This window comes from Azospirillum picis (genome assembly GCF_017876115.1).
GTDB lineage: Bacteria > Pseudomonadota > Alphaproteobacteria > Azospirillales > Azospirillaceae > Azospirillum > Azospirillum picis.
Map to the genome: position 1 here is coordinate 112066 of NZ_JAGINO010000003.1, position 227898 is coordinate 339963.

The window sequence follows — 227898 nt, forward strand, 5'->3', positions numbered from 1 at the left end:
GGATTCGCTCTTCCGGCTCGTTCAGGATCTTGGCGAACTGCTTCTGCAGCCCGTGGACGCCCTGGCTGGTCACATAGATCAGCAGCCGTCCCGGCGTGCCGTCGGCGGCCGGCTCGACGCCGGCAAGGCAGGCCCGCCCTTCCATCGGATTGGCGACGACGCGGTTGTTGACCAGCTCAAGCTCGACGACCTGATGCGCCCGGGCGAGCGCATCCTCCGCAGCGGCCTCGTCGCCCATGTCCCAATCGAAGCAGAGGTTGCCCGGCGCCTCGTCCCACACCAGCGGCTTGCCGGGCTTCAGTGCCTCCAGCGTACCGGTCACCGGCTCGCGGTCATCATAGTCCACCATCACCAGTTCGGCCGCTTCGCGAGCCGCTTCGAGGGTTTCGGCCACGACCATGGCGACCGGGTCGCCGACATGGCGGGCGAAGCCTCTCGCCAGGGCCGGGCGCGGCGTGCGGACATAGCGCGAGCCGTCGCGCTGCTTCAGGGCAGCCTGACAGGGGATGACCCCGACATTCTCCGCATCGAGGTCCGCAACACTGTAGACCGCCAGCACGCCGGGAAGGGCGAGCGCGCCCGTCGCATCGATCGCTCCGATGGCGGCGAAGGCGTGTGGCGATCGGACGAAGGCGGCATAGGCCTGCCCGGGCAAGGTCACGTCGTCGGTATAACGGCCGCCGCCGGTGAGCAGCCGGGCGTCCTCGGTGCGCGGAACCGCTTGTCCGATGCCGAACTTCATGGGTGAACTCCCGCCTTCCGGTTCGAGCTGTTGTCGTTGCGCCGCAAGAATAGGCTGGCGCAGACGCAAGGGAAACCCCGCCGGTCGGCATGGGTGACTGTTGTTCGATGCAATGACTGTCCATCAGTCCAACCAGAAAGGCGTGGCGGGTCGAAGCGGCTGGCGCGGCGGACGGGCAGGGGGCATAGTCCGGGCCATGGACGGTTCCAGACCAGCAAACGCCGCAGCCCGCGTGTTCCGTCTCGCCTTGCGCCCGGCCGACAGGCCGGACCCGGTCGGGAGCCGCACGGTCGCGCCCGGTCGAGACTTCCGCGCCGCCCGACGCCGTGAAAGCGGCCCGGAGAAGGGTCGCGCCCTTTTCAACCGGTGCTGGCTGGCGTCGCTGCTGGTGATCGCGGTCATGGCTCCCGCGCTGGCGCAGACGGGGCAGGCGGCCAAAGGACGTGGCCCTATCGCCAACACGCCGGATCAGATCATCAAGGGGGCGGCGGCGGCGGTGGAAGGCGACCTTTTGAGCATCAACGGCACAGCCGTGCGCCTGATGGGCATCGATGCGCCCGACCCTGGCCAGAAATGCCGGAACCGATACGGCCATGACCTGGACTGCTTCAAGATCGCGACTGCCGTTCTCGCCAACATGGTCAAGGGCGAGGAGGTCACCTGCACGGTCACCGAACAGGACCGCACGGGCGAGAAGAAGGGGGAGTGCCGTGTGCGTGGCGTTGACCTGGGGGCGGCCATGGTGGCGCGTGGATGGGCCTTCCAGTACGCCAGCCTGTCGCCCGCCTACCAGAAGGGCGAGGCCTACGCCCAGAGCAAGCGCATCGGGCTCTGGGCCGGGCAGGTCGAAAAGCCGTGGCAATGGCGATCGCGGCAACTGCGCGAACGGTCACCCTGAAGCCGAGCGCCGAAAGCCGGCCGGCAGGCGGAAACCCGCCGATGCGGCTTACCTGCGATGCTCGCGGCAGGGGAGCGCGACGAAAGCCAACGGAAGCGGGACGCCATTCCGCTGCCGATACCACGCCGGCATTATACCGCCGTGCAGGATTGAAATCCGGCGGATTGCACCAGTGGTTTGCGGCGGTCGGTTTGGTGGCTGCGCCGCGCCATTTTTCGTTCGTTGTGTCTTTGAGGCATGATACGCTTGGTCTTCGGTTGACGAAGACGGACGCGCGGGATCGGCGTCGCCGGCAAATTGCCCAACTGCAGTGAACCGGACATGCCGTACCCGCAGGACAACTCTCCTGGCGGAGCGGAGTCGCGGGCATGCTCGTTTACGAATGCGAGGTCTTTGAGCTGGTGCCGGTCCTGCGCCGCTACGCACGTGCGTTGACCGGGGCCACGGACCGCGGCGACACCCTGGTCACGCGCTGCGTCGAGGCCGCGATGATGGCGCCCTCGCGGTTTGGACTGGACCGCGGTGAAGAGGCGCGCCTCCCACTCTATGCCCTGCTGAACCTGCTGTTCGACCGCCTGCCCGGCGAACCGGGCGCTCCAGGCCGTCCGCTGCCTTCGCCGCACCCGATCGAGCGCGCATTGGCCGCGCTGCCTGAAACCGAGCGGCGGCTCTATCTGCTGAACACCCTGGAAGGACTGAGCCCGCGTCAGGCGGCGAAGGTGCTGCAGCTCGATCCGGCCAGCGCGTTGCCGCGTCTGAAGGCGGCGCGTGCACGTGTTCGCGAGGCGATGGTGCAGCGGGTTATGGTCGTCGAGGACAACGCGGTTCTGGCAATGGAACTCGGCGAGCTGGTGATCGACATGGGGCACGAGCTGTGCGGCACCGTCGCCAGCGAGCCCGAAGCGCTTGCCCTCCTGAAGGCGGAGCGGCCGACGCTGGCGCTGCTCGACGTCCGGCTGGCCGACGGCGGCAGTGGCATCGAGGTCGCACGCCGGCTGAAGCGCGTCCGAGATCTGCGCACCATCTTCGTCACCGCCTTCGATGACGAGATCGAGGCATTGGACGCCCGCCACCTCGGGCAGATCGTTCGCAAGCCCTTCACGACCGCCGGGCTGCAGGCCGCGATCTCGCGCGCCATCTTCATGCCGCAGCCGGTCGCCCTGGTTTGACGGGCCGGCTCCTGCTCCTGACCCGGGCTCCCGAATGGAACGGGCGCCCGGTTGCGCAGCAAGCAAGGCCATGAAAGCCGCTGAATGACCCCGGCGGGAACGCCGGGCATGAAAAAGGGACCGCGCCGGATGGCTGCGGTCCCTTTGCTCTCTGTTGCCGTTCCGGCTCAGACCGTGTGGCGGCGGCCGACGATCATGCGATAGATGGCGAGGATGATGATTGCGCCGACGATGGCGCCGATGAAGCCGGCTCCTTCTCCCGGACGGTACCAACCGACGGCCGCGCCCAGATAGGTGGCGACGAAAGCGCCCGCGATGCCCAGCAGGGTGGTGATGATGAAGCCGCCCGGATCACGGCCCGGCATCAGGAACTTGGCGACGACGCCGGCGAGGAAGCCAATGATGATCGTCCAGAGAATGCCCATGGTTGTTTTCCTTCCGTTACGGGACCGTCTTCCCACCGGCAATAACGGGCAAAAGCGCGAATGGTTCTGCGGCGCTGCGGATCTTTCGGGCGAGAGGAACTTAACGGGGGTGCTCCATGTTCTCGGTGGCACGCGACCGCGGTCGGCGCCCGTCAGCTTTCCGGCTGCTGCCGACGCGGACAACCGGACCGCTCCATCGGAGCCGCTCCGCCAAGAATGTTTGGAGATTTTGCATGACCAGGACGTTCGTTGTGACCGCTGTTGGAGCGGTCTTGCTGTCCACCACCGCCATGGCCCAGGTGGCGGGGTCTGCGACAAGCCCGCAGGCCGGGACGAGCTACATGCTTGGTACGTCGTCCGGCGGCGTCGTTCCGCCGGTGACCGCGCCCGCGCGCGGCCTGCCGGTGACCGACACCGCCCAGGGCGGCAAGGTCTTCGTATTGGGCGAGCAGATCGGCAACCGCGAACTCGCCAACCAGCCGACGGTCTATGGCAACGCCGTCTCGGGAAGCTCGAGCGCCGCGGTGCCGGGCACCTACGGCAGCACCTATGGCCAGCCCGCCGGAACGCCGATGGTGATGCCGGCCGCCAGCGCTGCGGACTTCGTGACCCGCGCAGGCCAGAGCGGCGCCTTCGAGATCGAATCGAGCCGTGTGGCGCTCGACCGCGCCTCCGCCGCCCCGGTGCGGCAGTTTGCGAACCAGATGATCGATGACCATACCCGCGTGAGCCGGAACCTGATGGCCGTGGCCGAGGCCCAGAGACTCAAGGCGCCGGCGATGCCCGACATGGCGCACCAGCAGCAGGTTTCGCAACTCCAGACCCTGACGGGCAGCGCCTTCGACCGCACCTACATCCAGCAGCAGGTGATGGCGCACCGTGACGCCGTCGCGCTGTTCGAATCGGTCGCCAACAGCAGCCAGGCCGACCTCCGGCCCTTCCAGAGCCTTGCCATGCAGACGCTGCCGACCTTGCAGCACCACCTGCGCGAGGCCGAAGCCATGGCGGCCGGCGCGCCGCTCGCCAGCGCCCGCTGATGTGAGGTGACCCGGGAACGGCCCCATGGCGCGCCCTGCCGGATGCGCCATGGGGCCGTTCTCATGTCCGCCGCCCGTATCCTGCAATCACCCGTGGGAACTCAGCGCAAGGCACGGATGTTCGCGGCATACCGCTCGGGCCCGCCGGCAAAGGTCGCCGTGCCGGCGACCAGGACATCGGCGCCGGCCTCGACCGCGAGCCTTGCGGTTTCCGGGTTGATGCCGCCGTCGATCTCAAGGTCGATGGGCTTGCCGAGCGCGTCGATGCGGGCACGCAGGTCCCGGATCTTCGGAAGCTGGCTCATGATGAAGCTCTGGCCGCCGAAACCGGGGTTGACCGTCATCACCAGCACGAGGTCGATGTCCTGCAGCACATGCTGGATGGCGTCCACCGGCGTCGCCGGGTTCAGCGAAACGCCGGCCTTCTTGCCGAGCGACTTGATCAACTGGATGGTGCGGTGCAGGTGCGGCCCCGCCTCCGGATGGACCGTGATGATGTCGGCGCCCGCCTTGGCGAAGTCGGACACGAAGGCGTCGACCGGCGAAATCATCAGGTGAACGTCGAAGACCTTGGCCGAATGCGGCCGCAACGCCTTCACCACCCCCGGCCCAATGGTGATGTTCGGCACGAAATGGCCGTCCATCACGTCGATATGGATGTAGTCGGCGCCGGCCGCGTCGACGGCACGGACCTCCTCGCCCAGCTTGGCGAAATCGGCGGAGAGGATGGAGGGCGAAATCTTGACGGCGCGCATGGCGATTGTCCTGGAGCAGGGGCTATGGCGATGGTGAGGATTGACACCTTCCTATCACGCGGTCGCGCAGCAAGTCATGGAGATGATGCATAGGAACGCCGCTGGCGATCACCTGGGGCCAGCGCAGACGGAGCCGTTTGAGCTTTACCGCGACCGCCGTGCGTTGTATCCATCCGGATATAGATCGGCAACGAGCGGATTGGAGATGACGATGATCGGTCCTGGCTTTGCACCGATGCGCGTTGGCGTGACACGGGCAGCCCTCGCGATGATCGTGGCGGCCGGCGTGAGCCTGGCGGCCCCTGTGGCAATGGCCCAGGACGTCCTGGTCCTGGCAGCGGCATCCACCAAGAATGCGGTCGAGAAGCTGGCCACCCAGTTCAAGGCCAAGACCGGTGCCTCGATCACCTCGTCCTTTGCCGCATCGTCAGCGATGGCCAAGCAGATCGAGAATGGCGCGCCGGCCGATATCTTCATCTCGGCCGATCTGGACTGGATGGATTACCTGCAGAAGCGCAACCTGATCAAGACCGACAGCCGCGTGAACCTACTCGGCAACGAGCTGGTCGTCGTGGTGCCGAAGGGCGCGACCGTGAAGCCGGACCTGTCCAAGGGGGGCAGGCTGGCGGAACAACTGGGGGACGGACGGCTGGCGACGGGCGATCCGTCGAACGTTCCGGTCGGGAAGTACGCCAGGGCCGCACTGGAGACGCTGGGCCAGTGGACGGCGATCGAACCGAAGCTGGCCCGCGCGGACAGCGTCCGCGCCGCCCTGGTGCTGGTCAGCAGGGGGGAGGTGCCGATGGGAATCGTCTATCGCACCGATGCCGCCATCGATCCAGGAGTCGAGGTCGCCGCGGCCTTTCCGCCGGACAGCTATCCGGCCATCGTCTATCCGGCCGCACTGACCGCCACCTCGCAGAGCGGCCAGGCCGGCGCGTTCCTCGACTACCTCAAATCGCCCGAGGGAATGGCGGTGTGGAAGGAATTCGGCTTCGTTCCCGCACCGAAAGCACCGTAAGCTCCGCCGCATGGATTTTCTGACGCCGATGGAGATCACCGCGTTGCTGCTGAGCCTGCGGGTTGCGGGTGTCGCCATCGCGTTGGGGTTGCCGGTTGCCGTGCTCGCCGCCTGGGTGCTCGGACGCTATTCCTTTCCCGGCAAGACGCTGTTCGACGGGCTGGTCCATCTGCCGCTGGTCCTGCCCCCGGTGGTCACCGGCTATATCCTGCTGGTCACCATGGGCACCAAGGGGGTGATCGGCGGCTGGCTGTACCAGACCTTCGGGGTCAAGCTGATCTTCACCGCGGAAGGGGCATCGTTGGCCGTCGCGGTGACCTCCTTCCCGCTGATGGTACGGGCGATCCGGTTGTCGGTGGAGGCCATCGACGGGGGGCTGGAGGCGGCGGCGCGCACGCTGGGCGCCGGACCCGTGGACCGCTTCTTCACCATCCTGCTGCCGCTGATGGCGCCCGGACTGCTGTCCGGCTCCATCGTGGCCTTTGCCGCCGCGATGGGGGAGTTCGGAGCGGTCATCACCTTCGTCTCCAACATCCCCGGCCAGACGCAGACCCTGCCGCTGGCGATCTACGCCGCCACCCAGGAACCGGGCGGCGACGCCGTCGCGGCGCGGCTCGCCGCGATCTCCTTTTCGGTCGCCCTGGTCGCGCTGATGCTGTCCGAACTCCTCGCCAGCCGTGTCCGCCGGCTGATCGGGCAAGCCTGATGAGCATGCTGGACCTGTCGATCCGCCAGAGGCTCGGCGCCTTCACGCTGGATGTTTCCTTCGCGGCGGACGGGGCAGGGGTGACGGCCCTGTTCGGACGGTCGGGATCGGGCAAGACCTCGATCATCAACGCCATCGCCGGGCTTACCAGACCTGACGGCGGCCATATCCGCGTCGGCGGCACCACCTTCTTCGACAGCGCGCGCCGGATCGACGTTGCGGTGGAAAAGCGGCGCATCGGCTACGTCTTCCAGGACTCCCGGCTTTTTCCGCACATGACCGTGCGCGGCAACCTGGAATTCGGCCTGCGCCGAGTGCCGGCTGCCGACCGCCGCATCGCCTTCGGTCCGGTCGTCGACCTGCTGGGGCTGGGCCATCTGCTGGACAGGCGGCCACGGGGGTTGTCCGGCGGCGAGAAGCAGCGCGTGGCGTTCGGGCGCGCGATACTGGCGCAGCCGCGTCTGCTGCTGATGGACGAGCCGATGGCGTCGCTCGACGCCGCCCGCAAGGCGGAAATCCTGCCCTACATCGAGCGGCTGCGCGACGAGATGAACATTCCCATCGTCATGGTCAGCCACGCGCTCGATGAGGTGGTGCGGCTGGCCAACACCCTGGTTCTGATCGCGGACGGCAGGGTTGCCGCGTCCGGCTCGGTCGGGGCCGTGATGGGCAGGCTTGATCTGCAGGCGGTGACCGGAACGCATGACGCCGGGGCGGTGCTCGACCTGACGGTGGAACGCCATGTCGACGAGGACGGTTTGACGGTCCTGGCATTCGACGGCGGTCGGTTGACGGTGCCACGCGTGGCGCGCGCGCCGGGGGCGACGGTTCGTCTGCATATCCATTCCCGCGACGTCGTCCTCGCACTCCGGCAGCCGGCCGGCGTCAGCCTGCGCAACGCCCTGGCAGCGAAGGTCGTCGAGGTTGCCGAGTCGGGGCCGACGGCGGCCGACGTGCGGCTGGCGGTGGGGGGAGCCTTCCTGATCGCACGCGTCACCCGTGCGGCGGTCCGCGAACTCGGACTTGAACCCGGCCTTCCGGTCGTCGCGCTCGTCAAGGGGATCGCCTTCGAGCCGACGTCCGGCGCGACCGCCCGGGACCGCGTCGTCGACGTCTGACGCGGCCCCGGTGCTTTGCCCCGGCTTACTGTCCGCCGGACGAGGAGGTGGAGCCGGTGCTGGCGCCACCGCCCGCCGAACCGCCGGCGGTAGAGCCGCCGGGCATCGTCGTGCCCGAGGTGGTGCCGCTCACCGGGCCGTTGCCGATCGGGCCGGCCGAGCCGGCGCCAGTTCCGCTGCCGGTGCCGGTGCCTCCGGCGGTGCCGCCGTCAACCGTCGAGGAGCCGGGCTGGCTGCCGCTGCTGCCGCTGCTGGTTGTCGGGCTCGACTCCCTAGAAGCGTTGGAGTTCTGCGTATTCTGCTCGTCGCAGGCTGCCAGTCCCAAAAGAAGGGCGGGAAGTGCTGCGATCAAAAGCTTGCTGCGCATGGGAAACTCTCCTTGGCCATGTTCTCGCGGTAGGGCGCCGCTCCTCGGGCGGAGGGACGCGGGGGCCGGATAGCCTGCGGACTTCTCGCGGCTTCACATGGTCGCGCCGGCACCGTGATTGTCAGAACACCCGCCGGACGTGTTTCATTCCCTCCGTCGAACGGATTATGCCGCCGGGTGGTGCCGCGGGTGAAGCCGTCGGACTTTCGCGGAACGTTCCGTCAACTTGTACGCCGGCAGGTGCCGTTACCCATTACTGGGTTGCGCAAAGAACACGATGTTTCAGCGACTTGTCCGTTCCATATTTTTCGTTTGACCGGCGGAAAGTGGCTGTGATTCCATCTCGCACCATGACGATGATCGCCGATCTCACCGATACGCTCGCCCGCGCCGCGAAAAGCGCGATTCGCCAAGCCATCATGCCGGCGCTGTGCGCCTGCGTGGTTGCTTACTTCGCGTACTACGCCATCCACGGCGATCGCGGCTTGGTGGCGAAGAAGCACATGCAGGACGAGATCGGCCAGGCGCAGGAGGTCCTGTCGCAGTTGCGGACGCAGCGCGAGGACATGGAGCGACGCGCCCAGTTGCTGCGCGGCGACGGCCTCGATCGCGACATGCTGGAGGAGAGGGCGCGCCAGATGCTCAACTTCTCCAATCCCCGCGACGTCATCGTGAAGCTGCCGAAGCTTGCCGATCCGCAAGCTGAAAGCACGGAGAAGCAAGGGAAACCAGCGAATTAACCGAATTTCGGTTAATCGCGATTCACCGTTGAAAAACAGGTATTTGCGCGGGCCGTCAAGCTCGTGTACTGTGCGCGCCATATCCGCTTCCGGTGCGGGCCTACGCATGCCCGCAACGTGTGGCGTCAACGGTTGTTGCTTTGACCGTTGCCGCATGACCCCTGGGGAGGAACCATGGCCGCGTCCCGACGCCGTCCGACCAAGGCGCAGACCGACACCGCGCCCGCGCAAGCCGTTTCCAACGAACAGCTTCTTCATTACTACCGCGAGATGCTGCTGATCCGCCGCTTCGAGGAGAAGGCGGGCCAGCTTTACGGCATGGGCCTGATCGGCGGCTTCTGCCACCTTTACATCGGCCAGGAAGCCGTCGTCGTCGGCGTGCAGGCTGCGCTGAACGAGGGTGACACCGTCATCACCAGCTATCGCGACCACGGCCATATGCTGGCCTGCGGCATGGATGCCAAGGGCGTGATGGCCGAACTGACCGGGCGCCGCGGAGGCTACTCCAAGGGCAAGGGCGGCTCGATGCACATGTTCAGCCGCGAGAAGAACTTCTACGGCGGCCACGGCATCGTCGGCGGCCAGGTCCCGCTTGGAGCCGGCCTGGCCTTCGCTCACAAGTACCTGAAGGACAATGGCGTTTCCGCGGTCTATTGCGGCGACGGCGCCATCAACCAGGGCCAGGTCTACGAGAGCTTCAACATGGCGGCCCTGTGGAAGCTGCCGGTGCTCTTCGTCATCGAGAACAACAAGTACGCCATGGGCACCTCCCAGGAGCGTTCGTCCGCCGGCGAGCTGTACCAGCGCGGCGCGGCCTACGGCATCCCGGGCTACCAGGTCAACGGCATGGACGTCCTCGAGGTGAAGGCCGCCGCCGACCAGTGGGTGAAGTACATCCGCGAAGGCAACGGCCCGGTCATCCTCGAGATGAAGACCTACCGCTACCGCGGCCACTCCATGTCCGATCCGGCCAAGTACCGGACGAAGGAGGAGGTCGAGAAGATGCGGTCGGAGTCCGATCCGATCGATCAGCTCAAGTCCAAGTTGCTGGCCGGCGGCCAGATCGACGAGGACAAGCTGAAGGAGATCGATCGCGAGGTGAAGGCGATTGTCACGGAGTCGGCCGAGTTCGCGCAGCAGAGCCCCGAGCCGGATCCGTCCGAACTCTACACCGACGTGCTCGTCGGAGCCTGATCTCTGCCCGGACTTCTCCGAGCCTGGACGTAACGAAAAGCTGGAGCGGCGCCGATCGGGACGGTGCCTTTTCCCTATGGGGAAGGGCGACCGGACTCCCCGCGCCGCCGGAGGTTGAGGAATGCCGATCGAAGTGCTGATGCCGGCCCTGTCGCCCACCATGACCGAGGGCAAGCTGGCGAAATGGGTCAAGAAGGAAGGCGACACGGTCAAGTCCGGCGACGTGCTCGCCGAGATCGAGACCGACAAGGCGACCATGGAGGTCGAGGCCGTCGATGAGGGCCGCGTCGGCAGGATCCTGGTGCCCGAGGGCACCGACAACGTCGCGGTGAACACCCCGATCGCCGTCCTGCTCGAAGAGGGCGAGGACGAGAGCGCGCTGCGCGAGGGCGGCAACAAGCCGACCGTCGCCGGCCCGACCAACGCCGCCCCGGCATCGGAAGAGACCAAGGCCGCCCCTTCGGCGGTGCAGGCTCCCGCCCCGGCCCCCACTTCCGCCCCGACGGTGCCGGCCGCTCCGGCCGCAGCACCGGAGTCGGACGAGGACAAGTTCTTCGCCAAGACCGTCAAGAAGACGGTGCGCGAGGCCCTGCGCGACGCCATGGCCGAGGAAATGCGCCGTGACGAAAAGGTCTTCGTCATGGGCGAGGAGGTCGCGCAGTACCAGGGTGCCTACAAGGTGACCCAGGGCCTGCTGCAGGAGTTCGGCGACGCCCGCGTGATCGACACGCCGATCACCGAATATGGCTTCGCCGGTCTGGGCGTCGGCGCGGCCTTCAAGGGCCTGAAGCCGATCGTCGAGTTCATGACCTTCAACTTCGCCATGCAGGCGATCGACCACATCATCAACTCGGCCGCCAAGACGCTCTACATGTCCGGCGGCCAGATGGGATGCCCGATCGTCTTCCGCGGCCCGAACGGCGCGGCCGCCCGCGTCGCCGCCCAGCATTCGCAGTGCTACGCCTCCTGGTATGCGCACTGCCCGGGGCTGAAGGTGGTCTCCCCCTGGTCGGCGGCCGATGCCAAGGGCCTGCTGAAGGCGGCGATCCGCGATCCGAACCCGGTCGTCTTCCTCGAGAACGAGATCCTCTACGGCCAGAGCTTCGAGGTTCCGGACGACGAGGAGTTCGTCCTGCCGATCGGCAAGGCCAAGATCGAGCGCCAGGGCAAGGACGTGACGATCACCGCCTTCTCGATCATGGTCGGCCATGCTCTGGCCGCCGCCGAGGAGCTGGCGAAGGAAGGCATCGAGGCGGAGGTCATCAACCTGCGCTCGATCCGTCCGCTCGACACCGCCACCATCGTCAACAGCGTCAAGAAGACCAACCGCCTCGTCTCCGTCGAGGAAGGCTGGCCCTTCGCCGGCATCGGCTCGGAGATGGCGGCGCTGATGATGGAGCAGGCCTTCGACTATCTCGACGCGCCGGTGATCCGCGTGGCGGGCGTCGACGTGCCGATGCCCTACGCCGCCAACCTGGAAAAGCTGGCGCTGCCGCAGGTCGCCGACATCGTCAAGGCCGCCAAGCAAGCCTGCTACCGTTGAGAGGAGGGCTGATAGGATGACCGTTCAGATTCTGATGCCCGCCCTCTCGCCCACGATGACCGAGGGCAACCTCGCCAAGTGGCTGAAGAAGGAAGGCGATACGGTGAAGTCCGGCGACGTGCTCGCCGAGATCGAGACCGACAAGGCGACCATGGAGGTCGAAGCGGTCGACGAGGGACGCATCGGCAAGATCCTGGTCGCCGCCGGCAGCCAGGGCGTTGCGGTGAACACGCCGATCGCCATCCTGCTGGAAGAGGGCGAGGACGAAAGCGCGCTGGCATCCGCCGGCGCCGCCACTCCGGCTCCTGCGGCGAGCCCCGCTCCCGCCGCCCCGTCGGCCCAGGCGGCAGCTCCCGCCGCCGCTCCGGCGCCCGCCGCTGCTCCGGCGGCGGCTCCGGCTCCCGCAGCCTCTGGCGACCGCGTGTTCGCCAGCCCGCTGGCGCGCCGCATCGCCGAGCAGGCCGGCGTGGACCTGAAGTCGGTGAAGGGCACCGGGCCGAACGGCCGCATCGTCAAGGCGGACGTCGAGGCGGCGAAGGCCGCCGGTCCGGCCAAGGCGGCAGCCGCTCCGGCAACCGCCACCGCCGCCCCGGCTCCGGCCGCAGCTCCGGCGGCACCGGCCCCGGCGACCAAGCCGGAAGGGATCGACGCCAAGGCGCTCGCCGACAAGCTCGGCATCGCCTACACGGCGGTGCCCAACAGCGGCATGCGCAAGACCATCGCCAAGCGTCTGGGCGAGGTGAAGCGGACCGTTCCCGACTACTACCTGACCGTCGATATCGAGATCGACGCGCTGATGAAGGTCCGGGCCGAGCTGAACGGCCGGTCCGACGCCTACAAGCTGTCGGTCAACGATTTCATCATCCGCGCGGTGGCCCTGGCGCTGAAGAAGGTCCCGGCGATCAACGCCGCCTGGACCGACGAGGCGACGCTCCAGTACCAGCATGCCGACGTTTCGGTTGCGGTCGCCACCCCGACCGGCCTGATCACCCCGATCGTCAAGAAGGCCGAAGCCAAGGGTCTGGCCGAGATCTCCAACGAGATGAAGGCCCTGGCCAAGAAGGCGCGCGACAACGCGCTGAAGCCCGAGGAGTATCAAGGCGGCACCATCTCCATCTCCAACCTGGGGATGATGGGCGTCAAGCAGTTCGCCGCGATCATCAATCCGCCGCAGGCCTGCATCCTGGCGGTTGGCGCCAGCGAGCAGCGTCCGGTGGTCAAGGACGGGGCCATCGCCGTCGCCACGGTGATGAGCCTGACCGGCACCTTCGACCACCGCATCGCCGACGGCGCCGTCGGTGCGGAATTCCTTGCGGCGGTGAAGAAGCTGCTTGAGGATCCGCTGTCGATGCTGCTCTGACGGTTCGAGGATCCGGATCGATGTCGCAACGCCTTGCCCCGCTCCGCGCCGAGATCGACGCCATCGACGACGAGATCGTCGCACTGCTGGGCAGGCGCCTGTCCGTCGTCCACCGCGTCGCGGCGGTCAAGATGGAGGAGGGCCTGCCGGCCCTCCTGCCCGACCGCGTGGAAGCGGTCAAGCGGCGGGCTGCCGAGGCGGGCAAAGCCTGCGGCCTCGACCCGGACTTCATGGCCACCCTGTACCAGACGATCATCGACGAGGCGTGCCGGGTCGAGGACGGCATCTTCGCCGCCGGCAAGGACGGCACGCCTCGCTCCTGAATGGGGAGAACACCCTTGGCCGACATGAATTACGACGTCATCGTCATCGGCGGCGGGCCGGGCGGTTACGTCGCGGCGATCCGCGCCGCGCAGCTCGGGCTGCACACCGCCGTTATCGAACGCGAGAACCTGGGCGGCATCTGCCTGAACTGGGGCTGCATCCCGACCAAGGCGCTGCTGCGCTCGGCCGAGGTGCTGCACCTCGCCAAGCACGCCGCCGACTACGGGCTGGTCATCCAGAACCCGTCCTTCGACCTCGACAAGGTCGTCCAGCGCTCGCGCAAGGTCGCCGGCCAGCTCAACGGCGGCGTCAAGCACCTGCTGAAGAAGAACAAGGTCGCGGTGATCGAGGGCTCCGCCAAGCTGGCCGGCAAGGGCCAGGTGGCGGTGACCAAGGGCGACGCTCCGGTCGGCACCTTCGGCGCCAAGCACATCATCATCGCCACCGGTGCCCGCGCCCGCACGCTGCCGGGGCTGGAGGATGACGGCAAGCTGGTCTGGACCTACCGCAAGGCGATGACGCCGGACCGCATGCCGAAGTCGCTCCTGGTCATCGGCTCGGGCGCCATCGGCATCGAGTTCGCCAGCTTCTACAACGCGCTGGGCGCCAAGGTCACCGTGGTCGAGGTGATGGACCGCATCCTTCCGGTGGAGGATGAGGAAATCTCCGGCATGGCCCGCAAGGCTTTCGAGAAGCAGGGCATGCGCATCATCACCGGCGGCAAGGCCGGCAACCTGCGCAAGGCCGCCGACAGCGTGACCGTGGCCGTCGAAGCCGGCGGCAAGACCGAGGACATCACGGTCGACCGCGTCATCGTCGCCGTCGGCATCAGCCCCAACACCGAGAACCTCGGCCTGGAGAACACCAAGGTCAAGCTGGACCGCGGCCACATCCAGACCAACGGCATGTGCCAGACCGACGAGCCGGGCGTCTACGCCATCGGCGACGTGACCGGCGCGCCCTGGCTCGCTCACAAGGCCAGCCACGAGGGCGTGATCGTCGCCGAGCACATCGCCGGCAAGCACCCGCACGCGCTGGACGTCCGCAACATCCCCGGATGCACCTATTCCCACCCGCAGATCGCCTCGGTCGGCCTGACGGAGAAGAAGGCCAGGGAAGCCGGCTACGAGGTCAAGGTCGGCCGCTTCCCCTTCGTCGGCAACGGCAAGGCGATCGCGCTGGGCGAGCCGGAGGGGCTGATCAAGACCATCTTCGACGCCAAGACCGGCGAGATGCTGGGTGCCCACATGATCGGCGCGGAAGTGACCGAGCTGATCCAGGGCTACGGCATCGCCAAGTCGTCGGAGCTGACCGAGGCCGAACTGATGCATGCGGTGTTCCCGCATCCGACCCTGTCGGAAATGATGCATGAGTCGGTCCTTGATGCCTATGGCCGGGCGATCCACTTTTAACTAGGATTTTCCGAGGTGGCGTTTTCCCCTTCCGGACGGAGCCATGGACCGCAGCAGCGCCGCGTATGACGAGGATTTCTATGCCTGGACGCAAGCCCAGGCACAGGAGCTTCGCCGTGCCGGCGCCGAGCGGAACAACGCCCCGGTCGACTGGGAGAACGTCGCCGAGGAGATCGAGAGCGTGGGCCGCAGCCAGAAATCCGAGATCGACAATCGCCTGGGCGTGTTGCTGGTCCATCTGCTGAAATGGCTGCTGTGCCCCGATCTGCGCGAGCGGTGTGAACGTGGGTGGCGGCTGACCGTCCGGGAGCAGCGTAAGAAGCTGATCCGGGAGATCAAGGACAGCCCGAGCCTCCGGCCCTACATCACGGAGATCTTCTCGGACGCCTACGCGGATGCCCGCCTGCGCGCGGCCGTCGAAGCCGATACCCCCGACGGCCATTTCCCGGTCGAGCCGCCTTTCACGCTTGACCAAGCGCTCGATCCGGCCTATCCGGCCGAACTGTTTCCGCCGGAATGGCGGGTTTGACCATCCTCATCGCACCTATTTGTCGGGGCCGGGGCATCGCGTCGGCCATCGGGAGCTTTAGACCATGACCCTCGTCGACCAGACCGAGAAGCTGCGCCACCCCGAGAAGGCCCATAAGCCCGACAACCCCATCCAGCGCAAACCGGCCTGGATCCGGGTCAAGGCGCCGATGAGCCAGGAATACAACGAGACCCGCCAACTGATGCGTGGGCTGAAGCTGAACACCGTGTGCGAAGAGGCCGCCTGCCCGAACATCGGGGAGTGCTGGAAGCACAAGCACGCCACCTTCATGATCCTGGGCTCCATCTGCACGCGCGGCTGCGCCTTCTGCAACGTCGAGACCGGGCGCCCGGATCTGCTGGACCCGCATGAGCCCGACAATGTCGCCGAAGCGGTCGGCAAGCTGAAGCTCAGCCACGTCGTCATCACCTCGGTCGACCGCGACGACCTCGCCGACGGCGGTGCGGAGCATTTCGCCCGCACCATCCGCGCAGTCCGCGCCGCGTCGCCCAGCACGACCATCGAGATCCTGACCCCCGACTTCCAGAAGAAGAAGGGCGCTGTCGAGGTGGTGGTGGAGGCCAAGCCCGACGTCTTCAACCACAATCTGGAAACGGTGCCGCGCCTCTATCCGAACATCCGGCCGGGTGCGCGCTACTTCGCCTCGCTGCAGCTTCTGGCGCGGGTGAAGGAACTGGATCCGACGATCTTCACCAAGTCCGGCCTGATGGTCGGCCTGGGCGAGACGAAGGAGGAGATCGGTCAGGTGATGGACGACCTGCGCTCCGCCGATGTGGACTTTCTGACGATTGGGCAGTATCTCCAGCCCACGCCCAAGCATGCGGCGGTGGATCGTTTCGTGACTCCCGAGGAGTTCGACGGTTATTCCACCGTCGGCCGCGGCAAGGGCTTCCTGCTGGTGGCTTCGTCGCCGCTGACGCGCTCGTCCTATCATGCGGGTGCGGATTTCGAGAAGCTGCGCGAAGCCCGGCTGCGCAAGCTGGGTGTCGCGGCCGCCTGACACCAACTGGTGCAGGCGAAATAAGAAAGGATACGGTACGGGTATGCCGACGCACGCGGAAAAGAAGGTTCTTCCCTACACGCCCCGGCAGATGTACGACCTGGTCGCCGACGTGGAGAAGTATCCGGAGTTTCTGCCCTGGTGCTTGGCGGCCCGTATCCGCAAGCGCGAAGGCGACGTGATGTTCGCGGACCTGATCATCGGTTTCAAGATGGTCCGCGAACGTTTCACCTCACGGGTGGAGCTGAACGAGCCCGGCTGCCGCATCGACGTGCAGTACACCGACGGCCCGTTCCAGTACCTGAACAATCATTGGATCTTCAGCGACCATCCCAACGGCTGCTGCGTCGATTTCTTCGTCGATTTCGAATTCCGGTCGAAGATGCTGCAGAAGATCATGGGCCTGCTGTTCAACGAGGCTGTGCGCCGGATGGTACAGGCATTCGAGACGCGGGCAGCCCAGCTCTACGGCCCGGCCGGCGCGCGGCAGTCGGCTTGAGGCGTGCCGCGCCAGCCGTAGTAGCTGGCGCGCGCCATTCTCAGCCCTTGTCGGACCACAGCTCTCCGCCGGTGGCCCAGTCGCTCTTCTTCACGTCGTGGAAGATGATGTCGACGGAGGCCGGCGAGCAGCCGAGCGCCTTGACGGTGGCTTCGGTCAAGGCTTTGGCATAGTCCCGCTTCTGCTCGGTCGTCCGTCCTTCGAAGAACTGGACGTTGATGGTCGGCATCGCTTTTCCCTTTCCTGTGATGGGCTTGCCGGCGCTCGTTCAGCGCAGGCTTTCGCTTGGACGGGCCAGCCGCAACCGCTCCAGCGCCGCCTGGACGGTCGCCAGCCGAACGGCGTCGCGATCGCCGGGGAAGGTGTATTCCTTCGCCTTGGCCGCGCCGCCCCGCACTGCGGTCGCGATGTAGACGCGGCCGACCGGCTTCGTCTCGGTGGCGCCGCCGGGGCCGGCGATGCCGGTGACCGCCACCGTCACGTCGGCGCGCGACTTCGCGAGCGCGCCGACGGCCATGGCGACGGCGACCTCCGGGCTGACGGCTCCGTGGGCATGCAGAAGACTGGCCGGGACGCCCAGCATCTCGGTCTTGGCGATGTTGGTGTAGGTGACGAAACCGCGGTCGACGACTTTCGACGAGCCCGCGATGTCGGTCAGAGCCCCGGCGATCAGCCCGCCGGTGCAGGATTCCGCCGTCGCCAGCATGTAGCCGGCCAAGCCGTACTCGGCGAGCGTCTGTGCCGCGAGGTCTCTGATCGGCTGGGGAAACATGAGGGTCCTCTTCCGGTTCGGCGGCCTTGGGGGCTTTGGTTCAGAGATTATCCGGGAAGGCGGACCGTCGCCACTGCCTGGGCGGCGATGCCCTCGCGCCGGCCGGTGAAGCCGAGTTGCTCCGTCGTCGTGGCCTTGACGCTGACCCGGCCGGGTCCGATGCCTAGAATTTGGGCGATGCGCTCGGTCATGGCGGCGCGGTGGGGGCCGACTTTCGGGCGCTCGCAGATGATGGTCACATCGGCATGGGCGATGACGCCGCCGCGCGCGGCGACCAGGTCGGCGGCATGGCGGAGGAATTTGGCGCTGTCGGCGCCGCGCCACTTCGGGTCGCTCGGCGGGAAGTGGCTGCCGATATCGCCGTCCGCCAGCGCGCCGAGGATGGCATCGGTCAGCGCATGCAAGCCGACGTCGGCGTCGGAGTGGCCCTCCAGTCCCTGGTCGTGCGGAACCTGCAGGCCGCAGAGCGTCACGAAGCTGCCGTCCGTGAAACGGTGGACGTCGAAGCCGCTGCCGGTGCGCACATCCCACAGGGCGGACATCAGGCTGCGCTCCGCCCGCGCGAGATCGTCGGGGGTGGTCACCTTGAAATTCTCCTCCTTTGCCGGCACCAGCGCCACGGCGAGGCCGGCACGCTCGGCAACGGCGGCGTCGTCGGTCAGCGACAGCCCGGCGGCGGCACGGTGGGCCGCCAGGATGTCGGGGAAACGGAAGCCCTGCGGCGTCTGGGCCCGCCACAGCCCCTCGCGGTCGACCGTATCGGCGACGACCGCGGGTCCGGCACCGGCGCCGGCACGCTTCAGCGTGTCGGCGACAGGCACTGCGGCGATGGCCCCGGCCATGGTATCGAGCGCCCCGATGACCCGATCGATGGTGCCGGCGTCGACCAGCGGACGGGCGGCGTCATGGATCAGCACGAGGTCGGCCGGACCGTCGGCGGCGATGGCCTCCAGGCCGTTGCGCACTGAATCCTGGCGGCTGGCGCCGCCGGCCACCGGCCCCGGCAGGCCAAGTCCGGCGACCGCCGTCTCGTAAGCCTCGCGCCAGGACGGGTCGATGACCACCCGCACCGCCGTGACCTGCGGGTGGTGCAGGAACGCTTCGACCGTGCGGCGAAGCACCGGCTTGCCGGCAAGGGCGAGATACTGCTTCGGCCGTTCGGCCCCGAAGCGCTGGCCGGAGCCGCCGGCGACGATCAGAGCGATGCAGGTGGGCATGGGGCAAACCGTAGGATATGATAACCACTTGACGGACACGTCGCGGAACCTAGCCTGTTGCCGTGGTTCCGCCAAGTGCCGAGCCTTGACGCGCGCCCGGGATGTGTTCCGGCGGTGCGCCGGGCGGCATGACGCGGCGGAAAGACGGGAGCGCATTCGGGTCCATGTCGCAGAACATCCTTTTGAGCCTGACGGCGCTGGTGGCCCTGGTGCCGGCGGCCTTCTATCCCTATCGCCGCATCGCGGGGCAGGGACTGGAGGGGCGGGGCTGGTCCTTCTGGGGGGCTCTGCTGCTCGCGGCGGCGGGGCCGGGCATGTGGGCCATCTTGCAGGTGGCCGGCCAGTGGCAGACCGGCTTCTCCACCGCCCTGTGGGTGACGACCGCCGCCTGCATGGCGCTGTTTCTCGGCCTCAGCCTGTTCCATGGCACCGCCTGGCGCCTGGCGCCGATCCTGCTGCCCTACCTGCTGGTCGTGTGCTTGTTCGCGACGCTGACCGAGGATGCGCCGGCGCCGGTGTTGCGCGGCAACGCGCCCGGCGTCTGGATCGATCTGCACATCGCGGTGTCGGTCTTCACCTATGCCCTGCTGACGCTCAGCGCCGTGGCGTCGTTCGCGGCGGTTGTCCAGACCCGCGCCCTGAAGACCAAGCGGCCGACGCCGCTCAGCCGCTTCCTGCCGCCGGTTGCCGAGAGCGAACGGCTCCAGCTCGCCCTCCTGATCGCATCCGAAGTGGTGCTTGGCGCCGGGCTCGCCACGGGGATGGCCGTCCTGTATTTCGAGCAGGGCAGGCTGTTCCGCCCTGACCACAAGACGCTGCTGTCCCTGGCGACCTTCGTGGTGATCGGCGTGCTGTTGCTTGCCGAGTACCGCACCGGGGTGCGGGGACGGACGGCGGCACGGACCATGTTGATCGTCTATCTTCTGGCGACTCTCGCCTATCCGGGGGTCAAGTTCGTCACCAACGTGCTCATCGGGTCGGGGACCTGGTACTGACCGGCGGGCAGGGATGGGCGGCCTGGGGGCTATGCCCTTGCGTCGCGCTGCACCTGCGTGATAATCTGCACAAATTGTTGGCACTTTGTTGTTTTGCCCATCGATCGGGCAGGTGAGAATGACCATACAAATCGGCCCTATCACGCTCGCCGGACCGGTGATCCTGGCGCCCATGTCGGGCGTGTCCGACCTGCCGTTCCGCCGCCTCGTCAAACGGGCGGGCTGCGGCCTCGTTGTGTCGGAGATGATCGCCAGCCAAGCGATGATCCGCGAGAACCGCCAGACGCTGCGGATGGTGGAGACCGAACCCGAGGAATTCCCGATGGCGGTGCAGCTTGCCGGCTGCGAGCCGGAGGTGATGGCCGAGGCGGCGAAGCTGAACGAGGACCGCGGCGCCGCGGTCGTGGACATCAATTTCGGCTGCCCGGTCAAGAAGGTCGTCAACGGCCATGCCGGGTCGTCGCTGATGCGGGACGAGGCTTTGGCGGGCCGCATCCTCGAGGCGGTGGTGAAGGCGGTGAGCATCCCGGTGACGCTGAAGATGCGGCTGGGCTGGGACGACGGCAACCGCAACGCCCCGCGGCTCGCCCGCATCGCCGAGGAATGCGGCATCCGCATGGTGACGGTCCACGGCCGCACCCGCATGCAGTTCTACACCGGCACCGCCGACTGGTCCTTCGTGCGCAACGTGAAGGAAGCGGTATCGATCCCGCTGGTGGTCAACGGCGATATCACCGGGTTCGAGGCGGTGGACCGGGCGCTGGCGGAATCCGGGGCCGACGGCGTCATGATCGGGCGCGGCAGCTATGGGCGTCCCTGGTTCCCGTCTCAGGTCATGCATTACCTGCGCACGGGCGAGAAGCTGTCCGATCCGCCGCTGCACGAGCAGATGGAGACGCTCCTGGAGCATTTCGACAGCATGCTCAGCCATTACGGCAGCGACGGCGGCATCAAGGTCGCCCGCAAGCACGTCTCCTGGTACTCCACCGGCCTGCGCGGTTCCAACGAGTTCCGGCAGGAGGTCAACCGCCTGGGCGATCCCGACGCGGTGCGCGAGCGCATCCGCTCCTTCTATGAACCGGCAATCGAAAGGATGGCCGCCTGATGGAACCCGCCTCGATCACCGCCCCTGTTTCCCGTGGCCGGTCACGGGCGGCCGGCGCACGGTCTCCGCGGCTCGATACGCTGGTCGTGCTCAACAGCCTGCCCGATCCGGTGCTGGTGGTGGATGGCACCGGCGAGATCCGGTTCGTGAACCTGGAGGGGCAGGAGTTCTTCGACCTGTCCGCCAACGCCATGGAAGGCATGCCGCTGCCCGACCTGCTGCCGGCCGACAGTCCGGTGATGGGGCTGATCGAGCAGGTGCGCCGTGGCAGCCGCCGGGTTTCCCAGGATGGGGTGATCATCGACACCCCGCGCATCGGACCCCATCACGTCACCGTGCAGGTTGCGACGATGGGCGATCCCGCCGACCATGTCGTGCTGACCATCCATGAGCGGTCGCTCGCCCGCAAGATCGACCATTCGCTGACCCATCGCCATGCCGCACGGTCGGTCACCGCCATGGCGGCGATGCTGGCGCATGAGGTGAAGAATCCGCTCTCCGGCATCCGTGGCGCCGCGCAGTTGCTGGAGGAGAACGCCAGCGATCAGGACCGCATGCTGACCCGGCTGATCTGCGACGAGGCCGACCGCATCGTGGCGCTGGTCAACCGGATGGAGGTGTTTTCCGACGAGCGGCCGCTGGAGCGCGCCGCCGTCAACATCCACACGGTGCTGGAGCATGTCCGCAAGGCCGCCCAGAGCGGCTTTGCCCGAAAAATACGCTTTATCGAGCGGTATGACCCGTCACTGCCTTCTGTTTACGGCAATCGCGACCAACTTGTGCAGGTTTTCCTGAATCTGGTGAAAAATGCGGCAGAGGCTGCCCCAGAAACAGGCGGCGAGATCACGCTGACCACTTCCTACCAGCATGGTGTGCGCATGGCGCTGCCGGGCCGGGACGTGCGCCGGCACCTGCCGTTGCTGGTGACGGTACAGGATAACGGCGACGGGATTCCGGAGGATCTGCAGTCCAACCTGTTCGATCCGTTCGTAACGAGCAAGGTGAATGGAACTGGCCTTGGTCTTGCATTGGTGGCCAAGCTTATCGGCGATCATGGTGGAACCATCGAGTTCGACAGCCAGCCTCGCCGAACCGTCTTCAAGGTGTCGCTGCCGATGTACGATGATTCGAAACAGGATGACTCAAGGGTCCACGAGGACTCGAAGATGTCCGGAACTGGCCTGCAAACCAGAGGCGGCCGGGGGAGTCGTTGATGAGCGCGGCGACCATTCTCGTCGCGGATGACGATCGCGCCATCCGCACCGTTCTGACGCAAGCGCTCGCCCGCCTCGGGCATGAGGTCCGCACCACCGGAAACGCCGCGACGCTGTGGCGTTGGGTGGCGGACGGGCAGGGGGACCTCGTCATCACCGACGTGGTGATGCCGGACGAGAACGGTCTCGACCTGATCCCGCGCATCAAGAAGCTCCGGCCGGAGCTGCGCGTCATCGTCATGAGTGCGCAGAACACGTTGATCACCGCCGTCAAGGCGGCGGAGCGAGGCGCCTTCGAGTACCTGCCCAAGCCCTTCGACCTGAAGGAACTGGTATCGGTGGTGGAGCGGGCGCTGAACGCCAACACCCCGCCGGTCGCCATGCCGGGCGAGATGGCCGAAGGGGAGGAGCAGCTTCCGCTGATCGGCCGCTCGCCGGCCATGCAGGAAATCTACCGGGTGCTGGCGCGCCTGATGGGCACCGACCTGACGGTGATGATCACCGGCGAGTCCGGTACCGGCAAGGAGCTGGTGGCCCGTGCCCTGCACGACTACGGCAAGCGGCGCAACGGAGCGTTCGTCGCCATCAACATGGCGGCGATCCCGCGCGAGCTGATCGAATCCGAGTTGTTCGGCCACGAGAAGGGGGCCTTCACCGGCGCCACAAACCGGTCCACCGGCCGCTTCGAGCAGGCGCAGGGCGGCACCCTGTTCCTGGACGAGATCGGCGACATGCCGCTCGACGCCCAGACGCGGCTGCTGCGGGTGCTGCAGGAGGGCGAATACACCACGGTCGGCGGGCGCACCTCGATCAAGACCGATGTGCGCATCATCGCCGCTACCCACCGCGACCTGCGGACGCTGATCCGCCAGGGGCTGTTCCGCGAGGATCTGTTCTACCGGCTTTGCGTGGTTCCCATCCGCCTGCCGCCACTGCGCGAGCGGACGGAGGACATTCCGCTGCTGGTCAGGCATTTCCTGAACCTCGGCATCAGTCAGGGGCTGCCCGCCAAGAGCATCGACCAGGCGGCGATGGATCGCCTGAAGCGCTACCGCTGGCCGGGCAATGTCCGCGAGCTGGAGAACCTCGTCCGGCGTCTGGCCGCCCTCTATTCGCAGGAGGTCATCGGGCTCGACGTCATCGAAGCCGAACTGGCGGATGCCACGCCGGCGGCCCAGCCGGTGGAAGAGCCGCAGGGTGAAGGGCTGTCCTCCGCCGTGGAGCGGCATCTGAAGGATTATTTCGCCGCCCACAAGGACGGCATGCCCTCCAACGGCCTCTACGACCGCGTTCTGCGGGAGATCGAGCGGCCGCTGATCTCGCTCAGCCTGTCGGCCACCCGCGGCAACCAGATCAAGGCCGCGCAGCTTCTGGGCCTGAACCGCAACACGTTGCGCAAGAAGATCCGCGACCTCGACATCCAGGTGATGCGCGGGATCAAATAGCACTAGCCGGCGTCCCTCATGCGGCCCCGAGGGGCGGCGGCCGTGTCTTAATTGTGACAGGCCGCCGCCCCTCGGCGGTTATCGCCGGCTTTCGGCGAGCCTGGGGAAAAGGCACTGTCCGAAAGACAGATTCATTGCGGCTTGGCAGGGGCGCAACAGAAGTGTATCTTTCCGGCAACAGATTGGCGCCGGAACATGCCTTCGACTTCCGAAAACCCTTCACCCGGCCAAGCGCCGGCGTGGCAGAAATTGCTCCAGTGGTCACGGCGGACCGGGCTTTCCAAGCGCCTGGCCCTCGCGCTGTCGCTCGCCGCGCTCGCGGCCGGCTTCGCCACCTATGCCGCGATGACCGAGAGCGCGCCGTTCGGGCAGGCGAACCCGCGGACGGTGACGCTGCTGCTGACGCTGGACCTCGCCATCCTGCTGACGCTGGGCGTGCTGATCGCCCGGCGGATCGTGACCATCCTCATCGGGCGGCGGCGTGGCCTGGCGGGGTCGCGCCTGCACACCCGCCTGGTGCTGGTTTTCAGTGTTCTGGCGGTGGCTCCCGCCATCATCATGACCGTCTTCTCGACCATCTTCTTCTATGTCGGGGTGCAGAGCTGGTTCAGCGACCGCGTGCGCACGGCGGTCAACGAATCCCTGGTGGTCGCCAGCGCCTATCTGCACGAGCACCAGCAGAACATCCGCGCCGATGCGCTCGCCATGGCCAACGACCTGTCGCAGGAAGCGCGGCTGTCGAGCGATCCCGAGCGGTTCGAGCAGGTGGTGGCCACCCAGGCCATGCTGCGCGCGCTGTCGGAGGCGATCGTCTTCAACGGCAGCACCGGCGCCATCATCGCCCGCACCGGCTACACCTTCACCCTCGAGTTCGAGCCGATCTCGGAGGACAAGCTCCAGCAGGCGCGCAACGGCGAGGTGGCGCTGATCGTCAACCAGTCCGACGACCGCGTCCGTGCCCTGGTCAGCCTGGACCGCGTGTCCGACACCTTCCTCTATGTCGGGCGCATGGTTGAGCCGCGGGTGCTGCAGCACATGGCCTCGGCCGAAGGAGCGGTGAAGGAATACCGGGCACTGGAGAACCAGCGTGGCAGCCTGCAGGTCACCTTCACGCTGATCTTCCTGGTCGTGGCGATGCTGCTGCTGCTGGCGGCGGTCTGGGCCGGGCTGAACTTCGCCACGCGGCTGGTCCGTCCGATCAGCGCGCTGATCGGCGCCGCCGAGCGGGTGCGTGCCGGCGACCTGACCGTGCGCGTGTCCGAGCCTCCGGGCGAGGACGAGTTCGTCCTGCTGTCGCGCGCCTTCAACCGCATGACGACCGAGATCGAAGGGCAGCGCAAGGAGCTGCTGTCGACCAACCGGCTGCTCGACGAGCGCCGCCGCTTCACCGAGACCGTGCTGTCCGGCGTGTCGGCCGGCGTGCTCGGGCTGGATGCCGACGGCATCATCAACCTGCCCAACCTGTCGGCCGCCCGCCTGCTGGGAGAGGACGACCCCGACCGTCTCGTCGGCATGCCGTTGGTGGAACTGCTGCCGGACATGGGCGACCTGCTGGAAAACGCGCCGAAGAGGCCGGGCCGCGTCGTCCAGGACCAGATCCAGATCCGCCGCACCGGCAAGCCGACCCTGACCCTGCTGGTGCGCATCGCCGCCGAGGTCCGGCGCGGCGAGGTGCACGGCTACGTCGTCACCTTCGACGACATCACCGAGCTGGTGTCGGCCCAGCGCAAGGCGGCCTGGGCCGACGTCGCCCGCCGCATCGCCCACGAGATCAAGAATCCGCTGACGCCGATCCAGCTTTCGGCCGAGCGGCTCCGCCGCAAGTACCTGAAGGAGATCTCCAGCGATACCGAGGTCTTCACCATGTGCACCGACACCATCGTGCGGCAGGTGGACGACATCAGGCGCATGGTGGACGAGTTCTCGGCCTTTGCGCGCATGCCGCAGCCGGTGATGAAGCCGGTCAACCTGAACGACCTCGTGCGCCAGGCGGTGTTCCTGCAGTCGAGCGCGCACAGCGGCCGCATCCGTTTCGATACCCGCCTGCCGTCGGGTCCCCTGACGATCGCCTGCGACAGCCGGCAGATCTCCCAGGCGCTGACCAACCTGCTTCAGAACGCGGCGGATGCCATCGAAGGCCGCGGGCAGCCGTCCGATGGCGGGGAACTGCCGCCCGGCGAGGTGACGATCGCGGTCGAGGACGACGGTGAGAAGGTGGCGGTCACCATCGAGGACAACGGCAAGGGCCTGCCGGACGGCGAGCAGCGCGACCGGCTGACCGAACCTTATGTGACGACCCGGGCCAAGGGCACCGGCCTCGGGCTGGCCATCGTCAAGAAGATCATGGAGGACCACGGCGGGCAGTTGACCCTGGAGGACCGCGGAAGCGGTCCCGGGGCACGCGTGACCCTGGTCATTCCACACCCGGTTGCGGCCCCGAGCGAGGCGGGCGGCCGTGACGACAGGCCGGCGGAGACCGGCGGAGAGATGAGGCACGAAGCCCATGGCGCATGACATTCTGATCGTCGACGACGAAGCTGACATCCGGATGCTGATCGCCGGCATCCTGAACGATGAAGGCATCAAGACCCGCGAGGCCGCGGATGCCGACCAGGCGTTCGCCCAGGTGGCGGCGCGCCGTCCCAGCCTCGTCGTGCTCGACATCTGGCTCCAGGGCAGCCGGCTCGACGGCCTGCAGATCCTGGAACAGCTGATGCGGGACCATGGCAACCTTCCGGTGATCATGATCTCCGGCCACGGCAACATCGAGACCGCCGTCCAGGCGATCAAGGTCGGGGCCTACGACTTCATCGAGAAGCCGTTCAAGGCCGACCGACTGCTGCTGATGGTGGAACGCGCCATCGAGGCCGCGCGGCTGAAGCGCGAGAACCAGGAACTGAAGCTGCGCGCCGGCGGCGAGGCCGAACTGATCGGCCGGTCGTCGGCGATCAACCAGGTCCGCCAGTCGGTCGAGAAGGTCGCCCCCACGGGCAGCCGCGTGCTGATCTCCGGCCCGCCGGGTGCCGGCAAGGAGGTGGTGGCGCGGATGATCCACGCCCGCTCGCGCCGGTCGGGCGGCCCGTTCGTCGGGCTGAACTGCGCCACCATGCGGCCCGAGCGGCTGGAGATGGAGCTGTTCGGCACGGAGGCCGGCGTCGACGGTCCAGGTCGCAAGATCGGTACCTTCGAACAGGCCCACGGCGGCACGCTGCTGCTCGACGAGGTCGCGGACATGCCGCTGGAAACCCAGGGCAAGATCGTCCGCGCCCTGCAGGAGCAGGTGTTCGAGCGGGTCGGCGGCGGCCAGCGCGTCGAGGTCGACGTCCGTGTGATCGCCACCTCCAACCGCGACCTCCAGGCGGAGATCGAGCAGGGGCGGTTCCGCCAGGATCTGTTCTACCGCCTGTCGGTGGTACCGATCCGCGTGCCGTCGCTGGCCGAACGGCGCGAGGACATCCCGGTCCTGGCCCGTCATTTCATGCAGCGCTCCGCCGAGGCCTCCGGCCTGCCGATCCGCGAGTTCGGCGAGGACGCGATGGCAGCCCTTCAGGCCTATGACTGGCCGGGCAACGTGCGCCAGCTCCGCAACGTCGTGGACTGGCTGCTGATCATGGCCCATGGCGACCCCAAGGAGCCGATCCGCGCCGACACGCTTCCGCCCGAGATCGGCGCCATCACCCCGACGGTTCTGAAGTGGGACAAGGGCGGCGAGATCATGGGCCTGCCGCTGCGGGAGGCCCGCGAGGTGTTCGAGCGCGAATACCTGCTGGCGCAGGTCACCCGTTTCGGCGGCAACATCTCCCGCACCGCGTCTTTCGTCGGCATGGAGCGCTCGGCCCTGCACCGCAAGCTGAAATCGCTCGGTGTCCATGGCAGCGAGAAGGGAAAGATGTTCATCGAGTGAGCGGCGGGGGGCGGGCACGTCCCCCAGCTTGGCCTGCCGGACCGGGCGGGGCCGGAAACCGCAATCGCATTGTCCCTTCCGGATGCCATCACCTGTAGGCGATGGCGCCGGCCAGGAGCAGCGACCCGCCAGACCGAAAAACCAGCGAGAGATATTTCCCTTGTCCGCCCGCATAACCCTGCCGCGCGCCGTCATCTACGACTGGGACAATACCCTTGTCAGCAACTGGGATACCGTGCGTGAGGCGCTGAACCACGCGCTGGTGTCGTTCGGGCTGCCGCCCTGGAGCGCCGAGGAGGCGCGCGAGCGGATCAAGCAGTCCCTGCGCGACAGCTTTCCGCGCATCTTCGGCGAACGCTGGACCGAAGCCCGCGACCTGTTCTACGGCTATTTCGCGGCACACCATCTGGAAGGGCTCAAGCCTCTGCCGGGTGCGGAGGTGCTGCTTCGCCATTTCCATGACCGCGGTGTCTATCAGGCCGTGGTGTCCAACAAGAACGGCAAGTTCCTGAGGGCCGAGGCCGAGGCGCTGGGATGGACGCGTTACTTCGGCAGGCTGGTCGGCGCCCAGGATGCCGAGTTCGACAAGCCACACCATGCCCCGGTGCGGATGGCGCTGGAACCCGCCGGGCTGGAGCCGGGACCGGACGTCTGGTTTCTCGGCGACGCTGACATCGACATGGAATGCGCCCATGGCGCCGGGCTTGTTCCGGTGCTAATAGGGCTCGGCGAGGGGAGCGGCTTCGACCGTTTCCCCCCCGCCCATCGCCACACCGACTGCACGGCGCTGCACAGCGTCGTGTATGGCTTGGTGGACGGGGATGGTGATACCATATCCCTCAACACGGCTGTCGAGACGGTACCCACGCGCACCAAACCTGCACCGTAAACGGGGAGCGGACCGCCTAAAGACAAGGGGTCCCAAGAACATTGAAGAAGGGGGCATGATAAATGTCTGAAAAAAGCCAAAACGTGCAGGACGTGTTTCTCAATCACGTCCGGAAGAACAAGACTCCCGTTACCGTCTTTCTCGTGAACGGCGTGAAACTTCAGGGTATCATTACTTGGTTCGACAACTTCTCGGTTCTTTTGCGGCGCGACGCGCATTCCCAGCTCGTCTACAAGCACGCGATTTCGACGGTCATGCCGGCGCATCCCATTCAACTGTTCGAGCCGCCCAAGGAAGGTGAAAGCGTCTGATCCCTTGACCAATGGCGAAGGCGCGGCCCCCCTGGGCGCCGCGCGGGCCATCGTGGTCCACCCCGTCCTCCGCAGCGAGGCGGACGGGGAAATGCGTCCTCCCGAATCACGGCTGGAGGAAGCCATCGGCCTTGCCCAGGCGATCGACCTGGAGGTCGTCCACGGCGAATGCGCCAAGGTGAACCGGCCGCAGCCATCGACCCTGCTCGGATCGGGCACGGTGGAGGCTCTGGCGGAAAGGGTGGAGGAGAGCGAGGCGACCCTCGTCGTCATCGACCATGCCTTGTCGCCGGTGCAGCAGCGCAACCTGGAAAAGGCGTTCGGCGCGAAGGTCATCGACCGCACCGGCCTGATCCTGGAGATCTTCGGCGCCCGCGCACGCACGCGGGAGGGCATGCTCCAGGTCGAACTGGCATCCCTGACCTACCAGAAGTCGCGGCTGGTGCGCTCCTGGACTCACCTGGAGCGCCAGCGTGGCGGCTTCGGCTTCCTGGGCGGCCCCGGTGAGTCGCAGCTTGAGATGGACCGCCGCATGATCGGCGACCGCATCATCAAGATCAAGAAGGAGTTGGAAGAGGTGCGGCGCACCCGCGGCCTGCACCGCAAGGCGCGCGCCAAGGTTCCCTACCCGGTGGTGGCGCTGGTCGGCTACACCAATGCCGGCAAGTCGACGCTGTTCAACCGGCTGGCGAACGCAGGCGTCTTCGCCAAGGACCTGCTGTTCGCCACGCTCGACCCGACCATGCGGCAGGTCACCCTGCCGTCGGGGCGCAAGGTGATCCTGTCGGATACCGTCGGCTTCATCTCCGACCTGCCGCACGGCCTCGTTGCCGCCTTCCGGGCAACATTGGAGGAGGTGGACGCTGCGGACATCATCCTCCATGTGCGCGACATCGCCCATATCGACAGCGAGGCGCAGAAGGCGGACGTGCACGAGGTTCTCTCCGACATGGGGATCGATCCGGAGTCGGACGACCGCGTGATCGAGGTGCTGAACAAGATCGACGCGCTCGATGGCGATAGCCGCGCGGCGGTCCTGGTCCAGACCGGCCGCAACCCTCGGGCCGTGGCGGTGTCCGCGCTGTCAGGGGAAGGGATCGACGATCTCGACCGTCTGCTGGATGAGCGGATGAACGCCCACCGGCAGGTCGTGGATCTGACCGTCGGATTGGATGACGGCGCGGCGCTCGCCTGGCTCTACGCCAAGGGCGAGGTCCTGGACCGCCGTGACGACGACGAACGGGCACACCTGCACGTTGCCATTGATCCCGCCGACCTGGCACGGTTCGAGAAGCGGTTCCAGGCAGCCGACCGGCAACAGGCGGCGCGGTAGAGTGTGATCGTTTCAAGCGGTATCGCTTGAAACGATCACACGGAAAACCAAAAGCTCAGAGTCCGTCCAGTGCTTCAAGAAGCATCAGACGGACTCTAACCGGCCCTGCCGAAGGGAGTGGGGTGCAACCACAGGCTATGACCTGTTACACCCCACTCCGGTCTTAAGCCGAATGCCGGGTGGCCATTTCCCCGTTGGACTCCGATGATGGGAAAGGAGCGATGGCGCTCCCCAGGAGGAGGACTGCCAATGCGGTTGCAAACTGACCCATCTTGCTTTTCGATTACGGCTTTCCTCGCCGATCAGGTAACCCTGGTTGCCCGACAGGAGAAACTGCCCCCCGGTGCGGCCCTGTTGCGGCTTCAGGAGCTGTCGCGGTCGCCCGAAGGGCGGAAGACGTTGATGCGCCTGATCAACGCCGCTGCGGCCAGTGAATCGAACGCCAGCGAGGCGGAAAAGATCGCCGCCATTTGCCGTGAGCTGTCGGCCTGGGGATATGGCGACACCCATCGTGGTGCCGGTTTCTCGCAGGGGACCGGTCCCGTCCATCGGGCAGCCGCTTGAGACCGTCGCCTTGTTGCGGTCGGATGACACAGTCTTGATTGGTGGCGATGCAGAGGGTGGCGGTCCATAATGGACCAACTGCCATCCGCTTGGTTTCGTCGTGCCCCGTTCCCCGCTCCGCCCTCGTCGGATAAACAGCAACCGCCTTTGGCTGTTGTTGACGGCCATGCTGGCCGTGACCGCTCCGGCCCCGGCTGAAGCTGCGGCCGATGGTGCGGCCCTGCCGCCCGGCTATGTCGAAGAGCCGGATTTTCCCCCCGAGGATCCCCTGCCGCCTCCGCCGGAGCCTTTGCCGGTGGCTCCCGATATGCCGGTGGTGGTGGCTCCCGATGCCGTCGACCTGCTGAAGGAGTGCAAGCAGGCGGCCTTCACCGACTGCTTCCGCCTGTGGCAACCGCCGCCACCGCCGCCGGAGCCGGAAAAGCAGGCGGGCGGACCGCCAATCCCGCCGCCGCCTGCCGACCCCCATGCGCCACGCGAGCCGGCGGTCGGCGGCCCCGTCCCCCCGACCGACCCGGCCAAAACCGAAGCCACCGCCAAGGCCGACCGGGCGACCCTGGATGCCTTGACCAAGGCGCTGAAGGACAGCGGACTGGATGGGAAGGTCCTGCTGACCAACCCATCCGGTGGCGATCCGACCCTGAAACTCGACACGGCGCCGGGAAAATCGCCCCGAAGGCAGCCGTCGACACGCTGACCGGCCAGGATCCAACAAGAATGAGGTTCCTTCGATGACGGCTCCGTCCGTTCGCGATTTCACGATGCCCGGGATTGATCGGGTTTCCGACCTGATCCGTTCTGTCGCCCGTACGGAAATCCTGCCCCATTTCCGGACGCTCGACGCCTCGGGCATCCGGCAGAAGACCGGCCCGACCGATCTTGTCACCTTGGCGGACGAAGCGGCCGAACGGGCGCTGACCCCGGCGTTGCAGGCCCTGTTGCCCGGCAGCAGGGTGATCGGCGAGGAAGCGGCCTCGGAAGACGAGCGGGTGCTGGACCGTATACATGGTGACGAGCCGGTCTGGATCATCGATCCGGTCGATGGCACCATCAACTTCGCCCAGGGCCGCCCCATGTTCGCGGTGATCGTTGCCTTGGCGCGCCGGGGAGAAACGGTCGCAGGCTGGATCCACGATCCCATCGACGGGCGCATGGCGACCGCGGTGAAGGGGGAAGGGGCATGGCTGGACGGCCGCCGCGTCCATGTCGCGCCGGCCGTGCCGCTGCCACGGATGGTCGGCGCCTTGTCCACCCGCTTCTGTGCCGAAGAACTGGGCCGGCAATTGGAAGAGCGCGGAGCCGGTCTCGGAGAGCGTGTCTGCCTGTCCAGCGCCGCCCAGGAGTATCTGAGGCTGCTGGACGGGCGCGCCCATTACTCGCTCTATCACCGGCTGATGCCGTGGGATCATGCCGCCGGCGTGCTGATGCATGCGGAGGCCGGAGGCCATTCCGCGCTGATCGACGGAACGCCCTACCGGCCCGGCCTGCTCAACGGCAGCATCCTGCTGGCTCCGGATCGGGAGAGCTGGCAGGACCTGCGCAGGCACCTGTTCGGCTGAGGAGCCTGCCCGGGACGCTGGACGCGGAATCGAGTGAGGGCGGTTGCCGCGTCAATGCGCCATCAGCGCCGGCAGGGTCAAATCTTCCAATACCTTGCGCGTGGCACCGCCGAGGACCAGTTCGCGCAGCCGGGAGTGGCCATAGGCACCCATCACCAGCAGGTCGGCGCCCTGGTCCGCGCAGCAGGACAGGATCATGTCGCCGGCATCGTTTCCGGTCGCCAGCACGGACTGCGGGCGGGCGGGAATGCCGTGACGGTGCAGCCAGTCGGCGAGCGCCGCGGCATGATGGCTGTGCTGGCCGGGCGGATCGACCGTGAGCACGGTGACGGACTCCGCGGTCTGCAGGAAGGGCATGGCGGCCCGCACCGCGCGGGCGGATTCGCGGCTGTTCTTCCAGGCGATCAGCGCGTACCGGCCGATGGGAGCGGTGGCGGACTGCGTCGGCGGCAGCACCAGAACCGGTGTCGCGGTTTCCAGCGGCAGGCGGTCCGGGATATGGTGCAGCGACACCCGTTCGCCGGCACGCACGGCCGCCGACTGTGCCACGACCACGAGGTCGGCGTAGGACGCGCGCTCCGCAAGCAGGTCCACATGGTCGCCCTCCTCGACTTCCCAATCGTAGGGAAGGCCTTCGAGCGCCTGGCGCACCTCGCGTTCGATCTTCTCGGCGTTCTCGTGGGCGATGGCGGTCGCCTCGGCCATGAAGCCGTAGGAGGCGGCACGGCCGGTCGCACCCGCCGGCATCGACACCGGCGTCGCGATGTAAAGCGCGTGGAGATGAGCGGAGAACCGCTTGGCCAACGCTGCCGCAACGGCAAGGCGGCTGGCGTGGGCGTCGTCATTGGCCATGTGCAGCAGGATGGTCTTGATCGGCATGCCCGCGCTCCCCTCGCTGTGTTATCCCCGGCTTGGCGGGGTGGTTTCCCCCTAGGTAACGCGTCGCCGCGCCGGATGGCAACGGTGCGTCGAGCCCCTACTTCACCACGACGGCGTAGCGCTCCACCGGCCCCACCGCCTTGATCAGCCCGCGCGCCTTCAGGAACTCGGCGAAGCGGGCGTAGCGCTCGACGTCGAGGGCCGCCGGGCTGTGGGAAAAGCGGGGCAGGGTATCGGCCCAGGCGCGCCGGTTCAGCTCGTCGTTCAATTCCGGCCGATCCTTCACGAAGGCGGCCTGCGCCTCTTCCGGATGATTGAGGATGTACAGCGTCGCCCGCTCCACCGCCGCCAGGAAGCGCCGGAAACGGGGATCGGCGGTCTTGTCGGCCTTGGCGACCAGGACCAGCTCGTCATAGGGCGGAACCCCCTCCTCCTCAGGATAGAAGGCACGGCCGGGACGCTCCTCGATGGCCATCTGGTTCAGCTCGAAATTCCGGAAGGCTCCGACGACGGCGTCGACCTGTCCCGACAGCAGCGAGGGCGACAGCGAGAAGTTGACGTTGACCAGTTCGACATCCTTCAGGCTCAGCCCCTGCTTTTCCAGCATGGCGCCGAGCAGCGCATCCTCGAACCCGGCGATCGAGAACCCGACCTTGCGGCCCTTCAGGTCCTTCAGCGTCTTCACCGGGCCGTCGCGCAGGACGACCACCGAGTTCAGGGGCGTGGAGACCAGCGTCCCGATCCGGACCAGCGGCAGTCCTTCAGCCACCTGCAGGATCAACTGTGGCTGATAGGAGACGGCGATGTCGGCCTGTCCGGCGGCGACCAGCTTCGGCGGGTCGTTGGGGTCGGCGGGCGCAGTCAGCGTCACGTCCAGCCCGGCGTCCTTGAAAAAGCCCTTCTCCAGCGCGACCACCAGCGGTGCATGGTCTGGATTCACGAACCAGTCCAGCATGACGGTCAGCTTGTCCTGCGCCAGTGCGGGCAGGGAGGTCATCAGGCTCGCGGCCAGCAGGCCGGCGGCAAACAGGCGTCTCATCGGGAGGGTTCCCCTTTCATGGAATGGCGTCTTCAGCGGGTTGCGTGTCGGATTGCCAGGGCAGCGCCCGGCGGGCCAAGGCATCGACGGCGGCATAGAGCCCCACCGCGAACAGCCCGAGCACCAGCACCGCCGCGAACAGGAGATCGATCTGCATCCGGGCGTTGGCGTGCAGCATCAGGTAGCCGAGGCCCGACGACGACCCGACCCATTCCCCGATGACGGCGCCGATCGGCGCCACCGCGGCGGCGACCCGTACGCCCGACCAGAAGGCCGGCAGGGCGGCGGGGAGGCGGATCGTCCACAGGATGGCCGCCGGCGATGCTCCCATGGTGCGGGCAAGGTCGAGCCAGCCGGGCTCGGTGCGCCGCAGCCCGTCGAACAGGGCGGTGGTCACCGGGAAGTAGATGACCAGCACCGCCATGGCGATCTTGGACGCCATCCCGTAACCGAGCCAGAGCACCAGCAGCGGCGCGAGGGCGAAGACGGGGATCGCCTGGCTGACCACCAGCAGCGGCATCAGCCAACGCCTCGCCGTGCGGAAGCGCGCCAGCGCCAACGCGCTGGCCGACCCCAGCGCGACTCCGGCGGCCAATCCCGCCAGGATCTCGGTCAGGGTGGTCAGCCCATGGCTCAACAGCAGCGGTGCCTGCCGTTGGATGGCATCGGCGACCGCCAGCGGCCCGGGCAGCAGGTAGCGCGGCAGGCCGGTGACGGAGACCAGCGCCTGCCAGGCGCCAACCAGAACCAGGGCGGTAACCGCCGCGCGCAGCACGGCGTTCATTCCGCCAGCCGCCGCAACAGTTCCGCCTGCAGCGCCAGCAGCCCCGGGTCGTCGACACGGCGCGGCACGCTGCCGGCCGGTTCCAATGCCGGCCCCATGGCCGCGGGGCGGCCGGTCATCACATGCAAGCGGTCGCCGATGCGCAGGGCTTCCAACGGATCGTGGGTGACCATCAGCACGGTGCGCCCCGCCAGCATCCCGGCGGCGGTCTCCTGAAGGCGCAGCCGGGTCAGGGCGTCGAGCGCCGAGAAGGGCTCGTCCATCAGCACCAGCGGCTTGTCCTCCATCAGCGTGCGGGCGAGTGCCACCCGCTGCCGCTGGCCGCCCGACAGCGCTGCCGGTCTTTCGTGTTCGCGGCCGGACAGGCCGACGTCCGACAGCAGCACACGGGCACGATCCACCCGCGCAGCATCGGGGCGGCTACGGCGCAGCCGGTCGCCCAGCAGCACGTTTTCCAGAACAGTCATCCAGGGCAGCAGCAGATCCTGCTGCGCCATGTAGGCGATCCGGCCGGCCAGGGGAGCGCCGTCCCCGGTCCGCACCATGGTCGGCGACTCCGGCTCCGCCAGCCCGGCGAGGATGCGCAGCAGCGTGGTCTTGCCGACGCCGCTCGGCCCCAGCAGACAGGTCGTCCGCCCGGCAGGCAGGTCGAGCGTGAGGCCGGAGAACAACAGCACGCCGCCATAGGTCAGCCGCGCCCCTTCGATGGTGACCGACAGCGGGGTCATCGCCGAAGCTTGCGAACAGAGGGGACGGAGCGGCAGCGGTGGCGGTCGGTATGGTCCATCACTGATCCCTACGCCGGCATGAACCGGATCAGGTTCCAGGGGTCGTCCCGCTTTGGGACCTCTCAGCCGCCCGTCGGCTCCCCCCAGTGAAGGCGGCGACTATAGGCGCTGACCATCCGTGACCGCAAGCATCCCTCTCGACGCATCGGCCGCGGCATCACTTGACCGGCGCCCGCCCGCGCCTAGTTACAGGCGGGACACCGGAGACCACGCCCCTGACCCACCCCCATCACCTCGACAGGCCCCTGTTCATCGGCGGCGAGATCTACCGCGGCTCGACCTACGGGCCGAAGCATCCCCTGGCGATTCCGCGCGTCTCGACCGTGATCGACCTCAGCCGTGCCATGGGCTGGCTTCCCGAGGAGATCTATCTGGACACCCACGTCGCCAGCGAACGGGAGCTGTTGCGCTTCCACACCGCCGATTACATCGCCGCCCTGAAGCGGGCGGAGGCGGAACAGCGTGTCGACGAGGCGGTCGCGGCAAGGCACAATCTGGGCAAGCTCGAGAATCCGGTATTTGCCGAGATGTACCGGCGGCCGGCGCACAGCAGCGGCTCCGCCATCCAGGCGGCGCGCATCCTGGCGGACCGCCCGTCCGGCATCGTCTATGCCCCGGCGAGCGGCACCCACCATGCCCGTCGCGACCGTGCCAGCGGCTTCTGCTATTTCAACGCGCCGGTTCTGGGGATTCTCGAGCTTCTGGACCACGGCCTGGAGCGGGTCCTCTATGTCGACCTCGATGCCCATCATGGCGACGGCGTCGAGGAGGCGTTCGCAGACGACGACCGGGTGCTGACAATTTCCGTCCATGAGGATGGGCGCTGGCCTTACACCGGCAAGGCGGAGGACCGGGCCGGCGGCATGGCCCGCAATTTGCCGGTGCCGCCCGGCTTCAACGACAGCGAGATGGACCACCTGATGCAGGCGGCGATCCTGCCGCTGGCCCGTGCGTTCAGGCCGCAGGCCATGGTGATCCAGACCGGGGCCGATGCGCTGGCGGAAGATCCACTGAGCCGCCTGGAACTGTCCAACCTCGCCCTGTGGGCGGCGGTGGACGCCCTGGCGCCGCTGGCGCCGCGGCTGCTGGTGGTTGGCGGCGGCGGTTACAATCCCTGGTCGGTCGGCCGTTGCTGGACCGGCATCTGGGCGGTCCTCAACCGGCTCGATCCCACGGTGCCTCCCACCCCAGCGGCGGAAGCGGTTCTGCGGGGGCTGACCTGGAACCGGGCCGCCGGGCGCAACCCTCCGGAGCACTGGTTCACCACGCTCGCCGACCAGCCACGTCCCGGCCCGGTGAGCGACCGGGTGAAGCGGGTGGCTGACATGGCCATGGCGTGAACGGCTCCTGTGATCCGACTGATGGAGGCAATGGGGGTTCGCAAAGCGGGGGCGCCGATGCGGAGGGTGCGGCGAGGTCTTGCTGACGACCGCTGATTGTTCGCAGATCCTCCCAAAGCGGCGGGCCGTGGCCGCCGCCGCGTCCGGCTGTCGGCGGTGGCGCCGGGTTCGGAAGGAGCTGGACGGGCGGATGTCGAGCACGACGCTGTTCCTGATCGCCATCGCCATCATCACACTGGCAGCCGTTCCCGTCGCCATGCTGCTGAAGGACTTCCTGCCCGACCTCATCGAAAAGAGTAGCGGCCTGGAGCGGATGGAAAACCGCCTCTATGTCTTGCATGCCGAGGTTCACGAACTCCAGAGCCGTGTCGACCGTCTGGCCAGGCGCCGCGACTGCCAGTCGTCCGACCGCCAGCGCCTCGAAACCGAAATCCGGAAGATCGAACGCCACGCCAGGGAGTTGGCGGAACAGCCGCCGATGTTCGTCCACGAAGTGGGCGACCCGCAGGCGGGATTGCTGAACGCCGTCGAGGAGGACCTCTACCGAGCCGGGGCAGCGGGTGCCGTGGCGTAAGCGTACTGCCGCGTGGGCGTACTGTCGCGCAGGCGTTCTGCGGCGCGGGCATTCCAGGCGGGGCTTTAAAGCGAAAGGGCGCCCAACCGTCCGGCGGAGCGCCCCCTTACCAGTGCTTGCCGCCTACGGCGGCAGCCGTCATCGGCTCGTCAACGGCTCTTGGAGGCCGCCGGGCTTTGGCGGAAGGCGTCGTGAAGGTACGGCGACAGCGCCAGCCGCATGTTGCGCAGCCACTCGTGGATGATGATCAGCGAGCGGGAGGCGACCGGCGGGGTCATCCCGAGCTTGACCAGATCCTCGCGGGTCATCGTCGCCACCTGGTCCAGCCGGTGTCCGGTCAGCCGCGCCCAGGCCGGCGCGGTGCAGGGCGGCATGGAGATGACCTGCAGGCCCTCGCGCTCGACCATTTCGGCCTTGCGGCGGGCATACTGGCTATCCTCCAACTGGGAGAAGGGGCCGGAGAAGCCATTCTCCACCAGGACGCGCTTGGCCTTCGGGGCGATCGTCGCCACCCGCTCCAGCGTGGTCATGCCGGTGGAGAGCGAAGCGAGGTCGACGGTCACCGGCACCATGAAGGTGAGGCGTTCGCCGTCGCCGACGTAATAGTCGAAACCCGACACCTCGGCCCAGTTGAAGAACCACTGGGAAATGTTGCCGCCGAAGTCGTAGAGGCGGCCGCCGCGCTGCAGCTCCGGCCCGATCAGGTCCCAGAACTCATAGAAGCCGTCCCCCGACCCCATCATGTTCATGAAGTCCTGGGTGATGCGGCGGTGCTCGACCACATCCGGTCCGAACAGGCGGGCGAGACGCTCGTTCACCTCGTACTCGACGACCTTGAGCTGCAGGCCTTCGAGCATGGCGGTCGCCATCAGGTGATGGGACAGCAGCGTCTTGCCGACGCCGCCGCGGTCATTGAGGACGAAGATCGTGCCCAGCATGCGATCGCCTTTCCAGTGTACGTTTGTTGATTCGTCGTGGGACATCAAGGAGCGGGTGCTTTGCGCGGCCGCTGTAGGGGCAGGTTGGGAAACAGGCTCCGGTGCGGGAGCCTCGATCAGTTCGGCCACAGGGCCTTCGGTCGCACCATCGGCGTCGACCGCTGCATCGTATCGCTCCGTCGGCGCGGCCGGGGCTGGACGATCATCGTCCGGGCGATCATTGGGCGGCGCGGTACGACCTGACGGCTTTCCGCCAGGGGCGGCGGGTGAAACGGCCATGACCGCCGCTCCCGCTGTCTCCGTCCTGCTGTCCGGTGCCGCATCCGAATCGGCCGCCATGAGCGTCCCCGGAGCCTCGGCAGGGGGCTCCTCGGGTCGCGTATCCGGCGCCGCGTCGTTTGCGGCGATCTCGTTGGCGATCTCGCCGGTGAGCGATGGCGCTGGCACCCCGTCGGGAGCCGCAGCAGCCGCGTCGTCCGTCGACTCATCCACGGGCTTCGCCGAATCCTCGGGCTCCGCTTGATCGCTGGCCTCACGCCGCGCGGCCAGCGCCGCCTCGTGGACCGCGGCAAGCGTCTCGGCCGCGATACCGCCCGCTGTGGCCCCGGGTTCCGCCGCATGTTCACGGCCTTCGTTTCCGACCAGGAAATAGGCGGACCGCAGCGTAACCGGTGAAATCGGCTGGTTGTCGCGGGCCGTCACGCCGAGCTTGGCGAGAAGATCGGAAATCTCCGCCCAGGAAAGCCCGCGTTCGCGCATCAACCCAATATCGGCGTAGCTTTCCCGCACCGCCTGCATGGCACTGCGATTGCCAGCCGGGCGATCGGCCAGGAGCCGTTCAAGTTCCGAGCGGTCGATCGTCACCGTTTGATATTCCGGCAAGATGAAGTGGCGGTGGGGAGGCCGCGCCGACGTGGGATCGCAAGGAATCCTTTCCCCCGGGGCCGAAAAAATAGTACAAGCGGCCATCTCGCGCAAACGGTTTCCCAACGACTTCAACGCGCCTAAACGTCAGTTCAGGCTGGGTGTGGCAATAGTGAACCGGAAATGGGCATTGCGACTTCGCTGCCGATCATGGGATCGATTTTCCGGCCTCCCGGCGCGGAACGGTCCAGCGGATTGCGGGTTTGCCATACGCGGGCATGATGGCAGCCTGGCGATGGCCGGGGGCAGGGATAGCGCAAGGCGCTTGGAACAGGGGCTTGGAATCGGGGTAAGGCAGCATGCCTCACGATTTTGGTTCGTCGCGTGATCGTCGCTCAGCTTCCGGATCGGGGCCCGGAATCGGTTTCCACGAGCTGCGGCAAGCCTGCGAGATTTCGGCCTTGCGCGAGGACCTCGAGCGGTTGGCGCAGGAAGCCGGTGTCCTGCGGGAGGGCGTGGAACGAGCCGTCGAGGAGGTGCGCGACCGGTTCGCCGCCTTGAGCCCGGACGATATGACCGACCCCGTCGCGCTGGCGTCGGTGCTGCAGTCTGCCGTCGCCACCCTTCTGGAAATTCGAGAACAGGCCAGGCGCCTCGACACCCGGACCGGACCGCTGTCCGATGACGAACGCCCCTCATGGCTTGGAGCGGCCGACTCGCCGCGCCTGCGCCGCCCGTCGCCGGCGGAACCGATGATTCCGCCACCGGAAGCACCGCCTCCCGCTCCCGCCGCCTTGAAACCCGAGGACCCGACGACCGCAATCCGGGTGGTACAGCCGCCATTGACGGCGGCAAGGGAGCTTTCGCCGCCGCCGGAGCGTCCACGAGCACCCACAAAGCTCTCGCCATTGCCATCGCCTTTGCCGTCGGCGTCGCCGCTTCCTGTCGCCGGAGGACAGGCTGCCTGGCTGTCCGGCGCCCCCGCGCCCTCCCGCACCCCGGCCGATCGTGCCGATGGCGAGGGCATCCCACGATCAGCGGGAGGCGTGGACTGGCTGGGACCCGCCGGACGCTGACCCAATTGCGAGGCGTCCGACTGGCACCTCTCCGCAACTTGTCACAAAAAGAATTAGAAGCTGAACGATTGAGCTTGCAAATTTGAGGTGGGCTTATTACATACGGTCTATTGGTGAACGGATGTTTACCAAGAATCGGCGTGATAAACCGAGGTCGGTCGCATGCTCAGGATCGACACGCTGGCAAGGCCAGACAGCTCTCTGAAACCCCGCGCACCAGGGCGGCCGTTACGCCTCATCATCGTCAAGAACGACCATTCAGCCGCCGAAGCCTTGGCGGCCGTGTTGAGCGATCTCGGGCATACCGTCTGTGGCATCGCCGGCAGCGAGGCGATGGCGGCGGAACTGGTCGGGCGGGAATCTCCCGACCTTGCCCTGATGGACGTGCGGCTGGGTGGCGGCGATGGTATCGCTGCGGCACGGAGGTTGAACCGCGATCACGGGCTACGGTCGATCTATCTCTCCTGCAACAGCGACCATGCGACCCTGGCGCGCATCACCGAGACCTATCCGCTCGGCATCGTTCACATGCCCTTCTCGCACTCACAGTTGAAGGTAGCGCTGGATCTGGCTGCCCGACGCCTGCGCTGACGTCCGCGTCGACCGCCGGAAAACGGGCCAATTCGCCGGCAAGCGGATGGAAATCCCGCGCCGGGACGAAGGAAGGCATTTTCCGCGGCGCCGCTCTCTGCTATATTTGTTCATGGAGTGTTCTGGTTCGGGCCGACGGGGCGAGCGCGTCGGTCCGGGGATAGCCGGAACAGGTCCAACGGCGGTTGACCATCGCCGGCCGGGCGTGCTTGTTGGGTGCGCCGACCGGGGATGGTCGCAACGCAATGAGCCGGCCCTGCGACAAGGGAACCCTCGGCATCTGGATGCCTCCGCCGGGCATCCTTACGGGTCGGCACGGATGCTGGGACACTCGCGCTGAGGAGCAACGAGCGATGAATGTATGGACGTTTACGGGACGCTTGGGCGCGGACGGCGAATTGCGCACCACCCAGAGCGGCGAGAAGGTGCTAGGCTTCCGCGTCGCAAACGACGTCGGCTTCGGCGACCGCAAGACCACCCAATGGGTTGATTGCTCGATCTGGGGACGGCGGGCCGAGTCGCTTGCTCCGCACCTCACCAAGGGCAAGGGCGTCGTCGTTTCAGGCGAGCTGACGATGCGCGAGTATGAGAAGCGCGACGGCACCCGCGGCTCCGGCCTGGCGGTCCGCGTCGCCGAGATCGACTTCATGGGCGGCGCCCGCGAAGACGGCGGCGGCGGCAGCTATGGCGGCGGTGGCAGCGGCGGTGGCAGCGGCGGTGGCGGCTACGAATCGCGTGGCGGCGGTGGCGGTGCCGGCGGGTATGGCGGCGGCGGTTACGGCGGCGGGTCGTCAGGAGGTCGCAGTGGTGGTGGAGCTCCGCCTCGCCACGAGGATCTCGACGACGAGATCCCGTTCTAAAGCGTTTTCGAAAGGGCGCCGCTCCGCCATGGAGATGGCGCCCTTTCTTTTTCAAGGTTCGCCGCAGGCTGGTTTTGTCCTATGCCTGCGGAGCCGCCCGCGAGGGGGGCGAGGACGCAAGCCGGGCACGCCGCATCGGTGCCCGCACGTCCAGGGAAATCCGTATGCGAAGCGGCGCGCGGTCGCGGGCGTTGTAGACCGCGCGACTTGGCCAGCGGCCTCCTCGCGCGGCGAGAACACGCCATGCCCGCCGCCTGCTGAGGCTCGTCTGGAAGGGCGTGTCAGGCAGCCTCCGCCTCTATGGTTATGGTGTCGAGCAGGAAACTGCCGTCATCTTCGATCTCGAAATGGCGTTTCACCTCGGCAGCGGCGCTCTTCTGAAGTGAGCGGATGGCCTCGGCATGGAGGTCGTTGGTCCGGGTGCGGGCCGTCCACACCGCGAACTCCATGCGCAGGCGCCGCGGCGTCAAGGAGGTGACGGCGAACCCGGCGCGTGCCAGCGCGGCGGTCCATTCCGCCGTCGTGTAATTGCGGACATGGGACGGGTCGCGCAAAGTCTCCACCACCTGCAGGTGGGTGTCGAGCAGGGCCGGGGCCGGGGAGACGACGTCGATGAAGATCGCTTTGCCGCGCGGGGTCAGCACGCGCCGCGCCTCGCGCAAACCGGCCTCGAACCCGTGCCAATGGTGCGCGCTGAAGCGGCAGAGCACCACATCGAAGTGGCCATCGGCAAATGGCAGCGCCTCCGCCGCGGCTTCTCGGGTGGCGATGTTGGTCAGGCCGCGTTCCGCCGCCGTTTGCGCCACCACCTCCAGCATCTCCGGCGTCAGGTCGACTGCCACCACTTCGGTGGCATGGCGAGCCGCGCGATAACTGACATGGCCGCCACCGCAGCCGAGATCGAGTATGCGGGTGGCGGCACCGCCCTGCAGGGCGGCGTCGATCTGGTCGAGATCGGCGCCACCGGAATGAACGGCACTGGTGACATAGCTTGCGGCACGGGGGCCGTAGTGGCCGACGACGATGCCGTGATGCTTCTCGGTCATGGAGGGGTCCCGCCTTTCGTGGTCGTGATTGACCGGCCCAGCCTCGCGCCCCCTTGAACCAGGTACAAGATGGGTAGTTATCCTGGTATAAGTGCTGCCACGATGACCATCGCTTCAAACCGGGCGGCGGTTTCCGGCCATGCCGCGCCGGATCCCGCCGACGATCGCCGCCATTTCCTCGGCGTCTTCCTCCGCCGTCACCGCGAGCGGCTGAGCCCTGCCGAGGCGGGCATCCGGGGTGGCTCCACGCGGCGGCGGACGCCCGGCCTGCGTCGCGAGGAGCTGGCACAACTCTGCGGCATCAGCCCGACCTGGTACACATGGCTGGAGCAGGGACGCGACGTCTCGGTATCGCCGCAGGCGTTGGCTCGCGTCGCCGAGGCACTGCACCTGACGGTGGCCGAGCGGGCCTATCTGTTCGATCTCGCCCGCAAGCGTGACCCCGATGCACCGTCCAGCGGCGCGGCGGACGGCCCGCCGCCGGCCCTGCTTGCCGCCTTGGGGACGATCGCCGCGCCTGCCTATCTGCTCGACCGGCTATGGACCGCCGTCGGATGGAACCCGACGGCAGAGCGCCTGTTCGCAGCGTGGCTGGGTGCCGGCAAGGCCGAACGCAACCTGCTGCGGTACGTCTTCCTCGACCCCGAAGCGCCCCGTTTCATCGATGATTGGGAGAACCGCGCCCGGCGTCTGGTGGCCGAATTCCGTGCCCACGGCGCCCGGCACCCCTCCGATCCGGAGATCAGGGCGCTGGTGGACGGGCTGTTGCACGCCAGTGCCCTGTTCGCCCGCCTCTGGGACGACCAAAGCGTTCTCGAGCGGGAAGGGGGGCTGCGGAGGTTCAACCATCCCCTGGAAGGGCCACGGGCGCTGGAACAGGTAACCCTGCATCCCGGCGGCCGATCCGGCCACACGCTGGTCATGCTGGTCGATCCGCCCACCGCACCCTGAATCAGCCCCTACTCATAGGCGCACTCTTCTTCGCGGTGACGAATCCAGCCGGATCCGGTCCTGGCGCTCTTCCGTGGTCATCGATTATCGCTCCTGCTGCCGCAGGAATAAGCCGGTATGGACATCATCCGCTTCCGACGCTCCCATTGATGAAATACCGTCCGGACGGTATCTTTCAGTGATGATCAACGCCTATGAACGCAAGAAGCAGCCGGCGGTCGTCCGTCGCAGCCTGCTCGACCACGGTGCCCAGCTCTGCATGCTGCACGGTGTGGCAAGCCTCACGCTTCAGGCGGTGGCCGAGGCGGCCGGGGTGACCAAGGGCGGGCTGCTGCACCATTTCCGCTCCAAGCAGGAACTGGTCGAAGCGATCTTCGAGGATCTCCTCGCCTCCTTCGATGCCGGACTGGAGGAGGCCATGGCGGGTGATCCGGAGCCTCATGGCCGCTTCACGCGCGCCTATATCCATGAAACGCTCGACCTGATCGATGATGGCCGTTTCAGCCCATGGGCGGCGCTCACGATGGCGATGCTGGCAGATGCCGGGCTGCGCCACCGCTGGGCTGACTGGTTGCAGCAGCGGCTGGAGCGTCACCGCATCACCGACGGCGCCCCGTCGCTGCAAATCGTCCGCTATGCCGCCGACGGCCTCTGGCTGGCCAGCCTGATCGGCGAGGTCGAGGCGGATCCCGCCAAGCGCTCGGCGCTGTTCCACCAACTGATCGCCATGACGAAGGATTCCGCACCATGAACCCTGCCATCATGACTTACGGCTCCCTCGGCATCGCGATCGGCCTTGAGGTGATCGGCACCACCTTCCTCCAGAAATCGGAACAGTTCAGCAAGCTGGTACCGACCTTGATCATGGCCTTGTGTTACGCCGGGGCGTTCTACTTCCTCTCGCACGCGCTCAAGACCATTCCCGTCGGCCTCGCCTATGCGATCTGGAGCGGTCTGGGCATCATCCTGATCTCGACCATCGGCTTCTTCGTCTTCCGGCAATCCCTGGATCTTCCCGCCGTGATCGGCTTGGGATTCATCATCACCGGAGTCGTGATCGTGAACGCTTTCTCCCAGTCGGTCGGTCACTGAGCGGATCTCGGGGCGTTTACGGCAGACGATCACAGATGGCGTTGAGGCGGTTCGCGAGGCGACTGACCTACCAAGTGCGTCACGGCGCGTCAGCTAATGGCACCATCGCGGCCATTACCCGGCGATTGCATGACATCGCCGAGCTTTTAGCAACCTGCCTGGAGAGAACTCAAAGGTGCGGAGGTAAAAAGCAGGCGGGCGATAAGTTGGCGAATCAGGTGATTGCCAACTCGGATGCCCTGATCGCTGTTAACTGGCGCCACAAACTGCACAGCAACAGTAATATCCCACGCGTTTTTCGTCCGCATGACGGCAGGGACAGGGGCAGGGCACAAACATGTCAATCGGAGGCTCGACAGAACAAAACAGCCAATCCGTGTTGCGTCCGCAAAAAAAATACGTCCCACCGAATGGGAAATATCAAATTACTGTCTAGCTAAAGAAATTTGGCTGGGGCGCCAGGATTCGAACCTGGGAATGGCGGTACCAAAAACCGCTGCCTTACCGCTTGGCGACGCCCCAACCGGCGCGGCGATGTTTCGATCGCCGGAAGGAGCGGCACCATAGACGGAAGGACTGCGGAACGCAACAGCGACGTCACGGCGGAAAAGCCTCAACGACCCTCCCGGCGCCAAGCCATCAGCATGCCTCCCAGCACCAGTGCCAGGACGGCGCCGACCGGCAGCAACGGAACATCCGTCACGCCGGTGACGGTGTAGTCGCCGTTGGCGCGCAGGCCGATCCAGCCGTTTCCGTTCTGGCTGTGGCCAGCCTGGGTCCGGCGGACCTGGACACCGGGATTCGGACCGGCATCGGTGTCGGTAATCCACTGGATGCCGCCACCGGTCGCTTCCGCCACCGGCTGCATGCGGTCGCCGGTCGAGCGGACATCGGCCAGTTCCGGCGTGTTGACCGCTCCCACCACCGCCAATGTGGTCCGCTCGCCGTCGGAGATGCGGTAAATCCCCGGGGCTGCGGCCGTTACAGTGGCAATGGCCCGTCCGGCACGGTCATCGGCGAGTTGAAGCGTGCTGGTCTCATCCGACGGGTTGGTGATGGTGACCGAGCGGGGATCGGGGGTGAGGGACCGACGCTCCACCGTGATGCGGTTGCCGTCCACGTGGGCGCGCAGGTCGTTCTCCTCCAGCTCCGGCTCCTTCATCAGCCAATGAGCGAGGCGGCGCAGGAGCTCGGCCTGCGGGCCACCGCCCTCGAAGCCTCGGCTCCACAGCCAGATCTGGTCGGAGGCGAGCTGCGCCACCCGGCCCTTGCCGACGCGGTCGAGCACCAGAAGCGGGCGGTTCTCCGCACCCTGCATCACCACGGTTCCGCCGTTCGGCGCGACATCGACCTGATGGAACCAGCGGCCCCAGGTCGGCGGTGCATCCAGGCGGTCGCCGGGCAGCCCGGCGGTCACCGGGTGCCGGCGGCCGACCTCGGTCACCGTCGGCAGGAAGGGGCGGTCCACCGTCTGGCCGGTGGGGGCAGCGGGCAGGATGGCCCCGAGCGGGGTGCGGTAGAGCGACAACGGGGTGGCGTAGCCCTGTCCCGACGTTTCCAGCAGGGCGCCACCCTTGCGGACGTACTCGGCAATGTTTTCCAGGTACATCTGCGGCAGCACGCCGCGCCGGCGGTAGCGATCGAAGATGATGAGGTCGAATTCGTCCAGCTTCACTTCGAACAGTTCGCGGATCGGGAAGGCGATCAGAGAAAGCTCGCGAATCGGCGTGCCGTCCTGCTTCTCGGGCGGGCGCAGGATGGTGAAGTGGACGAGGTCGACCGCCGGGTCGGCCTTCAGCAGGTTGCGCCAAGTGCGCTCGCCGGCATGCGGCTCGCCCGACACCAGCAACACCCGCAACCGGTCACGCACGCCGTTCACGACGACGGCGGCACGGTTGTTGGCCAGCGTCAGCTCCTGCTGCGCCTTCTCGACCTCCATCTCCAGGACGTTCTGTCCGCCATGGCCGATCTGCAGGTCGATGCGGACGTCCTGGCCAACCGGGATGCGGACCGTCCGCGGCGCGCCGCCATCCTGGCGCAGCGTCACCGCGGCGTCGGCGGACTGGCGGGCCGGCATGTCGTCGACGCGGATCGTCAATTCGACCGGCTTGCCGACGATGCCGTAATTGGGCGCCTGCACGATCGAGATCCGGCGGTCGCCCTCGTTGCGGTCGCCGGTCAGCAGCGTATGGATGGGGCCGAGGTCCGCCAGCTTGCCCGGAACCTGCGGCACGTCATGGACCTGTCCATCGGTGATGAAGACCGCGCCGGCCATGCGGCGGCGAGGCACATCGGCCATGGCGCGGTTCAGCGCGTCGAACAGGCGCGTCTCGTTGATCGTGCCGCCGGCACCGGCCTCGGCGTCGGCCGTGCGTGCAACGCGGACCTCCAGATCGTTGAAGGCCTTCAGCCGTTCCGTCAGTTCCGCCAAGGCACGGTCGGTGCGGGCCCGGCGATCGCCGATGGACTGGCTGGGCGAATCGTCGACCACCACGACCGCGACGTCCTTGATCGGATCGCGCTTCTCCTGCACCAGCGACGGGTTGACCAGCGCCAGCGCCAGCACCGCCACGGCCAGAAGACGCAGGAGCGTGCCGCGTGCCCGCCGCAGCGCCGCGATCAGCACCACCAGCAGGGCGAAGCCGACGAGCGCGGCCAGCACCGGCCAGGGCAGCAGCGGTGCCAGCGCCACCGAAAGTCCGGAGAGCAGATCGATGGGCATTACTGGCCGAGCCTTTCGAGAATGGCGGGCACATGGACCTGATCGGCCTTGTAGTTGCCGGTCAGCGCGTACATCACCAAATTCACGCCGAAGCGGTACGCGATCTCGCGTTGCCGTTCCCCGCCCGGGATGACCGCGTACATCGGTTGTCCGCCGCTGCCGACGGCCCAGGCCGACGCCCAGTCGTTGCCGCCGATCACCACGGAGGAGACGCCGTCATTGGCCTTGCCTTCGCGGGCTTCCACCCAGAGCGTGCTGCCGGCCCAGCGACCCGGGAAGTCGGACAGCAGATAGAAGGACTTGCGCAGCACATGGTCCTCCGGCACCGGCGCCAGCGGCGGGATGTCGAGCCCGTCGACCAGCCGCTGGAGCACCGCCGCGCCGCCGCCGGGCGCCTGGTCGCGCGTATCGAACAGGATGGTGCCGCCGTTGCGCATATATTCGTTGACCCGCTGGCGCGCCCGGTCGGAGAGAGGCCGCTGGCGGTCCGACACCGGCCAGTAGAGCAAAGGATAGAAGGACAGTTCGTCCTGCTCCGGATCGACGCCGACGGCACCCGCCGCTTCCGCCGCGGTGCGCAGGGTGAGCACGCTGACCAAGCCCTCCAGCCCGGCGCGCGAGGTGTCGTCGACCGTTCCATCGCCGGTCTGGACATAGGCGAGATAGGTTTCGGCGGTCACCTTGGTCGCCTTGTCGACGTTCAGGCTGGCATCCACCGCATGCGCCGGCTGCGGATGGAGACATGCCAGCGCCAACAGCAAGCCGGCGGCGGCACTGCCCGCGCGCCCGCCGAACCGCGGCGGTCGCAGCAAGCCCCGCAAGGCGAGCGCGATCAGCAGGTCGATCGACAGCAGGGCGAGCGCCGCCGCCAGCAGGCCGGGCTTGAGCGGCACCTCGCCGCGGCCACCGTAGCCGGAGCGGCCGATGCCCGACGACAGGGGCGGCAGGGGAGCGATGTCGGTCACCGCCGCCGACAGGTTGAGGGCGCGGCGGGCGTCGTCGGTCCCGTAGAAGCCCGGCGGATGGCGCGGACCGATCACCTCGGCGCCGGCATTGCCGGGAATCGGGAAGGCGGTCGGCGGCGGCGGCACCAGCCTGCCGCTGCCGTCCAGCACCTCCACCGGATCGAGCGATGCGGTGGCCGCGGCACCTGTCACGCCGCTGCTCAGTCCCACCAGCCGCCGCAGCATGTCGACGAACAGGCCGGACATCGGCAGGTTCGACCAGTCCGGGCTGGCGGTGGTGTGGACCAGCACGATCCAGCCGTCACCGCGCTTCTGCGAGGTCACCAGCGGCGTTCCGTCCGCCAGCCTCGCCCATGTGCGGTCGGCCAGATCCAGGGCCGGTTCGGCCAGAACCTGGCGGTTGACCTGGACCTCTTCCGGCACGGCCAGCCCCTCGAACGGCGACTTTGCCGGGAAGGGCTGCAGGCGCGCCGGATCCGACCAGGACAGCGCGCCGCCCAATGCGCGGTCGCCGATGCGCAGCCGCACCGGCACCAGGGTGTCGGCATGCTGGGCCAGCCGGGGGCCGGCGAAGCGGACCAGCACGCCACCCTTCTTCACCCACTCCTCGATGTCCTGGACCTCGGTGCCGGTGAGGGCGCCAATGTCTGACAGGATCAGCACCGCGAGATCGCGCTTCAGCAGGTCGAGCGTCTCGCCCTTGCGCACCTCGTTGTAGGGGGAGAGCGCACGTTCCAGGTAATAGACGTCCGACAGCAGCGGCTGGCTTTCCCCTTCCGCCCGGCCGGAAACCAGCCCGACCGGCCGGCGGCGCCAGCGCTCGTCCAGCAGCACGGTGGCTCCGGCGGTGGTGTCGCCCTCCACCCGCAGGCTCGCGGCATCGTTGCGCAGCTCGGTCGGTACTTCAAGCCGGACGTCCCGGACCTTCTGTCCGGGATCGAAGGCGACGGTCTGGCGCGTCAGCAACCGGCCGTCGGTGGCGGCGAGGCGCACGGTCACCGGTTCCGGCCTGGAGGGATCGGCGCGGACCACGCGGGCGGTCAGCGCCGTGCCCTCGCTGGCCGGCGGCAGCAGCAGGTGCGGGGGCCGTTCCGCGGAATCGTCGAACACGTCGGCCGAGCCCATCCGCTGCAGCCCCTCCGCCAGCGCGGCGGCGGAGCGGTCGCCCAGCCCGTCGCTGAGCCAGACGGCATGGGTCGAGCCGCGGCCGTTCGCCTGGGCGGCCACGGCTTTCAGCGCCTCCAGCGCCGCGGCGCGGTCGGTCGGCCACGGCACCGGGACCATGGCCTGGGCCAGGCGGCGGGCCTCGGGCGCCGGCAGGACCGCGCTCGCATGCACGGCTTGGCCGTCGGCGGGCGGAGCCGTCGGCAGGAGGATGACTGGCCGCTGCTGCCGGTCCGCCTGGGCGATCAGCTCGTCCATCGTCCTCTTCCGGGTCGGCCAATCGCGCCCCGATGCCCAGCCGTTGTCCACCACCAGGAGAAGCGGGCCGCCGCCGGGAAGGGCGGCGCGCGGATTCAGCAGCGGCCCGGCCAGCGCCAGGATGACCAGTGCGGCCACGATCAGCCGGAGCAGAAGAAGCCACCAGGGTGTTCGGGCCGGCGTCTCCTCCCTTGCGGTCAGGTCGCGCAGAAGGCGGATGGCGGGAAAGCGCACGGCCTTCGGCGCCGGCGGCGTGACGCGCAGCAGCCACCACAGCACGGGCAGGGCGGCCAGGGCGGTCAAGACCCAGGGGGCGGCGAAGGCGATCGGTCCGAGACCCAGCATTGGCGCGTCTTCAGGCGGGGAAGGGGAAAGGCAGGAGGAACGCGGGCATCACACCGCCTCCATCGCCAGGGCACCCCAGAGGGTGAGCAGCGCGGACTGCGGGGAACGGTCTGTGCGGTGAACGGCGAAGCTCCAGCCGGCGGTGCGTGCCAATGCCGCCAGACCGTCCTGCTGCGCCTTCAGGCGTTCGCGATAGGCTTCGCGCACCGCTTCCACCCGCGGCACCAGCAGATTCTGCTCGCCTTCAAGCCCGCGGAAGTCGACTCGCCCGTCATAGGGCAGCGTCTCTTCCGCCGGGTCGAGGACCTGGACGAGGTGGCCGCGCAGCCCGCGGCCGGACAAGCCGGCGACTGCGGCATGGATGTCCGGCAGCGGCGACAGCAGGTCGCCGAACAGCACCACCTGGGCATGGCGCGGCAGGGGCTCGACCCGCGGCAACGGGTCGGGCGCCGCGGCACTGCGGGGGTCCGTCATCATCCGGGCGATCCGGTCGATGGCGGTCTTGCCGTGGTCCGGCCGCAGACCGCTGTTCAGCAGGGCCACCCGCTCGCCGCCGCGCGCCAGCAGGACGGCGGTGGCGAGCGCCAGCAGGTCGGCCCGCTCGCGCTTGGTCGGCAGTGCCGGCGCCGACCGGAAATCCATCGAGGCGGAGCGGTCGCGCCACAACCAGACGCTCTGGGCGGCCTCCCATTCGTTTTCCCGCACATAGACCGGCTGGGTCTTGGCCGACTGTCGCCAGTCGATCATCGACGGCGCGTCGCCGGGCTGGTACCGCCGGAATTGCCAGAACGTCTCGCCGAGGCCGACGCGGCGCCGGCCGTGCACGCCCTGCGCCACCGTGGCGGCGACCCGTTCGGCCGCGACCAGCAGCGGCGGCAGGGCCGAGGCCAGCTCCTCGGCACGGTGCCGGGCCAGCAGGGTGGTCGATCGGGGGGCTGGGCTTTGCGGCATCGCGGCTCCGGGCTGGCGGGTCACAGCAGAGGGGCGCAGAGGCGGTCGATGACGTCGTCCAGCGTCACGCCGTCGGCCCTGGCCGCGAAATTCAGCGCCATGCGGTGCTTCAGAACCGGCTTGGCCAGCGCCACGACGTCGTCCAGCGACGGCGACAGCCGGCCGTCCAGCACGGCGCGGGCGCGGGCGGCCAGCATCAGCGACTGGCTGGCACGCGGTCCCGGTCCCCAGGCGACATGCTGGCGCACCTCCATCAGTTCCGACGTCTCCGGCCGTCCACGGCGGACGAGGTCGAGGATGCCGTCCACCACGCTCTCGCCGACCGGCACCCGGCGGACCAGCCGCTGCGCCACTTCGAGGTCCGCGGCCGTCAAGACGGTCACCGCGCGCTCGTCGGTGGAACCGGTGGTGGCGATCATCATGCGCCGCTCGGCGTCGCGGTCGGGATAGTCGACGTCGATCTGCATCAGGAAGCGGTCGAGCTGGGCTTCCGGCAGCGGATAGGTGCCCTCCTGCTCCAGCGGATTCTGGGTCGCCAGCACATGGAAAGGCCGCGGCAACTCATGGTAATGGCCGGCCACCGAGACGCGGCGCTCCTGCATCGCCTGCAGCAGCGCCGACTGGGTTCGGGGGCTGGCACGGTTGATCTCGTCCGCCATCAGAAGCTGGCTGAACACCGGGCCGGGAATGAAGCGGAAGGACCGCCGGCCGTTCTCGCCCTCTTCCAGCACCTCGGACCCCAGGATGTCGGCGGGCATCAGGTCGGGCGTGCATTGGATGCGCTTCTCGGCCAGGCCCAGCACGGTGCCGAGCGTCTCCACCAGCCGGGTCTTGGCGAGGCCGGGAACGCCGATCAGCAGGACATGGCCGCCGGCCAGCAGCGTGACCAGCGTCCGGTCGATCACCTCCTGCTGGCCGAAGATCACCCGGCCGATGCGGTCACGGACCGAAGCCAGCCGATCGCCGAGCGCCTCGATCTCCTCCATCAGCCGCTGCGGATCCTCCGGCACGGCAGGCTGGCCCCTCAGGATGTCCTGTGTGCTCAAGGTCTGCTGCTCCCCGATATGACGGCGGCCGCGTCTGGACCGCCCGATGAATGCCGGAATTGTACATGCGGCACCGGAATCGAAAGGACCCATGGTCGGCCCTGTTCATGCGCCTTGTCGACACCCACTTTCCGGAGGCTTGCAGCCGTGCGTGCCGCGTCCGTCCCGGTCAGGCATGACCTCGTGGACCGCGCGATCGCCGACAGGGGTGGACCTAGCCGCCGAGTGTGGCGAAAATACGCATTGCAAGGGATCATGCGATTTCCAGTCCGTGCCCAATCCCATGAAGGTCGGTAACGCGATGGCGAATGACAAGCGCGCAGATGGGCAGACCACGCCCGGCATCCCGTCGGCATCGGCCGCCATGCCCGGCCGCGTGCCGACGGAGGAGACCTACGACATCCGCATCGCCCGCGACGGCACTTGGTACCACAACGGCGATCCCATCCGGCGGATCGAGCTGGCGAAGCTGTTCTCCACGGTGCTGCAGCGCGACGAGGCCGGCGACTACTGGCTGATCACGCCGGCCGAGCGCGGGCGGATCGCGGTGGAGGACGCCCCCTTCGTCGCCGTCGAGATGACGGCAGCCGGAAGCGGCGCCGATCAGGTCCTGTCCTTCCGCACCAACCTGGATCAGAGGGTGGAGGCGGGTCCCGACCACCCGATCCGCGTCGCCGTGAACCCTGAAACCGGGGAACCGGCACCCTACATCGAAATACGGGGCCGGCTGGAGGCACGAATCCTGCGGCCCGTGTTCTACGACATGGTGGAGCGCAGCGAGACGCGCCGCACCGAAACCGGCGAGTCCGAGGTGGGTCTATGGAGCAACAAGGTCTTCTTCGTGCTGGGCAGGCTGCCTGGCGATTGAGTCTGGAGGAGGTACGCCGGCGCTTTCCGGCGATGAGCACCGACAAGGCCGTCGAGAATGCGGTGCAGTCGAACAGGGCGCCGCTCAAGATCCGCGGCGACCACGACCTGAATCCCGATCTGGGACCGCCGGCCAGCCTGCGCGAGGCGGCGGTGCTGGTCCCCCTGGTCGACCGGCCCGAGGAACTGACCGTCATCTTCACCCAGCGCACCGCGACGCTGAGTGCCCATGCCGGCCAGATCAGCTTTCCCGGCGGCCGGATGGAGCCCGAGGACGGGAGCCCCGAAGAAACCGCGCTGCGCGAGACGGCGGAGGAGATCGGGCTGGAGCGCGGCCGGATCGAGATCGTCGGCCGGCTCGACACCTACGTGACGCGCACCGGTTTCCGGGTGACGCCGGTGGTGGGGGTGGTGACGCCGCCCTTCATCCTGACCCCGGATCCGACCGAGGTTGCGGAGGTGTTCGAGGTGCCTCTGTCCTTCATCCTCGACCCGTCGAACCCGCAGCGCCACAGCCGGGAATTCCTCGGCAAGCCGCGCTGGTTCTACGCCTTTCCCTATCCCCAGCGCTACATCTGGGGCGCCACCGCCGGAATGCTGGTGAACCTGCGCGACGTGCTGGGGGCGTCGGGACGGTTGGGGGAAGGCCGGGTGGGGGAGGGCGAGTCCCCGGCAGGGCCGGCCTGAATGGATGGACCGGCAAGTGGATCGCCCGGGCTGAATGAGGTAGCGTCCTGCGCCATGACCGTCGCCGCACGCCTCTCCCCCCAACCGTGGATGACCGCACCCGAAAGCCGGGTGGTGTTCGATGCGCTGGCGGCAGGAGGAGCGGATGCACGCTTCGTCGGCGGCTGCGTACGCGACGCCTGGCTCGGCCGCCCGGTCAAAGACATCGACATCGCCACCCACGCACCGCCGGAACGGGTGATCGAGCTGCTGACGGCCGCCGGCATCCGCGTCATCCCGACCGGCCTTGCCCACGGAACCGTCACCGCGCTCTGCGGCGGCAAACCTTACGAGATCACCACGCTGCGCCGCGACGTCGAGACGTTCGGCCGCCACGCCCGCGTCGAGTTCACCGACGACTGGGTCGAGGACGCCGCCCGCCGCGACCTGACGATGAACGCCCTGAGCTGCACGCCCGACGGTGCGGTTTACGACCCCTTCGGCGGGCTTGCCGATCTCGCCGCCGGCCGGGTGCGCTTCGTCGGCGCGGCGCGGCGGCGCATCGAGGAGGACGTTCTGCGGTTGCTGCGCTTCTTCCGGTTCCATGCGCATTACGGACGCGGCGAACCCGACGGCGAGGCGCTCGAGGCCTGCCGCGAGATGGCGCCGCGGCTGCCGACCCTGTCCGGCGAACGGATGCGCAGCGAGTTGTTCCGGCTGCTGACCGCCTCCTGCGCCGCCGCTGTCTGGCGGCTGATGATGGGGCAGGGCGTTATGGAACACCTGCTGCCGGATGCCGGGAACACGATCCGCCTCCAACGCTTGGTCGATGTCGAGCATGATCTTACCCTTGCGCCCGACCCGACCCGGCGGCTCGCCGCCGTCCTCGACTGCGACGTCGCGGGCGCCTTGCGCGCGGCGGAAACGCTGCGGCTGTCGAACCAGGAGCGCGACCGGCTGCTGATGCTGGCCGAGCCGCCGGTTGCGGTAATGCCCGCCGACGACCGGCGCAGCCTACGCAAGGCGCTCTATCGCGTCGGTGATGCGGGCCGGTTTGCCGACCTGCTGCTGATGGCGGCCGCGAAGCTGGATGGGCCACTGGACATCGGCGCCTTGCGCACCGCGCTCGCCGTCGGCGATGACCTGTCGAGCCTGCGCCTTCCGGTCGCCGGCCGCGATCTGCTGGCGCTCGGACTGCCGCGCGGCCCGAAGCTGGGCGAGACGCTGCGGCGCATCGAAGACTGGTGGATCGCCGAGGATTTCCAACCCGACCACGAAGCCTGCATCGCCATGGCACGCAGCCTCACAGCGGAATAGGGCTCCATGCGCCAAGGCGGCCAAAAGGCGCATAAGCTAGGTTATGGAAATTAAATAGCCTTCCTGTTCCAGCTTGCCATCATGCCGGCCCGTGTCCGATTCCGTGAATTTGCGCATCTCGCCGGTCACCGGGCTGCACAGACCGGATCGCAACCGGACCCGCAGGTCACTCCATGCTTCGGTCTTCGGTTCGGAGACGCGCCCGACCGGCACCGCGCCGACGGGACGGCGCGGTGCCGGTCGGCCCGGGACGTGGGCGCGGCGCTACTCGGCAGCCTGCGGTCGCAGCGGCTGCACAACGTCGCCCTTGAGGTTCATGGCCTTTGCCAGGGCGTCGATCCGGCGCTGCACCGCTTCGCCGGCCGGCACGCTGCCGTCGTCCGACAGCGTCAGGACGATCCGGCCGTCGCCGACCTTCAGGCTTGTGCGCTCCAGCATCGCGGTGGCGCCACCGGACAGCGTATGCGCCAAGCGCAGCGCCAGTCCCAGGACCAGCGCTTTCATACCCTGCCCGTCCGTCATCAGCGACCGTGCCCCGGCAGTCAGCGGCCCGTCGATGGCCCCGGCGTAGCGGGCATGGGCCGCAAGGGCCAGGAAGGCACGCTCGTCATGGTCCAAGGCCGGGAACGGATAGCGAAGCACGCGCAGGAAAGCGTGTTCGGCGCGGTAGTCGGGATGATCGGCCCAGCCGACATCGCTCAGCAGGCAGGCGGCATGGCGCAGACGGATGGCGTTGTCGTCCTCACCGGCGAACAACCCGGCGGTCCACGACATCAGCAGCGCCGGATCGCCCATCCTTACGAAGCGGCCAGCCCAATCCGCGGCCGAGGCCATCAGCGGATCCTCGCGCTGGCCCTCCGGCGACAGCAGCGAATACAGGTGTCCTTCGCGCAGGCCATAGGCGGAGAAGACCAGCTTGGACGGCTGGGCGATGCGCAGCAGCCGCTCCAGCACCAGTCCGGCAAAGGGCAGCGTGTCGAGCCGGCGCCGCGATCCCGCCATCTTCTCCAGCGACGAGCGGCTCTGCCGGCCGACCAGCGCGGTGAACTCGCGCGCCTCGGCCGTCGGGATCGTATAGTGGTGGATGATGTGGAGCGGATGCCCCGACTGCTCCATGTGGAGCTTGGCGATGGCGCGCCAGCTCCCGCCCACCGGATAGAAGGGCCGGCCCTTCATGGCCGGCAGCCAGGGCAGGGATTCCAGGTGCTGGTCGATCAGCTTCAGCGGCCCGCCCTTCCCGCTCCCGATCTCCATCAGGCGCAGCGGACCCAGCGGCAGCGTGACCTGCTGCCCGATCACGCCGCGGTCGAGCGGCACCAGTTCCAGGCTGCCGCCGCCGAGATCCCCGACCAGGCCATCGGCCCCCGGGGTCCCGGACAGCACGCCCATCGCCGACAGCCGCGCCTCCTCCTCGCCGCTGATGACGCGCACGGTCAGGCCGGCACGGCGGCGGATCGCCTCGACGAAGTCGGCACCGTCACGGGCATCGCGGACCGCGGCGGTCGCGATGACGTCCAGCCGGCCGACCCGCATTCCCTGGGCCAGCGTCGCGAAGCGTTCGAGTGCCGTCAGCGCCTGTGCCACGCCGTCGGGATTGAGGGTCCCCGACTTCTCGACGCCGCGGCCGAGGCCGCAGAGCACCTTCTCGTTGAACAGCGCCAGCGGTGAACGGGTCAGGCCATCATAGACGACCAGCCGGATCGAGTTGGACCCGATGTCGATCACCCCGACGCGTTCCGTCGGAAGACCGGCGGCCTGCCCGCCCTGGCTCATCCCGGCGGACCGCACCGCGCGATTGTCGATGGTCATGCGCAAAGACTCCCGTCACCCGTCCTCAAGACACCGCGTGCAGCATCAGCCGCGGCGGCGTGCGCTTGCTGCTCAGCGCGCTGCCCCGGCCGGACAGGCTGGGGTTGGTCATGAAGTAATTATGGGCGCTGAACCCGTCAGGGCCAGCCTTGACGCGATGATACACGCCATCGGGTCCGAGCTTCCAGGTGCTTGCGTCGTCCTTCAGGTTCGCAACCATGATCTGGTCGAGCACCTGTTCGTGCACCGTCGGGTTTTCGATCGGCACCAGCGTTTCGATCCGGCGGTCGAGGTTGCGGGTCATCCAGTCGGCGGAGGAGATGAAGATCTTGGCCTGGTTGCTCGGCAGGCCGTGGCCGTTGCCGAAGCAGATCACGCGGCCATGCTCCAGGAACCGGCCGACGATGCTGCGCACGCGGATGTTCTCCGACAGGCCCTTCACCCCTGGCCGCAGGCAGCAGATGCCGCGGATGACCATGTCGATCTGCACCCCGGCCTGGGACGCCTTGTACAGCTTGTCGATGATGACCGGGTCGACCAGCGAGTTCAGCTTCACCCAGATCGCGGCCGGCCGCCCGGCGGCGGCATGGGCGATCTCCGCCTCGATCAGGTCCGACAGCCGCTGCCGCAGGGTGATCGGCGCGATGGCGATCTTCTCCAGCACCTTGGGCGTGGCATAGCCGGTCATGAAGTTGAACATCACCGCGGCGTCGTGGCAGAGCGCCGGGTCGCAGGTGAAGAAGGACAGGTCGGTGTAGACCTTGGCGGTGATGGGGTGGTAGTTGCCGGTGCCGAAGTGCACGTAGCTGCGCAGCGCCTTCTTCTCGCGCCGGACCACCAGCGACACCTTGGCGTGCGTCTTCAGATCGACGAAGCCGTAGACGACCTGGGCGCCGGCGCGCTCCAGGTCGCGTGCCCAGCGGATGTTGGCCTCCTCGTCGAAGCGCGCCTTCAGTTCCACCAGCGCCGTCACCGACTTGCCGGCCTCCGCCGCCTCGATCAGCGCCGCGACGATCGGGCTGTCCTTGCTGGTGCGGTAGAGCGTCTGCTTGATGGCGACGACCTGCGGGTCGCGCGCCGCCTGGCGGATGAACTGCACCACCACGTCGAACGATTCGTAGGGATGGTGGACGACGATGTCCTTGTGCCGGATCGCCGCGAAGCAATCGCCGCCGAAGTCGCGGATCCGCTCGGGGAAGCGGGCGTTGAAAGGGCGGAAGACCAGATCGGGCCGTTCGTCGACGATGAGCTGCTTGGTATCGGTGAGGCCGATCAGGCCGTCGAGGACGAAGACGTCGTCGGACACCACGTTCAGTTCGTGGCGCAGGAATTCACGCAGGTCGGCGGCCATGCCGCTGTCGGTGGCCAGCCGGATCACGCTGCCGCGCCGGCGGCGCTTCAGCGCGCTTTCGAAGGTGCGGACCAGATCCTCGGCCTCTTCCTCGATCTCGATCTCGCTGTCGCGCAGGACGCTGAAGACGCCGTGCGCCTTGACCTGGAAGGGAGGGAACAGGCGGTCAATGAACAGCATCACAGCCTTCTCGAGCTGGATGAAGCGGGTGTCGGAACCGGGCAGCCGGATGAAGCGCTCCAACTGCGACGGCAGCGGCACCAGTGCGTCGATGTGGCGTCCCTTGACCGGGTCGTGAAGCTGAAGCGCGAGCGAGAATCCCAGGTTCGGCAGGAAGGGGAAGGGATGCGCCGGATCGACAGCGATCGGCGTCAGGATCGGGAAGATGTCGTCGAGGAACTTGGCCTCCAGCCAGTCCTTCTCGCCGTCGCTCAACTCGTCGGCATCGACCACGCTGATGCCCGCCTCGCGCAGATCCACCTTCAGGCTGCGCCACATCGCCTGCTGGCTGTCCATCAGCGCGATGATGCGCTGCTTCACCGCGGCGAGCTGCTGGGTCGGCGTCAGGTTTTCCGGGCTCGGCGTCTTCACGCCGGCCGCCACCTGCCCCTTCAGGCCGGCGACGCGGACCATGTAGAACTCGTCGAGGTTGCTGGCGGAAATCGACAGGAAGCGCAGCCGCTCCAGCAGCGGATGGTTCGGGTTGGCCGCCTCGTCCAGGACGCGCTGGTTGAAGGCCAGCCACGAAAGCTCCCGATTGATGAAGCGTTCCGGGGCGTTGGGCTCGATGCCGGCCGCCTCGAGTTCCTGGAGATGCGTCACGTCAACCTCTGACAGTCTTGGACCTGAAAGCCGCGCGCCGGCCGCCTCGCGCGGCCGACATGCGGATATATGGTGGGGAGACAGGATATCCCAGATGCGTTACGGTTTCAGGACTCTCGATCGGCGATCTGCCGCAACGCCTCCCCCATTCGATCAGCCCGCACCATGAAGACGCTGTTCCTGCTGCGCCATGCCAAGTCCTCCTGGGACGATCCGTCACTGGACGATCATGACCGGCCGCTGAACGCCCGAGGCGAGCGGGCCGCCACGCTGGTCGGCCGGTACCTGGCCAAGCATCATGCCCGCATCGACCTGGTGCTCTGCTCGACCGCGGTGCGGGCCGTGGAGACGCGCAAGCGGGTGATGGCGGCGCTCGGCGCGCCGTTCCCGCCGGTCGAGCATGAACGCGGCCTCTACCTGTGCGGCTCACGCACGCTGCTGGAACGGCTGCGCGACGCTCCCGACACCGCCACCGGCTTGATGCTGGTGGCGCACAATCCCGACCTTCACGAACTGGCGAACACGCTGACCGGCTCGGGCGACCATGACCTGCGCCATGCGTTGACGGACAAGTTCCCCACCGCGGCCTGCGCGGTCCTGGTGTTCGAGACGCAGTCCTGGTCCGACCTGGAATTGGCCGCCGGCCGGCTGGCGGATTTTGTGCAGCCGCGTAAACTCGCTTAACCCGCAGCGCCGGTTGGGGTATCCACGGAATCCGCACCAGGCCCACGGCCGCTTCGGCCTGAACCGGGAGGATGCCGACCTTTGCCACCCCCGACTTCATCTCCCTCCTCGCCTCCTGCCCCGCCGCCAGCCCCCTCCCCCGCCGCCCCGCCGCCCGCCGCGCGCGAGGTGGAGCTGAAGCTGCACGCCGCCCCCGCCGACCTTGCGCGGGTGGCAACGCTGCCCGCCCTGCTGGCCCAGGCCGACGGACCGGCGGCGCAGCAGCGCCTGCGTACCGCCTATTTCGACACGCCGGACCTGAAGCTGGCGGCCAACGGCGTGGCGCTGCGGGTCCGCCAGGAAGGCGACCGCTTCGTCCAGACTTTGAAGACCGTCAACAGCGCCACCCCCGGCGATTCGGCGGCGGTGTCGGTGCGGCGGGAATGGGACTGGCCTGTGACGGGAGAGGCGCTGGACCGGAAGCTGCTGGCGGATCCGGGCGTGGCCGGGCTGGTGCCCGCATCGGCGCTGGACGCGCTTGACTGCCTGTTCATCACCGACTTCCGCCGCACAACCCTGCTCGTCCGGCCCGACCCGCTGACGGCGGTCGAGGTGGCGGTCGACGACGGCCGGGTCTATGCCGGCGGCGAGTCCCTGCCGATCAGCGAGGTGGAACTCGAACTGAAGGCCGGCCGCGTCGCCAGCCTGTTCGACCTGGCGCTCACGCTCCAGACGGCGATCCCGATGCGCATCGGCACCGAGAGCAAGGCGGAAACGGGCATAAGGCTGGTCACCGGAAAGGCGCCGGGACCGGTTGATGCCGAGCCGCTCGGCCTGTCGCCGCTGACCACGGCGGCGGAGGCCTACCGCCACATCCTGCGCCACGCCCTGCGCCATTTCCTGGCCAACGAGGCTTGCGCACTGGGTGGCGGCGACGTCGAGGGCCTGCACCGCATGCGCATCGCGCTCAGGCGCCTGCGGCTCGCCCACCGCTTCTTCGCGCCGCTCGTGGACTCGCCCGACGCCGACCGGCTGGTTGCCGAAAGTCGCGCGCTGGCCAAGCGGCTGGGACCGGCCCGCGGGTGGGACGTGCTGATGTCCGGCGTCATCGACCCGCTGCTGGCCGGCTGCGAAACGCCCGCATCCGTCGACCGGGCGGCGCTGGAGCGGCTGGCGGCGCTCACCCGCTCGGCCGGGGCCGGTCCCGCGCGCGAGGCGATGGCCGCCATCCTCGCCCCCGACTGCACCAGGATGATCCTGGCCCTCGCCGGCTGGCTGGAACATGGCCGCTGGGTATCCGACGCGCAGGGTGAGCGCGGTGCGGCGCTGGCGGCGCCGGTGTCGAGCCTGGCCGGGGCCTGGTTGTCGGCGCGGCTGGCGAAGATCGGCAAACAGGCCAAATTGCCGGACGATCCCAAGGGACGGGACAAGCTGCGCCGGCGCCTGCGCACCCTCCGCTACACCGCCGACTTCTTCCGCGGCCTCTATCCGGAGGACGCCACCCTGCCCTTCCTCGCCGCCATGGAGCCGCTGCAGAAGGCGCTGGACGCCGAGCAGGACGCCGCGACCGGTGCCCGGATGCTGGCGTCGCTGCCGGGCGCCGATCCCCGGACCGTGGCCGCCGTCGCGGCCTGGATCGACCGCCGGTCGGAGAAGCGCCGCAAGTCGATGCCCGATCTCTGGAAGCGTTTCCGCGCCGCCCAGCCATTCTGGTCATGACCGACCCGCGCCGGGCGCGGCTGGCGCGGCGGCCGCAGGCGCCTATATCGTCTCGGCCTGCTCGGGCCGGCCGTCCCGGCAGAGGGCACCGATTTTCGTCATAATGCCGGGCGGCTTGCCGCTTTCCATCCGGATGGGCTTCGGGTAAAAGAACACTCCATGAACAAATACATCAGCGTCCGCGGCGCGCGGGAACACAACCTGAAGAACGTCGATGTGGATCTGCCCCGCGACGAGCTGATCGTCATCACCGGCCTGTCGGGATCCGGCAAGTCGTCGCTGGCCTTCGACACCATCTATGCCGAGGGACAGCGGCGCTACGTGGAGAGCCTTTCGGCCTACGCGCGCCAGTTCCTGGAGCTGATGCAGAAGCCGGACGTCGATTCGATCGAGGGGCTGTCGCCTGCCATCTCGATCGAGCAGAAGACGACTTCGAAGAATCCGCGCTCCACCGTCGGCACGGTCACGGAGATCTACGACTACATGCGCCTGCTGTGGGCGCGCGTCGGCATCCCCTACTCTCCGGCCACCGGCCTGCCGATCGAGAGCCAGACGGTCAGCCAGATGGTCGACCGCATCATGGCGATGCCGGAAGGCACACGCCTGCTGCTGCTGGCCCCCTTCGTGCGCGGCCGCAAGGGCGAGTACAAGAAGGAGATCCAGGACCTGCGCAAGCGCGGCTTCCAGCGCGTGCGCGTTGACGGCACCATGTACGAGATCGACGAGGTGCCGGCCCTCAACAAGAAGCTGAAGCACGACATCGAGGTGGTGGTCGACCGCATCGTCGTCCGCGAAGGGCTGGGCAACCGCCTGGCGGACTCGCTGGAGACCGCGCTCGGCCTCGCCGACGGCATCGTCTGGGTCGAGAACGCCGAGACCAACGAGCAGACCGTCTTCTCGCAGAAGTTCGCCTGCCCGGTCAGCGGCTTCACCATCCCCGAGATCGAGCCACGCCTGTTCTCGTTCAACAATCCGTTCGGTGCCTGCCCGGCCTGCGACGGCCTGGGCAGCAAGATCTATTTCGACCCGATGCTGGTGGTGCCGGACGAGCGGCTGACGCTGGCCAAGGGCGCCGTCGCCCCCTGGGCCGGCTCCACCTCCAAATACTACGACCAGACGCTGGAAAGCATCTGCCAGCATTTCGGCGTGTCGATGACCACGCCCTGGCAGGACCTTCCGGAGAAGGTGCGGCAGACCATCCTGTTCGGATCGGACGGCGCGCCGATCACCATGACCTACGACGACGGTCTGCGGAACTACCAGACCAACAAGGCCTTCGAAGGCATCGTCACCAACCTGGAGCGGCGCTACCGCGAGACGGAAAGCGCCTGGATGCGCGACGAGCTGTCCAAGTACCAGTCGTCGCAGCCCTGCGAGGTCTGCAAGGGCGCCCGCCTGAAGCCGGAGGCGCTGGCGGTCAAGATCCGCGGCCGCAACATCTCCGAGGCGGCCGAACTGTCGATCGCCGGTGCCGGAACCTGGTTCAGCGAACTGAACGAGCACCTGCGCCCGAAGGACCGCGAGATCGCCTACCGCATCCTGAAGGAGATCAACGAGCGGCTCGGCTTCCTCAACGCCGTCGGTCTCGACTACCTGACGCTCAGCCGCGGATCGGGCACGCTGTCTGGCGGCGAGAGCCAGCGGATCCGCCTTGCCTCGCAGATCGGCTCCGGCCTGACTGGCGTGCTCTATGTTCTGGACGAGCCGTCGATCGGCCTGCACCAGCGCGACAACGACCGGCTGCTCGACACGCTGAAGCGCCTGCGCGACATCGGCAACACCGTGGTGGTGGTGGAGCATGACGAGGACGCCATCCGCAGCGCCGACTATCTGGTGGACATGGGGCCGGGGGCCGGCCAGCACGGCGGCACCGTCATCGCCCAGGGCACGCCGGAGGAGGTCCGGAAGAATCCGGACAGCATCACCGCCCAGTACCTGAACGGCACCCGCTTCGTCCCCGTGCCCGACGCACGGCGGCCCGGCCATCCCGGCCAGTTCCTGGAGGTGAAGGGCGCCCGCGCCAACAACCTGCGCGACGTCTCGACCAGGATCCCGCTCGGCACCTTCACCTGCGTGACCGGCGTGTCGGGGGGCGGCAAGTCGACCCTGATCATCGAAACGCTGTACAAGGCGGTGGCGCGCAAGCTGATGGGCGCCCGCGAACATCCGGCCGAGCACGACGAGTTGCTGGGGCTGGAGCATCTCGACAAGGTCATCGACATCGACCAGTCGCCGATCGGCCGCACCCCGCGGTCGAACCCGGCCACCTACACCGGCGCCTTCACGCCGATGCGCGACTGGTTCGCCGGCCTGCCGGAGGCCAAGGCGCGCGGCTACGGCCCCGGCCGCTTCTCCTTCAACGTGAAGGGTGGCCGTTGCGAGGCGTGCCAGGGCGACGGCGTCATCAAGATCGAGATGCACTTCCTGCCCGACGTCTACGTCACCTGCGACGTCTGCCACGGCAAGCGCTACAACCGCGAGACCCTGGAGGTCACCTACCGCGACAAGACCATCGCCGACGTCCTCGACATGACCGTCGAGGAGGGCAAGGAGTTCTTCAAGGCGGTGCCGGGCATCCGCGACAAGCTGGACACGCTGGAGCGCGTCGGCCTCGGCTACATCCACATCGGGCAGGCGGCGACCACCCTGTCGGGCGGTGAGGCGCAACGCGTCAAGCTGTCCAAGGAACTGAGCCGCCGCGCCACCGGCCGCACCCTCTACATCCTCGACGAGCCGACCACCGGGCTGCATTTCGCGGACGTCGAGAAGCTGCTGGAGGTGCTGCATGCGCTGGTCGACCAGGGCAACACGGTGCTGGTGATCGAGCACAATCTGGAGGTCATCAAGACCGCCGACTGGATCATCGACCTCGGCCCCGAAGGCGGCACCGGCGGCGGCGAGATCGTCGCCGAGGGCACGCCCGAAGATGTGGCCAAGGTGCAGCGCAGCTATACGGGACGCTACCTAGCCCCCTACCTTAAGGCGAAACCTGCCGCGCGGAAATCGGCAACCCGAAAGAGGGCGTGAACAAACGAAGCCTTCGCCGCGTTCCCTTGCCTGTCCTTACGTAAAGCAGGGAAGATCAAGGGAATGACCAGGACGATCATGACCGGCATCGGCGCCGCGCTCGGCGCGGCGCTCCTGCTGGCGGCCTGCGGCTCCGACGAAACCCGCACCACCAGCACGACCACCACCACGACCACCACCGTCCCGCCGGGCTACGGCTCGGGCTCGCTGACGACGCCGCCGACCGGGTCGACCACGGTGGAACGCAGCACGACGACGAAGAGCGAGTGACAGCAGCCCGCCTCCGTTTCTTGGTTCAGACAGACTCCTGATCGACTTTGGGCCGGCCTTCCGCGAGAGGGCCGGCCTTTCCTTTGCCCAGCCGTCGACGACGCATGATATCGTCGCCGCATGATGAATGCGGTTCGCCGTCGCGCGCTCGACACCGTCAAAGGGATCATTCTCCACCGTCTGGCCGGATACCCGGCGTGCGTTTACCTGTTCGGTTCCTGTGCCCGTGGCGACGGCGGCCACTGGAGTGACATCCATGTCGCGATTGACCCGCTGGAGCCGCTGCCCGCCGGGTTGATGGCCGACATCGCCGAAGACCTCGAGGAAAGCACCGTTCCCTATTTCGTCGATGTGGTGAACCTCGCCACATCAAGACCGGAGTTCCAGCTTGAGAACGCGCGTCAGGCTCTGGCACGTCTGCAGGAAAGCCTCCGGCTTCCGGTTGATGACACCGTGCGTGATCCGGCAATTCTTAGCTTCACGCTCGCTGCGGAAGCCGCCTGGAAGGCGGACCGTGCCATGATCTCCCACGGTTTGGGCGTGGAACGCCCGACTTCCGCCAGCCCCAACTCGATGGTGCGGGAAAGCCGGATCGCAGGCTTGTTGACCGGAGAACAGGCGGAGGAAGCCATCGCCATGCTGAACAGCCGCAACCCGACGGTCCATACCTATGATGAGGAAAAGGCGGAAGAGCTGTTTGCCCGGCTGCCAAGCCACGCCCGGCTCATTGAAACCTGGATTTCCGCGTTGCAGGGCTCCATAACCCGCCCCTGATCCATGCCCGTCCGCACAGTCTCCTGGAAAGTTGCCATGACCGACACCCTTCGTCCCGTACACGTCATCGGTGGCGGCCTCGCCGGCACCGAAGCCGCCTGGCAGCTCGCCACCCGCGGCGTGCCCGTCGTGCTGCACGAGATGCGGCCGGTCCGCAAGACCGAGGCCCACGACACGGAGAAGCTCGCGGAACTGGTCTGCTCGAACTCCTTCCGTTCCGACGACGCCGAATACAACGCCGTCGGGCTCCTCCATGAGGAGATGCGGCGCTGTGGCTCGCTGATCCTGCGCTGCGCCGATGCGCACAAGGTGCCGGCCGGTGGCGCGCTGGCAATGGACCGCGACGGTTTCGCCGACGCGGTGACGGAGGCGGTTTCCACCCATCCGCTGATCACCCTCCAGCGCGAGGAGGTCGCCGGGCTGCCGCCGGAGGATTGGGACAGCGTCATCGTCGCCACCGGCCCCCTCACCTCGCCGGCGCTGGCGGAGGCGGTGCGCGCCCATACCGGCGAGGAATCGCTGGCCTTCTTCGACGCCATCGCTCCCATCGTCTACCTGGAGAGCGTCGACCTGTCGAAGGCGTGGTTCCAGTCCCGCTACGACAAGCCCGGCCCCGGCGGCACCGGCAAGGACTACATCAACTGCGCCTTCGAGAAGGACGAGTACCGCGCCTTCATCGACGCGCTGATCGGCGGCGAGAAACTCGATTTCAAGGAATGGGAGAAGAACACCCCCTATTTCGAAGGCTGCCTGCCGATCGAGGTGATGGCGGAGCGCGGGGTCGACACCCTGCGCTACGGCCCGATGAAGCCGGTCGGCCTGACCAACCCGCACAAGCCGGAACGCCGCCCCTATGCAGTGGTCCAGTTGCGCCAGGACAACGCACTGGGCACGCTCTACAACCTCGTCGGCTTCCAGACCAAGCTGCGTCATGCCGAGCAGACGCGGATCTTCCGCATGATTCCCGGCCTGGAGAAGGCGGAGTTCGCGCGGCTGGGCGGCATGCACCGCAACACCTTCCTGAACAGCCCGAGGCTGCTCGACGGCGCCTTGCGCCTGAAGTCCCTGCCGCGCCTGCGCTTCGCCGGGCAGGTCACGGGCTGCGAGGGCTATGTGGAAAGCGCCGCCGTCGGTCTGCTCGCCGGACGCTTCGCCGCAGCCGAACGGCTGGGCCGGGAGGCCCCCCGGCCGCCGGTCACCACCGCTCTCGGCGCCATCCTCGGCCACATCACCGGCGGGGCGGAGGCCGAGACCTACCAGCCGATGAACGTCAACTTCGGCCTGTTCCCGCCGGTCGACGAGAAGATCCGCGGCCGCGACCGCAAGCTCGCCTACACCCGCCGGGCAATGTCCGACCTCGACGCCTGGCTGAAGGAGTGAGGCGGGGCCGGCCTCGCGACGCTGGTCGCCGCGGCCGGCACCACTCCCCCGTCCCCCTCAATATCGTCCGCGTGCCGCCGCCCATGCCAGCCGTAGCTGCCGGAACGGATGGGACAGCATCACCCGCGGGGCGAAAACGTCGTAGCCTTCGCGTGCGATGACCCCCAGGTGCAGGTCCGCCAGCGTGGCGGGCAGCAGGGCCGGAACCGCGGCCCTGCGCACCTCGCGCCGCAGCGCGCGTGCGTCCTCCAGGTGCTTGCGGGCAACCGCCGCCACCTCGCCCACCACCAGCTTGAGCTCGGGTGTGGGCCGGCCGGCGAACAGGTCCTCCGAACGGGCGCCATGGCGCGCCATCAGGTCCTCGGGCAGCCGCTGGCGATGCTGCCGCGCCAGGAAGGGCACCGCGCGCAGGATGCCGGCAAGGGCATAGGCAATGCCGACATGGCGCCCGGCGGCCATGGCCGGGGCATCACGCACATCCAGGATCTCCAGCCCCAACTGGGTGAGCGGCGCTCCCGTCACCTCGGCATAGTTGACGAGGCAGGCCAGGTCGGCGGGCGGCGTGTCGTCCAGGTCGGCTTCGCGGGCATCGATCAGCCGGTCGAACAGCGTGCGGCTCAGCCCGAGCGTCCGGGCGGCCTCCGCCAGCGGATCCATCACTCCGTGGCGTGGTACGGGTCCGCCCCCATAGACGGCTTCGATCCCGTCGCGCCAGAATTGCAGTCGCATCTGACCGAGTATCGGTTCGCTGACCACTTCCCGGGTTTTTGCGATTTCCAGGTTGAAGGCGTAGAGGGCGAACATCGCCTCGCGCCGGTCCGCCGGAGCGAAGAGACCTGCCAGAAAGTGGTCGTTGTCATATTTCCGAACCTCCCGTCCGCAATAGGACAGGTCGGTCGCAGCCTTAACCATGGGATGCCCGATTGGAAAAAGAGGGGAGGAGTGCTGGAAGAACGGGCCAAAGTCCCATTCCCAGCCTATATGAAGCACACACGGTCGCACCGCCAGCCCCGACGCGCAGCAGGCAGGGATCCCATGACGGATTTCAACATCGCCCCGACGAAGCCCAGAAAGCCCGGCCCTGTTGCCCGCAAGGACGAGAGCGGGGAAAATTTCCCGGTTGCCTCGCGCCTGCTGCCGAAGCATCTCCGGCCGCATGTCATCGCCTTCTACCGCTTCGTCCGGCTTGCCGACGACATCGCGGACGACCCCGACCTCGAACCGGAGACCAAGCTCGCCTATCTGGAGGCTCTGGAACGGGCGCTCACCTCCGGCCAGGCAAAGCACGCCTACCTGAAGCCGGCGATCGACCTGCGGGAGAGCCTGCAGGCGACCGGCGTCAGCGACCGGCATGCCCGGCAGGTGCTGCGCGCCTTCCGCCGCGATTCCGTCGGCGCCCGCTGCCATAGCTGGAGCGATCTCCTGCTCTACTGCCGGTTCTCGGCCAACCCGGTCGGACGCTATCTGCTGGAGCTGCATGGCGAGGGCGTGGCGGCCGGCCCGGCGTCCGACGCCCTGTGCTCGGCACTCCAGGTTCTGAACCATCTCCAGGACGCGCGCGACGACTGGACCCAGCTCGGCCGCTGCTACGTTCCGCTCGGCTGGTTCGACGAGGCCGGCATCAGCGTCGAGCGGCTGGTCGAGGGCGAATGCGACGTCCGCCTTCGCGCCATCTTCGACCAGGCGCTTGAGCAGACCGACCGGCTGCTGGAACGGGCGGAAGCCCTTCCCGCCATGATCCAGCACCGCGGACTGCGCATGGAGGCGGCGATCATCCTCAGCCTGGCCCAATCGCTGTCGCGGCGCCTCAAGGCCTGCGACCCGATGAAGGCGCGGGTCACCCTCAAGACCCATCATAAGCTGGCCGCGGTGGCACGGGGGCTGGCGCGGAGCTTCTCCGCCGCATAAACTCCTGGACGGCGCGCTTCAAGCGCGCCGTCCAGGATGTTCCCCCAAGCAGGTCTCGATGCTCCGTCCGCCGCTGGATTCGGCCCCGCCTGAATCATCTTCCGCCACAGCGGCGGATTCGGCCCAAACCGTGGCTGCAAAGTCCGGCAGCACCTTCTATTGGCCGATGCGGCTGCTGCCGGCATCCAAACGGGCGGCGATGTTCGCCATCTATGCGTTCTGCCGCCGCATCGACGACATCGCCGACGAGCCGGGAGAGGCGGCTGAGAAGCGCGCGGCGCTGGAAACCTGGCGCCGCGACATCCGCGGCCTTTATGCCGGGGAGCAGCCAACCGGCAAGCTCACCGCCGCGCTGAAGGGCGCGATCGACCGATACGGGCTGCCGCGGAGCGAGTTGGAGGCCCTCATCGACGGCATGGCGATGGACGCCGACGAGGCCGGCGGGCTGCGCGCGCCCGATCTGGAAACGCTCCGCCTCTATTGCCGCCGCGTCGCCGGGGCGGTGGGTATGCTGGCGATCCGCGTCTTCGACCGCGCCGACCCCGCAACCGAGCGCTTTGCCCTCGCCCTCGGCGAGGCGCTTCAGCTTACCAACATCCTGCGCGACCTCGCCGAGGACGCCGGTCTCGGGCGTCTCTACCTGCCGCGCGAACTGCTGCGCGACGCCGGCATCCCCGGCGACCGGCATGACGAGGTGCTGGCGCATCCCGCACTCCCCCACGCCTGCGAGGCGCTGGCCGACCTCGCGGAGGCACGCTTTGCCGAGGCGCGGGCGGCGATCGCCGGACAGGCGCGCGGTTCCCTGTGGGCGGCCACGGCGATGATGGTCCTGTACCACCGCCTGCTGCGCCGGTTGCGGCAGCGCGGTTGGCGCGACCTCCACGCCCGTGTGCGGGTCGGCCGGCGCGAATCCGCCCTGGTGGCCATACGGTGCCTGATCGGCATTCCCCCGGCAGCCTGAATGGCCCTGCCCGGCACCTCCCAACCGGTCGTTCACATCGTCGGTGCCGGCCTCGCCGGCTTGGCGGCGGCCGTCCGCCTGGCCGACGCCGGACGGCGCGTCGTCCTCTATGAACAGGCGCCGCAGGCCGGCGGCCGCTGCCGCAGCTTCCACGACGCCGCGCTCGGACGCTTGATCGACAACGGCAGCCACATGGTGCTCAGCGGCAACCGGGCGCTGCTGGATTATGCCCGCCGCATCGGTGGTGGCGACGCCCTGACGGAACTGCGGCCGGCCGCCTTTCCATTCCTCGACCTGCGCGACGGCACGTCCTGGACCCTTCGGCCCGGTGGATTGTGGCTGCTTGATCCCGCGCGGCGGGTGCCCGGCAGCCGTCCGTCCGATTATCTCCCGGCACTGCGCACCCTCGTCGCCCGGAGGGGCGAGGCGATCACCGACCATCTGCGGCCGGACCGGACGCTGTTCGAAAGGCTGTGGCGTCCCCTGGCGGTTTCCGCCCTCAATGCTCCGGCGGACCGCGCGTCGGCACGCCTGTTCGGTGCGGTGCTGCGGGAAACACTGCTCCGCGGCGAGGCTGCCTGCCGGCCGGTGATGGCGCCGCGGGGGCTGTCTGCCGCCTTCGTCGAGCCGGCATTGGAGAGGTTGTCGAAGGCCGGGGCCGAGCTGCGCCTGGCGACGCGGGTGGACGGCCTCGATTTTTCGGGAGAGCGGGTGACGGGCTTCTCGGCCGGCGGCACGGCCATTACGCTGGATGCCGGCGACGCCCTGGTGATCGCCACGCCGTGCTGGGTGGCTGACCGGCTGGTCCCCGGCCTCAGGCCACCCAGGCCGGGACCGGCGATCGTCAATGCGCATTTCCGGCTGGACGCATCGGTGTCCCTGCCCGGCCGCCTCCCCTTCCTCGGCCTCGTCGGCGGCACGGCGGAATGGCTGTTCGCCCGTGGCGACCTGCTGTCGGTGACCGTCAGCGATGCCGATGCGCTTGCCGCACTGCCGGCCGATGTCATCGCCGCGAAGCTCTGGTCCGAAATCGCCGGCCCGCTGCGAATCGATGGCCCGATTCGGCCCTTCCGCGTGGTCAAGGAACGCCGCGCCACCCCCGACCAGGCTGCCGAATCGATGGCATATCGGCCCGGTACGGCGACCGGCTGGAACAACCTGTTCGTCGCCGGTGACTGGACGGAAACCGGGCTTCCAGCCACGTTGGAAGCGGCGGTCCGTTCGGGAAACCGCGCCGCGGACTCGGTGCTTGCCGGGCGAAATACCCTCATACGGCAACTTGGCCGTTTTCCAGCCTTCACAAGCTTCCGCCATCGGCTTATTTGGACGGACGGAGGTGCCGCGCTCGCCAAGCGCGGCCCGGAAGGACAATCAAATAAGAGAGGGTAATCCAAATGGCGTTCGAACTTCCGCCGCTTCCCTATGCCTACGATGCGCTCGCTCCGTACATCTCGTCGGAGACGCTGCACCTGCACCATGACAAGCATCACCAGACCTACGTCACCAACCTGAACAACCTGACCAAGGATACTCCGCTGGCCAATGCCAGCCTGGAGGAGGTCATCAAGGCTTCGGCCGGCGATTCGTCCAAGGTCGGCATCTTCAACAACGCCGCGCAGGTGTGGAACCACACCTTCTTCTGGCAGTGCCTGAAGAAGGATGGTGGCAAGATGCCCGCCGCCCTGGAGCAGCGCATCGTCGCCGACTTCGGCAGCGTCGAGAAGTTCAAGGAAGAGCTGACGCAGGCTGCCCTGACGCAGTTCGGTTCGGGCTGGGCCTGGCTGTACCTGGACGGCGGCAAGCTGAAGGTCGGCAAGACCGGCAATGCCGACACTCCGTTGGCCCACGGCCAAAAGCCGCTGTTCACCATCGACGTCTGGGAGCATGCCTACTACGTCGATTTCCAGAACCGCCGCGCGGACTTCGTCAAGGCGGTGATCGACAACCTCGCCAACTGGGACTTCGCCGCCGAGCAGCTCGCGGCCTGACCCTCGCGGGGAAGCGACCGGCTTCCCCGCAAACAACAAAGGCGCCCCGACCGGGGCGCCTTTGCCGTTTCCAGGGGCGGGATACCGGACCGGCTATACCGGCAGCATCGCCGCGGCCACGCGCCGGCCCTCCGCCAGGAGAACATTGTAGGTGCGGCAGACGGCCTTGCTGTCCATCGGCTCGACCACGATCCCCTTCTCGCGCAGGGCTTGGCGCAGCTCCTTGGACGGCAGCCTCATCGTCGGCCCCGTGCCGAGCAACAGGATCTCGACCTTCGGCTCCGCCGCCAGCACGGGAGCGAAGTCCTCGATCGACAGGGAAGCGGCGTCGCTCGCCTCCCAGGCCTGCGTACGGTGGGGGAGCACGATCACCGCGCCGACCCGCCACTGGCCCGACACGCAGAACTGCCCGGGTCCGAATCCGTCGATGACCTGACGGTCCGACGGGATCATCGGCATGATGTCGGCCATGCGCCTTCTCTCTCCTCAGCCTGCCGGAATGACGCGGCTTATCGCGTCGGCGCGGGCGTGTTGCCCGCCGGTGCCTCCGTCGGCGTGCCGCGCCGCAGGCGGTTCTCGCCCAGGAACAGCAAGATGGGAGCGGCGATGAACACCGACGAGCTGGTCGCAAGGATAACGCCGAAGATCAGGACGATGCCGAAGTCCTGGAGGGCTTCGCCGCCGAACAGCGCCAGCGGGATGATCGACAGCAGCGTGCAGACCGAGGTGCCGACCGTGCGGTTCAGCGTCTCGTTGATCGACATGTCGATCAGGTCACGCAACGGCATCTTCTTGTAGATGCGCAGGTTCTCGCGCATGCGGTCGTAGACCACGACCTTGTCGTTCACCGAATAGCCCATCACCGTCAGGATCGCGGCGACCGCCGTCAGATTGAACTGGATGTCGGTGATCGCGTAGAAGCCGATGATCTTGGTGATGTCGAGCAGCAGCGTCACCACGGCGCCGAAACCGAACTGCCACTCGAAGCGGAACCAGATGTAGACCAGCATCGCCAGCATGGCGAGGCCGAGCGCCAGCATGCCGTTGGCGAACAGCTCGCCGCTGACGGAGGCGCCGACCGCCTCGACGCGGCGGACCTGCGTGCCCGGCACCGCTTCGGACAGGGTGTTGCGCACCTTGTCCGCCGCCACCTGCTGGGCGGCGTCGTCGCCGGGCTGGCGTTCCAGCCGGATCAGCACGTCCTGCGGCGACCCGAACTCCTGCAGGGCCACCTGCCCCATGCCGAGGCCGGTCAGGGTGTGGCGCAGCGAAGCGAAGTCGGCCGCCTGCGGCGTCCGGGCCTCGATGACGATGCCGCCGCGGAAGTCGATGCCGTAGTTCAAGCCGGGGTGGAAGAACAGGATGACCGACGCGATCGACAGGACCGCCGACACGACCAGGCCGGCGATGCGGCCGTTCATGAAGGGGATCTTGGTGTTGTCGGGGACGAGGCGGAGATGGAACATCGGAAGACCTCTCAGACCGGCAACACGGCCGGACGCGTCCGGCGCAGCCACGTCACCATCATCAGGCGCACCAGCACCGTGGCGGTGAACATGGAGATGAGGATGCCGAAGGTGATGGTGACGGCGAAGCCCTTGATGGCGCCGGTGCCGAAGATGAACAGCAGCGCCATCTTGATGGCCGTCGTCAGATTGCTGTCGACGATCGTGCTGTAGGCGCGGCTGAAGCCCGCCTCCATCGACGCGAAGACGCCACGGCCCTTCTTCGTCTCCTCGCGGATGCGTTCGTTGATCAGGATGTTGGCGTCGACCGCGAGGCCGAGAGACAGCAGGATGCCGGCGATGCCCGGAAGCGTCAGGGTCGCCTGGAGCAGCGACAGCGCCGCCAGCGTCAGCACGATGTTCACGAACAGCGCGAAACAGGCGAAGGAGCCGAACAGCCCGTAGCAGGCGATCATGTAGACGCAGACCATGGCGAAGCCGACGGCGACGGCGGTCAGGCCGGCGCGGATCGAGTCCGCCCCGAGATCGGGACCGACGGTCCGCTCCTCGATCACCTTGAGGGGCGCCGGCAGGGCGCCGGCCCGCAGCAGGACGGCGAGGTCGTTGGCGGCGGCGGCGGTGAAGTTGCCGCTGATCTGGCCGCGTCCGCCGGTGATCGGCTCGCGGATGACCGGGGCGCTGATGACCTTGTTGTCGAGCACGATGGCGAAGGGCCGGCCGACATTCGCCTTGGTCACCTCGGCGAAGCGGTTGGCGCCGGCGCTGTTGAACTCGAAGTTCACCACCCATTCGCCGGTCTGCGGGTTGGTGCCGGCGGACGCGTTCTGCAGCGTCGCGCCGTCGACCTCGACCCTCTTGCGGATCACGTATTTCTGCTGGAAGCGGTCGCCTTCCGAGGAGGGCAGGATCTCCGATCCCGGAGGAGCGCGGCCGGTGTTCGGATCGGCCCCGGTGTCGACCAGCCGGAAGGTCATCTTCGCCGTGGTGCCGAGGAGCCGCTTGATGCGGTCGGGATCCTCGACGCCGGGGAGCTGGACCAGGATGCGGTCGTTGCCCTGGCGGGCGATGGTCGGCTCGTTCACGCCGGTCTCGTCGATGCGGCGGCGGACGATCTCGATCGACTGCTCGACGGCCTGGGTCGCGCGGTCGCGCAGGGCCTGCTCGCTGAGCGCGACCGTCGCGACGCCGTTGTCGACGCTCACCGTCAGGTCGGGCTGGCCGCCGCCGAGCGGCCCACCGCCCACCGGGCTGGCAAGCTGGCGCAGCGCCTTCACCGCGTCGTCGGTCTGGGCCGGATCGCGGAGCTGCACGGTGACCGAGCGGTCGCCGGCATTGATCCCGGTGTAGCCGATGTTGGCGGTGCGCAACTGCTGCCGGGCGCCGTCGACCAGACCTTCCACCCGGTCGCGGATGACGGTCGCCATATCGACCTCGAGCAACAGATGCGATCCGCCGCGCAGGTCGAGCCCGAGCGACACCCGGGTGTTGGCGTACCAGGACGGCAGCGCCGCCAGCGTGTCACGGCCCAGAAAGTTGGGCAGCATCAGGATGAACCCGGCGATGCAGGTCGCCAGGATCATGTAAGTCTTCCAGCGCGAAAAATAGAGCATGCGTCACTCGAATTCGATTCGACATCCGGTCCGCGACGGCGGTCCGCCCAGGTCGGCGGACCGGCTGTCGCGGACGGGAAGCGCCTTCGGGCCGGATCGCTCGCGGGACCGCGGCCCGGGCGGCTTACTTGCGGCCGAACAGCTTGCCGATGCCACCGGCGGCGGTCGTCTCGGCCGGCTTGGCCTGGCCGTCGGCCGTTGCCGCCGGGGTGCCGTCGCCGCCCTTGCCGGTGCCAGCCGGCTCGGTCTTGGCAAGCACGAGGTTGACGGTGGACCGCAGGCAGCGCACGCGCACGTTCTCCGCGATCTCGACCGTGATCTCGTCGTCCGCGCCGACCTTGGTGACGATGCCGATGATGCCGCCGCCGGTCACGACGCGGTCGCCGCGGCGGATCGCCGACAGCATGGTCTTATGCTCCTTCATCTTCTTCTGCTGCGGACGGATCAGCAGGAAGTAGAAGACGACGAAGATCAGAACCAGCGGCAGAAACTGGACGAGCATGTCACCGCCGCCGCCAGCCGGCGCCGCCGTCTGTGCATAAGCCGTCGAAACGAACATCTGGGAGCTCCTTCAGGTTTTGGTCCTCACGCGGGTTCGGCAGTCCGCAGGGACGCCGCGACTATAGCCGCCCATGACCGGGATGCAATGGTGATGCTCCACAATCCACGGGTCGGCCACCGCTTGTGCGCTTGCCGTGCTGTGTTACCGTGCAATGGCGTCGGAAAGATGGCTGCGCGGACACCCACTTTCCATGGAACATCCAGAAAAAAGTCCGGAAGATAATGTCGCAATCCTTCGATATGCCTGGTTCCGACCAAGCCCTGCTCCCCTTGCTGACCCGGATCGCGGAAGCGCTGGAGCGCCTGGCCCCGCCGGCGCCCTTGCCGCTAGACTTCTCGGCCGCGGACGCCTTCGTCTGGCATCCCGATCCCGACCGGCTGGAGCCGGTGCCGGCGGTGAACAGGGTCGACATCATGTTGCTGCAGGGGATCGAGCGTCAGCGCGAGACCCTGCTGGACAACACCCGGCGTTTCGCCGCCGGACTCCCGGCCAACAACGCCCTGCTGTGGGGCGCCCGCGGTACCGGCAAGAGCTCGTTGGTCAAGGCGGTGCACGCCGCCGTGTGCGGGGAACGGCCGGACGAATTGGCGCTGGTCGAAATCCACCGCGAGGACATCCCTACCCTGCCCCGCCTGCTGGCGCGCCTGAAGGGCGAGACCCGCCGCTTCATCCTGTTCTGCGACGATCTGTCCTTCGACCATGACGATGCTCACTACAAGTCACTGAAGGCGGTGCTGGACGGCGGCATCGAGGGGCGGCCGGACAACGTGGTGTTCTACGCCACCTCGAACCGCCGCCACCTCATGCCGCGCGAGATGATCGACAACGAGCGCTCGACCGCCATCAACCCCGGCGAGGCGGTGGAGGAGAAGGTGTCGCTGTCCGATCGCTTCGGCCTGTGGCTCGGCTTCCACAACTGCGATCAGGACACCTACTTCGCGATGATCGACGGCTATGTCCACCACTTCGGCCTGGACATCCCGGCCGACCGCCTGCGCGCCAAGGCCGTGGAATGGTCGGTGACGCGCGGAAGCCGCTCCGGCCGGGTTGCCTGGCAGTTCATCCAGGACTTGGCCGGTCGTCTCGGGACGCCCCTTCGCTGACCTTGCGGTCCATCTGGTCGGTCGGGTCGACCGCCTGGCTGCCCTTGCGCAGTTCGAAATGGAGCTGGGGGGACGAGACGCTGCCGGTCTGGCCGACCCGGGCGACCACCTGCCCCCGCTTCACCGTCGCCCCGCGCTCCACCTCGATCTTGTCGAGGTGGGCGTAGGCGGTGATCCAGCCGTCGGAATGCTTCAGCAGCAGCAGGTTGCCGAAGCCCCGCAGTTCGTTGCCGGCATAGGCGACCACGCCGTTGTCGGCGGCCACCACCGCCGTGCCCTTTGCGGCGGCGATGTTCAGCCCGTCATTGTGCAGGCCGTCGGGCTTCGGTCCGAAGCCGGAAATCAGTTTTCCTTTTACCGGCCACAGGAAGCGGGCGCTCCCGCGCGGCGGCGGTGCGCCGACTTCCGCCTTCGGTTCCGGCTTGGGCGGCGGTGCGGCGGCGACCTCCTGCTGCGGCTGCGCGGGCTTCGGAGGCTCCGATGGGGCTGCCAGCGGTGCGGGCGCCGGCTTGCTGCCGGGCGGGCGCAGGACGGTGGGCGCCTGGCCCGGCTGGTAGCTCATGTCGGTCGGAGCCGCCTGGACTGGGCCGTCGGCCGGCGAAGCCGCCGGCGGTGGAAGCGGGGTGGCGCCGATCCCTGCGGCTGGCGACGGAGACGACGCACCCGGCGGCGGCAGTTCGGCAGCCTGGATCGAGCCGCGCCGGGCCGTATTGCCCTGGGGCGGGCTCGACGAAGAGGCTTGCGGCGTCAGCGGGACCGCAGCACCCGCTGCGGCGGCTCCGTCGCCCGATGCGACCATCGTGCCGCTGCCGTCGCCCGTTCCCGGCAGGCGCAGCGGCTGCCCGGCCTGCACCGCATAGGGCGGCGTCAGGTTGTTCACGCGCGTCAGTTCGCTGACGTCGACGTTGAACATGCGCGAAATGCCATAGAGCGTATCGCCCTTCTGGACGATGTACTGCCGCGACGTCGGCAGGACGAGCCGCTGCCCGACGTCGAGACGATAGGGCGGCGCCAGGCGGTTCACGTCGATCAGGTCGCGCAGCGGAACATTGTAGCGGCGCGACAGGCTGTAGGCGGTGTCGCCCTTCTGCACCGTGATGGCGCCGCCGGCCGAGTCCGGAACGTCGGTGACATTGGTGAAGGGCGCAAGGCCGCCGACGCGGTCGCAGGCGGAGAGCGCCAGCACCACGGTGGACAGCAGGAGCACCGACAGCATGGGTTTCATGCGGAACGCACCGGTTGAGGCGGGTCGGACAGCAGCGGAACGAAACGGACGGGCCACAGGTCCTCCCGGTTAAGGCCAACTTCGGTGCGCCGGATGCGCACGACCTTCTGGTCGCGGTGGTCGCCCCCGAGCGGAATGACCATGACACCACCAACGGCGAGTTGATCCGTCAAGTCTTTTGGAGGCTCCGGCCCACCGGCGGCCGTGACCAGTATGCGCGCGAAGGGCGCCTGCTCGGGCCAGCCGCGCGTCCCGTCGCCGAGCCGCGTGGTGATGGTGCCGATGTCGAGCTGCCGGAAGCGGCTCTCCGCCTCGCGCAGGAGCGGTTTCAGCCGCTCGATGGTGAAGACCCGGCGGCACAGATGCGCCAGCACCGCCGCCTGGTAGCCGGAGCCGGTACCGACCTCCAGGACCAGATGCCGCGGGTGGAGTTCCAGCGCCTGCGTCATCTGGCCGACCACCAGCGGCTGGCTGATGGTCTGCCCCAGATCGATCGGCAGCGCCATGTCCTCCCAGGCGCGGTCCTGGAAGGCATCGGGGACGAACAGTTCCCGCGGGATCCGCTCGATCGCCGCCAACACGCGGGTGTCGGTGACGCCGGCCCCGCGAAGGGCCATGAGCAAGCGGATCTTGCGCGGGTTGTAGGTCACACGAAAGCCTGCCTCAGCGTCTGCAGCGTCGGGGTGTGCGTCAGGTCCAGATAGATCGGCGTAACCGAGATGCCGCCGTTGAACACCACATGGATGTCGGTGTCGTCGGCGACATCGGCTTCGCCGCGCAGGGTGCCGATCCAGATGTAGGGCTTGCCGCGCGGGTCGACGCGCTCGAACAGCTCGTCGCCGATCTTGCGCTTGCCGTGGCGGACCACCTGGATGCCGGTGACCTCGCCGGCCGCCCGGGCCGGGAAGTTGACGTTCAGCAGGACGTTCTTCGGCCACGCCACCGTCACGGCCTTCCGCACCACCTCGGCCCCGTGGGCCTCGGCTACCGACCAGTCGATGGGGTGGCCGGGCTCGTAATGCTGGCTCATGGCGATGGCCGGGACGTTCAGCAGCGTCGCCTCCATGGCGGCCGCGATCGTACCGGAATAGGTCACGTCCTCGCCGATGTTGGAACCCTGGTTGACGCCGGACAGCAACAGGGTCGGGCGGGCGTCCTTCATGACGTGGTTGACCGCCAGAAGGACGCAGTCGGTCGGCGTGCCGTCCACGGTGTAGCGGCGCTCGTCCAGCTTGCGCAGGCGCAACGGCCGGTTGATGGTCAGGGAATGGCTGGCCGCGGACTGCTCCATCTCGGGCGCCACCACCCAGACGTCGTCGGACAGGGACCTGGCGATGGATTCCAGAACCTTCAGTCCCTGCGCATGGATGCCGTCGTCGTTGGTGACGAGGATCCGGGCCTGGGACAGGTCGAGCGGAAGGTCGAACATCAGAGGGAAATCCTTTCAACTCCGCGCATATAGGGGCGGAGCGCTTCCGGAATCACGATGGAGCCGTCGGGCTGCTGGTAGTTCTCGAGAACCGCGATCAGGCAGCGCCCGACGGCCACACCCGAGCCGTTCAGGGTGTGCACGAACTGAGTTTGCTTCTCGCCCCTGGCGCGGCAACGCGCCTTCATCCGCCGCGCCTGGAAATCGCCGCAATTGGAAATGCTGGAGATCTCGCGGTAGGCGTTCTGGCCCGGCAGCCAAACCTCGACGTCATAGGTCTTGCGCGAGGAAAAGCCCATGTCCCCGGTGCATAGCACGATGGTGCGATAGGGCAGACCCAGCCGTTCCAGGATCGTCTCGGCGCAGCGCGTCATCCGCTGGTGCTCATCTTCCGACTGCTCCGGGGCGGTGACGGCGACCATCTCCACCTTCCAGAACTGGTGCTGGCGGATCATGCCGCGGGTGTCGCGGCCGGCCGACCCGGCCTCGGCCCGGAAACAGGGCGTCAGCGCCGTGTAGCGCAGCGGCAGCTCCTCCGCGGCGACGATCTGGTCGTTGACCAGATTGGTCAACGGCACCTCGCTGGTCGGGATGAGGTAGTGGCCGGTCGTGGTGGTCTTGAACAGATCCTCTTCGAACTTCGGCAACTGGCCGGTCCCGAACAGGGCATTGTCCCGCACCATCAGCGGGGGGGCGATCTCCGTGAAGCCATGCTCTCCGGTATGGATGTCCAGCATGAAGTCGGCGAGCGCGCGTTCCAGCCGGGCAAGCGGGCCCTTCAGCACGGTGAAGCGGGCACCGGACATGCGGGCCGCCGCCTCGAAGTCCATCAGACCGAGCGCCTCGCCCAGTTCGTAGTGCTGCTTGGCATGGGGAATTTCCCGCGGCGTGCCCCAGCGGCGGACCTCGACGTTGGCGCTTTCATCCGGACCATCCGGCACGTCGTCGGCCGGGATGTTGGGGACGCCGGCGAGGATCGCGTCGAGTTCCGCGCCCAGCGCGCGCTCCTCCTCCTCGACCAGCGGCAGGCGCTCCTTGAGAGCGGCCATCTCGTCCAGGATCGGCTGGGCGTCGCGGCCCTCGCGCTTGGCCACCCCGATCTCCTTCGCCGCCTCGTTGCGGCGGGCCTGCATCTCCTGCATCTGGGTCTGCGCGGCCCGGCGGCGGCTGTCGAGGTCGAGCATGGTGGACGAGAGCGGCGCCAGTCCCCGGCGGCCGAGGCCGCGGTCGAAGGCTTCGGGATTCTCACGGATGGCGCGAAGATCGTGCATGGCTCGAACATCAACGAATTGTGTGGGGGTCTGGTTATACGGCGCGCTCCGTCGAAGGTCCAGTGCAAGGCCGGCCCGATGCGCCGGGACCGCAGGATCTGCGCGGACGGCATGGCGGCCCCGCCCCGTCGTCTGTTGGTCGGTCGCCGCCGGCAGGGCAATGTCCGGCTTGCGCCGCCCGGTGAGGGGTGGCGATCCTTCGTCGATCTTCAAAGGGAATGGAGCCCAACGGCGTGCGCGACGATATCGGCACCGGTGCCGACACCACCTATCTGCAGGCCGGGACGCCGGCCTACCGCCGTGTCAGCCGCATCCTGTTCATCGCAGGCTTCTCCACCTTCGCCACGCTCTACTGCGTGCAGCCGCTCCTGCCGGATTTCGTGCGGGAGTTCGGGGTCTCGCCCGCCGAATCCAGCCTGTCGCTCTCGCTGACCACCGGCGTGCTGGCGGTGGCCCTGCTGGTCGCCGGCGCAATCTCCGACGGGATCGGGCGCAAGCCGGTGATGGTGACGGCATTGCTCGCCGCCGGCATCCTCGGCATCGTCGGCGCGCTGATGCCGGACTGGAACGGCTTCCTCGCGATCCGTGCGCTGGAAGGGCTGGCGCTGAGCGGCCTGCCGGCCGTGGCGATGGCCTACGTGTCCGAGGAGGTCGATCCGCGCTCGACCGGCGTCGCCATGGGGCTCTACATCGGCGGCACCGCCATCGGCGGCATGTCGGGCCGCGTGCTGACCGCCGTCGTCACCGACATCGGCACCTGGCGGCTGGCGGTCGGCGTCGTCGGCGCGCTGGCCGTGGCCGCCGCACTGGCGGTCTGGCTGGCGCTGCCGCCGTCACGCCATTTCGTCCGGCGCGCCGCCGGGATGCGGGCCTTGATCCTGGCATGGCGCAGCCTGCTGACCGATGCCGGGCTGCTGGGCCTGTTCTCGCTGGGCTTCCTGCTGATGGGCGGCTTCGTCACCGTCTTCAACTACATCGGCTTCCGTCTCAGCGAGCCGCCCTTCGCACTGAGGCCGGCGGTGGTCGGTGCGGTCTTCCTCGTCTACAGCTTCGGCGTCGTCAGTTCACCGCTGTTCGGCGGCTGGTCGGGACGCTTCGGCTCCGGACGGACACTGGCGGCGGCCGTCGCGCTGATGGTCTGCGGATTGGCCCTGCTGGAGGTCGACAGCCTGTTCGCCATCGCGCCGGGCATCGCCCTGTTCACTTTCGCCTTCTTCGGCGCCCATTCCACCGTGTCGGCCTGGATCGGCCGGCGGGCGGCGGTGGCGCGGGGACAGGCCTCCTCCATCTACCTGTTCTGCTACTATCTCGGCTCGACGCTGGCGGGAACGCTCGGCGGCCTGTTCTGGCACGCCTATGGCTGGACCGGCGTGGCTGCCTTCGTCGCGTTGCTGCTGCTGGCTGCCGTCGCCGTCACCATCCCGTTGCTGCGCAGCCGGTAGGGCTGGACGCGGCGGACGGCCGCACCTCGATCGCCGCCATTGCGCGGAACGGAATTCCGCTTCAGGCTGCGGAGAGCTTGACCCAGTTCGCCTGATGCGGGAGTCGCCGGCGTGAGCCACCTGACGGTCTTCCTGGAACACGACGCCCAGCGTCCGGAGCTGACCACCTCCGATCCCGCATTGGCCGCAGCCCATCTCGCCCACGTCGGCGTCCTGTTCGAGCGGCTGCAGCCGGATCGTCCCCTATCCCCCGGCGCCGACGCCGAGGCGGTGCTTGCCGCCTATGCGGCGCCGGTCGCGCGCCTGCGCGAGGCACGGCGTTTCGCCAGCGTCGACGTCATCCGCGTCACGCCCGAGATGCCGGAAGCCGCGGCCCTGCGGGGCAAGTTCCTCGAAGAGCATACGCATGACGAGGACGAAGCGCGGCTCTTCGTCGAGGGGGCCGGTGCCTTCTTCATCCATACAGCCGACCGGGTGATCCGCGTGGTGTGCGGGGCCGGCGACCTGCTGAGCGTCCCGGCCGGCGCGCCACACTGGTTCGACATGGGGATCCCGCCCCGGTTCACCGCCATCCGTTTCTTCACCCGCCCCGACGGTTGGGTGGCGCAACCGACCGGAAACCCCATCGCCGCCCGCTTTCCGCAATTCGCGCCGAAATCCTGCGCGGCATCCCAGGCGGAAGCCGGGCTGCCATAGGTGAATCGGGACCGCCGCGTCCCAAAAAATTCACTTGAATCGGCGGACGAATAGCGTAAATGAATCCGCACGACGCACCCGCACGTGCCTATGGCCCTCTGTGGTTATGCTACGACGTACCGCGTCCTTTTTGGCAGAACCGGCCATACCAGTGGGTCGGTCCCGAGAGGGAGGTCAGTATGTACGCTGCCCACGGTGGGGCTTTGAGACGGTAGCTCCCAAGCCGGTAAACGACGCGCTGTTGCCCGGAGCTTGACAGCCCGGGGCCGCTGCTCGAACCGGCTTTTCCGTTCTCCCCCCTTCCCCATCCAATCGACCGTCATCTTCGAGAACCCGCCGCGCCCGACCCCCGTCGTTGCGCGCAGCGCGCCCTCGAAGGTTGCCGTCTGCTCGCTGGGCCGGCCCGCACGCCGCCGCCCAGGGATTAGGAGTGCGTCATGGGCTACCTGCGTTCCCGTTCCGCCGTCACCCCGCTGCGCCGCGTCGGCATGAACGACGCCAGTGCCGTTTCGCTGTCCACCGGCCGCCGGACCACGGTGACGCAGGCGGTCGCCCTGCACCGCCCGGAAGAGCCGATGCACTGCATCCGCCCCGGTGTGCTCGCCGATACGGCGGAGAGCTTCCTGAAGGCGTTCGCCGACACCACCGAGTCGGCGGGACGCGGTGGCGACGTGCTCTACGCCGTGAAGTGCAATCCGGAGCCGGCGGTGCTGCGTGCGCTGTGGGCCGGCGGCGTGCGCCATTTCGACGTCGCCTCCCCCGGCGAGATCCGGCTGATCCGCCAGATGTTCCCGGATGCCGTGCTTCACTACATGCATCCGGTGAAAGGCCGCCAAGCCATCCGCAACGCCTACCACCAGTATGGCGTGCGCGACTTCGTGCTCGACAGCCGCGAGGAGCTGGACAAGATCCTGGAGGAGACGGACGGTGCCGCCGACCTCGGCCTCGTCGTGCGCCTCGCGCTGCCCAAGGGCAATGCGGTGTACGACCTGTCGGGCAAGTTCGGCGCCGCCATGACCGACGCGATCGACCTGCTGCGCGCCGTCCGGGCCGTGGCATCCAAGGTTGGCCTGTCGTTCCATGTCGGCTCGCAGATGCTCGATCCGTCGGCCTACGAGCGGGCCATCGCCCTGGCCGGCGGCGTGATCGCCGGAAGCGGCGTCGCCATCGACGTGCTCGATGTCGGCGGCGGGTTCCCCGTCTCCTATCCTGGCGTGACTCCGCCGCCGGTCGGCGACTTCATGGCCGCCATCGGCCGCGGCCTGTCGGCGATCGAGCTGCCGGCCAATTGCCGCCTGTGGTGCGAACCCGGTCGGGCACTGGTCGCGCCGGGCGTGTCGCTGGTTGTCCAGGTGGTGAAGCGCCGCGGCAGCGAGCTGTTCATCAACGACGGCGTCTACGGCGCCCTTTCGGATGCCGGCGTCCCCGGCTTCCGTTTCCCGGCCCGGATCATCCGCCCGTTCGAAGCGATGGGCGACGCCCCCGTGGAGGCCTTCAGCTTCTACGGTCCGACCTGCGACAGCGCCGACAAGATGAACGGCCCGTTCCACCTGGCTGCCGACGTCAAGGCCGGCGACTGGATCGAGCTGGGCCAGCTCGGTGCCTACGGTTCGTGCCTGCGCACGGCGTTCAACGGCTTCGACCAGGCCCGCATGGTCGAGGTGTCGGACGCGCCGCTTCTCGCCACGCCCGGCTATCATCTGCGCTCCTGCGCGGCATGATGGAAAAGCCGGAATCTGTGGATAAAGCGTAAAGACACCCGTACCATTCACCAATCCGGCGCGTCTCGCCCCCTCTTAACGGAAGAGGCGAGGCCGCCGGCTTATGTCGTTCGCCTAAACTACCTCGGGGAGACAAAACATCATGGCCCTGGACACGACGCTCTGCACGTTCACAGGCCGCATGGTCATCGTTGGATTCGGTTCGATCGGCCAGGGTGTCTTGCCGCTGCTGTTGCGTCACATCGGTGGACTTACCTCCGACCGGATCACCATCGTCACCGCCGAGGAACGCGGGCGCGAGGAAGCCGAGCTGTACGGCGTCGCCTTCCACAACAACCCGCTGGACAACGACAATTTCTTCCAGGTCCTCAAGCCGCTGCTGGACAAGGGGGACTTCCTGGTCAACCTGTCGGTCGACGTCTCGTCGATCGCGTTGATCGAGTTCTGCCAGCGGGTCGGCGCCTACTACACCGACACCTGCATCGAGCCGTGGGCGGGCGGCTATACCGACCCGAACATGTCGCCGTCGCTGCGCTCCAACTATGCGCTGCGCGAGACGGCGCTGGCCCTGCGCGGCCGCTTCGAAGGCGGGCCCACGGCGCTGATCACCCACGGGGCGAATCCGGGCCTGGTCTCGCACTTCGTCAAGCAGGCGCTGTTGAACATCGCCGACGATACCGGCATCGCGACCGACGTGCCCGCCGACCGGGCCGGTTGGGGCCGGCTGGCGCAGCGTCTCGGGATCAAGACGATCCACATCGCCGAGCGGGACACTCAGGTTTCCAACCAGCCGAAGCAGATCGGCGAGTTCGTCAACACCTGGTCGATCGACGGCTTCGTCAGCGAGGGATGCCAGCCGGCGGAGCTGGGCTGGGGCACCCACGAACGGCATTTCCCGGATGACGGACGGCGCCACGAATTCGGCTGCGACTCCGCGATCTATCTGATGCGGCCGGGCGCCGCCACTCGGGTGCGCACCTGGACCCCGCTGGAGGGGCCGTTCCACGGCTTCCTGATCACCCACAGCGAATCGATCTCGATCTCCGACTATTTCACTGTGCGGGAAGGCGGCAAGGTCGCCTACCGGCCCACTTGCCACTACGCCTACCACCCCTGTGACGACGCGGTGATGTCGCTGCACGAGTTGGCCGGGAAGAACTTCAACATGCAGGCCGAGCAGCGGCTGATGATGGCGGAGATCACCAGCGGCACCGACGAGTTGGGCGTCTTGCTGATGGGCAACCCCAAGGGCGCGTACTGGTTCGGATCGCGGCTGTCGATCGACGAGGCGCGCGCCCTCGCCCCCTACAACAACGCGACTTCCATGCAGGTGACCTCCACCGTGCTGGGCGGGATCGTCTGGGCGCTGGAGAATCCGAATCGGGGCATCGTCGAGCCGGACGAGGTCGATTTCCGGCGGGTTCTGGACATCGCCATGCCCTATCTTGGCGATGTGGTCGGCGCCTATGGCGACTGGACTCCCCTGCAGGACCGCAACATGCTGTTCCCGGAGGATGTCGATGATGAGGATCCCTGGCAGTTCAAGAACTTCCGGGTGATTTGACAGACGTTGCATGAAGAACCGCAATCCCCGCGGGGCGATGGCCGCCGGGGATTGCGACTCCCGCGCAACAGGCCGGACGGAGACCGAGTGACATCGGCCTCCGGGCAACCGCGAAACCGTTGACTTGGCGTGGCCGTTCCCCCAATCGTTCCGCCATGCCCAAGCACGTCTCCCGGCGCGCGCGCGCCAAAGCCCCGACCGTCACCAACCCGATCCTCCGCTCCGGCATCGTCGGACTGATGGTCGCGTGCGGGGTCGTCGCCGCGGATCTGGCGGTTCCGGACGCCGCGAACGCCCAGTCGCCCGGCACATCGCACACTCCGGGCGTCAAGCCTGCCGTCGCGCCGCCGGCCGGGGTGCCCGCCGCCAAGCCCGCTGCAAACAGGCCCACTGCGAACAAGCCCGCTGCGGACAAGCCGCCGCAGGAACCGGTGCTGCTGACCGCCGACCAGGTGACCTTCGACGAGGAGAAGAACCTCGTCACCGCCTCCGGCAACGTCGAGCTGGCGCAGGGAAAGCGCAGCGTGCGTGCCGACCAGATCACCTACAACCAGAAGACCAAGGTGGTCACGGCGACCGGCAAGATCCGCCTCGTCGAGCCGTCGGGCGACATCATCTTCGCCGACTACGCGGAGCTGACCGACGACCTCCGGGACGTGTTCATCGAGAACATCCGCGTCCTGATGACCGACAACGGCCGCATGGCCGGCAACGAGGGCGAGCGGCGCGAGGGCCGGCTGACCCGGGTGAACCGTGGCGTCTACAGCCCTTGCGACCTCTGCAAGGAGGACCCGACCCGACCACCCCTTTGGCAGCTCCGCGCCGTGCGCATCGTCCACGACAACGAGGCGCATGAGGTCCGCTACAAGGACGCGACGATGGAGATCTTCGGGATCCCCGTCGCCTACACGCCTTACCTGTCGCATCCCGATCCGTCGGTCGACCGCAAGAGCGGCTTCCTGACACCGTCGGCCGGCAGCAAGTCGAACCTCGGCTTCATCGCCAAGACCCACTATTACTGGGACATCGCACCGGATCAGGACGCGACCTTCGACCTGCACGAATACACCAAGCAGGGGCCTCTGCTCGGCGGGCAGTACCGCAAGCGGTTCGAGAACGGGCGCCTTGAACTGGAAGGCGCCATCACCCGCGGCGACCTGCCGAACGGCAACTACGAGGGCGCCCCGACCGATCGCCGCAACCGCGGCTATATCGCCGCGCGCGGGCTGTTCGACATCGACGAGACCTGGCGCACCGGCTTCAACCTGAAGCGTGCGACCGACGAGACGTTCCTGCGGCGCTATTACGACTTCCGCGAAGACTACCTGACCAGCAAGGCCTATGTGGAAGGCTTCCGCGGTCGCAACTACGCCTCGGCCGCCGCCTACAGCTTCCAGGACATGCGCTACGGCAACACCGTCGCCGAGCCGATCGCCGTCCCGATGCAGTACAGCGCACTGGGCGAACCGAACAGCCTGTTCGGCGGCCGCTGGTCGCTGGACAGCAGCCTGCTTTCGGTGGCGAGGCCTGACGATGCCGGCCCGAACACCCGCCGCTTCGTCGTCCAGCCCGGCTGGGAGCGCAACATCGTCGCCAATGCCGGTTTCGTCACCACGCTGCAAGGCAGCGCCCTGATCGCCGGGTACACGGCCGACCGCTTCAACTCCACCGACCCGACGATCCGGGGCGAGGAGGACGTGAACCGGTTCCGCTTCTTCCCGCAGGTCCAGGCCACCGTCCGTTATCCGTTCGTCCGTTACGGCCAGAGCTCCTCGCAGCTCATCGAGCCGATCGCCCAGTTGACCGCCGCGCCCAAGCTTTCCAACAACAAGACGTTCCCGAACGAGGACAGCATCGACGTCGAGTTCGACGACGTGAACCTGCTGCAGCAGAACCGCTTCACCGGCATCGACCGGCTCGACGACGGCGTTCGCTTCACCTATGGGTTGCGTACCGCCATCTACGGCAACACCGAAGGGTCAGCGAGCCTCTTCCTGGGCCAGAGCCGGCGTGTGACCGACAGCAGCGCCGGTTTCGCCGGGGGATCGGGGCTGGAGGACCGGGTTTCGGATTATGTCGGCCGGCTCGACCTGCAGCCGGCGAACTGGCTGGACGTGAACTACGGCTTCCGCATCGATCACGATACGCTGTCGCCCCGTCGCCATTCGCTGAACGCGTCGGCCGGCGTGCCGGCCCTGCGGCTGTCGACGTCCTACGCCTATGTCGATCAGACGACGTCGCGCAATGCGGTAACGCGTGATCGCGTCGAACAGGCCACCTTCGGACTGTCGTCGCAGTTCACCGACTACTGGAGCGTCAGCCTCGCCCACACCCAGGCGATGGAACCGGATGCCGGCCCACGCTCCAGTCTGGCGGTGCTGACCTATGCCGACGAGTGCCTGATCTTCCAGACGATCGCCCGCCGCGACTATACCGTGACCACCGCCGGCGAGCAGGACGGCAACACGCTCTTCTTCCGTCTCGTTTTCAAGAATGTCGGCGAGTTCAAGAGCCCCGGCATCAACGCGGGCTTCCTCGGCGGCAGCACCGCCAACCAGTAAGCAGCCCCCTTACCTCCGACAGGTGGCCGACCGTCAGGTCGGCCACCGGATCGCTGCCCTCTCCCAGCAGGATCTTTCGTCCCACCCCGGCCTTGGCCGCCGCTTGAATGTCGGTCGGCCGATCACCGATAAAGACCGACCGTCGAAGATCCAGTTCGAGCTCCCGGGCCGCCTCCAGGATCATGCCGGGTGCCGGCTTTCGCCAGAAGCTGTCGCGACGGTAGGCCGCCACCCGCCCATCAGGGTGGAAGGGGCTGCAATAGACCGCGGCGATCGGCGCCCCTTCGGCACGGAAGGCCGCGATCATCCATTCGGTGAAGCAGAGGAATTCGGCTTCGGTGAAATCGCCTTCGGCGATGCCCGCCTGATTGGTGATGATCGCGACACGATAGCCGAGGTCCACTGCATGGCGCACCAGCGGGAAGATGCCGTCCATGAAGCGGAAGTCCCGGTGCGTCACCGCCTGCCGCCGATCGACGTTCACCACGCCGTCGCGGTCGAGCAACAGGGCTGGATAGCTCATGGCAGGCCGCTCCCCGATCGGTTCATGCCACAGCATGCCCCGGCACTCCGGGTCGGCAAAGCGCGACATTCCGCCAATCGCGGCGGCCGTCAAGGGGTTGCATCGCCCGGCCATTGCCGCTAGCCATTAACGCCCCTCCAGACAGAGTGCCGCGACGCATCATGACTTTGGGACGTTACGATTACGAACGACGGTACCGCCGCCGGGTGCGGGCCGGGCTGATCAAATTCGTGCTTCTGACGGCGCTGGTGCTCGGTGTCGGCCTCTTCGCCTATCAGATGGGCATCGAGCAGTTGAAGGGCCGCGATGTCACGCTGCGCGAGGAGATCGCCACGCTGTCGCGGCAGAAGGCGGAGCTCGAACTCCTGGCCAGCCAGATGCAGCATGCCGCCAGGACGGCCGAGGCCCGTGTCGGGGAGCTGGAGGGCCGCCTGCAGCGCGAGGTGCCGACCGGGGACCTCGCCAAGCTGAGCCAGTTGGTATCCGACCGCCTGAAGGGCGGGCTCGACGCCAACCGGCTCGCCTTCGTCATCTCCCAGGCGCAGACCCCAAGGAACTGCCAGCCGGCCGACACCAAGCGTTTCACCTTGACCACGCCACTGCTGAAGGGCGGTGCCCGCGGCGTGGCCTTCGGCAACGGCACCATCACGGTGACGGGGGAAGGCCAATCCTCCCACGATTCGCAGGGCAATGCCGAGAGCTGGTACGATCCCGGCCAGCCGGTGACCATCAAGATCACCGGCATCGGCGGCAAGAGCACCAGCGTTACCGGCGTCCTGCCGCTCCACCAGTCGCTGGTGGTGGACAACAGCGAATATCGCTTCACCATCGCCGCCGCCCAACGCTCCTTCGTGGAGGTCACGGCGGACCGCTGCGCCTATCCCTGAGGCGGAACGGCAAACCCGCGCGGCGGCTCGCCGGCCGCGTGGATTTGCCACATGGTTTCATAGGCGGCTTCGATGGAGCGCGCGAAGCGGTCGGTGTCGAACAGGGGCGCCCGCCGCCGCCCCTCCTCCAGCCTCTGCCTCAATGCGGCCAGGGCCGCCGGATCTCCAGCCAACCGGCTTGCGGTCGCCTCATAGGCCGCCCAATCCTCAACCGCCATCTCCGGAAGACCGGCCGCACGCACCAGGCTGGCCGCCACCCGGCCGGCGAAGGATCGGCCAGGCACGGTCAGAACCGGCAAGCCCGCCCACAGCGCGTCGCCGGCGGTGGTGTGGGCGCCGATCGGAGCGCTGTCGAGAAAGAGGTCGGCCAGCCGATGGCGCGCAAGATGTGCCGGGCCCGGCAGACGGGGGGCGAACACCAGCCGCTCCACGGCAACCCCCCGCATGCGCGCCGCCTGACGCAGTGACTCGGCGAAGCCGGCCGGACCGTCCAGCATCCACAGCACCGAACCGGGCACTCTCGCCAGCAGCCGGCACCAGCGGTCGAACAGCACGGGACCGATCTTGTAGGGCGCGTTGAAGGCGCAGAACACCACCGCGCCATCGGGCAACCCGCAGTCGGCGCGGGTCGGCACCGGGCCGATCGCCCGGGTCCTGTCGCCGGGCTGGTAGCTCCTGGGCAGGTGGACGATCCGTTCGCTGTAGTGCCGCTGATGCGCCGCCGGCACGACGACCGGATCGGCGATGACGTAGTCGATGGCCGGACTGCCCAGCGTTCCCGGATATCCCAGCCACTGCGCCTGGACCGGCGCCGGGCGGCGGGCGGCTATGCCCGGCCGCGCATGCTGGGTGTGTCCCTTGAGGTCGACCAGGATATCGATGCCGGCCTCATGGATTGCTTGTGCGGCGGCGTCATCGGGGAGCGCCGCCAAGTCCAGGAAGCGGTCGAAGCCGGCAACCAGCCGCGCCCGCAGGGCGCCGCCATCATCGGGTCCATAGGAGCAGCCGACGACGTCGACCCGCCCACGGTCGTGCCGTTCCACCAGTTCGGCGATCAGAAGCGCCGTCGCATGCTGATGGAAGTCGGCGGACAGGTACCCGATGCGCAGCCGGTCGCCGCGGACCCTGCGTTGGGGAAAGCCCGGCCGGACGCCGCGCGTTTTCCAGACGGCATAACGCTCCGCACAGCGGCGCTCCAGTTCCGGGCCGGCACCCTCACTCAGGAAAATCCAGGGATGCACCTGCTGCGTCCGCCCTTCGCGCACCAGCGCGACCAACGATTCGGACAATGCCTGCAACCCGTTCCACCGGCCGAGATGGCGGCGTTGCTGGACAAGCTGTGCCAGCACGCCGCCCGGATCCGGAAGACCGATGCGCAAGGCACGCTCGAAGCAGGGAATGCTCGCCGGCCCATCGGCAGGCATGCCGCCACTCGATCCCAGGTCCTTCAGGGTAAGGCCGAGATTGGCGTGCGCCTCCGCCAGATCCGGACGCAGGCAAAGAACCGTGCGGAACCCGTCCGCGGCCCGGCGAAGGTCGCCACGGTCACGGTGCAGCGCCGCCAGCGCCAGCCGGGCGGGCACGAGGGACGCATCAATGGCGAGAGCCCGGCGCAAGGCCGCCTCCGCTTCGTCCAGGCGGCCGATGTCCCGCAGCAGGACACCCAGGTTGCACGACGCCGGCGCGAAGCGCGGCATCAGGCGGGCGGCCTCGCCGTAGGCGCCAACGGCCTCGGTCTGGCGGCCGAGCGCCTGCAAGGTCACGCCCCAGTTGAAATGGCTGCCGCCGAAATCAGGCAGCCAGTCCAACGCACGGCGATGATGGGCCTCGGCCTCGGCCAGCCGGCCCTGCCGGCGCAACGACTCGCCGAGGTTCGACCGGGCCACCGCCTCTTCCGGCGTGCCGGCCAGGCCTAGGGAATCGAGGGCCGCGAACAGCCGCGCCTGCAACACTCCGTCACCCGGTCTCTCGGCGAGACGCTGGCGGAGTGCTGCAAGCGCGGTGGCATCGGTCACTTGCGTTGCCACTGGCCAGCCGGCGTCAGCACGAACTGGCCGGGGGGAGTCCGTTCGACGAGCTGCTGGCCCGCCACCGCCTGGACCTTGTCCAAGGCCGTGCCGTTGCTCTGCGCGATCTGGCGATAGCGCGCCAGCCTCTGCGCATTCACCTGCTCGGCCAATGCCTGGGCGGCGGCAGGCGCGCCCGGAACGGCGCCGACCAGCCCGTCCGGCCGCTCGCCGATCTGACCGGCGGCCTTGGCCGCTCCAAGCGCATCCTGCGCCATCAGGAAACCGGGGAAGGCCGGCAGCAGCGCGACCACCGCCAGTGCGACGGCGGTATTGCCAAGGAAACGGCGGCGGTCGAACAGGAGGCCGGACTTGGATGATGTCGTCATTGTGCTTTCCCCTTGGCAGAGGACTTGGCAGAGGAGGAAGAGGCAGTGTCAGGCGGCAGGCCGAACAGTGCCGGGTCGTTGCGGATGGCGTCGTCGACGTCGCGTTCCAGCTTGACCCTCACCTCCTGCTCGATGCGGACGTTCAGGTTGATCTCGATCGGCTTGTCGGGCGCTTCGATCTTGACGGTGGGCGAACAGCCGGCGGCCGCCGGTATCAGCAGCGCGGCCAGCAGGCGCAGGTGGGCAAGGCTTTGCATAGGGCGATCAGGGGTCCTTCTGGTCGAAGCCGGTCATGCGGTCACGCAGCCTGTCGGGGAGCTGGTAGACATCGAGGTTCTGGCGCAGGATCCGGTCGAGCGCACCCGACAGCTTAAGGTTAAGCGCGACCGGATGGCCATCGTAGAATGACGGGTTGGAGCCGCGCACCGACAGCCCGGCACGAAGCTCACCCCCCGCCTGCCCGTCGATGGTGACGCGCAGGGTGTCGTAGTGGAAATCGGTCAGCGCGCCCATCAGCAGGCCGGTCGGACTGCCCTCCTCTCCTTTCAGGGCCGCGGGCGGATTGGCCGGATCGTAGCGCAGCGTGCCGGGGGCGACCGCTTCCAGCAGCCCGTTATCGACGATTACCCTTTCGCCGTCGAACGAGATCGGCAGGGTACCGCCGAGCCGTCCGGTCGCCTCCAGACCGTCGATATCGACGAGGGCCAGCAGCTTGGCGGCGTCGATGCCGTCGGCGCGCAGGGTCACGGTTCCCCTGGGCTTGGCCGGCGCGATCGCGAACGGTGCCGCTCCCAGGGTGCCGCCCGCCCAGCGCCACTGCGCGCGGTCGACATCCAACCGGCCGTCACGACCATAGCCGAAGCGCAGCGTGCCATCCGTCAACGGAATCCCGACATCGAGCAAGCCGACGGCCACGGTTTGCCCTTTCGGAATGACAGGCGGCATCAGGCTGGAAAGCGTCACATCGCCGGCGACACCGGCGAAGGTCACCGGACCCGACCGACCGGCCAGATCCTTTACCCTCGCCTGCCCTCCGGTCTTCATGCCATCCGCCGCCCAGGCGATGGTCGCCTTGCCGGACAGCGCTCCGGACACCTGCTCGACCATGCCTGCCGCGAGGGGCGACAGCGCCGCCAGTCCGGGTCCGTCCGGTGCAAGGACGATCGGCCCGGTGCTTATCTCCATCTCACCGGCACCGGCTGCCGGGTCGAAGCTTCCCCGCAGGCTGGCGGCCAGGAGCTTGCCACCGTCCTTCGCCGATCCCGACACCGCCCAAGGCGAGTCTCCGGCCTGCTGCGCCCGTATCGTGACGGCGAGCGGCACGATCGGGGCCGGTTTCGAGACCACCTCCACCCGCCCGACGGTCGCAGCCAGATCACGCATCGGTGCCGTCCCGGTGTCCTCCTGCCGCAGGCGCAGAACGATGCTGTCGCCACGCAGCGCCTGGGCGGGCGCCTCCAGGCGCGGCGCACGCAGTTCGACGGCCAAACTCATCCGGCCGGTCGACCAGCGCAGCAGCGGCGCGTCACGGTCGGCGCAGAGGGACGCCCCCTGCTGCAGGACGAGCGGTTGGCCGTCGGCGGTCAGGGATTGCCCCGCGGCCGAAAGACATTCGACCGGCCTGACGGTGACCAGCCGTTCGCCGTCCAGCGTCTCCAGCCCGACGACGACCGCGCCGGACAAGGTGACGCTGCCGGTCATCGGCAGGTCGAACGCCGTGGCGTCCTCAAGCGCTCCACTCGTGCCGGCGAAGTCGAACCGGAGGCCGGTCCATCCATCCGCGACCCGTATGCCAACGATGCGCAGATCGGCCCCAGGGAACCCGGCGGCTCGAAGACCATCCGTCGCCGTGCCGGCGATCATGGCGGGACCGGCCAGGATGACGGTGGCGGTGGCAACCACGCCCAGCATGACCGTAAAGGCCGCCGCGCCGAAGATCGCCCGTCCCAGACGCACCGCTCCCTCCCTTTGCAATTCCGCAACGTCCCAGGGGACGCACCCGGATTGAGGCCCTTCACAGCGACCGGGGAAGCGACCATGGCCACCCCCCGCTTCGGCCGCGTCACAGCCTTGCCACGGCCATGCTCGAAAGAACACCTCGAATCGGCCTTGTCATCCGTGACCTTTGGCGGATGCCTCCGCCACCCCGCGCGGCTTTGCATCCGTGGACTTTTCCCCTATGGTCCCGATCGCGGATTTCGGCTCATCGGAGTGTTTCGCATGAAGCGGTGGACCCGCGCATTGCTGGCGGCCCTGTTCGCCACAATCTTCACTGTCTCTTTCTTTACAGTCTCGCAAGGGGAGGCGAAGGCCTTGGATCCGGAAAACACCCTCTACCTCGACCTTAAGGACGGTCGCGTGGTCATCGAGCTGCGCCCCGACCTTGCGCCGAACCATGTCGCCCGCATCAAGGAACTTGTCCGGCAGGGCTTCTACAACGGCGTCGTCTTCCACCGTGTGATCGAGGGCTTCATGGCCCAGACCGGCGATCCGACCGGCACCGGCATGGGTGGATCGGGCAAGAAGCTGAAGGCCGAGTTCTCCAGCGCGCCGCACATCCGCGGCACCCTGTCGATGGCCCGCGCCCAGGATCCGGACAGCGCCGACAGCCAGTTCTTCATCTGCTTCGCCCCCTCCGCCTTCCTCGACCGCCAGTACACCGTCTGGGGCCGTGTGGTCGAAGGGATGGAGTTCGTCGACAACATCAAGAAGGGCAACCAGGCCCGCAATGGCCAGGTCACCGATCCGGACAAGATCATCAAGATGCAGGTCGCGGCCGACGCGAAGTAATGCATCCGGACGGCAGCGATCCTCGGATCACGCTCCGTCGAGACAGGAAGGGGACCGGCTTCAAGCCGGTCCCCTTTTTCATGACGATCCCCCGCCGGTTTCGCAACGGCGGACGATTGCGCGGTCAGCCACCGCTCAGCGCCCCCGTCATCGCCCGGAGAAGGTCCTTCATCGATTGCGGCCGGTCCTGCCAGCGCATGGCCAATCCGGAGATCATGACCTTCTCGAACGCGGCCGGCACCTGAACCCCCAGTTCGGCGGGACGCGGAACCTTGTCGTTGAGGAACCGGGCCGTGGCGTCGGGCGGCGTCCGGCCGGTCAACGCCTGGTAGATGGTCGCACAGAGCGCATAGACGTCTGTCCACGGGCCCTGCCGTCCATCGCTCGAATATTGTTCCGGCGGCGCGTATCCGGGCTTGAGGATCACGGTCAACCCTGGACCGCCGCGAACGGCCTGCCGAGCCGCGCCGAAGTCGAGCAGCTTCCGGTCTCCACCGCTGGTCAGGAAGATATTGTCCGGGCTGATGTCCCGATGGATCAATCCCTGCTCGTGGATCGCCTGCAGTGCCTTGGCGATCGGCATCAGCACGCCGAGCGCGCGCTTGACGTCGATCCGGCCGCCGCAGTCGGCAAGGTACTTCTTCATCGTGCGGCCTTCCAGCAGCTCCATCACCAGATAGGCGGTGCCGTTCTGCTCGAAGAAGTCCTGGATGGTGACGATCTCGCGGATCTCTCGCAGGCGGGCGAGGGTGCGTGCCTCCTCCAGGAACTTCGAGAGACCGGTTGCGAAGCTTTCCGCATGCTCGTCCGAGAAGGGGGCCACGGCCAACCCGCCGGGAAGACGGGCGACCAGCGCGGCTGGATAGTATTCCTTGATGGCGACCTTGACCTCCAGACGCTCGTCCCAGCCAAGATAAGTGGCCCCGAAGCCGCCCTGCCCCAGCACCCGCCCGCATGCGTACCGGTCCTGAAGCCGTGTTCCCGGAGCCATATGGACACCCCGCCTGCTGTCCGATCTTTCCGGAAACCCGCATTCCAGGCAGGCTCCCTGCAGGACCTGGCCGGTGAAACAACTGGGGCAGCGCCTTTTTTCAGATGCCGGCGGCGCTCCGGCCGCTGCGGTCCCGACTGAGGGAACTTGATCCGGCAGCCCGACCAGGACCGTCGGCGACATCTGGCGGTCCGCCGGCAACGTGGCCGTGGTCAGGCTTGGCATCGCACCGGGAGACGGTGCAGGGGTGGTCGCCATCTGGCGCATCCGGTCGAGCAGATCGAGAAGCCGGCGTCGCTCGGCATGCGCGGAGTCGCCGTCGGGCTGGGCCAGTTCGAGCTGGAAATGCGGTTGGCGCACGACCTCCATGATGTGCTGGCGCAACAGCGGCAATCCGCCATCCTGGCGCACCAGCCCCGAGCAGGCGAACTCAGCCAGGCGAAGGACGCGACGGCGAGAAACCGGCTCGACCTGCCTCAGCCGCACTGCGAGCTGGCCCGACTTAACGTAGTCGTCGACTGCGCGTTCGGCCTTCGAGGCGATGCGGTCGCAGGAGTCGGCTGCCAGCGGTGCTGAGCGGATGGCAGCCAGGGCGCGGGCGAATGCGCGCTCCAACAGCATGATGTCCGGCGTCTGCACGAGCATGTTCTCGATCAGAAGCTCGTTCCCCACCGCTGCCTCCAGCGAGGCGATGATCTCGTCCGCATGCCGCTCGGCGGCGGGCGCCGCTGCAACCCGCGTAAGGTAATGGATGCGGCAGATCAGGTCCGACTGCCCCTCGCTGAGCCCGATGATCGACCGGCGATAGGCGGTCGCTCCTCCCTGTTCGAGCCGGCGCGAGTAGCGCACCGTGAGTGCATCGGCCATCGCGGCGCCGCCGATCAGCCCGTCGTGGGTCAGCAGATGCCCGGTCAGCGTCTTCAGCACCTCCGCCTCCTGGTCGAAGGCTCCCCTTCCCAGCGGCCTCGCCTCCTTCAATTGCCGACGGACACGGTTCAGGACCGCGGCCTTCGCCACCGGCAGCTTGCCCTGGCGGAACAGTGCATTCAGCACGCCGATCCGATTGGGTCCGAATGCGTCCATGCCGACACGACCGAACAGCATCTCGCACAGCTTCACCAGAAGGGTACCGGGCAGCAGCGTTCCCCCGAAGAGGTCCGCCGCCGCGCCGACGGAGGCCAGGATGTCACCGACGATACCGTCGATACCCATGGCCAGCCGTTCGTCCCGATCCCCCTGATAGAGCGCGAGAAGGCGGTCCAGCTTGCCACCCCAGTTGCGGATCTCCGTCAGTTCGAGCGCCAGCGCCACACGCAGATCATAAACTTGATCCCCGGTAGGGGTCTTATCCTTCAGGGCGAGCAGCCAGCCGACCGGCGTATGGCCGCGGGGCATGGCGGCGAAAGCGGCCTGCGCGGCACGGGCGCGCGCCAAGCTCTCGTCGATGGCGTTGCGGATGACCTTGCGCCGCCATTGCTGGTCCTGCCCCGGCATGCGGCCCTGGACCATCGCCACCTTGGTCACTGCCGTTTCCGCCAACTGGCCCTGATCCAGGAAATTTCTCAGTGGCTTCGCGAGATGGATCAATTCGGTGGGCGTGAGAAACAACGGATCGAGATAGGGCCGGAGGGCAATGCCGATCACTGTACGCGCCGGCAGGGCATGGTAGTCCGACAGGTCGCTGCACAGCTCCGCCTCGTCGATGCTGCCGACGACGGATGCGGGTCTCGGCGCCGGGTGGCTGTGCAGGGAACTCGACAATCCAGACCTTCGCTGAGAATGCACGGGTTTCGGTCAGTGCCCTACCGCCGGCAAGGCCGTGAAACAACGCAACTGCCGTCGTGTTTCCTCCTCCCACGACCGGAAGCCGGAGTATGGGCACGGTGCTTGCGGCGATGGTCACCCGCAGAGGGTAAAGGACGTGTGTATGATAGCTGGAATTTTCGGCGGATGACGCCAGCGCCGTCGGGACCGATGCAGCAACGGGCGGCAGCCGTTCCCATCACCGTTCGCCTGTGCGATAAGGTTCACAACGCCGACGATGGGAGATGCGCATGAACGGCAACGGAACCATCATCGCGTTGCGGAGCGGGCGCATGACGCTCACGGCGGTCCCGCGGTGCGGCGGTTCTCTGGCCAGTTGGAGGCTTTCCACCGCCGATGGTCCGGTCGATCTGTTCCGTCCTGCCTCCGACCGGGCGCTGGCCGGCGCTTTCGCACCCGACATGGCCTGCTTCCCCCTGGTTCCCTTCTCCAACCGGATCGGTGGCGGCCGGTTCGTGTTCCAGGGGCGGGAGGTCAAGCTGGAGACCGATCCCGGATCACCTCATCGCATCCACGGCCATGGCTGGTCGAGCCCCTGGACGGTCGGGGCCGTGACCGACAACGCAGTGCGTATGGAATTCGACCACCCGGCCAGGGATTGGCCGTGGTCCTACCGCACCGTCCAGACCCTGGCCCTCGATGACGACGGCCTGACGATCGCGCTCGACCTCGTCAACGCTTCCGACAGCGACATGCCGGCCGGATTGGGTCTTCATCCTTATTTCGCCAAATCTCCGGGAAGCCGCGTTTTCGCCGACGTTCGCGCCGTCTGGGACAATGACGAGACGATCCTTCCCCGCCAACGTCGGGCGCTGCCGGCAGCCTGGGACTTCCGTCATGGCGTGGTGATGGATGGACTGGCGCTCGACAACGGCTTCACCGGCTGGACCGGAAAGGCCGTGCTCGAACGGCCGCGCGAAGGCTTGTGCATAACCATGCTGGCGGATGGGCCTTTCGGCCACCTGATCGTCTATGCTCCGCTTGGCGAACCCTACCTGTGTCTCGAGCCGGTGACCCATATGACCGATGCCCTCAACCGCCAGCAGGAGCCGGATGCCGGGGTGATCGCTCTGCCGCCCGGTGAACGGCTGCGTGTCACTGTCCGGTTCCTGCTGTCGCGGCTTTGATCGGCACGGGCCGAAAGCCGCCCGGTGTCCCTGTAACCCGCAGCGCCACCAGGAGCGTCACCGGCAGCGCACGAACTCGGCGGCAAAGCCGGCTGGGGATGCAATCCGCAGGACCAGGCGGTCGAAACGGGGCGAGTCGGCTGGCTCGAGCCGCAGGCTGCCCAAGGGCGCGGGCACGCCCGCGGGCTGCGGCCCGGACTTCGACTCAGGCTGCGGCTCGGCAGGCAGGCGGTCGGCAGCCCCGCTTCCACCCTGCGGCGGTAGCACGGAAACCGCCTGGAGCGGATCTCCGTCGGCCGCGAGGCGGCCATCAAGCGGGAAGACCGGAAGCCGGGGATCGGCGGCATGGAGGGTCAGGTCGCTGCCGATTTCCAGGTAGGAGCTGCGGCAATCGTCGATGACCGTACGATCTGCAGGAGCGGCCTTGGCCCAGCGGCCGGCAAGCGCCGACAGCGTCACCTTGCGGTCTATCACCGGCGGATGCGCCGGAGGTGCCGGGAAACGGGGTGCCGCGGCGCCGCTCACCGTCACCGGAAGATCACCCAGAGGCCGCAACCGCGCCTGCCGCTCTGCCGTCAGCGCGGTCGTCCGCTGTTTCATCATGCGCAACAGGCAATCACCGCGGACCTTGGCACCCTTCGACTCGCCCAGATCGGCGGCGACAACCGGACAGGCTTCATCCCGACGGGAACGCCACAGGGTCTGCGCCGCCTCGATCGCCGTACGGCCGGTGTCGTCGGTGGTGGCGGCCAGCGCCTCCAGGGCGTCCTTCATCGCAGCGGCGGCCGCGGACAAGGCCGGCTCCCGGCAGATGAGCTGCGCCACCGGGCTTTCGGCGTCACCACAGGCGGGAGCAGCGGTCACGGCACCGGAAACGCCATCGCCCCCGGCCGCTGCGGCCGGTGCACCGGGCGGTTGCTCCGCATGCACCGGGCCAGCCGCCAGGAAGGCAACCAGGGAACCGGCGGCCAGCAGGCCGCTCAGCAGGGACAGTGCCGGGAAGACGGGACGCATGGGGAACCCTTGAAGCAGGACGCGAGGCATCACGATGCCGGGAAAGCATCCAGCACCGCTTTGACCTGGCGCTGAAAATCACGATCGGTGCGATAACGCGTCACGACCGACTTGTCACGCTAGACGAAGAACAGAAGGTCGTCTCGGCTGGGCAGCATGCGCGGATTGGGTTTCCCCAGCAGCTCGCCGTTCCAATCGATGCGCGCCATGAAATAAGCCGCTCGGGCGAAAAGCATGAACAGCTTGTTGTCCGGTGCCAATCTTTCCCTCCGGATCAGGGAATATAAATAGTAACTACGTCCATGGGAATAGTTTGTGTGGACCGCCCGCAATACAGGAAAGCGCTCTCCAGAATCTCCGATTTTCTTAATTTTCTTCTCCAGCCGAAATCCGGAATAGAAATACTCCTTTGCCTCATGCTCAAAGGAAAATGGGCTTCCCTTCATCAGTGACATTTGCTCGCCATAGCGTCTCAACGCTCGGCTCAGCACCAGTTCAAGGAACCGGCGCTCCGCCGCGAGCGTGCCGGGGAGTTGCGGCAGCATCTCGAAGGCATGACGCAGGTGATAGGGATGGCGAACCACGATGATGGGTGCCGACCGCTTCCCGGCCGCCACGCGCGCCCCGGCCAGATGGGCTGCCGACGGCGACAGCGACGCCAGGGTGGCGTGGATGGTGTCGTGCAGCGTCCAGCGCAGGCGGGTCTCGGCTGATTGGCTGCCGATGTTCAGCCGTGCGAGAAACCGGCCCACGCGGTTGCCGATCGTCTCCCGCGGCAGCCTGTGCACCGACAGGCTCCGGACGACCAGCGGATTCCCCAGAATGTCGGCGGCTGGGGGCAAGGGCTTGGCGTTGAAGTACTTTCCGGTGATGACGCCCCGCCCGGCGCCGCCCGGGCCGGCAGCGTCCGTTCCAAGTCCGGGATGCGGAACACCGCCTCTTCTGGAAGACGTGGCCGACACCGCCATACCGCTGCAGTCTCCTTTCCGGTCCGACGCCCGAGGCTGTCCCTGGATATAAAGGGTAACGCGAACAGAAGAAAGCTGTGGCGCGCCCAGCGGGCAACTTCATGGCTTTTTCGCACCTGCGGCAAGGCAAGGCGGCGCCTGCCCTGTCGGGTCCGATTTTTCAGTGTTACGGTTGATGAAGCGATTCCGGATCGAACCGGGACGCGATCATCACGGAACAGGCATGAGGCAGGGTTTTCCATGGCGATCCACGTCGCGTTGAACCATAAGACGATCTATCGCTACGACAGGCTGGTGTCCCTCGGGCCGCAGATCATCCGGTTGCGCCCGGCGCCGCATTGCCGGACACCGATCCTCAGCTACTCGCTGAAGGTCAGCCCGAAGCAGCATTTCCTGAATTGGCAGCAGGACCCGCAGTCGAATTTCCAGGCCCGCTTCGTCTTCCCCGAGAAGACGCGCGAGTTCATCGTGGAGGTCGATCTTGTCGCCGAGATCGCCGCGATCAACCCCTTCGATTTCTTCCTGGAAGAGAAGGCCGGCCACATCCCGTTTTCCTATGACGAATGGCTGCAGCGCGAGCTGCGCCCCTACCTGGAAACCGAGGAGCCAGGCCCGGAGCTCGCAGGGTATCTCGCAGCCATCCCACGCGAAAAGACGCCGACCATCGATTTCCTGGTCGCGGTGAACCAGAGGCTGCAGCAGGACATCGGCTACCTCATCAGGATGGAGCCCGGCATCCAGACCTGCGAGGAGACGCTGACCAAACGAAGCGGTTCCTGCCGCGATACGGCCTGGTTGCTGGTTCAGATCCTGCGGAACCTCGGTCTGGCCGCCCGTTTCGTCTCCGGGTACCTGATCCAGTTGACGGCCGACCAGAAGGCGTTGGACGGCCCGTCCGGCCCGGAGAGCGATTTCACCGACCTGCATGCCTGGACGGAAGTGTTCCTGCCCGGCGCCGGCTGGGTGGGCCTCGACCCGACCTCTGGCCTGCTGGCGGGCGAAGGCCACATCCCCCTGGCCTGCACGCCTGATGCCTCCTCCGCCGCCCCGATATCCGGCATGGTCGACGAGGCCGAAGTCGACTTCACCCACGAGATGTCGGTGACCCGCATCTACGAGGCGCCGCGCGTCACCAAGCCCTACAGCGCCCAGCAGTGGGCGGCCATCGAGGCGCTGGGCCACAGGGTCGATGAGGACCTGAAGGACGGGGATGTCCGCCTGACCATGGGCGGCGAGCCGACCTTCGTCTCCATCGACGACATGGACGGCGAGGAGTGGAACACCGCGGCGCTCGGTCCGCAGAAGCGCAAGCTTGCGGCCGACCTGATCCACCGCCTGATGGCGCGCTTCGCTCCCGGCGGCCTGCTGCATTTCGGCCAGGGCAAATGGTACCCTGGCGAATCCCTGCCCCGCTGGGCGATGACCGTCTACTGGCGACGCGACGGCGAGGCGATCTGGGCCAACAGCGACCTGCTGGCACGCGAGGACACCGACTACGGCCATACCGCCCAGGATGCCGGAGTCTTCCTGATGGCGCTGGCCAAGCGGCTGGGCCTCGATCCGCAGCTCGTCCTTGGCGCCTATGAGGATCCCTGGCATTACCTGCGCAAGGAAGCCCAGCTCCCCGTCAACGTCGACCCGCTGCACAGCAGGCTGGAGGACAAGGAGGAGCGCGAGCGCCTCGCCCGCGTCTTCACCCGCGGCCTCGCCGAGCCGGTCGGCTTCGCCTTGCCGATCAATCGCCGCATGACCCAGCAGGGGCCAGTCTGGCTGTCGAGCACCTGGCCGCTGCGCCAGGAGAAGCTGCTGCTGATTCCCGGCGACAGTCCCGTCGGTTACCGCCTGCCGCTCGGCTCGCTGCCATGGGTTTCCAAATCCGACTACCCCTACGGCTGGGAAACCGACCCTTTCGAGGAACGCGGACCGCTGCCCCCGCATCCGGTCCAGCGCCGCCAGGAAATCCGCGGCGCGGTCCAGGAGTCGGACCGCGGCGTCCATACCGACAAGCGGATCGCCCAACGCCAGCGCATCATGGCGGAGGTTCGCGACGAGATGCCGGAAGAAGGCAGGTCGGCCTGGTGGATCGTCCGCACCGCCCTCACCTGCGAGGCGCGCAATGGCCGCCTGCATCTCTTCATGCCGCCGATGAGCACGCTCGAAGACTATCTCGCGATGCTGTCCGAGATCGAAGCGACGGCGGTCGAGCTGGAGATGCCGGTGGTCATCGAAGGGTACCAGCCGCCGAAGGATCCGCGCCTCAACTCGCTGGCGGTCACGCCCGATCCCGGAGTGATCGAGGTGAACATCCATCCCGCCCACGGTTGGGACGAACTCGTGCGCAACACCACCGCGCTCTACGAGGACGCCCGCCAGTCCCGCCTGGGTGCGGAGAAGTTCATGATCGACGGGCGCCACTGCGGCACCGGCGGCGGCAACCATGTGGTGATGGGCGGCGCCACCGCCGCCGACAGCCCCTTCCTGCGCCGGCCCGACCTGCTGCGCAGCCTGATCACCTACTGGCAGAACCACCCTGCCCTGTCCTACGTCTTCTCCGGGCTGTTCATCGGGCCGACCAGCCAGGCACCGCGTGTCGACGAGGCGCGCGACGACCAGCTTTACGAGTTGGAAATTGCCTTCAACCAGATCGACCAGGCAGCCGCCAGCGGCAACTGCCCCCCCTGGCTGGTCGACCGGGTTCTGCGCAACCTGTTGGTCGACGTGCAGGGCAACACCCACCGGGCGGAGTTCTGCATCGACAAGCTCTATTCGCCGGACAGCTCCACCGGCCGGCTCGGCCTGGTCGAGTTCCGTGCCTTCGAAATGCCGCCACATGCGGAAATGAGCCTGACGCAGCAATTGCTGATGCGGGCGCTGGTCTCGCGCTTCTGGAAAAGCCCGTACAAGGGCAGGCTGGTACGGTGGGGCACCGAACTGCACGACCGCTTCATGCTGCCGCACTTCCTCCAGCAGGACATGGCCGACGTGCTGCAGGACCTGTGCGACCAAGGCTATCCGCTGGAGGAAAGCTGGTTCGCGCCGCACTTCAACTTCCGCTTCCCGGTCTACGGCCATGTCAGCCAGCGCGGCATCACCATGGAGCTGCGCATGGCGCTGGAGCCCTGGCACGTGCTGGGAGAGGAACCGGGCGGCGGCGGCACCGTGCGGTATGTCGACAGCTCGGTGGAGCGGGTCCAGGTCCGCGTCACCGGGCTGATCGACGCTCGCCACGTCATCACCTGCAACGGCCGGCGCGTTCCACTGATCCCGACCGGTGTGGAAGGTGAATTCGTCGGCGCCGTGCGGTATCGGGCGTGGCAGCCGCCGTCCTGCCTGCATCCGACCATCCCGGTCCACACGCCGCTGATCCTCGACATCCTCGACAGTTGGGCCGGGCGTTCCATCGGCGGCTGCACCTACCACGTGATGCATCCGGGTGGGCGCAACTACGACACGTTCCCGGTCAATGCCAACGAGGCCGAGGGACGGCGCCTTGCGCGCTTCTTCCCGTTCGGTCATACCCCCGGCCCGATGGACACGCCGCCGGAGGAACGCAACCCGCAATTCCCGATGACCCTCGATCTGCGACGCGGGTGATTCGGCCCGCACCGGCGGCATTCGGGCGGGAACCACGACCAGCGTGATGCCGGGGCCGGTCGGAAGAGACATCGGGGCCGCCTGGGCGGAAGGAGGCTGTTCCCGTCCGTGGTCGCTCCCGGCCGGCGCGGGAGGGCTGGCGTCTCCCTGCGCGGCGCCCTGCCTTGCCCTTCGCTTCGGGCTCACGATTTGACGCAAGGCCGGCCGGGCCGGACGGAATCTCACCACTTCCGGATGGAACCGCCGGCCGCCAGCCTTGCATCGCTGGACGGGGACGTTCAGACTGTTGCTCCCTTCATAGGCAAAAAGCATCAGTCCGACCTTGTCCCAGCCCGATCAGCCTTTCCGTACGCCGGTGTCGCCGCCCCAATCCGGGGTGCCGCCAGTGCCCTTCACGCAAGGGTCGCTCTTCGGCGAAGCCGATGCGATCGGTTATGGTTCCGGACAGGTCTACGACGAAATGGTGACCGGCCAGGGACGGCTGCGGCCGCACTGGCAGACCTTCATGAGCACGCTGGGTCCGCTGGACGCCGAGCAGATGGCGCACCGCTGGGAGGAAGCCCGCCGCCTGCTGCACCAGAACGGCGTGACCTACAACATCTACGGCGATCCCAACGGCATGGAGCGGCCCTGGCCGCTCGACATGATGCCGCTGCTGCTGCCTTGGCACGAATGGAAGGCCATCGAATCCGGGCTGATCCAACGGGCATCGCTGCTGAACGCCATCCTGACCGACCTGTACGGCCCGCAGACGCTGACCCGCTACGGTCGCCTGCCGCCATCGGTGATCCATGCCGATCCCGGCTTCCGCCGCGCCGTCCACGGCATCCGTGTTCCCAACGACGTCCATCTGCATTTCTACGCCGTCGATCTGGCCCGCGCCCCCGACGGGCGCTGGTGGGTCTTGTCCGACCGCACCCAGGCGCCGAGCGGCAGCGGCTACGCCCTGGAAAACCGCGCCGTAATGGCGAAGGTGCTGCCCGACAGCTTCCGCCACTGCCAGGTGGAGCGGCTGACCGGCTTCTTCGACACGTTCAAGGAGACCCTGCTCTCCCTGGCGGCGCGCAACAGCGCCGGCGGACGGACGCCCCGCGTCGTCCTTCTCACCCCGGGACCGTACAACGAGACCTATTTCGAGCACGTCTACCTCGCACGCTATCTCGGCATCACCCTGGTCGAGGGCGGCGACCTGACCGTCCGCGACCGGACCGTGTTCCTCAAGACCCTCTCGGGGCTGGAACAGGTGGATGTCATCCTGCGCCGGCTCGATGCCGACTTCGCGGATCCCCTGGAGATGCGGGCCGACAGCTCTCTCGGCGTCGCCGGCCTCATCGAGGCCGTACGAGCCGGCAACGTCGTGGTGGCGAACGCGCTCGGGTCCGGGCTGATGGAATCGATGGCGATGAAGTCATCGCTGCCAACCCTGTGCCGCCATCTGCTCGGCGAGGAACTGCGCCTGCCGGGGGTGGCGAGCTGGTGGTGCGGGAACGACGCCGAGCGGGCCTATGTCCTCGACCATCTCGACGGGCTGGTGATCAAGCCGGCCTTCCCGTCCCTCGCCTTCGAGCCCATCTTCGGCGCCCAGCTCTCCGCCGGGGAGCGGTCGTCGCTCGTCGAGCGGATCAAGCGCCGCCCCTGGTATTTCGTTGGCCAGGAGCAACTGGCCCTGTCCACCGCCCCGGTCTGGCAGGACGGGCGGTTGCAGCCGCGCCCTCTGGTGCTGCGGACCTTCCTCTGCGCCACGCCGAGCGGCGGCTATGCGGTCATGCCCGGCGGCCTGACCCGCGTGTCGAGCGAATCGGGGCGGCTGGTGGTGTCGATGCAGAGCGGGGGCGGCAGCAAGGACACCTGGATCCTGGCTGCGCGCCGGTCCGACGTCGCGTCGACGCAGCCGCGGCCCGCCCTGGCGACCGAGCCGACCGCCAGCGGTGCCCGCCCGTCGGCCAACGACCTGCCGAGCCGCGTCGCCGACGGCCTGTTCTGGCTCGGCCGCTACGCCGAGCGGGCCGAAGGGACCCTGCGGCTGTTGCGGGCAACCCAGAACCGGCTGATCGACAGCAACATGCCGGGCGCGGCCGCCCAACTCCGCCCCCTGCTCGACCTGCTGTTCTCGTTCGGCATGATCCCGGCGGACATGGCACGCGCTGGCGAAGGCGGCCCGAACCGCGGCCTGCGCGAAGCGCTGAATGCGGCAGTGACCGATCCGGAGCACCCGAACAGCCTGCGGTCCCAGGTCCTGCGCCTTCATCGCACCGCCTACTCGGTGCGCGACCGCCTGTCGATGGACATGTGGCGCGTGGTTTCCGCCATCGATCGCCAGACCCAGCAGCCGAAGGCGCGGACCGATTCGGCTTCGCTGGCGCTTCTCCTCGACGAGGTGATGATCAGCCTCGCTGCCTTCTCGGGGCTGGAGCAGGAAAGCATGACGCGCGGCGCCGGATGGCGTTTCCTCGACATCGGGCGGCGCATCGAACGGGCGCTCCACATGATTGCGGTGACGCGCGGCGTCCGGATCGCCGACCTCGACCGGCTGGACGAGCCGGCACAGGCGGCCACCCTCTCCATCCTGCTGGAGTTGGGCGAGAGCATCATGACCTACCGCGCCCGACATCTGACACGGGTGCAGCGTACCGCCGTCCTGGAGCTTCTGCTGGCCGAGGAGGCGAACCCGCGCGCGCTGGCCTTCCAGCTCGGAGCGCTCGACCGTCACATGCGGGCCTTGCCGGACCAGGGCGTCGGCACCGGGACCGATCCGACCGGCGGTGCGCTCGCCATTATCGCCACCGCCCGCGACAGCCTCGCGCGTGGCGAGGCACTGGCGGACAGCGCGATGCTGCGCGTCCTGCTGGACACGCTGGCGATGTCGCTGCCGGACGTGTCCAATTTCCTGGCCCATGCCTACTTCAGCCATGCCTTCGCAAGATCGGCCTGATGCGATGACGCCGAACCCCACACCGCCGCATCACACACCGCCAGACCAGATGCCGGCCTCCACCACCGGCGGCGCGGCGCCGGCATCGCCATCAGGCGCTTCGACCCGCTACAGGGTGCGCCACGCCACGGCCTACGACTATGGCGAAGACGTGCCGATCTCCCACCATCTCCTGCACCTGACGGCCCGCCCGCACCCGCGCCAGCGCGTCCGCCGCAGCACGCTGACCATCGATCCGGTGCCCGCGGTGCGGAGCCAGCGGGTGGACTATTTCGGCAACACCGTGACCTATGTCGCGGTGCAGGAACCGCATCGCAGCTTCTCGGTGATCGCCGAAAGCGAGGTCGAGGTGTTCGATGTGCCGCCCATCTCCCCCGACGCGTCGCTGGCTTGGGAACAGGTCCGCGACAGCCTGCGCGGCCTGTCGGGACCGGACGACGGGGCGGAGATCACGCAATACTGCTTCGACAGCACCTTGGTTTCCGTCAGCCCCAGCCTGCTGGACTATGCCCGCGGCAGCTTCGCCGGCGGGCGCCCGGTGATGGCGGCGGCGATCGACCTGATGCAGAGGATCAACGGCGACTTCGCCTTCGACCCGACGGCCACCACGGTGGCGACCCCGCTGGCGGAGGTGATGCGGAGCCGGCGCGGGGTGTGCCAGGACTTCGCCCAGATCACGGTCGGATGCCTGCGCGGCATGGGCCTGCCCGCGCGCTATGTGTCGGGATATCTCCGTACCCTGCCCCCGCCCGGCAAGCCGCGGCTGGTGGGCGCCGACGTCAGCCACGCCTGGGCATCGGTCTGGTGCGGTCCCGGCGGCTGGCTCGACATCTGCCCCACCAACGCCTGCCTCGCCAACCGCGATTTCATCACGGTCGCCTGGGGCCGCGACTATGACGATGTCAGCCCGGCCCGCGGCGTGCTGGTCGGCGGTGCCGGCCATGGGCTGACGGTCAGCGTCGACGTCGAGCCGCTGGAAGGCTGAGAGTGTCCGTGCAGGCGGCTTTGCGGGCAGTCAGGCGTCCGCGGTCGCCGGCGGCATCCCGAGCATCCGCTGCAGCGTGGCGTGGATGGTCCGTGGGTTAACGGGCTTGCTGAAGATCTCCAGCGGCTTCCATCGGTCGTGCGTCAGGTCGCTGTCATGGGTGAGGTAGCCGGTCATCACCACCACCGGCAACTCGGCGTCGCGTTGCCGGATTTCGCGGATCAGCGCGTGCCCGTCCATGCGCGGCATGCGCAGATCGGTCACCAGCGCGTCTATCTTCTCCCGGGCGAAGCGCTCGAGCGCCTCGATGCCGTTTCCCGCGACCGAGACGCGGAAGCCGCGGAGGGACAGGAAATCCTCGAGCGCCATCGCCGCAAGGACTTCATCCTCAGCAATCAGGATGTGGAATGGCTCAGGCATGCGACAACTCCCGGTCCAGCGAGGATGCCGGCTGACTCGGCAGGATGATGGTGATGCGGAGGCCCCGGTGGCCGTCCTCAAGATCGACATTTGCCGCATCGATGCGGCCGCCCATGCGGTCGACGATGCCATAGCCGATCGACAACCCCAGGCCGGCGCCCTGGCCGACCTCCTTCGTCGTGAAGAACGGGTCGAAGATCCGGGGCAGCAACGCCGGATCGATGCCGCCGCCGTCGTCGGTCACCTGTATCGCCATGGTGTGGCCGTCCTGCTCACCGCTGACATCGACCATGATGCGGCCTGCCGCCCGTCCCGCCCCACGCAAGGCGAGGATGGCATCGCGCGCGTTCGAAAACAGGTTGAGGATCAACTGCTCCAGTTCGAGCGGCCGTCCATCCACCAGCAGGTCGGTGGAGGCGGCACGTTCAACAATCTCGATGTCCTCCAGGGCATACTGGTGCCGCACCAGGTCGATCGCGCTGTTGATGCAGGTGACGGGATGGAAGACCTGGGTCGATCCGCCGTCGCGGCGGCCGAAGGTGCGGACATGGTCGATCAGCCTGGCCATGCGCTCCGTCTGGTCGATGACCAGCGTCAGGGCACGGTCGACGCGGTCCGGGTCGAGCGCATTGCCGCGCAGGCGGGCCAGGATGTTTTCCGCCCACAGGCGGATGATGTTCAGCGGCTGGCTCATCTCGTGCGCCATACCGGCCGCCAGCGTGCCCAATGTCGCCAGCTTGGAGGTCTGGACCATCTCCTCCTGCAGGCGCCGGCGCTCCGTCACGTCGCGCCCGCTGCCGAGCAACTGGACCACGCGACCATTGGCGTCCTTCATCGGGACCAGCATGGTATGGAACACGCGCTGACCGACCGGCAGAGAGAGCACCTCTTCGTAGTCGATGCTTTCGCCGGTGTCGCGGCACTGGGAATAGCGGCCGAGCACGGCGTCCGCCACCTCAGGCGACAGCGCGTCCCTGACGCGACGGCCGCGCAACTGCTCGGGGTTCAGGCCGGTCGCTCGCGCCAGCGCCGGGTTGATCGCCTCGTACGCGAAATCTCCGTCGGGGCGGACCTCGACGATGAACAGCGCCTCCGCCAGATTGTTGAAGAAGCTGGAATAGCGGGACTCGGCTTGGCGCCGGACGGCGATCTCCCGCTCCAGCGCGGTGTTGGTGCGTTCCAGTTCCTTCGGGCTGGGCAAGACCAGCAATCGCGGCATCAACCACCACAAGGTCGCCGCGGTGGCGAGCGACGCCAGTGCGGTGATCGCCTTCACCACCCCTTCCAGCAGATAATCCGGGTTCCACAACGTCCACACGGCCAGCAAGTGGGTGGTGCCGCAGGCGACGATGAAGATGGCGAACAGCAGCGCCACCCAGCCGAAGACGAGGTCGCGGCGGCGATGGACGAAATACAGCAGCGCCAACGGAATCGAGAAATAAGACAATCCGATCAGTGTGTCGGAGGCGATGTGGAGCGCGAGTATGTCGGGCCGCCACAGCAGGCAGACACCATGAGGCACGAATCCGTTCGGATCCAGGAGTTCGTCAAATCCCGTTGCCATGTCCGCCCTTCCCGACCCAACTCACCTCCCTGGCGGAGAGGCCGCAATTAGGCGTCGAGACTGTTATACTTACACGTACACGTTCCGCTTCCCGGCCGACGCCGTCAAGCTGTCAATCCGCCTGGATATGCCACCGCGATGTGTCACCCGGGACCGCCCTCACCCGCGGCCAGGTCCACGGGCGGGCAAGGACTGCGTCCGGGCGATGCCTCAGGCGGCGGTGTGCACCTTGCGGTTCTGTTCACGCGTCTTCAGGAAACGCAGGGCGGGGAAATCCTCCTGCGCGCGGTTCAGGTGCCAGGCATTGCGCGACAGGAACACCAGGGCACCGTCGTGATCCTCCGCCAGCGCCGAGCGGTTGAGATCGATGAACTTCTCCAGTTGCGCCTTGTCATCGGTTTCGATCCAGCGGGCGGCATCGAGACCCGCTCCCTCGAAACGAGCCGCAATGCCGTACTCCGCCTCGATTCGCGAAGCGAGGACTTCGAACTGCAGTTGCCCGACCACACCGACGACCCAGTCGGCCCCGGTCAGCGGCTTGAACACCTGCGAGGCGCCTTCCTCCGCGAAATGCTCCAGCGCCTTGCGCAGATGCTTGACCCGCATGGGATCATCCGGGCGGACACGCTGCAGCAGCTCGGGCGCGAAACTGGGAACGCCAGTGAAACGCAAATCCTCGCCTTCGGTCAGCGTATCGCCGATGCGAAGGCTGCCGTGGTTGGGGATGCCCATGATGTCGCCCGGCCACGCCTCCTCCGCCACCTCGCGGTCGCGGGCCAGGAACAGCACGGCGTTGTTCACCGCCATCAGCTTGCCGGAGCGGATGTGCTTCAGCTTGGCTCCCCGCCGGTAGCGGCCGGAACAGAGGCGCACGAAGGCGATGCGGTCGCGGTGGTTCGGGTCCATGTTGGCCTGGACCTTGAACACGAAGCCGGTGACCTTCTCCTCGTCCGGTTCGACGGTGCGCGGGTCGGCCGGTTGGGGGCGCGGTGGCGGAGCATTCTCGGCAAGGCCGGACAGCAGCTCCCGCACGCCGAAATTGTTGATGGCGGACCCGAAATAGATCGGCGTCAGATGGCCGGCCCGGTAGGACTCGAGATCGAAGGCCGGCATCAGGCCGCGCGCCATCTCGACCTCCTCGCGCAGCTTGGCGACGGCATGGGCGGGCAGCAGCTCGTCCAGCTTGGGATCGTCCAGTCCGTTGCACTCGATGCCGTCGTCGATCTCGTCGCCCTTGCTGCGGTCCATCAGGATCAGCCGGTCGCGGATCAGGTCGTAGCAGCCCAGGAAGTCACGGCCCATGCCGATCGGCCAGCTCGCCGGGGTGACTTCCAGCGCCAGGGCGCTCTCGATCTCCGAGATCAGGTCGAACGGGTCGCGGGCCTCGCGGTCCATCTTGTTGCAGAAGGTCATGATCGGCACGTCGCGCAGACGGCAGACCTCGAACAGCTTCAGCGTCTGGGCCTCGATGCCTTTCGCGCCGTCGATCACCATCACCGCGCTGTCCACCGCGGTCAGCGTGCGGTAGGTATCCTCCGAGAAGTCCTCGTGGCCCGGCGTATCCAACAGGTTGAAGGTGCGTCCGTCATAGTCGAAGGTCATGACCGAGGCGGTGACGGAGATGCCGCGCTCGCGCTCCACCTTCATCCAGTCCGACTTGGCGCGCCGCTGTTCGCCGCGCGCCTTGACGGCGCCGGCCATCTGGATGGCACCGCCGAACAGCAGCAGCTTTTCGGTGAGCGTGGTCTTGCCGGCGTCGGGGTGCGCGATGATGGCGAAGGTCCGACGGCGGGAGACGGCGTCCTGAAGTTCGGACATGCGCGGGTCCCGTGACAGAAAAGGTGATCGTGCGAACGGCGAAAAGGGCCGGCAGGCGAAAACGCCCCCGGCCCTCGGCGCATTACATAGCAGCCCAGGGCGCCGGTTTCCAGCGGCTTGCCGCCCGTCCGAGCATCCGTTCACTGGCGGTCCGGATACAACCCAGTCAAGCACATCACATAATGGAGACCAAGAACCGGCTCTTTGCCCCTGAGATCAGGGAGCTTGAAGCTCTGCTTGTCGTCGCCCCCGAACTTGTTCCCCATTACGCTGTAAAGCGCTTCATAGGACGTAACGTTCAAACTGCTTCCATCACAGGCCGCAAAGCCATCAGGAACGAAGTCATAGGGAACCAAGATAATTTCTCCAGTAAACTCTTCCACCGCACACCCCCAGTGAAATCGTAAGCATCACGGCTCACGATACACGCCTTAGGGGAAATTCTTAAGCAGGAATCGGAAAAGGATTTACCGGGCGATCAGAATCGCAACCAACCCTACGGAACACATGGATAGAAAGGGGGAAATGGCAATCCATTTTCCCCCTTGGAGGCTTCAGGAGCTCGTCACAGCGCCAGTTCGGCGATCTGCACCGCGTTCAGGGCAGCGCCCTTCAGAAGCTGGTCGCCGCAGACGAACAGATCCAGGCCATGGTCGCCGAACACCAGGTTGCTGCGGATGCGGCCGACTTCGACGTCATACTGGCCGGTGGCGCTCAGCGGCATCGGATAGGCGCCGTTCGCCGGGTCGTCCACCACCTTCACGCCGGCGGCATCGGCCAGCACGGCGCGGGCGGCATCGGGCGTGACCGGCTGGAGGGTTTCCAGCGTGATCGCTTCGGAGTGGGCGCGGTAGGTCGGGATGCGGACGGCGGTGCAGCTAACCGGGAGGTCGGGAACCTCCATGATCTTCCGGGTCTCCCACGTGACCTTCATCTCCTCCTTCGTATAGCCGTTTTCCTGGAAGGCATCGATCTGGGGGATCAGGTTGAAGGGGATCGGGTGGCGGAACACGCTGTTGGTGACCGGCTTGCCGTCCAACTGGTTGCGCGTCTGCTCCTCCAGCTCGGCCATCCCCTCGGCGCCGGCGCCGCTGGTCGCCTGATACGTGGAGACGATGGCACGCTTGATGCCGAAGGCCTTGTGCAGGGGACCCAGCGCCACGACGGCGATGGCTGTGGTGCAGTTCGGATTGGCGATCAGGCGGCTGCCGGCGGCATACGCCTCGCGGAAGACGTGGGCGTTGATTTCCGGCACGATCAGCGGGATGTCGGCGTCGTAGCGGAAGGCGGAGCTGTTGTCGATCACCAGGGCGCCGGCCGAAGCCAGATCCTTGGCATGCGCCTTGGCGAAGTCGCCGGACACCGCCAGCAGGACCACATCGTAACCCTTCACGACATCGGCGTCGAACGCCTTCAGGGTCAGGGCGCCATAGGGGGTTTCCTGCACCTTGCCGGCGGACCGCTCGGACGCGAAGAGGCCGAGTTCGGCGACCGGGAAATTGCGGTCGTGGAGGACCTTGACCATCTCCCGGCCGACGGCACCGGTGGCGCCGACCACGGCGACGCGGCGGGGGGAAGCGGAGGCGATGTTGCTGCTCATGTCGGGGTTCCGTCCTGTCTATCGCACTGTTGATCGGACCGGCCTATCGGTCGTTCGGACAGCGGACCCCGGATACGACGAGGCCCCGTCCGTTGTCCGGCGGGGCCTGCCTCGTGGAAGAAACGCTGGTCGATCCGATCAGCACGCACCACGACGCTTCCCGCCGAAGCGAGTCGCTTTTTTGGTCGTAGTGGTGGTGATGGCCTTGCGGTTCATGACCGTTGTCTTAGCCGAATGGGCAGGGTTTGTAAAGCGCCTGCGTCGCTTCGTCCGGCCCTTCCCGGCTCTCGCGAAGGAGAGCCGGGGAGACGACCGCAAGAGGCACGGCCGCAAGAGGTTTCGCGCCTCAGCGGAACCCCTCGCCGTCATGGTTCGGATGCACCGGGTGCACGTCCCAGATCTCCTCGGCGTACTCGTTCACCGTGCGATCGGACGAGAACCAGCCCATGTTGGCGGTGTTCAGGATGGCCTTGCGGGTCCATTCCTCCTGGTCGCGGTAAAGCTGCATTGCCGCATCCTGCGCCCGGCAATAATCGGCGAAGTCGGCCGTCACCAGGAAATGGTCGCCTCCATCGGTCAGTGCCTGGACGATCGGGTGGTAGCGGTTGCGGTCGTCCGGCGAGAAGGCGCCGGTGGAGATCATGTCGAGCGCCCGCTTCAGGCTGGGGTTCGAGGCGATCACCTCCCGCGGGTTGAAGCCGCCGCTGGCGCGCAGGTCGTTCACCTCATCCGCGGTCATGCCGAAGATGAAGATGTTGTCGGCGCCGACATGCTCGCGGATCTCGACGTTGGCACCATCGAGCGTCCCGATGGTGAGCGCGCCGTTCAGCGCCAGCTTCATGTTGCCGGTGCCGGACGCCTCCATTCCGGCGGTGGAGATCTGCTCCGACAGGTCGGCGGCCGGAATGATGATCTCCGCCGCGGTCACGTTGTAGTTCGGCAGCAGCACGACCTTGAGGTTGTCATGCACCGACGGGTCGTGGTTCACCACCTTGGCGACGTCGTTGATCAGTTTGATGATCAGCTTGGCCATGTGGTAGGAGGGCGCCGCCTTGCCGGCGAAGATCTTGGTCACCGGCACCCAGGAGACCGTCGGATTGTCCCGCATCTCGTTGTAGAGCGCGATGGTGTGCAGCACGTTCAGCAACTGGCGCTTGTATTCGTGCATGCGCTTGACCTGCACGTCGAAGATGCTGTCGACCAGCACCTCCTCGCCGGTCTGGCGGGCGATGTAGGCGGCGAGCCGCTTCTTGTTCTTGCGCTTGGCCCGGCGGAACTCCTCGCGGAACACCACGTCCTCCGCCTTCTCGCTCAGTGCCGAGATCTGCGACAGGTCGGAAATCCAGCCCTGGCCGATGCGGGTGGTGATCAGTTCCGACAGGGCCGGGTTGGCCTGCTTCAGCCAGCGGCGCGGGGTGATGCCGTTGGTCTTGTTGTTGATGCGGTCGGGGAATTCCTCGTGGAAATCGTGGAAGACCGTCTGCTTCATCAGGTCGGTGTGCAGCGCGGACACGCCGTTGACGTGGTGGGATCCGAGGAAGGCCAGGTTGCCCATGCGGACGCGCCGCTCGCCCCGCTCGTCGATCAGCGACAGGCGCGACAGGCGCGCATTGTCACCGGCGGCCTTCGCCTTGGTGCGGTTCAGGAACTTCGCGTTGATCTCGTAGATGATCTGCATGTGGCGCGGCAGGACGCGCTCGATCATCCGCACCGGCCAGGCTTCCAGCGCCTCGGGCAGCAGGGTGTGGTTGGTGTAGGCGAAGGTGGCGCGGGTAATCTCCCACGCGTTGTCCCAGCGCAGCGCATGCTGGTCGACCAGGAGGCGCATCAGCTCGGCGATGCCGATCGCGGGATGCGTGTCGTTCAGTTGGATCGCCGCCTTGTTGGGCAGGTTGTCGAAGCTGGTGTGGTGCTGCAGGTAGCGGCGGAGGATGTCCTGCAGCGAGGCGGACGTGAAGAAATACTCCTGCTTCAGCCGCAGCTCCTTGCCGGTCTCGGTGGCGTCGTTGGGATACAGGACGCGGCTGAGATTCTCGGACAGGATCTTCTGCTCGACCGCCTTCATGTAGGCGCCGTCGTTGAAGTGGCCGAAGTTGAAGTCGCGCGTCGCCCGCGCCGACCAAAGACGCAGGGTGTTGATCGTCTCGCCGCCGTAACCGACGACCGGCGTATCATAGGCCATCGCCAGCACGCGGTCGGCATCCACCCAGCGGTAGGCACGCTCGCCGACGCTGTCGCGGAACTCCTCGACACGGCCGTAGAACTGCACCGGGTACAGCACCTCGGGTCGTGCGAACTCCCAGGGGTTGCCGAACTGCAGCCACTGCTCGGGATACTCGACCTGCCAGCCGTTCTCGAAGCGCTGCTCGAACAGGCCGAACTCATAGCGGATGCCGTAACCGTAGCCGGGCAGCCCCTGCGAGGCCATGCTGTCGAGGAAGCAGGCCGCGAGGCGGCCGAGGCCGCCGTTGCCCAGTGCGGCGTCCGGCTCCGCGTCCACCACGTCTTCCATCGACAGGCCGAGGCGGTCGAGCGCCTGGCGGCACTCGTCCATGATGCCGAGGTTCGACAGGCTGTTGGTCAGCAGGCGCCCGATCAGGAACTCCAGCGACAGGTAGTAAACGCGCTTGGCATCCTCGTGATAGTAGCTGCGGGTGGTGTCCATCCAGCGGTCGACGACGCGGTCGCGCACGGCCAGCGCCACGGTGTGGAACCAGTCGCGGCGCGTGGCGGCGCGGGCATCCTTGCCGACCGAATAGACCAGCCATTCCAAGAAGGACCGTTTGAGCCCATCGACATCGAGACTGCGGCGTTCAATGTCACGAGTTTTGTACCGAGCGTCCATGTCCTGACTCTCTGCTTGAAAGGCCAATGGGAGCGGGCGGCTGGAGGGACGTCGCTCCGACTGGGAGGAAGTGTCTATGCTGTTGGTTAAGCAAAGCTTTCCCCCGGATGGAGCACATCGTCGTTTCGCTGTGGTAAAAGGGAGTAGGTTGATGTCCCATCCCTTCACACCCTCAACGATGCGTCACGAAACCGATCCTGTCCACTGCGATGCAGCAAGCATCGCCATTCGCCGCGCCGAGACGGCCGATATTCCGGCACTACTCGCGATCGAGGAGCAGAGCTTCCCGACCGACCGCATGACGCCGCGCAATTTCCGCTACGCCATCCATAAGGCCAAAGGTATGGTGCTGGTGGCGGATTGCCAGGGGCGCGCAGCCGCCTATGGGGTCGTTGCCTTCCGGACCGGCAGCCTGGCGGCCCGGCTCACCTCCTTCGCCGTCGACCCCGGCCGCCGGAACCTCGGCATCGCCCGCCGTCTCCTGGCCGGGTTGGAGGAGGGGGCAGCCGTCCATGGCTGCACCGGCATGCGGCTGGAGGTGCGGGCCGACAATCTTGCCGCCCTTCGGCTCTACGCGAGTGCCGGATACCGGCGCTTCGCCGTCCGCCCGGATTATTATGAGGACGGGATGACGGCTCTCCGCTTAGAGAAAGCCTTCGCGACCGCACATCAGCCGAACGAAGGTGGTAAACCCTCCCAAGCTTAGGCGTGACCGGAATCGCCGCGTCCTGCCACCGATGTCACTCTTTCCGGATCCTCTGGTGGAACATCCCGGAGGCACGGTGCGTTTAGCTCCCGACACGATCAACGACGGGCAACAACGGGACCGCCTCAATGACGCCACCGCCGACCAGATCGTTCCGCAGCACCCTGTGGGGACCGCAGAACCGGCAGGACGACCGTCCAGCAGGCCTATCGCCGGCCGTCCGGCCGTCTCTTGCGAACCAGTTCGCGGCCGGACCGCAGCGGTAAAAGGCGCCTGACGGCGCAAGACCGAAAGACGCAGCGGGGCTGCTGAACCGCCAGCCCGCATAACCGGTGGCGCCTGCCCGGCGTGCCGGAACCCCTTTCGTCGTCTCCGCCCAGCCCCAGCGGGCGCCGCCATTCTTCGGCAGGCAGACGGCACGAAACAGACCGTGGAGGAAGAGAGACCATGGCGTACTCGTTCGAACACGAACTGATCCGCTGCATGCCCAACCTGCAGCGCTACGCCTGCAAGCTGACCCGGGACGCCAACGCGGCCGAGGACCTACTTCAAGATTGCCTGGCCCGCGCCCTGTCACGGCAACATCGTTTCGAACCCGGCACCAACATGCAGGCGTGGCTGACGACCATGCTGAAGAACCTGCACTTCAACAACCTCCAGCGCGACCGCCATGTCACCAAGGTCGAGCTGTGGGACGGCGCCATGTCGGTCGACGCGGCGCAGATGTCGCGGCTGGTATTCCGCGACGTCGACCGCGCCTTCTCCTCCCTCACGCCCAGCCAGCGCAAGGTGGTGAAGCTGGTCGCCATCGAAGGCCGTCCCTACCAGGAGGCTGCGGAAACGCTGAACGTCTCCATCGGCACCATCCGCTCCCGCCTTTGCCGCGCGAGGGAGCGGCTGAACAACCTGATGGCCTCCTGATCGCCCATCGGTCCGGTCCCCGCCATCCGGCATCATGCCGACAATGACATGCACTCCACCTGCGGACCGGTCCTGGACGAACCGGTCCGCAATGCCGTTGGCCTGTCTCAGGTCCGGCTGGCACCCGCCAGGATTCCGCCGATCCCGACGAACATCGCGCCGGTCGCGCGGTTGAACAGGCGGCCGTGCCGGCCGATCCAGGGAGCGATCCGCTGGGCGGTGCCGGCCAGAATCAGTTCATAGATGAACTCGACCACCGCGAAGGTGCCCCCGAGGACGACGAACTGCTCCCAGTAGGGGATGCCGGGAACCATGAACTGCGGCAGGAATGCGGCGAAGAAGATCAGCGCCTTCGGGTTGGAGGCCGCCACCAGGAACCCCTGCAGGAACAGCCGCCGGGCAGTGGCTTCCCGTACCGACCCACCGGCGTCGGCCTCATCGACGTTCGGCGGTGGGGCACGGAAAAGCCGGATGCCGAGATAGGCGAGATAGACCGCTCCCGCCCATTTCGCGATCGAGAAGGCGGTTTCCGAAGCCGCCAGCAGGGCGCCCATGCCGGCGAGGGAGGCGGCGACCAGCAGAAGAAAACCGCAAATCCCACCCAGTGCCGTGAAAACCGTACGGGCGAGACCGAATCTCACCCCGTTGGTCAGCGACAGCAATCCGTTGGGTCCCGGCGTCAGCGACAGGCCGACAGCCGCCAGCAGATAGACCAACCAATGCTCGACCGTCATGACGCGCTCTCCCGGACAAGCTCCGTGCCCGGCCCCGTTCCGCCATGCGCGGTCGGGGCTTCTCTGCACGCGCAGGAGAGTCGTACCATGCGGCGGAGCCGTCGGATAGCCGTGCGGCGGAGCCGCGCAAAAGCTATTGCACCGGCGGCTTTACGCCTCCCCTAACCGTTCACCACCGTGCCGCCGTTGGGGTGAAGCACCTGCCCGGACATGTAGGACGAATCGTCCGACGCGAGGAACACATAGGCCGGGGCGACCTCGTCCGGCTGCCCCGCCCGCTTCATCGGGACGTTGCCGCCGAAGCTCTCGACCTTTTCCTCGTCGAAGGTCGAAGGGATCAGCGGGGTCCAGATCGGGCCGGGCGCCACCGCGTTGACGCGGATGCCGCGGTCCGCCAGGGCCATCGACAGCGACCGCGTGAAGGCGACGATGGCTCCCTTCGTGGCCGAATAGTCGAGGAGTTGCGGACTTCCCTTGTAGGCGGTCACCGAGGTGGTGTTGATGATGCAGGCCCCCTCGTGCATGTGCGGGAGCGCCGCCTTCACCATGAAGAACTGGGCGAAGATGTTGGTCCGGAAGGTGCGTTCGAGCTGTTCGGCGCTGATGTCCTCGATCGACTCCTGGGGATGCTGTTCGGCCGCGTTGTTGATCAGGATGTCGAGGCGGCCATGCTCGCCGATCATCCGCTCGACCGCTTTCCGGCAGGTCTCCTCGTCGCCGACATCGCCGCTCAGGACGGTGCAGGGCTGTCCTTCCGCCTCGACGAGGCGCCGGGTCTCGCGCGCATCCTCGTCCTCGTTGAGGTAGAGGATGCCGACCTTCGCGCCTTCACGCGCATACAGCACCGCGATGGCCCGGCCGATGCCGCTGTCGCCGCCGGTGATCAGCGCCACCTTGTCGCGCAGCTTGCCGCTTCCCCGGTAGCCCGGCCGGGTTTCGGACGGCTGCGGGTCCATCGGCGCCTGGTGCCCCGGCCGGGTATCCTGATGCTGGGGTGGCTGCCGGCTCTCCTGTTGAGCCATGGGCATTCTCCTTGTGCGCCGCCCCTGCGGTTGCCCTGCGGCTGCCCACGTGAGGGTGCGGATGTGATGCGTTGCACAACGACAACAGTTCCATCCGTGTCCCGTTCCGGCCCACTGCGTTCAGGAACAATCGGCATTACCCGTCTGTTAATTGGCCGGGCGACGCGAAAGAGGATGCCGGTGCCGGACTGCTCGCCTCGAAAGGGAGCGCGGAACGTGCCGTTTGGCGGACTGGTATAGCCGAGGATCATGCCCATAAGATGGAGGGCAGCCGTCCTTTAGGCGGATCATTCCAGGAACGGCACGGTCACCCGACATGTCACGGTCGATCGTGTCCCAGGGGAAACCCCGGCGACCCATCCGGGAACGACAGAGATGAAGCGTGTGACGATGACCGATATCAACGCCTATCTTGACGGCGCCCTGGGCGACCAGGAGCGGACGGATTTCGAGAACGCGGTCGAGAGCGATCCCGACGCCAAGGCGCTGCTCGCCCTCCATCGCCAGCATGTGGAGGAGCTTCACCGCCTGTACGATCCCGTCCTGAACGAAGAAGTCCCGCCCCGCATGCTGGAACTCCTACGCAAGCGGACCAATTGACGCGAAGCGACGAATTTCCTTGTCTCCGTCCCGGTATGGCTTGCTATTCCATGCGCAAAGGCCGCTCGACGACTTCTCGGCTGCTTCGCTGAAAGGGTGACCGGCCGATCAGGACGGGTAAGGCATGGCGCGCAAAAGAGCGGAGCCGAGCATCCTGCTCGGCCCCATCCTGTACTTTCGCGGTGAGCAGCGCGACCGTTGGTGGCTGTCCGCACTGTTCGTGCTGGATGGGGACGTCGAACCCGACGACCTGAAGGTCGACGGCGTCACGCTCCCCGTCCCTCCCCGCCACCTTGTCACAAGGCGCCACGGGCGTTCGCGGCGCCATGTCTGGCGCTTCGATTTCGCAGTGCCGCGCGGGCTGCACGACACCGACGTCACATACGGATTTCCCGACGGCCCACGTTGGACCATCGTCGTTCCTGGTCGGCACTCATTCCCACGGATGGCTGTTCTTTACGGAAGCGGCACAAGCACGGCGCCCTCACCTGATCCATCCTCGACCCTATGGCCGGCTTTGCTCGCCCGGCACGCCATCGAACGCCTCCATCTCCTGGTTCAAACTGGCGGTCAGGCCGACGGCGACGCCGCGCTCGCCGACTCACCGCGGCTCGCCCGCGCCCTGGCCGATGCCGTCGGCGGAGCCAGTCCGCAGACGCCGGCCTTGGCCGGCGAGCTCATGAACGCCGCGTTCGACCATCTGTTGCGCGTATGGCGCGGCTCCGCCGTCGCGCAGGCGCTGGCGTCGATCCCCTCGGTGATGATCTGGGACGGCACCGAACTCGGCCGCGGTCTCGCCGATGCCTGGGACTGCCGGGAGGAGGCGCCGGCAGACCGCCGCCTGCGCCCGCTGGTGGATGCCATCCGGCAGCAGGCTCACCTTTTCCAGACCGGCTCCGTGCCGGAATCTCCGCCGGATGCCCTGTGGGGAGCCGACTGCGGCAGCCAGACGCAGGGCATCCGGTTGGGAGAAGCGGGCCTGCTGCTGCTCGACCTGTGGAGCGACCGCAGCGGCGGCCGGATGCTGTCCAACCGGAGCTGGGAACTGCTGCCGGACTGGCTCGACCGCTTTGCCGGATGCCGTCACCTGATCCTGGTCAGCACGGCGCCGCTGCTGCCGGGTGCCGCACCGCTCATCCGGTTGCATGGCCTTCTGCCTTCCCGCCTGCGTGGGCACCTCGGCAGCCGCGTTCGAAGCGGTTGGACGGCAACAGATCGCACCGGGGAGCGGGAGCGGATGCTGCGCAGCCTCGCTGACTTCTCGCGCCGGACCGGCTGTCGGATCACCATCCTTTCCAGCACGCCCGACTGTGAATCCGGCCGGACCGTGCTTCGCGGCGGCGGATTGGAGATGTGGCAGCTCTACGTCCCCCGCTTCGGCCAGTCGCCCACCCGTCCGAGTCGATGGGCAGGCCTGATCGGCCGGCGAGTTGGCCGGCCGGGAACCGCGCTTTCGGGGTACCGTCTGGAAACGCCGGCCTTCGACGACGGGCAGCGCCTGCTGCGGGGACCGGGTTGGCTTGCCTGTACCCTTGATGGCAAGGGGCAACTCCACGCGAACTGGTGCCGGCCGGACGACACCGCCCATCACAGCCAGGCGATCTGACGGGGCGGGGACAGGATGGCGGGCAACGGGCCATTCAGCCCCGACCCTTCAACCGCCAGCGTCAACCGCCGGCGCGTTGAACCACGAACAGCAGGCCCGGCACAGGGCCCCCCCTTTCCCGGCGGGGGGTACAGGGCTCCATCAGGCGGACGGTGAAGCCGGCGGCCTCGGCACTCGACCGCACGTGAGCCTCGGCATGGGCGTATCGGCGGGTGTCGCCAAGCAGGAAGGGTTCGCCATCCTTCGGCAGCCGCTCCGCCGTCGCGGCGAACCATCCGCCGGGGGCAAGCGCGTGGGCAGCGGCCGCGAAGACCGGCGTCAGGTCGCCGAGATAGACCAGCACGTCCGCGGCGACCAGCAGGTCCCAGGCGCCAAGGTCGCGCTCCATCGCCTCGATGACGTCACCGACCCACAAGTCGTCGTAGAGACCGCGCTGCCTCGCCTTCTCCACCATCCGTGGCGAAAGGTCGACCCCGGCCAGCCGACCGGCCCTGCCGGCCACCGGCGCTGCAGCGGGATCCGCCAGACCGCGGAAGACGACCCCCGCCAAGCCGGTGCCGCAGCCGAGGTCGAGGATCCGCAACCCATGCCGCACGGGCACGACACGGTCGACGGCGTTCCGCAGCAAATCGGGTGCTGCATAGCCCAGCCGGCCGACCAGATCCTTGTCGAACCGCTCGGCATAACGATCGAACAGCGCACGGACATAGGCGGCGGAAAGGTCGGAATCTCCGCCCGCCTCCGTCATGGCGATCAGCCGGTCGATGGCCACGACCTCGCCCGCGTCGGCATTGACACGGGCCCGGCGCAGGGCAGCGAGCGCCTTCGCGGGTTCCCGCAAGGCCAGCCAGCCGCGGCCGAGCGCATGGTGGATCACCGCATCCTCCTCATACCGGCGAGCCAGCGGCTGCAGCAGTTCCACCGATGCCAGGGCATCGCCGGCTGCCTGAAGCGCGTTACCCAGGGCCAGCGCGGCCTCCCGGTCATCCGGACGCAGGGTCACGGCCTCGCGGTACTCCTCCAGCGCCTCGTCACGCCGGCCAAGCCCATCGAGGCAGTGCCCCAAACCGAGTCGTACCGCCGCCGAGTCGGAGCGCTCGCTCTTCAGGGCATCATATATGGAGAGCGCAATGGCAGTCTCGCCGCAGCGCAGCATGACCTCGGCGAGTTGAAGGCGCCATGACCAGTTGAGCGGCTCGATGGCGACAGCCCGCCTGTAAGCGGCCGCCGCATCCCGCTGCCCAGGGTCGCCGTCCAACCCGGCGGCAGCATCGCCAAGGGCGGCCCATGCTTCGCCATTCGCCGGATCGGCGGCACAGACCTTGTGGAATCCACGAACGGCACCTGGAAAATCTCCGGCATAGAGCCGTTCGTAACCATACCGGAACAGTTGCTCCGGATCGGGAACGGCCAATGCTCCCTCGTTGGACGGACCCGCAGACACCGGCGATGTTTCCCAGATATGGCGGGCGCCGCCAAAGGAACGCCTGCGGCCGAGCCTACCCTGCCCGTCCGCAGCACGGTACGGCCCCGGCTGCGCCTGCGCGACCGCCCGCACGTCGGCACCATGTCGAAGGTTATAGGGCGGCGCAGCTTATTGCCCCAACATGCTGCGCCGCGCAAGGGGTGTTGGAAAATCCCCGGCGCGTGTGATTCGTGCGACACGCGGTCGCCTTAGCCCATTTTTCTCGCCCTCGTCTCAAGAGGCGGCAATCCGCTTGGACCACCCCTATCGATCGAGGTGGAATTTGTGTCAATTCAAAGGCTTGCCTTAATTGACCAAGGGCATAGGCGCCGGGGCCGACGCCCCAGCGTGACATCAGACGGACGAAAGCTGTGGTATTACCAGGGTGCAAGTCTGTTGACGCTCGCGCGGTTTTTTGGAAGTGTGGCCGCGGCGCCCGATTGGGAGGCGCTGAACATCTGGGTAGGAGGCGGTCGCCGTAAGCGACTCGGTGACCGGAACAACGGCCCCGCGCAGGGGGCCAAACAGCCGCCGTGTGAACGGGGCGCCAACAGAAGGAGTTCAGGTATGCGGGGACGAGAACAGCGCGCAGGCGCCACGAGGTGTGGACGTTTCGCACTGGCTGCCGGACTGCTGACGGCCCCGCTGGTGGCACTGACGATCGCGGCTCCCGCCCAGGCCCAGACCGCGAATGAGAGCTGCGTCACCCACGCGGTCGACGCCGAACAGCAGCTCGGCATCCCCTCCGGCATGCTCGTGGCCATCGCGCTGGTCGAGAGCGGCCAGGACGGCGCCCCCCATCCCTTCGCCATGAGCCTGCAAGGGCGCCCCTACTACGCACGCAGCGTCAACGACGCCGCCCGCCACCTGCGCGACCACCGCGGACAGCTTCGTTCCAACACCTATGTCGGCTGCATGCAGCTCTCGGTGGCCAGCCACCGCGAGGAATTCCAGCCGGTGGAGCGAATCGTCGAGCCGCGCGACAACGTCTTCTATGCCGGCCAGCTTCTGGTCCGCTTCCATGGCGAGGAAGGCAACTGGAAGACGGCGCTCGCCCGCTACAACGGCGGTTCGGGACGGCGGGCGCAGGCCTATGTCTGCAAGATCTGGCAAAGCCTGTCGGCACTCGACCAGCAGAGCGCGAAGCTGCTGGCGTCGTCCCATTGCGACGATACCGATCCGGTCAGCGTCGCACCGCGCACCCGCCGCAGCTTCCGCAATGCCCAGCAGGTCGCGGCAATCAACTGAGCCCCTCCCGCGGCACTGGCGCGCACAGGCGTGATCAGGTAGATCACGGCGCATGAACTACCGTCACATCTTCCACGCCGGCAACCCGGCCGACGTGATGAAGCACGCCGTGCTGGCACTGATCCTGGATCATCTCCGTGCCAAGCCGGCACCTTTCTGCGTGCTCGACACCCATGCCGGCATCGGCCGCTACGATCTCGCCTCGGACGCGGCGCGGAAGACAGGCGAAAGCGACGACGGCATCGCCCGGCTGTTCAGCCGCCAGCCGCCCCATCCGGCGCTCGCCCCTTACCTGGATGCGGTGAGCGCGGCCAACCCGGACGGGACGCTCCGCTGGTATCCTGGATCACCGCGCATCGCACGCTCGGCCCTGCGCCCCCAGGACCGCCTCGTGCTGGTGGAACTGCACCCGGAGGATGCCCGCAGCCTGAAGGCGGAATTCGCCGGGGACCCTGCGGTGGCGGTCCATCAGAGCGACGCGTACACGGCGCTGAAGGCCCATCTGCCGCCAAAGGAAAAGCGCGGCCTTGTTCTGATCGACCCGCCCTTTGAGCAGCCGGACGAGTTCGCGCGCATGGCGGATGGCCTGGCGCTGGCCCACCGCCGCTGGGCCAGCGGGATCTTCGCGCTATGGTATCCGATCAAGGAACGGGCCGCGGTCTGGCGTTTCCAGGATGCGGTGGAAAAGACCGGCATCCCCAAGATCCTGATCGCCGAACTGACTTGGCATCCGGAAGACACCCATCTGCGCCTGAACGGCTCCGGACTGCTGATCGTCAACCCGCCTTGGCGCCTTGACGAGACCTTGCGCGACATGTTGCCGGCGCTGCACGCGGCCCTGCCCAACACCGGCGGCGGCCCTACCGTGAGCTGGCTGGCTCCCGAAGCCTGACGCCGGTGGCGGCAGGAGGAACTGGCGAAGAAAAAACCCCGGCCCTTGCGGGTCGGGGTAAAGGTCAGGATGGAGATCGTCGGGTTTGCCGCCCCGCCGTCAGATGCGCTGATCGGCCTGTCCGGCGGCATCCTCCATGCGGGTGTTCAGCTTGCCGACCGCGTCGCTCGCCGTACGCGCCGACAGTTCCGAAATCTTGACGCTGCGGTTCAGGACCATCTGCATGTTGTCCTTGAGCATGCTGCTCTGCACCGCATAAAAATCGGGGATCGTGCGGCTGCGCATCAGGGCGTTGACGCCTTCGGCATTGCGGGCAGCCACTTCCTGGGCCAGTCCCATCCATTCACGCCATGCGGTCTGCCAGCCATCCGCCAGCACGGTTCCGCACTGGACCATCACGTCCAGCGTCTCGCGTGCCTGTGCCGATACCTCACCCTGGGCATCGCGCGACATCCCGAGCGCCCGCTGGAACTGCTCCGACGTGCGGCTGGCCATATCGGCGGCCGACCCCATGGCACCACGGGCGGCTTCGGCGCCCTGGCGTGACATGCCTGTACCGGCATCCATCATCCTGTGGCTTGCGTCGATACCGGCCTCTGCCGCCTTACGGCCCGTGCCGATGGCCTGGTCGCCGATCGATCGTGCCGCATCGGCGGCAAGACGGGTGGCGGCTTCGCCGCTGCGGCTCATTTCCTCCACTGCGCTCCTGCCCTTGCTGGTTGCCTCACGCGTGGGAGTGGTGATGTCCTTTTCCGTAGCCATGCGGCATGCTCCTCGAAATCGTTCGTCCGCTGGGACGCCTCTCCCCAACAACTCGCGCCGGCTATTTTGCTGCACCGCCGCAAGCGACGATTTCTATAACATCCATAAAGCACAATGTTCCATGGCGCAGAATAATATCCGACCGCCGATCTTTCGGAGTATTTGGCGTCATGAATTTGCGAAGAACATCGAACTGAAATATTAGCCATTCCCGCCCGTAGAAAAGATATAGACTCTCAACTAGCCTATGGTCGCCGATGGACTCGCGCAAGAATCTCGCCGGCGATACCACGACGAAAGAGCAGGACGCAGACGACGAAGATGCAGCCGATGACGACGGGGACCGGCAGGCTGGTGGCGGCAAGGTAGCTTTCCAGCGTCACCACCAGGGTGGCGCCAACAACCGGGCCGGACAATGTCCCCATGCCGCCGAGCAGGGTCATCAGCACGACCTCGCCCGACATCTGCCAGGTCACGTCGGTCAGGCTGGCGAGCTGGAAGACGATCGCCTTGGTCCCGCCGGCAAGGCCTGCCAGTGTGGCGGACAGCACGAAGGCCAGCAGCTTGTAGCGCTCGGTCCGGTAGCCCAGCGACACCGCCCGCGGCTCGTTCTCGCGGATGGCCGTCAGCACCTGCCCGAAGGGCGAGTGCACGGTGCGCCAGATGATCGCGAAGCCGCCGACGAAGATCGCCAGCACGGTGTAGTACATGGTCAGCGGCTGGGAGAGGTCGAACAGACCGAACAGCAGGCCGCGCGGCACCGCCTGGATGCCGTCCTCGCCATGGGTGAAGGGGAGCTGCAACGCCAGGAAGAACACCATCTGCGACAGCGCCAGCGTGATCATCGCGAAGTAGATGCCCTGGCGGCGGATGGCGAGCAGCCCGAACACCAGCCCCATGCCTGCCGCTGCGCCGGTACCGAGAAGCACCCCCAGTTCCGGCGGCAGGCCCCATTCCTTGACGGTATGGGCGGTGACATAGGCGGCACCGCCGAAGAAGGCGGCATGGCCGAAGCTGAGCAAGCCGGCATAGCCGATCAAGAGGTTGAAGGCGCAGGCGAACAGCGCGAAGCACAGCACCTTCATCAGGAAGACGGGATAGAGGGCGAAGGGGGCGGCGAGCAGGAGCAGCAGCGCCGCCAGTGCCGCGAGCATTCCCGCGGCCAGTCCGCCATTGCCGGCGTCCAGTGCGTCGGCGGCCCCCCGGTCGCGCCGGGCGGCCCTCCGGGACTCACCCTGCGGGTGAAGGCTCATGTGGTCATCCCTCCCATCCGAGATCCCGACTGGCTGGATCGTCGGCGCAATCCGCCACGCCGCCAGCACCGACACCGTCAACACCAGGGATGAGCCATTGACGCGGAGTGGAAGCCGCCTGGACGCCATCCAGGGCGGAGCGCCGGACACCACCGCCGCGATGGCCGCCGCGATGGGTCCCATTCCGGCCGGTGGCAGCCCCGCCGCATGGCCGCCCCCCTGGAACAGGAAGCCTGCGGCGGGAACATCCACCCGTTCTTACTTCGGCAGCTTGCAGCCGCTTTCCTCGAAGGACGCGAACGCCTCCTTCCCGGGAATGGTGCGCAGGAGCTCGTAATAGTCCCACGGCCCCTTCGATTCGGACGGCTTCTTCACCCTGGCGAGATACATGTCGTGGATCATGCGCCCGTTGGGCAGGATGGTGCCGCTCTTGGTGAACATGTCGTTGACGGGCATCTCCTTCATCTTCGCGGCGACGGTCGGTCCGTCGTCGGTCCCCGCCGCCTCCACCGCCTTCAGATAGTGCCGGACGGCGGAGTAGCTGCCGGCCTGCACCATCGTCGGCATCTTGCCGAACCGGTCGAAGAACTTCTTGGACCAGGCGCGCGTCTCATCGTCGCGATCCCAGTAGAAGCCGGTTGTGAGCATCAGGTCCTGCGCGACCGGCAGGCCCAGCGCATGGACGTCCGAGAGGAAGATCAGCAGCCCCGCCAGCTTCTGCTGGCCACTCTGCGTCAGGCCGAATTCCGACGCCTGCTTGATCGAGGTGATGGTGTCGCCGCCGGCATTGGCAAGGCCGATGATCTTCGCGCCCGAGGATTGCGCCTGCAGCAGGAAGGACGAGAAGTCGGCGGTGTTCAGCGGCGCCTTCACCGAGCCGACGACCTTGCCCCCCGCCTTCTTCACCTCGGCAGAGGTGTCGGCCTCAAGCTGGTGGCCGAAGGCATAGTCGGCCGTGATGAAGAACCAACTGTCGCCACCCTCCTTGACCATGGCCTGACCGGTGCCGACCGCCAGCGCATGCGTGTCGTACGCCCAGTGGAAGCCGGTCGGCGAACAGGCGTCGCCGGTCAGGCGCGACGTCGCCGGCCCCTCCATCAGGAATATGGTCTTCTTCTCCTTCGTCACCTCCTGGACAGCCAGGGCAACGCCGGAATTCGGCACATCCACGATCACGTCGACGCCGTCACGGTCGATCCACTGGCGTGCCAGGTTGGAACCGATGTCCGGCTTGTTCTGGTGGTCCGCGGTGATGACTTCGATGGGCTTGCCGAGAATCTTGTTTCCAAACTCCTCCGCCGCCATGCGCGCCGCGATGACGGAGCCCTCGCCGCCGAGGTCGGCGTAAAGGCCCGAGCGATCGTTCAGCACACCGATCTTGACCATGTCGCCGGTCAGCTTGCCCTGCTGGGCGGCGGCTGGCCCGGCAGTCAGGCTGCCGATCGCCAGCGCGGTCATGGCGGCACCGGTCAGAAGACGTGCGATCATGCGTGAAATCCTCCCCCTCAGCGTAGCGTTGCGCGTGGTTGCGGGTGATCGGACGGTCCCGTCAGGACATCGCTCCCCCCGGACGGTCGCGGTCTTCCCCCGGTCGCCCCTTTCGGAAACCGGGGGGCGACGCGCCGCCCTTCCAGACCACTATGCAGGCGCATCACCTTGTAAGCGAAGCGGATTTTCAGCCGTACTGACAATTTTCATCAATGGTCCGGCGAAGTACCGGCATTTTCCATCCGTGGCTGCCGAGCCCCGTCCGACGTCGCGGATTCGCCCTGCCGACGGCGATCGAGCCGCTGCATGACCGGGGTGACGCTGGTCCCGTGCACCAGGATCGACATCAGCACGATCAATCCGGTGACGGCCCACAGCATGTTCGGAACGTCGAATTCCGCCGCGTTCAGGGCAAAGGCAATATAATAGATGCTTCCGAGGCCACGGATGCCGAAGAAGCCGATTGCCAGCTTCTCGCCGACCGGCATGCGGACCCCGGCCAATCCGGCGACTCCGGCGAGCGGCCGGACGACGAACAGGATCACGACGGCCGCCCCGACGACGCTCCAGGTCACCGGATTGATCAGCCCGTGGGCGAGTGTGCCGCCGAACAGCACCAGCATCAGCATCATCAACAGGCGCTCGGTCTGTTCGACGAAGTCGTGCAGCCGCTCATGATAGGCACTGTTGCGCTCCGCATCGCGCAGGGCCAGGGCCGCGATGAACACCGCCAGGAAACCGTAGCCGCCGACCAGTTGCGTCAGGCCGTAGGCGATGAAGGTGATGCCGAGCGACACGAAGCCGTCGCCGGTGCGCGACAGGTTCGCCCGATTCGGCACCCGGAAGGTGACGAAAGCCAAAGCCTTGCCGACGATCCAACCCATCGCCACCCCGGCCCCGAGCTTCCACAGCAGGTCCCACGCGAACCAATCGAGCAGCATGCGCCAGGGGGTGTTTCCATTCAGAAGCGCCAAGCCGATCGCAAGATGCACGAAGGGAAACGCCAGACCGTCGTTCAGCCCGGCCTCCGAGGTCAGGCTGAAGCGGATTTCATCCTCCTCGCCCGATTTCGGCGGACCGACCTGGATGTCGGAGGCAAGAACCGGATCGGTCGGGGCCAGCGCCGCACCGAGCAGGACCGAGGCCGCGACCGGGAAATCCAGCCACCACCAGCCGATCAGCGCGATGATCAGGATCGACAGCGGCATGGTGATGGCCAGCAGGCGCCACGTTACCATCCAGCGCCGCCAGCCGAGACGCCGGTCCAGCTTCAATCCGGCCCCCATCAGCGCCACGATGACGATCAGTTCAGACAGCCGTTCGGTCGCCTCCGGGAAGGCCAGGGGTTCCGGATTGTCCAGATGAAGAAAGGTGAAGACGACGAAGCCGAGACCGACGCAGATGATCGGAAGCGACAGCGGCACCTCCTTGAGCACCATCGGCAACCAGGCGACCAACAGGATCAGGAGGCCGAGCGCCACAAGCATCACGACATAAGACATGCACCGTCCATTCCGATGATCCCCCTGCGCAAAATGGCGGGCGCGCAAGGACGCAAAGCCCATCAACAAGGCAGAGCGCCGATGGGTTCATCGGTGGGGTCTTCGCCGGCAGGAGTAGGCCGGCGGACTCTGGCCGGCGGACTCTGGCCGGCGGACTTGGTCCAGTGGACTTGGACCTGTGGACCCGGGACGGTCGGTAGGTCAGGAAGGAACGCCGGCTCAGACGGCTGGGCATCCACCTTCGTGCGCTTCCCGTGCTGCGTCCATCATCTGGAAAAGGAAGCCGGTGGATGCCCTGGCTTGCATGCCGTCCGCGGGAGCCCGGAACCGCGCGACGGCATGTGGCATGGCAACGGTGGGCAGCGGCCTCAGGCGGCCGACGTCATCGGAAAGCCGCTATAGTCGAGCGATGCCGACCAGAAACGCTCAAGCTTGCGCAGGGTTTCGTTGGCCTTGGTCAGTTCCTCGTCGCTGAAGCCCGCCTTCTCCAGGGCGACCAGATGGCGCTCGAACATGGCGCTGATCTTCTCGCGCAGGTCGAGTCCCTTGTCGGACAGGCGGACACGCACCGACCGCCGGTCGTGCGGCGAGCGTTCCTGACCGAGATAGCCGTTCTCGACCATCTTCTTGACGTTGTAGGAGACGTTGGAGCCAAGATAATAGCCGCGCGCCGTCAGTTCGCCGACCGTCATCTCGTCTTCGCCGATGTTGTACAGGATCAGGCTCTGGACGTTGTTGATGTCCTGGATACCCAACCGGTCCAACTCGGTCTTGAGCACCTCGAGAAAGTGGCGGTGAAGCCGTTCAATCAACAGGATGCTCTCGTAATAGGGTTTGCGCACCGCGGTCTCCTCTGGCTCACACCGGCCGTTCCCCGCGCAAGGACGTTACCGGGACCTTAAAGCGAGATTAACCGATCATTCGTCGGCAATCATCTTAATAATTCCGGAAAAAGTCTCACACAACCGGTGTATTAGCACCCGTTTGGGCGTCCGCGCCGCATGGGTTTCCGACAGGGGGAAACCGGCCGCTCCGGCCTCCCCCCCCGCCGGCACGGTGGTCAGTCGCGGAAGACAAGGTCGCCGCCGGCAGGTTCGGCGAAATGGCGCTCCACGTCCGAAGGCCCCACGTCCGACAGGTCGGCGGGCTTCCACTTGGGGTTCTTGTCCTTGTCGATGAGCACCGCCCGGATTCCCTCGTAGAAGTCGCTTCCGGCCAGGCAGGCAAGGCTGAGGCGCAGCTCCTGCACCATGCACCCGTCGAAGTCGAGCTTCGCGCCGCGGCGCAAGGCCGCCAGCGTCACCTTCAGGCTGGTCGGGGACATGCGCCGCAGGGTCCCGAGCTGGCCTGCGGCCCACTCCGTCCCTTCGGCTTCCAGCGCCTTGACGATCGCCTCCATGCTGTCGAAAGCATAGCAGCGGTCGACCGCCGGCCGGACCGCCGTCACCGCCGCCTCCCCCGCATCGCCGCGCCGTGCCGCCAGCGCCTCGTCGGCCGGCACGCCGGCGGCAAGGTCGTCGATCAGCGCATCAAGGCTGGCGCTGGCGACGAAGGCATCGGCGGCGCCGATGGCCAGCAGGTCGGCCGCCTTCAGCCGGTCGCCGGTTAGGCCGAGCCAGATGCCGGTCTGGCCCGGAAGCCGCGGCAGGAAGTAGGTGCCCCCGACGTCGGGATAGAGGCCGATCCCGGTTTCCGGCATGGCGAACAGCGTGCGCTCGGTGACCACGCGGTGGCTGCCGTGGACCGACAGCCCGACGCCGCCGCCCATCGAGATGCCGTCGATCAACGCGACATAGGGCTTGGACAGCCGCTTGATCCGGCGGTTCAGCACATATTCCTCGCTGAAGAAGGCGCGAACCGACGAACCGTCGCCGCGTCCCTCCTTCGCAGCCTTTCCCGCCTCGTAGAGGCCGACGACATCGCCACCGGCGCAGAAGGATTTCTCGCCGGCCCCACGGATGACGACGGCCTTGACCTCTGCGTCGGCGTCCCAGGCGCGCAACTGCGGGTCGAACAGCCGAATCATGCCGAGCGTCAGGGAATTCAGCGCCTTCGGACGGTTGAGCGTAACGAGGCCAATGGCGCCCCGGCGTTCGAACAGGATCTCAGCAACGTCACTCATCGTCTTGTTTTTTCTCGGTTATGGATTGTGGATCGGGCGGCGGGAACTCTGCATGCGCCATGACTGGACGGGGCTGTGGGGGGCAGCCCATCGCCGATGATACGGGACCGGGCAGCGCTGTCAAACCCGCCATACGGATCCGGATGGCCAAGCCGGCGCACCGGGGGGTGGAAGGAACAACCGGTCGCCTTGACCGTTGCGTCCAAGCTCGCATCCATCATCCCGTGCCTTGCCTCACGACCAACCAGCCCGCACATCCACGGAAGCCCATCAATGCCGAGTCCCCTTTCGTCGCGCACCGACCCGCGTGGTGGATCATGAAGATCGGGATCATCCTCAACCGGCAGGCCGGATCGCTGGTCGATCGCCCGCTCGACGACGCCACCGCGAAAATCCGCGCCGCGTTCGAGCGGCATGGCGCCGAGATCGACCTCCACACCGTCGACGGGCCGCAATGCGTCGAAACCATCACGCGGGTCCTGGAGTCGGATGCCGAGATGGTGGTGATCGGCGGCGGTGACGGCACCCTGCACAGCGCCGTGCGGCTGGCGTTGCCGACAGGAAAGACCCTGGGAGTGATTCCGCTGGGGACGCTCAACCTTCTGGCCCGTGATCTTCATGTTCCACTTGAACTTGAGGCGGCCGCGGAAGCCCTGGCCGCCGGCCGGGTACGGGCAATCGACATCGCCGAGGTCAACGGCCAGCCCTACACCAACAGCTCGGTTCTCGGCTTCTATCCGACCGTCGTGCAGGAGCGCGAACGCCAGCGCAAGCAGCACAGGCTGCTGAAATGGCCCGGCGCCGCCTTGGCCTTCGCCAAGACGCTCTACCGGTTGCCGACCCTCGACGTGCGGCTCGACTGGGGCGACGGCCCCCGGCGGATGCGAACCCCGATGCTGGTCGTTTCCAACAACGTCTATGACGACGGCTTCGGTCTTGTCCTCACCCGGCAGGCGCTCGACGCGGGCAAGCTGGGCGTCTATGTGGCCCGCGAACGGAACGCTCTGGCCTTGCTGCGGTTGATGGGGCGTCTGGTCGCGGGTTCCTGGAAGCAGGACGAGGCGCTGGACACCTATGCGGTCACCAGCCTGACCGTGCACAGCCGGCGCCACCGCCTGAAGATGGTCAATGACGGCGAGATCATGAAGATGGAGGCACCGCTGCATTACCGGATTCGTCCGGGTGCGTTGAAGGTTCTGGCACCAAGCTGAGAAACTGGATGAGGACGGCGTGAAACGGCTCGCTCACATTTCGGATCTGCATTTCGGCAGGATCGACCAGCGCGTGGTGGACGGGCTGCTGGCGGACGTCACCGCCCAGGCCCCCGACCTGATCGTGATCTCCGGCGATCTTGTGCAGCGGGCGAAGCGGCGACACTTCGAGGAAGCCCGTGCCTTCCTTCAGAAACTTCCCTTTCCCTACATGGTGGTACCGGGAAACCATGACATCCCGGTTTACAATGTGTTCCGGCGATTCACCAATCCGCTCGGCCATTACCGCCACTACATCACCACCGATCTCAGCCCGCTCCATGTCGACGACGAGGTGGCGGTGCTGGGGATCAACACCGTCCGGTCGGTGATCTCCGACTTTTCCGAGGGGCGGATGAACCGCCGGCAGATCGAGCGCGTGCGCGAGGTGTTCTGCGGCATGCCGGATACGGTCTTCAAGGTGCTGTTCACGCACCATCCGTTCCTGCCGCCGCCCGACCTGCCCAAGACACGGCTGGTGGGACGGCACAAGCTGGTCCTGCCGGCACTGGAAAGCTGCGGCGTCGACCTGCTGCTGGCCGGCCACCTGCACAAGGCCTATTCAGGCGACATCATGAGCTTCCACACGCAGGTCGCACGCTCGATCCTGGTCGCGCAGGCGTCCACCGCCACCTCCACTCGGCTGCGCAACGAAGCCAACGCCTACAACCTGATCACCGTCGACCACCCGCTCGTCACCTTCGAGGTGCGGTCCTGGGAAGGTGCGGCCTTCACCGGCGGGCTGGTGTCGACCTACCGCAAGCAGGAGCAGCGCTGGATGCTCCAGGCCCAGGACACCGGCTTCCGCCCAGTCGGCAGCGGTGTGGTTTGGGGAAAGACCGGCGGTTCCGCAAGGGCCGGAACATGAAACCTGCGCAGGCCAGACGCCGTCCAACCGGGGGATCGGCGGTCCCCCATGGCTTGAGTTGATGCCGCGGGAAGGCGTAGGATCGCCGCACTCGTACAAAGTGCATGGTTTCGCGATGCCGATCTCCCTTCCCGCTTCTTTTCCGCGCACCCGCCTGCGGCGCAACCGCGCCGACGCCTGGACGCGCCGCCTGGTCGCCGAGAACACCCTCACCGTCGATGACCTGATCTGGCCGGTCTTCGTCATCGAAGGCGAAAACCGGCGCGAACCGGTCGCGTCCATGCCGGGCGTGGAGCGCCTGACCATCGACCTTCTGTGCGAAGCGGTGACGCAGGCCGGGTCGCTCGGCATCCCCTGCATCGCCCTGTTCCCGGTCGTCGGGTCCGACGGCAAGTCCGAGGATGCGGCCGAGGCATACCGTGCCGACAACCTGATGAACCGCGCCATCCGCGCGGTCAAGGCTGCGGCCCCGGATGTCGGGATCCTCGGTGACGTGGCGCTCGATCCCTACACCAGCCACGGCCATGACGGCATCCTGCGCGACGGCTACATCCAGAACGACGAAACCGTCGAGGTGCTGGTCCGCCAGGCCCTGTCGCAGGCCGAGGCCGGCGCCGACATCGTCGCGCCGTCCGACATGATGGACGGTCGCATCGGTGCCGTCCGCGACCGGCTGGATGCGGAAGGCCACCAACTGGTGCGCATCTGCTCATACGCCGCCAAATATGCCTCCGCCTTCTACGGGCCGTTCCGCGACGCCGTGAACTCCGGCAGCTTCCTGAAGGGCGACAAGACCACCTACCAGATGAATCCGGCCAACACCGACGAGGCCCTGCGCGAGGTCGCCTGCGACCTGCAGGAAGGGGCCGACATGGTCATGGTGAAGCCGGGCCTGCCGTATCTCGACATCATCCGCCGGGTGAAGGACTCGTTCGCCGTGCCGACCTTCGCCTACCACGTGTCGGGCGAATACGCGATGCTGCGCGCGGCGTCGGCCAACGGCTGGCTGAACTACGAAAAGGCGCTGATGGAGACGCTGATGGGCTTCAAGCGCGCCGGCTGCGACGCCATCCTGACCTACGGCGCAATCGACGCCGCCAGGCTGTTGCGCAACGGCTGAGCAGTTCGGAGCCGTCTTTGGGCTGGATGGGGCCGCGGAGCGATCCGCGGCCCCATTATCGTCGGGTCATCGCCCCTGCCTGGAGAAAATCCGATGACACGGTACAGCCGGCTCCTGCTGACCACGTTGCTCGTTGCCGCCGCGGCACCAGCGGCCGCCTTCGACCTGCACAGTCCCGATTTCAGCGAGACCGCGCCGATCCCGCAAGAGAACACGCTCACCGGCTTCGGCTGCAGCGGCGGCAACCGGTCGCCGGCGCTGGCATGGTCCGATCCGCCGGAAGGAACCCGCAGTCTGGCGGTTACCATCTACGATCCCGACGCGCCGACGGGCAGCGGCTGGTGGCACTGGGTCGTCTTCAACCTGCCCGCCGACAGCCGCGGGCTGCGGGCCGGGGCCGGCGATCCCACCCGGCCGCTCCTCCCGGCCGGCGCCACGCAGAGCAGGACCGACTTCGGCACGACCGGCTATGGCGGCCCCTGCCCGCCCCGCGGAGACAGGCCGCACCGCTACATCGTGACCGTCCACGCGCTGGCGGTCGACAAACTGCCGCTTACGGCGGACGCATCGGGGGCCATGGTCGGCTTCAACCTGCATGCGGCGACGCTGGCGACGGCAACCCTGACCGCCCGTTATGGGCGTTGAGGCCCCTCGTTCCCGGCCATAATGTGGGGGGCATGATTACCGACTTGCTCGCCAGCCTGTCACGCTTCGCCGACCGAGATCTGCGTCCCGGCGCAGAGGAAAGGCCGCACCGGCCTGAATTGTGGTCCTTCGTCGCCCATGACCGTGAATGCTGGGGAGAGGTGCGGATCGAGCGCACCACCCTGGTCACCGTGCTGGAAGGCGTCAAGGAGATTGCCGACGGCAGCGGCGTCACGCGCCGGTTTCCCGCCGGCACCGCGATGCTGCTGCCGCCGGGCTGGACCGGACCCGTCGTCAACGAACCGGGGGGCGGCCGTTACCGCGCCCTCGTGCTGGAGTTTCCACCCGGGATGGTCCGCCGCCTGCTGCGTGCCCATGGCAGCGACTGGCTGGCTCCGCGTCCCCGCCCGTCCGATTGGCGCGTCCCACTGACACCGGTGCTGATCGATGCGATCCATCATGCGGCAGCCGGACTTGCCGCCGAGCCGCCCCTCTCGCCGACGCTCGCCGAGCATCGCTGCATGGAGGTGTTGCTGGCCCTGCTGGAGGACGGCGTCTGGTGGCTCGGTCCGCTGACGCCGGCCGGCACCGCCGAAGCCGTGCGGCAGTTGATCCGCACCCATCCGGAGCGCCGCTGGACCGCGTGTTCGGTCGCCGGTGCGTTGAACCTCAGCACCGGGACGCTGCGCCGCCGGCTGTCCGAAGACGGCGTCTCCGTCCGCCGGCTCCTGGCCGAGGAACGGGTGGCCCATGCCCGCGACCTGCTCGAACGGGAAGGGGTGAGCGTGCAGGAAGCGGCGATGGCCTGCGGCTACGCCAACCGCTCGCATTTCGCACGGCGGATCCGGGCATTGGCCGGGCTCAACCCTTCGGCGATGCGGAACGGCTGAGCGCCCCGTCGGGGCGGCCGTGTGCACGGACCAGCGCCGCCACCGACTCCGTGATCACCTGGTCCGGGTCGGCGGCAACGGGAAGGCCCAGCATGGTCGGCCAGAACAGCACCTCCTTGATGCCGCCCAGCAGTTGCGTCGCCACGCTGTGCGGATCGGGTGCATGAAGCCGCCCTTGCGCGTGCTGCCCGGCAATATAGGCGTCGAGCAGCGCATAGGCATGGCTCTTGCCGCCATCCAGGTAATCCTGCGACAGCTCGGGGAAGCGCTGGTGTTCGGCGATGACCAGGCGCAGCAGGCCACGCACCTCCGGCCGGCGCAGGTGGACCAGCAGCGAGCGCAGGAAGGCGGGCAAGGCCTGTTCGGGCGGCTGGTCCTGCCGCAGCGTCTGGACACCGTCGCTGTGGAAGCCTTCGTAAAGGCCGGAAACGACGGCCTGGAACAGCTCGCGCTTGCCTGGGAAATGGTTGTAGACGGTGCGCTTCGAAACCCCGGCCTCGGCAGCGATGGCATCCATGGACGAGGCCTCGTAACCGTGGGTCAGGAAGGCGCTGGTCGCCGCCACCACCACCGCATCACGCTTGGCCGAACCACGAACAGCCTGAACCGTTGACATTTCCATTCCCTCAAGTACACTGCACAGTGTAGTGCAACTGCTGCCGCAAGTCCTCAGGGTAATGTGCCCGGCTGCGGTACGGGAGGGGGAATGCGATGAAATCGCGGAGCATCGGCAACATTTTGCGGGTCGCGGAGATCGGCCTCGGCTGCATGGGAATGTCGGAGTTCTATGGTCCGACCGACGATTCCCAATCCCTGCAGACGCTGGAACGGGCTCTTGAACTCGGCGTCACCCATTACGACACGTCCGACATGTACGGCGCCGGCCACAATGAAACGCTGCTGGGGCGCTTCCTGGCCGGCAAGCGCGACCGCGTCACGATTGCCACCAAGTTCGGCATCGTCCGCAAGCCCGGCGACTACGCCCGGCGGATCGACACGAGCGCCGCCTATGTCCGGGAGGCCTGCGAGGCGTCCCTGAGGCGGCTCGGGGTGGACGTCATCGACCTCTACTATGCGCACCGCCTCAATCCGGAAACACCGGTCGAGGAGACCGTCGGCGCCATGGCCGACCTGGTCAAGGCGGGCAAGGTGCGGGCGCTCGGCCTGTCGGAGGTGTCCGCGGCCACCCTGCGGCGCGCCCATGCCGTGCATCCCATCGCCGCGGTGCAGAGCGAATATTCGCTATGGACCCGAGACATGGAGGAAGCGGTGCTGCCGGCTTGCCGGGACCTCGGCATTTCGCTCGTCGCCTATGCGCCGCTCGGCCGCGGCATGCTGACCGGCGCGGTCGCAAGCCGCGAGCAATTCGCGGAGAACGATTTCCGCCGCATGTCGCCTCGCTTCGCCGAGGGCAACCTGGACCGCAACCTGGCGCTGGTCGAGGCGGTGAAGGCACTGGCGGCGCGGAAGGGGTGCACCCCCGGCCAGATCGCCCTCGCCTGGCTGCTGGCACAGGGACCGGACATCCTGCCGATCCCCGGCACCAAGCGGATCAAATACCTGGAGGAGAACGTCGCGGCGGCGGAGGTGGCGCTGACGGACGAGGAACTCAAGGCGTTGGCCGACGCCCTGCCGCCTGGGGCCGCGGCCGGGGACCGCTACACGGCGGAAGGGATGCGGGGCGTGAACGTCTGACCCGCCCTGCATCCGAACCGATCCGGGAACGCCTATTTGGGCGTTCCCGACCACACCTGGAACTGCGGCGTTTCCAGCAGCATGTCGGCATGACCGAAGGCGGTCCTGAACAGCTTGCCGACGCCGGCGGTCCGCTGCGTCACCGCCACCAGCGAGCCGCGCAGTTTCAGGTACTGCTTGGTGCCGGCCACCAGGGCATCCAGCATGCCGAAATCCTCGTCCTTGCCGCGATGAAGCGGCGGGTTGGAGAGGATCAGGCCGAACCGCTCGCGGCTGCCCAGCCCGGCGAGGCCGTCGCTCAGCACCAGCTCGGCCTCCGGCACGTTCTGGCGGGCGGCGTGCAGGGCCACCGCGTCGATGTCCAGCAGCGTCAGCGGAGCGTCGGGCTGCCGTTCGCGGACCGCGCGCGCGATCACGCCGGCACCGCAGCCGAAATCCAGCACCCGGGTTCCGGCGGCCACCTCCGGCAGCACCCGCAGCAGGCACTCCGTGCCGGCATCCAGGTGGCCGTGGGCGAACAGTCCGGGATAGGACACCAGCTCCAGCACCCGGTCCGGCAGGGCCAGCGTGACGGTCTGCCGCCAGTCCTCCAGCTCGCCGCGTGCCGGCGCATCGCTGCGTCTGGTCTGCAGCAGGCGGGCGCGCCGCTTGACGATCCGCGTATCGGCCCCGCCGACCAGCCCGTCGAAATGCTTCGGCGCGCTGGTGATCCCCTCGTCGTTGCCGCCGGCGATCCACAGCGGCGCACCCGGCGCGAGGCGGGAGGCCAGCGCATGCAGCGCCATCCCGAAGCCGGCCCAGCCGCGTGGCAGCCGCAGCACGGCGCCGTCGAAGGCACCCTCCCCCGGCCAGGGGGTGGCTGATCGGCCGACGCCGGCCAGCCGGTCCCACGACACCACCTCCGCACCGCCCTCGCGCAGCGTTTCGGCGATGGCGCCGTCCCCGTCGAAAGCGACGAGGATCCGGCCCTGGGGCCTGATTTCGGACAGCGCTTCGGCGGCGACCGCCGCGACGGTGGCGTCGCGGTCGGTCGCCCGATTGTCGAGACGGGCCATCGGGTCAGCCTCGGTCCCGCATCAGCCGCGCCTTGTCGCGCTGCCAGCTACGTTCCTTCTCGCTCTCGCGCTTGTCGTGCTTCTTCTTGCCGGTGGCGAGACCGATCTCGACCTTGGCGATGCCGCGGTCGTTGAAGTAGACGGACATGGGAACCAGCGTCACGCCCTTCTGCTTGATGCCCGCCGCGATCTTGTCCAGTTCGCGGCGATGCACCAGCAGCTTGCGCGGCCGCTTCGGCTCATGCTGGAGCCAGCGGCCGGCCTGCAGGTACTCCGGGACATAGGCGTTGAACAGGTACAGCTCCCCGTCCCGCAGACCGGCATAGGCCTCGTTGATGCTCGACCGGCCACCCCGCAGCGACTTCACCTCCGTCCCGGTCAGCATGATGCCGGCCTCCAGGACGTCGTCGATGAAATAGTCGAACCGCGCGCGGCGGTTCTGGGCCGCGAACTTCTTCACTTCGTTGTCGCGCGCGGACAATGCTCTCTCCTTAACGGTGCCTGTTGCCGATTACGACAACAGCCCGGCTTTGGTCATGGCACCGCGCACGGCGGCGCGGGCGGTCTCGGACGCCGTCACCAGCGGCAGCCGCACCTCGTCGGTGGCGAGGCCGAGCAGGCTGGCGGCATATTTCACCGGCGCCGGGCTGGTCTCGATGAACATCGAGTCATGCAGCGGCGTCAGCACGTCGCGCAGGCGGTAGGCCTCGTTCAGGTTGCCCGCCGCCCAGGCGTTCTGCATGGCCGAGCAGAGGCCCGGCGCGATGTTGGCGGTGACCGAGATGCAGCCGACCCCGCCCTGGGCGTTGAAGGCCAGCGCCGTCGCATCCTCGCCCGAGAGCTGGATGAAGTCCGGGCCGACCTCCTGCAGCAGGCGCGACGGGCGGGCGAGGTCGGCGGTGGCGTCCTTCACGCCGACGATGTTCGGCAGCTTCGCCAGCCGGGCCATCGTCGCCACGGACATATCCACGACACTGCGCCCCGGAATGTTGTAGATAAAGACCGGCAAGTCCACCGCGTCATGGATCGCCTTGAAATGCTGGTACAGACCTTCCTGCGACGGCTTGTTGTAATAGGGCGTGACCACGAGCGCCGCCTGCGCGCCCGCCTGCTTGGCGTGGCGGGTCAGCGAGATCGCTTCCTCGGTCGAGTTGGAGCCGGAACCGGCCATGACCGGCACCTTGCCGCCGGCGGCCTCGATGCAAAGCTCCACGACACGGTTGTGCTCCTCGTGCGACAGGGTCGGCGATTCGCCGGTCGTGCCGCAGGGGACAAGTCCGTGGGTGCCCTGGGCAACCTGCCACTCGACGAAGGACTGGAAGGCTTTCTCGTCCACTTTCCCGCCCTTGAACGGAGTCAAGAGGGCGACGATGGAACCGTGGAACATGGCTGCCTCCTCAGTCGGCTAAGCTGGAAAAAAGAGTTGCGCACATTAATCCTCCCCGCCTCCCTCGGCAAGAGCGCCCGGACCCCGGTCTTTGCGGGTCTCCTTACGCTTTTCGCGGTCCTGCCCCTCTCCCTCGCCACTGCCCTGCCGGCCGCCGCGCTGAGCCCGCAGGACGTCGCGATCTACCGTGACGCCTTCAGGCTCGCTGGCGACGAGCGGGTGGCGGAAGCGCTGGCCAGGGCGGCGCAGGCGCAGGATCCGCTGCCGGCGAAGGTCGTCCGCTGGATGGCGCTCGCAACTCCCGGCGGCGGCACCTTCGACGAGATCGCCGCCTTCATCCGCGACAATCCCGACTGGCCCAACATGGCCGCGCTGCGGCGCCAGGCCGAAATGGCGATGCCCGACCTGCCGCCGGCCCAGGTGGTGGAATGGTTCCGCCAGGCGCCGCCACTGACCAACGACGGCTTCGTGCGCTACGCCGACGCGCTGGTCGCCACCGGCAGCGTCGATCGCGCCACGTCGCTGATCCGCAAGCAATGGACCGAAGGCAGCTTCACCGCGGACGAGGAAGCGACCTTCCTGTCCCATTACACCCCCTATCTGCGCCAGCAGGACCACAAGGCGCGCATCGACCGGCTGCTGTGGGCGAAGCAGGAGGGGCCGGTCCGCCGCATGCTTCCGTTCTTCGACGAGGCGTACGACACGCTGATCGAGGCGCGGATCGCACTGGACAACGACAGCACCGGCGCCGAGGCGGCGTTGTCGCGCGTGCCGCCGGGCCTGCGCGACGATCCCGGCCTGATGTTCGACCAGGCGCGCAGCCTGCGCCGCCGCGGCGACGACGCCGGTGCGCTGGAGATCATCGCCAGGGCCGGCAGCGACATGGGCCGCCCGCAGTCCTGGTGGTCGGAGCGCCATCTGCTGGCGCGCCGCGCGATGGAGCGCGGCGACTACAACCTGGCCTACCGTCTGGTCAGCGCCAACGGCATGAGCGAGGGATCGTCCTTCGCCGACGCCGAATTCCTCTCGGGCTTCCTCGCCCTGCGCTTCCTCGACAAGCCGTCGGAAGCCTTCGCGCATTTCCACAGGCTCTACCGCTCGGTCTCCGCCCCGATCAGCAAGGCGCGCGGCGCCTACTGGTGCGGCCGGGCGGCCGAGGCGCTCGGCCAGACCGGTCCGGCGGGCGAATGGTACGCCAAGGCGGCGACCTACCCGACCACCTTCTACGGCCAGTTGGCCTTCCGCCACGTGTCGGGCGGCACCGTCACGCTGCCCGCCCCGCCATCGGTCTCTCCATCGGAAAGCGCTGCCTTCGACAGGCGGGAGGTCGTGCGCGTCGCGCGTCTGCTGAGCGAGATCGGCGGGAATGCCGACGAGCAGGCGACCAGCTTCCTGCGCCGCATCAGCCTGGATGCCAAGACGGCGGCCGACTACGTGCTCGCGGCCCGGCTGGCCACCCAGCTTGACCGCCGGGACTTGGCCGTCGCGGCGGCCAAGGACGCGGCGCAGAACGAGATCTTCCTCGTCGAGGCCGGCTATCCGTTGACGGATTTCCGGCCGGCGGCGCCCGAACTGGCGCTCATCCACGGCATCATCCGCCAGGAAAGCACCTTCAACCCGCGCATCGTCTCCTCGGCCGGCGCGCGCGGGCTGATGCAACTGATGCCGACGACGGCACAGCTCGTCGCCGGCAAGCTGGGCATGAAGCACACCAACGCCCGGCTGACCGCCGATCCCGGCTACAACGTCACGCTCGGGTCCGCCTATCTGGCCGAGCTGATCGACCGCTTCAACGGGTCGTGGGTGCTGGCGGTGGCCGGCTACAATGCCGGCCCGAACCGGGTGCGGCAATGGCTCCAGACCTACGGCGACCCGCGCACCGAGGCGATCGACGTGGTCGACTGGATCGAACTGATCCCGATCTCCGAGACCCGCAACTATGTCCAGCGGGTGCTGGAGGCGGTTCAGGTCTACCGGGCCAGGTTGAACGGCGATCGCGCCGAGCCGAATCTCGATCGTGACCTGAGGCGCTGATGCGATGGCGAGCCTGAGCGAAGCCCTGAACGCGGCGCTCGACCATCAGGAGGCCGGGCGGCTCGATCAGGCGGAGACGCTCTATCGCCGCATCCTGGCGGCGGTTCCGGAACAGCCGGACGCCCTGCACCTGTGGGGGCTGGTGGCGGCGATGCGCGGCGACCTGGCCGCAGCGCTCGACCGCATCGACCGCGCCATCGCCAATCGATCCGGCGTCGCCGACTACCACGGCAACCGGTCGCGCGTCCTGGCGGCGACGGGCCGGTTGGGCGAGGCCGCCGACGAGGCCCTGCGGGCAGCCGACCTCGATCCCGACTCCGCGGACCGGCGCTTCCACGCTGCCGGCCTGCTTCAGGATCTCGGCCGGCTGGACGAGGCGGCGGAAAATTACGGCGTGCTGGCCCGTCGGCTTCCCGACGCGGCGCCGGTGCACATGAACCTCGCCCTCCTCCGCGAGGCGCAGGGCGATGGGACGGCGGCCCACGCCTCCTACCTGCGGGTCCTGGCGCTCGACCCGGCCCATGCCCGGGCATGGAGCGGGCTTTCGGCTCTCGGGTCGCCTCTCGGTCCGGCGAGCGGGCCGGCCGGCGAACCGGGGGCGGTCGTCGCGCAGCGGCGGGCCGTGCTCTCCGGGGCGGAAGGGGCCGAGCCGGTCGCCCGTCTGGCGCTTCTGCGGAAGGAGGCGGGCGACCTGTCCGGGGCCGATCGCGCCAACCGCGCCGCCCTGGCACTGGATCCCGTCGGGGCCGGGACCTGGAACGAGCAGGGAAACCTGGAAAAGGGGCTCCGCCGGCTTGCGGCCTCCTCCGCCGCCTACGGCCGTGCCCTGGTCCTGCGTCCGGACAACGCGATCCTCCTGAACAACCGCGCCGACAGCCTGCTCAAGGACGGCGCCCTCGCCGCCGCCGAAGCCGACGCACGCCGGGCGGTCGCCGCCGACGGGCGCCTTTCCGCCGCCTGGAACACGCTCGGGACGGTGCTTCACCGGCAGAACCGCCTTGAGGACGCGCTCGACAGCTTCACCCGCGCCTGCGACACCGCATCCGACGGCGGCATCCAGGCACGCTTCAATCGTTCTGTGATCCTGCTGGCCCTCGGCCGTTTCGCCGAGGGGTGGGACGACTATGAACTGGGATGGTGCCTGGACTCCGGCGGGCGGGAGCGGTCGAGGCCCTTCCCGCAGCCGCGGTGGGACGGACTCCCCCTGTCCGCCGGGACGCTGCTGGTCTGGGGGGAGCAGGGCCTGGGCGACGAGGTGATGTACGCCGCGCTGCTGCCGCAGCTTGCCGCCGACGGCATGCGCGTGGTGCTGGAATGCGACGAGCGGCTGGCGGCGTTGTTCCGCCGCGGGATGCCGGCGGTGGAGGTGGTGCCGCGCCGGGATCCGCCGGCTCCGCGGCTGACGGCGCCCGACATCACGGCCCAATGCCCGGCAGGCAGCCTGCCCCGGTTCATGCGGCGCAGCAGCCAGGCATTCGCCCAAAGCCGGCCGTCCTGCCTGGCTGCCGCCCCGCTGCGGACGGCCGCCCTGTCGGATGGCCTGCCCGCCGGCCGCCGGCGCGTCGGCATCGCCTGGTCGAGCAAGAACGACACGCTCGGCCGCGAGCGGTCCATCCCGCTGGCCCTGTTGGCGCGGGCGATGAACCGTCCGGACGTGACGCTGGTCAGCCTGCAATACGGCGATGTCGCCGGGGAGGTCGCGGCAGCCGGTACGCCGATCCATCTGGAGCCGGGGATCGACGCCTGGTCGGACATCGACGGGCTGGCGGCGCTGATCTCGGCGATGGACCTCGTGGTGACCATCGACAACTCCACCGCACATCTCGCCGCGGCCCTCGGCCGACCGACCTGGATCCTGCTTCCCTACGCAGCCGACTGGCGTTGGACCGCAGGCCGGGACGACAGCCTCTGGTACCCGTCGGCCCGGCTGTTCCGCCAGACGGTGGCCGGAGACTGGAGCTACCCCCTTGCCGCTGCCGGCACGGCACTCGACCGCTGGCGTGCGGAACTTGCTGCGAAGTCCGGGGCGTAACGCGGGGAGGGTCAGCCTTTGGGCCGTTCGGAACGGGCGTAGTTGCTGAAATGGCCGTTGCTCGCCGCCAGCCGGCGGGCACCCTGGATCACGGCGCCAGACTTACCCTCCGGCGCCACGTTCGAGAGTTGGCGTGAAAGCTCCCCGCTGCCGCAGGATGGGCAGGCGGGGCTTTCCCCCACCCGGACCAGTGTCTCGAAACCGTGGTTGCAGGCGGTGCAGCGGTATGAGTAAAGCGGCATCGGGATCTCGCATGGGAAAGGCCGGACCGGCACGGCAGCCGACCGGCCGATTATCCCGCAATACCCGCAATATTCAAATGGATTTGTTGCAGCGCACCAAGTCGCCGGTCAGCGTTGCGGAGCGCCGAAGTCGAACCCGGCGTCCTCGACCGCCTGCCGTACGACCTCCGCCGGGATTCCCCCCTCGACCATCACCGTCCCGGTGGCGAGGTCGACCGTCACCGTGGCGTCCGGCGCCGCCTTGGTGATGGCGTTTGAGACCGAGCGGGCGCAGCCGCCGCAGGTCATTCCTTGAACCTTGTACGCATCCGCCATATCGCGGCTCCTGTTGCATCCCGGTCAGCCGCCGGCATGGCGGGCCGCCACCACCGCGCTGACCGGGACAAGAACGAAGCCACGTTTCTGCACCTCCGGCAGCCAGGACGACAAGGCATCGATTGTCGCATCATGGGGATGGCCGATGGCGACGGCATAGCCCTGACGCTTCGCGAGCTGCTCGACCTTGGCGAGCTGCGCCCGCACCGCGGCAACGGTTTCCTGGTTGTCGAGGAAGATATCGCGGCCGATCCACGGCATCTTGAGTTGCTGGGCGATGGGCAGGCCGGCGCTGCGCGGCGTCGTCCGGCTGTCGAGCCAAAGCAGCCCGCGCCTGTGCAGTTCGGAAAGGACCGGAGCCAGCGCGTCACTATCGGCGGTGAAGCGGCTGCCCATGTGGTTGTTGACGCCGACATAGCCGTCGAAGCTGTCGAGCGCGGCGCGGAAGCGCCGCATGACCTCGCCCTTGTCCAGCGAAACCAGGAGCGCGTTCGGGCCGGGATCGGCGTGCACGCTGGGCTCCATCGGCATGTGCAGCATCAATTCGTGGCCGTTGGCGCGGGCGGCCCTGGCCTGCGCCGGCAGGTCGCGGGCGTAGGGCAGCCAGGACAACGTCAGCGGGCCGTGCAGGCCGGCCATCCGTGTCGAACGCTTGCGGTCCAGCCCCATGTCGTCGACGACGATGGCGATCATCGGCCGTCCCGGCGGCGGGCTGGACGGCAGGGCGTTCTTGCGCCACAGGGCGGCATTGCCCGACGGCGCCTTCACCGGCGGAACCGCGGGTGGGGCGGGCGGCGGCAGCATCGCGACGACCGTGGCCGCCGGCTTCTGCGCGAGGTGGGGATCGGCCGCCGCTTCTCCCGGCTGGGTGGCGGGAAGCGGTGCAGGCTCCTCTCCGGACTGCCGGGCTGGTGCCTGGGGCTCGGCCTTCGCCGCCGGCACAGTCGGTACCGGGGCCGGTGGGGTCGGCGCCGGGGCCGCCGGTTGAGTTGAGCTGTGCTGGACGGCCGCCTGCTGGACAGCCGCCCGTTCCCCCCCGCCCGGCCAGGCGCCGGTCAGCGCGGCGACGCCCATCGCGACGGCGAAGACCGCGGCAACCGCGGCCAGGGCCAGGACGAAGGGATTGGTGAGAACGCTCGGAACGCGAGACTTGCGGGCTTTCGAAGGCGCCTTGCGGGCCATGGTGACGGTGTCCATCCTGCGAGCGGAGCGCCGCACAGTGGCACCCCGGCGGCGGCCCCGCAACCGCCCAGACGATGGAAGCCCCTCGTATGCCGCTACCGCGCCGCGCCCGGAAGGCTTGTCCGGACAAGGTTTTCGCAGGAGGATCCGTTCATGCGCCCGATCTTTGTTATGGCCCTGGCCGCGGCTGCCGCCGCGACGCCGGCGCTGGCGGAGCCGCCGGACTGCCCGCCGACGCTGGCGGTCCAGTCGCAGCCGGAGGCGCCCGGCGGCTGGTCGCCCTATGCCGGCAAGGACAGCCACGCCCTGGCCGGGGTCACGCTGGTCGAAGGCGACCGCAAGACCCTGATGGCCGCGGACTCGCCCCCTGCCCTGCCGCCCGACCGTGAACTGCGGCGGACGCGCTCGCTGGTGCAGGTCTGGGAGTTCCACGGCGCGCGGCGGGAGGAGGTGTTCGTCATCTGCCGCTATCGCGATACCGCCGCGACCCTGGCCGCCGACCTGCCGCGCGTCGTCCGCCGCTGCACCCTCACGCGGGCGACCGACCTGCGCGGAACGGTTCTGGACGATCCGGCGTCGCCACCCCGCCTCGACTGCCGCTGAAAAATGCCGGTCGAAAAGGTCCGGCTGGGCTGCCGTGTGAAACGGCTGCGGCAGGCCTGCGGAGGCTGGAAATCCGCCCCCTCTGCCGCTAGGGTGTCCGTCGTTGGAACAGGGCCGGAACGGCCCACCGGGTCCGCGTCCAACCGGATTCGGCGGCCAGACGACAAGGCGGAAGGCGCATGCTGCTGCTCATCGACAATTACGACAGCTTTACCTACAACCTCGTCCATTACCTGGGCGAGCTGGGCGCCGACGTGCAGGTCCGCCGCAACGACGCCCTGACGGTGGAGGAGGCCATGGCGCTCCGCCCCGACGGCATTGTCCTGTCCCCCGGCCCCTGCGACCCCGACCGCGCCGGCATCTGTCTCGGCCTGATCGATGCCGCCGCCGCGGCTGCCCTGCCGCTGATGGGCGTCTGCCTGGGCCACCAGTCGATCGGACAGGCGTTCGGTGGCCGGGTGGTGCGCGCCCCGGTCCCGATGCACGGCAAGGTCGACAACATCCGCCACGATGGCCGCGGCGTGCTGGCCGGCCTGCCTTCCCCCTTCCGTGCCACCCGGTACCATTCGCTGATCGTCGAGCGGGCAACGCTGCCGGCCTGCCTTGAGGTGACCGGTGAGACCGCCGACGGGCTGATCATGGCGCTGGCCCACCGCGAGTTGCCGATCCACGGCGTGCAGTTCCATCCCGAAAGCATCGAGAGCGAGCACGGCCACCAGATCCTGAAGAACTTCCTCGACCTCACCCGCTCCCCGCTGGAGAACGCGGCATGAGCGGCGATCTCAGCGACATGAAGGCGATCCTGGGCAAAGTGGCGACCGGCGCCGCCCTGGACGAAACCGAGGCCGGCTTCGCCTTCGACATCATCATGTCCGGCAACGCCACCCCGTCGCAGATGGGCGCATTCCTGATGGCGCTGCGCGTGCGCGGCGAAACGGTGGACGAGATCACCGGCGCCGCCCGCGTCATGCGCGCCAAGGCGATCGCCGTCGAGGCGCCGGAGGGCACCATCGACACCTGCGGCACCGGCGGCGACGGGGTGGGCACCTACAACATCTCCACTGCGGCGGCCCTGGTGGTCTCGGCCTGCGGCCTGCCGGTGGCCAAGCACGGCAACCGCGCCATGTCGTCGAAGTCCGGCGCCGCCGACGTGCTCGGCACGCTCGGCGTCAACCTGGACTGCGACTTCGCCCTCGTGCGCAAGGCGCTCTGGGACGCCGGGATCGGCTTCCTGATGGCGCCGCGCCACCACCTCGCCATGCGCAACGTCGGCCCGACGCGGGTCGAGCTTGGCACCCGCACCATCTTCAACCTGCTCGGCCCGCTCGCCAACCCGGCGACGGCCAAGCGACAGGTGCTGGGCGTCTATTCCAGGCAGTGGGTCGAGCCGCTGGCCCAGGTGCTGAAGCGGCTCGGCTCGGAGGCGGCCTGGGTCGTCCACGGCTCCGACGGGCTGGACGAGATCACCACGACCGGACCCACCACCGTCGCCCAGCTCAAGGAGGGCGAGATCACGGTGTTCGAGGTGGTGCCGGAGGATGCCGGCCTGCCGCGGTCGCGGATCGACGACCTCAAGGGCGGCGATGCCCAGGTCAACGCCGACGCCATCCATGCCTTGTTCGACGGCGTGCGCGGACCCTACCGCGACATCGTGCTGCTGAACGCCGCCGCCGCCCTGCTGGTGGCCGGGCGGGCCGACACCCTGAAGGATGGCGTCGCCATGGCCGCCGACGCCATCGACGGCGGTGGCGCCCGCGACCGCCTGCGCCGGCTGGTCGCCATCACCAACGAGGTTCCCGCCGAATGAGCGACGTTCTGACCCGGATCAACGACGACAAGCGTGCGCTGGTGGCCGCGCGCAAGGCCGTCCGGCCACTGTCGGAGGTCGAGGCCGCAGCGAAGGAAGCCAATTCCGCCAATCCGCCGCGCGGCTTCGTCCGCTCCCTGCGCGCCGCCGTCGATGCCGGCCGCTACGGCCTGATCGCCGAAATCAAGAAGGCCAGCCCCTCCAAGGGGTTGATCCGCGCCGACTTCGACCCGCCGTCGCTCGCCCGCGCCTATCGCGAAGGCGGGGCGACCTGCCTCTCCGTGCTGACGGACGAACCCTATTTCCAGGGACGGGACGAGTATCTGGTCGCCGCCCGCGCCGCGGTCGACCTGCCGGTGCTGCGCAAGGACTTCATGGTCGATCCCTACCAGATCGCCGAGGCCCGCGCGTTGGGCGCCGACTGCATCCTGATCATCATGGCCTCCCTGTCCGACGCCCAGGCGGCGGAAATCGAGGACGCGGCGATCGCCCAGGGGCTGGACGTCCTGATCGAGGTGCACGACCGCGCCGAGCTCGACCGTGCCCTGCTGCTGAAGAGTCCGCTGCTGGGCATCAACAACCGCAACCTGAAGACGCTCGCCGTCGATATCGCCACCACCGAGGAGCTGGCGGCCAACATGCCGGCCGACCGCATGCTGGTCGCCGAGAGCGGCCTCTATTCGCCGGCCGACCTCGCTCGCATGGCCGCGGTCGGCGCGCGCTGCTTCCTGGTCGGCGAATCGCTGATGCGCCAGGATGACGTCGCAGCCGCGACGCGCGCCCTGCTCGCCCAGGGGTGAGGGCAATGGCCCGCATCGACGTCGCGGCGGAAGATCCCGGCCAGGAGGCGGTGTCAGCACTGGTCGCGGCGCTGGACCGCTACCTGCTCGACCTCTATCCGGCGGAAACCTGTAGCCTGCTGGATGTCGCCGCGCTTTCCGGCCCGGATGTCCGCTTTTTCGTCGCCCGGATGGAGGGCAGGCCGGTCGGCTGCGCGGCGCTGCGCATCGACCCGGCCGGTTACGGCGAGATCAAGCGCATGTATGTCGATCCGGCGGCCCGAGGCCGGCGGATCGGCGAGCGGCTGCTGGCCCGGCTGGAGGAGCAGGCGCGGAGCGAGGGGCTTCGGGCCGTGCTGCTGGAGTCGGGCATCCATCAGCATGAGGCTCTGGCGCTGTACCGCCGGGGTGGTTTCGCCCCGCGCGGTCCGTTTGCCGATTACGCCGACCACGAGGTCAGCGTGTTCATGGAAAAAAGCTTGCGGGAGAGCGTGGCATGAGCGGCTTCACCCATTTCGATGCCGAGGGCAAGGCCGTGATGGTCGACGTTTCCGACAAGGCGGAGACGGAGCGCACCGCGACGGCCGGGGCCAGCGTGCTGATGCAGCCGGAAACGCTGTCGCTGATCCTCCAGGGCGGCGTGAAGAAGGGGGACGTGCTGTCGGTCGCCCGGCTGGCCGGCATCATGGGGTCCAAGCGTACGCCGGACCTGATCCCGCTGTGCCACCCGCTGATGCTGACCTCGGTCAAGGTCGACCTGCGCTGCGATCCCGCCCGCAATGCGGTGGACGTGACCGCCACCTGCAAGGTGACGGGACAGACCGGGGTCGAGATGGAGGCGCTGACCGCCGTCACCGTCGCCGCCCTGACGGTCTACGACATGTGCAAGGCCGTCGACCGCGGCATGACCATCACCGGCGTCCGCCTGCTGCACAAGGCCGGCGGCAAGAGCGGCGAATGGGCCGCCGGCGGGCCGGCCACGCAGGCCGGGGAGTGACCCCATGATCTCCGTCGCCGAGGCCCGCGCCCGAATCCTGGCCGCCTTTTCCCCGCTTCCTGCGGAAACGGTCGCGCTGCCGGACGGGCTGGGCCGCGTCCTGGCGGAACCGGTGTCGGCCCGCCTGACCCAGCCTCCCTTCGATGCGGCGGCCATGGATGGCTGGGCGGTGCGGGCCGGCGACATCGCCGCCGCCACCGTCGACGCTCCGGTCCTGCTGCGCCGGATCGGCGAATCCGCCGCCGGACATGCCTTCCCCGGCTCCGTCGGCCGCGGCGAGGCGGTGCGCATCTTCACCGGGGCTCCCGTGCCCGACGGGGCCGACGCCGTGGTGATGCAGGAGGACTGCAGCGCCGACGACGCCAGTGTCCGTGTCGGCCGCGCTGTGGTCGCCGGCCGCTTCATCCGCCAGGCCGGTTTCGACTTCGCTGCCGGTCAGGAGCTGCTGCCGAAAGGGCGACGCCTCACCGCCCGCGATATCGCGCTCGCTGCCGGCGGCAATGTCCCCTGGCTCTCGGTGCACCGCCGCCCGCGCATCGCCATCCTGGCCACCGGCGACGAGATCGCCCTGCCCGGCGATCCGCTCGGCCCGAGCCAGATCGTCAGCACCAACGCGCTCGGGCTGTGTGCACTTGTCGCCACCCAGGGCGGCATGGCCCACAATCTCGGCATCGCCAAGGACACCGCCGACAGTGTCGCCGCCATGGCTGCGGGCGCCGTCGGCTGCGACCTTCTGGTCACCACCGGCGGAGCCGCTCATGGCGATTACGACTTGGTGCGCGACGTGCTGGCGGATCGCGGCGTCACGCTCGACGTCCAGGCGGTCGCCATGCGCCCCGGCAAGGCGCTGATGTTCGGCCGCGCCGGGACGGTGCCGCTGCTCGGCTTGCCAGGCAATCCGGTTTCGACCGGCGTCACCGCGCTGCTCTTCCTGCGCCCGATCCTCCGCCTGCTCCAGGGCCTGCCTGCCGACGAGGGGCTGCCGGCCGTGCGCGCGCGTCTCACCGAACCCTTGCGCGCCAACGACCACCGCGAAGACTACCTGCGCGCCACCCTGTCGGTCGGTGCGGATGGCATGCCGGTGGTGACGCCATTCGCACGCCAGGACAGCGCCATAACGTCGCTCTACGCCAAAGCCGATTGCCTGATCCCGCGGTCGCCGCATGCAGTCGCCGAGGCAGCCGGTGCGATGGTGACGGTGTTGACGCTCAACGAAGGCGCTCCTTGCCTTTAGGTCATATCCTTTGGTGGAAAAACATGGCGGGGGCTTGACGCGCTGGCGGAACCAAACTAGAACATGGAGCAACGTTTTGTATTTGTTCCATCTTCAGTCTGGCGACGGCCGGGAGGCATCCATGCTCACGCGCAAGCAGCACGAGCTGCTGCTGTTCATCCACGAACGGCTCGGCCAGGGCGGCGTCTCGCCGTCGTTCGACGAGATGAAGGACGCCCTGGGCTTGAAGTCGAAGTCAGGCATCCACCGTCTCATCACCGGGCTCGAAGAGCGTGGCTTCATCCGCCGCCTGCCCCATCGCGCCCGGGCGCTGGAGGTGCTGCGCCTGCCGGAGGGGCTGGAGGCCGGCCGGCCGCGCACCGCGCCGAAGCCGAAGTTCCAGCCCAGCGTCATCAAGGGCGATTTCGCCTTCGCCGGTCGCGAAGCCGCGCCGCCAGCGGCTGTCCCGTCGGGAAGCACGGCGGCGAACGAGACGATCCAGCTTCCCCTCTACGGGCGGATCGCCGCCGGCACGCCGATCGAGGCGCTGCGCGACAACAGCGCCTTCGTCGACATCCCGGTTTCGATGCTCACCGGTGGCGATCATTACGCGCTGGAGGTATCCGGTGACTCGATGATCGAAGCCGGCATCCTCGACCATGACACCGTCATCATCCAGCGCTGCGATTCCGCCGACAACGGCGCGATCGTCGTCGCCCTGGTCGATGAGGGCGAGGTGACGCTCAAGCGCCTGCGCCGCAAGGGCAACACCGTCGCGCTGGAGCCGGCGAACGCCGCCTATGAAACCCGCATCTTCGGTGCCGACCGGGTCCGGGTGCAGGGCAAGCTGGTCGGACTGGTGCGCAAGTACTGACGGCCGCACGCCTTCCGCGCCTGCCCTCCCCTCGCCACGGGGGAGCGGCGGCCGGACGGGCGCCGAGGCCGGGCCCTTCACAAGCACGTCGACGGTTGCCGACAGGTCCCCGTCCCGCATGGCCGCTGCTGCACAAGGGGTGGGCGACCGCAGAGGCGGACGATCGCGCTGCCGACCCTCCGTCACCGCCCCTCTTTCCTGTCGATCCGACTGCCGGCCCCGCCGGCCCCAATGCCGGTCCCAACTCCGGTCCCAACTCCGGTCCAGGGGCGATCGCCCCGCCACTCCCGCACCGTCTCCACCCGCATTCCGCCGTCGGCATCGAAGGTGAGCGTATGGGCTCCCTCCTGCCTCAGCGTCCAACGGTCGATCAAGAGTCCGGCTCTGCATCCGCGCGCCACCCCGGCCGTCACCACCGCATCCGCCGCTCCGCAATCCTCGTCGAGCGCGTCGGGCAAGCGCGGCAGGGCGATCGCCTTCCCCTTCGACCGGTAGAGGCAACCAACGGCATCGCACGCAAGCGACGGGCCGCCATCGCCTGAGCTCCATCCGCCGGCCGCCGGCCATGGAGTCGCTGCCGTGCGCTCGCCATCGCGCTCGCGCCAGCTTTCCACGGTCCGCCCGCCCTTCGACGACGCGCTCAAACGGCCGTCCCCGGTGCGGACCGCGATCACCGCCCCGTCACCGGACACCAGCAGGTCCGGCCGGCCGACCAGCGCCGGCGAGGCCAAGCCGGCCAGAACCGGCACCAGCCCCAGCCAACGCCAGCGCCGGGTCCAGAGACACAGCCATATTCCTCCCGCCACCACCGCGGCGAACCCCGCCGCCGGCATGGCCGGGATCGTCAGGGACGCCCAGGGCAATCCGGCGAAGAAGCCGGCGGTCCAGATGACCGCGCGGTCGCCCCAGTTCATGGCGACCAGGGCGGGCGCCTCAAGGCCGAAGGGCATCGAGGCGTAGGCGATCAGGCTCCACGGCATGACCCAGAAGGACGTGATGGGAATGGCGATCAGGTTCGACAGCACGCCGTAGAATGCGATCTGCTGGAAGTGGAACAGCGAGAACGGCAGGGTCGCCAGTGTCGCGACGACGCTGGTCAGCAGGATCCCGCCGACATAGATCAGCCCACGCAGCACCCATCCCGCATCCCGCCGCCATGCGGCAAGCCGTGCATGCGGCCCCTCGAAGGCGGCGATCAGCGCCGTCACCGCGGCGAAGGACATCTGGAAGCTGGGACCCAGCATTCCCTCCGGATCCATGGCGATCGTGGCGAGACCGGCGAAGGCGACCAGCCGCATGCTCAACGGATCGCGGTCCAGCATGATGGCGCCCATCACCAGCCCGGTCATCAGGACCGACCGGACGGTCGGCAGCGGCGCCCCCACCAGCAACGTGTAGGCCAGGGCCGACAGGATGCCGAACAGGGCGGCGATCTTCTTGATCGGCCAGCGGAGCGCGATGCCCGGAATCGCCGCCAGCAGCGCACGCAGGACATAGAACAGGATGCCGGCCGCGATGCCGACATGCAGGCCGGAGATCGACAGCAGATGGGCGAGGCCGCTGTTGCGGAAGGCATCGAGCGTCGCTTCCGGGATCCCGAACTGCTCGCCGTTCAGCAGCGCGGTGGTGACGGTGGCCTCCACAGGGTCGGAAATGCTGGCCGCCACCCGCGCGGCGATCGCCGCGCGCGCCCGCTCGAACCACACCGACAGGCCGCTCCAACCGCTCACCGACGGCGCGTCGACCACCTCCGCGGCGCCGGTGGCGAAGCCGACGCCTCCCAGCCCCATGAACCAAGCGCGGCGCTGGAAATCGAAGGCTCCCGGTTCGGTCGGAGCCTGCGGCGGCGACAGCGTGGCGCGGACGCGGACCACCGCGCCGGCCGGCGGCGCCGGATGACGGTCGGACAGGCGGATGCGCAGGAGCAGCGGCGTGCGCTCCGGCGCCAGCCGGCTGATCACCGGATCGCGCAAGGTCAGCCGCACCGCCCCCGGGCGCCGCTCGACCGCGGTCACCCGGCCGGTGACCATCGCGCCGGCGATCGTCCGTTCCAGCACCGGGGCGGCAACACGGGCCGCCTGCCCCTGGGCCACGACGAAGCCCGACGCCGCCATCGCCAGCGCGGTCGCCACGGCCACCGCCGCCGGCCACCGGCGGACGATCAGCGCCGCGGCGACGCAGAGGGCGACGGCCGCCACTCCCGGCCACCAGGGCGGCTCCTGCCGCAGGGCGAAATAGAGCGCGACGCCGCTGCCGAATGCCACCGGCAGCCACAGCACCCACCGGTCCCCCTCCGCCTCGGCCAGCGCCGCGAGTCGCCTGCCCACGCGCCCGGCCGTGCGGGACAAGGCGCCGCCGGTCGCAGGCGGGCCGTCGCTCTCCTCCTCCGGCCAGCCCGCTGCCGTCACCGGTAACGGATTCCGACGACCGTCCGGCCACCATGCCGGCCGTCCAGCCGCCCAACCATCTTCCATGCATGCATCGCATTGCCTCCGAACCGGGTGGCTGTGTTAAATCAGGGTGTGACTTCCCGGCGCATCCTACCAGCGCCGAACCGAAAAATTGAGAGACCGATGACCGTCGTCACCCGCTTCGCTCCGTCGCCGACCGGATTTCTCCATATCGGTGGCGGCCGTACCGCCCTGTTCAACTGGCTGTACGCCCGTCACATGGGCGGCAAGTTCCTGCTGCGGATCGAAGACACCGACCGGCAACGCTCCACCGACGCCGCCGTCGACGCCATCCTGGACGGTCTGTCGTGGCTTGGCCTCGACTGGGACGGCGAGGCGGTTAGCCAGTTCGGGCGCAAGGACCGTCATGCCGAAGTGGCGAACCAGATGCTGGCCGCCGGCCGGGCCTATCGCTGCTACTGCAGCCCGGAGGAACTGGAGGAGATGCGCGCCGCCCAGAAGGCGGCCGGCCAGCCGATGCGCTATGACGGCCGCTGGCGCGACCGTCCGGACTCCGACGCCCCTCCGGGCGTGGCTCCGGTGATCCGGCTCAAGGCGCCGCAGGAAGGCCAGACGGTCCTGAACGATCTCGTCCAGGGCGAGGTGACCGTCCAGAACGCCCAGCTCGACGACCTGATCCTGTTGCGCGCCGACGGCACGCCGACCTACCTGCTGGCGGTCGTGGTGGACGACCACGACATGGGCGTGACCCATGTCATCCGTGGCGACGACCACCTGACCAACACCTTCCGCCAGATCCAGATCTTCAACGCCATGGGCTGGGACCTGCCGCGCTTCGGCCATATCCCGCTGATCCATGGGCCTGACGGCGCCAAGCTGTCCAAGCGCCACGGCGCGCTGGGCGTCGACGCCTACCGCGACATGGGATACCTGCCGGAGGCCGTTCGGAACTACCTCCTGCGCCTCGGCTGGTCGCACGGCGACGACGAGATCATCTCGACCGAACAGGCGGTCGAGTGGTTCAACCTGGAAAGCATCGGCCGTTCCGCCTCGCGCTTCGATTTCGCCAAGCTCGAGAACCTGAACGCCCATTACATGCGCCAGGCCGAAGACGCTCGCTTGGTCGGGCTGGTCGCACCGCGGCTCGAAGCCGAGTTCGGCCGCAGCCTGTCGGCGGCGGATCTCGACCTGCTGACCCGTGCCATGAACGGCCTGAAGCAGCGCGCGCGCACCGTGGTCGACCTCGCGCAGAGCGCGCGTTTCTACGTCGCCCCCCAGCCGCTCGCCTATGATGAAAAAGCCGCCGCTCTGCTGGATGAAAAAGGCCGCGGGCTGTTGAAGGAACTGGAGACGATGTTCGCGGCGGAGGCTGACTTCACGGCCGCCGCGTTGGAGGCCCGTGTCCGCAGCTTCGCCGAATCCCGCGGCGAGAAGCTGGGCAAGGCCGCCCAGCCGCTGCGCGCCGCGCTCACCGGTTCCACCGTGTCGCCGCCGATCTTCGAAGTGGCGGAACTGTTGGGTCGCCAAGCGACGCTTTCTCGCATCCGCGATGCAGCGGGTGCAGCATAGTGGTCATTTCCGTGCGTTGCCATCAGGCAGGCATGGAACTATGCTGCGCGACGAAAAAAGGGCGCCAAGCCCCGACCCTCAACGATAAGGACGTGCCGAGATGACCCAGACTGAGGACGGCAAGGATACCGTAACCCTCATCGACAACAAAACGGGCAAGCAGGTCACGATGCCGGTCCTGCACGGCAGCGTCGGGCCGAGCGTGATCGACATCCGCAAGCTCTATGCCGAGACCGGCCACTTCACCTACGATCCGGGCTTCACCTCCACCGGTAGCTGCGAATCGCAGATCACCTACATCGACGGCGACGAAGGCGTCCTGCTGCACCGCGGCTATGCCATCGACGATCTGGCCGAGCATTCGACCTTCCCGGAAGTCTGCTTCCTGCTTCTGAACAACCATCTGCCGACCGAAGCCGAGCGCACGGAGTTCGAGAATATCCTGCGCCGCCACTCGATGGTGCACGAGCAGCTCACCAAGTTCTACAGCGGCTTCCGCCGTGACGCCCACCCGATGGCGATCATGTGCGGCGTCGTCGGCGCCCTGTCGGCCTTCTATCACGACTCGCTGGACATCAACGACGCGGTTGCGCGCAAGATCGCCGCGCACCGTCTGATCGCCAAGATGCCGACGATCGCCGCGATGGCCTACAAGTATTCGATGGGCCAGCCGTTCATGTATCCGCGCAACGACCTGTCCTACGCGGAGAACTTCCTCTACATGACCTTCGGCACGCCCTGCGAGCCGTTCAAGGTCAACCCGGTCCTGTCCAAGGCGATGGACAAGATCTTCATCCTGCACGCCGATCACGAGCAGAACGCCTCGACCTCGACCGTCCGCCTTGCGGGTTCGTCCGGGGCGAACCCGTTCGCCTGCATCGCGGCCGGCATCGCCTCGCTGTGGGGGCCGGCCCACGGCGGCGCCAACGAGGCCGTGCTGAAGATGCTTGAGGAGATCGGCTCGGTCGATCGCATCCCCGAGTTCGTCCGCCGCGCCAAGGACAAGAACGACAACTTCCGCCTGATGGGCTTCGGCCACCGGGTCTACAAGAACTACGACCCGCGCGCCCAGGTGATGCGGCAGACCTGCCACGAGGTCCTGTCCGAGCTCGGCATCAAGGACGAGCCGCTGCTCGACATCGCCATGGAGCTGGAGAAGATCGCCCTGTCGGACGAGTACTTCATCGAGAAGAAGCTCTATCCGAACGTCGATTTCTACTCGGGCATCATCCTGAAGGCGATGGGCTTCCCGACCAGCATGTTCACCGTGCTGTTCGCGCTGGCCCGCACCGTCGGCTGGATCAGCCAGTGGAAGGAGATGATCGAGGACCCGGTGCAGAAGATCGGCCGTCCGCGCCAGCTCTACACCGGCCAGACCAAGCGGCCGTTCGTGCCGCTGGCCGAGCGTGGCTAACCGGCCCACAGCACACATGGGAATGGGCGGCTCCAACGGAGCCGCCCAGGACCCGACTGCGTACATCGTTCCGGCGCGGCGGGTGGTACGGCTGCGCCCGCCGGCCAACGACAACAGGGCGCCGCTTGGCTGGCGGGTCCGCCGCCTCGTCGTCTACCTGCTGATCCTGGCGCTGATCGCCGGGATCGTGTTCATCTGATACCGGCCACATCCTCGACAGGCACCCTGCCCGCGCCATCGGTCGGCGCCTCGGCGATAAGGGCGAATCCTTCGTCGAGCCACCCGGTCACCCCACCGATCATCAGCTTGACCGGCCGCCCCATCCGCGCCAGTCGCAACGCCGCCCGGTCCGCTCCGTTGCAATGGGGCCCGGCGCAATAGACCACGAACAGCGTGCCGTCCGGCCATTCCGCCATCCTGCGCTCGGTTATCTTGCCGTGGGGCAGGTTCACCGCTTCCGGCACATGCCCGCGCGCGTACGCGGCCGGCCCGCGCACATCCAGCAGCACGAAATCGGCGCATTCCGATTTCAGCGTGTCCTGAACGTCCCAGCAGTCGGTCTCCAGCGACAGACGGCGGGCGAAATATGCGGCGGCATCCGCAGCGGAGGCGGCGGGAACTTCGCTGACCAGCGTGGACATGGCGTGATGCTCTCCATGAGGTGACCATATGCCTTGATCCTGCCGACGTGGTTGCCGGCTGGAAAGCGCCACGGCCGCCAGCTATCGTGCAGATCATGCCAAACCACCCGCCACTGGCCGTCGCCGTCGCCTACGACGGCCTTTGCACCTTCGAATTCGGCATCGCGGTCGAGGTGTTCGGCCTGCCACGCCCCGAACTCGGCCCCGGCTGGTACCGCTTCGCGGTGGCGGCGCTGGATGCCGGTCCGTTGCGGGCGGTCGGCGGCATCCGGATCGAGGCCGACGGCGGGCTGGACCTGCTCGACGACGCCGACACCATCGTCATCCCCGGCTGGCGCGGCACCCGGGAGCCGGTGCCGGACCGCCTCACCGCGGCCCTGCGGCGGGCGGCGGGTCGCGGCGCCCGCATCCTGTCGATCTGCTCAGGCGCCTTCGTGCTGGCGGCAGCCGGGCTGCTGAACGGCCGCCGGGCGACGACACACTGGCGCCATGCCGAGACGCTGCGCGACCTCTATCCCGACATCCGGCTGGTTCCGGATGTGCTCTATGTCGATGAGGGCAACATCCTGACATCCGCCGGAAGTGCGGCCGGGATCGACCTCTGCCTTCACCTGATACGGCGTGACTTCGGCCCGGAAGCCGCGAACAGCGTCGCGCGCCGCTTGGTCGTGCAGCCCCACCGCGAGGGTGGCCAGCCGCAGTACATCGACACGCCGGTGCCGGAGGCACGGGAAGGGGCGCGGCTCGGACCCCTGCTCGACCATCTGCGAGAAACGCTGGCGGAGGAGCACTCACTGGCGGCCATGGCGCACAGGGCCGGAATGAGCCTCCGCACCTTCATGAGGCGCTTCCAGGCATTGACCGGAACCACCCCCGGCGAATGGTTGCTGGGCGAACGCCTGAACCGTGCCCGCGACCTGCTGGAAACCAGCGGCCTCGCCATGGAGGACGTGGCGGCGCTTTGCGGCTTCGGTTCGGCGGCGACGCTGCGACACCATTTCCGGCGCCGGGTCGGCGTCAGCCCGGCAGCCTACCGGGCGCGCTTCCAGCGCGCACCGGCGCTGGGATCGGCACCATAGCAGGAAGGCGCGGCCGTTCCCGGCCGCGCCTTCCTTCCCGATCGCCGCAGGGTGCGGCGGTCACTTCTTCTCGATCAACTCAACCTTGTAGCCGTCCGGGTCCTCGATGAATGCGATGACCGTGGTGCCGTGCTTCATCGGGCCGGGCGGACGCGGGATCTTGACCCCCTCGGCCGCCAGCGTCTCGCAGGTCGCGTAGATGTCGGGGACGCCGAGCGCGATGTGGCCATATCCCGTGCCGATCTCGTACGGCTCCTTCTGGTCCCAGTTGTGGGTGAGTTCCAGGACCGCCGTATCCGATTCGTCGCCATAGCCGACGAAGGCGAGCGTGAAGCGGCCGCCTTCATAGTCGTTGCGGCGCAACAGCTTCATGCCGAGCAGCCGCGTGTAGAAATCCAGCGACTTTTCCAGGTCGAGGACGCGCAGCATCGTGTGCAGCAGGCGAAATTCGCTCATGGTTTCTGTTCTCCCGCTTTCGGTGTTTGGGTATCAGCCGGCCTGTGCCGGGCTCTGCCTTCGGTGCCGGGCAACGACATCCAGGATCGCCGCGGCCGCGCGCTCGCTGGGCGGCGTGTCCCCCTGCCCCAGCCACCGCGCGACCTCGGCCACGCCGTCCACCTGCGCTTGCCGCGCCGCCGGATCGTCGAGCAGGCGCCGGAGTTCCGCGGCGAGCCTGTCGGGCCGGCAATCCTGCTGCAGCAGTTCCGGCACCAGCATGCGATCCAGCATCAGGTTGACGAGGTTGACGTATTTAACGCGGATCAGGCGCCGGTAAAGGGCGACGGTGACGGGATTGAGCCGATAGGCGATCACCGACGGCAGGCAGGCGAGCGCCAGTTCGAGCGCGACCGTCCCGGATGCCGCGAGCGCGACCTCCGCGGCGGCGAACGCATCGTATTTCGCCGCGTCGCCTTCCACCAGGATGCTGCGGACCGGCCAGTCGGCGATGGCGGCGGCGACCCTGTCGCGCACCGTTGCCACCGTCGGCACCACCGCGACGAGATTGCCGTGATCCTGCCGCAGCAGGCCGAGGGTTGCTCCGAAGTCGGGCAGCAGGCGCGAGACCTCGCCCTTCCGGCTTCCCGGAAGCACGGCGATGATGCGGTCGGTCTGCGCCAGGCCATGACGGTCGCGGAAGCGCCCTCCGTCGCCACGCCCCGCTCCGCTTTCGACGACCGAATGGCCGACGAAGCTGCAGGCGAGCCCTTCCTTTTCGAAATAGGGCGGCTCGAACGGCAGCACCGCCAGCAGATGGTCGTAGATCGCGGCGTATTTCGCCGCCCGCTTCGGCTTCCAGGCCCAGACCGTCGGTGCCACATAGTGGATCAGCGGAATGTCCGGCGAGACGGCCCGGACCTTCCTGGCCACCCGCACCGTGAATCCCGGCGAGTCGATGCCGACGACGGCCGATGGCCGGCTGCGGGCGATCTCCGTCACGGTCTGGTCGATGCGGCGGATCAGGTTCGGCAGATGCGGCAGAAGCTCGAAGATGCCGAACAGCGTCAGCTCCGCCATCGGGAAGAGGCTTTCCAGCCCTTCCGCCACCATCCTCTCGCCGCCGATGCCGGCGAACCGGACCCGGCCGCCGGTGAGCCGCCTGGTCGCCGCCATCAGGCGGGCGCCCAGGGCATCGCCGGACGGTTCGCCGGCGATCAGGAACAGCGTCGGAACGCCCTCATCGGGTCCGCCGGTCATGAGGAGCTCTCGATCCCGAGCACGAACAGCCCCAGGCGGTCCGCCGCCTCGGCGACTGCGGCCCGGTCGACCAGCAGGCTGCCGCCCGCCTCGATGGCAATCCCCCGCAGCCCGGCGGCGGCGGCCCTTTCCACCGTCGTGAGCCCCATTGTCGGGAGGTCGATGCGGCGGTCCTGCTTCGGCTTCTTCACCTTGACCAGCACCCCGCCGGGGCCGGGGCGGCGCAGGGAGCCGCACCGGTCGAGCATCGCATCGGTGCCTTCGACCGCCTCGACCGCCAGCACGATGCCCTGCTGGACCACCGCCCCCTGGCCGACGTCGAGCGCGCCGAGCGCCCGCGCCACCTCGACGCCGCGCGCGATGTCGCGCTCGGCGTCGGCATCGGGGGAATGGCGCCCGACGAGGCCCGGCGCGGTCAGCAAATCCTTCAGCAGGTCGTGGAGCCCGACGACGCGGAATCCGTCCTCCTCCACCTCCCGCACCACCGCGCGCAGGAGCCCGTCGTCGCCGAGCGCCCGCGTACCGACGCGGGCGAGGAACCGGGCGGTCCGCCAGTCCGGCATCAGCTCGGTGAAGGACGGCCGCCTGACGGGGCCGGCGAACACGACCTCGCCCACCCCTTCGTCATGAAGGCGGCGCAGGATGGTGCCGGCCGCGCCGAACCGGCTCCAGAGATGAGGAAGGCCCGAAACTGTTTCGGGGTCCGTGTGGCCGTCGAAGGCGACGATGAACACCTCGCGCCCCTGGCCGCGGACGGCGGCGGCGATGCGGGCCGGCAGCGTGCCGCCGCCCGCCAGGATCGCCAGCTTCGCCCCAGCGTCGGTCCTGGGCTCGGCCGTCGGCCGCATCGGTCAGGCGTCGCGCGGCTGGCAGAGCGAGCGCGACTCCTTGGCCCGGATGAAGTCGAGCACATCGGAGATCAATGCGCGGTCGCCAAGGTCGCGGCCGACCTCCTCCACGCGCTCGGCAAAGGTACCCTCGGTGCCGAACAGCATCCGGTAGGCGCCGCGCAGGGCGTTGATGTCGTCCTTCTTGAAGCCGCGCCGTTCCAGCCCGACAAGGTTCAGGCCGGCCAGCCGCGCCCGGTCGCCCATCACCAGACCGAAGGGGATCACGTCGTTCTCGACGCCCGACATGCCGCCGATCATCGCGTGCGAGCCGATGCGGACGAACTGCCGGACCGCCGACAGGCCGCCGATGATGACATAGTCGCCGAGCGTCACATGGCCGCCCAGCGTCGCGTTGTTGGCCATGATGACATGATCGCCGACGATGCAATCATGCGCGACGTGCGATCCCATCATGAACAGCCCGTCGTCGCCGACGCGGGTGATCATCCCGCCGCCCTCGGTGCCGGGATTCATCGTCACGTGCTCGCGGATCTGGTTGCGCGCGCCGATGACCAGTTCAGACGGTTCGCCGTGGTACTTCAGGTCCTGCGGGCGGTGGCCGATGGAAGCGAACGGGTAGATGACGGTGCCGGCACCGATGGTGGTCCGGCCGTCGACCGCCACATGAGACACCAGCCGAACGCCGTCGCCCAGCGCCACGTCGGGACCGACGGCGCAGAATGGACCGATGGAGACCCCTTCCCCCAGTTTGGCGGCGGGATCGACGACGGCGGACGGATGGATGGTGACGCTCATTTTTCGTCCAGGATCATGGCAGCATAGACGGCTTCGGCAACGAGGACCCCGTTGACCTTCGCCTCGCCCTTGAACTTCCACACGTTGGCACGCTGGCGCTGCTTGGTGACATGGATGTGGATGGTGTCGCCCGGCGTGACCGGACGGCGGAAGCGCGCCTCGTCGACGGTCATGAAATAGACCAGCTTGCCTTCCGCTTCCGGCCCCAGCGTCGCCACAACCAGAACCGCGGAGGTCTGGGCCATCGCTTCGATGATCAGCACGCCCGGCATGACCGGACGCGACGGGAAGTGGCCCTGGAAGAAGGGCTCGTTGATCGAGACGTTCTTCACGCCCACGGCGCTTTCGCCCAGCGTCACGTCCGTCACCCGGTCGATCATCAGGATCGGGTAGCGGTGCGGAATCATCTGCATGATCCGCGTGATGTCGAGGTCGTCGATCTTCTTAGGTGCGCTGTTGTCCGCCGTCACGTCCATTGCCCGGCCGCCCGCCTTTCCACACAACCGATTGGGTTCCGCGCCGCCGCCCCTTTGAAGTGCGCCAGCGTCTTGTTGTTCGTCCCGACTTCTTGCCCCATTTCGGCGGCGACCGCAACCGCCGCAACCGTCCCCATCCCGGAATGGAACAGGGCCGCCACGGTTCCGGGCTGGCCCGGAACCGTGGCGGCCCTGTCAGGCGGCCGTTACTGCTTGGGAACGTTCAGCGCCACCTGCGGCAGCTTCTTGTTCACGCGCTCCAGCACCGTATCGGTGACGTCGAGCTGGGTATCGACCAGGACGAACTGCTGGCGCGCCAACACCAGATTGGCGCCGCGCTCCCGCGAAATGTCCGCGACGACCTCGACCATCGTCTTGTGGACCACGGCCATCGCCTCGTTCAGCGCGGTTTCCAGAGCGCGCTTGCGGGTCTGGACGGTCTTCTGAACCTCGGAAACCTGCTTCTCGAAGTCGCGCCGCTTGGAGGCCAGGGCTTCCGGCGAGAGCACGGTCTGCTGCTTGCGCAGCTCGTCCTCGTTCTTGCGAAGCTTGTCCTCCAGCGCGGAGATTTCCTTCTGGTAGGAATCGCGCAGCGTCTCGAAGGACTTGGTGATGCCCTTCGACGCGTTGGATTCCTGCATGATCTTCTGGACGTCGATGACCGCGATCACCGGCGCCTTCAGATCCGCACCCGGCCCGGCGGCCGGCTTGGCCGCGTCGGGCTTCGGCGCATCCGCCTTCGGAGCCTCCGCCTTGGGCGCGGTCTGCGCCTGCGCCGACGGAGCGGCGAAAAGGAGACCCGCGGTGATCGCGGCCGACAGGGCGGCGCCGTGGAACGACGCCTTCAACAGGGTGGATTGCATCTTAGAACCTGGTTCCGAAGCTGAAGCGGATAAGCTCTTTCTTGTCGTAGTCTTCCCTGCGGATGGGCAGGGCGACGTCCAGCCGGATCGGCCCGAACGGCGACTTCCACGACACGCCGGTGCCGATCGACACGCGGATGGATTCCTCTTCCTTCACGATCGGATCGTGGATGCCCGACTTGCCGAGCGTACCGACGTCGGTGAAGGCATGGCCGAGCAGGCCGAACTCCTCCGGCAGGCCGAAGGGGAAGCTCATCTCGACCGACGCGCGGGCATAGCGGGTGCCGCCCAGCGCATCGCCAGTGGAGGTATCGCGCGGGCCGATACCCGCGGTCTCGAAGCCGCGCAGGGTGTCGCCGCCGACGAAGAAGCGATCGCCGAGCGCCACCTTCTGGCCGATGCCGATGATGTAGCCGACTTCACCCGTGGTGCTCAGCACCCAGTCGTCGGATCCGAGCGGCACATAGTAGCCACCGGCCAGCTTGTTGCGCAGGAAGCGGACCGAGCCGCCCAGGCCGGCGACGTCGTTGGTCAGCCGGATGAAATACCCCTCGGTCGGCGTCAGCTTGCTGTTGCGCCGGTCATAGGTCAGCTCCTGGCCGACCAGCGAGGTCAGGCGCTGGCCGCGCTGCTCCTGGATGTAGCGCGACGCGGTGCTCGGCACCTCTTCGATCTGCGTGTCCTGGATCTGGTAATAGACGCGCTGGCGCAGGTTCTCGGTCAGCGGGTAGCCCAGGCGCAGGGCCATGCCCGTGTTCTTCTCGTTGAACGAGCTCTCGTCCTGATAGTCGTAGCGGGTGCGGAAGATGTCCACACCGGCCGACAGGTCGCGGTCGAGGAAGTACGGCTCGGTGAACGAAAGATCGTAGAGCTGGCGAGACCCGGAGATGGTCGCCCCCAGCCGCAGGTCCTGGCCGCGGCCGAGCAGGTTGCGCTCGCGGATCGAGAAGTCGCCCAACGGACCGTCGGAGGTCGAGAAGCCGGCGCCGATCGAGATTTCGCCGGTCGACTGCTCGGCGACGTCGACGTTGACGATGGTGCGGTCGGGAGCGCTGCTTTCCGCGGTCGTGATGTTCACGCGCTCGAAGAAGCCGAGATCCTTGATCCGCTGCTCGGAGCGCCGGAGCTTGGACGCGTTGAACGGATCGCCTTCCGACAGCAGCATCTCGCGCCGGACCACCTTGTCCAGCGTGCGCACGTTGCCGGTGATGTCGATGCGGTCGACGTAGCTGCGCGGCCCCTCGTTGATCTCGTAGGTGATGTCGATGGTATGCGTTTCGCGGTTGCGGACGATCTGCGGCCGCACGTCGACGAAGGCATATTGCAGGTCGCCGACCGCGTTGGACAGCTTGGTGATGGAGTTCTCCACCGCCTGCGCGTCGTACCAGTCGCCCTCATGGGTGTTGACGGCGTCCTGCAGCACCACCGGATCGAGCTGCTTCAGCGTGGTCTTGATGTCGATCTTGCCGAACTTGTAGCGCTCGCCTTCCTCGATGGTGAAGGTGATGAAGAAGTCTTCCTTGTCTGGCGTCAGTTCGGCAACCGCCGACACGACGCGAAAATCCGCATAGCCTTCCTTCAGGTAGAAGCGGCGCAGCAGGTCGCGGTCGTAGTTCAGGCGGTCGGGATCGTAGTTGTCCTCCGAGGTCAGGAAGCGCCACCAGGCCGATTCCTTGGTCTGGATCGACTCGCGCAGCGTGCCGTCGGAGAAATGTTCATTGCCGATGAAGGTGATGCCGCGCACGCCGGTGCGCACACCCTCGTTGATCTCGAACACCAGATCGACGCGGTTCTGGTCGAGCTGGATGATCTTCGGTTCCACCGTCGCGGCGAACCTGCCCTGGCGCCGGTAGATGTCCTGGATGCGCTGCACGTCGTTCTGGACGCGGGTGCGGGTGTAGACGACGCGGGGACGGAGCTGGATTTCCTTCTCCAGCGTCTCCTTGTCGATGCGCCGGTTCCCTTCGAACGCGATCCGGTTGATGATCGGGTTCTCCACCAGGCTGACCACCAGCGTGTCGCCCTCGCGCTTCAGCACGACGTCGGCGAACAGCCCGGTGTTGAACAGCGTCTTCAGCGACTGGTCGATCCGATCCGGATCGAAGGGGTCGCCGGGCTGGATCGCCAGGTAGGTGCGGACCGTGGACGGCTCGATTCGCTGGGTGCCTTCGACCCTGATGTCCCGCACCGTCCCGCCACTGAAGACCTGCGTGACGGCGGACCCCGGAGCCGCGCCCGGGGCGCTCCCCGGCGCGGCAGTTTGGGCGTGGGCGACACACACGGTCGTCATGGCGCAGCCGGCCATCAGGCCCGCCACCAGAACTTTGCTCGACACCGGCAAAATCACGCTCCCTGGCAAGGGGCTGGAGTCAGGAGACCAGTCCCCGGAAGAAATCGACCACGCGCAGTTGAACAAGGTCGTTCCACGTGGCGAAGACCATGAGCGTTAATACCAAGGCCAACCCAATTCGGAAACCGTATTCTTGCGCTCTCGCTCCGAGCGGCCGGCCGAGCAGCTTTTCGATGCCGTAGAACAGCAGATGGCCGCCATCGAGCATGGGGACCGGGAAAAGGTTGATCATGCCCAGGTTGACCGACAGGAAGGTCATGAACCACACCAAGGGATACCAGCCGGATTGCGCCACCTCGCCGGACATCTGGGCGATGCGCAGCGGACCACCCAGTTCCTCCGTGCCGCGCGATCCCTGGACCATCTGCCCCAGGGCGGTGAAAGTCCCGGTGACCATGCCTGCGACCTCTCGTCCCGCCTGCCAGACGGCGGTCAGCGGGTCGTGCCGCTTCATCCCGACGCTGCCGCGGCTGATCCCCAGCAGGCCGATCTGGTGGCTGTTGCCGAGTCGGTCGGTGACCGACTGCGACTCCGGCGTCGCCGTCACCGTCATGACCCGCCCGTCGCGCTTCAGCTCGACCGCCAGCGGCTCGCCCGGCCGGATCGAGACGATCTGGCGGATCTCCTCGAACCGCTCTATGGCCGCGCCGTCGACGGACAGGATCAGGTCGCCGGGCTGGATGCCGGCGCGCTCGGCGGCGCTTCCGGGCTGCACCCCGCCGACATCCGGAGGCGTGAAGGACTGGCCCGCGGTCATGAACAGCAGGGCGAGGACGACGATGGAGAAGACGAAATTGGCGATCGGCCCGGCCGCGACGATCGCCGCCCTCTGCCCCACCCGCTTGTGGTGGAAGGAGACGGCACGCTCCTCCGCCGTCATCGAGGTCAGGTGCGAACCGGGCGTGCTCGCCGGGTCGGCATCGCCGAACATCTTGACATAGCCGCCCAGCGGCAAGGCGCTGAACTTCCAGCGCGTGCCCACCCGGTCGGTGAAGCCGAAGAGTTCCGGCCCGAAACCGATCGAGAAGGTCTCGATCCGCACGCCGTTGCGGCGTGCCACCAGGTAGTGCCCCAGCTCGTGCACGAAGACCAGCACGGTGAGGACCAGCAGGAAGGCCAGCACCGAAGTCCAGAAACCGCCGATAACGTCCATTTTACCCTTTGCGCCTTCCAGCGCCTCGAACGCGGATCATCGGCTGCCAACCGCCGTCGCACCGACGGCCATGACGCGGGCGGCGGCGTTCCGCCTCGCCTCCGCATCGGCCTCCCGCACGGCGGCGAGATCGCGCAGCGGGCGGTGGGGCAACGCCGTCAACGTCTCCTCGACGATCCGTTCGATGTCGAGAAAGCCGATCCGGCGGTCGAGAAACGCCTGAACGGCCACCTCGTTGGCGGCACTGAGAATAGTAGGAGCGCCGCCCCCGCTTTGCAAGGCGGCGCGGGCGAGCCGCAGGGCCGGAAAACGGTCGGGATCCGGCGCCTCGAAGGTGAGGGAGGCGGCCTTGGCCAGGTCGAGGCGCTGGGCCGGCGTGGCGATGCGCCCGGGCCAGCCGAGCGCGTAGGCGATCGGCGTCCGCATGTCCGGCGTGCCGAGCTGCGCCAGGACCGAGCCGTCGACATATTCGACCAGCGAGTGGATCACCGACTGCGGATGGACCAGGACGTCGATCCGCTCCTCCGGGATGGCGAACAGGAAATGGGCCTCGATCAGCTCCAGCCCCTTGTTCATCATGGTGGCGCTGTCGACGGAGATCTTGGCGCCCATGTCCCAGGTGGGATGGGCGACCGCCTGCTCCCGCGTCGCCGCCGCCATGAAGGCGCGGTCGCGCGTACGGAAGGGGCCGCCGGACGCCGTCAGGATCAGGCGCGCGACGCTGTCGATCCTGTCGAAGTCGAAGACCTGGTAGATGGCGGAATGCTCGCTGTCGACCGGCAGCAGCGTGGCGCCGTGCGCCGCCACCTCCTCCATCATCAGGGCGCCGGCACAGACCAGCACCTCCTTGTTGGCGAAGGCGACGATGGCGCCGCGGCGGACGGCGGCAAGCGTCGGCTCAAGCCCGGCGGCGCCGACGATGGCAGCCATCACCCAGTCGGCCGGCTGCTCGGCGGCGGCGGCGACCGCCTCCGCACCGGCGGCGACCTCGATCCCGGTCCCGGACAGCAGGTCCTTCAGCTCGGCGTAGACGGACGGATCGGCGACCACCGCCAGGCGCGCCCTCAGGCGCCGGGCCTGTTCGGCCAGCAGCGCCACGTTCCGGTTCGCCGTCAGCGCGACGACGGGAAAACGTTCCGGATCGCGGGCGACGAGATCGACCGTCTGGGTGCCCACCGATCCCGTCGATCCGAGGATCGTCACGCTCCGCGGTTCGCCCGCCGCACCCGCCGTCACCACCATGAGAGAACCGATCCGGCCGCGGCGTGGAAGAGGGCCAGCACCGGGGCCGCGGCCAGAAGCCCGTCGATGCGGTCGAGGATGCCGCCATGCCCGGGAATGAGCTGGCCGCTGTCCTTCACGTTATAGCGCCGTTTGATCGCCGATTCGAACAGATCGCCGGCTTGCCCCACAACGGCGAGGGCGGCCCCCACCAGCAGCGCGACATCGGGACGGCCGGCACCCGCCAGCACCGCCACGGCCCAGCCGAACAGCGCGGCGCCCACCATTCCGCCGATCAGGCCGGCCCATGTCTTCTTCGGGCTGATGCGCGGCGCCAGCTTCGGGCCGCCAATGCTCCGGCCGGCCGCATAGGCGCCGATGTCGGTCGCCCAGATCGTGAACAGGACGTACAGGAACAGCGACAGCCCGCTGCCGGGCAGGTCGCGCAACCACATCAGCCCGCTCAGGCCGACCGCCACGTAGAGCACGCCGAAGCCGAGCAGCCCGCGCTCTGTCCCGCCGCCGACGATGCCGGTCAGAACGGCGAAGGCCGCCGCCACACCGATCGCCGCTGCGGGTCCGGCGGCGATCTGCGCCATCAGCGCCACCAGGATGCCGACTGTCGCCATCAGCCGCGCCGGCAGGCGCCGCGCGCTCGGGACGATGCTGGTCCATTCGGAAACGGCGACGACGGCGCCGAAGGCGATCAGCGCGTGGAAGATCCAGCCGCCAATCCAGACGGCGCCGAGAACCACCGGCGCCATGACCAGCGCCGAAAGCACGCGGACCTTCAGGTCGCCGGCCTTCGACGCCCGCGGCGTGGCGGCCGTCGTCCCGGCGGGACCGGGGTCAGCGGGATCCGGCGGTGGTGGCGCCGAAGCGGCGTTCCCGTCGGTGGAACTCTTCAATCGCCGCCTCCAGGTCGCGCTTGGTGAAATCGGGCCAGAGGGTGTCCACGAAGACCAGCTCGGCATACGCCGCCTGCCACAGCAGGAAGTTGCTGATCCGCTTCTCGCCGCTGGTGCGGATGATCAGGTCGGGGTCGGGAATGTCCGCGGTGTAGAGACGCGCCGACAGCGCCCGCTCGTCGATGGCGTCGGGCGAAAGGCGGCCCGCCGCCACCTCCTCGGCCAAGCGGCGCGCCGCCTGCACGATTTCCAGGCGCGAGCCGTAGCTCAGGGCCACCACCAGCGTCATCACGCGGTTGCCGCGGGTAAGCTCCTCGGCATTGGCGATCAGGCGGTTGATGTCCTCGGACAGCCGGGTGCGGTCGCCGATCACGCGCAGGCGGATGCCCGCCTTGTGCAGTTCGGCCACCTCGCTGCGCAGGTAGAAGCGCAGCAGCCCCATGAGATCGCTGATCTCCTCCTCCGGCCGGCGCCAGTTCTCGGAGGAGAAGCTGAAGATGGTCAGAGTGCCGATGCCCAGTTCGCGCGCCGCTTCCACGGTGCGGCGGACGGCGTCCACGCCCTTCTTGTGCCCGGCGGTGCGCGGCAGGCCGCGCGCCTTGGCCCATCGCCCGTTGCCATCCATGATGATGGCGACATGGGCAGGGGCCGTGTTGGACCGGTTGTCGTCCGCGTCGCGCATTCCGGGTCAGACCTGCATGATTTCCTTTTCTTTTTGCGCAAGCGAGTCGTCGACCAGCTTGATGTGCTGGTCGGTCAGGACCTGCACCTTGTCGGCCTGGACCTTGTGCTCGTCCTGGGTGATCTCGCTGGCCTTCTCCGCCTTCTTCAGGCCGTCCATCCCGTCGCGGCGGATGTTGCGCACGGCGACGCGGGCCTGCTCGGCGTATTTGTGGGCGACCTTCGCCAGTTCGGCGCGGCGCTCCTGCGTCAGGTCGGGCAGCGGCACGCGGATCACCTGACCCTCGGCCTGCGGGTTCAGGCCAAGGCCGCTGTCGCGAATGGCCTTCTCCACCGCCTTGGTCATTCCGCGGTCCCAGACCTGCACGGAGATCAGGCGCGGCTCGGGAACCGACACCGTCGCGACCTCGCGCAGGTGCATGCGGCTGCCATAGGCCTCGACCATCACCGGCTCCAGCAGATTGGAGGAGGCGCGGCCGGTGCGCAGACCGCCCAGTTCCTTGCGAAACGATTCGAGCGCGCCTTCCATGCGGCGCTTCAGATCCGATAGGTCGGGCGCAGCCACGGGCCTACTCCCTTTCTTCCGTTATGATGGTGTGCTTGCCACGGCCCTGCATCACTTCGGCGAAGGCGCCGGGCGTGTGGATCGAGAAGACGAGGATGGGAATATGGTTCTCGCGCGACAGCGCGATCGCCGAGGCGTCCATCACCTGCAGTTCCTTGGTCAGGACATCCATGTAGGTGAGGCGTTCGTAATGCTCGGCCGTCGGATCCTTCTTCGGGTCGGCGGTATAGACGCCGTCCACCTGCGTCCCCTTCAACAGGCCGTCGCAGCCCATCTCGGACGCGCGCAGCGCCGCAGCGGTGTCGGTGGTGAAGAAGGGGTTGCCGGTGCCGGCGGCGAAGATCACCACCCGGCCCTTTTCCATGTGGCGGACGGCGCGGCGCCGGATGTAGGGCTCGCAGACCGTTGACATGGGAATGGCCGACTGCACGCGGGTGCTGACGCCCATCCGTTCGAGCGCGCTCTGCATCGAGAGCGCGTTCATCACGGTGGCGAGCATGCCGATATAGTCGGCGGAGGCACGCTCCATGCCGCTCGCCGCACCCTTCACGCCGCGGAAGATGTTCCCCCCGCCGATGACCAGGCAGACCTGGACACCGAGGCCGATGACCGCCTTCACCTCGCTGGCGACGCGGTTGACCATCTCGGGGTCGAGGCCGTAATCGCGCTGACCCATCAGCGCTTCGCCCGACACCTTGAGGAGGACGCGCTTGTAGCGAGTGCCCTCGGTCGGCGCCGTGGTCCCGGTGGTCTCGACCATGGGGGGAACGCTCCCTTGCTGTTTCAGAATGCGTCGAAGGCCGGAGCGGCCCTGGTCCTCAGCCCTGGCCGCCGGCGGCAGCGGCGACTTCGGCGGCGAAGTCCGACTGGGCCTTCTCGATGCCCTCGCCCAGCGCGAAGCGGGTGAAGGCGGTGACCTTGACCGGCGCGCCGATGTCCTTGGCGGCGTTCTCCACCACCTTGCGGACCTTGGTCTCGCCGTCGATCACGTAGGTCTGCTCGAGCAGGCAGACTTCCTCGTAGTACTTGCGGACGCGGCCTTCGACCATCTTCTCGATGATGTTCTCCGGCTTGCCCGACGCGCGGGCCTGCTCGGCCAGCACGCTGCGCTCACGCTCCAGGGCCGAGCTGTCGACATCGGCGATGTCCAGCGCGTCCGGGCGGGCGGCGGCGATGTGCATGGCGATCTGCTTGCCGAGGTCGGCCAGCTTGGCGGTGTCGCCGGTCGACTCCAGGGCGACCAGCACGCCGATCTTGCCCAGGCCCGGCGCGATGGCCGAGTGGACGTAGCTGACGACCACGCCGGCCGAGACCGACAGGGCGACGCTGCGGCGCAGGTTCATGTTCTCGCCGACCGTGGCGATCAGGCTGGTCAGCTCGTCCTGGGCGGTGTGCGAGGTGCCCGGGTAGGTGGCGGCCTTCAGGGCCTCCACGTCGCCGCCGGTCGAAAGGGCCAGTTCGGCAGCCTTGGCGGCGAACGCCTGGAACTTGTCGTTGCGGGCGACGAAATCGGTCTCGGCGTTCACCTCGACGACGGCGCCCTTGGTGCCGGCGGTGGCGACGGCGACCAGGCCCTCGGCGGCGACGCGGCCCGACTTCTTGGCGGCGGCGGCGAGGCCCTTCTTGCGCAGCCAGTCGACGGCGCCCTCAAGGTCGCCCTGCGTCTCGTTCAGCGCCTTCTTGCAGTCCATCATGCCCGCGCCGGTCTTCTCGCGCAGTTCCTTGACGAGCGAGGCGGTAATCTCGGCCATGTTGCGCCCTCTTCCTTCCAAGCGATCCGGCAGGCGGATCGGATTGAGTCACAAAGTCAAAACAAGTGGCAACCCATAAAAAAGGCAGCCGGGCCATAGGTCATAAGGCCCGGCTGCCCTTCAACCGTCAGGGTCAGGCCTGGGCGGCGGTCTCGGCGCCCTCTTCCTCGGGCAGCTGCTCGGCGGGGGCTTCCTCGCCGGCGCCGACGTCGATGCCGGCGGCGCTCATCTCGGCCTGCAGGCCGTCGAGCACGGCACCGACCGCGAGGTCGCAGTAGGTCTCGATGGCGCGCAGCGCGTCGTCATTGCCGGGGATCGGGAAGGCGACGCCGTCCGGATCGGAGTTGCTGTCGAGGATCGCGACGACCGGGATGCCGAGCTTGTTGGCTTCCTTGACCGCGATCGACTCCTTGTTGGTGTCGATGATGAAGATGACGTCCGGCAGGCCGCCCATCTCCTTGATGCCGCCCAGCGCGCGCTCCAGCTTGTCGCGCTCGCGGGTCAGCTCGAGGATTTCGCGCTTGGTCAGGCCCGAGGTGTCGCCGGACAGGCGCTCTTCCATCTCGCGCAGGCGCTTGATCGACTGGGAGATCGTCTTCCAGTTGGTCAGCATGCCGCCGAGCCAGCGGTGGTTCACGTAGTACTGGCCGCACTTGGCGGCAGCCTCGGCGATGCGCTCCTGGGCTTGGCGCTTGGTGCCGACGAACAGGACGCGGCCGCCGCCGGCGACGACGTCGCGCACGGCCTGCAGGGCGCGGTGCAGCATCGGGACGGTCTGCTCGAGGTCGATGATGTGCACGCCGTTGCGCACGCCGAAGATGTACTGGTTCATCTTCGGGTTCCAGCGGCGGGTGTGGTGACCGAAGTGGACACCGGCCTCGAGGAGCTGGCGCATGGTGAAGGTGGGCATGGTCATGTGGAAAAAATCCCTTTTTCCGGTTGCTCCGCCGCGGGCGTTGTCCGACGCGCATGGATGTCCATGGCTACAGACACCGGATCGGGCCATCGGGGTAAAGCCGAGGGTCCGCCAGCCCGCGTGAGGTTTTGACGACGGCGCTTACATAGACCCGCCGGCGTATGTTGACAAGAAAAAAGGCCATGCGGGACGTGCCCCGCATGGCCTTTTCTTCGCCCCGGAAAGAAGGCCGTGAAGCCCTCAGCCCTGGGCCGGCGCCGGCCCGGATCCGGCTCCCGCCGCCGGCTGGGCGGCGACCTTCGGCTTGGGCAGGTCGAGCTTCAGATGCAGCTCCCGCAGGCGCGCGGTATCGACGGCCGCCGGAGCCTGCATCAGGAGATCCTCCGCCCGCTGGTTCAGCGGGAAGGCGATGACCTCGCGGATGTTCGGCTCGTCGGCCAGCAGCATGACGATGCGGTCGATGCCGGGGGCCGAACCGCCGTGCGGCGGGGCGCCGAGCTTGAAGGCGCTCAGCATGCCGCCGAACCGGGCTTCCAGCTCCTCCGGCGGATAGCCGGCGATCTCGAAGGCCTTGTACATCACTTCCGGCAGATGGTTGCGGATGGCGCCGGACGACAGCTCCACGCCATTGCAGACGATGTCGTACTGGTAGGCCTTGATGTCGAGCGGGTTCATCTCCTCCAGCGCCTTCAGGCCGCCCTGGGGCATGGAGAAGGGGTTGTGGCTGAAGATGACCTTGTTGGTCTCCTCGTCCAGCTCGTACATCGGGAAGTCGACGATCCAGCAGAAGCGGAAGGCGTTCTTCTCGATCAGGTCCAGCTCCTCGCCGATGCGGGTCCGGGCGAGGCCGGCCAGCTTGGCCGCCGGAGCGGGCTGGTCGCAGACGAAGAAGATGGCGTCGCCGTCATCGAGCCCGGCCAGATCGCGCAGCCGCGCCTGGGCCGCCTCGGGCACGAACTTGGCGATCGGCCCCTTCCCGCCGGCCGCTTCCATGACGATGTAGCCGAGGCCGGGGGCGCCCAGGCCGCGGGCCCAATCGTTCAGCTTGTCGAAGAAGCTGCGCGGGCGGTCGGACACCTTCGGCGCGCGGATGGCGCGGACCACCCCGCCCTTCTCCAGCGTCTGCTTGAAGGCGCGGAACTCGACGTCCTCGCGCTTGAACACCTCGGTGACGTCGGTGATGACCAGCGGGTTGCGCAGGTCCGGCTTGTCGTTGCCGTACTTCAGCATCGATTCGGCGAAGCTGATGCGGCGGAACGGCGGCTGGTCGATGACCGGCTTGGACTCGCGGCGGAAGGCGCCGAACTCGTCGAAGATGCCGAACAGCACCGGCTCGACGGCGGCGAAGACGTCCTCCTGGGTGACGTAGGACATCTCGAAGTCGAGCTGGTAGAACTCGCCCGGGCTGCGGTCGGCGCGGGCATCCTCGTCGCGGAAGCAGGGGGCGATCTGGAAATAGCGGTCGAAGCCGGCGACCATCAGGAGCTGCTTGAACTGCTGCGGCGCCTGCGGCAGGGCGTAGAACTTGCCGGGATGGTTGCGGCTGGGCACCAGGTAATCACGCGCGCCCTCCGGCGACGAGGCGGTGAGGATCGGCGTCTGGAACTCGGTGAAGCCCTGCTCGATCATGCGGCGGCGCGCCGATGCGATGACACGCGAGCGCAGCATGATGTTCTCATGGATGCGGTCGCGGCGCAGGTCGAGGAAGCGGTAGCGCAGGCGCACGTCCTCGCCGGTGTCGGCGTCCTGGTTGACCTGCAGCGGGATCTGCTCCGCCTCGCTCTGGATGGTCAGTTCCTGGATCTGCAGCTCGATGCGGCCGGTCGGCAGCTTGTCGTTGATCGTCTCGGCCGTCCGCTTCACCACCTTGCCGGTGACGGTGATGACCGATTCCAGCTTCAGCCGGTTGGCGACCTCGAAGGCCGGATTGGAGGTGTCGACCACGCACTGCGTCAGGCCGTAATGGTCGCGCAGGTCGATGAACAGAAGCTGTCCATGGTCGCGCTTCCGGTTGATCCAGCCCGACAGGCGGGCGATCTCACCGGCATTCTCTTCACGAAGCTGGCCGCAGGTGTGCGTGCGGTAGGGGTGCATGGGTCGAAACACCTTGAAAAGGTCGGATTCCGGCGGAAAAAGCGGTTCGACACACCACACCGGAAGGACGCGAAAGTCAAGCCGCCATGCGGCGGGGACGGCCGGCGGAACGACGCGGAGGGTCGCGCGACGCGCAGGCCGGGCCTGCCGGTTCGCGTTGCGGATCCGCGTTTCGGCGCACTTCCGCGGACCGGTTCCGTCGTGTATGAAGCAACCATGACGCTCATCACGACAACCGACGCCCTGCAGGCCTTCTGCCAGTCTCTGGCCGGGGCCGACTACATCACGGTCGACACCGAGTTCCTGCGGGAAAAGACCTACTGGCCCCAACTGTGCCTGGTCCAGATCGGCGGCCCGTCCGGCGCCGTCGCCATCGACCCTCTGGCCGAGGGCATCGACCTGGCGCCGCTGTTCGCGCTGATGAGCGACCCGTCGATCCTCAAGGTCTTCCATGCCGCCCGGCAGGACGTGGAGATCTTCTGGCATCTCTCCGGCAGCATCCCCACGCCGCTCTTCGACACCCAGGTCGCGGCCATGGTCTGCGGCTTCGGCGAGAGCGTCGGCTACGAGACGCTGGTCACCAAGCTGGCCGGCGCCCGCATCGACAAGTCCAGCCGCTTCACCGACTGGTCCCACCGCCCGCTGACCGAGCGCCAGCTCACCTACGCGCTGTCGGACGTCATCCACCTGCGTCCGGCCTACGAAAAGCTGAAGCGCCGCCTCGCCCGCACCGGCCGGTCCCATTGGCTGGAAGAGGAGATGGCGATCCTCACCGACCCGCGCACCTACCAGGTCGATCCGGACACGGTGTGGCAGCGGCTGAAGGTGCGCACCAACAAGCCGCGCTTCATGGCGATCCTGAAGGAGCTGGCCGCCTGGCGCGAGCGCGAGGCCCAGCGCCGCGACCAGCCGCGCTCGCGCGTGCTGCGGGACGAGGCGCTGCTGGAGATCGCAGCCCATGCCCCCACCTCGGTCGACGACCTCGCCCGCACGCGCGGGCTCGGCCGCGGCTTCGCCGAAGGCCGCCAGGGGAGCGATGTGCTGGCCGCCGTGCAGGCCGGGCTCGACCTGCCCGACAGCGCCCTGCCGCGGATCGAGCCGCGCGAGGAACCGCCGCCCGGCCTGCAGCCGATCGTCGAGCTGCTGCGCGTCCTCCTGAAGATGAAATGCGACGAGAACAACGTGGCTGCCAAGCTCGTCGCCTCCTCCGCCGACATGGAGGCCCTGGCCGCCGACGATGCCGCCGACATTCCGGCGATGCAGGGATGGCGGCGCGAGCTGTTCGGAAATGATGCGCTCGACCTGAAGCACGGCAAGATCGGGCTCGCGGTGATCGACCGGCGGGTGCGCATTGTCCCGGCCGGCGAACCCCGCCCTTCTGTTCAGCCCGCCGACCCGGAATCTTGATCTTTCGCGAGTCTTGATCTTTATGGACGGCATCGCCTCGTCGCCTTGCCGTCCCTTGGCGCGACGCCGGCCCGGAGCGGCCGGCATTGCCCCTTAAGGGCTTTTTAAAGAAAGTTTCGCTTACAATCGCTTCGATTGCGCAGGATCCCCTGCAATCCGTTCCACCGCGGAAGCGATCGTTGCGGGCGCGCACCTCCAGCCCATTGCGATTCGTTCACCGGCGGAAGCGGCGGCAGACCGGGCGTGCGCTTCCGGAACAGGGGCCGCCGGCGCCAGGCGGTCGTCCGCGCAGGTGCTTGGTGGACGCGACACGTGTTGTGGGAGTGAGCGACCGATGAGCAGGTTTGGCGGCAGGCCACCGATGGGACGGGATCGAGTCCGGCTTTCCACCGTGGAAAAGCAGGCCGCCGTCGCAGCCGCCAAGGACCAGAGGCCCGACTTCGACAACGACAAGCTCCTGAACCTGCTGCGCACGGCGAAGAGCGAACTGCAGGGCATGCGGCTGATCCACATGCACCTGTCGCTGCTGAAGGACCGCGACCCGACCAGCCAGATGATGGTGCGCACCATCATCCAGGAGTTGGCCGGCAAGGCCTCCTACCTCCAGTCCTTCAACATCTCCAACGGTGACCTCATCATCCTCTACAAGGGCCTGAAGCTGACGGGCGTCACCGACGTCTGCCAGACGGTCGAGCAGATCTTCCTGTCGAAGACGACACTGACCGGCCCCAATCCCTACAAGGAATATTCGCTCTATTCGATCATGGAACTGGCGTTGAACTTCATCAACGTCATCCGGTTCATCGAGGAGCTGCAGGCGACCGAAACAGGCAACCACGTCACCGAGACCAAGCCGCCGATCACGCTGGAGGAGCTGGGCAAGCTCGAGCGCTCCATGCAGATGTTCGACCTGTCCCCGTTCCTGTTCAACCAGGGCATCGCCAACATCGGCGGCGGCGAGTCGGAGATGGAGTATTACGAGCTCTACATCTCCATCAAGCTGCTGCAGGAACGCCTCTGCCCCGACTACGACATCACCGCCAACAAGTGGCTGTTCAACTACTTCACGGCCAACCTCGACCAGTCGGTTCTGCGCGCCCTGAACCATGGCCTGAGCTTCATGCGCGGGCGGCGGATCGGCATCAACATCAACCTGTCGACGGTGATCTCGACCGGCTTCGTGAAGTTCGACGAACGCCTTCCGATCGATTTCCGCGGCCAGGTGGTGCTTGAGGTGTCCAAGGGCGACCTCATCGAGAACCTGTCGCTGTTCAACGAGGTTGTGGAGTTCGCCCAGGAACGCCGCTACCAGATCGCCGTGGACGGGCTGAATCCCTTCTGGGTGACCAACTTCGACCTCGAATACCTGAACGCGGACTACGCGAAGATCTTCTGGTCCAACGACATGTTGGAGATGGACGCGCGGTTCGAGCAGTATTTCCGCGACCGCATCGCCGAGCAGGACCGCTGCAAGTTCATCCTCGCCCGCTGCGACAGCGTGGCGAGCCTGGTCTACGCCCACAAGGTGGGAATCAAGCTGGTCCAGGGCCGCGCGGTCGACAACATCCTGCGCAAGGGCGTCAGCGTCCGCGACGCCATCGCCCACGCCAAGACCGACTGACCCCGGACTATTCTCTAGGGCTTGCGCGGTGCGCGGCGCAGCGGGCCGTCGGTCAGCGCGGGCGGCAGCAGGGCCAGCAACCACACCGCCGCGGCCATCGGCCAGGGAAAGGCGACCCGCGCGGCATTGCGCGCCAGCCCGCGGCGGATGACCCGGGCGGCGGCATCCGTTTCCATCAGGAAGGGCATCGGGAAGCGGTTGACCGCGGTCATCCTGCTCTTCACGAATCCCGGACAGATCACCGACACGCCGATCCCCTCCCCTGCCAGATCGCCGCGCAGCGCCTCGCCGTAGACCCGCACGGCCGCCTTGGCGGCGCAATAGGCCGGGGCGCCCGGAAGGCCGCGGAAGCCGGCAAGCGACGCCATCAGGGCGATCTGGCCACGGCCGCGCGCCCGCAGTGCGGGCAGCAGCGGATGGATGGTGTTCAGCGTGCCGTCGAGGTTCACCGCCAGGATGCGGCGGGCCTGCTCCTCGCTCTCGCCGCCGTCGCCGGTGCCGGCCGACATCCCGGCATTGGCGATGACGAGGTCGACCGGCGCCGCCGCGTCGACGCTCCCGAGCCAGCGGGCCATCGCCTCGCGGTCCGCGACGTCGATCGCGGCCGCCTCCACGGCCGCGCCGGCCGCACGGCAACGGGACGCCACCGCGGCCAGCCGCGCGGAGTCGCGGCCGGTCAGCGCCAGCGCGACGCCGGGGGCGGCATAAAGAAGGGCCAGCGCCTCGCCGATGCCGCTGGAGGCGCCGGTTATGACGATGGAACGCGGCTGTTTCATGAATCCCCTGCCCTTGTGCGCTTGTTGCCGGTCCGTACCCCCGGTATAACGGGCCGACATCCCGATACCGATTTCAAACGAGGACGCCGTGCCCGCCCATCGCCCCGTCATTGCCAGCATGACCGGTTTCGCACGCGTCGACGGGCACGGCGACGGTTATTCCTGGACCTTCGAGGTCAAGAGCGTCAACGGCCGCAGCCTCGACCTGCGCTGCCGCCTGCCGTCGGGCTTCGACAGCATCGAGGCCACGGCGCGCGCGGAACTGCCGAAGCGGCTGGCCCGTGGCAACGTCAACCTCACGCTGTCCGTCAGCCGCAGCCAGGCGGTGTCGCAGCTCCGCATCAACCGGGAGCTTCTCTCCCAGGTGCTGGAGATCGCCCGCGAGATCGAGGGGGCAGGTGCCGCCCCGCCGCGGCTTGATTCGCTGCTGGCCGTACGCGGCATCATCGAGCCGGTCGAGGAGGATGAGGGAGACGCGCGCGAGCGGGTCGAGTCGGCGCTGAAGGCGGACCTGGCGAAGCTGGTCGATCATCTCGTGGCCAACCGCATCGCCGAGGGCAAGCGGATCGCCGACGTGCTGAACGGTCATCTCGACGAGATCGCGCGGCTGGTCGAAGCCGCGTCCGCCTGCGCGTCGACCCAGCCGGAGGCGCTGCGGGAAAAGCTGCGCGCCCAGGTCGCCGCCATCCTCGGCTCCTTTCCCGCCCTGCCGGAGGACCGGCTGGCCCAGGAGGCCGCCATCCTCATCGGCAAGGCCGACGTCCGCGAGGAGCTCGACCGCCTGCGCGCCCACATCCAGGCCGCGCGGGACCTCATGGCGGAAGGCGGGGCGGTCGGACGCCGCTTCGACTTCCTGTGCCAGGAATTCAACCGCGAAGCCAACACCCTCTGCTCCAAATCGGCCGACGTCGAACTGACCCGCATCGGCCTGTCGCTGAAGGCCTCGATCGAGCAGCTTCGCGAGCAGGTCCAGAACATCGAGTGATCGTCATGGCTCCGACCACCTCCCCCCTCATCCACCGGCGCGGCCTGATGCTGGTGCTGTCCTCCCCGTCCGGAGCCGGCAAGACCACCATCGCGCGCGGGCTGCTGGATCGCGACCCCGGCATCACCATGTCGGTCTCGGTCACCACCCGGGCGATGCGCCCTGGCGAGGCCGAGGGCCTGGACTACTACTTCATCGACCAGCGCCGCTTCGACCGCATGGCCGAAACCGGCGAGCTTCTGGAGCATGCCCGCGTCTTCGGCAACTGCTACGGGACGCCGCGCGCCGCGGTCGAGAACGCCCTTGCCGGCGGCCGTGACGTGCTGTTCGCCATCGACTGGCAGGGCGCGCAGCAACTTGCCCAGAACGCCCGCGACGACCTCGTCAGCGTCTTCGTGCTGCCGCCGACCGCGACCGAACTGGAGCGTCGCCTGCGCGACCGCGGCCAGGATTCGGAAGAGGTGATCGCCAACCGCATGGCCAAGGCGTCGAACGAGATCAGCCATTGGCCGGAATACGACTACGTCATCGTCAACCATGACGTCGAGGAGAGCATCGTCGCCGTCCAGGCCATTCTGAGCGCCGAGCGTCTCCGCCGCCGCCGCCAGGTCGGCCTGCCCGAGTTCGTCAAGAGCATCCAGGACGCGCTGTAAAGCCGGGCTTCCGGTGGGCACGCGGGAAACCTCTGCGGGGCCGCCGCCCACCGAATGCACCCTATCGAACATGCCCGGGCCTAGAACGGCTTCGGCCGCACCTTGATCTCGTGTTCCGGCGGTCCGTCGCTGCCGTCCGGATACCTGCCGCGATAGTATCCCTTCTGCCAGCGCTCCTGTGCCGCCGAGCTGCCGGGAACGCCCAAATCCTGGTTGAACCGGCTGCGGGATTCCGCCCAGTTGCGGTATTGCGCCGCCGTTTCGGGATCGCTGTCGAGATCGCGCACTTCCGGCGTCAGGCTTTCCACAAGCCCGCGCTGAATCGGCATCAGATGGGCGAACGGCTCCCCCTTCTCCCAGGTCACCGGAACGCCGGGCGCCGTGAACTTCCAGTTCATGGTGAAGGGATAGGGTGACCAGTCGGTTTCCATGATCCCCGACAGGCCGATGATCCCGTGCTTGGGATAGTTCAGCGGGCCCGTCACCATCAGGTTCACGCCGGGCGGCGTCCGGAACAGCGCCGCCACATGGAACGTCAGCACGCCGCTGCCGAAATGGCTGGCCGGCAGCAGGGGATGCGCCTCGTCAGCGGCGACCTGGATCGCATCCGTGCCGGTGCCGCCGGTCCATGTGGCCGTCACGCGCACCGGGCAGCAGACCTCCCAGCCATGCATGCTGGCGATGTTCAGCGGCAGGCACCGGTAGCCGTACTGCTCCGGCAGGGCGTCGATCCAATCACGCGTCGCGCGCGCCGGCCGGATATCGGGAACCACGCCCGACAAAGGATAAGCGATCAGCGTCATACGGCCATCCTGCCAGAGTTCCTCATCCCCCGTAAGCCGGTGACCACAAGAAGATCACGGGTCCCCGCCCGGAGTGCCGGCGATTCCACAGCCCGCCGAAAGTAGTGGTTAACCCCGATATTCCGATATGGGCGAAAGCATCTATCCAGACCCCATCGAATCGGCCGTGGAGCGTATTGCGATGCGATGCGGCCATGACCCTGTGCCCTGCCGCCGTCATCGAGGAAAGATCAGGAGATGATCCGCAGAATCCGTAGCATCAAGGCAAAGCTCCTGATCCTTCAGGGGTTGTTCCTCGTCGCCATCCTGGCATCCGGCGTCTGGTCCGCCGCGTCGAAGCGGGCAACCATGATCGAAGGCTACCGGAACTCGATCGAGGCGGTGGTCCAGACCTCGCTGTCGATCATCAAGTCCTACGACGCACGCGCGGCGAAGGGCGAGTTCGGCCGGGAAGAGGCGCAGGCCCTCGCCAAAGACTCCTTGCGGTCGCTGCGCTTCTTCGGCGGCGAGTACATGTTCGGCTACGAATTCGACGGCCTGAACGTCTTCCACGGCGTCCGCCCGGACCTGGAAGGCACGCGCAAGCTGGCCGACTTCAAGGACAGCAACGGGGTGCTGGTGATCCGCGGACTGATCGACTCGGCCCGCAGCGGAAACGGTTTCCTCATCTACAATTTTCCCAAGGCCGGTGGCAGCGAGCCGATGCCCAAACTCGCCTATGCCGCCATCTACGAGCCATGGGGCTGGATGATCGGCACCGGCGTCTACATCGACGACGTCGATGCCGCCTTCCGCGCCACGCTGGTCGAAACGCTGCTGGTCACGCTGCTGGCGGCTCTGCTGCTCGGGCTGTTCGGCTTCCGGCTGGTGTCGCGCATCGGCAAGGGGCTGGACGGCATCGGGCGGGCCACCGGCCGCATCGCCGCCGGCGAACTGGCGGCGGAGGTGGAGGGCACCGACCGCCCCGACGAGATCGGAACGCTCTCCCGGTCGGTCGAAACCCTGCGCCGCTCGGCGATCGAGGCCGAAGACCTGCGCCGCCGCCATGCCGATCTCGAAGCGCGGCAGGAGCGTGAACGCCGTGCCGCCATGGCTCAATTGGCCGACGAGTTCGAGCGCACCGTCGGCGGGCTGGTCCGCGCCGTCGCCGAATCCGCGGGCTCGTTGTCCCAAACCTCCGGTGCGATGAGTGCGGGGGCGGAACAGACGAAGCGGCTGATGGACGAGGCCGCCCATGCCGCCGGGACCACGTCCGGCAACGTGCAGGCGGTGGCCGGCGCCACAGAGGAGCTGGCGGCGTCGATCCGCGAGATCTCGCAGCAGATCGCCCAATCGGCCAACGGCTCGGCCCGCGCCGTCGAGGACGTCCGTCGCACCTACGCCCTGATCGAACAACTGGACGGCGTCGCCCGCCGCACGGTCGAGGTGGTCGACCTGATCCGTTCCATCGCCGCGCAGACCAACCTGCTGGCGCTCAACGCGACCATCGAGGCCGCCCGTGCGGGCGAGGCCGGGAAGGGCTTCGCGGTGGTGGCGTCGGAGGTCAAGAACCTCGCCAACCAGACCGCCAAGGCCACCGACGACGTCCAGGCGCAGATCGCCGCGATGACCGATGCCACCGCTTCGGTCGTCGAGGCCATGCGCGGCGTCGGCGGCGCCATCGAGACGGTGAACAGCGTCGCCTCCAGCATCTCCGCCGCCATCGAGGAGCAGGGAGCGGCGACCGGCGACATCAGCCGCAACGTCAACGAGGCGGCGCAGGGCGTCACCTCCGTGTCCAACAGCCTGGGCATGGTGTGCAGCCACGCCACCGCCACCGGTCAGGCGTCGTCCGACGTGGCTGCCGCCGCCCGCGCCATGGGCGACCGCACCGACCGCATGCTGGCGGAGGTGTCCGCCTTCGTTGCCCGCATCCACCAGGGGTGACCGCCGGGCGGTGTCGGCAGTCGGGCAACGCCGGTGGTCCGGGATGACGCCGGCGATCGACCCGGCCGGATGCATTCGGAGCCGATCCGCGCTATGGATGAAGCCAGCCAGCCCCCGCGACGTTCGCCGGACAGGACACCATGAGCACGCCCCTCCCCGTCGCCTCCCCCGTCACCCTACACAGCGGCCGGCCCGCTGCCGGCGGCGGGCGGGGGGCCAGGCCGTGACCCGCCTGCGCATCCGGATCGATTTCGAGACCGGCGGCTCGATCGGCCCGGGGAAGATTGCGCTGCTCGAACGGATCCGCGAAACCGGCTCGATTTCCGCCGCCGGCCGGGCGCTCGGCATGTCCTATCGCCGGGCATGGCTGCTGGTGGACGACCTCAACCGCATCTTCCGTGACCCGGTGGTCAGTGCGGCCGTCGGCGGGAAGCATGGCGGCGGCACCGTCCTGACCTCGTTCGGCGAGCAGGTGATCGACCATTACCGCGCGGTCGAACGCGAGGCCCACGTCGCCACCGCCCACCGCCTGGCGGCGCTGGCGGCGGGCACCAACCCCGGCTACGGCGCCGACAAGCAGGCCGACGACGGCAGCTTCCTCAACGATCCGGCACTGGGGCCGGGTTGCGGTTCAGGATCGGGGCCGTGAGGGGGGACCGGTGAGACGGGAGCCGTGACGCTGCCCGGCCGACGGCGCGCGGATCACTCCGGCGGCACTTCGCGCGGCTTGCGGTCCTCCCCGATCGCGACGTAGGTGAACATGCCCTCGGTCACCTTGATCGGGTCGGAGCCGGAGCGCTCGCGCCGGACCCAGGTCTCGATGCGGACGCGGATCGACGTGCGCCCGACCTTCTCGATGCGGGCGAAACAGCTCACCTCGTCGCCGACGAACACCGGCTTGTGGAAGGTCATCGCCTCGATTCCCACCGTGGCGACCCGTCCGTGGCTGCGCCGGACCGCCACGGTGCCGCCGGCCAGGTCCATCTGGGCCAGCAGCCAGCCGCCGAAGATGTCGCCGTTGGGGTTGGTGTCCGCCGGCATGGCGATCGCCCGCAATGCCGGGCCGCCTTCGAAGGTCCTCGGATCGATGTCGTCGGTCTCAGCGCTGCTCATGGTCCCTCCGGCGTCCTGCAGATTTCCGCACAAAAGCTTGTGGCACCGCACTATAAACGCCCCAGGATGAGCTTGCGCACCCCTGACGAAATTCCTATCATTGCACCATGAGCGATCTTTTCGAGAACACGGCTCCTAAGGCCGACAGCTACTCCGCCCAGGACATCGAGGTTCTGGAGGGGCTTGAACCGGTTCGCCGGCGGCCCGGCATGTATATCGGCGGCACCGATGACCGTGCGCTGCACCATCTGGTCGCCGAGGTGCTGGACAACGCCATGGACGAGGCGGTGGCCGGCCATGCGAGTCGGATCGATCTGGAGCTGTCCGCCGACGGATCGGTGATGGTCCGCGACAACGGTCGCGGCATCCCTATCGACGACCATCCGAAATATCCCGGAAAGTCGGCGCTGGAGGTCATTCTCACCACGCTGCACTCCGGCGGCAAGTTCTCCAACAAGGTGTACCAGACCTCGGGCGGCCTGCACGGCGTCGGCCTGTCGGTGGTGAACGCCCTGTCGGACCGGCTGACGGTCGAGATCGCCCGCGACAAGCAACTCTTTGTCCAGGACTATAGCCGCGGCCTGCCGCAGGGACGGCTGGCGCCCAAGGGGCACGTCAACCGCCGCGGCACGACCATCCGCTTCCATCCCGATCCCGAGATCTTCGGCGAGACCGCTCATTTCGAGCCGCACCGCCTCTACCGGATGGCGCGCTCGAAGGCCTACCTGTACCGCGGGGTCGAGATCCGCTGGAGCTGCGACCCGGCGCTCCTGTCCGTCGACGCCACCACCCCGGCATCGGACACCCTGCATTTCCCGGGCGGGCTGCAGGACTACCTGACGGCGGCGCTGAAGGACCGCAGGACGCTCACCCCCTCCCCCTTCGCCGGCGCGCTGGACTTCCCGAACGGCCAGGGCCGGGTCGAATGGGCGGTCGCCTGGCCGGATGACGACGAAGGCTTCTCGCACACCTACTGCAACACCATCCCGACCCCGCAAGGCGGCACGCACGAGGCCGGGTTGCGCACCGCGCTGACCCGCGGGCTGAAAGCGTATGGCGAGCTGACCAGCAACAAGCGCGCCGGACAGGTCACCGCCGACGACGTGATGGGCGAGGCCTGCGTGCTGCTGTCCGTCTTCATCCGCGAGCCGCATTTCCAGGGCCAGACCAAGGAAAGGCTGGTGACGGCCGAAGCGCAGCGGCTGGTCGAGGCCGCGGTCAAGGACCACTTCGACCATTGGCTGTCGGGCGACCCGCACAGCGCCAGCGCGCTGCTGGAGCGGCTGATCGAGAAGGCCGAGGAGCGGGCGCGGCGCAAGCAGTCCAAGGAGATGACGCGCAAGTCGGCGACCCGGCGGCTGCGGCTGCCCGGCAAGCTGGCCGACTGCTCGCGCAATTCCCCGGAAGGCACCGAGATCTTCCTGGTGGAGGGCGACTCGGCCGGCGGCTCGGCCAAGCAGGCGCGCCAGCGCGAGACCCAGGCCATCCTGCCGCTGCGCGGCAAGATCCTGAACGTCGCCAGCGCGTCCGTCGACAAGATGAAGGCCAACCAGGAGCTGAACGACCTGGTCCAGGCGCTGGGCTGCGGGACCGGCAAGGACTTCTCGACCGAGAAGCTGCGCTATGAACGGGTCATCATCATGACCGACGCCGACGTCGACGGCGCTCACATCGCCTCGCTGCTGATGACCTTCTTCTACCGCGAGATGCCCGCCCTGATCCAGGAGGGCCATCTGTACCTCGCCCTGCCGCCGCTCTACCGCCTCAGCCACGGCAACAAGCAGGTCTATGCCCGCGACGACGCCCACAAGGACGAGCTGCTGGCCAGGATGTTCAAGGGCAAGAAGCCCGACATCAGCCGCTTCAAGGGCCTGGGCGAGATGATGCCGGCGCAGCTCCGCGACACCACCATGGATCCGGGCAAGCGGTCGCTCCTGCGCGTGGTCGTCCCCAACGCCGCCGATCCGGAGGAAAAGCCGGAGTTCGAGCGCACCCGCTCGCTGGTCGAGGAGCTGATGGGCAAGAAGGCGGAGCTGCGCTTCCGCTTCATCCAGGACAACGCGAAGTTCGTGAAGGCCGACGACATCGACGTCTGATGCGGTCCGCCGGGCTGTCTCCGGCCGGTTCCTCCGCCGGCTGGGGCCGGGCATAGGCCGAATCGGCGGGCCGCCCGCGCTCGCCATCGCGGCCGCGGGTTCCCATATCCGCGGGAGCGAAATTCACCGACGGTCCTTCCGATGCGCAGCCTTGCACCGCTTGCCGCCCTGCTGGCGAGCGTCGCCGCACTCGCCGCCTGCACCAACGAACGGGTGGTGGCGAGCGAGCCGGCGCCGGCCTACACGATGAGCGAAGTCGCCTATGCCGCGGCAAATCGCGATCTGCGGGTGGTCCTGTACGGCGACCCCTTCGGCCTCACTCCGGAACGGCTGGCCGACAAGGTGCTGCCCCACATGCAGAACCGGGTCGCCGGCGTGGTTACCCACCTGACCACCACCCCCGACGAGTCGGCGCGGCCGATCTACAAGGTGGTACTGGCCTTCAACGTGGCGCAGACCACCCTGAACTCCGAACTGTGCGGAAGCGTGCCGATCCCCACCCGTCCGCCGGGCGGGGCCATCGTGGTGCAGGGCGCCTTCTGCCGCCAGGGCGGCGCCCTGACCGGGGCCACCGGCTGGCTCGACCAGCCGCAGGGCCCGGACGATCCCGATTTCCGCAGCCTGATCAGCGACATGACCTTCACGCTGTTCCCGACGCGGCGTGCCGACGACTCCTGCGGCGGGCTCGACTGCTGAGCGCCCCTGTGGGCGTCAGCGCCGCAGGAGCCAGTCCCGCATCAGCGCGGTGACCGCCTGCGGCTGTTCCATCGCCGCCAGGTGGCCACAATCCTCGATCAGCACCAGCCGCGCGCCGGGGATGGCGTCCGCCATCTCCTCGTGCAGCGCAGGAGGCGTCAGGGCATCCTGCCGCCCGCAGGCCACCAGCACCGGGCAACGGATCGCCGGCAGGCCGGGGCGGCTGTCCGGGCGGTTGATGATCGCCTCCTGCTCGCGGGCGTAGCCATCGATCCCGACCCGCTCCATCTGCGCCAGCACCGCACGAACGAAGCTTTCGTCCGACAGCCGGTCCGGGTGGATCAGGCGCGGAAGCGCGGCGCGGATCACCTGGCCGAACCTGCCCTGGCGGGCAAGCGCGACCGCCTCGCGGCGATTGGCGGTCGCCTCCGTGCTGTCTGGACGGGCATTGGTGTCGAGCAGCGCCGCCCGCTCCACCCGCTCCGGCGCGCGGCGCAGGATCTCCAGCGCGACATAGCCGCCCATCGACAGTCCGGCGACCGCGAACCGGCCCGGTGCCTCGGAGAGGACGAGGTCGGCCATGGCGGCGATCGAATCGCAGCCGGCGAGTTCCACCACCCGCGGATCGGCGACGTCGGCGAGGTGGCGGACCTGATGGTCCCAGAGCGCGGCGTCCAGCGGCATTCCCGGCAGCAGGACCAGGGCGGAACGATCGGCCGGCATTGTCTTTCCCCTTCCAGTCATTTGATCAAGGCGATGAGTTGCTTGAAGGCGGGCGTGCCGGCACGCTCCAGCCATTCGAACAGAACCATCTCCGTGGTCACGATGGTGATTCCGGCGCCGCGCAGCCGCTCGATCGCCGTGTGATGGTTGGCCGGGCTGCGCGACGACACCGCGTCGGCGACGACGAACACCGAGCGGCCGGCCTCCTGCAGGCCGAGCGCGGTCTGCAGGACGCAGACATGCGCCTCCGTCCCGCACAGCACCACCTGCGGACGCGCCAAGTCGTCGAGCGCACGGTTGAAGGCCGCCTCCCCGGTGGAGGAAAAGCTGATCTTCTCGATCACCGGCGTCCCCGGCGGAAGCTCCGCGCGCACCTCGGCAACGGTGGCGCCGAGACCGCGGGGATACTGCTCTGTCACCACGACCGGCACCGAGAGGGCAGCGGCCCCCCTCAGCAGCATGGCGGCATGGCGCAGGACGGGACCGGCGCCGTGAATGGCCGGCAGCAGGCGCTCCTGCAGGTCGACGACGACCAGCACCGACTCCTGGGCACGAAGATGCATCGCGGGCCTTCTCACCGTTCGGTTCTCATTCCCCCAAGGAGACTCGCTGCCACCGGCGATGGCAAGGCCAAAGGACGCGACTCGCCGCGGCGCCGGACCGCCTGCCGTCGCAGGGTGCGAATCCCGCAAAGGCGGCGTGTTTTCACGACTATTTTAGGGTCCGGAACACCGGATCTATTGACATGGGCCTTTGACTTCCTATTCTGCGGCCCTATCCAGGCATCGAGCGGTGAGCGCTCGATTTGCGCACTCCAGAACAGAAACAGGTTGGATGCTTTTTTCGGAACTTGGGCTTGGCCCTGACGTCCTGCGCGCCATCGAGGACAAGGGTTACACCCAACCGACGCCCATTCAGGAACAGGCCATTCCCTGTGTCCTGCAACGCCGCGACGTGCTGGGCTGCGCGCAGACGGGCACCGGCAAGACGGCGAGCTTCACCTTGCCGATGATCGACATCCTGGCATCGGGTCGCGCCCGCGCGCGGATGCCGCGGTCGCTGATTCTGGAGCCGACGCGCGAACTGGCCGCCCAGGTGGCGGAAAGCTTCGAGATTTACGGCAAGTACCACAAGCTCAGCATGGCGCTGCTGATCGGCGGCGAAACCTTCACCGAACAGGTGAAGAAGCTCGATCGCGGCGTGGATGTGCTGATCGCGACTCCGGGCCGGCTGATCGACCTGTTCGAGCGCGGCAACATCATGCTGAACGACATCAAGGTCTTCGTCATCGACGAAGCCGACCGCATGCTCGACATGGGCTTCATCCCGGACATCGAGCGCATCGTCAGCAAGCTGCCGAAGAACCGCCAGACGCTGTTCTTCTCCGCCACCATGCCGCCGGAAATCCGCCGGCTGGCCGACGCCTTCCTGACGGAGCCGCTGGAGATCAGCGTCGCCCCTCCCGCCTCGCCGGCCGAGACGGTGACGCAGGCCATGGTGGTCGTGCATGAGATGGACAAGCGCAAGGCGCTGCGCCATCTGCTGCAGACTGAGGACGTCAAGAACGCCTTCATCTTCTGCAACCGCAAGCGCGACATCGCGGTGCTGCAGAAGTCGCTGGAGCGTCACGGCTTCAATGCCGGCGCACTGCACGGCGACATGGTGCAGTCCAAACGGACGGAGACGCTGGAGCGCTTCAAGCAGGGCGAGATCACGCTCTTGGTCTGCTCCGACGTCGCGGCCCGCGGCATCGACGTGCAGGGATTGAGCCACGTCTTCAATTTCGACGTCCCGCTGACGCCCGACGACTACGTGCACCGGATCGGCCGCACCGGCCGTGCCGGCAAGCAGGGCCGCGCCTTCATGCTGGCGACGCCGGACGACACCAAGCTGGTCAACGCCATCACGCGCCTCATCAAGCGGGAGATCCCCATGATCGCCATCGACGGCCTGGAGACGGCCGAGTTGAGCGAGGAAGAAAGCGCCTCCCGTTCGCGCGGCCGTGGCGGCCGCGGCAACAAGTCCGAGCCGCGGGGCCGGGGTGGACGCGACGCCGCCCGCGAGGAACGCGCGCCGCGTGAAGAGCGTGCCCCGCGCGAGGAACGTGCCGCCCGCGACGAGCGCGCGCCCCGTGAAGACCGGCAGCCCCGTGAGGAGCGCGTCGCCCGTGACGAGCGCACCGTCCGTGAGGACCGGCAGCCGCGCGAATCCCTGGCGGCCGCCGAGGCCCGTCGCAACAACGATCCGCGCCGCGACCGTGAGCGCGACCGCCGCCGCCGCCGTGACGAGGACGAGGACGACGTGCCCGTCATCGGCTTCGGCGACCATATGCCGGCCTTCATGCTGCGGTCGGCCCGCCCCCGCCGCGCATCGGACACGGCCGGCGACGCGGCGCAGGAGGGCTGAAGCCCGTGCAGACCATCTTCATCATGGTCAAGTGCGATCTCGGCAAGGCCTACGAGGTCGCCGACCAGGCCGTGCAGATGATCGAACAGGTGTCGGAGGTGCATTCCATCTCCGGCCAGCATGACCTGCTGATGAAGTGCTATCTGAAGCAGGACGACGACATCGGCCGTTTCGTGACCGAGCATGTCCAGACCCTGCCCGGCGTGCGGGACACCTTCACGCTGATTGCCTACAAGGCCTTCGCGTAAGCAGCGGCCCTTTATCCGCCTCCTCTCCCGGCCACCGCCGGGGAGGAGGCTTTTTTGCATCTAGAGTCTGTCTGGTGCTTATTGAAGCACCAGACAGACTCTAAGCTTTTGGTTTTCCGTGTGATTCACATTAGGCCGCCGGGGCTTTGACGAAATGCTGATGCCCGTGGTCGCACTGGCCCCGGGCATGTTTGTCGTCACAGCTCTCGCCGGAGGTGAGGCCGATCCACGCATGGAGCGCGGCCGGATCGAAACCGGCTTCGCGGCGGTCGCCGACCTGGATCAGCGGACGGCGAATCAGGTCGCGATCGGTCAGCATGGCGGCCAGCGCGCCCGACTCGCCCAGTTCGCCGGGCCTGACGCGTCCCGAGCGGATCGCCGCGGCGCGGCGGTTGAACCAAGACTCGACCTCCTTGTCGCCGAAGAAGGGACGCAGCTCGCCGGCCGTCAGATCGGTCGCCGCGAGGTCGCGTTCGATCAGGCGGTGGCCTGCGGCGGCGAGCTGCTGCCGCTGCTTGGCGTTCACCGGACATCCGGGCATCGCATAGAAAATCACCTCGGCCATTCGGGTGCTCCGCGGTCTGGGAAGTCGGGGGGAGTGCCTGATCGGAGAGACCAATCAGGACCGATTTCGTCCAGTCTAGCGGCAGCGTCGCATGAAAAAGGGCGCGACAGAATGCCGCGCCCACATTTTTTATAGGGATATTTTTCCGGCCGCCGCCGGCTCACTTGTTCAGGCGCTTCAGCGCATCGGCGACGAACTGGTTGGTGTAGGTCTTGGAAAGATCGATGTCGGCGCTCTTCACCGCCGGATCGAAGGCCTTCAATACGGTCAGCGCCGCCTCGGCTCCGGCTTGGCTGAACTGCCCGTCCGGCGAATAGGTCGGTTTCGAATGCTCGAACGCCTGTGCGTAGAGCGTCTTGTTGCCCAGGAAGAACTCCTCCGGAAGCACCTTCAGCACGTCCTCGGTCGACGCCTTGTTGAGCCACAGCATGGTGCGGACGAAGACGTCGGCCAGCGCCTGGGTGGTCTTCGGGTTCTCCTTGATGAAGTCCGGTCGGGTGTAGAGGACCGCCGCCGGGTACGGGCCGCCATAGACGTCCATCGTGCCCTTCTCGGTGCGGGTGTCGGCCAGGATGGTGATGTCGCCGTCGGACTGCGCCTGGCTGATCACCGGATCCAGGTTGACGATGGCGTCGATCTCACCGCGCTTGATCGCGGCGATGGAGCTGGCGCCGCCGCCGACGCCGATGACCGACACGTCCTCGGGCGTCATGCCGTTCTTGGTCAGCACGTAGTTGAGCATGAAGTTGGTGGAGGAGCCGGGAGCGGTCACGCCGACCTTCTTGCCCTTCAGGTCCTTCGCCGACTTGATGCTGCCCGCGCTGTTCACCGCCGCCAGCACGATGCCCGGATAGCGGCCGAGCTGGACGACGGCAACGATCGGCTGGCTCTTGGCCTGCATCTGGATGGTGTGGTCGTAGGCACCGGTGACGACGTCGGCGGAGCCGCCGACCAGCGCCTGCAGGCTCTTCGCCCCACCGCCGAAATCGCTGATCTCGACGTTCAGCCCGGCTTCCTTGAAATAGCCGAGGCGTTCCGCCAGCGTCAGCGGCAAATAGTAGAGCAGCGGCTTGCCGCCGACCGCGATCTTGATGTCGGTCTTCTCCAGCTTCTCCTGCGCGGCGGCGCCACCGGTGGCCCCCAGCGTGAGGACGACCGCCGCGGCGGCGATCAGTGACTTCAAGTTCATCGCAACTCCTCCCTTTCTTGGATTCAATGCTGCCCGCCGTGATTGTCCTGCGGGCGCCAATGCAACAGGCGCTTCTCGATGACGGTGACGGCCGAGTCGATCAGGACGACGAAGACGGTCAGGACCAGCATGCCGGAGAAGACGCCGACCGTGTCGAACACCCCCTCCGCCTGGTGGATGCGGTAGCCGAGCCCGGCGGCGGACCCCAGATACTCGCCGACCACCGCGCCGACCATGGCGAAGCCGACCGCGGTGTGCAGCGACGAGAAGACCCAGGACAGGGCGGACGGCAGGTAGACGTGGCGGAACAGGTGGCGGGAATTGGCGCCCAGCATGCGGGCGTTGGCCAGCACCACCGGGCTGACCTCCTTCACGCCCTGGTAGACGTTGAAGAAGACGATGAAGAAGACCAGCGTCACCCCGAGCGCGACCTTCGACCAGATGCCCAGGCCGAGCCACAGTGCGAAGATCGGCGCCAGCACGACGCGCGGCAGCGCGTTGACCGCCTTGATGTAGGGATCGAAGACCACCGAGATCAGCGGCGCGCGGGCGAACCAGAAGCCGAAGGCGATTCCGGCCACGGTGCCGATGACGAAGGCCAGCGCCGTCTCCAGCAGCGTGATGCCGAGATGGTACCAGATGACGCCGGAGGCGAAATCGCTCCAGGTCCGTGCGAGCACCGCCCCCGGCGTGCCGAAGAAGAAGGGGCTGAGGATCTTGGTTTCGGTCAGGACGTGCCACAGTCCGAAGAAGGCAACCAGGACGCAGAGCTGCAGCAGCAGGATGACCGGACGGCTTGGCAGGCGTTTGGCGTGGGATCTCATCGTCTCGTCACCGCAGCTTGGTTTGGGCGTAGCCCTTCAGCACTTCGTCGCGAAGCTGGCCCCAGATCTCCTGGTGCAGATCGAGGAAGCGCGGGGTCATGCGGATTTCCGCCACGTCGCGCGGCCGTTCCAGGTCGATGCGGTACTCGCCGATCAGCCGCGATCCGGGACCGGCCGACAGCACCAGCACCCGGTCGGACATGGCGATCGCCTCCTCCAGGTCGTGGGTGATGAAGACCACCGACTTGCGGTCGGCCGCCCACAGCTCCAGCAGTTCGTTCTCCATCATCTGCCGGGTCTGGATGTCGAGCGCCGAGAACGGCTCGTCCATCAGGATGATCTTCGGGTCGACGATCAGCGTCTGCGCCAGCGCGACGCGCTTGCGCATGCCGCCGGAAAGCTGGTGCGGGAAGCGGTCGCCGAACCCCTCCAGCCCGACGCGCGCAAGCCAGGGCCGCGCCCGCTCCCGCGCCTCCGCCTTGGCAACGCCGCGGAACTCCAGTCCCGCCGCCACATTGTCGAGCGCCGACTTCCAGGGCATCAGCGCCTCGGCCTGGAACATGTAGCCGGCCTTCGGATTGATGCCGGTCACCGGCTGGCCGAAGGACAGCGCCCGTCCCTCGCTGGGCTTCAGCAACCCGGCGGCGACGTTCAGCATGGTCGATTTCCCGCTGCCGGTCGGGCCGACGATCGACACGAATTCCCCGTCGGCGACGGTGAAGCTGGCTCCTTGTACGGCGGTGTAGGAGCGCCCCCGGCCGTCGGGGGAAGGGAAGCTGCAGGTCACGCCATCCAGTTGGAGGGCGGGCGCCGCGGCGGCGGCCTCGGCCATGAGGTATCGTCCTTCGTTGGGTGATGCGGGCTTGGTTTCCCGTCCGCTTGGCTGCGAGCGTGCGCAATCTTGTTTGCGCCACATACTGTCCGAAGTGGCGCCGATGGGCAACCAATTGAGATCTACGCAGAATCCGCAAGGTTGACCCGGCTGCCTCAGAGCGTCCCGACCCGGCCGCCGGCCAAGCCTCTGGTGTCAAAGAAGAGACTTGGCCCGTTATCCGTTGCCCGCCGGTGAGCCGGTGCCGCATCAATGGCATAGGCCGAAAGCCAGTCCCTCCCCCGTTCAGTGTCCCCTTTGCGGAGTCGCCATGCCCACGCTGCCGAAACGCCCGTTGATCGCGCTTGCCGTCCTGGCAGGCCTTCTCGCCGCGTGGCTGGGTTTCGCAGCCTGGTACGATCACCGCCAGCGGGCCGAGGAGCAGCCGGCGACCTACAGCATGCTGATCGACCGCGCCGCCCGCGGCGAGATCGCCTCCGTCACCTTCGCCGGCGGTGCCGGCCATGCAGAGGCCGCCGACGGATCGCGCTACCGCGTGGTCATGCCGGTCACCGACGACCTGCTGAAGGAACTGCGCGCCCAAAAGGTGGCCGTCGCCTTTGATGACGGCCCCGGGGGGCTGATCGCGCAGACCGTCACCGTGCTCGACCGTGTCGCTCCGTTCCTGGTGGTCGCGCTCCTGATCGGCGGCCTGCTGCTGAGCGGCGGCCAGTTCTTCGGGATGGGCCGCAGCACCCGGATCCGTCCGGAGGACACCGGCACCGTCTTCCGCGACGTCGCCGGCGTCGACGAAGCCAAGGAGGAGCTGCGCGAGACGGTGCAGTTCCTGAAGGACCCCCGCCGCTTCGCCATGGCGGGCGCCCGCGTGCCGAAGGGCATTCTGCTGGTCGGCCCGCCGGGAACCGGCAAGACGATGCTGGCCAAGGCCGCGGCCGGCGAGGCCGGCGTCCCCTTCTTTGCCGCCTCCGGATCGGACTTCGTCGAGATGTTCGTCGGGCTGGGTGCGGCCCGCGTCCGCAGCCTGTTCAAGACCGCCCGCGCCAACGCCCCCTGCCTGCTGTTCATCGACGAGATCGATGCGCTCGCCGGCAAGCGCGGTGAATCGAACAGCCACTCCGAACGCGAGCAGACGCTGAACCAGCTCCTGGTCGAGATGGACGGGATCATCGAAGGCGGCGAGGTGGTGGTGATCGCCGCCACCAACCGGTCGGAGATGCTCGATCCCGCGGTCACCCGCCCCGGCCGCTTCGACCGCCACATCCATGTCGGGCTGCCCGACGTGGCGGGCCGCACCGCGATCCTGGATGTGCACGCCGGCCGCCTGACCCTGGCGCCGGACGTCTGCACCCGCACGGTCGCCCGCGGCACGCCGGGTTTCTCGGGTGCCGAACTGGCCAACCTCGCCAACGAGGCGGCGCTGTCGGCGGCCCGCCAGGGCCGGGTGATCGTCGGCATGTCGGATTTCGAGGCTGCAAAGGATCGTGTGCTGATGGGCACCGAGCGCCGCAGCCTCGCGCTGTCGGCCCACGAACGCCGCCTGACCGCCTATCACGAGGCCGGCCACGCACTGGTTTCCCTTCGTTGTCCCGAGGCCGATCCGATCCACAAGGCCACCATCATCCCGCGCGGAGGCGCGCTGGGCATGGTGGTGCGTCTGCCGGAAGGCGACCGTGTCTCGGTTTCGCGCGCCAAGCTTCTGGCTGACATCTCCGTCGCCATGGCCGGACGTGCCGCTGAGGAGCTGATCTTCGGCGACGACCACGTCACGACCGGGGCCGAGGCCGATTTCCGCGCCGCCACCGACTTGGCCCGCCGCATGGTCGCCGCCTGGGGAATGAGCGAGGCCATCGGCTTCGTTTCCCATGCCGGGAACGATCCGGGCGCACGGTCGGAGCGGACGGCGTGGCGCATCGACGAGGAGATCCGCCGCATCACCGACGAGCGCATGGACCACGCCCGCCGCCTGCTGCGCACCGACCGCAACGCACTCGACGCGATCGCCAAGGCCCTGCTGGAGCGCGAAACGCTGTCCGGCGACGAGATCGCCGAACTGGCGGACCGGCAGGAGGAGCGGGCCACCGAAGCCGCCTGAGCGATCCGGTCACGCAACCGGCCACACCGCCGCCCGTGCCGTTTGGCGCGGGTCGCGGGGCCAGGGCGGTGAAGCCTCAGCCATATGGCACATTGCCGCAGCTTTGCATACGGGAGTAACGTAGGCCTGGGGACTGTGAGGAACGGAAAGAGAAGCGGAATGAGGGATCCTCTTATTCGGCACGCATCGCCCAGGACGTCAGCGCCTTTTCATTCCACTCCCTCCCATATCTTCGCCTTCCGGCTGTCGAGCCGCGGGAGGCATCCGGTCCACCGCCGGAACGGCAAAGCCGGAGTTTTCCGGATGGCCCTCGCCAAGCCGGCGACCACGCGTTTCGCTTCTCCCTGGATGCCCGCGGCAGTCGAAGGCACATCTGTCCAGTCCCTCGGCGACCGCCGGCAAGATAGCGGCATCCTTCCGTCCAGCTTCCACATGCGGCAAGCGACAGGACACGGCGCGGGGCAAAAGCCTTCACGGCCCACGGCGTTTAAAAAACACTCTGAATTGGGGATGCAAATCTGTTACAGACATGACACGCATTGTGACGGCCTGTGACGATCCTTTATAATTTCGAGTTTATTTTAAAATTTAGGCATTCTAGAGTGTGCGCTGTACGCTGGAATGGCGATCGGGAGAGGCAGCATGGCGGGTTCGACGATTGTCGTTGTCGAAGATGAGAAATCGCTGCGATGCGACATGGTCGAGTACCTCTCGAACTGTGGTTTCGATGCAATCGGCGCTTGCGATGGGGCAGAGCTTGATCGGCTGCTCCAGACCAGGACCGCCGCCATCGTTATTCTCGATGTCAACCTGCCGGACGAGGACGGTTTCAAGATCGCCGCCAGACTTCGCGACCATCACGGCGCCGGCATCATCATGGTCACCGCGCGCGGTTCCACCGTCGACCGCATCGTCGGGCTGGAGATCGGCGCCGACGCCTATCTCGTGAAGCCGATCGAACTGCGGGAGTTGGAAGCCCAGGTCAAGTCGCTGCTGCGGCGGCTGAGCGAGCGCGCGGCGGAGGCCGCCACCCGTCCGGCGAACGGAGCACCCGCCGTCGATGCCGCCGAAAACGGAGATGAAGCCCGCTGGGCGCTCGACACGACGGAATGGTGCCTGACCAACCCGGCCGGCGTCCGGATCAGCCTGACCAGCATGGAAATGAAGCTGACCAGCCTGCTGGCGACCCAGGCGCGCAAGCCCGCCACCCGTGACCAGATCTCCCAGGCCCTCTACAACCGCCGCTGGAACCCGGAAGACCGGTCGATCGACACCGTCGTCGGCCGCCTGCGCCACAAGGTCGAGGGGGCGATCGGCGGACCTGCCCCCCTGAAATCCGTCCACGGCGTCGGCTACGTGTTCTCGGCACCGATCCGGGTGGTCGGCAGCCAGCCGGGTTGAGCCGGCCGCGCCACGGCCGCCTTTCCAACACGGACCATGCCCGTCCCGCCGTCAGGCCGGCAGCATGATCCGGAAAGTGGAGCCCTTGCCGACGACGCTGTCGACGGTAACGGCACCGCCATGCAGCATGATGATCTGCTGTACCGTGTGCAAACCGATCCCGGTGCCGGGGACCCCGGTCGCGCCCGATCCCCGGAAGAAGCGGTCGAACAGCCGCGGGATTTCCTGCTGTGGAATGCCGCGACCCTGGTCGGTGACGTCGATCACCGCCATGGCGCCGTCGACATCGCCGCGGAGCAGGATCGGCGAATGCCGTCCGGAGAACTTGATCGCGTTGTTGACGAGGTTGCTCAGCACCAGGCTGACCAGATGCTCGTCGGCCTCCACCGTCGCCGGCAGCCGCCCGAGGTCGACCTGGAACTGGCGGTCGGGATAGGCGACCCGGAAGGGCTGGACGATGCCGTCGATCAAGGCAGGCAGGTCCACCTCGCTGCGTTCGAGCACCAACGCATCGCTTTGCAGCCGGTCGTCGGTGAGATGGGAGTCGATCAGCCCGGTCAGGCGCTGGACGCTTCCGCGGATCACCGCGAGCCGCTCCAGCATTTCCGGACCGACCTGTCCCGCCCGCATCGCCAGGAGTTGGGCGGCGCTGTCGATGATCGCCAGCGGCGTACGAAACTCATGGCTGACCATGCCGAGAAACTGGCGCTGGTTGTCACGGGCCAGCAGTTCGCGCTCCAGCGCCCGTTCGACCCGCTCCTTGGCCAGGATCAGCGCCTGCTGGTTCACGGCCAACTCGCTCGTGCGCTCCGCCACCCGCTGCTCCAGCGAACGGTTAAGCGTCACCAACTCCTCATAGAGGCAGACATTGTCGAAGGCGGTAGCCATCCGGCTGCAGAACAGATCGAGCAGTCGATGCTCGTCGCCGGTGTAAGGCTCCGCCCGCTCCAGCCAGAGCACGGTCACGCCGTGCTCGCGCGTGCGGACGACCAGGAGACAGTGGCTGGTGCCATAAACAGCCTGCTGGCTGCACAGCGCCGTCTCTATGTCGGCCGCCGCGTCGGGCAGCACCTCGGCAACCGGCAAGCCGACGGCACCGGAGAAACGGCCCGTGCCGGCGACCACCTCCGTCAGGCGGCCATCTCTCCCCTCGACGCGCCGGCAGGCCAGCACCGCCGGCTGGTTCCCGTGGTCGACGATACCCGCGATCCGCTCCACCAGCCCTTTGATGAAGAGCCGCATCGACCGCAGTTCCAACAGCGAGGAGGACGCGCTGAGGATGCGCTCAAGCCCGAGACGGTTGCGCTCGATGGTCACGATGTCGCGCCAGGAACGGAGCGCGCTGACCAGCGTGGTGAACAGCCGCTGGGCGGTCAGTTCGCTCTTCGCCTTGTAGTCGTTGATGTCGTAACCGACGATGATGTCACGTTCCGGCGCTTGGCCCGGCTGCCCTGTGCGCAGGATGATCCGCATGCGCTGGTTGCCCAGGTCCTCGCGGATATGCCGGACCAGCCGCAGCCCCGCATCCTCGGTTTCCATCACCACGTCGAGCAGGGCCACCGGCAGGTCGGCCCGCACTGCCAGAACGGCTTTGGCTTCCTCCGCCGACAGGGCGCTGATCACCTCGAACGGGCGGCCGTCGAAATCGAAGTCGCGCAGCAGCACGGCCGTCATGGCATGGACCTGAGGGTCGTCGTCCACCACCAGCACCGGCCACGGAGGAGCGCCGGTCGGTCGGGAAGGTTCGGCTGGCACCGAGCCGTCGTCCGGTCCGAACAGCAGCTCGTCGTCCAGCTCCGAACCCGATCCAGCCATTGCCGATGCCCCCAAAGCGGCGTTTCCCTTCACGCCGTCGGGTTCAATAGAACCATCCCGCGGTTCGACTTCCAAGGTCGATCCGATAGCGTCACCAGATCCGTTTCAATTTGTCGCATCTTACTTTATCTTGTTTCCTTTTAAACCAGCATCGCTCTCATTGATATTCTTCTGACATTATCCGCAATCATGCGTTCAATCACGCGTGGCATGCTTCCTATATTCTTGAGGACTTTTGTTGGCGCCCCTCCAATTTTGCTCTTCTGCTATGAAGGTCATCTTCGCCAATCCCGCCAAGTCTTCAGAACCCATTCTCCATATCTTGTGAAAATTTTCGTTCCCCACGGAATGTTTTCACCAATCCATGGGAACATCATGCGGGCATCGAACGTTCCAATCGAGAAGAAGAACGTCTCGTTCCGTGATATGGATTTGAAGGAAAAGCAGTGAATGCTTGTACGGGTGACGCGGGGATGGCGTCAGTTTATGATGTTTCCGGGATGAGACATTCGGGGTAGGACCGCTCGGCCACATGAATCCTTCCGGTTTCGATCATGAGCCCCCCGTGCTGCGGAAGGTTTCTGGCTCGGAAGCGGCCCGCCCGCCGACGGAACCGGCGTCGGGGATCGCCGACGCGGCCCGACGTCCGGTAAAGCCCTTGGGGGGACGCCAGGCGGTGTCTCCGGCGGTCATGGCCCTGCTGGCGGTGGCTGTCGGGCTGACGGCGTCGCTACTGGCGATCGCCGCCCACCAATACCGCCGTCAGGTGCTGGAGGAGGCGACCGACCGCAGCATCGCCATCGCGCGGGTGCTGGAGGAGCATGCGGCGAAGACGCTCGGCATCCACGCCGCCACGCTGTCGCACATCGAATGGATGATCGACGACCTCGGATGGGACAGCGTCGACCGGTCGCCGCTGCTGCACCAGCGCCTGAAGGCGATGGCTGCCGATATGCCGGAGGTCCAATCCTACTGGCTCATCGATGAGACGGGCCGCATCAGGGTAAGCAGCCTGGAATGGCCGATCCGGCCGCTTTCGGCCGCCGACCGTGAATATTTCCAGGCTCATATCGTCCAAGGCGACAGCATCCACGTCGGCCCGCGCCTCACCGGCAAGATATTGCCGGAAGTGTTCTTCACGCTCAGCCGGCGGATGGAGACCGCCGACCACCGCTTCCAGGGCGTGGCGCAGCTATCGCTGCTGCCCGGCAACTTCGCGGACTTCTACAGGTCGATCCTCTACAGCCCGCGGGACATCGTCATGCTGCTGCGCGAGAACGGCGAGGTGCTGGTGCGCGAGCCGCAGAACGCTCCGGCGGACGCCGTGGACATCGGCCGCTTCCCCGATCTCGTCACCGCCGCCGCCGACCATGGCATCGTCCGGGCCGTCATGCCGTTCGATGGGGTCGATCGCATCCTCGCCCGCCGGAAAGTGCCGAACCTGCCGGTCTATGTGGTTTACGGCACCGACCTCGCGTCGGTCGAGGAGGCTTGGCGCGACCGGATAGAACCTTATGCCCTGTTCGCATTTCCATCGATCCTCCTCCTGGTCCTGCTTGGCAGCGTGGCACTGCGCCATGCCGGCCGCGCCGCGAGGGCCCAGGTGGCGCTGCGGCGAGTGAACGAGGCCCTGGAAAGCCGCATCGCCGAACGCACGCGCCACCTCGACCGCGCGCTTGCGGAAAAGGAGGTGCTCCTGCGCGACATCCATCACCGCGTGAAGAACAACCTTCAGGTCATCCTCAGCCTTCTGGAGCTGCAGGCCCAGCGCTCGCCGGAACTGGAGGGTCCCTTCAGCGAAGCCCTGACGCGGATCAACACCATGGGCCTGATCCACGAACAGATTTATCGATCGACCGGCGACTCCGCGGTGCGGCTCGACAGCTTCATCGAGGCGCTGGCCGATCACCTCCGCAGTTTTCATCGCCGCCCCGGCCGGGAAGTGACGATCCATCACAGAGTCGAAGCGGTCAGCCTCGACCTGAACCGGATCGTTCCCTTCGCGCTGATCCTGAACGAGGTGGTATCGAATGCCTTCAAGCATGCCTTCGCCGACCGGCCGTCCGGGAGCATCACGATCACCGTCCGGTCCGAAGGCGAAACCCTGCGCCTGACCATCGAGGACGACGGCGTCGGCACCGGGTCGCCGGTCCCGGCCGGCCCCGGCGGGCGGCGGTCGATGGGGATGGATCTGATCCGCGCCTTTTCCCGGCAGATCCACGGCGAGTACCGGTTCACCTGCACCGGGGGCACGCTGTTCGAACTGGTCTTCGCCCGGGAGCCGGAGGCCGAGTGACCGGGGCCGCGACCGGCGGGTTTCCCGTCACACTGCGCGGACCGGACGGCGGAACACGGCAGAACCGCTCAGCGCTTGGCGCGTTTCCCGACACCGTTCGTCGGCGCCACCGTGGACGCCGTGCCCTCATCCGACTTGGGCAGCTTCTCGGCAATGCCGAAAGCGATCTCGCGACGCCTCAGTTCGGCCAGGATCTCATCGGGTGAGATGTCGAGGTCTGCCAGCAGGACAACGAGATTGTAGAAGAGGTCGGCCGCTTCCATCACAAGCGCAGTGCGGTCGCCGCGCATGGCCTCGATCGCCACTTCGATGGCCTCCTCCCCCACCTTGCGGGCCATGCGCGCACGCCCCTGGGCGAGCAGCTTGGCTGTGCGCGACCCATCGGGCAGGGCGGACGGCTCGCGGCGCAGGGTCTGCACGGCGTCATAGAGACTGCGGAGCGGGTCGGGGCCTATGTACTGAACCATCGACGTGAAGTCGTTTTTTCAGCCCACCCTGTCAAGAGATCGATTTCTCTCCGCCGAGCCCGGACGCAGCGCCGGTCGGTACGCGCGGCCCTCAATCCACCGAACACCCTCAAATGTTCGCGTCATAAACAATATGTCTTCGAGATTTTCTGAAATGGAAAACCTCTTGGTAGCTGTAATTTTTGCGGCTTCCTGCAATGCAGAGACGGCGTATTTGGCATTGGGTATACCAGTATATAGTCTTCTCAACAGCACGATGGAGACAGACGATGACCACCACCACTTTCCAATCCGGTTCCAACGACCATTCCTCCGCCGGCGTTTCGCATGCGGTCGGCGAGTTCACGGTCGCCTGGTTCGAAGCCACCCCGGCTTATCTGGTTCTGCGTCCCGCCGCTGCCTTCCTGCGCGAATGGATCGCCGCCACGCCGGTGGGAATTCTCCTGAACCTGTCGAAGCATTGATCCCATCCGGCCAGCCACCGCATTCCGTTCGAGGAGCCGCATCATGAGCATGCTCAGCCTTCATCACGGCGATCACCACATCCGGCACGAGGCTTCCCCCACCCATGGCGTCGGCACCTTCGTCGCCGACTGGTTCGAGGCCACCCCGGCGGCTCTGCTCGTCCGCCCCGTCGGCAGTCTGTTGGCCGATTGGATGCGGGCGACGCCGATCGCGATCCTGGCACGCGCCCTGCGTCATTGATGCCGACGCTCCCGGCGCCGCCGGACTTCAAGAAAAGGCAACCGCGGTTCAGTCCGTTCAACCGGGCCGCCGCGGCCTTTTCCGTTTCCATTCCCGGATCCGCCGCCCCGGCTCCCCTGCCCCGGTTCCAGTGGTGGGGAGTACCCTGCCCGGACCGATCGCCGGCCCGGCCACGCATGCGGCTGCCCGCCGCCGCGGAGCGGACATGCGGATGCTGCCCGCCTGCCGTGCGACGCCGCCCCTGACTACGCTTTCAGTACGACGACTCGCGTCGTTCCGTCCCCGCCCGGATCCAGTCGCCATACTGCCGAGTGCCTCGGCCTCCGGTGCCTCGCATGGCGTCATCAGCCGCGAAGTCGGCGGTGCAGGTCTAGGCCGGCGCAGCGGCCGCCGGACGGGGCAACCGCTCCCGACCATCATGGCGCACCGCGCACCTCCGCGACCAGCCTTTCCAATTCCTGCAGATCACACACCACCAGCGCGTCCGCGCGCCGCTGCAGCAGGCCATCGCGCGTCAGGTCGCTCATCACCCTGGCAACCGTTTCGCGCGTGGTGCTGACACGGGCGGCGATGTCCGAATGAACGGGGATCGGCGCGATGATCGCCGCCGCCCCTTGCCGCCTGCCCCGTCGCGCCAGGCGGAGCAGTTCCGCATGAACCCGGTTGTTGGCGCCCAGCGTCGACAGGTCCATGATCCGGTCCGTGGCGCCCCGCAGCTTGTCGCAGAGCCGAAGCATCACCGCCAGCCCGAGCTCCGGATGGCCGCTGACGAGGTCGCGGAAGGGCCTCGCCGGCAGGAAGGCGAGAAGCGCCCCCTCCCCCAGCGCCACCACCGAGGCCGACCGCGGGCGGCCGTCGAGCGCCGACATCTCGCCAACGAGTTCGCCCGCGTCTATGTCGGTGAAACTGATCTCGCGTCCACCCGCGGAGTGGCTGAGAACCCGGACCCGCCCTTCGACGATGAATGCCACGTCTTGCGTATCGGCCCAATGGTCGATGATCTGCTCGTCGGAGGCGAAGCGGCGCCAACGGCATTGGCGGGCGACGGCAGCCCGCTGCTCAGCGGACAGCGGCCGCAGCAGCGCGATGTGTTCCAGGCTGCCGGTCTGGCCGCCGGCTTGCGGGTCCGGGAGCAAGGCAGCCTCCGGTTTTGACGGTTGGGCTCTCACCACGGGACCGTTTCCGCCTCCGCCCTGGACAAACCTGGGCGGCAGGATAGCCCGACCTGCGCAAAGGTGGAAGGACATGTGACCATTGGCCGGTGTCAACCCTCCGTTAACGCAGAGGGAGGAGAAGGGACCGACGCCACACAGACGACCATCCCTTTCTCCGCTGGAGAGCCGTCCATGTTCCGCTCGTCCGTTTCCCGTTTCCTCGCCGTGCCCACCGCCCGCAGCGTCGACGCGCAGCGCCTGCTTTCCGTAGCCCTGATCCCCCTGGCCGCATCGATCGCCATGGCGAGCACGGTCGCCGCCACCGGCTTCACCATGACGCCGCTGGGCGAGGCGAGCGGCACGCTCGACTTCCTCCTGGACTTCACGAAGTTCTGCTATCTCGCCGTCGCCATGGCCCACCTGTCCGGCGCCATTGCCGAGCGCACCTGCGGCGGCATGGCCGCCGGCCTGTCGATGGACGAATTCGACGCACCGGAACCGCTCTCCAAGGAGGAGTTCTGGGGCGCCTTTCCCAACCACGTCGATGGTGCCGCCATCGCCGGCGCGGTCACCCTGCTCTGCGCGCTGACCAGCGCCCTTCTCGGATAAGCCGGCATCCCATCGGAGCGCACAGCGCGGTTGAGCAAGACCCGCGCTTGCCCCACTATGGCGCCGGCGGACTCTCAGCGGATGGACAGGCGTGAGCGGCGATCAGACGGACAAGGCCGGCCAGGATTTGGAACCGGTGCGCCCCCGACGTGAAGGCATCGGGCTGATCGGGCGCCTGCGCGCCTATTTTCTCGCCGGCATCCTGGTCACGGCACCGATCGCCATCACCGCCTATATCGCGTGGTGGGTCGTTTCGCTGATCGACGGCTATATCCGGCCCTTCATCCCCAGCGCCTACAATCCCGAAAACTACCTGCCCTTCTCGATCCCCGGCATCGGCGTGCTGGTGGTGATCGTGGTGGTCACGCTGATCGGCGCTTTCGCCGCCGGCTATGTCGGCCGGCTCGTGCTCGGGGTCGGCGAAGGGGTCGTCGGGCGCATGCCGGTGGTCCGGTCCGTCTACGGCGCGGTCAAGCAGATCTTCGAGACAGTGCTCGCCAAGAAATCCAACGCCTTCCGCGAGGTGGTGGTGGTGCAGTATCCGCGTCCCGGTGTCTGGTCGCTGGGGTTCATCACCGGCAGCGCCCATCCCGAGGTGCAGGCACAACTGGGCGGCCATGGTGACGAGTTCGTCAACGTCTTCATCCCCTGCGCACCGCCCACCGCCGGCTACCTGGCGATGATGCCGCGGCGTGACGTCACGGTTCTCAACATGACGGTCGAGGACGGGCTGAAGCTGGTGATGTCGGGCGGCATCGTCGTTCCGCCCGACCGCCGGCCGGCGCTGGTCGAAGAGGATCAGCCGGAACGCAAGGTCTTGGCCGCTGCCTCGCGCTCGAACAGGTAAAGCAGGGTCCGCAGTGCCTGGCCGCGCGGGCTGACCAGGTCGGGGTCGCGCTCCACCACCAGCCGCGCGTCGTCGCGGGCGACGGCCAGCAACTCCCCATGCACCGCCAGATCGGCCAGTCGGAAGCCTGGCAGTCCCGACTGGCGGGTGCCGAGCACCTCGCCGGCGCCGCGGAGCCGCAGGTCCTCCTCGGCAATGACGAAGCCGTCCTCGGTGTCGCGCAGGGTCTTCAGGCGTGCCCGCGCCGTCTCGGTCAGGTTCGATTCGAACAGCAGCAGGCAGCTCGACGGCTTCTCGCCGCGACCGACCCGGCCGCGCAACTGGTGAAGCTGCGCCAAGCCGAACCGTTCGGCATGCTCGATCACCATCACCGTCGCCTCGGGCACATTCACGCCGACCTCGATCACCGTGGTCGCCACCAGCACGTCGAGGCTGCCGGCCGCGAAGGCCGCCATCACGGCGTCCTTGTCCGGGCCGCGCATCTTACCGTGGACCAGGCCGACGCGATCGCCGAAGCTCGCCCGCAGAAACGCGTGCCGTTCGGTGGCCGCCGCCAGGTCGGTCTGTTCGGATTCGTCGACCAGCGGGCAGACCCAGTAGACCCGCGCGCCTTCCGCGACCTTGCGGCGGATGCCGAGGACCACTTCCTCCAGTCGGTCGAGCGCGATGGTCACGGTCTGCACCGGCTTGCGGCCCGCCGGCTTCTCGGTCAGGCGGGACACGTCCATGTCGCCATAGGCGGTGAGCGTCAGCGTGCGCGGAATCGGCGTCGCCGTCATCACCAGGACGTCGACGGCCCGCCCCTTGCCGGACAATTGCAGACGCTGGTGCACGCCGAACCTGTGCTGCTCGTCGATCACCGCCAGCGCCAGATCCTTGAAGGCGACATCCTCCTGGAACAGGGCGTGGGTGCCGATCAGCAGCGGCAGTTCGCCCGACGCCAGGCGGTCGAGCAGTGCCTGCCGGGCCTTGCCCTTGTCGCGGCCGGTCAACAGCCCGATCTCGACGCCGGCGGCCCTGCAGAGCGGCGCCAGGCTCTCGGCATGCTGGCGGGCAAGGATTTCCGTCGGCGCCATCAGTGCCGCCTGGCCGCCCGCCTCGACCGCGTTCAGCATGGCCATCAGCGCCACGACCGTCTTGCCGCTGCCGACGTCGCCCTGCAGCAGCCGCAGCATGCGCCGCTCCGCCGCCATATCGGCGTAGATCTCCTCCAGCGCCGCCGCCTGGGAGCCCGTCAGGGCGAAGGGCAGCGCCGCCAGCGCCGCCTGCCGCCTGGCACCGTCCCCCCGCGTCACCCGGCCGGCCAGACGCCGCTGGCTGGCCCGGACCAGCATCAGCGCGAGCTGGTTGGCCAACAGCTCGTCGTAGGCGAGGCGCGAGCGGCCCGGCGAGGTGGCGGCCAGGTCGGCCTCGTCGTCCGGCGTATGGGCGCGCTTCAGCGCCTCGTCCCAGCGCGGCCAGTTGCGGCGGGCCAGCCAGGCGGCATCCTGCCATTCGGCAAGCTCCGGAACCTCGGTCAGCGCCGCGCGAACCGCCTTGCGCAACGTCTTGGCAGGGAGGCCGGCGGTCATGGGATAGACCGGCTCGACCAGTTCCAGTTCATCCTTGGAATCGACCGGGACGACGGCGTCGGGATGGGTGATCTGGGCGGTGTCGTTGAACCACTCGACCTTTCCCGACACCACCATGGTCGAGCCTGACGGGATCTGCTTGGACAGCCAGTCGCCGCGCACATGGAAATAGACCAGCTCAAGCACGCCGGTCTCGTCGGTGCAGCGGATCTTGTAGGGATGGCGCGAGTTCAACGGCGGGGCGTGCGAATCGATGCGCACCGTGAGCGTGGCGATCCGCCCGTGGGGGGCATCGGCGATCCTGGGCGAGAAACGGCGGTCGACGATGCCGCAGGGCAGATGCCACAACAGGTCGACGACATGGGCGCCGGCCAGCTTCTCCACCAGCTTGCCCAACCGGGGACCGAGGCCGGGAAGTGCTGTGACCGGTTTGAAAAGCGGGAACAGGATGGCAGGGCGCACGGGCGGGACGCTATTGCAAAGCCTTGGATGATCCACAGAAAGCCGGTTGGCGGCTTCGGCGTCAAGCCGCTCCTCGATCCCACCGCCGGACCGGGGGCCAGGGGCATGCGCCTGCGAGGATCGTCGGGGAGCTTCGGGAGAAGGGACGGCGGAGCGCGCCGGGACCGGCGGCCTTGGGTGGGGGGCAACGTCGGCCGGATGACGGCCGCCGGCGCACTCCGCCGAGAGGTTTCGTCCGGAGGCAAACGGGAGGCCCGGACGCTACTGTCCGATGGCAGGGGACCATCGGGAAGAGACACCAGAAGAGAAGACGCTCTGGATGACCGGCCGGTGTTTCAGGGGGGCTGGCCCGACCGCGTCACGGTTATGACCATAGCCGTCGACCCCTGTCCCGAACCTGACCCGACCATGAAATCGGGTTCATGAAGCCCGCGGTCCTGCGCTTGGGATAGGACCGCATCCACAGGCTGCGGCCCGTTTGAAGCGGAGGCGTGGCGGCAGAAACGCCGACGGCGCCGTTCGCGGATCACCGCGACGGCGACAATGCCTGTTCAAGTATCCGAAGTGGTAATTCTTAATCCCAGACGGATTTATATGGCATTTAAAGTTCTTTTAACCTTGATGGACGCTTAATCCACCCGCGGGAACGCTTGATCCCCGAAAGACGCCCTATCAACGATTTACATCCACCCGACACCAAGGGAGCTATTCATGCCCGCACAAAAGGTCGCCGACGAGGTTCGCAAGGCCAGCCGCATCCACGCGCGCCTGCTGGACGCCTTCATCGACTTGACGGAGCAGGAATTGGCGGCACTGACGCCCGGCTTCGCCGCCGAAAGCCTGCTGGAGTCGCTGGAACGGATGCGCGACGCCCGCAAGTCCTACGGTTCGACCGCCGGCGTGATGGTCATCTCCAACATGTCGCTGTCGCCGGCTTCCAACGCCGCCTGAGCGGCGCGGGTGGGGAACCTTGTGACGGCCCTCAGGCCGTCACCGTCTTGCGAACACGCGGTTTGCGCGCCTTGGGGGGCTCAGCCGCGGCGACTGCCGGTTCCTCGGCCTTGACGCTCTTGGACGGGCCGGCTGCCTTTGGCGCGACCGTCTTCGGTGCGGCCGCCTTGCGCGGCGCCTTCACCTCCGCGACCACTGGCGACAGGTCGGGAAGACCAGCGGCATCGTCGGCGAGTGCCTGCTCGGCCCGGAGCCAATGTTCCGAATCCCTGCCGTGCGGACAACCCTCGTCCAGCCAGATCGCGTAAGCGCGTTCACGGATGCGCTGCTCGTTATCCACGCCCATCACACTCCCCATCTCGTTTGTGCACGCGTTGCCGCGGTGCAAAGACTGTCGAAAAACCGGGAGGCGTGCAACCAAGCGGAACGTTATCGGCGATCGGCCATCACTCCGATGACGATTCGCCATGGTCCGGCTGGCGGTTCTGTTGGAACTCCCGCCATTTGGCTACGTTGCGGTTGTGGTCGGACAGCGACTTCGCGAACACATGTCCGCCGGTGCCGTCGGCAACGAAATACAGGAAGTCGTGGCGCTCCGGCTTCATGACCGCCTGGATGGACGCCTTGCCCGGATTGGCGATCGGTCCCGGCGGCAGGCCGTTCACCTGGTAGGTGTTGTAGGGCGAGTCGGTTTTCCAGTCGTTGCGGGTCAAGGCCCGGCCAAGCTCGCCGCCGCCGTCGGTCAGCGCATAGATCACCGTCGGATCGGACTGCAGCTTCATCCCCGCTTCCAGCCGGTTGACGAAGACGCCTGCGACCTTCGGCCGCTCGGTGGCGATTCCGGTTTCCTTCTCGACGATCGAGGCCAGCGTCAGCGCCTGCTGCGGCGTTTCCAGCGGCAGATTGGCATCGCGCTCCGCCCAGGCTTCCGACAGCGTCTTGCTCATCGCCGCCTGCATGCGCTCGACCAGCGCGGCCCGGCTGTCGCCGTAGGAGTAATGGTAGGTCTCCGGCAGCAGGGAGCCTTCCTTGGGCGGTTTGGCGATGTCCCCGGTCAGGGCGGTTTCGTGTGCCAGCAGGGCCACCACCTGCGCGGCGGTGAGCCCCTCCGGTACCGTGAAACGGCGGACGACGGTCCGGCCCTGGCGCATCTGCTCCAGGACGCCTTCGATGCTGATGCCCGCCGGAAACTGGTACTCGCCGGCTTTCAGGTCACGAAAGGAGCCGGTCAGCTTGGCCGCCGCGACGAAGACCAGGGGCGAGCCGATCACCCCGGCGTCGCCGAGCGTGATGGCAATGGCCTCCAGCCCGCTGCCGCGAGGCACGACGACGGCTTCCGGCTGCTCAAGCGGTCCGGACGCCGTGTAGCGCTCGAACCCCCAATAGCCGATTCCCACCGCGGAGCCGACCGCAAGGGCCAGCGTCCCCGCAACGATCCGGAGACCCCAGCCCATCACTCACCTCTTCGACGCCGCCGCCCCTGGCGGCGCTCGGAACCGGCTCACACGAATTCCTTGAACACCAGCGACGCGTTGGTGCCGCCGAAGCCGAAGGAGTTCGACAGGGCCGCGCGCACGCGGCGCTCCTGCGCGACCTTCGGCACCAGATTCGCGCCCTGGCAGCTCTCGGACGGGTTTTCCAGATTGAGCGTCGGGGGAACGACGCCGTGGTTGATCGCCTTGATCGAATAGATCGCCTCGACCGCACCGGCGGCGCCCAGCAGATGGCCGATCGCCGACTTGGTGGAGGACATGGCAAGCTTGTCCATGGACTCGCCGAACAGGCGCCGCACGGCGCCCAGTTCGATCTCGTCGCCGAGCGGCGTCGATGTCCCGTGGGCGTTGACGTAGTCGATGTCCGACGGGGCGAGGCCGGCACGCTTCAGCGCGTTGCGCATCGCCCGGAAGCCGCCGTTGCCATCCTCCGCCGGGGCGGAGATGTGGTGGGCGTCGCCCGACATGCCGTAGCCGACGACCTCGGCATAGATGGTGGCGCCGCGCTTCCTGGCGTGCTCCAGCTCCTCCAGCACCACGACGCCGGCGCCCTCGCCGATGACGAAGCCGTCGCGGTCCTTGTCGTACGGGCGCGACGCCTTCTCGGGCGTGTCGTTGAAGTTGGTGGACAGCGCGCGCATGGCGGCGAAACCGCCGACGCCCAGACGGCTGACGGCCGCCTCGGTGCCGCCGGCGATCATGACGTCGGCATCATCCAGCATGATCAGACGGGCGGCATCGCCGATGGCGTGCGCGCCGGTCGAGCAGGCGGTGACGACCGCATGGTTGGGACCCTTGAAGCCGTGCTGGATCGAGATGTGGCCGGAGGCCAGATTGATCAGGCAGGCCGGGATGAAGAAGGGCGACAGCCGGCGGGGACCCTTTTCGTGCAGGGTGACCGCACCGTCGGCGATGCCCGGAAGGCCGCCGATGCCGGACCCGACCATGACGCCGGTCCGCTCGCGTTCCTCGTCGGTCTGGGGAGCCCAGCCGGAATCCTTGATGGCTTCGTGCGCCGCGGCGATGGCGAAGATGATGAAGTCATCCATCTTGCGCTGGTCCTTCGGCGGCACGAAGGCGTCGGCGTCGAAATCGCCGTCGCCGGTGCCGCGCGGGACCTGCCCGGCGACCTTGGAGGCCAGGTCGGAGGCGTCGAACCTCGTGATCGCGCGGATTCCCGATTGACTGGAAATCAGCCGCTCCCAGTTCAGCGTATGGCCGACACCCAGCGGCGTGACCAGTCCGAGGCCGGTGACGACGACACGTCTCATGAGGCTGTTCCTTGACCTTTCCTCGCACAAACTCGTCGACGACGGTGTCGTCGACGGCCAGGCCCCGCGTCGCTCAGCACCCGATCGGTGGTGTGCGGCGGCTCGCCTGGCCCTCGGGGGCTAACGCCCGCGGCCCGATCAGGCGGCGGCGTTGGCCTTGATGAAGTCGATGGCGTCCTTCACCGACAGGATCTTCTCGGCGGCGTCGTCCGGGATCTCGACACCGAACTCCTCCTCGAAGGCCATGACCAGCTCGACGGTGTCGAGGCTGTCGGCGCCCAGATCGTCGATGAAGGAGGCGTTCTCCACCACCTTCGACTCCTCGACACCCAGGTGGTCCACAACGATCTTCTTCACGCGCTCGGCGATGTCGCTCATCTTTTAAGACCTTCCAATCCTTGAAACCGCTCGGGATAATCCGGTCGGAGCAACACGCGAAGAACGTGCCGTCCTGCCGCGAAAAGCCCCGTCCGATAACACATTTCGACAGCCTTGACCAGCGCCCGCGCGGGCGTGGCTGGTGTCGCTCTTCACCTGTGGCGATACCGCCGTCAGATCATGGCCATGCCGCCGTTGATGTGCAGCGTCTGGCCTGTGACGTAGGCGGCCTCGTCGCTCGCGAGGTACACGACCCCGGCGGCGATCTCCTCCGGCTGGCCCATGCGGCCGGCCGGAATGGCGGGGAGCAGCTTCTGCTTCTGCTCGTCGTTCAGGGCGTCGGTCATGGCCGTGGTGATGAACCCCGGCGCGACGCAGTTAACGGTTATGTTGCGCGAGGCGAGCTCGGCGGCAAGGGCCTTCGACATGCCGATCAGGCCGGCCTTCGACGCGGCATAGTTGGCCTGGCCCGGATTGCCGGTGACGCCGACGACCGACGTGATGTTGACGATGCGGCCCCAACGGCGCTTCATCATGCCGCGCATCGCGGCGCGCGACAGCCGGAAGGCGGCGGTCAGGTTGACGTCGATGACGGCCTGCCAATCCTCGTCCTTCATGCGCATCGCGATCTGGTCGCGGGTCAGCCCGGCGTTGTTCACCAGGATGTCGATCTTGCCCAGCGCCGCCTCGGCATCCTTGGCAAGCTGTTCGGTCGCCGCGGCATCGGCGAGGTTGCCGGGCACCACGAAGGCGCGCTCGCCCAGTTCGGCGGCCAGGGCCTCCAGAGGGGCGACGCGGGTGCCGGACAGGGCGACGCTGGCGCCGCGGGCATGCAGGGCACGGGCGATCGACGCACCGATGCCGCCGGACGCGCCGGTGACGAGGGCCGACTTGCCGGTCAGATCAAACATGGATGGCCTCACGAGGCTGTTCGTATCAGAGGGTCTTCAGGAACGACTCGACGTCCGCCGGCGCGCCGACCGACATCGCCGTCAGGTCCTTGTCGATGCGCTTGGTCAATCCGGCCAGCACCTTGCCCGACCCGACCTCGACCAGCCGCTCCACCCCCTGCTCCTTCATGAAGAGCACGCATTCGCGCCAGCGCACCATGCCCGTCACCTGCTCCACCAGCAGGCGGCGGATGGCGTTGGGGTCGGACACCGCCGCGGCGGTGACGTTGGCGACCACCGGCACGACCGGCGCCGAAATGGTGACGGCGGCCAGCGCCTCGGCCATGGCGTCGGCGGCCGGCTGCATCAGCGCGCAATGGAAGGGCGCCGACACCGGCAAGCGGACCGAGCGCTTCAGGCCGCGCTCCGCCGCCAGCGTGATCGCGCGGTCGATGGCGTCGGCGCTGCCGGAAATCACCACCTGGCCGGCCGAATTGTCGTTGGCGATGCTGCAGACCTCGCCCTGGGCCGCATCGTCGGCGATCGCCTGCGCCTGCTCCAGGTCGGCGCCCAGCAGGGCAGCCATGGCGCCCTGCCCGACCGGCACGGCCTTCTGCATGGCCTGCCCGCGCAGCTTCAGCAGGCGCGCGGTGTCGGCCAGGGTGAAGGCGCCGGCGGCGCAGAGCGCGGAATACTCGCCCAGCGAATGGCCGGCGACGAAGGCGGCATGCTTGGACAGGTCGACCCCGCCCTCGCTCGCCAGCACCCGCATCACCGCGATGCTGACCGCCATCAGGGCCGGCTGCGCGTTCTCGGTCAGGGTCAGGTCGGCTTCCGGCCCTTCGGCCATCAGGCGCGACAGCCGCTGGTTCAGCGCGTCGTCAACCTCTTCGAAGGTGTGACGAGCGACTTCGAACGCCTCGGCGAGTTCGCGGCCCATGCCGACGGCCTGGCTGCCCTGCCCCGGAAAGACGAACGCCCTGGTCATGCTTCGATGAAACCCTGGATGAAAGCGCCCCGCCCCCTGCGGCGGCACCATGGATTGGGCGACAGTCATACCCTCACTTTTGGGCAAGTCAAGCGATGCGCGATGACCAACGCGCCGGACCGGCGATAAAAAGGTACGAATAAAGTCGGAAGCCCGGAAAAAAAGCGCCGTTTCACCGGCGTTGTACGTGGGCGGCTGCTGTCCGGCTCATGAAGCGGGGGCGTCCGGTCTTGGAACGCCCCCGATGTTCGGCAAAGGATGTTCAGCAGAGGACCGGCGCGGCTACGCCTTGCCCACCAGCGCCGCCCGCGACCAGGGCCGGAGCTGGGCCAGCGCCTCCAGCACCATCGGCCCGGCGATGCCGGCCAGCAGCGCCGCGCAGAAGACGAGGCCGTCCCCGGCCCCCAGCTTGTGAAGCACCACCCGCGCCGCCGCGGCGAACATCGCGTGGTAGAGATAGATCGCGTAGGACGACTTGCCGACGGTCCGGAAGGTCCGGCTGTGCGGCATGGCGTGGAGCAGTGTCACGGCGCCGCCCATGCCGCACAGCAGCGCGACGCTGCTGTTCCAGCCGAAATGCGGCAGAAGCCCCCACAGCGACGCCTGGTGCAGTGCCACCCCGAGCCCCAGCGCCACGCCGGCCACCCCCAGCAGCGCCCGCACCGGCACCAGCGAACGGAAGCGCGTGACGCCGACACCGAGCAGGAAATGCGGGAAGAGGAAGCACGCCTCGTTCACCGAGAAGACGTTGGCTTCGGTATGGACCGTCAGGCAGGCGGCAACGGCGGCGGCCATGGCCAGGGCGAATCCGAGCGGCCGCTCGATCAGCCGCAGGGCGTCGAGCAGGCCGACCGCGGCGAAGATCAGGAACAGCGCCTGCAGGTACCAGAAATGCGCATAGGGGAAGACATAGATCTGCCACATCGAGTCGGGAGCGCCGGTGGCATGGGCGCCCGGCGTCTTGGTTTGCAGCAGGTAGAAGGCCGCAGATACCAGCAGGAACGGCAGGCCCAGGCGCCGCAGCTTCTTCAGGAAGAAGGTCGAAAGCTGGTCTGCCCGCGCCGGCTTCAGGGCGTAGACCAGGCCGGAGATGAAGGTGAAGAGCGGCATGCGGATCAGCTCGAAGCTGTCCGTCGCATAGCGGTAGATCGACCCGTCGGACACCTGCATGCCCGATCCGGGGATCCCGACCACGTGATAGGCGACCAGCAGGATGCAGGCCAGCCCCCTCAACTCCACGACATTGTATGGCAACGCGGTGTTGCGCATGATCTTCCCCCCAGGCGCCGCCGTGGCGCCGGTTGCGATGGCTGCCCGGCCCCGCCCCAGCGGGAGCGTTGCCGGTGGCGACCAGCGCAACATGGCAATCGCAGCTCTGGATTGCACTTGGTTCAAATGTGGAGCAACTTTATCCTGAGCGATAGCCGAGGTGGCGCTGGCGTTACCCAGCAGAGGCCGAGCTGGCCAAAGGGGGCCGGCCGCGACGCTCCCCATCCCCTCCACCCGCGCCGTTTCGATCGCGCTGGAGCTGTCCCTAATTTCCCTTGCTACCCCGGCCGGCCTGTGCATACTGCGCCGCTTCATAACTCCTTGCCGGCGGTCCGCCGTCGGCTAGGCCCGGGCGGCTGACCCGATCCATGAGGGATCTGACCCAGCGCCGGACCATGAACAGCCATGGGGAGTGCAATGGCACTTTACGAGTGCGTGCTGATCGCACGCCAGGACATCTCGGCCGCCCAGGCCGAGCAGCTCACCGAGCAGTTCTCGCAGATCGTCCGTGACAACGGCGGCACGATCGCCAAGAACGAGTACTGGGGTCTGAAGACCCTCACCTACAAGATCAAGAAGAACCGCAAGGGTCATTACACCCTGCTGAACATCGACGCGCCGGCCGCCGCCGTCGCCGAGATGGAGCGGAACATGACCATCAGCGAAGACGTCCTGCGCTTCATGACCGTCCGCGTCGACAGCCTCGATGCGAACCCGTCGGCGATGATGCAGAGCCGCAACGAGCGTGGCGAGCGCGGTGAGCGCGGCGACCGCGGTCCGCGCCGCTTCGACGACCGCGGCCCGCGTCCGCCGCGCCGCCAGGAAAACGTTGCCGCCGCCGAAGGGGAGACCGCGTAAATGAGCGACAAGCAGACCACGGCCGCTCCGGCCCGCACCGGCGGTGCCCGTCGCCCGTTCTTCCGCCGCCGCAAGACCTGCCCGTTCTCCGGCGCGAACGCTCCGGCGATCGACTACAAGGACGTCAAGCTGCTGTCGCGCTTCATCTCCGAGCGCGGCAAGATCGTCCCGAGCCGCATCACCGCGGTCTCGACGAAGAAGCAGCGTGAGCTGGCCCGCGCCATCAAGCGCGCCCGTTTCCTGGCCCTTCTCCCCTACGTGGTGAAGTAAGCCCGGCAACGGCCGAATATCTTCGGCGACGGTTTCTCAAGGAAGGTTTCTCAAGGGGTTCCCAATGGCCCTGGGTCCGGCCCTGCCGGTGGTGGTCGCCGTCGGCGGCGGTCTGGTCAGCGCGGCCTTCTACCTGTCGGTGATGTTCGGCGGTATGGGTGCGCTGATCCTGGGCTACCTGGCTCCGTTGCCATTGTTCCTGACGGGGCTGTGGCTCGGGACGCCCGCCGTCGTGCTTGCCGGCCTTGCCGGCGGTGCATCGGTGTTCATGGGAACCTCCGGCAGCGCGCTGGTGGGATTGTCCTACCTGGTGACCGGGGCTGCCCCGGCCATCCTGGTGGTCCGGCAGTCCCTGCTGGCGCGCCTGCGCGAGGATGGAAACCTCGAATGGTATCCGCCCGGACGGGTCCTGATGGGCCTGACCGGGCTGGGGGTGGCGGCGCTGCTCGCCGCGGTGATCCTGACGTTCGACCAGCCCGGCGGGCTGGAAGGAATGATGCGTCAGACGCTGGCCCGGATTTTCGAGCCGGCGTTCCGCATGCAGGGCCAGGAGGCCCCGGATCCCGCGGATTTCTGGGTGGCTGCCATCCTGCCGGGACTGGTGGCGGTGTCATGGCTTGTCATGACCATCGTCAACGCAGTGCTGGCGCAGGGGGCGCTGATGCGGTTCGGCCGCAACCGGCGTCCCGCGATGCGCCTGGCAGAGCTGGAGTTGCCGAACTGGCTGGCACCGCTGTTCGCGGTGTCGGTCCTGGCGGCGACGGCCGCACCGGGAACCGCAGGGTTCCTGGCGGTCAATCTGGCGCTGATCCTGGCGGTACCGTTCGCCTTCGCCGGGCTTTCGGTGGTCCATGTAGTCGCCAGCCGGCGGTCGGCACGCACGCTGATCCTGGTCGGCTTCTACATGATGCTGTTTCTCTTCGGGTGGCCGATCCTGCTTTTGGTCGGCCTGGGCATGATCGAGCAATGGATCGGGCTGCGCCGCCGGTTTTCCCCCGCGGCCCCCGGTCAGGAGGACGAGTGATGGAAGTTATTCTGCTGGAGCGGGTCGAGAAGCTCGGCCAGATGGGCCAGGTCGTGAAGGTTCGGCCCGGCTTCGCCCGCAACTATCTGCTGCCGCAGAAGAAGGCCATGCGCGCCACCAAGGCGAACCTGGCGGTCTTCGAGAAGCAGAAGGCCCACCTTGAGGCGATGAACCTCGAGCGCCGCAAGGACGCCGAGCAGGTCGCCGGCAAGATGACCGACGTGACGGTGGTCGTCATCCGCCAGGCCGCCGAGACCGGCGTGCTCTACGGTTCGGTGACCACCCGCGACGTCGCCGATGCCCTGACCGCGGCCGGCTATTCGGTCGACCGCAAGCAGGTCCAGATCGACACCCCGATCAAGACGCTGGGGCTGTTCAAGCTGCGCGTCGTCCTGCATCCGGAAGTGTCGATCACCGTCACGGTGAACGTCGCCCGGTCGGCCGAAGAGGCCGAACTGCAGGCCCAGCGCGGTGGCATGATCACCGCCGCCGACCTGCGCGACGACGACGAGGAAGAAGAGACCTTCGTCGAAGAGACCGCGACCGAAGAGGAGCAGGGCTGACCGCCCTGCCCCGCAGCGGCGACCGGATAGCCGGCGCCGCTGCATCGTCGCACCGCTCGTCCGAAAGCCGCCCGCCCCGTCCGGGGCCGGGCGGCTTTTCGCATTCCCGGCCCGTGAGCGTTTGCGCGCTCCTCCGGTCGACAGGCAAGAGGTCAGCGATGTCCGAATTGGGTAGCAGTCCTGACCGATTGCCAGATTGTCGCACCCCTCCCTGCGCGTCATCCTTGAACCGGCACCGCGCAAGGAGTTCGGTATGCTATTGGTTCGTCTGCTGGCCGCCGCCATGGGCGACGAAACGCTCGACCTCGTCACCGCCGATGGAAAGCGTCACAGGATCGGATCGGGTCCGCCGAAGCTGACCATCCGGCTGCACGATCGCGCGATCGAACGCGAGTTGATCGTGAACCCCCGCCTGAAGTTCGGCGAAGCCTTCATGGACGGCCGGATGACCATCGAGGGGGGAACCATCTATGACCTGCTCGCGATGGTGATGAGCGGCGCCGAGGTCCAGGGCGCGCTCGGCCGCATGGCGGAGTCTGTGGCGCCGCTGCTGCGCCGCCTTCAGCAGTACAATCCCATGCGCCGGTCGCGGCACAACGTCGAGCACCACTACAACCTGTCCAAGGAGCTGTACCAGCTCTTCCTCGACCGCGACATGCAGTATTCCTGCGCCTATTTCCCGACGCCCGGCATTTCGCTGGACGACGCGCAGGAAGCCAAGAAGCGGCACATCGCCGCCAAGCTCCTGCTGGAGCCGGGCGTCCGGGTCCTGGACATCGGTTGCGGCTGGGGCGGCATGGCGCTGTATCTGGCCAGGCACACCGGCGCCAGGGTCACCGGCATCACCCTGTCATCGGAGCAGTTGGCGGTTGCCCAGGGCCGGGCGCGGGACGCCGGGCTTGAGGATCTGGTGACCTTCGAGTTGCGCGACTACCGCGAGTTCGCCGCAGCCAACCGCGGCGCCTTCGACCGCATCGTGTCGGTGGGCATGTTCGAGCATGTCGGCGTGCCGCATTACCGCGATTATTTCAACGCCGTCCGCGACATGCTGCACGAGGACGGCGTGGCGCTGATCCATTCGATCGGGCGGCTGGACGGGCCGGGCAGCACCAATGCCTGGATGCGCAAGTACATCTTCCCCGGCGGCTATTCGCCCGCCCTGTCGGAAGTCCTGCCGGTCATCGAGAAATCGGGCCTGCTGACCACCGACGTCGAGGTGCTGCGGCTGCACTACGCCGAAACGCTGCGCCATTGGCGCCAGCGCTTCGACGCCCGGCGCGACGAGGTGCGGGCGCTGTACGACGAGCGATTCTGCCGGATGTGGGATTTCTACCTCGCCGGCTCCGAACTGGCTTTCCGGCTTCAGGGCCACATGGTGTTCCAGGTGCAGGTCGCCCGCTCCCTCAACGCCGTTCCGCTGACCCGAGACTACATGCTGGACGCCGAGCGCGAGCTTGCCGCCAAGGCCGGCAGCGTGCCGGCGCCCCCCCGGTCGATGTGCGCTGCGGAGTCGGCCGCGGAGTGAACCGCCCTGGGGATGGCGGCCGCTGCCGCGGCGGACGGCTCCGCCCGTCGCGCGCGGCATTCGGCCGTCGCCACGGCCCCGGCCGGGTAACCGGTAATACCAATTGATCATCATCGCCGGCCAAACCGCTGCTTTGCAAGCAGATTCCTGCGACATCGGCGCCGGAGACCGCCGCCGTGCCTTCCTTTCGGCAACGTGGCGATGCTATATAACCGCGATTGATTTCCGCCCGGGGTACCGGGGAGCCACCCATGCGGCATGCTCCCCGGCAACAAGCGCCCGCTGGACGACGCGCCCGGCTCCCAAGGAATGACACCGCCCTTACCCGTTCGGGGAGATCTCGCACCAATGACCAAGATCAAGGTAGCCAATCCGATCGTCGAACTCGACGGCGACGAGATGACGCGCATCATCTGGCAGTTCATCAAAGACAAGCTGATCCTGCCCTACCTCGACATCGACCTGAAGTACTACGACCTCGGCATCGAGAACCGGGACAAGACCGACGACAAGGTCACCGTCGAGTCCGCGAACGCCATCAAGCAGTATGGCGTCGGCGTGAAGTGCGCGACCATCACCCCGGACGAGGCGCGGGTGAAGGAGTTCAACCTCAAGAAGATGTGGAAGTCGCCGAATGGCACGATCCGCAACATCCTGGGCGGCACCGTCTTCCGCGAGCCGATCGTCTGCTCGAACGTCCCGCGCTACGTGCCGGGCTGGACCAAGCCGATCATCATCGGCCGTCACGCCTTCGGCGACCAGTACAAGGCCACCGACTTCGTCGTTCCGGGTCCGGGCAAGCTGACCATCAAGTGGGAAGCGGCCGAGGGCGGCGAGAAGATCGAGCATGAGGTCTACGACTTCCCCGGCGCCGGCGTGGCGATGGGCATGTACAACCTCGACGAGTCGATCGAGGGCTTCGCCCATTCCAGCTTCATGTACGGCCTGGAGCGCGGCTACTCGGTCTATCTGTCGACGAAGAACACGATCCTGAAGGCCTATGACGGCCGCTTCAAGGACATCTTCCAGAAGATCTTCGACGAAACCTACGCCGACCAGTTCAAGGCCAAGGGCCTGGTCTACGAGCACCGCCTGATCGACGACATGGTCGCATCGGCCCTGAAGTGGGAAGGCGGCTTCGTCTGGGCCTGCAAGAACTACGACGGCGACGTGGAGTCGGACGTGGTGGCGCAGGGCTTCGGCTCGCTCGGCCTGATGACCTCGGTGCTGGTGACGCCGGACGGCAAGACCGTCGAGGCCGAGGCCGCCCACGGCACGGTGACCCGCCACTACCGCGAGCACCAGAAGGGCAAGGAAACCTCGACCAACCCGATCGCGTCGATCTACGCCTGGACGCAGGGCCTGGCCTATCGCGGCAAGTTCGACAACACGCCGGACGTCGTCAAGTTCGCCCAGACGCTTGAGCGCGTCTGCGTCGAGACCGTCGAATCCGGCTACATGACCAAGGATCTCGCCATCCTGATCGGCCCGCAGCAGCCGTGGCTGACCACCAAGCAGTTCCTGGACAAGCTGTCCGACAACCTCGAGAAGAAGATGGCCGCCTGGTCGTAAGACCACCGGCCTCGACATCGAGGGTGCGACGCCGCGTCCGGGTCAAACCGGACCGCGGGTCGGCTAGGGTTCGGGCGGGGAGTTTCGGCTCCCCGCTTTTTTTATTGCTTCAGGAAGGACCCAAGCCGATGCCCACCGAACTGTTCCGCGTCGCCGTCGTCGGCGCCGGCGAGACCGGCACGCCGCTGCTGCGCAAGCTGCTGGACGCGCCCTTCGTCGAGGTGGCAGGCGTCGCCGATCTCGACCCCGATGTGGCGGGCATGCGCCTCGCCCGTGAACGCGGTGTCCGGACGACCACCAACCTGATGGATCTGGCCGGGATGGGCGAGGCGCTCGACGTGCTGATCGACGTCACCGGCGTTCCCGCCGTCCGCGAGTCCCTGCGCAAGGCGATGCAGGACACCGGCAACCACCATACGGTCATCGTGCACGAGGTGGTCGTGCAGCTCATGCTGTCGCTGCTGCACGGCGATCTGGTCCAACTGAAGCACGACACCACCGACTATTGAGGCGGCTGCCGGCGCCATTGCCCCCGGAGCGAAAAGCCGCATGATGCGGATGGGGGCACCCCGGCGGTGCCCATCCTCGAACGGAGCGGTCCACCGATGGATCTCGGGTTATTCGTCATCGCGGCTTTCATCCTGGTCGTCGTCCTGGCGATAACCAGCGTCCGGATCGTTCCGCAGGGCTTCAATCACATCGTCGAACGGCTGGGCCGCTACCAGGAAACGCTGTCGCCGGGCTTCAACGTGATCTTCCCGGTCATCAGTTCGGTCCGCGCGAAGGTCGACATGCGCGAGACGGTGGTCGACGTTCCGGAGCAGAGCGTCATCACCAAGGACAATGCCGCCGTGGTCGCCGACGGCGTTCTCTATTTCCAGGTTCTCGATCCGGTCAAGGCGACCTACGAGGTCAGCGACCTGCAACGGGCGATCCAGACGCTGGCGATGACCACCACCCGCACGGTGATGGGATCCATGGACCTGGACGAGTTGCTGAGCCAGCGCGAGGCGATCAATGCCAGCCTGCTTCGTGCGGTCGACGAGGCGACGGCCTCGTGGGGCGTGCGGGTGACGCGCATCGAACTGCGCGACATCACGCCGCCCGCCGACATCGTCCAGGCGATGGGCAGGCAGCTCAAGGCCGAGCGCGACCGCCGCGCCCAGATCCTGGAGGCCGACGCCGAGAAGGAGAGCCAGATCCGCATCGCCCAAGGCAAGCTGGAGGCTGCCAAGCTGGAGGCCGAGGCGCGCGAGCGCTTGGCAGAGGCGGAGGCCAAGGCCACCCGCCTGGTCTCGGAAGCGGTGGCGCAGGGGTCCACCCAGGCGCTCGGCTATTTCCTCGGCCAGAAATACATGGAGGCGCTGAAGGCGTTCGCCGTGTCGCCGAACCAGAAGACCATGGTGCTTCCGGTCGAGCTGGCCGGAGTCGCCGGCGCGCTCGCCGGGCTGAGCGAGCTGATGCGGGAGGCCGCACCGCCGCGCGATCCCGTACCGCCGCGCGGTGGCTCCCCGGTCCGGCCGGCGGCATCCGGCCCCTGGTCGGCGCCATCCGCACCGAAATCGGACGGGATCTGACGATGTCGCCGATGCTGTGGGGAGCGACCGGTGCGCTTCTGGTCGCCGCCGAACTGGTGGTCCCCGGCATCTTCCTGATCTGGTTCGGCGGCGCGGCGCTGCTGACCGGGCTGGTCGTCGCGCTGTCGGGCGACTGGGGGTTGGTCAACGAAGCCGCCTTCTTCACCATCGCGGCGGGCGCCGCGGTGTCGGCGGCCATCATCCTTGCCCGGCGGCGCAAGGGGGTGGCCGCGGCGGATGCCGGGCGCATCAACGACCGTGCGGGGCAACTCATCGGCCGTCAGGTCGTGCTGACCGAGGCGATCGTCAACGGCCACGGAAAACTGTTCGTCGGCGACACGCTGTGGCCGGTGGAAGGGCCGGACCGGCCGGCCGGCACGCCGATGGTCGTGGCCGGGCACAGCGGCATGGTGCTGGTGCTGCGCGAGGCGCCAGCGGGTGGAAACCCGCCGTGCCCTCCCCACCCCGTCGCGCAGGAGCGGGAGTAGGCCGCGGCGGCGCGCGCCATAGAGTCTGTCTGGTGCTTATTGAAGCACCGGACAGACCCCGGAGCCCCGCCCAACAAAAAGGCCCGCCTCTCCCTCGGAGAGCGGGCCTTTTTGAATGGCCGTCCGCCCGTTCAGGCGGCGCCGACGTTGCGATCCTCGTCGCGCTTCTTGCTGCCGGAGGTCGGCTGGTAGGCGAGCGCCGCATGCTCCGCGCAGTAGGGCATGCCCGACAGCGCCGTCTTGCCGCAGAAGTGGAAATCCTGGTGCTTGGGATCGCCCACCGGCCATTTGCACATCCGCTCCGTCAGGGCGAGGATGGTGGCGCCGCGGGTGGGCTTCTTCTTGATGGGTGACGGCCGGCCGGACAGACCCAGGCGATGGGCCTTGCCGATGACGGCGTTGCGGGTGATGTCTCCCAGCGTCTCGGCGATCTCGCTCGCGCTCAAACCCTGGGACCAGAGATCCTTGAGCTGTTGAATCCGCTCGTCCGTCCAACTCATCCCCGAGTACTCCCGATCCGGTGTCCGGTTCTGCTGTGGCCGATGGGTCACGGTCTAGCGCCGATTTCCATAAGCCGCAACATTTTGTGCCAGCCGGAGACGAAGCTACCAGATGACGGCCGCTCACGGTAGAGGGGCGCGGCAACATTCCTGTTGATAACTCCGTGGGTAGAATCAGGAATTCATTTTCCCATACACCTCCTCGGCCACTCCGGACAGGGTGTCGCGATCGGCCTCGCCAGTGACCGCAATCGCCAACCCATTGTCCTGCCAATACAAAGCGCGGAGCCCGTCGTCCTGGGCGAAGCGGAAGGCGGAACCGGAGGTGTTGGGAGAGGGCCGGATATACAACGTGATGCGGCGCCCTGCCGCATCCTCGTACATGTAAAGAGCCACAGGGCCAGCGGAATCGGCCAAAAGCCGCCCGCCGATCAATTGATAGCCACCACGTGTGACCGTTGGGCAACGCATGCTCTTGCCCAGCCGCTTCGACAGCCAGTTGACCAGATGGGCCTCCTGGTCGACCCCGATCTCGACCGGATGGCGGACCTCGACCGAGAAGACGCGGTGGGCGGCGACGGCGTCGGCGATGAAGGCGGCGGTCAGCGGATCGGCATGCCAGCCGACACGGTCGCGCAGCAGCCAGCCGCTGGCGCCGCCGGCGACGAACACCAGCAGGGAGGCGGCGACCGCCAGCCCGCCCACGGCCGCACGGCTCCAGCCCCTGCCCCATGCCGCGCCCCATGTCGCCTCCCGGATCATACCCCATCGCCGCGGGGGTTTGTCGTCGGGCTCTCGGGCGGCGAAGGGCGGCGTCAACCGGTCGGGCAGCGGCTGGTCGAGCAGCGGCCCGAAGCTCTGCATCATCAGGCTGCGCTGCGCGCGGTAACGCTCCAGGCGCAGGGCGTCTTCGGGATGGTCGGCAAGATGGCGCTCGACCTCGGCCAGGCGCTCTTCCGGCAACTCGCCGTCCAGCCAAGCGTGCAGGTCTGCCTCGGTCACCGGATTGCGGTTGCCGCTCATCATTTGATCCTCCTCACCACCTGCTGCGCTCCGCCGTCCAGCAGGGTCCTCAGCTTTTCGCGCGCCCGGGCCAGCCGCGACATCACCGTCCCGATCGGCAGTTCCAGCACCTCCGCCACCTCGCGGTAGGACAGGCCTTCCATTCCCGTCAGCAGCAGGATGGTGCGGTGTTCGTCGGTCAGTTGGGCGAAGGCACGGACGAAGTCGCGCACGGCGCCGCGGTCGGCCGCCGGCGCGCTCAGCGCCATGTCGTCGGCCAGCTCCTCCACCGGCACCTCGGTGCCGCGGCGGCGGCGGCCACGCTGGCCGGAAATGTACAGGTTGTGCAGGATCGTCATCAGCCAGCCGCCGAGCTTCGACGGATCGCGTAGGGCATGGCGGTTGGCCAGCGCCTTCTCGACACAGTCCTGCACCAGATCGTCGGCGTCCGGCCGGTTGCCCACCAGGGCGGTGGCGTAGCGCCGCAGCCGCGGCACATGCGCGGCGATGGCGTGGTCGTCGATGTCGGGGGGGCTCATGTCGGGTCCGGCTTTGGCGTCGTCACCGGGGATGACGCTTCCATCCGGTCCTTTATTCCCGGCTGCCACGCGCGCTCACAGCCCCGGCGACGAGAAGCCTGCCTTGCCGTCGAAGTTGCACAGGTTCTCGGTCTGGGTGAAGTCGATGCCGGCATCGGCCAGCCGCCCCAGCAGCTCGACGATGGCGCCGTGCTGCACCGGCCCGCTCTGCGACAGGAAACGGCAACGCCAATGGTCGGTGCAGAAGACGCCGAGGTTGCCGTCGGGCCAGACCCGCTGCGACCGGTTGGAGATCGTGGCAAGCTTCATCGTCTCGGTCGACAGCGGCAGGATCAGTTCCGCCAGATCGTCCGGTTCGCCGCCCGACCATTGCAGGAAGACGTCGACCCCCACCAGTTCCTTCACGGCGCGGACGCGCGGCGCCAGCCGGTTCAAGCCGTCGTAGGCCGGCCGCGCGGTGGAATAGCCGACCGGCGCCATCGTCACCGGCGTCTGTCCCAGCCGCTCCACCACCGCATCGGCGAAGGCGTGGGTGCCGGCGCGCACGCGCCCCAGGCCGCGGGCGTAGATGTCGGCGGTGTGGACGCCGTCCTCGATCGTCTTCAGCCAGGCATTGTGGATGCGCGCCGCGATGTCGCCCTGGCCGATATGGACCAGCATCATCACCGCGGCCATCAGCAGCCCCGACGGGTTGGCGATGCCCTGCCCGGCGATCATCGGGGCGGAGCCGTGGATCGCCTCGAACATGGCGCAGGTCTCGCCGATGTTGGCGGAGCCGGCGAGCCCGACCGAACCCGTGAGCTGTGCGGCGATGTCCGACACGATG

At 67.7% G+C, this 227898-nt stretch carries 213 protein-coding genes, 1 tRNA gene and 1 riboswitch (2 of these 215 cut by a window edge); of the genes, 113 read left to right on the top strand and 101 right to left on the bottom strand.

Features of this window, described 5'->3' with window-relative positions:
* Positions 1-742, bottom strand: partial view of a xanthine dehydrogenase family protein molybdopterin-binding subunit gene (locus J2850_RS05470; RefSeq protein ID WP_209979616.1) — the 5' end (the start) only. The gene continues 1592 nt to the left of window position 1, outside the view; 742 of the gene's 2334 nt are visible here — the first part of the coding sequence; its start codon is at positions 740-742; its stop codon lies beyond the left edge, outside the window.
* A 232-nt stretch (positions 743-974) separates the two neighbouring features.
* On the opposite strand from J2850_RS05470, the gene J2850_RS05475 reads away from it, so the two are divergent.
* Positions 975-1640, top strand: a complete 666-nt coding sequence (locus J2850_RS05475; protein WP_343206874.1) for a thermonuclease family protein — start codon at positions 975-977, stop codon at positions 1638-1640.
* A gap of 368 nt (positions 1641-2008) precedes the next feature.
* On the top strand, positions 2009-2809 hold the full coding sequence (locus J2850_RS05480; protein ID WP_209979618.1) for a PhyR family response regulator anti-anti-sigma factor: 801 nt from the start codon (positions 2009-2011) through the stop codon (positions 2807-2809).
* Between the two features lie 167 nt (positions 2810-2976).
* On the opposite strand, the gene J2850_RS05485 is transcribed toward J2850_RS05480, so the two are convergent.
* Positions 2977-3234 (bottom strand): GlsB/YeaQ/YmgE family stress response membrane protein, encoded by a 258-nt coding sequence (locus tag J2850_RS05485; protein ID WP_209979620.1) that lies wholly within the window; start codon positions 3232-3234, stop codon positions 2977-2979.
* Between the two features lie 233 nt (positions 3235-3467).
* Between J2850_RS05485 and J2850_RS05490 the strand changes: the two genes are divergently transcribed.
* Complete coding sequence (locus J2850_RS05490; protein ID WP_209979622.1) at positions 3468-4271, top strand: DUF4142 domain-containing protein; 804 nt, start codon at positions 3468-3470, stop codon at positions 4269-4271.
* Positions 4272-4372: 101 nt separating this feature from the next.
* Here the strand turns inward: J2850_RS05490 and rpe are convergent, their stop codons facing one another.
* The gene (gene rpe, locus J2850_RS05495) at positions 4373-5026 is read right to left on the bottom strand and encodes a ribulose-phosphate 3-epimerase (protein ID WP_209979624.1); all 654 of its coding nucleotides are present in this window, start codon (positions 5024-5026) and stop codon (positions 4373-4375) included.
* A gap of 247 nt (positions 5027-5273) precedes the next feature.
* On the opposite strand from rpe, the gene modA reads away from it, so the two are divergent.
* From modA to modC, 3 genes are read left to right on the top strand one after another with little or no spacing between them, the layout of a single operon-like run.
* The gene (gene modA, locus J2850_RS05500; protein ID WP_307354140.1) at positions 5274-6047 is read left to right on the top strand and encodes a molybdate ABC transporter substrate-binding protein; all 774 of its coding nucleotides are present in this window, start codon (positions 5274-5276) and stop codon (positions 6045-6047) included.
* A 10-nt stretch (positions 6048-6057) separates the two neighbouring features.
* Positions 6058-6753, top strand: a complete 696-nt coding sequence (gene modB / locus J2850_RS05505; protein ID WP_209979626.1) for a molybdate ABC transporter permease subunit — start codon at positions 6058-6060, stop codon at positions 6751-6753.
* 5 nt (positions 6754-6758) lie between these two features.
* Positions 6759-7871 (top strand): molybdenum ABC transporter ATP-binding protein, encoded by a 1113-nt coding sequence (gene modC, locus J2850_RS05510; protein WP_209980218.1) that lies wholly within the window; start codon positions 6759-6761, stop codon positions 7869-7871.
* A 25-nt stretch (positions 7872-7896) separates the two neighbouring features.
* On the opposite strand, the gene J2850_RS05515 is transcribed toward modC, so the two are convergent.
* Complete coding sequence (locus J2850_RS05515) at positions 7897-8238, bottom strand: hypothetical protein (protein ID WP_209979628.1); 342 nt, start codon at positions 8236-8238, stop codon at positions 7897-7899.
* 350 nt (positions 8239-8588) lie between these two features.
* Between J2850_RS05515 and J2850_RS05520 the strand changes: the two genes are divergently transcribed.
* The 9 genes from J2850_RS05520 (at position 8589) to J2850_RS05560 (ending at position 16860) form a co-directional block, all read left to right on the top strand.
* Positions 8589-8978 (top strand): FtsB family cell division protein, encoded by a 390-nt coding sequence (locus tag J2850_RS05520; protein WP_209979630.1) that lies wholly within the window; start codon positions 8589-8591, stop codon positions 8976-8978.
* Between the two features lie 174 nt (positions 8979-9152).
* Positions 9153-10172, top strand: a complete 1020-nt coding sequence (pdhA, locus tag J2850_RS05525) for a pyruvate dehydrogenase (acetyl-transferring) E1 component subunit alpha (protein WP_209979632.1) — start codon at positions 9153-9155, stop codon at positions 10170-10172.
* 121 nt (positions 10173-10293) lie between these two features.
* A complete protein-coding gene (locus tag J2850_RS05530) occupies positions 10294-11715 on the top strand; it encodes a pyruvate dehydrogenase complex E1 component subunit beta (protein ID WP_209979634.1) in 1422 nt (473 codons plus the stop codon).
* Positions 11716-11731: 16 nt separating this feature from the next.
* Positions 11732-13075 (top strand): pyruvate dehydrogenase complex dihydrolipoamide acetyltransferase, encoded by a 1344-nt coding sequence (locus J2850_RS05535; RefSeq protein WP_209979636.1) that lies wholly within the window; start codon positions 11732-11734, stop codon positions 13073-13075.
* 20 nt (positions 13076-13095) lie between these two features.
* Positions 13096-13398 carry a chorismate mutase gene (locus tag J2850_RS05540; protein WP_209979638.1) on the top strand — a complete coding sequence of 101 codons (303 nt, stop codon included), beginning with the start codon at positions 13096-13098 and terminating at the stop codon, positions 13396-13398.
* A gap of 15 nt (positions 13399-13413) precedes the next feature.
* Positions 13414-14811, top strand: coding sequence for a dihydrolipoyl dehydrogenase (gene lpdA, locus J2850_RS05545; RefSeq protein ID WP_209979640.1), 1398 nt, complete (start codon positions 13414-13416; stop codon positions 14809-14811).
* Positions 14812-14854: 43 nt separating this feature from the next.
* Positions 14855-15340, top strand: a complete 486-nt coding sequence (locus tag J2850_RS05550; RefSeq protein ID WP_209979642.1) for a DUF29 domain-containing protein — start codon at positions 14855-14857, stop codon at positions 15338-15340.
* A gap of 64 nt (positions 15341-15404) precedes the next feature.
* Positions 15405-16361, top strand: coding sequence for a lipoyl synthase (gene lipA, locus J2850_RS05555; protein ID WP_209979644.1), 957 nt, complete (start codon positions 15405-15407; stop codon positions 16359-16361).
* Positions 16362-16404: 43 nt separating this feature from the next.
* Positions 16405-16860 carry a type II toxin-antitoxin system RatA family toxin gene (locus J2850_RS05560; protein WP_209979646.1) on the top strand — a complete coding sequence of 152 codons (456 nt, stop codon included), beginning with the start codon at positions 16405-16407 and terminating at the stop codon, positions 16858-16860.
* A 40-nt stretch (positions 16861-16900) separates the two neighbouring features.
* Here J2850_RS05560 and J2850_RS05565 read toward each other — a convergent pair whose 3' ends face one another.
* From J2850_RS05565 to J2850_RS05575, 3 genes are read right to left on the bottom strand one after another with little or no spacing between them, the layout of a single operon-like run.
* The gene (locus J2850_RS05565) at positions 16901-17089 is read right to left on the bottom strand and encodes a 4-oxalocrotonate tautomerase (protein WP_209979648.1); all 189 of its coding nucleotides are present in this window, start codon (positions 17087-17089) and stop codon (positions 16901-16903) included.
* Between the two features lie 39 nt (positions 17090-17128).
* Entirely contained in the window at positions 17129-17632 is a 504-nt protein-coding gene (locus J2850_RS05570; protein WP_209979649.1) for a CinA family protein, read from the bottom strand.
* Positions 17633-17679: 47 nt separating this feature from the next.
* Positions 17680-18849: a bifunctional 2-C-methyl-D-erythritol 4-phosphate cytidylyltransferase/2-C-methyl-D-erythritol 2,4-cyclodiphosphate synthase gene (locus tag J2850_RS05575; RefSeq protein ID WP_209979650.1), complete on the bottom strand. Its 1170-nt coding sequence runs from the start codon at positions 18847-18849 to the stop codon at positions 17680-17682.
* A gap of 164 nt (positions 18850-19013) precedes the next feature.
* Between J2850_RS05575 and J2850_RS05580 the strand changes: the two genes are divergently transcribed.
* From J2850_RS05580 to J2850_RS05635, 12 genes are all read left to right on the top strand, one after another.
* A complete protein-coding gene (locus J2850_RS05580) occupies positions 19014-19844 on the top strand; it encodes a cytochrome C assembly family protein (protein ID WP_209979651.1) in 831 nt (276 codons plus the stop codon).
* Between the two features lie 118 nt (positions 19845-19962).
* The gene (gene dusB / locus J2850_RS05585) at positions 19963-20949 is read left to right on the top strand and encodes a tRNA dihydrouridine synthase DusB (RefSeq protein ID WP_209979653.1); all 987 of its coding nucleotides are present in this window, start codon (positions 19963-19965) and stop codon (positions 20947-20949) included.
* Positions 20949-22163, top strand: coding sequence for a two-component system sensor histidine kinase NtrB (locus J2850_RS05590; protein WP_209979655.1), 1215 nt, complete (start codon positions 20949-20951; stop codon positions 22161-22163). Before dusB ends, J2850_RS05590 begins: the two co-directional genes overlap by 1 nt.
* Positions 22163-23608 (top strand): nitrogen regulation protein NR(I), encoded by a 1446-nt coding sequence (ntrC, locus tag J2850_RS05595; protein WP_209979657.1) that lies wholly within the window; start codon positions 22163-22165, stop codon positions 23606-23608. Before J2850_RS05590 ends, ntrC begins: the two co-directional genes overlap by 1 nt.
* 195 nt (positions 23609-23803) lie before the next feature.
* Positions 23804-26122: a sensor histidine kinase NtrY-like gene (locus J2850_RS05600; RefSeq protein WP_209979659.1), complete on the top strand. Its 2319-nt coding sequence runs from the start codon at positions 23804-23806 to the stop codon at positions 26120-26122.
* Positions 26112-27512 (top strand): nitrogen assimilation response regulator NtrX, encoded by a 1401-nt coding sequence (ntrX, locus tag J2850_RS05605; protein ID WP_209979661.1) that lies wholly within the window; start codon positions 26112-26114, stop codon positions 27510-27512. Before J2850_RS05600 ends, ntrX begins: the two co-directional genes overlap by 11 nt.
* Positions 27513-27672: 160 nt before the next feature.
* Positions 27673-28401 carry an HAD family hydrolase gene (locus J2850_RS05610; protein WP_209979663.1) on the top strand — a complete coding sequence of 243 codons (729 nt, stop codon included), beginning with the start codon at positions 27673-27675 and terminating at the stop codon, positions 28399-28401.
* Positions 28402-28463: 62 nt separating this feature from the next.
* Positions 28464-28712 carry an RNA chaperone Hfq gene (hfq, locus tag J2850_RS05615; protein ID WP_012974114.1) on the top strand — a complete coding sequence of 83 codons (249 nt, stop codon included), beginning with the start codon at positions 28464-28466 and terminating at the stop codon, positions 28710-28712.
* 52 nt (positions 28713-28764) lie between these two features.
* Complete coding sequence (gene hflX / locus J2850_RS05620) at positions 28765-30045, top strand: GTPase HflX (protein ID WP_209980219.1); 1281 nt, start codon at positions 28765-28767, stop codon at positions 30043-30045.
* Positions 30046-30294: 249 nt separating this feature from the next.
* Positions 30295-30609 carry a hypothetical protein gene (locus J2850_RS05625; protein ID WP_209979665.1) on the top strand — a complete coding sequence of 105 codons (315 nt, stop codon included), beginning with the start codon at positions 30295-30297 and terminating at the stop codon, positions 30607-30609.
* 166 nt (positions 30610-30775) lie between these two features.
* Positions 30776-31306, top strand: coding sequence for a hypothetical protein (locus J2850_RS05630; protein ID WP_246512832.1), 531 nt, complete (start codon positions 30776-30778; stop codon positions 31304-31306).
* A gap of 64 nt (positions 31307-31370) precedes the next feature.
* The gene (locus tag J2850_RS05635) at positions 31371-32168 is read left to right on the top strand and encodes an inositol monophosphatase family protein (protein WP_246512833.1); all 798 of its coding nucleotides are present in this window, start codon (positions 31371-31373) and stop codon (positions 32166-32168) included.
* A gap of 51 nt (positions 32169-32219) precedes the next feature.
* Here the strand turns inward: J2850_RS05635 and J2850_RS05640 are convergent, their stop codons facing one another.
* The 4 genes from J2850_RS05640 to J2850_RS05655 form a co-directional block, all read right to left on the bottom strand.
* The gene (locus J2850_RS05640; protein WP_209979668.1) at positions 32220-33047 is read right to left on the bottom strand and encodes a universal stress protein; all 828 of its coding nucleotides are present in this window, start codon (positions 33045-33047) and stop codon (positions 32220-32222) included.
* 97 nt (positions 33048-33144) lie between these two features.
* Positions 33145-34086: an ABC transporter substrate-binding protein gene (locus J2850_RS05645; protein WP_209979670.1), complete on the bottom strand. Its 942-nt coding sequence runs from the start codon at positions 34084-34086 to the stop codon at positions 33145-33147.
* Between the two features lie 16 nt (positions 34087-34102).
* Positions 34103-34870: an ABC transporter permease gene (locus J2850_RS05650; RefSeq protein WP_209979673.1), complete on the bottom strand. Its 768-nt coding sequence runs from the start codon at positions 34868-34870 to the stop codon at positions 34103-34105.
* On the bottom strand, positions 34867-35598 hold the full coding sequence (locus J2850_RS05655; protein ID WP_209979675.1) for an ABC transporter ATP-binding protein: 732 nt from the start codon (positions 35596-35598) through the stop codon (positions 34867-34869). The genes J2850_RS05650 and J2850_RS05655 overlap by 4 nt, the downstream gene beginning before the upstream one ends.
* A gap of 47 nt (positions 35599-35645) precedes the next feature.
* Positions 35646-35752: riboswitch (TPP riboswitch) on the bottom strand.
* A gap of 67 nt (positions 35753-35819) precedes the next feature.
* Here J2850_RS05655 and J2850_RS05660 point away from each other — a divergent pair.
* Positions 35820-36998, top strand: a complete 1179-nt coding sequence (locus tag J2850_RS05660) for an acetoin utilization protein AcuC (protein ID WP_209979677.1) — start codon at positions 35820-35822, stop codon at positions 36996-36998.
* Between the two features lie 190 nt (positions 36999-37188).
* Positions 37189-37572, top strand: coding sequence for a hypothetical protein (locus J2850_RS05665; RefSeq protein ID WP_209979679.1), 384 nt, complete (start codon positions 37189-37191; stop codon positions 37570-37572).
* Between the two features lie 149 nt (positions 37573-37721).
* Here the strand turns inward: J2850_RS05665 and J2850_RS05670 are convergent, their stop codons facing one another.
* On the bottom strand, positions 37722-39374 hold the full coding sequence (locus tag J2850_RS05670; RefSeq protein WP_209979681.1) for a hypothetical protein: 1653 nt from the start codon (positions 39372-39374) through the stop codon (positions 37722-37724).
* A gap of 359 nt (positions 39375-39733) precedes the next feature.
* On the opposite strand from J2850_RS05670, the gene J2850_RS05675 reads away from it, so the two are divergent.
* The 3 genes from J2850_RS05675 (at position 39734) to J2850_RS05685 (ending at position 41901) form a co-directional block, all read left to right on the top strand.
* Positions 39734-40450 (top strand): hypothetical protein, encoded by a 717-nt coding sequence (locus tag J2850_RS05675; RefSeq protein ID WP_209979683.1) that lies wholly within the window; start codon positions 39734-39736, stop codon positions 40448-40450.
* A 162-nt stretch (positions 40451-40612) separates the two neighbouring features.
* Positions 40613-41041, top strand: a complete 429-nt coding sequence (locus tag J2850_RS05680) for a response regulator (RefSeq protein ID WP_209979685.1) — start codon at positions 40613-40615, stop codon at positions 41039-41041.
* Positions 41042-41394: 353 nt separating this feature from the next.
* On the top strand, positions 41395-41901 hold the full coding sequence (locus tag J2850_RS05685) for a single-stranded DNA-binding protein (protein WP_209979687.1): 507 nt from the start codon (positions 41395-41397) through the stop codon (positions 41899-41901).
* A gap of 281 nt (positions 41902-42182) precedes the next feature.
* Here J2850_RS05685 and J2850_RS05690 read toward each other — a convergent pair whose 3' ends face one another.
* Positions 42183-42947: a class I SAM-dependent methyltransferase gene (locus J2850_RS05690; RefSeq protein ID WP_209979688.1), complete on the bottom strand. Its 765-nt coding sequence runs from the start codon at positions 42945-42947 to the stop codon at positions 42183-42185.
* A 102-nt stretch (positions 42948-43049) separates the two neighbouring features.
* On the opposite strand from J2850_RS05690, the gene J2850_RS05695 reads away from it, so the two are divergent.
* The 3 genes from J2850_RS05695 (at position 43050) to J2850_RS05705 (ending at position 44990) form a co-directional block, all read left to right on the top strand.
* Positions 43050-43898 carry a helix-turn-helix transcriptional regulator gene (locus J2850_RS05695; RefSeq protein ID WP_209979690.1) on the top strand — a complete coding sequence of 283 codons (849 nt, stop codon included), beginning with the start codon at positions 43050-43052 and terminating at the stop codon, positions 43896-43898.
* A gap of 181 nt (positions 43899-44079) precedes the next feature.
* A complete protein-coding gene (locus J2850_RS05700) occupies positions 44080-44649 on the top strand; it encodes a TetR/AcrR family transcriptional regulator (protein WP_209979693.1) in 570 nt (189 codons plus the stop codon).
* 11 nt (positions 44650-44660) lie between these two features.
* On the top strand, positions 44661-44990 hold the full coding sequence (locus J2850_RS05705; RefSeq protein ID WP_246512873.1) for a DMT family transporter: 330 nt from the start codon (positions 44661-44663) through the stop codon (positions 44988-44990).
* Positions 44991-45437: 447 nt separating this feature from the next.
* On the opposite strand, the gene J2850_RS05710 is transcribed toward J2850_RS05705, so the two are convergent.
* The 5 genes from J2850_RS05710 to J2850_RS05730 form a co-directional block, all read right to left on the bottom strand.
* Positions 45438-45512, bottom strand: a tRNA-Gln gene (locus J2850_RS05710).
* 91 nt (positions 45513-45603) lie between these two features.
* Positions 45604-47712, bottom strand: a complete 2109-nt coding sequence (locus J2850_RS05715) for a glutamine amidotransferase (protein WP_209979697.1) — start codon at positions 47710-47712, stop codon at positions 45604-45606.
* Positions 47712-50444 (bottom strand): DUF4159 domain-containing protein, encoded by a 2733-nt coding sequence (locus J2850_RS05720; protein ID WP_209979699.1) that lies wholly within the window; start codon positions 50442-50444, stop codon positions 47712-47714. The genes J2850_RS05715 and J2850_RS05720 overlap by 1 nt, the downstream gene beginning before the upstream one ends.
* 48 nt (positions 50445-50492) lie before the next feature.
* Positions 50493-51395, bottom strand: coding sequence for a DUF58 domain-containing protein (locus J2850_RS05725; protein ID WP_209979701.1), 903 nt, complete (start codon positions 51393-51395; stop codon positions 50493-50495).
* 20 nt (positions 51396-51415) lie between these two features.
* The gene (locus J2850_RS05730) at positions 51416-52381 is read right to left on the bottom strand and encodes an AAA family ATPase (protein WP_209980220.1); all 966 of its coding nucleotides are present in this window, start codon (positions 52379-52381) and stop codon (positions 51416-51418) included.
* Between the two features lie 361 nt (positions 52382-52742).
* Here J2850_RS05730 and J2850_RS05735 point away from each other — a divergent pair, with 361 nt between their 5' ends.
* From J2850_RS05735 to J2850_RS05745, 3 genes are read left to right on the top strand one after another with little or no spacing between them, the layout of a single operon-like run.
* The gene (locus tag J2850_RS05735; RefSeq protein ID WP_209979704.1) at positions 52743-53309 is read left to right on the top strand and encodes a DUF1285 domain-containing protein; all 567 of its coding nucleotides are present in this window, start codon (positions 52743-52745) and stop codon (positions 53307-53309) included.
* A gap of 32 nt (positions 53310-53341) precedes the next feature.
* Positions 53342-53995: a CoA pyrophosphatase gene (locus J2850_RS05740; protein WP_246512835.1), complete on the top strand. Its 654-nt coding sequence runs from the start codon at positions 53342-53344 to the stop codon at positions 53993-53995.
* 54 nt (positions 53996-54049) lie between these two features.
* Positions 54050-55291 carry a CCA tRNA nucleotidyltransferase gene (locus J2850_RS05745; protein ID WP_209979708.1) on the top strand — a complete coding sequence of 414 codons (1242 nt, stop codon included), beginning with the start codon at positions 54050-54052 and terminating at the stop codon, positions 55289-55291.
* 264 nt (positions 55292-55555) lie between these two features.
* On the opposite strand, the gene J2850_RS05750 is transcribed toward J2850_RS05745, so the two are convergent.
* Together J2850_RS05750 and J2850_RS05755 are read right to left on the bottom strand one after the other, a co-directional pair.
* Positions 55556-57100, bottom strand: coding sequence for a Ppx/GppA family phosphatase (locus J2850_RS05750; RefSeq protein WP_209979710.1), 1545 nt, complete (start codon positions 57098-57100; stop codon positions 55556-55558).
* Between the two features lie 25 nt (positions 57101-57125).
* Positions 57126-59273: an RNA degradosome polyphosphate kinase gene (locus J2850_RS05755; RefSeq protein WP_209979712.1), complete on the bottom strand. Its 2148-nt coding sequence runs from the start codon at positions 59271-59273 to the stop codon at positions 57126-57128.
* 165 nt (positions 59274-59438) lie between these two features.
* Between J2850_RS05755 and J2850_RS05760 the strand changes: the two genes are divergently transcribed.
* The 6 genes from J2850_RS05760 (at position 59439) to trmFO (ending at position 67106) form a co-directional block, all read left to right on the top strand.
* A complete protein-coding gene (locus J2850_RS05760) occupies positions 59439-59957 on the top strand; it encodes a SixA phosphatase family protein (protein WP_209979714.1) in 519 nt (172 codons plus the stop codon).
* A gap of 81 nt (positions 59958-60038) precedes the next feature.
* Complete coding sequence (locus tag J2850_RS05765; RefSeq protein WP_209979716.1) at positions 60039-61655, top strand: CYTH and CHAD domain-containing protein; 1617 nt, start codon at positions 60039-60041, stop codon at positions 61653-61655.
* 159 nt (positions 61656-61814) lie between these two features.
* On the top strand, positions 61815-64682 hold the full coding sequence (uvrA, locus tag J2850_RS05770) for an excinuclease ABC subunit UvrA (RefSeq protein ID WP_209979718.1): 2868 nt from the start codon (positions 61815-61817) through the stop codon (positions 64680-64682).
* 63 nt (positions 64683-64745) lie between these two features.
* Positions 64746-64952: a hypothetical protein gene (locus J2850_RS05775; RefSeq protein WP_209979720.1), complete on the top strand. Its 207-nt coding sequence runs from the start codon at positions 64746-64748 to the stop codon at positions 64950-64952.
* 120 nt (positions 64953-65072) lie between these two features.
* Positions 65073-65726 (top strand): nucleotidyltransferase substrate binding protein, encoded by a 654-nt coding sequence (locus tag J2850_RS05780; protein WP_209979722.1) that lies wholly within the window; start codon positions 65073-65075, stop codon positions 65724-65726.
* Between the two features lie 36 nt (positions 65727-65762).
* Positions 65763-67106 carry a methylenetetrahydrofolate--tRNA-(uracil(54)-C(5))-methyltransferase (FADH(2)-oxidizing) TrmFO gene (trmFO, locus tag J2850_RS05785; RefSeq protein ID WP_209979724.1) on the top strand — a complete coding sequence of 448 codons (1344 nt, stop codon included), beginning with the start codon at positions 65763-65765 and terminating at the stop codon, positions 67104-67106.
* A gap of 57 nt (positions 67107-67163) precedes the next feature.
* On the opposite strand, the gene J2850_RS05790 is transcribed toward trmFO, so the two are convergent.
* Positions 67164-68018: a phytoene/squalene synthase family protein gene (locus tag J2850_RS05790; RefSeq protein WP_209979726.1), complete on the bottom strand. Its 855-nt coding sequence runs from the start codon at positions 68016-68018 to the stop codon at positions 67164-67166.
* 123 nt (positions 68019-68141) lie between these two features.
* Between J2850_RS05790 and J2850_RS05795 the strand changes: the two genes are divergently transcribed.
* From J2850_RS05795 to J2850_RS05810, 4 genes are all read left to right on the top strand, one after another.
* Positions 68142-69014, top strand: coding sequence for a squalene/phytoene synthase family protein (locus tag J2850_RS05795; protein WP_209979729.1), 873 nt, complete (start codon positions 68142-68144; stop codon positions 69012-69014).
* A 130-nt stretch (positions 69015-69144) separates the two neighbouring features.
* The gene (gene hpnD, locus J2850_RS05800; RefSeq protein WP_307354119.1) at positions 69145-69975 is read left to right on the top strand and encodes a presqualene diphosphate synthase HpnD; all 831 of its coding nucleotides are present in this window, start codon (positions 69145-69147) and stop codon (positions 69973-69975) included.
* Positions 69976-71364: a hydroxysqualene dehydroxylase HpnE gene (hpnE, locus tag J2850_RS05805; protein WP_209979732.1), complete on the top strand. Its 1389-nt coding sequence runs from the start codon at positions 69976-69978 to the stop codon at positions 71362-71364.
* Positions 71365-71369: 5 nt separating this feature from the next.
* Positions 71370-71963: a superoxide dismutase gene (locus J2850_RS05810; RefSeq protein WP_209979734.1), complete on the top strand. Its 594-nt coding sequence runs from the start codon at positions 71370-71372 to the stop codon at positions 71961-71963.
* A 93-nt stretch (positions 71964-72056) separates the two neighbouring features.
* Here the strand turns inward: J2850_RS05810 and J2850_RS05815 are convergent, their stop codons facing one another.
* From J2850_RS05815 to yajC, 4 genes are all read right to left on the bottom strand, one after another.
* Complete coding sequence (locus J2850_RS05815) at positions 72057-72434, bottom strand: Mth938-like domain-containing protein (protein ID WP_209979736.1); 378 nt, start codon at positions 72432-72434, stop codon at positions 72057-72059.
* Positions 72435-72472: 38 nt separating this feature from the next.
* Positions 72473-73429 (bottom strand): protein translocase subunit SecF, encoded by a 957-nt coding sequence (gene secF, locus J2850_RS05820; protein WP_209979738.1) that lies wholly within the window; start codon positions 73427-73429, stop codon positions 72473-72475.
* 11 nt (positions 73430-73440) lie between these two features.
* Positions 73441-75039 (bottom strand): protein translocase subunit SecD, encoded by a 1599-nt coding sequence (gene secD, locus J2850_RS05825; protein ID WP_209979740.1) that lies wholly within the window; start codon positions 75037-75039, stop codon positions 73441-73443.
* A gap of 124 nt (positions 75040-75163) precedes the next feature.
* Positions 75164-75598 (bottom strand): preprotein translocase subunit YajC, encoded by a 435-nt coding sequence (yajC, locus tag J2850_RS05830; protein ID WP_209979742.1) that lies wholly within the window; start codon positions 75596-75598, stop codon positions 75164-75166.
* A gap of 242 nt (positions 75599-75840) precedes the next feature.
* Here yajC and J2850_RS05835 point away from each other — a divergent pair, with 242 nt between their 5' ends.
* Positions 75841-76704, top strand: a complete 864-nt coding sequence (locus J2850_RS05835) for an ATP-binding protein (protein ID WP_209979744.1) — start codon at positions 75841-75843, stop codon at positions 76702-76704.
* On the opposite strand, the gene J2850_RS05840 is transcribed toward J2850_RS05835, so the two are convergent.
* From J2850_RS05840 to serS, 4 genes are read right to left on the bottom strand one after another with little or no spacing between them, the layout of a single operon-like run.
* Complete coding sequence (locus tag J2850_RS05840; RefSeq protein WP_209979746.1) at positions 76661-77929, bottom strand: LysM peptidoglycan-binding domain-containing M23 family metallopeptidase; 1269 nt, start codon at positions 77927-77929, stop codon at positions 76661-76663. The genes J2850_RS05835 and J2850_RS05840 overlap by 44 nt on opposite strands.
* Positions 77926-78579, bottom strand: a complete 654-nt coding sequence (locus tag J2850_RS05845) for a protein-L-isoaspartate(D-aspartate) O-methyltransferase (RefSeq protein WP_209979748.1) — start codon at positions 78577-78579, stop codon at positions 77926-77928. The genes J2850_RS05840 and J2850_RS05845 overlap by 4 nt, the downstream gene beginning before the upstream one ends.
* The gene (surE, locus tag J2850_RS05850; RefSeq protein ID WP_209979751.1) at positions 78576-79358 is read right to left on the bottom strand and encodes a 5'/3'-nucleotidase SurE; all 783 of its coding nucleotides are present in this window, start codon (positions 79356-79358) and stop codon (positions 78576-78578) included. The genes J2850_RS05845 and surE overlap by 4 nt, the downstream gene beginning before the upstream one ends.
* Positions 79358-80629: a serine--tRNA ligase gene (gene serS / locus J2850_RS05855; RefSeq protein WP_209979753.1), complete on the bottom strand. Its 1272-nt coding sequence runs from the start codon at positions 80627-80629 to the stop codon at positions 79358-79360. Before serS ends, surE begins: the two co-directional genes overlap by 1 nt.
* A 233-nt stretch (positions 80630-80862) precedes the next feature.
* Between serS and J2850_RS05860 the strand changes: the two genes are divergently transcribed.
* The 5 genes from J2850_RS05860 (at position 80863) to J2850_RS05880 (ending at position 88613) form a co-directional block, all read left to right on the top strand.
* Positions 80863-82071, top strand: coding sequence for an MFS transporter (locus tag J2850_RS05860; RefSeq protein WP_209979755.1), 1209 nt, complete (start codon positions 80863-80865; stop codon positions 82069-82071).
* Positions 82072-82182: 111 nt separating this feature from the next.
* Entirely contained in the window at positions 82183-82767 is a 585-nt protein-coding gene (locus J2850_RS05865; protein WP_209979757.1) for a 1,2-dihydroxy-3-keto-5-methylthiopentene dioxygenase, read from the top strand.
* Positions 82768-83204: 437 nt separating this feature from the next.
* Positions 83205-84488, top strand: coding sequence for a type III PLP-dependent enzyme (locus tag J2850_RS05870; protein ID WP_209979760.1), 1284 nt, complete (start codon positions 83205-83207; stop codon positions 84486-84488).
* 142 nt (positions 84489-84630) lie between these two features.
* Positions 84631-86052, top strand: a complete 1422-nt coding sequence (locus tag J2850_RS05875; protein ID WP_209979762.1) for a homospermidine synthase — start codon at positions 84631-84633, stop codon at positions 86050-86052.
* A gap of 155 nt (positions 86053-86207) precedes the next feature.
* Positions 86208-88613: an LPS-assembly protein LptD gene (locus tag J2850_RS05880; RefSeq protein ID WP_209979764.1), complete on the top strand. Its 2406-nt coding sequence runs from the start codon at positions 86208-86210 to the stop codon at positions 88611-88613.
* Here J2850_RS05880 and J2850_RS05885 read toward each other — a convergent pair.
* Positions 88573-89229 carry a D-glycero-alpha-D-manno-heptose-1,7-bisphosphate 7-phosphatase gene (locus J2850_RS05885; protein WP_246512836.1) on the bottom strand — a complete coding sequence of 219 codons (657 nt, stop codon included), beginning with the start codon at positions 89227-89229 and terminating at the stop codon, positions 88573-88575. The two genes, J2850_RS05880 and J2850_RS05885, sit on opposite strands and share 41 nt — an antisense overlap.
* A 68-nt stretch (positions 89230-89297) precedes the next feature.
* On the opposite strand from J2850_RS05885, the gene J2850_RS05890 reads away from it, so the two are divergent.
* Positions 89298-90023 (top strand): hypothetical protein, encoded by a 726-nt coding sequence (locus tag J2850_RS05890; RefSeq protein WP_209979766.1) that lies wholly within the window; start codon positions 89298-89300, stop codon positions 90021-90023.
* Here J2850_RS05890 and J2850_RS05895 read toward each other — a convergent pair.
* Genes J2850_RS05895 through J2850_RS05910 form a run of 4 tightly spaced genes read right to left on the bottom strand, consistent with a single transcriptional unit; the run spans position 90014 to position 94374 of the window.
* On the bottom strand, positions 90014-92038 hold the full coding sequence (locus J2850_RS05895; protein WP_209979768.1) for an O-linked N-acetylglucosamine transferase, SPINDLY family protein: 2025 nt from the start codon (positions 92036-92038) through the stop codon (positions 90014-90016). The two genes, J2850_RS05890 and J2850_RS05895, sit on opposite strands and share 10 nt — an antisense overlap.
* A complete protein-coding gene (locus J2850_RS05900) occupies positions 92035-92418 on the bottom strand; it encodes a YdbL family probable chaperone protein (protein ID WP_246512837.1) in 384 nt (127 codons plus the stop codon). The genes J2850_RS05895 and J2850_RS05900 overlap by 4 nt, the downstream gene beginning before the upstream one ends.
* Positions 92415-92675 carry a YnbE family lipoprotein gene (locus J2850_RS05905; protein ID WP_209979770.1) on the bottom strand — a complete coding sequence of 87 codons (261 nt, stop codon included), beginning with the start codon at positions 92673-92675 and terminating at the stop codon, positions 92415-92417. Before J2850_RS05905 ends, J2850_RS05900 begins: the two co-directional genes overlap by 4 nt.
* Positions 92676-92682: 7 nt before the next feature.
* On the bottom strand, positions 92683-94374 hold the full coding sequence (locus J2850_RS05910; protein ID WP_209979772.1) for an intermembrane phospholipid transport YdbH family protein: 1692 nt from the start codon (positions 94372-94374) through the stop codon (positions 92683-92685).
* A gap of 264 nt (positions 94375-94638) precedes the next feature.
* On the opposite strand from J2850_RS05910, the gene J2850_RS05915 reads away from it, so the two are divergent.
* Entirely contained in the window at positions 94639-95208 is a 570-nt protein-coding gene (locus tag J2850_RS05915; RefSeq protein ID WP_209979774.1) for a peptidylprolyl isomerase, read from the top strand.
* A gap of 124 nt (positions 95209-95332) precedes the next feature.
* Here the strand turns inward: J2850_RS05915 and J2850_RS05920 are convergent, their stop codons facing one another.
* A complete protein-coding gene (locus J2850_RS05920; RefSeq protein WP_246512838.1) occupies positions 95333-97960 on the bottom strand; it encodes a serine/threonine-protein kinase in 2628 nt (875 codons plus the stop codon).
* A gap of 293 nt (positions 97961-98253) precedes the next feature.
* On the opposite strand from J2850_RS05920, the gene J2850_RS05925 reads away from it, so the two are divergent.
* On the top strand, positions 98254-99150 hold the full coding sequence (locus J2850_RS05925) for an aldose 1-epimerase (protein WP_209979776.1): 897 nt from the start codon (positions 98254-98256) through the stop codon (positions 99148-99150).
* Positions 99151-99207: 57 nt separating this feature from the next.
* On the opposite strand, the gene J2850_RS05930 is transcribed toward J2850_RS05925, so the two are convergent.
* Together J2850_RS05930 and J2850_RS05935 are read right to left on the bottom strand one after the other, a co-directional pair.
* Positions 99208-100164: a lysozyme inhibitor LprI family protein gene (locus J2850_RS05930; protein ID WP_209979778.1), complete on the bottom strand. Its 957-nt coding sequence runs from the start codon at positions 100162-100164 to the stop codon at positions 99208-99210.
* Positions 100165-100283: 119 nt separating this feature from the next.
* Positions 100284-101132: a hypothetical protein gene (locus J2850_RS05935; RefSeq protein ID WP_246512839.1), complete on the bottom strand. Its 849-nt coding sequence runs from the start codon at positions 101130-101132 to the stop codon at positions 100284-100286.
* Between the two features lie 240 nt (positions 101133-101372).
* Here J2850_RS05935 and J2850_RS05940 point away from each other — a divergent pair, with 240 nt between their 5' ends.
* The 3 genes from J2850_RS05940 to J2850_RS05950 all read left to right on the top strand — a co-directional run bounded on the left by J2850_RS05940 (position 101373) and on the right by J2850_RS05950 (position 108643).
* Entirely contained in the window at positions 101373-104726 is a 3354-nt protein-coding gene (locus tag J2850_RS05940; protein WP_209979780.1) for a transglutaminase family protein, read from the top strand.
* A gap of 385 nt (positions 104727-105111) precedes the next feature.
* Positions 105112-107658 (top strand): circularly permuted type 2 ATP-grasp protein, encoded by a 2547-nt coding sequence (locus J2850_RS05945; RefSeq protein WP_307354108.1) that lies wholly within the window; start codon positions 105112-105114, stop codon positions 107656-107658.
* Between the two features lie 4 nt (positions 107659-107662).
* The gene (locus tag J2850_RS05950; protein WP_246512840.1) at positions 107663-108643 is read left to right on the top strand and encodes a transglutaminase family protein; all 981 of its coding nucleotides are present in this window, start codon (positions 107663-107665) and stop codon (positions 108641-108643) included.
* 30 nt (positions 108644-108673) lie between these two features.
* Here J2850_RS05950 and J2850_RS05955 read toward each other — a convergent pair whose 3' ends face one another.
* The 6 genes from J2850_RS05955 to J2850_RS05980 form a co-directional block, all read right to left on the bottom strand.
* Complete coding sequence (locus tag J2850_RS05955) at positions 108674-109063, bottom strand: response regulator (protein WP_209979782.1); 390 nt, start codon at positions 109061-109063, stop codon at positions 108674-108676.
* On the bottom strand, positions 109056-110627 hold the full coding sequence (locus J2850_RS05960; RefSeq protein WP_209979784.1) for a sensor histidine kinase: 1572 nt from the start codon (positions 110625-110627) through the stop codon (positions 109056-109058). Before J2850_RS05960 ends, J2850_RS05955 begins: the two co-directional genes overlap by 8 nt.
* Positions 110628-110837: 210 nt before the next feature.
* Positions 110838-112445, bottom strand: a complete 1608-nt coding sequence (locus tag J2850_RS05965) for a peptide chain release factor 3 (protein WP_209979786.1) — start codon at positions 112443-112445, stop codon at positions 110838-110840.
* 140 nt (positions 112446-112585) lie between these two features.
* Entirely contained in the window at positions 112586-112828 is a 243-nt protein-coding gene (locus J2850_RS05970) for a phage tail protein (protein ID WP_209979788.1), read from the bottom strand.
* A 182-nt stretch (positions 112829-113010) separates the two neighbouring features.
* A complete protein-coding gene (locus J2850_RS05975; protein WP_209979790.1) occupies positions 113011-114045 on the bottom strand; it encodes an aspartate-semialdehyde dehydrogenase in 1035 nt (344 codons plus the stop codon).
* 346 nt (positions 114046-114391) lie between these two features.
* Complete coding sequence (locus J2850_RS05980; RefSeq protein ID WP_209979792.1) at positions 114392-116890, bottom strand: glycogen/starch/alpha-glucan phosphorylase; 2499 nt, start codon at positions 116888-116890, stop codon at positions 114392-114394.
* A 151-nt stretch (positions 116891-117041) separates the two neighbouring features.
* On the opposite strand from J2850_RS05980, the gene J2850_RS05985 reads away from it, so the two are divergent.
* Positions 117042-117596: a GNAT family N-acetyltransferase gene (locus J2850_RS05985; protein WP_246512841.1), complete on the top strand. Its 555-nt coding sequence runs from the start codon at positions 117042-117044 to the stop codon at positions 117594-117596.
* Between the two features lie 447 nt (positions 117597-118043).
* Complete coding sequence (locus J2850_RS05990) at positions 118044-118517, top strand: sigma-70 family RNA polymerase sigma factor (protein ID WP_209979795.1); 474 nt, start codon at positions 118044-118046, stop codon at positions 118515-118517.
* A 107-nt stretch (positions 118518-118624) separates the two neighbouring features.
* Here J2850_RS05990 and J2850_RS05995 read toward each other — a convergent pair whose 3' ends face one another.
* Together J2850_RS05995 and J2850_RS06000 are read right to left on the bottom strand one after the other, a co-directional pair.
* Positions 118625-119251: a LysE family translocator gene (locus J2850_RS05995; RefSeq protein WP_209979797.1), complete on the bottom strand. Its 627-nt coding sequence runs from the start codon at positions 119249-119251 to the stop codon at positions 118625-118627.
* Positions 119252-119412: 161 nt separating this feature from the next.
* The gene (locus J2850_RS06000; RefSeq protein WP_209979799.1) at positions 119413-120273 is read right to left on the bottom strand and encodes an SDR family oxidoreductase; all 861 of its coding nucleotides are present in this window, start codon (positions 120271-120273) and stop codon (positions 119413-119415) included.
* Positions 120274-120648: 375 nt separating this feature from the next.
* Between J2850_RS06000 and J2850_RS06005 the strand changes: the two genes are divergently transcribed.
* Together J2850_RS06005 and J2850_RS06010 are read left to right on the top strand one after the other, a co-directional pair.
* Positions 120649-120873, top strand: a complete 225-nt coding sequence (locus tag J2850_RS06005; RefSeq protein ID WP_209979801.1) for an anti-sigma factor family protein — start codon at positions 120649-120651, stop codon at positions 120871-120873.
* A 124-nt stretch (positions 120874-120997) separates the two neighbouring features.
* Positions 120998-122479 carry a hypothetical protein gene (locus J2850_RS06010; RefSeq protein ID WP_209979803.1) on the top strand — a complete coding sequence of 494 codons (1482 nt, stop codon included), beginning with the start codon at positions 120998-121000 and terminating at the stop codon, positions 122477-122479.
* Positions 122480-122540: 61 nt separating this feature from the next.
* Here the strand turns inward: J2850_RS06010 and J2850_RS06015 are convergent, their stop codons facing one another.
* A complete protein-coding gene (locus J2850_RS06015) occupies positions 122541-123923 on the bottom strand; it encodes a methyltransferase (RefSeq protein WP_209979805.1) in 1383 nt (460 codons plus the stop codon).
* 588 nt (positions 123924-124511) lie between these two features.
* Between J2850_RS06015 and J2850_RS06020 the strand changes: the two genes are divergently transcribed.
* Both J2850_RS06020 and J2850_RS06025 read left to right on the top strand, forming a co-directional pair.
* Positions 124512-125192, top strand: coding sequence for a transglycosylase SLT domain-containing protein (locus tag J2850_RS06020; protein ID WP_209979807.1), 681 nt, complete (start codon positions 124512-124514; stop codon positions 125190-125192).
* A 52-nt stretch (positions 125193-125244) separates the two neighbouring features.
* Positions 125245-126084: a 23S rRNA (adenine(2030)-N(6))-methyltransferase RlmJ gene (locus tag J2850_RS06025; RefSeq protein WP_209979808.1), complete on the top strand. Its 840-nt coding sequence runs from the start codon at positions 125245-125247 to the stop codon at positions 126082-126084.
* A gap of 99 nt (positions 126085-126183) precedes the next feature.
* On the opposite strand, the gene J2850_RS06030 is transcribed toward J2850_RS06025, so the two are convergent.
* From J2850_RS06030 to J2850_RS06055, 6 genes are all read right to left on the bottom strand, one after another.
* Positions 126184-126846: a phasin family protein gene (locus tag J2850_RS06030; RefSeq protein ID WP_209979810.1), complete on the bottom strand. Its 663-nt coding sequence runs from the start codon at positions 126844-126846 to the stop codon at positions 126184-126186.
* A 245-nt stretch (positions 126847-127091) separates the two neighbouring features.
* The gene (locus tag J2850_RS06035; RefSeq protein ID WP_246512876.1) at positions 127092-128000 is read right to left on the bottom strand and encodes a branched-chain amino acid ABC transporter permease; all 909 of its coding nucleotides are present in this window, start codon (positions 127998-128000) and stop codon (positions 127092-127094) included.
* 357 nt (positions 128001-128357) lie between these two features.
* Positions 128358-129587, bottom strand: coding sequence for an ABC transporter substrate-binding protein (locus J2850_RS06040; protein ID WP_209979814.1), 1230 nt, complete (start codon positions 129585-129587; stop codon positions 128358-128360).
* Between the two features lie 209 nt (positions 129588-129796).
* A complete protein-coding gene (locus tag J2850_RS06045) occupies positions 129797-131089 on the bottom strand; it encodes a cation:proton antiporter (RefSeq protein ID WP_209979816.1) in 1293 nt (430 codons plus the stop codon).
* A gap of 368 nt (positions 131090-131457) precedes the next feature.
* Positions 131458-131931: a MarR family winged helix-turn-helix transcriptional regulator gene (locus J2850_RS06050; protein WP_209979818.1), complete on the bottom strand. Its 474-nt coding sequence runs from the start codon at positions 131929-131931 to the stop codon at positions 131458-131460.
* 218 nt (positions 131932-132149) lie between these two features.
* Entirely contained in the window at positions 132150-133211 is a 1062-nt protein-coding gene (locus tag J2850_RS06055; RefSeq protein WP_209979821.1) for an enoyl-CoA hydratase/isomerase family protein, read from the bottom strand.
* 317 nt (positions 133212-133528) lie between these two features.
* On the opposite strand from J2850_RS06055, the gene J2850_RS06060 reads away from it, so the two are divergent.
* The 5 genes from J2850_RS06060 (at position 133529) to J2850_RS06080 (ending at position 137984) form a co-directional block, all read left to right on the top strand.
* Complete coding sequence (locus J2850_RS06060) at positions 133529-134422, top strand: diacylglycerol/lipid kinase family protein (protein WP_209979823.1); 894 nt, start codon at positions 133529-133531, stop codon at positions 134420-134422.
* A 19-nt stretch (positions 134423-134441) separates the two neighbouring features.
* Positions 134442-135329 carry a metallophosphoesterase family protein gene (locus tag J2850_RS06065; RefSeq protein ID WP_209979825.1) on the top strand — a complete coding sequence of 296 codons (888 nt, stop codon included), beginning with the start codon at positions 134442-134444 and terminating at the stop codon, positions 135327-135329.
* A 115-nt stretch (positions 135330-135444) separates the two neighbouring features.
* A complete protein-coding gene (gene hemB / locus J2850_RS06070; protein ID WP_209979826.1) occupies positions 135445-136449 on the top strand; it encodes a porphobilinogen synthase in 1005 nt (334 codons plus the stop codon).
* 93 nt (positions 136450-136542) lie between these two features.
* The gene (locus tag J2850_RS06075; RefSeq protein WP_209979827.1) at positions 136543-137094 is read left to right on the top strand and encodes a YbhB/YbcL family Raf kinase inhibitor-like protein; all 552 of its coding nucleotides are present in this window, start codon (positions 136543-136545) and stop codon (positions 137092-137094) included.
* Positions 137095-137126: 32 nt separating this feature from the next.
* The gene (locus J2850_RS06080) at positions 137127-137984 is read left to right on the top strand and encodes a helix-turn-helix transcriptional regulator (protein WP_209979828.1); all 858 of its coding nucleotides are present in this window, start codon (positions 137127-137129) and stop codon (positions 137982-137984) included.
* On the opposite strand, the gene J2850_RS06085 is transcribed toward J2850_RS06080, so the two are convergent.
* Complete coding sequence (locus tag J2850_RS06085; RefSeq protein WP_209979830.1) at positions 137956-138600, bottom strand: TetR/AcrR family transcriptional regulator; 645 nt, start codon at positions 138598-138600, stop codon at positions 137956-137958. The two genes, J2850_RS06080 and J2850_RS06085, sit on opposite strands and share 29 nt — an antisense overlap.
* 95 nt (positions 138601-138695) lie before the next feature.
* On the opposite strand from J2850_RS06085, the gene J2850_RS06090 reads away from it, so the two are divergent.
* On the top strand, positions 138696-139679 hold the full coding sequence (locus tag J2850_RS06090) for an aldo/keto reductase (protein WP_209979831.1): 984 nt from the start codon (positions 138696-138698) through the stop codon (positions 139677-139679).
* A gap of 32 nt (positions 139680-139711) precedes the next feature.
* Here the strand turns inward: J2850_RS06090 and J2850_RS06095 are convergent, their stop codons facing one another.
* The 3 genes from J2850_RS06095 to dapA are packed head-to-tail and all read right to left on the bottom strand — an operon-like array spanning position 139712 to position 142121.
* Complete coding sequence (locus J2850_RS06095; RefSeq protein ID WP_209979833.1) at positions 139712-140734, bottom strand: class I SAM-dependent methyltransferase; 1023 nt, start codon at positions 140732-140734, stop codon at positions 139712-139714.
* Between the two features lie 4 nt (positions 140735-140738).
* Positions 140739-141215 carry an SsrA-binding protein SmpB gene (smpB, locus tag J2850_RS06100; RefSeq protein WP_209979835.1) on the bottom strand — a complete coding sequence of 159 codons (477 nt, stop codon included), beginning with the start codon at positions 141213-141215 and terminating at the stop codon, positions 140739-140741.
* A 30-nt stretch (positions 141216-141245) separates the two neighbouring features.
* Positions 141246-142121, bottom strand: coding sequence for a 4-hydroxy-tetrahydrodipicolinate synthase (gene dapA / locus J2850_RS06105; RefSeq protein ID WP_209979837.1), 876 nt, complete (start codon positions 142119-142121; stop codon positions 141246-141248).
* A gap of 36 nt (positions 142122-142157) precedes the next feature.
* Between dapA and J2850_RS06110 the strand changes: the two genes are divergently transcribed.
* Entirely contained in the window at positions 142158-144155 is a 1998-nt protein-coding gene (locus J2850_RS06110) for a lytic transglycosylase domain-containing protein (RefSeq protein ID WP_211113797.1), read from the top strand.
* A gap of 4 nt (positions 144156-144159) precedes the next feature.
* Positions 144160-146187, top strand: coding sequence for a tetratricopeptide repeat protein (locus J2850_RS06115; protein ID WP_209979841.1), 2028 nt, complete (start codon positions 144160-144162; stop codon positions 146185-146187).
* Between the two features lie 11 nt (positions 146188-146198).
* On the opposite strand, the gene J2850_RS06120 is transcribed toward J2850_RS06115, so the two are convergent.
* The 3 genes from J2850_RS06120 to J2850_RS06130 all read right to left on the bottom strand — a co-directional run bounded on the left by J2850_RS06120 (position 146199) and on the right by J2850_RS06130 (position 147926).
* Positions 146199-146429, bottom strand: coding sequence for an FmdB family zinc ribbon protein (locus J2850_RS06120; protein ID WP_209979844.1), 231 nt, complete (start codon positions 146427-146429; stop codon positions 146199-146201).
* A 108-nt stretch (positions 146430-146537) separates the two neighbouring features.
* Positions 146538-146744 carry a heavy-metal-associated domain-containing protein gene (locus J2850_RS06125; RefSeq protein ID WP_209979846.1) on the bottom strand — a complete coding sequence of 69 codons (207 nt, stop codon included), beginning with the start codon at positions 146742-146744 and terminating at the stop codon, positions 146538-146540.
* Positions 146745-146768: 24 nt separating this feature from the next.
* Positions 146769-147926, bottom strand: coding sequence for a divergent polysaccharide deacetylase family protein (locus tag J2850_RS06130; protein WP_209979848.1), 1158 nt, complete (start codon positions 147924-147926; stop codon positions 146769-146771).
* Between the two features lie 153 nt (positions 147927-148079).
* Here J2850_RS06130 and J2850_RS06135 point away from each other — a divergent pair, with 153 nt between their 5' ends.
* From J2850_RS06135 to lexA, 8 genes are all read left to right on the top strand, one after another.
* Positions 148080-148529: an STY0301 family protein gene (locus J2850_RS06135; RefSeq protein WP_209979850.1), complete on the top strand. Its 450-nt coding sequence runs from the start codon at positions 148080-148082 to the stop codon at positions 148527-148529.
* Between the two features lie 179 nt (positions 148530-148708).
* Positions 148709-149302 carry an anthranilate synthase component II gene (locus tag J2850_RS06140; RefSeq protein ID WP_209979852.1) on the top strand — a complete coding sequence of 198 codons (594 nt, stop codon included), beginning with the start codon at positions 148709-148711 and terminating at the stop codon, positions 149300-149302.
* Entirely contained in the window at positions 149299-150336 is a 1038-nt protein-coding gene (gene trpD, locus J2850_RS06145; protein WP_209979854.1) for an anthranilate phosphoribosyltransferase, read from the top strand. The genes J2850_RS06140 and trpD overlap by 4 nt, the downstream gene beginning before the upstream one ends.
* Complete coding sequence (trpC, locus tag J2850_RS06150) at positions 150333-151136, top strand: indole-3-glycerol phosphate synthase TrpC (RefSeq protein ID WP_209979856.1); 804 nt, start codon at positions 150333-150335, stop codon at positions 151134-151136. Before trpD ends, trpC begins: the two co-directional genes overlap by 4 nt.
* Positions 151137-151141: 5 nt before the next feature.
* Entirely contained in the window at positions 151142-151615 is a 474-nt protein-coding gene (locus J2850_RS06155; RefSeq protein WP_209979858.1) for a GNAT family N-acetyltransferase, read from the top strand.
* Positions 151612-152112, top strand: coding sequence for a cyclic pyranopterin monophosphate synthase MoaC (gene moaC, locus J2850_RS06160; RefSeq protein WP_209979860.1), 501 nt, complete (start codon positions 151612-151614; stop codon positions 152110-152112). Before J2850_RS06155 ends, moaC begins: the two co-directional genes overlap by 4 nt.
* Before the next feature lie 4 nt (positions 152113-152116).
* On the top strand, positions 152117-153346 hold the full coding sequence (locus tag J2850_RS06165; protein WP_209979862.1) for a molybdopterin molybdotransferase MoeA: 1230 nt from the start codon (positions 152117-152119) through the stop codon (positions 153344-153346).
* A gap of 121 nt (positions 153347-153467) precedes the next feature.
* Positions 153468-154199: a transcriptional repressor LexA gene (gene lexA / locus J2850_RS06170; RefSeq protein WP_209979864.1), complete on the top strand. Its 732-nt coding sequence runs from the start codon at positions 153468-153470 to the stop codon at positions 154197-154199.
* Positions 154200-154381: 182 nt separating this feature from the next.
* On the opposite strand, the gene J2850_RS06175 is transcribed toward lexA, so the two are convergent.
* A complete protein-coding gene (locus J2850_RS06175; protein WP_209979866.1) occupies positions 154382-156607 on the bottom strand; it encodes a ComEC/Rec2 family competence protein in 2226 nt (741 codons plus the stop codon).
* Positions 156608-156772: 165 nt separating this feature from the next.
* On the opposite strand from J2850_RS06175, the gene gltX reads away from it, so the two are divergent.
* The 3 genes from gltX (at position 156773) to J2850_RS06190 (ending at position 159792) form a co-directional block, all read left to right on the top strand.
* On the top strand, positions 156773-158179 hold the full coding sequence (gene gltX / locus J2850_RS06180) for a glutamate--tRNA ligase (protein ID WP_209979868.1): 1407 nt from the start codon (positions 156773-156775) through the stop codon (positions 158177-158179).
* A gap of 100 nt (positions 158180-158279) precedes the next feature.
* The gene (gltA, locus tag J2850_RS06185) at positions 158280-159593 is read left to right on the top strand and encodes a citrate synthase (RefSeq protein ID WP_209979870.1); all 1314 of its coding nucleotides are present in this window, start codon (positions 158280-158282) and stop codon (positions 159591-159593) included.
* Positions 159594-159615: 22 nt separating this feature from the next.
* Positions 159616-159792: a hypothetical protein gene (locus J2850_RS06190; protein WP_209979872.1), complete on the top strand. Its 177-nt coding sequence runs from the start codon at positions 159616-159618 to the stop codon at positions 159790-159792.
* Here J2850_RS06190 and J2850_RS06195 read toward each other — a convergent pair.
* A complete protein-coding gene (locus J2850_RS06195; protein WP_209979874.1) occupies positions 159785-160234 on the bottom strand; it encodes a rhodanese-like domain-containing protein in 450 nt (149 codons plus the stop codon). The genes J2850_RS06190 and J2850_RS06195 overlap by 8 nt on opposite strands.
* Positions 160235-160329: 95 nt before the next feature.
* Between J2850_RS06195 and ftrA the strand changes: the two genes are divergently transcribed.
* Positions 160330-161313: a transcriptional regulator FtrA gene (gene ftrA / locus J2850_RS06200; RefSeq protein WP_209980227.1), complete on the top strand. Its 984-nt coding sequence runs from the start codon at positions 160330-160332 to the stop codon at positions 161311-161313.
* Between the two features lie 60 nt (positions 161314-161373).
* Here the strand turns inward: ftrA and gloA are convergent, their stop codons facing one another.
* From gloA to aspS, 16 genes are all read right to left on the bottom strand, one after another.
* Positions 161374-161769 (bottom strand): lactoylglutathione lyase, encoded by a 396-nt coding sequence (gene gloA / locus J2850_RS06205; RefSeq protein WP_209979876.1) that lies wholly within the window; start codon positions 161767-161769, stop codon positions 161374-161376.
* Between the two features lie 33 nt (positions 161770-161802).
* Complete coding sequence (gene lpxB / locus J2850_RS06210) at positions 161803-163008, bottom strand: lipid-A-disaccharide synthase (RefSeq protein WP_209979878.1); 1206 nt, start codon at positions 163006-163008, stop codon at positions 161803-161805.
* Positions 163005-163856: an LpxI family protein gene (locus J2850_RS06215; protein ID WP_209979881.1), complete on the bottom strand. Its 852-nt coding sequence runs from the start codon at positions 163854-163856 to the stop codon at positions 163005-163007. The genes lpxB and J2850_RS06215 overlap by 4 nt, the downstream gene beginning before the upstream one ends.
* A gap of 3 nt (positions 163857-163859) precedes the next feature.
* Positions 163860-164654, bottom strand: coding sequence for an acyl-ACP--UDP-N-acetylglucosamine O-acyltransferase (gene lpxA / locus J2850_RS06220; RefSeq protein ID WP_209979883.1), 795 nt, complete (start codon positions 164652-164654; stop codon positions 163860-163862).
* The gene (gene fabZ / locus J2850_RS06225) at positions 164651-165130 is read right to left on the bottom strand and encodes a 3-hydroxyacyl-ACP dehydratase FabZ (RefSeq protein WP_209979887.1); all 480 of its coding nucleotides are present in this window, start codon (positions 165128-165130) and stop codon (positions 164651-164653) included. The genes lpxA and fabZ overlap by 4 nt, the downstream gene beginning before the upstream one ends.
* A gap of 206 nt (positions 165131-165336) precedes the next feature.
* Complete coding sequence (locus tag J2850_RS06230) at positions 165337-165993, bottom strand: OmpH/Skp family outer membrane protein (RefSeq protein ID WP_209979888.1); 657 nt, start codon at positions 165991-165993, stop codon at positions 165337-165339.
* 1 nt (position 165994) lies between these two features.
* Positions 165995-168334: an outer membrane protein assembly factor BamA gene (bamA, locus tag J2850_RS06235; RefSeq protein ID WP_246512842.1), complete on the bottom strand. Its 2340-nt coding sequence runs from the start codon at positions 168332-168334 to the stop codon at positions 165995-165997.
* 28 nt (positions 168335-168362) lie between these two features.
* Positions 168363-169496, bottom strand: a complete 1134-nt coding sequence (gene rseP / locus J2850_RS06240) for an RIP metalloprotease RseP (protein WP_209979891.1) — start codon at positions 169494-169496, stop codon at positions 168363-168365.
* Between the two features lie 36 nt (positions 169497-169532).
* Positions 169533-170738, bottom strand: a complete 1206-nt coding sequence (locus J2850_RS06245) for a 1-deoxy-D-xylulose-5-phosphate reductoisomerase (RefSeq protein WP_209979893.1) — start codon at positions 170736-170738, stop codon at positions 169533-169535.
* Entirely contained in the window at positions 170729-171625 is an 897-nt protein-coding gene (locus J2850_RS06250) for a phosphatidate cytidylyltransferase (RefSeq protein WP_209979895.1), read from the bottom strand. Before J2850_RS06250 ends, J2850_RS06245 begins: the two co-directional genes overlap by 10 nt.
* On the bottom strand, positions 171567-172307 hold the full coding sequence (locus tag J2850_RS06255) for an isoprenyl transferase (protein WP_209979896.1): 741 nt from the start codon (positions 172305-172307) through the stop codon (positions 171567-171569). The genes J2850_RS06250 and J2850_RS06255 overlap by 59 nt, the downstream gene beginning before the upstream one ends.
* Before the next feature lie 6 nt (positions 172308-172313).
* Positions 172314-172835, bottom strand: a complete 522-nt coding sequence (gene frr / locus J2850_RS06260) for a ribosome recycling factor (RefSeq protein ID WP_211113819.1) — start codon at positions 172833-172835, stop codon at positions 172314-172316.
* 40 nt (positions 172836-172875) lie between these two features.
* A complete protein-coding gene (gene pyrH, locus J2850_RS06265; protein WP_209979901.1) occupies positions 172876-173631 on the bottom strand; it encodes a UMP kinase in 756 nt (251 codons plus the stop codon).
* Between the two features lie 58 nt (positions 173632-173689).
* On the bottom strand, positions 173690-174622 hold the full coding sequence (gene tsf, locus J2850_RS06270) for a translation elongation factor Ts (RefSeq protein ID WP_209979903.1): 933 nt from the start codon (positions 174620-174622) through the stop codon (positions 173690-173692).
* A gap of 133 nt (positions 174623-174755) precedes the next feature.
* Entirely contained in the window at positions 174756-175538 is a 783-nt protein-coding gene (gene rpsB, locus J2850_RS06275) for a 30S ribosomal protein S2 (protein ID WP_209979905.1), read from the bottom strand.
* 240 nt (positions 175539-175778) lie between these two features.
* Positions 175779-177632, bottom strand: a complete 1854-nt coding sequence (gene aspS / locus J2850_RS06280; RefSeq protein WP_209979908.1) for an aspartate--tRNA ligase — start codon at positions 177630-177632, stop codon at positions 175779-175781.
* Positions 177633-177848: 216 nt separating this feature from the next.
* Here aspS and rnd point away from each other — a divergent pair, with 216 nt between their 5' ends.
* Both rnd and J2850_RS06290 read left to right on the top strand, forming a co-directional pair.
* On the top strand, positions 177849-179039 hold the full coding sequence (rnd, locus tag J2850_RS06285) for a ribonuclease D (RefSeq protein WP_209979910.1): 1191 nt from the start codon (positions 177849-177851) through the stop codon (positions 179037-179039).
* A gap of 361 nt (positions 179040-179400) precedes the next feature.
* A complete protein-coding gene (locus J2850_RS06290; RefSeq protein WP_246512843.1) occupies positions 179401-180660 on the top strand; it encodes an EAL domain-containing protein in 1260 nt (419 codons plus the stop codon).
* Positions 180661-180674: 14 nt separating this feature from the next.
* Here the strand turns inward: J2850_RS06290 and J2850_RS06295 are convergent, their stop codons facing one another.
* Positions 180675-181436: an SDR family NAD(P)-dependent oxidoreductase gene (locus J2850_RS06295; protein WP_209979914.1), complete on the bottom strand. Its 762-nt coding sequence runs from the start codon at positions 181434-181436 to the stop codon at positions 180675-180677.
* A 118-nt stretch (positions 181437-181554) separates the two neighbouring features.
* On the opposite strand from J2850_RS06295, the gene J2850_RS06300 reads away from it, so the two are divergent.
* Together J2850_RS06300 and gmk are read left to right on the top strand one after the other, a co-directional pair.
* A complete protein-coding gene (locus J2850_RS06300; protein ID WP_209979916.1) occupies positions 181555-182421 on the top strand; it encodes a YicC/YloC family endoribonuclease in 867 nt (288 codons plus the stop codon).
* Between the two features lie 5 nt (positions 182422-182426).
* Positions 182427-183074: a guanylate kinase gene (gmk, locus tag J2850_RS06305; RefSeq protein ID WP_209979918.1), complete on the top strand. Its 648-nt coding sequence runs from the start codon at positions 182427-182429 to the stop codon at positions 183072-183074.
* A gap of 80 nt (positions 183075-183154) precedes the next feature.
* Here gmk and J2850_RS06310 read toward each other — a convergent pair whose 3' ends face one another.
* Positions 183155-183877, bottom strand: a complete 723-nt coding sequence (locus tag J2850_RS06310; RefSeq protein WP_209979920.1) for a DUF6065 family protein — start codon at positions 183875-183877, stop codon at positions 183155-183157.
* Positions 183878-184114: 237 nt separating this feature from the next.
* Here J2850_RS06310 and J2850_RS06315 point away from each other — a divergent pair, with 237 nt between their 5' ends.
* Together J2850_RS06315 and J2850_RS06320 are read left to right on the top strand one after the other, a co-directional pair.
* The gene (locus J2850_RS06315) at positions 184115-185803 is read left to right on the top strand and encodes a cache domain-containing protein (RefSeq protein ID WP_209979922.1); all 1689 of its coding nucleotides are present in this window, start codon (positions 184115-184117) and stop codon (positions 185801-185803) included.
* A gap of 223 nt (positions 185804-186026) precedes the next feature.
* Positions 186027-186452 carry a winged helix-turn-helix domain-containing protein gene (locus J2850_RS06320; RefSeq protein WP_209979924.1) on the top strand — a complete coding sequence of 142 codons (426 nt, stop codon included), beginning with the start codon at positions 186027-186029 and terminating at the stop codon, positions 186450-186452.
* 53 nt (positions 186453-186505) lie between these two features.
* On the opposite strand, the gene J2850_RS06325 is transcribed toward J2850_RS06320, so the two are convergent.
* Complete coding sequence (locus J2850_RS06325) at positions 186506-186916, bottom strand: acyl-CoA thioesterase (RefSeq protein ID WP_209979926.1); 411 nt, start codon at positions 186914-186916, stop codon at positions 186506-186508.
* A gap of 107 nt (positions 186917-187023) precedes the next feature.
* Between J2850_RS06325 and parE the strand changes: the two genes are divergently transcribed.
* Positions 187024-189012 carry a DNA topoisomerase IV subunit B gene (gene parE, locus J2850_RS06330; protein WP_209979928.1) on the top strand — a complete coding sequence of 663 codons (1989 nt, stop codon included), beginning with the start codon at positions 187024-187026 and terminating at the stop codon, positions 189010-189012.
* A gap of 141 nt (positions 189013-189153) precedes the next feature.
* A complete protein-coding gene (locus tag J2850_RS06335; RefSeq protein ID WP_209979930.1) occupies positions 189154-189708 on the top strand; it encodes a hypothetical protein in 555 nt (184 codons plus the stop codon).
* 15 nt (positions 189709-189723) lie between these two features.
* Here the strand turns inward: J2850_RS06335 and J2850_RS06340 are convergent, their stop codons facing one another.
* The gene (locus J2850_RS06340) at positions 189724-190431 is read right to left on the bottom strand and encodes an alpha/beta fold hydrolase (RefSeq protein WP_209979931.1); all 708 of its coding nucleotides are present in this window, start codon (positions 190429-190431) and stop codon (positions 189724-189726) included.
* 17 nt (positions 190432-190448) lie between these two features.
* Entirely contained in the window at positions 190449-190994 is a 546-nt protein-coding gene (locus J2850_RS06345; RefSeq protein WP_209979932.1) for a hydrolase, read from the bottom strand.
* Between the two features lie 271 nt (positions 190995-191265).
* Between J2850_RS06345 and J2850_RS06350 the strand changes: the two genes are divergently transcribed.
* Positions 191266-192837: a DEAD/DEAH box helicase gene (locus tag J2850_RS06350; protein ID WP_209979933.1), complete on the top strand. Its 1572-nt coding sequence runs from the start codon at positions 191266-191268 to the stop codon at positions 192835-192837.
* A 5-nt stretch (positions 192838-192842) separates the two neighbouring features.
* The gene (locus J2850_RS06355; protein WP_209979934.1) at positions 192843-193085 is read left to right on the top strand and encodes an Lrp/AsnC ligand binding domain-containing protein; all 243 of its coding nucleotides are present in this window, start codon (positions 192843-192845) and stop codon (positions 193083-193085) included.
* Between the two features lie 130 nt (positions 193086-193215).
* On the opposite strand, the gene J2850_RS06360 is transcribed toward J2850_RS06355, so the two are convergent.
* From J2850_RS06360 to J2850_RS06375, 4 genes are all read right to left on the bottom strand, one after another.
* Complete coding sequence (locus tag J2850_RS06360; RefSeq protein WP_209979937.1) at positions 193216-193650, bottom strand: ArsC/Spx/MgsR family protein; 435 nt, start codon at positions 193648-193650, stop codon at positions 193216-193218.
* A 160-nt stretch (positions 193651-193810) separates the two neighbouring features.
* Entirely contained in the window at positions 193811-194839 is a 1029-nt protein-coding gene (locus J2850_RS06365) for an ABC transporter substrate-binding protein (RefSeq protein ID WP_209979938.1), read from the bottom strand.
* 23 nt (positions 194840-194862) lie between these two features.
* The gene (locus J2850_RS06370) at positions 194863-195663 is read right to left on the bottom strand and encodes an ABC transporter permease (RefSeq protein WP_209979940.1); all 801 of its coding nucleotides are present in this window, start codon (positions 195661-195663) and stop codon (positions 194863-194865) included.
* Positions 195664-195670: 7 nt separating this feature from the next.
* Positions 195671-196495 (bottom strand): ABC transporter ATP-binding protein, encoded by an 825-nt coding sequence (locus J2850_RS06375; RefSeq protein WP_209979942.1) that lies wholly within the window; start codon positions 196493-196495, stop codon positions 195671-195673.
* A 310-nt stretch (positions 196496-196805) separates the two neighbouring features.
* Here J2850_RS06375 and ftsH point away from each other — a divergent pair, with 310 nt between their 5' ends.
* Together ftsH and J2850_RS06385 are read left to right on the top strand one after the other, a co-directional pair.
* Positions 196806-198587, top strand: coding sequence for an ATP-dependent zinc metalloprotease FtsH (ftsH, locus tag J2850_RS06380; RefSeq protein WP_209979944.1), 1782 nt, complete (start codon positions 196806-196808; stop codon positions 198585-198587).
* A 642-nt stretch (positions 198588-199229) separates the two neighbouring features.
* Complete coding sequence (locus tag J2850_RS06385; protein WP_209979946.1) at positions 199230-199988, top strand: response regulator transcription factor; 759 nt, start codon at positions 199230-199232, stop codon at positions 199986-199988.
* 51 nt (positions 199989-200039) lie between these two features.
* Here J2850_RS06385 and J2850_RS06390 read toward each other — a convergent pair whose 3' ends face one another.
* A complete protein-coding gene (locus tag J2850_RS06390; protein ID WP_209979947.1) occupies positions 200040-201803 on the bottom strand; it encodes a sensor histidine kinase in 1764 nt (587 codons plus the stop codon).
* A 676-nt stretch (positions 201804-202479) separates the two neighbouring features.
* Here J2850_RS06390 and J2850_RS32205 point away from each other — a divergent pair.
* Complete coding sequence (locus tag J2850_RS32205; RefSeq protein ID WP_307354062.1) at positions 202480-204099, top strand: sensor histidine kinase; 1620 nt, start codon at positions 202480-202482, stop codon at positions 204097-204099.
* 68 nt (positions 204100-204167) lie between these two features.
* On the opposite strand, the gene hisE is transcribed toward J2850_RS32205, so the two are convergent.
* The gene (hisE, locus tag J2850_RS06400) at positions 204168-204566 is read right to left on the bottom strand and encodes a phosphoribosyl-ATP diphosphatase (RefSeq protein WP_209979952.1); all 399 of its coding nucleotides are present in this window, start codon (positions 204564-204566) and stop codon (positions 204168-204170) included.
* A 269-nt stretch (positions 204567-204835) separates the two neighbouring features.
* Between hisE and J2850_RS06405 the strand changes: the two genes are divergently transcribed.
* Entirely contained in the window at positions 204836-205030 is a 195-nt protein-coding gene (locus J2850_RS06405; RefSeq protein ID WP_209979955.1) for a hypothetical protein, read from the top strand.
* Between the two features lie 43 nt (positions 205031-205073).
* Positions 205074-205271 (top strand): hypothetical protein, encoded by a 198-nt coding sequence (locus tag J2850_RS06410; RefSeq protein ID WP_209979957.1) that lies wholly within the window; start codon positions 205074-205076, stop codon positions 205269-205271.
* A gap of 416 nt (positions 205272-205687) precedes the next feature.
* Here the strand turns inward: J2850_RS06410 and J2850_RS06415 are convergent, their stop codons facing one another.
* Positions 205688-206407, bottom strand: coding sequence for a Crp/Fnr family transcriptional regulator (locus J2850_RS06415; RefSeq protein WP_246512844.1), 720 nt, complete (start codon positions 206405-206407; stop codon positions 205688-205690).
* A gap of 210 nt (positions 206408-206617) precedes the next feature.
* On the opposite strand from J2850_RS06415, the gene J2850_RS06420 reads away from it, so the two are divergent.
* Positions 206618-207034, top strand: a complete 417-nt coding sequence (locus J2850_RS06420) for a hypothetical protein (protein ID WP_211113800.1) — start codon at positions 206618-206620, stop codon at positions 207032-207034.
* A 91-nt stretch (positions 207035-207125) separates the two neighbouring features.
* On the top strand, positions 207126-207881 hold the full coding sequence (locus J2850_RS06425) for a DUF502 domain-containing protein (protein ID WP_209979964.1): 756 nt from the start codon (positions 207126-207128) through the stop codon (positions 207879-207881).
* Here the strand turns inward: J2850_RS06425 and recG are convergent.
* Positions 207833-209914, bottom strand: coding sequence for an ATP-dependent DNA helicase RecG (gene recG, locus J2850_RS06430; protein ID WP_209979966.1), 2082 nt, complete (start codon positions 209912-209914; stop codon positions 207833-207835). The genes J2850_RS06425 and recG overlap by 49 nt on opposite strands.
* A gap of 711 nt (positions 209915-210625) precedes the next feature.
* Between recG and J2850_RS06435 the strand changes: the two genes are divergently transcribed.
* Positions 210626-210865 carry a hypothetical protein gene (locus J2850_RS06435; RefSeq protein ID WP_209979968.1) on the top strand — a complete coding sequence of 80 codons (240 nt, stop codon included), beginning with the start codon at positions 210626-210628 and terminating at the stop codon, positions 210863-210865.
* A gap of 31 nt (positions 210866-210896) precedes the next feature.
* Here the strand turns inward: J2850_RS06435 and J2850_RS06440 are convergent, their stop codons facing one another.
* From J2850_RS06440 to J2850_RS06470, 7 genes are all read right to left on the bottom strand, one after another.
* A complete protein-coding gene (locus J2850_RS06440) occupies positions 210897-211211 on the bottom strand; it encodes a DUF2934 domain-containing protein (RefSeq protein ID WP_209979970.1) in 315 nt (104 codons plus the stop codon).
* 100 nt (positions 211212-211311) lie between these two features.
* A complete protein-coding gene (gene mltG, locus J2850_RS06445; RefSeq protein ID WP_209979972.1) occupies positions 211312-212319 on the bottom strand; it encodes an endolytic transglycosylase MltG in 1008 nt (335 codons plus the stop codon).
* A 47-nt stretch (positions 212320-212366) separates the two neighbouring features.
* On the bottom strand, positions 212367-213629 hold the full coding sequence (gene fabF / locus J2850_RS06450; RefSeq protein ID WP_209979974.1) for a beta-ketoacyl-ACP synthase II: 1263 nt from the start codon (positions 213627-213629) through the stop codon (positions 212367-212369).
* A 138-nt stretch (positions 213630-213767) separates the two neighbouring features.
* Positions 213768-214007 carry an acyl carrier protein gene (locus tag J2850_RS06455; protein WP_014247969.1) on the bottom strand — a complete coding sequence of 80 codons (240 nt, stop codon included), beginning with the start codon at positions 214005-214007 and terminating at the stop codon, positions 213768-213770.
* 173 nt (positions 214008-214180) lie between these two features.
* Positions 214181-214918 carry a 3-oxoacyl-[acyl-carrier-protein] reductase gene (fabG, locus tag J2850_RS06460; RefSeq protein WP_209979976.1) on the bottom strand — a complete coding sequence of 246 codons (738 nt, stop codon included), beginning with the start codon at positions 214916-214918 and terminating at the stop codon, positions 214181-214183.
* A gap of 25 nt (positions 214919-214943) precedes the next feature.
* Complete coding sequence (fabD, locus tag J2850_RS06465; RefSeq protein WP_209979977.1) at positions 214944-215885, bottom strand: ACP S-malonyltransferase; 942 nt, start codon at positions 215883-215885, stop codon at positions 214944-214946.
* 282 nt (positions 215886-216167) lie between these two features.
* Entirely contained in the window at positions 216168-217154 is a 987-nt protein-coding gene (locus J2850_RS06470; RefSeq protein WP_209979979.1) for an acyltransferase family protein, read from the bottom strand.
* A 417-nt stretch (positions 217155-217571) separates the two neighbouring features.
* Here J2850_RS06470 and rpsF point away from each other — a divergent pair, with 417 nt between their 5' ends.
* From rpsF to J2850_RS06515, 9 genes are all read left to right on the top strand, one after another.
* A complete protein-coding gene (rpsF, locus tag J2850_RS06475; protein ID WP_209979980.1) occupies positions 217572-218012 on the top strand; it encodes a 30S ribosomal protein S6 in 441 nt (146 codons plus the stop codon).
* Positions 218013-218282 (top strand): 30S ribosomal protein S18, encoded by a 270-nt coding sequence (gene rpsR / locus J2850_RS06480; protein WP_209979982.1) that lies wholly within the window; start codon positions 218013-218015, stop codon positions 218280-218282.
* 64 nt (positions 218283-218346) lie between these two features.
* Entirely contained in the window at positions 218347-219306 is a 960-nt protein-coding gene (locus J2850_RS06485) for a YybS family protein (protein ID WP_209979984.1), read from the top strand.
* Positions 219306-219869, top strand: a complete 564-nt coding sequence (gene rplI / locus J2850_RS06490) for a 50S ribosomal protein L9 (RefSeq protein WP_209979986.1) — start codon at positions 219306-219308, stop codon at positions 219867-219869. Before J2850_RS06485 ends, rplI begins: the two co-directional genes overlap by 1 nt.
* A 253-nt stretch (positions 219870-220122) precedes the next feature.
* Complete coding sequence (locus J2850_RS06495; RefSeq protein ID WP_209979988.1) at positions 220123-221394, top strand: SAM-dependent methyltransferase; 1272 nt, start codon at positions 220123-220125, stop codon at positions 221392-221394.
* A 348-nt stretch (positions 221395-221742) separates the two neighbouring features.
* Positions 221743-222966: an NADP-dependent isocitrate dehydrogenase gene (locus J2850_RS06500; RefSeq protein WP_209979990.1), complete on the top strand. Its 1224-nt coding sequence runs from the start codon at positions 221743-221745 to the stop codon at positions 222964-222966.
* Positions 222967-223094: 128 nt separating this feature from the next.
* Positions 223095-223475 (top strand): oxidoreductase, encoded by a 381-nt coding sequence (locus tag J2850_RS06505; protein ID WP_209979992.1) that lies wholly within the window; start codon positions 223095-223097, stop codon positions 223473-223475.
* 96 nt (positions 223476-223571) lie between these two features.
* Positions 223572-224543, top strand: coding sequence for an SPFH domain-containing protein (locus J2850_RS06510; RefSeq protein WP_246512845.1), 972 nt, complete (start codon positions 223572-223574; stop codon positions 224541-224543).
* A gap of 2 nt (positions 224544-224545) precedes the next feature.
* Entirely contained in the window at positions 224546-225031 is a 486-nt protein-coding gene (locus J2850_RS06515) for an NfeD family protein (RefSeq protein WP_209979994.1), read from the top strand.
* A gap of 131 nt (positions 225032-225162) precedes the next feature.
* Here J2850_RS06515 and J2850_RS06520 read toward each other — a convergent pair whose 3' ends face one another.
* From J2850_RS06520 to J2850_RS06535, 4 genes are all read right to left on the bottom strand, one after another.
* Positions 225163-225531 (bottom strand): GcrA family cell cycle regulator, encoded by a 369-nt coding sequence (locus J2850_RS06520; protein WP_209979996.1) that lies wholly within the window; start codon positions 225529-225531, stop codon positions 225163-225165.
* A 174-nt stretch (positions 225532-225705) separates the two neighbouring features.
* A complete protein-coding gene (locus J2850_RS06525; protein ID WP_246512846.1) occupies positions 225706-226557 on the bottom strand; it encodes an anti-sigma factor family protein in 852 nt (283 codons plus the stop codon).
* A complete protein-coding gene (locus J2850_RS06530; RefSeq protein ID WP_211113801.1) occupies positions 226554-227072 on the bottom strand; it encodes an RNA polymerase sigma factor in 519 nt (172 codons plus the stop codon). Before J2850_RS06530 ends, J2850_RS06525 begins: the two co-directional genes overlap by 4 nt.
* 75 nt (positions 227073-227147) lie before the next feature.
* A protein-coding gene (locus J2850_RS06535; RefSeq protein ID WP_209979998.1) for an NADP-dependent isocitrate dehydrogenase crosses the window boundary here: on the bottom strand, positions 227148-227898 show its 3' portion. The gene runs 695 nt beyond the window's last position; the window shows 751 of its 1446 coding nt (coding positions 696-1446); its start codon lies beyond the right edge, outside the window — the gene reads right to left on this strand; the stop codon is at positions 227148-227150.

Coding starts and splice junctions, on each gene's coding strand:
- J2850_RS05480 (WP_209979618.1), top strand. CDS start 2,009: ATGCTCGTTTACGAATGCGAGGTCTTTGAGCTGGTGCCGGTCCTGCGC.
- J2850_RS05485 (WP_209979620.1), bottom strand. CDS start 3,234: ATGGGCATTCTCTGGACGATCATCATTGGCTTCCTCGCCGGCGTCGTC.
- J2850_RS05490 (WP_209979622.1), top strand. CDS start 3,468: ATGACCAGGACGTTCGTTGTGACCGCTGTTGGAGCGGTCTTGCTGTCC.
- rpe (WP_209979624.1), bottom strand. CDS start 5,026: ATGCGCGCCGTCAAGATTTCGCCCTCCATCCTCTCCGCCGATTTCGCC.
- modB (WP_209979626.1), top strand. CDS start 6,058: ATGGATTTTCTGACGCCGATGGAGATCACCGCGTTGCTGCTGAGCCTG.
- modC (WP_209980218.1), top strand. CDS start 6,759: ATGCTGGACCTGTCGATCCGCCAGAGGCTCGGCGCCTTCACGCTGGAT.
- J2850_RS05515 (WP_209979628.1), bottom strand. CDS start 8,238: ATGCGCAGCAAGCTTTTGATCGCAGCACTTCCCGCCCTTCTTTTGGGA.
- J2850_RS05520 (WP_209979630.1), top strand. CDS start 8,589: ATGACGATGATCGCCGATCTCACCGATACGCTCGCCCGCGCCGCGAAA.
- pdhA (WP_209979632.1), top strand. CDS start 9,153: ATGGCCGCGTCCCGACGCCGTCCGACCAAGGCGCAGACCGACACCGCG.
- J2850_RS05530 (WP_209979634.1), top strand. CDS start 10,294: ATGCCGATCGAAGTGCTGATGCCGGCCCTGTCGCCCACCATGACCGAG.
- J2850_RS05535 (WP_209979636.1), top strand. CDS start 11,732: ATGACCGTTCAGATTCTGATGCCCGCCCTCTCGCCCACGATGACCGAG.
- J2850_RS05540 (WP_209979638.1), top strand. CDS start 13,096: ATGTCGCAACGCCTTGCCCCGCTCCGCGCCGAGATCGACGCCATCGAC.
- J2850_RS05550 (WP_209979642.1), top strand. CDS start 14,855: ATGGACCGCAGCAGCGCCGCGTATGACGAGGATTTCTATGCCTGGACG.
- lipA (WP_209979644.1), top strand. CDS start 15,405: ATGACCCTCGTCGACCAGACCGAGAAGCTGCGCCACCCCGAGAAGGCC.
- J2850_RS05560 (WP_209979646.1), top strand. CDS start 16,405: ATGCCGACGCACGCGGAAAAGAAGGTTCTTCCCTACACGCCCCGGCAG.
- J2850_RS05565 (WP_209979648.1), bottom strand. CDS start 17,089: ATGCCGACCATCAACGTCCAGTTCTTCGAAGGACGGACGACCGAGCAG.
- J2850_RS05570 (WP_209979649.1), bottom strand. CDS start 17,632: ATGTTTCCCCAGCCGATCAGAGACCTCGCGGCACAGACGCTCGCCGAG.
- J2850_RS05575 (WP_209979650.1), bottom strand. CDS start 18,849: ATGCCCACCTGCATCGCTCTGATCGTCGCCGGCGGCTCCGGCCAGCGC.
- J2850_RS05580 (WP_209979651.1), top strand. CDS start 19,014: ATGTCGCAGAACATCCTTTTGAGCCTGACGGCGCTGGTGGCCCTGGTG.
- dusB (WP_209979653.1), top strand. CDS start 19,963: ATGACCATACAAATCGGCCCTATCACGCTCGCCGGACCGGTGATCCTG.
- J2850_RS05590 (WP_209979655.1), top strand. CDS start 20,949: ATGGAACCCGCCTCGATCACCGCCCCTGTTTCCCGTGGCCGGTCACGG.
- ntrC (WP_209979657.1), top strand. CDS start 22,163: ATGAGCGCGGCGACCATTCTCGTCGCGGATGACGATCGCGCCATCCGC.
- J2850_RS05600 (WP_209979659.1), top strand. CDS start 23,804: ATGCCTTCGACTTCCGAAAACCCTTCACCCGGCCAAGCGCCGGCGTGG.
- ntrX (WP_209979661.1), top strand. CDS start 26,112: ATGGCGCATGACATTCTGATCGTCGACGACGAAGCTGACATCCGGATG.
- hfq (WP_012974114.1), top strand. CDS start 28,464: ATGTCTGAAAAAAGCCAAAACGTGCAGGACGTGTTTCTCAATCACGTC.
- J2850_RS05625 (WP_209979665.1), top strand. CDS start 30,295: ATGCGGTTGCAAACTGACCCATCTTGCTTTTCGATTACGGCTTTCCTC.
- J2850_RS05630 (WP_246512832.1), top strand. CDS start 30,776: ATGCTGGCCGTGACCGCTCCGGCCCCGGCTGAAGCTGCGGCCGATGGT.
- J2850_RS05635 (WP_246512833.1), top strand. CDS start 31,371: ATGCCCGGGATTGATCGGGTTTCCGACCTGATCCGTTCTGTCGCCCGT.
- J2850_RS05640 (WP_209979668.1), bottom strand. CDS start 33,047: ATGCCGATCAAGACCATCCTGCTGCACATGGCCAATGACGACGCCCAC.
- J2850_RS05645 (WP_209979670.1), bottom strand. CDS start 34,086: ATGAGACGCCTGTTTGCCGCCGGCCTGCTGGCCGCGAGCCTGATGACC.
- J2850_RS05650 (WP_209979673.1), bottom strand. CDS start 34,870: ATGAACGCCGTGCTGCGCGCGGCGGTTACCGCCCTGGTTCTGGTTGGC.
- J2850_RS05655 (WP_209979675.1), bottom strand. CDS start 35,598: ATGACCCCGCTGTCGGTCACCATCGAAGGGGCGCGGCTGACCTATGGC.
- J2850_RS05665 (WP_209979679.1), top strand. CDS start 37,189: ATGTCGAGCACGACGCTGTTCCTGATCGCCATCGCCATCATCACACTG.
- J2850_RS05675 (WP_209979683.1), top strand. CDS start 39,734: ATGCCTCACGATTTTGGTTCGTCGCGTGATCGTCGCTCAGCTTCCGGA.
- J2850_RS05680 (WP_209979685.1), top strand. CDS start 40,613: ATGCTCAGGATCGACACGCTGGCAAGGCCAGACAGCTCTCTGAAACCC.
- J2850_RS05685 (WP_209979687.1), top strand. CDS start 41,395: ATGAATGTATGGACGTTTACGGGACGCTTGGGCGCGGACGGCGAATTG.
- J2850_RS05690 (WP_209979688.1), bottom strand. CDS start 42,947: ATGACCGAGAAGCATCACGGCATCGTCGTCGGCCACTACGGCCCCCGT.
- J2850_RS05695 (WP_209979690.1), top strand. CDS start 43,050: ATGACCATCGCTTCAAACCGGGCGGCGGTTTCCGGCCATGCCGCGCCG.
- J2850_RS05700 (WP_209979693.1), top strand. CDS start 44,080: ATGATCAACGCCTATGAACGCAAGAAGCAGCCGGCGGTCGTCCGTCGC.
- J2850_RS05705 (WP_246512873.1), top strand. CDS start 44,661: ATGACTTACGGCTCCCTCGGCATCGCGATCGGCCTTGAGGTGATCGGC.
- J2850_RS05715 (WP_209979697.1), bottom strand. CDS start 47,712: ATGCCCATCGATCTGCTCTCCGGACTTTCGGTGGCGCTGGCACCGCTG.
- J2850_RS05720 (WP_209979699.1), bottom strand. CDS start 50,444: ATGCTGGGTCTCGGACCGATCGCCTTCGCCGCCCCCTGGGTCTTGACC.
- J2850_RS05725 (WP_209979701.1), bottom strand. CDS start 51,395: ATGCCGCAAAGCCCAGCCCCCCGATCGACCACCCTGCTGGCCCGGCAC.
- J2850_RS05730 (WP_209980220.1), bottom strand. CDS start 52,381: ATGGAGGAGATCGAGGCGCTCGGCGATCGGCTGGCTTCGGTCCGTGAC.
- J2850_RS05735 (WP_209979704.1), top strand. CDS start 52,743: ATGGCGAATGACAAGCGCGCAGATGGGCAGACCACGCCCGGCATCCCG.
- J2850_RS05740 (WP_246512835.1), top strand. CDS start 53,342: ATGAGCACCGACAAGGCCGTCGAGAATGCGGTGCAGTCGAACAGGGCG.
- J2850_RS05745 (WP_209979708.1), top strand. CDS start 54,050: ATGACCGTCGCCGCACGCCTCTCCCCCCAACCGTGGATGACCGCACCC.
- J2850_RS05750 (WP_209979710.1), bottom strand. CDS start 57,100: ATGACCATCGACAATCGCGCGGTGCGGTCCGCCGGGATGAGCCAGGGC.
- J2850_RS05760 (WP_209979714.1), top strand. CDS start 59,439: ATGAAGACGCTGTTCCTGCTGCGCCATGCCAAGTCCTCCTGGGACGAT.
- uvrA (WP_209979718.1), top strand. CDS start 61,815: ATGAACAAATACATCAGCGTCCGCGGCGCGCGGGAACACAACCTGAAG.
- J2850_RS05775 (WP_209979720.1), top strand. CDS start 64,746: ATGACCAGGACGATCATGACCGGCATCGGCGCCGCGCTCGGCGCGGCG.
- J2850_RS05780 (WP_209979722.1), top strand. CDS start 65,073: ATGATGAATGCGGTTCGCCGTCGCGCGCTCGACACCGTCAAAGGGATC.
- trmFO (WP_209979724.1), top strand. CDS start 65,763: ATGACCGACACCCTTCGTCCCGTACACGTCATCGGTGGCGGCCTCGCC.
- J2850_RS05790 (WP_209979726.1), bottom strand. CDS start 68,018: ATGGTTAAGGCTGCGACCGACCTGTCCTATTGCGGACGGGAGGTTCGG.
- J2850_RS05795 (WP_209979729.1), top strand. CDS start 68,142: ATGACGGATTTCAACATCGCCCCGACGAAGCCCAGAAAGCCCGGCCCT.
- hpnE (WP_209979732.1), top strand. CDS start 69,976: ATGGCCCTGCCCGGCACCTCCCAACCGGTCGTTCACATCGTCGGTGCC.
- J2850_RS05810 (WP_209979734.1), top strand. CDS start 71,370: ATGGCGTTCGAACTTCCGCCGCTTCCCTATGCCTACGATGCGCTCGCT.
- J2850_RS05815 (WP_209979736.1), bottom strand. CDS start 72,434: ATGGCCGACATCATGCCGATGATCCCGTCGGACCGTCAGGTCATCGAC.
- secF (WP_209979738.1), bottom strand. CDS start 73,429: ATGTTCCATCTCCGCCTCGTCCCCGACAACACCAAGATCCCCTTCATG.
- secD (WP_209979740.1), bottom strand. CDS start 75,039: ATGCTCTATTTTTCGCGCTGGAAGACTTACATGATCCTGGCGACCTGC.
- yajC (WP_209979742.1), bottom strand. CDS start 75,598: ATGTTCGTTTCGACGGCTTATGCACAGACGGCGGCGCCGGCTGGCGGC.
- J2850_RS05835 (WP_209979744.1), top strand. CDS start 75,841: ATGCCTGGTTCCGACCAAGCCCTGCTCCCCTTGCTGACCCGGATCGCG.
- J2850_RS05840 (WP_209979746.1), bottom strand. CDS start 77,929: ATGAAACCCATGCTGTCGGTGCTCCTGCTGTCCACCGTGGTGCTGGCG.
- surE (WP_209979751.1), bottom strand. CDS start 79,358: ATGTTCGACCTTCCGCTCGACCTGTCCCAGGCCCGGATCCTCGTCACC.
- serS (WP_209979753.1), bottom strand. CDS start 80,629: ATGCACGATCTTCGCGCCATCCGTGAGAATCCCGAAGCCTTCGACCGC.
- J2850_RS05870 (WP_209979760.1), top strand. CDS start 83,205: ATGGGCTACCTGCGTTCCCGTTCCGCCGTCACCCCGCTGCGCCGCGTC.
- J2850_RS05875 (WP_209979762.1), top strand. CDS start 84,631: ATGGCCCTGGACACGACGCTCTGCACGTTCACAGGCCGCATGGTCATC.
- J2850_RS05880 (WP_209979764.1), top strand. CDS start 86,208: ATGCCCAAGCACGTCTCCCGGCGCGCGCGCGCCAAAGCCCCGACCGTC.
- J2850_RS05890 (WP_209979766.1), top strand. CDS start 89,298: ATGACTTTGGGACGTTACGATTACGAACGACGGTACCGCCGCCGGGTG.
- J2850_RS05900 (WP_246512837.1), bottom strand. CDS start 92,418: ATGACGACATCATCCAAGTCCGGCCTCCTGTTCGACCGCCGCCGTTTC.
- J2850_RS05905 (WP_209979770.1), bottom strand. CDS start 92,675: ATGCAAAGCCTTGCCCACCTGCGCCTGCTGGCCGCGCTGCTGATACCG.
- J2850_RS05915 (WP_209979774.1), top strand. CDS start 94,639: ATGAAGCGGTGGACCCGCGCATTGCTGGCGGCCCTGTTCGCCACAATC.
- J2850_RS05925 (WP_209979776.1), top strand. CDS start 98,254: ATGAACGGCAACGGAACCATCATCGCGTTGCGGAGCGGGCGCATGACG.
- J2850_RS05930 (WP_209979778.1), bottom strand. CDS start 100,164: ATGCGTCCCGTCTTCCCGGCACTGTCCCTGCTGAGCGGCCTGCTGGCC.
- J2850_RS05935 (WP_246512839.1), bottom strand. CDS start 101,132: ATGGCGGTGTCGGCCACGTCTTCCAGAAGAGGCGGTGTTCCGCATCCC.
- J2850_RS05940 (WP_209979780.1), top strand. CDS start 101,373: ATGGCGATCCACGTCGCGTTGAACCATAAGACGATCTATCGCTACGAC.
- J2850_RS05950 (WP_246512840.1), top strand. CDS start 107,663: ATGACGCCGAACCCCACACCGCCGCATCACACACCGCCAGACCAGATG.
- J2850_RS05955 (WP_209979782.1), bottom strand. CDS start 109,063: ATGCCTGAGCCATTCCACATCCTGATTGCTGAGGATGAAGTCCTTGCG.
- J2850_RS05960 (WP_209979784.1), bottom strand. CDS start 110,627: ATGGCAACGGGATTTGACGAACTCCTGGATCCGAACGGATTCGTGCCT.
- J2850_RS05965 (WP_209979786.1), bottom strand. CDS start 112,445: ATGTCCGAACTTCAGGACGCCGTCTCCCGCCGTCGGACCTTCGCCATC.
- J2850_RS05975 (WP_209979790.1), bottom strand. CDS start 114,045: ATGAGCAGCAACATCGCCTCCGCTTCCCCCCGCCGCGTCGCCGTGGTC.
- J2850_RS05980 (WP_209979792.1), bottom strand. CDS start 116,890: ATGGACGCTCGGTACAAAACTCGTGACATTGAACGCCGCAGTCTCGAT.
- J2850_RS05985 (WP_246512841.1), top strand. CDS start 117,042: ATGTCCCATCCCTTCACACCCTCAACGATGCGTCACGAAACCGATCCT.
- J2850_RS05990 (WP_209979795.1), top strand. CDS start 118,044: ATGGCGTACTCGTTCGAACACGAACTGATCCGCTGCATGCCCAACCTG.
- J2850_RS05995 (WP_209979797.1), bottom strand. CDS start 119,251: ATGACGGTCGAGCATTGGTTGGTCTATCTGCTGGCGGCTGTCGGCCTG.
- J2850_RS06000 (WP_209979799.1), bottom strand. CDS start 120,273: ATGGCTCAACAGGAGAGCCGGCAGCCACCCCAGCATCAGGATACCCGG.
- J2850_RS06005 (WP_209979801.1), top strand. CDS start 120,649: ATGAAGCGTGTGACGATGACCGATATCAACGCCTATCTTGACGGCGCC.
- J2850_RS06010 (WP_209979803.1), top strand. CDS start 120,998: ATGGCGCGCAAAAGAGCGGAGCCGAGCATCCTGCTCGGCCCCATCCTG.
- J2850_RS06020 (WP_209979807.1), top strand. CDS start 124,512: ATGCGGGGACGAGAACAGCGCGCAGGCGCCACGAGGTGTGGACGTTTC.
- J2850_RS06025 (WP_209979808.1), top strand. CDS start 125,245: ATGAACTACCGTCACATCTTCCACGCCGGCAACCCGGCCGACGTGATG.
- J2850_RS06030 (WP_209979810.1), bottom strand. CDS start 126,846: ATGGCTACGGAAAAGGACATCACCACTCCCACGCGTGAGGCAACCAGC.
- J2850_RS06035 (WP_246512876.1), bottom strand. CDS start 128,000: ATGCTCGCGGCACTGGCGGCGCTGCTGCTCCTGCTCGCCGCCCCCTTC.
- J2850_RS06040 (WP_209979814.1), bottom strand. CDS start 129,587: ATGATCGCACGTCTTCTGACCGGTGCCGCCATGACCGCGCTGGCGATC.
- J2850_RS06045 (WP_209979816.1), bottom strand. CDS start 131,089: ATGTCTTATGTCGTGATGCTTGTGGCGCTCGGCCTCCTGATCCTGTTG.
- J2850_RS06055 (WP_209979821.1), bottom strand. CDS start 133,211: ATGAGTGACGTTGCTGAGATCCTGTTCGAACGCCGGGGCGCCATTGGC.
- J2850_RS06060 (WP_209979823.1), top strand. CDS start 133,529: ATGAAGATCGGGATCATCCTCAACCGGCAGGCCGGATCGCTGGTCGAT.
- hemB (WP_209979826.1), top strand. CDS start 135,445: ATGCCGATCTCCCTTCCCGCTTCTTTTCCGCGCACCCGCCTGCGGCGC.
- J2850_RS06075 (WP_209979827.1), top strand. CDS start 136,543: ATGACACGGTACAGCCGGCTCCTGCTGACCACGTTGCTCGTTGCCGCC.
- J2850_RS06080 (WP_209979828.1), top strand. CDS start 137,127: ATGATTACCGACTTGCTCGCCAGCCTGTCACGCTTCGCCGACCGAGAT.
- J2850_RS06085 (WP_209979830.1), bottom strand. CDS start 138,600: ATGTCAACGGTTCAGGCTGTTCGTGGTTCGGCCAAGCGTGATGCGGTG.
- J2850_RS06090 (WP_209979831.1), top strand. CDS start 138,696: ATGAAATCGCGGAGCATCGGCAACATTTTGCGGGTCGCGGAGATCGGC.
- J2850_RS06095 (WP_209979833.1), bottom strand. CDS start 140,734: ATGGCCCGTCTCGACAATCGGGCGACCGACCGCGACGCCACCGTCGCG.
- dapA (WP_209979837.1), bottom strand. CDS start 142,121: ATGTTCCACGGTTCCATCGTCGCCCTCTTGACTCCGTTCAAGGGCGGG.
- J2850_RS06115 (WP_209979841.1), top strand. CDS start 144,160: ATGGCGAGCCTGAGCGAAGCCCTGAACGCGGCGCTCGACCATCAGGAG.
- J2850_RS06120 (WP_209979844.1), bottom strand. CDS start 146,429: ATGCCGCTTTACTCATACCGCTGCACCGCCTGCAACCACGGTTTCGAG.
- J2850_RS06125 (WP_209979846.1), bottom strand. CDS start 146,744: ATGGCGGATGCGTACAAGGTTCAAGGAATGACCTGCGGCGGCTGCGCC.
- J2850_RS06130 (WP_209979848.1), bottom strand. CDS start 147,926: ATGGCCCGCAAGGCGCCTTCGAAAGCCCGCAAGTCTCGCGTTCCGAGC.
- J2850_RS06135 (WP_209979850.1), top strand. CDS start 148,080: ATGCGCCCGATCTTTGTTATGGCCCTGGCCGCGGCTGCCGCCGCGACG.
- J2850_RS06140 (WP_209979852.1), top strand. CDS start 148,709: ATGCTGCTGCTCATCGACAATTACGACAGCTTTACCTACAACCTCGTC.
- trpD (WP_209979854.1), top strand. CDS start 149,299: ATGAGCGGCGATCTCAGCGACATGAAGGCGATCCTGGGCAAAGTGGCG.
- trpC (WP_209979856.1), top strand. CDS start 150,333: ATGAGCGACGTTCTGACCCGGATCAACGACGACAAGCGTGCGCTGGTG.
- J2850_RS06155 (WP_209979858.1), top strand. CDS start 151,142: ATGGCCCGCATCGACGTCGCGGCGGAAGATCCCGGCCAGGAGGCGGTG.
- moaC (WP_209979860.1), top strand. CDS start 151,612: ATGAGCGGCTTCACCCATTTCGATGCCGAGGGCAAGGCCGTGATGGTC.
- J2850_RS06165 (WP_209979862.1), top strand. CDS start 152,117: ATGATCTCCGTCGCCGAGGCCCGCGCCCGAATCCTGGCCGCCTTTTCC.
- lexA (WP_209979864.1), top strand. CDS start 153,468: ATGCTCACGCGCAAGCAGCACGAGCTGCTGCTGTTCATCCACGAACGG.
- gltX (WP_209979868.1), top strand. CDS start 156,773: ATGACCGTCGTCACCCGCTTCGCTCCGTCGCCGACCGGATTTCTCCAT.
- gltA (WP_209979870.1), top strand. CDS start 158,280: ATGACCCAGACTGAGGACGGCAAGGATACCGTAACCCTCATCGACAAC.
- J2850_RS06190 (WP_209979872.1), top strand. CDS start 159,616: ATGGGCGGCTCCAACGGAGCCGCCCAGGACCCGACTGCGTACATCGTT.
- J2850_RS06195 (WP_209979874.1), bottom strand. CDS start 160,234: ATGTCCACGCTGGTCAGCGAAGTTCCCGCCGCCTCCGCTGCGGATGCC.
- ftrA (WP_209980227.1), top strand. CDS start 160,330: ATGCCAAACCACCCGCCACTGGCCGTCGCCGTCGCCTACGACGGCCTT.
- gloA (WP_209979876.1), bottom strand. CDS start 161,769: ATGAGCGAATTTCGCCTGCTGCACACGATGCTGCGCGTCCTCGACCTG.
- lpxB (WP_209979878.1), bottom strand. CDS start 163,008: ATGACCGGCGGACCCGATGAGGGCGTTCCGACGCTGTTCCTGATCGCC.
- J2850_RS06215 (WP_209979881.1), bottom strand. CDS start 163,856: ATGCGGCCGACGGCCGAGCCCAGGACCGACGCTGGGGCGAAGCTGGCG.
- lpxA (WP_209979883.1), bottom strand. CDS start 164,654: ATGAGCGTCACCATCCATCCGTCCGCCGTCGTCGATCCCGCCGCCAAA.
- fabZ (WP_209979887.1), bottom strand. CDS start 165,130: ATGGACGTGACGGCGGACAACAGCGCACCTAAGAAGATCGACGACCTC.
- J2850_RS06230 (WP_209979888.1), bottom strand. CDS start 165,993: ATGCAATCCACCCTGTTGAAGGCGTCGTTCCACGGCGCCGCCCTGTCG.
- rseP (WP_209979891.1), bottom strand. CDS start 169,496: ATGGACGTTATCGGCGGTTTCTGGACTTCGGTGCTGGCCTTCCTGCTG.
- J2850_RS06245 (WP_209979893.1), bottom strand. CDS start 170,738: ATGGTGGTGACGGCGGGTGCGGCGGGCGAACCGCGGAGCGTGACGATC.
- J2850_RS06255 (WP_209979896.1), bottom strand. CDS start 172,307: ATGCGCGACGCGGACGACAACCGGTCCAACACGGCCCCTGCCCATGTC.
- frr (WP_211113819.1), bottom strand. CDS start 172,835: ATGGAAGGCGCGCTCGAATCGTTTCGCAAGGAACTGGGCGGTCTGCGC.
- pyrH (WP_209979901.1), bottom strand. CDS start 173,631: ATGGTCGAGACCACCGGGACCACGGCGCCGACCGAGGGCACTCGCTAC.
- tsf (WP_209979903.1), bottom strand. CDS start 174,622: ATGGCCGAGATTACCGCCTCGCTCGTCAAGGAACTGCGCGAGAAGACC.
- rpsB (WP_209979905.1), bottom strand. CDS start 175,538: ATGACCATGCCCACCTTCACCATGCGCCAGCTCCTCGAGGCCGGTGTC.
- aspS (WP_209979908.1), bottom strand. CDS start 177,632: ATGCACCCCTACCGCACGCACACCTGCGGCCAGCTTCGTGAAGAGAAT.
- rnd (WP_209979910.1), top strand. CDS start 177,849: ATGACGCTCATCACGACAACCGACGCCCTGCAGGCCTTCTGCCAGTCT.
- J2850_RS06290 (WP_246512843.1), top strand. CDS start 179,401: ATGGGACGGGATCGAGTCCGGCTTTCCACCGTGGAAAAGCAGGCCGCC.
- J2850_RS06295 (WP_209979914.1), bottom strand. CDS start 181,436: ATGAAACAGCCGCGTTCCATCGTCATAACCGGCGCCTCCAGCGGCATC.
- J2850_RS06300 (WP_209979916.1), top strand. CDS start 181,555: ATGACCGGTTTCGCACGCGTCGACGGGCACGGCGACGGTTATTCCTGG.
- gmk (WP_209979918.1), top strand. CDS start 182,427: ATGGCTCCGACCACCTCCCCCCTCATCCACCGGCGCGGCCTGATGCTG.
- J2850_RS06310 (WP_209979920.1), bottom strand. CDS start 183,877: ATGACGCTGATCGCTTATCCTTTGTCGGGCGTGGTTCCCGATATCCGG.
- J2850_RS06315 (WP_209979922.1), top strand. CDS start 184,115: ATGATCCGCAGAATCCGTAGCATCAAGGCAAAGCTCCTGATCCTTCAG.
- J2850_RS06325 (WP_209979926.1), bottom strand. CDS start 186,916: ATGAGCAGCGCTGAGACCGACGACATCGATCCGAGGACCTTCGAAGGC.
- parE (WP_209979928.1), top strand. CDS start 187,024: ATGAGCGATCTTTTCGAGAACACGGCTCCTAAGGCCGACAGCTACTCC.
- J2850_RS06335 (WP_209979930.1), top strand. CDS start 189,154: ATGCGCAGCCTTGCACCGCTTGCCGCCCTGCTGGCGAGCGTCGCCGCA.
- J2850_RS06340 (WP_209979931.1), bottom strand. CDS start 190,431: ATGCCGGCCGATCGTTCCGCCCTGGTCCTGCTGCCGGGAATGCCGCTG.
- J2850_RS06345 (WP_209979932.1), bottom strand. CDS start 190,994: ATGCATCTTCGTGCCCAGGAGTCGGTGCTGGTCGTCGTCGACCTGCAG.
- J2850_RS06350 (WP_209979933.1), top strand. CDS start 191,266: ATGCTTTTTTCGGAACTTGGGCTTGGCCCTGACGTCCTGCGCGCCATC.
- J2850_RS06360 (WP_209979937.1), bottom strand. CDS start 193,650: ATGGCCGAGGTGATTTTCTATGCGATGCCCGGATGTCCGGTGAACGCC.
- J2850_RS06365 (WP_209979938.1), bottom strand. CDS start 194,839: ATGAACTTGAAGTCACTGATCGCCGCCGCGGCGGTCGTCCTCACGCTG.
- J2850_RS06370 (WP_209979940.1), bottom strand. CDS start 195,663: ATGAGATCCCACGCCAAACGCCTGCCAAGCCGTCCGGTCATCCTGCTG.
- J2850_RS06375 (WP_209979942.1), bottom strand. CDS start 196,495: ATGGCCGAGGCCGCCGCCGCGGCGCCCGCCCTCCAACTGGATGGCGTG.
- ftsH (WP_209979944.1), top strand. CDS start 196,806: ATGCCCACGCTGCCGAAACGCCCGTTGATCGCGCTTGCCGTCCTGGCA.
- J2850_RS06385 (WP_209979946.1), top strand. CDS start 199,230: ATGGCGGGTTCGACGATTGTCGTTGTCGAAGATGAGAAATCGCTGCGA.
- J2850_RS06390 (WP_209979947.1), bottom strand. CDS start 201,803: ATGGCTGGATCGGGTTCGGAGCTGGACGACGAGCTGCTGTTCGGACCG.
- hisE (WP_209979952.1), bottom strand. CDS start 204,566: ATGGTTCAGTACATAGGCCCCGACCCGCTCCGCAGTCTCTATGACGCC.
- J2850_RS06405 (WP_209979955.1), top strand. CDS start 204,836: ATGACCACCACCACTTTCCAATCCGGTTCCAACGACCATTCCTCCGCC.
- J2850_RS06410 (WP_209979957.1), top strand. CDS start 205,074: ATGAGCATGCTCAGCCTTCATCACGGCGATCACCACATCCGGCACGAG.
- J2850_RS06420 (WP_211113800.1), top strand. CDS start 206,618: ATGTTCCGCTCGTCCGTTTCCCGTTTCCTCGCCGTGCCCACCGCCCGC.
- J2850_RS06435 (WP_209979968.1), top strand. CDS start 210,626: ATGCCCGCACAAAAGGTCGCCGACGAGGTTCGCAAGGCCAGCCGCATC.
- J2850_RS06440 (WP_209979970.1), bottom strand. CDS start 211,211: ATGGGCGTGGATAACGAGCAGCGCATCCGTGAACGCGCTTACGCGATC.
- mltG (WP_209979972.1), bottom strand. CDS start 212,319: ATGGGCTGGGGTCTCCGGATCGTTGCGGGGACGCTGGCCCTTGCGGTC.
- fabF (WP_209979974.1), bottom strand. CDS start 213,629: ATGAGACGTGTCGTCGTCACCGGCCTCGGACTGGTCACGCCGCTGGGT.
- J2850_RS06455 (WP_014247969.1), bottom strand. CDS start 214,007: ATGAGCGACATCGCCGAGCGCGTGAAGAAGATCGTTGTGGACCACCTG.
- fabG (WP_209979976.1), bottom strand. CDS start 214,918: ATGTTTGATCTGACCGGCAAGTCGGCCCTCGTCACCGGCGCGTCCGGC.
- fabD (WP_209979977.1), bottom strand. CDS start 215,885: ATGACCAGGGCGTTCGTCTTTCCGGGGCAGGGCAGCCAGGCCGTCGGC.
- J2850_RS06470 (WP_209979979.1), bottom strand. CDS start 217,154: ATGCGCAACACCGCGTTGCCATACAATGTCGTGGAGTTGAGGGGGCTG.
- rpsF (WP_209979980.1), top strand. CDS start 217,572: ATGGCACTTTACGAGTGCGTGCTGATCGCACGCCAGGACATCTCGGCC.
- rpsR (WP_209979982.1), top strand. CDS start 218,013: ATGAGCGACAAGCAGACCACGGCCGCTCCGGCCCGCACCGGCGGTGCC.
- J2850_RS06485 (WP_209979984.1), top strand. CDS start 218,347: ATGGCCCTGGGTCCGGCCCTGCCGGTGGTGGTCGCCGTCGGCGGCGGT.
- rplI (WP_209979986.1), top strand. CDS start 219,306: ATGGAAGTTATTCTGCTGGAGCGGGTCGAGAAGCTCGGCCAGATGGGC.
- J2850_RS06495 (WP_209979988.1), top strand. CDS start 220,123: ATGCTATTGGTTCGTCTGCTGGCCGCCGCCATGGGCGACGAAACGCTC.
- J2850_RS06500 (WP_209979990.1), top strand. CDS start 221,743: ATGACCAAGATCAAGGTAGCCAATCCGATCGTCGAACTCGACGGCGAC.
- J2850_RS06505 (WP_209979992.1), top strand. CDS start 223,095: ATGCCCACCGAACTGTTCCGCGTCGCCGTCGTCGGCGCCGGCGAGACC.
- J2850_RS06510 (WP_246512845.1), top strand. CDS start 223,572: ATGGATCTCGGGTTATTCGTCATCGCGGCTTTCATCCTGGTCGTCGTC.
- J2850_RS06515 (WP_209979994.1), top strand. CDS start 224,546: ATGTCGCCGATGCTGTGGGGAGCGACCGGTGCGCTTCTGGTCGCCGCC.
- J2850_RS06520 (WP_209979996.1), bottom strand. CDS start 225,531: ATGAGTTGGACGGACGAGCGGATTCAACAGCTCAAGGATCTCTGGTCC.
- J2850_RS06525 (WP_246512846.1), bottom strand. CDS start 226,557: ATGATGAGCGGCAACCGCAATCCGGTGACCGAGGCAGACCTGCACGCT.
- J2850_RS06530 (WP_211113801.1), bottom strand. CDS start 227,072: ATGAGCCCCCCCGACATCGACGACCACGCCATCGCCGCGCATGTGCCG.